The sequence below is a fragment of the Salmonella sp. SAL4457 genome (assembly GCF_046548235.1).
GTDB lineage: Bacteria > Pseudomonadota > Gammaproteobacteria > Enterobacterales > Enterobacteriaceae > Salmonella > Salmonella enterica.
In genome coordinates this window covers 459,407-690,092 of sequence record NZ_JBGDZO010000001.1, presented here as the reverse complement: position 1 = coordinate 690,092, position 230,686 = coordinate 459,407, and the positions used below count along the sequence as shown (strand labels likewise).

Genomic DNA, 230,686 nt, shown 5'->3' with positions numbered 1-230,686 from the left:
TCCTGCGACACGCCTGACCTGCAGGATTACTCGGATGTGCGGGTCAACCACGGCGTCGGCATCACCTGTCTGAACTATCACGGACGCGGTACGTTGGCGGGACTGATTACGCCGCCGCGTTTGCTGCGGATGCTGGAGACCACCGCGCACGAAAATAATATTCCCGTACAGCGTGAAGTCGCGCCAGGCGTCATCACCGAAACCGGCTACATTCAGGTTGAACTGGACGGTATTCCCTGCGCCAGTCTTTCTATTCCCTGCCGCTATACCCACTCGCCAGCCGAAGTCGCCAGCCTGCGCGACCTGGCTGATTGTATCCGTTTACTGACTGCGCTGGCCAACATGTCGCCAGAACAGTTTCCCATTGAGCCTGAAACAGGCGCTACACAAGAGGCACGACCATGATGAAAAAGATCCTTGTGGCATGTGGTACCGGCATGTCGACATCAACCATGATTGCACAAAAACTGCAGGACTTTCTTGCGGAGCAAGGCATTGCGGCAACCACGGCGCAATGCTGTCTGAATGAGATCCCGTTGAACTGTAACGGTATGGATCTCATCGTAACGTCCATGCGTACGCACAGTGACTATGGCATCCCGACGCTCAACGGCGCCGCCCTGCTGACAGGCATCAACGACGACGCATTAAAACAAGAAATCAAGGCGCTGTTAACACAATAAAGGGGGCATTATGTTTGATTACATCCTGTCTCTCGGCGGCACCGTTTTTGTGCCCATCATTATGATTATCATCGGCTTAATCTTTCGTATTCCCTGGCTGCAGGCAGTGAAAGCCGGGGTGACGGTCGGCATCGGTTTTGTCGGCATGGGGTTGGTGATCGTCATGGCGATCGACAGTCTCAGTCCGCCGATTAAAGTGATGATTGAGCGTTTTGGCCTGACGCTGCATGTGTTTGACGTCGGCGCCGGGCCCGCATCCGGCGTCGGCTATGCGACGGCCATCGGCGCGATGATCATTCCCGTTATCTTTCTGCTCAACGTCGGTATGCTGGTGACTCGTCTGACCAAAACCATGAACGTTGATATTTATAACTACTGGCACTACGCCATTACCGGAACGGTCGTCCAGTTGATGACCGGCAGTCTGATTTATGGCGTACTGGGCGCGATTTGCCACGCCGCCTTGTCGTTGAAAATGGCCGACTGGACGGCGAAACGGGTACAGAACATTGTGGGTCTGGAAGGGATTTCTATTCCGCAAGGGTATGGCTCCAGTTCCGTGCCGTTGTTCGTATTGCTGGATGCGATATACGAAAAAATACCGTTTATGAAAGGACGCAATATAGACGCTCAGGAGATCCAAAAACGGTATGGGATGGTCGGCGACCCGGTGATCATTGGCGTTGTTCTCGGGCTGATCTTCGGACTTGCCGCAGGCGAAGGCTTTAAAGGGTGCGCAACCTTAATGATTACCGTAGCGGCGATTATGGTGCTGTTTCCGCGCATGATTCGCCTTATCGTTGAGGGATTAATGCCCATTTCCGACGGCGCACGTAAGTTCTTCCAGAAACACTTTAAAGGGCGCGAAGTCTTTATCGGTCTGGATACCGCAGTGACGTTAGGCCACCCGACCACCATCGCGGTTGGACTGCTGTTAATTCCCATCATGTTAATTCTGGCGAGCATACTGCCGGGCAATAAAGTCCTGCCGCTGGCTGATTTACCGGTTGCGCCGTTTTTTATCTGCATGGCCACGGTTATTCATCGCGGCGATCTGATTCGTACTCTGCTCAGCGGCATCATTGTCATGATTACCGTTCTGCTGATCGCCACCCAGTTCGCACCGTACTTTACCGATATGGCGCTCAAAGGCGGCTTTAGCTTCGCCGCTGAAAACGCGCAAATTACCGCGCTGTCGGTGGGAAATATGTTTGGCTGGTCAATATCTGAATTGATGTCGCTGGGCATGATTGGCGTGGTTATTGTGGTCGGCATTGTCGCCAGCATCATACTTGTCTTACGTAAACGTGAACTACCGGAATAAGGAGCAACCCAGAATGAGTTGGCTAAAAGAGGTAATAGGAACAGAAAAAGCCGTTATCGCCATGTGCCATTTACGGGCGTTGCCGGGCGATCCCGGGTTCGATACCAGGAAAGGCATGAACTGGGTAATTGACCGCGCCCATGACGATTTAATGGCGCTACAAAATGGCGGCGTGGATGCGGTGATGTTCTCCAACGAATTTAGTCTGCCTTATTTAACGAAAGTCAGACCGGAAACGACCGCCGCGATGGCAAGAATCATCGGTCAGTTAATGAGTGAAATCCGCGTACCGTTTGGGGTAAACGTGTTGTGGGACCCTGTGGCCTCGTTTGATTTGGCGATGGCGACCAACGCAAAATTTATCCGCGAAATTTTCACCGGCGCTTACGCCAGCGATTTTGGCGTCTGGGATACGAATGTCGGCGAAACCATTCGCCATCAGCATCGCATCGGCGCAGGCCACGTGAAAACGTTGTTTAACATCGTGCCGGAAGCGGCGGTGTATCTGGGAAACCGCGATGTCTGTTCAATTGCGAAATCGACCGTATTTAACAATAACCCCGATGCCCTGTGCGTCTCGGGGCTGACGGCGGGCGCTCGCACGGATAGCGCCATACTGAAGCGGGTAAAAGAGACCGTCCCCGACACGGTCGTGCTGGCGAATACCGGGGTGTGTCTGGAAAACGTCGAGGAGCAGCTCTGCATTGCCGACGGATGCGTAACGGCAACCACGTTTAAAAAAGACGGCGTCTTCGCCAACTTTGTCGACCAGGCGCGCGTGGCGAAGTTTATGGAGAAAGTACGCCATATCCGACAATAAAATGGGGATAAGCAAAACGCTTATCCCCTGCAGAGAGCGATAACTCTTCTGCCGATCTCCGTCGCCTTCGCCAAAAGACACGCCGGGGATCGGTTCCAGAGTAACCCGAACCGGCAAGGAGTCAACGATCGATGATTAATGATGTTAAGTGGGTTCAGGCGCAACGCCATGCCAGCGACTGGCGACACGCGCTGGATATCGCCGTTCGTCCGCTGATTACGTTCGGCGCGGCGGCCCCCTGCTACCTGGACGGTATTATTGAGAACACCCTTAAATGGGGGCCATATTATCTTATCGCGCCGGGGATTGCGCTGCCCCATGCCAGACCAGAGCAAGGCGCTAACCATAATCAAATCAGCGTCACTACGTTAGCAACGCCGGTCGCTTTCGGCAATGCGGATTGCGATCCCATCTGGCTGTTGCTTTGCGCCAGCGCCACGGATGCCGAAGCACATATTCGCACCATTCAACGCATCAGCCAGTGGCTCGACTCGCCGGAAAGCGTCGCGATGCTGCAAGATGCGCCAAATGACGTCGCGCTTTTCGCGCAATTAACCGCATTGCGCTGAAGGAGGTTCCGATGATCCTGCACCCTTCACTGGCCTCCGCCGATCCGCTGCGCTATGCCGAGGCGTTGACCGCTTTACACGATGCGCCCCTCGGCTCGCTGCATCTGGATATCGAAGATACCAGTTTCATCAACAATATTACCTTCGGTATGAAAACCATTCAGGCAGTCGCACAATACACTCGCCATCCGCTCTCATTTCACCTGATGGTCTCATCGCCGCAACGCTGGTTACCCTGGCTTGCAGCTATCCGCCCCGGCTGGATTTTCATTCATGCCGAAAGCGTGCAAAACCCCCCGGAGATTCTGGCGGATATTCGCGCTATCGGGGCGAAAGCAGGACTGGCGCTTAACCCGGCAACGCCGCTATTGCCTTATCGTTATCTGGCATTGCAACTGGATGCGCTGATGATCATGACCAGCGAACCCGACGGACGCGGACAGCAATTTATCGCCGCGATGTGTGAAAAAGTGAGCCAGGGCAGAGAGCATTTCCCTGCTGCGGAATGCTGGGCGGACGGCGGTATTACACTTCGCGCCGCACGGCTGCTTGCCGCCGCAGGCGCACAGCATCTGGTGATTGGCCGGGCGTTATTCACGACGGCGAACTATGATGTGACGTTGTCACAATTCACCGCGCTATAAAGGAGTCATATGCTGATGAGCCAACAGCGCCCCGACCGTATCAAACAGATGTTGCACTACCTTTGGCAACACAGGCACCTCTCAACACAACAAGCTATTGAGCTTTTTGGCTATGCAGAGGCAACAGTGCGCCGGGATTTTCACTATATTGCCAGCCGTTATCCCGGTATGGTTCGCGGCCATGGTTGTATTGACTTCGACGACAGTACGGAAGATAAAGAATATGTTTTCGACGTTAAGCGGACGTTACAAAGCGAGGCGAAACGCGAAATTGCCGCCCTCGCCCGCACGTTCATCAAGGATGGAGACTGCTTTTTTCTCGACTCCGGCTCCACCTGTCTGGAACTGGCAAAATGTCTGGTCGACGCCAAAGTAAAAGTCATTTGCAATGACATCAAAATCGCTAACGAACTGGGTGGCTTCCCACACGTAGAGAGCTACATTATTGGCGGACTGATTCGCCCCGGTTACTTTTCGGTGGGCGAGAGTCTGGCGCTGGAGATGATTAACGCCTTTGCCGTTGAACGCGCCTTTATCTCCTGCGATGCGCTGTCGATTGAAACGGGCATCACCAACGCTACCATGTTTGAAGTAGGCGTCAAAACGCGCATTATTCAGCGCTCACGCGAGGTCATATTGATGGCCGATCATTCAAAGTTTGATACTGTAGAACCCCATGCGGTGGCGACGCTGTCCTGTATTACTACCATCCTTAGCGACAGCGCGCTCCCGTCTGCTATCGCCCGACGTTATCAGCAGGCGGGATGCCGTCTCATCATGTCAGACCCCTCATCAGGAGCGCGTTAATGGACATCAGGCAAATGAACAAAACCCATCTGGAGCACTGGCGCGGATTGCGAAAACAGCTCTGGCCTGGTCACCCGGATGACGCCCATCTGGCGGACGGCGAAGAAATTCTGCAAGCCGATCATCTGGCATCATTTATTGCGATGGCAGACGGGGTGGCGATTGGCTTTGCGGATGCCTCAATCCGCCACGATTATGTTAATGGCTGTGACAGTTCGCCCGTGGCTTTCCTTGAAGGTATTTTTGTTCTCCCCTCATTCCGTCAACGCGGCGTAGCGAAACAATTGATTGCAGCGGTGCAACGATGGGGAACGAATAAAGGGTGTCGGGAAATGGCCTCCGATACCTCGCCGGAAAATACAATTTCCCAGAAAGTTCACCAGGCGTTAGGATTTGAGGAAACAGAGCGCGTCATTTTCTACCGGAAGCGTTGTTGAGGGAAATCATACAGGAAAAGGTCGGGTATAGTACCCGACCTTTATATTACTGGGGCAGATCTTTTTCAGTTAACAAGCGTGTCGTTTTCACTTGTTCAATATTTCTGGCGCCACCCAACATCATGTTAATTGTCAGCTCTTTGTTTAGCTGTTCAATCACTGATGCCACACCCTGAGCGCCGCCAAGATTAAGACCGTATAATACAGGCCGGCCAACCGCCACAATATCCGCCCCGCTGGCTAACGCTTTGAATACGTGCGAACCACGGCGTACTCCACTGTCAAAAATAACAGGCACTCGCTTGTTGACGACTTTTGCAATCGCAGGAAGCATATCGAATGAGGACGGCCCGCTGTCTAATTGACGGCCACCATGGTTAGAAACCCATATTCCTGCGGCCCCGGTCTGGATAGCAATTTCAGCATCCTCCGGCGACTGAATGCCTTTTACGATAACCGGCAGACCGGAAATACGATGTACATAGGCAATATCCTCCGGCGTAAAGGCTTGTTTAGCCTGCGCGTAAATTTCACTTATCCCTGCCCCTTTGCCGGTTTTTGAACCATCGTCATTTTTTCTGGCGAACATTTCCAGGTTTGCAAAGCCCAACGGGAACTGGAAGTTATTTTTAATATCTTCTTCCCGATAACCACCGACAGGCGAATCTACGGTCAGAATAATCGCTTTAGCGCCATGCTTTACCGCTTGTGCAAGAATAAATTCGTTAAATTGATTATTCTTACTCATATAAAGCTGGAAGAAGAACGGATTTTTCCCGGAAACGTTAGCCACCTCTTCGATGGTCTTGTTGCCATAGGTGCTCAACGAGAAAATCGAACCGACCTGCGCCATGCCTTTCGCCGTCGCCAACTCTCCGGAGGCGTGGGCCAGGCCCTGCGCCGCCATCGGTGCCTGGATTATAGGCGTTTTAAGCGGAATACCCAGTAGCTGCGTTGATAAATCGATCTCTTTTAACTCAATGCCCTGTAATACGCGCGGCATAATATATTTTTTGTCAAAGCTTTCGGTGTTGCTGCGAAGGTTATTCTCATCTTCGGCTCCACCGCGAATATAACCAAATGCCCCTTTCTCCATTTTGGCCTGAACGCGTGCTTCCAGGGAGGCTACGTTCGTCATTTTTATTGCTTTTTCGTCCGTACTGGCTTTGTACTCTTCAGCATAAGCCAGGCCTGATGTTGCCAACATTGCCAGCGAGGCCACTACCCGAATGAGGTGATGAGTTTTCATCATTATTCCCTTTATTGCTTAACCGCTTCTGCCTGGATTTTTATATCGACAACTTTCGTCATCCCCATATCGACCAGATAATCTACACCCCACTGGGTGCGATCTATTTGCGTGACAAAATCACCGCCGCAAACCTGTGCCTTGAATATCGGGCTCATATAACAGCCAAACTTGGTGGTGGTTAAGGTGACGGGCTTAGTTACTCCCTTCATTGTTAACAAACCGTCAATAGAAACTGGTTTATTATCTTCAAAATGCCATTTTGTCGATTTAAATACTATTTCTGGATATTTTTCCGCATCCAGAATATCGCTACTGCGAATATGGTTATCAAACGCATCCACCCCGGTATTTAAGGCGCTCACGGGAATCGTCACGCGCATCTCTGCATCTTGCTTTTCCGGCTGATATTTCAGTTCGCCGCTAATAGCATAAAACCCGCCATGATTGGTTGAGGTCTGGAAATGATCGATATTAAATACCGCATTTGTATGCGTATTATCAAATTTATATACATCTGCATGAGCAGCACTTAATAAACCCAGAGACAGGACAGCACCAAGAAAATTCTTTTTCATTATATTCACTTTATATCTTAAATAAGGTGAAGTTATCTTAATGTTCCCTGTCCGCAGGATCGAGAGGGATAAACAGGAAGGACTGTTGCAAAAATAGAACGATGGAAAGGCCGTGTCACAAAAACAGCGGCTCACGAATGAGTTTATGTCAGGGCTATTTCCGCAACCTGTACCGCCTTTGTGGCGGTACAGAAGGCAAACTGTCTAACGCATGATACGATCGTCAACATAACGGCGCTTATCCGGCGCGGGCGGGAAATACTGATACAGCCAGGTTTCGCTGATAGCCTCCCCCTGGCAGCGCAGGAACATACGCATATCCACCGGTGCCGTAGAATCCGAGGTCGGATACCAGTCAAACTGGATACGATAACCGTCGAAAGGCTCAACGTAGAGGATCTCAATCTGCTTCGCCTCACCGCTGGAGAGCGTAATTACCGGCTCAATGCCTTTTGGCGCGGCCGCTTTCAGATCGCCGCCGACAAAATCAATAGCAAAACGGCGCGCCCATTTATCTGGGTAATGTTCGCCCGGCGCCCAACCTTCGGGAAAGCCGCCCATCCCTGTACGGGTCGCCATGACCCGCGCAAGCGGAGATTGTACCGGCGGCTGCGCGCTCCAGTACAAACGATAATTAAACGCCAGCGTATCCCCGGCTTTGATCGCTTTTTCCGGCTGCCAGAAACAGACCACATTATCCAGAGTTTCGCCAGTGGTTGGGATCTCCATCAGGCTAACCGCGCCTTTCCCCCACTTACTGCGCGGCTCCACCCACAGGCTCGGACGTTTGTTGTACCAGCCCATCACATCCTGATAATGCGAGAAATCGCGATCGAGTTGCAGCAGGCCGAACCCTTTTGGGTTATCGTCCATATATGCATTGAACTGCAATTTCTGCGGATTATTCAGCGGGCGGCAAATCCACTCGCCGTTACCCCGCCACATCGCCAGTCGATCGGAATCGTGAATTTGCGGATGAATGGTGTCGCATACCCGGCGTTCATTATTCCCACAGCTAAACATACTGGTCATCGGCGCAATGCCAAGTTGCTTTATATCTTTACGGGCGTAGAGATGGTTTTCTACATCCATGATCACCTGCGTTTTTTCGCAATGGATCACAAACTTATACGCGCCCGTCACGCTGGCGCTGTCCAGCAGAGCGTAAACGGTAAACGTAGTATCGCCCGGCTTCGCGGTGTCAAACCAGAATGCGGTGAAGTCAGGGAACTCTTCCTGACCGTCAGTATAGGTATCTATCGCCAGCCCGCGAGCCGACAGGCCATACTGATAAGTATCATCTACCGCCCGGAAATAACTGGCGCCCAGGAAGGAGACGACATCGCGCCGCGCCAGTTCCGGCGCTTTAAAGACACGGAAACCGGCGAAACCGAGATCGCTCTGCCCTTCCAGTTGCGTCGTATCGACGCCGGCATCGTTGTATTTAAACAGTTCCGGGCGAAAATGAATCTCGCGAGCAAGATGCGTCGTCGTATCAACGGAAAACATGCGTACGCGACGACGAAAGCCCATCCCTACGTGGAAAAACTGAATATCGAGCTGCCGGTTGGCAACACCGTTCCAGAGTGAATGCGCCGCGTCATACTGAATGCTGTTATAGGCCTGCGGCGTCAGATTGGCGAGCGTATCCGGCAAGGGTCCCGGCGCGCCACCCCAGGGCTTTTTCGCTAACGCCTGGGCCATTGATTGCAGACCAGCAAAATCAAAACGGACAATTTTACCATCCGCAATATCGGATTCCGCGGCAAACGCCGCCTGAGAAAAGAGGGAAGCAATACCGCTGGAACCGCACACGGCGGCCATTGCCATTGAACCTTTAATAAATCGTCTACGATTCATACCTGAAAATGAGTCCTTCTGGTCTTGTGAATGGTCCCGCGCTGGTTTTTTCAGCAGCAAGAATGTGCCCGTTTCTGACCGCTCACTCTAGACAAAATTCATTAATAATCCAATTGTTGGTCGCCTGGAAACTGTGCAAAAGCGTAAATATTTTATGTCGATAAGAACCGACCGAATCGGATGTAAACCTCACGCAGCATTCTTCAGGTTATGAAAAGTTTATTCCAGACTAACGTGATGTTTCATGACTCGTTTAAACAGCGCCAGACGCGCACGCATAAAGCGGTTTTCCACTTTAAAACCGGCAAGTTTGTTCAGCCCAATCCGCAACAGACGATCTCGCCCCCGAATGCTGGCGGGCCAGCGAACCGGGCCGTGCAGCACGTCGCGCGTGCGGCTGGCATGACGAGCGAAATTCACCCAGTAATCCGCCACCTGCGAGGCAAAGGCCAGGTCATTCTCATTCACATAATGGCATGTGGGCTCAGCCCGCGTTAACGTATCGAATACATACGGTATTTCATTGCCATGACAGGCACCATTCGCGTAGGTGTTATGCTCCGCTTCGGCGACATAATCAAACCAGTAACGCCAGCACGGTTCGCCGATCCGCTGCTGCGCTTGCATGACGACATAACCCAACGTGGTAAATACCATATCCCGACAGACCTGCCGCCCTAGTGCTTCGTCGCCTTTCACTCCAGGATAAAGCAGCCGGATTAACCCCAGGCCAACACGCCGCTCACGGCGCATTTTTTGAATTTGACCGGCAATATCGACGCCAAAAACTGCCAATACGCTGGCTTCATCGCTATTCGAGCCGATCATCACCGGTATTGGATGCTGTTTCGCCGCAAAGAAGGTTTCCAGCATCGGATGCGGCAGCACGACGTCGCCGGAAATCGGCGTCGGCGCAATTTTAAAAGGCGCGTCCAGCGGCCAAAACGTCTCTGCCGGTAAAGCGCGTAGCTGTTCGGCAGTGGCATGGGCTAAGCCAAGATGTTCTGCCAGCGCAACGCCTTTTTTTAGCGCCACCTCGCGGGGCGTATCCGGCAGCGTATAACCACTCTGAATAATCGCTTTATGAAAAAGCCCCTTCGCCAACGGCGAAGCCATCAACGACAGCACGCTGCGGGCGCCGGCGGATTCGCCAAATAACGTCACATTCTGCGTATCGCCGCCAAATGCGGCAATATTGTCCTGCACCCAACGCAGCGCAGCGATTTGATCGAGTAAAGCGAAATTATGAATACACTCCGCCTCTTCGCCTTCCAGCGCCGGATGCGCGAAAAAGCCCAGATGGCCAAGCCGATAATTGACCGTCACCACGATTGCGCCGCGCTTCGCCAGCGCTTGACCGTCATAGGGCGGCAAACTCCCCGCGCCAATGGTGTAACCGCCGCCGTGTAGCCAGACCATGACCGGCAACGGTTCATGACGCACGGCGGGAGCCCAGACGTTCAGATAGAGACAGTCTTCGGAAAAATTTCCCGGATCGCCGCCGCCGAGTTCGCGACACCAGGTAATATCCTGCCAACTGGCGCAGGAGAAACAATCCGCCTGGCGCACATCCTGCCAGGGCGTAACAGGCTGCGGCGCACGCCAGCGTAGCTCCCCTGTTGGCGGCGCGGCATAAGGTATACCGCGCCAGATATGGATTTCTTCCTGTACGACGCCCACGATTTTACCGTGACGCGTCGCCACCAGCGGGATGGAGGGATTCAACATAACGCCTTCCTTTTACAGTATCCTCACAGCCTGTGAAGCTTACCGCTTTTAAAGCAGACCGCAACGGCGTTTACTGCGTTCTTCCGCTTCCTGATATAACGAAAATTCATCCCGTACAGCACATCCCAGCGCCTGTTCAAAGGCGTCGCGGCTGGCATTGCCGTGGCTTCTGGCCAGCGTTTCATTTCCCAAATTCGACTGAAAAATGCCGGCTGCGCTGACCGGAAGAAAATCTTCATAGGTAATCGGCTGCGCGATCACCCAACCGCGCTCAATAAGCGGCTGCGGATCGTCGCCAGGACGGATCGCCTGACGATGCGCCTCGCCGGAAGGCGTTAAGCGATAACGGAACCAGGCAAGCCCCTGCTGGCGAAGCAGAAATTCGCTATCCGGAAAGGCGTTAAAGACCTCCCGCAAATGGAGTTGATGCGTGAAGTTGTCCTTACCCGTTCCCGCCTTGTGCAACAGTTCGTCATATAATCGACGACCTTTTGGCGTCAGCGCGACGCCACGTTGCTCAATTTCGCCGAAGCGCGCCGTGTGCGTACCCTGCTTTTCATCAACGAAGAGCACCTGCTCTTCCAGAGCTTTGAAACTGGTTTGCCGCAACAGAATAGGCACTTCGCGGCGAGGCGGACCTTCGATAAGAATTTTAGGCGTAATGCCGCACTCCGGCATCATGGCCTGTACCCGGTCGATATCCAGAGTACGCGGCGTCAGATGGTTAATGTGGCATCCCGGAAAACAGACCACGTCGGCAATTAAACGATGCTCACGATGCAGGCTGCGGTACGTTTCTTCATCAACGGTAGCCTGACGATGCCAGCGAAAAGTCTCCAGCGTTTCACGGACGAACTCTTCGGCCTGAGCAGCACTAAAACCGCCCTGCTCGTCGTACTCATCCAGCAATTGTCGGCAGCGCGATGTAAAAATATCCCGCTGCGATAAGATTTCCGCCGCCCGCTGGCGTAATGCCGCGTTTTCAATGAGCTCCAGGCGTAATAGCGAAGTGAACATGCGAAAGGGATTACGCGAGAGCGAAGCCTCGTCAATGGGACGAAATGCCGTGGAGTGCACAGGCACGCCCGCCTGAGAGAGATCGTAATAACTTACTGGGTACATCCCCATGATGGCGAATATCCGACGCAAGGTAGAAAGTTCTTCTGCGGTGCCAACACGAATGGCGCCATGTCGTTCCACGTTCAATCGCGCCAGTTCATCGGCATTAGCCAACTGCTCATGCAGTTTGGGATTATTTTCCAGCACCGCCAGATTCACGTCAGCCACAAGCTCCAGTAACGTACCGTACTGCGGAACTTCCTGCTGGTACATTGCCGACATTGCCTGCGAAAAGTGTTCCCGAATCTCATCTGCCGTGATGGTGTTCGCCATAATGTCATGCCTCCAGTGAATGTTACCTGGAGTGTAGAAAACCTCATCCATTCCGGGGAGAAGAATTTATAAAGTGTGATCCGACCTGAATTCATTATGCAGAACGGATTGACATGAGTTGGCATATCCCCGACCAGATCGCGGCTTAACACGCTTAACGGCAGTTGAATCATCAGTAAAATAAAACAGTTGTAACTTGAAATGGTAAAATGTTAATAATATTTTGCTATCAGGTTATCAAAAACAAACAACTTTACTTGTCACCCGCACGGCTCTGTTTTTAACATCGCTTATGGAAAAAAATGGTCTGTTTAGTCAGCGCATTCGGTTGCGCCACCTTCATACATTTGTCGCCGTTGCGCAACAGGGAACTCTGGGGCGCGCGGCTGAAACTCTTAACCTGAGCCAGCCAGCGCTTTCTAAAACGCTGAACGAACTGGAACAACTCACCGGAACCCGTCTGTTTGAACGCGGGCGACTGGGCGCGCAATTAACGGTTCCTGGCGAACAATTTTTGACTCATGCGGTAAAAGTATTAGATGCATTGAATACCGCCGGGCAGGCGCTGAATCGCAAAGAGGACGCCAGCGCCGATGTGGTGCGTGTTGGCGCGCTCCCCACCGCTGCGCTGGGTATACTCCCGGCGGCTATTGGGCGGTTCCATCAACAGCAAAAATCGACCTCGTTACAGGTCGCGACCATGAACAATACGATGTTGCTTGCAGGTCTGAAATCAGGCGAGATCGATCTGGGTATTGGCCGCATGTCAGACCCGGAATTAATGGGCGGTTTAAATTACGAACTGCTGTTTTTAGAATCGCTTAAATTAGTGGTACGCCCCGGTCATCCCCTGTTACAGGAGACGATCACGCTCAGTCGGGTTATGGAGTGGCCGGTAGTCGTCTCGCCAAAAGGCACGGTACCGCGCCAGAATGCGGAAGCCCTGTTGCAAAGCCAGGGGTGTAAAATGCCTGCCGGATGTATCGAAACGCTATCCGCATCGTTATCACGACAACTGACCGTAGATTACGATTACGTCTGGTTCGTCCCCTCTGGCGCGGTTAAAGAAGATCTTCGCCAGGCGACGCTGGTCTCATTACCCGTGCCGACCCAGAGCGCAGGCGAACCGATAGGTATTCTTACGCGATTTGATATCCCGCTTTCAACCGGGGCGCAAATGCTGATTGCGGCGATCCGTAAATCGATGCCGCTGTGATAGCGGCTGTCGGACATTAACCGCGCCCGCGGCTAAAATAGCCCGCTGGCGCGACGCTTATTAAAGGAAGGATGATCGCATCGTCGCGCCAGTATCCTGTAAATGAAACGCATCAACGGCTTGCGTCAAGCGGGCGGCCTGTTCTTCAAGCGAAGCGGCCGCCGCGGACGCCTCTTCGACCAGCGACGCGTTTTGTTGCGTAACCCTGTCCATCTCAGAAATCGCCTGACTGACCTGAACAATACCGCGACTTTGCTCATCAGAGGCTGCCGCGATGTCGAGCATAATATCGGTGACGCGTTTGACGGCATCCACAATCTCATTCATGGTGCTCCCCGCAGCGATAACCTCTTCAGATCCTTGTTCAATCAGGCTGACCGATGCGCCGATCAAGCCTTCAATCTCTTTTGCCGCCTGCGCGCTGCGACTGGCGAGGGTACGAACCTCACTGGCGACCACCGCAAAACCGCGTCCTTGTTCCCCGGCGCGTGCCGCCTCGACCGCCGCGTTCAGCGCCAGAATGTTGGTCTGGAAAGCGATACTGTTAATGACGGCGGTAATTTCCGAGATTTTTTTCGAGCTGGTGGAAATATTCCCCATCGTTTGTACGACCCCGGAAACCATCTGGCCTCCGCGGCTGGCTTTACCGGAAGCATCTTCCGCCAGTTTGCTGGCGTGATGCGCATTATCCGCATTCTGCTTAACGGTTGCCGTCAACTGTTCCATACTGGCCGCGGTCTGTTCAATGGCGGCAGCCTGCTGTTCAGTACGAGAAGATAAATCCGTATTACCAGCGGTAATTTCGCTGGTGCCTCGATAAATTTCCTCCGCCCCCTGACGCACCGCCCCTACCGTTTGTTGCAACGCATGCTGCATCTGCTGAAGATGATGGCTCAGGCGACCAATTTCACTGCGTCCTGTGGGCTCGTCAGCCATGGTCAGATCGCCCGCCGCAATGCGTTCGATACGTGACGCAGACTGCTGCAAGGGTTGTATCACCGTGCGACGCAGCACCATGAAGGTCATTAACGTCAATACCAGCGCCAACGTAAATGCGCCAATCATAAACATCATACCGAGCCGGGTACGTTGGTAAGCCTGCTCGCTAAGTAGTCTTGCCCGCTCGGTGCGCAGTTCAATCGCTTTCAACAGGACATGGTTATATGCTGCATCCAGTTGTTTTGCCTGCTCGTTTTCATGATTAATGATCGCTTCGAACATGCCATTTTTGGCAAATTTCAGCATCGGTTGCAGGCCGTTGATATAGGCGGTGTAGCGGGCGTTTAACTCGTTATCTAACGCGTCATCGGCGGGTGTTCTCACCGCTCTGGACATATAAGCGTTAAAGCCGTCCTGAGACTGCTTGATCCGCGTTTCCGCAGCGGCAATATTGGCTTTCATTTCATCCATTTCAGCAATCCGGCTCGCCGCGCCAGCGTGGATCATATTGATACGTGCGGTACGTAAGTGGTTAGCGCTGTTGGATAATCCCATCCGTACCTGAATCTCGTCCGTGACATCACGCTGATCGCGATCGGCCTGTAACAGAAAATAGCCTGCCAGCCCGGCGCTCAAAGCAAAAAGAAGAAGGATGCCACCGAGAATGGAGGAAAACAGCGGAACCAGCCGAATATGATGCAGGAAGCCCAGTTTATGCGAGGCTTGCATCGAGAATGTGTTGCCCATGACCGTCGACTCTCTTGTAGGTTTTATGCGTAAAACACGCCCGTTAGATAGTCATCGGCACTTCGTGACGTTTGCTTACCGCGAAAAGCATCGCCTTCGTCACATTTTCACAACATTCATTCCAGAAAATTCAGAAAAGCGCCAGCGGAAAATCCGCTGGCGGATGAATCAGTTATCGCCAAAGTGGATAACAGTACGGATGGATTTACCCTGATGCATCAGTTCAAAGGCATCGTTAATCTGCTCCAGCGGCAGGCGGTGAGTAATAAAAGGATCTAAACGGATTTTACCGTTCATCGCATCTTCGACCATCCCTGGCAGCTGCGTGCGCCCTTTCACGCCGCCAAAGGCGGAGCCACGCCAGACGCGACCGGTCACTAGCTGGAAGGGACGGGTTTTGATTTCCTGCCCTGCCCCCGCTACGCCAATAATAATGCTTTCGCCCCAGCCTTTATGACAACATTCCAGCGCTGCTCGCATCACGTTAACGTTGCCGATACATTCAAAACTGAAATCTACGCCGCCATCAGTAAGCTCAACAATAACGTCCTGGATCGGTTTGTCGTAATCATTCGGATTAATAAAGTCCGTGGCCCCCATTTCGCCCGCCAGCGTAAATTTTTCCGGATTCGTGTCGACAGCTAAAATACGCCCGGCTTTAGCCTGAACCGCGCCCTGAATAACCGCCAGCCCAATACCGCCTAAACCAAAAACGGCAACGGTGTCGCCCGCTTTCACTTTAGCGGTGTTATGGACGGCGCCAATACCAGTCGTCACGCCACAGCCCAACAGACACACTTTATCCAGCGGCGCCTGCGGGTTCACTTTCGCCAGAGAAATTTCCGCGCAAACGGTATATTCGCTGAACGTGCTGGTTCCCATATAGTGATAAACGGGTTCGCCGTTATAAGAAAAGCGGGTAGTGCCATCCGGCATCAGCCCTTTTCCCTGAGTGGCGCGTACGGCCTGACAAAGGTTAGTTTTACCGGACTTACAGAACTTACACTCGCCGCATTCCGCCGTATACAGTGGAATAACATGATCGCCGGGTTTCAGGCTGGTGACCCCCTCGCCGACCTCGACTACCACGCCGCCGCCTTCGTGACCCAGGACTGCCGGGAATACGCCTTCCGGATCATCGCCGGAAAGGGTAAAAGCATCGGTATGGCAAACGCCGGTATGAGTGATTTTGACCAGAACTTCGCCTTTTTTCGGCGGCGCAACGTCAATCTCGACAATTTTTAACGGCTGACCGGGACCAAAAGCAACTGCTGCACGTGATTTCATATATCTCTTCCTGTTACGGTGAGGGAAATTGTTATTTTAGATAAGCGCGAAGAAGATGGCCGATTTCCGCCATCCGAACCGCGCGCTGATCTGGCGTGGTCTCCCCGCTGACCAGCTCATCTTTCAGATGGATTTCAACCATTTCACTCATCAGGCCATTAGACGCGCCGCGCACGGCGGCAATCTGTTGCAGAATCGCCAGACAAGGTTCGCCAGACTCAAGCGCCCGCTCCAGCGCTGCGACCTGCCCGCGTATGCGACGAACACGGGTAAGGATACGTTTTTTATCTTCAGGTGAATGCGGCATTCGACCTCCATATACTATAGGGGGGTATACTATCAGAATTTTATGTTTATGTAATTGTAAAATTACACACAATATAAAAATCAATAGCTTATAGATTTCCGGCATAGACCATCAAGAATCAGTTCACATTCAGCATATTCAGCTCATGGGAACTTTTTCAGGCCACAGACAATAAACACCAAAGCTTTCTTTCTAAGCTGCAATGTTCTGCCCGACTGGGGCACAGAGGTAATGCCGGTAAATCCAGTCCCATTACCCAGAAGTAAATATTTGCTTAATAGTTTTTATTTACTCACCAGGTGGTAATGAATAAAGGTTATGATATGCAGATGTCAGTCTTGTAAGAACGTAACATCACAACTGCGATACACCGCCGACGGGTAGCGAAAATATCTCAACCCTGTGTCTTTCCAGGCTTAGTCAATGTGGACAAAAAATCAAATGAGCGTTATTTGAAAGATTTTTAATACCCAAAAGCGTCATCATTATTGTTAATTTGAAATCAATCTCAGGTAATAATCCATGCCTATTTCGATTTGTAAACATGGTGCTCCTTTTGTTGTTCAACATGAAAATCGGTACGGTTCCGGTGCAAGTCAGTCATCATCACTTTCAAAATCAATCCGCCATATTAGCAACTCTCATGAGGAAATAAAATTTATAAGTTGCTATAGTGCAAATGGAGCCTGTTTTTCCAATGCACAGATGCTAGCCAATGCCTCAGGGAGGCCTGTTATAGGTTACTATGGGAAAATAAATAAGTTAACAGCCAGTCTGGATAATAGCGGTCGTATATTCCGCCCACAGTATAAGCTTGCGGCCAATATTTGTTATGTAGGTAATCGGCTTCTGAGCGCTCCAGTTCAACTTGGATTTAGCCTGAAACATCTGCTAACCTGTCACTCAAATGGTAATGTCAGATAAAGTGTCATGCCATGTCCTTCCCGGCATTGCTATTCCACAGCCTACAGATATGGGCGCTCAGTTCTTTCCTCAATCGTTGCTATGGGAAGTTCTGCCGTCATTTCACGCTCTTGCCAACCAGCATTTTATTAAAGCCTGACTTTTACCAGAGTAATTTCATAAGAGTGCCCATCTTCTGGTCTAAAAATAATAAATCTATTGTTATTTTTAGTAAAGGATTTCGACAAAATAAAACTATCATGATATCTGGCCAGGACGTAGTACCAGCCTCCATCATACAATATCATTTCGTATTCTTTCTTTAATTGTGGTTTATAGATCCCAACAAAAAAAGAAAATATAAAAAAATATATAATAAAACCAAGCATAACTATAGTGAAACAATGCCTTCGCACCCAACTGAGTTGCGTAAAACAAATCACTGGCATCAATTTACTATAAAAACGCATCCCCACCGATAAGCATAAAGCCACCAGTAAAATGATAAAAAAAAGCTCCCACAAAAACGATTCTGTTAAGAGAGAAAACTCGATAACAATTGGAATAAAGAACAAAACCGCTGCCAAAAAAAGACGTAAAAAGCTAATGTCGTGGATACGTGCTTTTTGCTTTACTAGAAAAAATAATAGAATACCCACTCCCCACGCTATTATGAATATAGCCATCAGGCTAATCGCATGGAATAGACTTCGGGCAATGTTGTCAGGGCCGACGCCTACATACCACCACGGGAAACCATAGTACGCGGAGACGCCCCAGCCATAAAAATAGGCGCTTCCCCATCCCAAACCACCTAAATAGGCCAAAAGCATCGAAGAGTTTTTAATAATTGAATCATCATTCATTATAGTTAACTCACTTAAGAAATATTTAATATGAAAATAGAAATCAAAATGTCACATAAAACACTAGCACTTTAGCAATAATAGTCGGATGATAAGTTTGTCTGTTTTTCCTGAGTATCAAGCCAGCTCATACTCACGCCAGCACACTAAAATCAGGAGTGGCTTCTTTTTTAGATCTTTGCCTTAGCCAGGCGCACACTCAATAATGATAGCAGTCAGATAATATGTACCAGGCATTAACCTCACGTTGTTGATGATATATTTACTTCGTTGAAAAACAATAAACATTGTATGTATTTTATTGGCGACGAAAAACTGTTAAAGAAGCGTAATTCCATATACACCATTTACCTGATTACTTTTCTTGCTAATATTTGCTAATTAATTATTTGCTAAAGCGTGTTTAATAAAGTAAGGAGGACACTATGCCATTGAGTGTTGGACAGGGTTATTTCACATCATCTATCAGTTCTGAAAAATTTAATGCGATAAAAGAAAGCGCACGCCTTCCGGAATTAAGTTTATGGGAGAAAATCAAAGCATATTTCTTTACCACCCACCATGCAGAGGCGCTCGAATGTATCTTTAATCTTTACCACCATCAGGAACTGAATCTAACACCGGTACAGGTTCGCGGAGCCTACATCAAACTTCGAGCCTTAGCGTCTCAGGGATGTAAAGAACAGTTTATTATAGAATCACAGGAACACGCCGATAAGTTGATTATTAAAGATGATAATGGTGAAAATATTTTATCTATTGAGGTTGAATGTCATCCGGAAGCTTTTGGTCTTGCCAAAGAAATCAATAAATCACATCCCAAGCCCAAAAATATTTCTTTGGGTGATATTACCAGACTGGTATTTTTTGGCGACAGCTTGTCTGACTCCTTAGGGCGTATGTTTGAAAAAACACATCATATCTTACCCTCCTATGGTCAATACTTTGGCGGAAGGTTTACTAATGGATTTACCTGGACTGAGTTTTTATCATCTCCACACTTCTTAGGTAAAGAGATGCTTAATTTTGCTGAAGGGGGAAGTACATCGGCAAGCTATTCCTGCTTTAATTGCATCGGTGACTTTGTATCAAATACGGACAGACAAGTCGCATCTTACACCCCTTCTCACCAGGACCTGGCGATATTTTTATTGGGGGCTAATGACTATATGACACTACACAAAGATAATGTAATAATGGTCGTTGAGCAACAAATTGATGATATTGAAAAAATAATTTCCGGTGGAGTTAATAATGTTCTGGTCATGGGGATTCCCGATTTGTCTTTAACACCTTATGGCAAACATTCTGATGAAAAAAGAAAGCTTAAGGATGAAAGCATCGCTCACAATGCCCTGTTAAAAACTAATGTTGAAGAATTAAAAGAAAAATACCCCCAGCATAAAATATGCTATTACGAGACTGCCGATGCATTTAAGGTGATAATGGAGGCGGCCAGTAATATTGGTTATGATACGGAAAACCCTTATACTCACCACGGCTATGTACATGTTCCCGGGGCTAAAGACCCTCAGCTAGATATATGTCCGCAATACGTCTTCAACGACCTTGTCCATCCAACCCAGGAAGTCCATCATTGTTTTGCCATAATGTTAGAAAGTTTTATAGCTCATCATTATTCCACTGAATAAAGTTCCATCGGCTGCGGTACGCCTTGAGCAAAACACAGCTCAATATCATAGTGCCGGTGGCATGAAAATATGATGCTATCTTTGCTGCCGATTGGTCAATAAGTGATACATAGTCTATGTTCAGTAAGACAAAAATGGATAGAGTCGATAAATCGCCACCGTAACTAAAATACTTACTATCACACTGACAATAAAGTATGTTTTGAATGGCTGCTTTTGCGTTTTATGACGGAAGAGTTGTTGACCAACAATCGCCCCAGGCCACCCACCGACAACCCCAAACACCAACAAAGTGGATTCCGGCACTCTGCGCCAGGTTTTACGTGCCGCCGTTTTGTCTATACCGTAGATCGCCAGCGTTAGCACATTGGCGAGCAGGAACCACATCGCGACGGGATGCGATGTAAAAATGCTTCCGACCGCAGCGAAGATCAGGAGTAAATAACAAAAGCGGTTAAGATACATATCATTATGTCATAGCAATAATTAGGGGCATCGGAGCCCATTATACGCGATACATGCGCCTATGTGATGTAGAATTTTTTTCACTCAGCCAACGAGTCATTAAGGATTCATTTTTAATTACCATGGTAATCATAAGGTAATTAACGGCTGTGAACACGATTAAAATGGGTAAAGCCACCGAAAATGTTATCACCTTAATCGTTGCCAGGATAACTTAATGAAGAACCCTCTTTATTGCTGTTTGTTATCCGGTTGGCAGTCTCAGTTTTGGATTTATTAATCGTATTTATATTTATTACATAAGATGTACGATGTTAATTTGAGAATTTTATCTCAACAACCGTATATATTCAGATATTTCTGAATTAAGATTATCATCGATTAAAACAAGTTAACGTTTTGATAAACATAACAACATCGTCAAAAATCCTGATTTGTTGTCGTTTGTTCATGAGACAAATAATTTATATGCTTGCAAATATAGATAGCACGCAAATCAACTTAGCTCAAAAAATGTATTTGACAAGAAAAGATAAGTCTTTATATTGGCCCTGGATAGAGTGGTAAGATGATAATTAGAGACATGAAAGGCACCGTCACTGAAGCATTTATCTGCTTATCATGTAAATATGTATGCGTAAATGGAGCATAAACTATGTCCAGTATACTAATGTCTATGATATCTTTACATTTTCACCTTTCATGGTGTCGCTGCACTCATATCCAGTTGATATCTCATGGTATATTCAATCCATTCCCTTTGATGATTCCTGTCAAACCTCCTGATTAAATTAGTTAACAGCGATGGAATACATAACGTTAAGTACTTTACGCCTGCAAATGTCAGGCTCACGCCCTAATGCTTAATTTATAATACGCATTACCTTACTACAGGAAATAGATAGCATGTTATCCAAAAAATTTGGCTTATCGATGATAGTGTTGGGAATAATGTCGTCTTCAGCGTTTGCTGATAGCATCGTTGAAGGGAGAACACTCAATGTCGCAGTATCACCAGCCTCTCCCCCTATGTTATTTAAAAGTGCTGATGGCAAATTGCAGGGGATAGATCTGGAGCTTTTTTCGTCTTACTGTCAGTCACGGCATTGTAAGCTAAACATCACCGAATATGCCTGGGATGGAATGCTTGGCGCAGTGGCGAGTGGTCAGGCAGATGTAGCATTTTCGGGAATTTCAATCACAGACAAACGTAAGAAAGTTATTGATTTCTCTGAACCTTATTACATCAACTCTTTTTATCTGGTCAGTATGGCCAATCATAAAATAACGCTCAATAACCTCAATGAATTAAATAAATATTCTATTGGATACCCTCGAGGAATGGCTTACTCCGACCTTATCAAAAACGATCTGGAGCCCAAAGGATACTACTCGTTAAGTAAAGTAAAATTGTATCCAACCTATAATGAGACGATGGCTGATCTAAAAAATGGCAATCTTGATCTGGCTTTTATAGAAGAGCCGGTTTATTTTACCTTCAAAAATAAGAAAAAGATGCCGATAGAAAGCCGTTATGTTTTCAAGAATGTTGATCAGCTTGGCATTGCCTTTAAGAAAGGCTCTCCCGTGCGCGATGATTTCAACTTATGGCTTAAAGAGCAAGGGCCACAAAAAATATCTGGCATTGTCGATAGCTGGATGAAATAGTAAGCTATGTCATCAGGTAATATGCTGGCTATCTTTTATTTCCTATTGGAAGGGATTGGTAATACGCTGCTTGTAACATTTACCTGTTTTCTCTCAGCGTTTTTGTTTGGGCTTACAGTCGCCGTATTACGGCGACTATCCCCCCTTCCACTACAGAAGATACTCGACGTACTGGTCTTTATTCTTCGGGGAATTCCAATACTTATTGCTGTTTTTCTTGTTTATTTTGGATTGCCATCGATTGGCATATATGTTTCACCTCTGGTGGCCATGAACCTCAGCGTCGGCTTAATCAGTGGGAGCTATCTTGCCGAGGTGTTCAGAGGGGCGCTTAAATTAGTTGAGCCATACGAAATTACGGTAGCGAAAGTAGCAGGAATGCGTCAATTACAGGTTATAATAAATATTGAACTGCCACAGATGTTGCGATTTTCTGTGCCCGGTATTATCAATGAGTTTTCTTCTGTATTAAAAGCGACGCCCTTTGCTTATACTGTAGGTATCGCTGAAATAACGAAGCAGGCAATGTCACTGACAGCCATCACGCTGAACGGGTTACAGATCTATACTCTTGCCGGGGTATTATATTTCATTATTTATAAAGTTTTTACTCTTCTGGCCGGAGTGTTTGAGAAAAAATATCGCATCAGTTGAACCATAAAAATAGAGGTGATACTCATGGCTTTACTGAAACTAAAAGAGATAAGTAAGGAATATTCAGGAAAAAAGGTTCTTGATACGGTTAGTCTGAAAATTCAATCGGGAGACATGAAAGTAGTCATGGGGCCATCAGGTTGTGGAAAAACGACGCTTTTACGCTGTCTGCTTCGATTAGAAGAACCTGATTATGGCAATATTTATTTTCACGGGAAAAATATTTACGACAAAGAATTTACTATTCTTGAGTTCAGAAAAAAAGTTGGTTGTGTCTTCCAGAATTACGCTTTGTATCGCCATCTTAACGTCATGGATAATATTACCCTTGCCCTATGTAAAGTGTTTGGCATGCCGGGACAACTAGCCCGGGAGAAAGCCTTACATGAGCTACAAAAACTTGATATGGCCTCGCATAGCGCGAAATACCCTTCGCAATTATCGGGCGGCCAGCAACAGCGCGTCGCCCTGGCCCGTACAATGGTCACCGACCCAGAACTCATTATTTTTGATGAGCCGACGTCTGCGCTTGATCCGCTCATGACTCGTGAAGTCGGAATGTTGATCAAGCAACTTCACGACAATGGCGTCACTATATTATGCGTCACTCATGATATTCGCCTCGCCAGATTACTAAGCGATAACGTAACGTTTCTTAATCATGGCAAGATTCGTGCAGAAGGCGCTTTTACCGATCTTGCCTTACGAGAAACGGATCCAGATATCCACTGTTTTTTTAGCGAGGCACAACGATGATCGCAGGCTGGTCTCTCTTCTTTAATGACCTGACTGAACAACTGCCACTTGTTGTGGACGGTATTAAAGAAACCTGTAAACTTGCGCTGATTGTTTCCATCACCGGTTTTTTGTGGGGAATTATTATTTTCTTTCTGAGCCTGAGCCATCGCCCCGTGGTAAAAGCCATAACTCGACTGTACATGGATTTCTTTATCGGTACGCCACTCATTCTTATTCTATTTGTTATCTATTATGGTTTACCTCAATCTGGCATTCACCTGTCCTCTTTTACCGTGGCGGTTACAGGTTTTACCTTGAATGTCGGCGCATATAATGCCGCGTACATGACAACGGCCTATAACGCATTGAATAAGTATGAAACGGAGGCAGCAGTCGTTCAGGGGTTGAACAAACGGCAGGTCTTTTTGTGGATTATACTGCCTCAGGTATTGCTGTCTTCCATTCCAGCCTTAACGAATCAGGTGATTAATAACCTTAAAGACAGCACCATCGTTTTTCTTATCCAATATACTGAGTTTTTCGCGCGAATTCAGGAGGTTGCTGCAACCAGCTTTAAATTCTTCCATGCTTACCTTTTTGCCGCCATAGTGTATCTTATTGGCGTTACCTTTATCGTCGGTTTGACCCGGTTTTTAGAGCATAGACTGCTTCGCCATTACGGTCAGGGTTACTGAGTTGTACTGCACTATTCTGATTAATTCACCACTGACATTATCAAAGTTATTTTTATTTAGCGTTGATTAAGATTTTAACCTTCATTATTGCGTTAGATGTCCATTCTGGTCTAAGTCTTACTCCATTGAGGATATTATGGCGCTACCACAACTATCAATATGGCAGCCCGGCGATGGGTTAAGAAAAATAAAGTATAAATATCATGTTTGTCTCATTGTCATATTCTCCGTCCTTATACGGTTGCTGTTTTTAACTGACCGCTACCTTTGGTGTGACGAAGCGTCCAGCGTGCTGATTAGTCGACATAGCGTAGATAATCTGCTCTTCCATGCCGCTTTTGACGTGCATCCTCCGCTTTATTATCTGTTACTGCATGACTGGATGATATTATGGGGTGATAGCATTGCAGCGGTACGCTCTCTCAGTCTACTCTTTGGGATCCTGACAGTTGTGCTGGTTATCGCGCTTACGCGATGGCTGGCAAATGAACGTACAGCCTTATTGGCGGGATGGTTCGCCGCCCTGATGCCGATGGCAGTTCATTACAGTCAAGAAACGCGCATGTACGCGTTAATGGGAATGCTAACGCTCGCTGCCGCGTTAGCATTGATGATGTGGATAAAAACACCCACCCATAATCGCTATCTTGTCGCGTATGCTTTACTTATGACGTTCAGCTTTTACACCCATTATTTCACCCTATTTACACTTATTGCCCACTGGATCGCAGTAACAATATTATCCTGCCAAAGCCATAAAACGGCCTGCTACCTTAAACTTCCTGGCTGGTGGTTTGCTAACCTGGCGATTGCTGTCGCTTATCTCCCCTGGTTGCCCGTATTGTTTAATTTACTGACTCATCTGGCGCAGTTGAGAGCCGGTAATGATATCGGTTGGATTCCCCCCGTAACATGGCGTGACCTGCCTGCGATGTATTGGCATTTTTTTACCGGAAACAACGGACAGGGTTTTCCGTCGTTCATTCTGTGGCTGGCTGTGGGAGGTTTTATCGGTACTGTGGGGCGAATATCTTTATGCAACGGAGAATATGAAAGATATCAGCTGATATTATTTTGTAATCTGGTCATCCCTGTAATGCTGGTCTTCATCATTTCCTGGTGGATGCCGTTATTTATCGATCGTTATTTCTTCTTCTCATCGCTGAGCATTCCTCCCCTGCTCGCGGTATTACTTACCCGCGCAAAAAAAGCGGTTTGTGGCTTCTGGTTTATCTTATTCACCTTATTATTCGGCTATGGTTCATATCATAATAACCCTGAGCACATAGACGAGTTTAAACCACTGGTAAACTATATTAATACCCGTCACCAGCCTAATGATGCCGTGGTAGTCAGTAAAATGTTCGATTATTTAAGTTATGTGTATTATAATAAGCGAGATTATCGTACGTTTCTTTATACACCGCCTAACGCACACGGAACATCAGGCAGACCGAATGCCTATGGCTTTGGTTCACTGTTTTATGCGCAAGCCGATCAGACATATATTGATACTCTGACAACGCTTTCAAAAAGTTACCATCGTGTCTGGTTGGTAAGCGGCGGTAACTTTAGTCAGGATTACCCCTTGCCGTCAGAATGGCAAAATATCGCAAAATTCAGAAGTGGTAGATTTCAGGTACAATTATTTGTAATACCAACTCAACAGGCGCGTCAAATGCAATGATTACCGTTTTCTATCCAGTGCAGTGATAAACAGTACTGCCACTGCCAGACCGCCTAAAAGTAAGGTCCAGCCAAACGCTTCAAAAACCTCAATCATATCGCCTCCAGGTAGGTGATATTAAATAAAGATGGCTATCTCAGCGTAACATTTAAAATATCAATTAATGTGCAATAATCGCTTTATGTGTTTGAATAAATATTGTTCTTCCTGCATTTAATTGCATTGTTATTATCAAAGGGCTTAATACGCGTACATCAACGATTATTAATTATCAGCTTATAATAATATGACTGTTCAATTCATTTATCAGCTATTATTATCCTCTATATTCTTTAAGATAGCCGCTTAATTCATAATATCTCCTTTATTCATCGCATTAAATTACTCACTCACCTGATTAATGCTTGCCTAACGATTGCTTCGTTGTTTTAATTCCAGCGCGAAATTATTTAGTGAGAGAACAATGAAGCATACACAACAATCAGGCGCAAAAGTCTATAACCCATTCACGCTTAGCTTATATGACTGGTGGGTACTCAATATCTCAAACAAATATGCATGGAAGTGTCCTACTGATACGCGACTACTTCCTTTCTTCCTGCATCACATGGGCGAGACTCACCTGGATATTGGCGTAGGTACAGGTTATTACCTGAAACATGCACCTGCGACTCATGCCATTTCGCTGATGGATTTAAATCCGGATAGCCTGAAAATAGCCGCCAGCCGAGTGGGTAATACGAAAATCCGCGCCACACTACAACACGATGTTTTCGACACGTTCCCGGCGGACTGGCACGGGCGCTTCGATTCCGTTTCGATGTACTATCTTCTGCACTGCTTACCTGGTGAGATGACAACAAAAGCGAAGGCAATTAAAAATGCCGGTATGGCGCTTAAACCCGGCGGCACACTTTTTGGCGCCACGATTCTGGGCAAAGAGGTTCCTCACAATGCTTTTGGTAAGAAATTAATGGCTGTTTATAACAAGAAAGGTATATTCAGTAATACCAATGATTCAGCCGATACGTTACGCAGCGTGTTGGACGAACATTTCGCTAAGGTGACTTTGGAGCAACATGGCGCCGTTGCGCTATTTTCCGCCACTACGCCACGCTCATCGTAAGTACAGGCACTTCCGAGCGGTCGGTAGCGCGATCATGTTGGTTTAACCCGTTGATTAAACATTGGATTACGGAATAGCAATTGCTTATTTTATTTGTCATACAAATAAGTATAATACCCGCTTCCGATGTAGACCCGTCCTCCTTCGCCTGCGTCACGGGTCCTGGTTAGACGCAGGCGTTTTCTGTATGGAATACGCCATCCCCTCTGATAGATGCCTTGTTTGCCTAAAGCAGTTAACCCCACCTGCGACAAACGTCATGCAGGACGGTCAGTCACGCTTACGCGGCATCATCCGTAACAACGTATTGTCTTTCCAGAAATAGTGATGCATCAAAGCAGCGATGGCATGAAGTCCAATAACAAAATAGCCCAGATTCGCCAGCGTGACGTGCCAGGATTTCAGCATATCTACGCGTTCAAAGTTAGCTTCGGCGGCATGCGGCATAGTAATGCCAAATGCGACCCAGGGATTGCCGCGGTTATACATCATGACCAGACCAATAACAGGCAGCGCGATAAATAACAGGTAAATAACCAGATGTCCCAAATGCGCCATTCCGGTCATCATCGGTTTTGGACGAGGAACAATGGGCGGCGTGGGATATTTCAGCCGAATAATCAAGCGCGCCACCATTAAAAGCAAAATAGTGATGCCACATGAAACATGCGTCATATTAAACCAGGGCCGATAACTACGCGGCGCAAAACCGCGTAGCTCCATCGCGGCGTAAGCCACAATAACCAGAAAAAAGACTAACCAGTGAATACCAATTTGCAGGCCGGAATACTTATTGCCCATAGCGCGTCCTGAATGAAAACCGTAAAGCGACAACATAACCAGCTTTTATAAATAATTCATCAAATTTATGAGTTGGTGGTCGCACTTGCCCGTTCACCCTCGCAAACGGGCGATTTTTAGCGTAAAGCTCTCTGTTCTAACGCACTGCGCAACGTAGTATCTGCCTGCAATACCTGCCATGCCTTTTCAATATCGCGTGGGATATCAACGTGAATGATAAAATCTTTACCGCGCGGTCCATACCCTGTTTCATCGTCACGCAAACGTGGCAGCTCGCCGGCAATCAGAGACAGATAACGCTCCACCGTCCAGATGCCCTCTTCAACGTTGGCAAAACGTGTACCGCCGTTAAGGTGGCGCAGTACCGGAACAAAACCAGGAAAACTCAGCCAGCGCGGCGCATCGGTGTCGTCGTTTGTCACGCGCCGGAATGCCGCGATAGTGCGCCGCTGCATGGTGGGGTCTTGCACAACGATAGCCGTGTTAATGTTTTCTTTCGCCTGACGGATCAGTGCGCAGGAGAAACGGGCATTTTCGCCGCAATTAGTTGACCGATCTTCCAGCCAAATTTTCTCAGCCGGAATATGCCAGAACTGGTTCGCGATATCCGCGAGGATCGCGGCTTCAGCGCGTCCGGTTGTGCGAATAGTGTGGTAGCGCGGATGCCGGGCAATCACGGCGTACAAAAACGGCGTCGAATGACCTATACCGCCGCTAATCAGTAAAGGAACGCCTTGCGCTTTGGCGATGCGACAGGCCGCGTCGATAGTGGGGATCACCGCATTGCCCGCCAGGACGACGCAATCCGACGAATAAGATTGTTCGCCGGAAAAATCATTTTGCGCCAGCCACTGTCCGACGGTATTCACCGCCAGCAATGTTTCCGCAGAGAGCGCCGGAAATGGCGTTGTATTCATAATTCCTCCTTTTTGTTCCGAACTTGTACCGGATCGCTTTGAAAGACGTCGTCGCCTGGCTTTTTAGGCCGTAATCTGATCCATGGCCTGTAAAATACGCTTATCAGAAATAGGATAAGGCGTACCGAGCTGTTGGGCGAAATAACTGACACGCAGTTCTTCAATCATCCAACGGATCTCTTTAACATCATCATCTTCGCGACGCGCTGGAGGCAATTTATTTATCCATTGTTGCCACGCCTGCTGGACGCTTTCGACTTTCAGCATTTGCGCCCGATCGCGGTGCGGATCGACAGCCAGTTTCTCCAGCCGCTTTTCAATTGCCTGCAGATAACGCAGCGTATCGCCGAGACGTTTAAAGCCGTTGCCAGTCACAAAACCACGGTATACCAGACCGCTCATCTGCGCCTTGATATCGGAAAGCCCCAACGCCATGCTCATATCCACCCGCCCTTTCAGACGCTTATTGATATTGAATACGGTCGTCAGGATCCGCTCGACCTGCTTCGCGATATCCACCACAGTATCATTCAGCTCGGCGCGTACCTTTTCGTGCAGCGCGGTGAAACCTGCTTCGCTCCACACCGGTCCGCCGTTGGCATCTATCAGCTTATCTACCCCGCAGGCGATACAGTCATCAATCAACTCCAGTACTTTGCCGTACGGGTTAAAGTACAGCCCCAGCTTGGCTTTATTCGGCAATTTCTCATGCAGATACTTAATCGGTGAAGGAATATTGAGCAACAGCAGACGGCGTAAACCGCACCACATCGCCTGTTGTTGTTCCAGCGGATTATCAAACAATTTGATAGCGACGCTGTCACGCTCATCCACTAACGCCGGCCACGCCTTCACTTTATAATTACCGCGTTTCTGTTCGTAGCTTTCCGGCAGCTCGCCGAAACTCCAGATATGCAGCCCGCTCTGCTCGATGCCGTCATCCGCCACCGCCGAGAGCGTCTCCTGCACTTTGCCTTTCAGCGCATTTTTAAGCTCGGCGAGCGAACGCCCTTCCTGCAGTTTCTTGTTTTTGTCATTCACCACGCGAAACGTGATTTTCAGATGCTCGGGCACCTGATCCCAATGCCAGTCTTCCCGATCGACCGTGACGCCGGTCATCCGGCGCAGTTCACGCTCCAGAGCGTCCAGCAGCGGCAGCTCCAGCGGCGTTACGCGACCTAAAAACGCTTCAGCATAGTTTGGCGCCGGAACAAAGTTGCGACGTACCGGTTTTGGCAACGATTTAATCAGCGCAATAACTAATTCACGGCGCAGCCCTGGGATCTGCCATTCAAAACCGCTCTCGTCAACCTGGTTAAGTAGCGGCAACGGAATATGGACGGTCACGCCGTCAGCATCCGCGCCCGGTTCAAACTGATAGCTCAAACGCAGCTTGAGATTGCCCTGGTGCCAGAAATTCGGGTAATCCAGTTTGCTGATTTTTTCCGCGCCTTCTTTAATCAGCATACTTTTTTCAAAGTTGAGCAGATCCGGCGTCTCGCGGCTGATTTTTTTCCACCAACTATCAAAGTGGCGGGCGGAAATAACGTCATGGCTAATACGCTGGTCATAAAACTCAAACAGGGTATCGTCATCCACCAGGATATCGCGGCGGCGAGATTTGTGCTCAAGTTCCTCGACTTCCGCACGCAATTTTAGATTCTCACGGAAGAAGGCGTGACGGGTTTGCCAGTCCCCCTCCACCAGCGCATGGCGGATAAACAACTCGCGACACAACGCCGGGTCAATCTGGCTGTAATTCACCTTGCGCGCGGCGACAATCGGCAGACCGTAGACAGTAACCTTTTCCGTCGCCATCACCGCGCCTTGCGCCCGCTCCCAGTGCGGTTCGCTATATGAACGTTTAATCAGGTGCTGGGCTACCGGTTCCACCCATTCTGGCTCAATGCGGGCAGCGATGCGCCCCCACAGGCGGCTGGTCTCCACCAGTTCTGCGACCATTGTCCATTTCGGCGGTTTTTTGAATAAACCGGAACCGGGGAAAATAGAGAATCGGGCGTTACGCGCGCCGGTGTACTCTTGTTTATCGGCATCTTTCATCCCGATATGCGACAACAGCCCCGTTAACAACGCAACGTGAATTTCCCGGTACTCTGCGGGTTCGCTGTTTACCGGAATCCCCAGTTCTTTTACCACCTGACGCAGTTGGGTATAGATATCCTGCCACTCACGCACGCGTAAATAGTTCAGATAGTCGGTGCGACACAGACGGCGGAATTGATTCGACGACAGGGCCTTTTGTTGCTCGCCGAGGTAATTCCACAGGTTAACAAACACCAGAAAATCGGACTCCTTATCATGGAAACGCCGGTGTTTCTCATCGGAAGCCTGCTGCTTGTCCACAGGGCGCTCGCGCGGATCCTGAATAGAGAGTGCGGAAGTAATGATCATCGTTTCGCGCACACAGCCATGTTTTTGCGCTTCCAGAACCATACGCGCCAGGCGCGGGTCGACCGGCAGCTGAGATAATTGTCGGCCCAGCGGCGTCAGCTTATATGCCGTTTGCTGTTCGTCGGCGGTAATCGCCCCCAGCTCTTCCAACAAACGCACGCCATCCTGAATATTGCGCTTATCCGGCGCTTCGACAAACGGGAAGGCGGCAATGTCACCCAGCCCCAGGGCGGTCATCTGCAAAATAACCGACGCCAGGTTGGTACGTAGAATTTCCGGGTCGGTAAATTCCGGACGTGACAAAAAGTCATCTTCCGAATACAGACGAATGCAGATCCCTTCCGATACGCGTCCGCAACGCCCTTTACGCTGGTTGGCGGAAGCCTGTGAGATCGGTTCAATCGGCAGGCGCTGCACTTTAGTGCGGTAGCTGTAGCGGCTGATGCGCGCAGTGCCAGGATCGATCACATACTTGATACCCGGCACCGTCAGCGAGGTTTCCGCCACGTTAGTCGCCAGCACGATACGGCGTCCGCTGTGCGACTGGAAAACGCGGTTCTGTTCGCTGTTCGACAAGCGTGCATACAGCGGCAACACTTCGGTATGCCGTAAGTTCAGCTTGTTCAGGGCGTCGGCGGTATCGCGGATTTCCCGCTCTCCGCTCATAAAAATCAGGATATCGCCGGGACTTTCACGCCCCAGTTCATCAACAGCGTCGAAAATTGCCTGTAGCTGATCGCGTTCAGTGTCGTCAGCCTCTTCCACGATGGGGCGATAACGAACCTCTACGGGATACGTTCGGCCAGAGACTTCGATAATCGGCGCGTTATTAAAGTGGCGCGAGAAGCGTTCCGGGTCGATGGTCGCAGAGGTAATAATCACTTTCAGATCGGGGCGACGCGGCAGAAGCTCTTTCAGATAGCCGAGCAAGAAGTCAATATTCAGGCTGCGTTCATGCGCTTCATCAATAATGAGGGTGTCATACTGCATCAATAGTCTGTCCTGCTGGATTTCCGCCAGCAGGATACCGTCCGTCATCAGTTTGACCATGGTGTTGCTACTGACATGATCGCTGAAACGAACTTTATAGCCGATGCAGCCGCCTAGCTCCGTTTGCAACTCTTCGGCAATGCGGTTAGCGACGGTGCGCGCCGCCAGGCGACGCGGCTGAGTATGACCAATAAGTCCTTTAATTCCACGTCCCAGTTCCATACAAATTTTCGGCAACTGGGTGGTTTTACCGGAACCGGTTTCCCCTGCCACGATCACTACCTGATGATCGCGGACCGCTTCCAGAATGTCCTGTTTCTTCTGGCTAACAGGCAGATTTTGCGGATAAGTGATTGAGGGGCGCGCCGCTTCGCGGAGGGCGACCTGCGCCGCAGCCTGTTCAATTTCTTTCGCCATCGTCTGGAAAATGGCCTGTTGCGCATCAGGATTTTTTACTTTCTTTACGCCATGCAGGCGGCGCGCAAAGCGCTGTTTGTCGCGCAGCATCAGTGCATCCAGCCGCTGCTGTAACACCTGAAGCGTCAACATAGATTGTTCAGTCATAAAGCTCTTGGGCAGCATTCTGCCTGTTTAAAATCGTTTTAAATGATAGGTATAGAGTACCACATTGGGGCTTTTTTTGTGTTGTTCAATAATTTCGAACAAAGGGTTCGATATATTGCGCTATCCCTGCGACATATTTGTGAATAAAGTGTCAACAAGCAACGGGGCACGCCCCTTCAAACACATAAAAGGAAACACCCATGAGCAAGGTATTAGTTCTTAAATCCAGTATTCTGGCAGGGTACTCTCAGTCTGGTCAGTTGACTGACTATTTTATTGAACAATGGCGCGAAAAACACGTCGCAGATGAAATTACTGTCCGCGATCTGGCGGCCAACCCTGTTCCGGTGCTGGATGGCGAGCTGGTGGGCGCGATGCGTCCGGGCGATGCGCCTTTAACGCCACGTCAGCAGGACGCTCTGGCGCTGTCTGATGAACTCATTGCTGAACTGAAAGCCCACGACGTCATCGTTATTGCGGCACCGATGTACAATTTCAATATTCCGACGCAGCTGAAAAACTACTTTGATCTGATTGCCCGCGCCGGTATCACTTTCCGCTATACCGAAAAAGGCCCGGAAGGTCTGGTAACCGGTAAACGCGCGGTGGTTCTCTCCAGCCGCGGCGGTATCCATAAAGACACCCCGACGGATTTGATTGCGCCTTACCTGAAAGTGTTCCTTGGTTTTATCGGTATCACCGACGTGAATTTTGTCTTTGCCGAAGGCATCGCCTACGGGCCGGAAGTGGCGGCTAAAGCCCAGGCCGACGCAAAAGCCGCGATTGACAGCGTAGTGGCCGCTTAAATATTTTTGCCTCCCGTTTCGACGGGAGGTGACTTCTTAGGTTCGTAGCGCAAATATCCTACCACGCCGCTACTGCCGCCATCGCTGGGATGCGTTACCCCATCATTGACTTCAACGCAGGCGAAATCAAAAGGCGACACATTTTCGATGCACGCCACATTGACCCCATATTGATCGGGATTGGATCGGCGCTGATGAAAAGTATATATCCCGCATACCGAACAGAAAAAATGCACCGCCTTGCCCGTATTGAAGCGATATTCGGTAAGCTTATCCTGCCCTTTTAGCACTTTAATACCCGATAGCGGCGCAGACACTGCCACTGCTCCGCGCATCCGGCAAAAGGAACAGTTGCAGCGCCTGGCGGTATGAAAGCCATCGCTAAGTTGAACGGTAAACACGACGCTGCCACAATGGCAGGCAGCAGATAATTTTTCAGACGTCATACCTGGTTACTCTCGCGAATAGTGATACCAGCCAACAGTATAGAAATAGCCTTCCGGTTCGCCTAATGTAAATACGACCTTCGTATTCAAAAATTACCAATATAAAAATGCATTTTGCGGTAAAAAAATTGTCGGGAAGCGGTTATTTACGCATCCATTTGCCATTAATTCCCTGGACATATTCTCCCGGCCTGGCGCGCTCAACCAGTTTTTGCCCTGCCATCTTCGCCACCTCGTCCACGGGAAGATGATTGCTATCCGCTAACTGCTGATAACTGGCGCGGCGGGCATGATTAATATCAAGCACCAGTTTCTGGGTTTCGGCATCATTCTTTAAGGCCACCAGATAGCCATTCAGCGTTTCCCCGACCCGGCCCTGCGTGCGCGCTTCGTCCAGGGTTAAGGCCCACACAGAAGGTGTGAGCAAGCTCAGCGTCAGCACCCATAGTATTAAATACTTTTTCATTATGGCCTCAGAATAGATCGCTGCGTGATTTCAGGAGTTCTTCAACGTCTTTATCGACTTTGATATGTATTTCATGCTCGATCTTTACATTCATGTTGATGGTAATCGGCTGTTCCGGCGCGGCGACTTCAATACGTGGCGTGCACCCCACCACGATAAATGACGCAAGCGCTGACAGCATGGCAATACTCATTTTCATTATTTATCCTCACAGTCCTTGTCTTTCCGGCAAGGAGGTTGCGGCAACGCTGTATTTTGTTCAAGCCATGCCTGTAAATTGTCGCCAAAACGCAAACTGCGCCACAGCGTAAACACATTTTCTTCATGGGTATAGTTCAAGTTAACGATCGCGGTTTTACCATCTACCCGGCTTTTGCCGGTAATAGCCGCCTGCATCGTTAGTACGCCCAGGTTATCAACGTTAATTTTCGTCCACGAATGCGTAATCTCCATATAACGTAGCCAGTTGATCGCCGAGCCTGCCGTGACATTATCCTTCACCACCGCATCCGCAGTATCTTTATCGATACGCAACGTCATTGGCCCAGGATTCGTAAGCCAGCCATCTTTGATTATCCATTTTTCATTGTTCAGCCACAGCGGCAGCGCGCCGCTAACCGGACCAGACATGGCGAATTGCTTTGGATTTATGGCGCTAATCAATTCGCTGGATGAAATATTTTGCACCCGTAAAAGCGCCGGGTCGTGCTGCGGCATTCGCAACTGTTTCATAATGATTTGACCGCCCAGCACGTCTACGCTGACATCGCTTAGCAGTAATGGATTCGACTCGCTCCAGGGATAACCACCCTGTAAATCGGCGGTGATATTTTTCGCCGTGACCTGGTTGACTATCCCGGCAATACGCAGCGAGACGGGCCCGCGCGTCCCCAATTGCCACGCACCGTTGTGGAAGCGAAATGGCAGAATGAAATCGACGCCGTTGATTTTGTTATCCGGCATCCAGGCGCTACCGCCTTTTAACACGCCGTGTCCACCGGCTTCAAACCCCTGCCCCTGTGCGGCGGAAAAAGCCACCTGCGCATACAGTGAGCCTTCGCGCAGCGTCATTTTCCAGTCCGGTGGAAGCAACGGCTGAAAAACGATAAGCGACTGCTTCGGCCACCAGGCCTGTCCACGAAGGCGTTCGCCATCCCAGCGCCCATTCAGCCGTACCGGCCCTATCGCCCCCGCCCGAAGGTCGCCTTTAAACTGGAACAGGGTTGGCTCTCGCCCTTCAACGCTAAAATTAAGGGTAGAAGGCGGCAGCACGCTCCCACTGGTAAATACGGTTTTCCCCGCCACCAGAGACAGCGCGCCCTGTAGCGACGGCGTTGTGGCGTCGCGAACCCAGACAATAGGTTTATCCAGCGCCAGTCTTGGCGATGTGACGGTCATTGCGCCATAGTGCAACTGATCAAAACCGGTGGACAAACTGGTCAACCTGATGGTGTTATCATGCCATTCGCCCTGTCCGGCAATATCCCAGCGGGCGCGCATTGGCGTAAAGCTTCCTTGCCCCCAATAGCGCCACCGCCAGCGACCAGCATCAGGGAGAAAATCATTGGCCAGGCCATCAAGATGAAGAACGAAATCGCCCATCTCATTTTCGTGCGCCCGTAAAATAGCCTGTAATCGACCATCAACGCCGCGCGGCGTCACCTTAACACCCGCCAGCGGCCAACGAATTTCATCAATATCTAACGCATCAATCACCCGTCCGCGCGAGCGTAGCAATGCGCCAGGTGCAAAGGTGAGCTGCGGATCGACCAGACTGCCGCGGAACATAGCGGGCAAGACGGCATAAAAGATTAAATCCTTCTGTTTAGCCTCGCCGGTAAGCTGTAGAGGCATCTCACTGCTATCCATGCTGAGTTTTCCCGGGCCGATAGTCAGTACCGCGTTCGCTTTACCGGCATCGCCCTGGGTCAGAATATTCAGGCGTCCGCTGACTCGCGCATTATCCGGCCCGGCTTGCCAGTTATCTATATTAAAAGCCAGACGTCCGCTCAAGGGGAATCCCTGATATGGCCAGTTCCAGCGGCCATCGCTGATGGTAAGCCGCTGACGCGTTACCGCCCAAGGGAGATCGAGAATCGGGTCAGGATTACCTCGCGCCATCACGATGAGCTGTCCGGCGTTATCACGCCACTCCAGTTCCGCATCCACCAGCGACGGTTCCTGCGGCAGACGCAAGGTCGCTGCCGCATGACCGCTGACCGGCAGGCCATCCGGTACCAGCGGCAACACAAATTCCCCCGCCAGGCTAACGGGAGGCTGGTTGGCCAGCGCGGCGATCTCCAGTTGGCTCACCGTCAATGCTTGACCGCGTAGCTGCCCTTGAAATTTTACTTTTTCGCCCTGATAACGTATCTGCTGAATGACCGGCGTCATGGAGATAGCCAGCTTGCCCTGCCATTCCGGCCAGGGCGCGAGAATGACATTATCGATGTTAATCCAGGTATTGGGCAGCATTGACTGCCACTGCGCCAGCGTACGCGGCGCGGCGGGGGAAGCTTCCGTAGCGGGCAGTTTCGCCAGGCATGCGGCATCCAGTTTGAGGCTTTTAATATTCAGCAACCAACGGCTGGGATGCGTCAGTTCCGCCTGGGTAATATGCGCTAACGAACAATCATTGACCAGATAGCGAAGATCGGGAATCACTAACCCATGACGTGTCAGGCGTGGACTTTGTTCCAGAGCGATACGGGTACCGACGGGTAGCCAAATTCCCGCCAGAGTGGGAACCCACAGCCCGAGGGTCATCAGTAGCGTCAGAGGGATAAGAATCAGCAGTAACAGTAGCGCAAGGGCGGCTTTATATTTACCCTTCATGGGCCATTAATTTCCTGATTTAACGAAAAATTCAGTCGGCTATCTCTTTATTTTGGCATGATTGCCCGTACATAGCCTAATAGTTCATGTTGCAGGGGCGCCCTCCGGCTATTTGAGGCGTTGTGGAGAATGATAACCTAAAATTATTCATTATATGTATGACTATCAATTATTTTTGATTTTTTGTAAGATAATTTTAAGCATATTTGTGTGATTCAAACATCACTGGAGAAGGTCATATGAAACTCGCCGTCTATAGTACCAAACAGTATGACAAGAAATATCTACAGCAAGTGAACGAAGCGTTCGGTTTTGAACTGGAGTTTTTTGATTTTCTGCTAACCGAGAAAACGGCGAAAACCGCCAATGGATGTGAAGCAGTTTGTATCTTCGTGAATGACGACGGGAGCCGACCGGTACTGGAAGAGCTGAAAAAACACGGCGTGAAATACATCGCGCTGCGTTGCGCCGGATTTAATAATGTCGACCTGGATGCCGCAAAAGAGCTCGGTTTGCAGGTGGTGCGCGTACCGGCTTATTCTCCGGAAGCCGTCGCTGAACATGCGATTGGCATGATGATGACATTGAACCGCCGTATTCACCGCGCTTATCAACGCACCCGCGACGCTAACTTTTCCCTTGAGGGACTGACCGGCTTTACCATGCACGGAAAAACCGCTGGCGTCATTGGTACCGGTAAAATCGGCGTCGCCGCGCTGCGTATCCTGAAAGGCTTTGGAATGCGTTTACTGGCGTTTGATCCCTATCCCAGCACCGCCGCGCTTGATCTCGGCGTCGAGTATGTGGATCTGCAAACGTTGTTTGCCGAATCGGATGTCATTTCCCTGCACTGCCCGCTCACGCCGGAAAACTACCATTTACTGAACCATGCGGCATTCGACCAAATGAAAAATGGCGTTATGGTCATTAATACCAGTCGTGGCGCGCTGATTGATTCCCAGGCGGCTATCGAAGCTCTGAAGAATCAGAAAATCGGCTCGCTGGGGATGGATGTGTATGAAAACGAACGCGACCTGTTCTTTGAAGATAAGTCAAACGATGTTATCCAGGATGATGTTTTCCGCCGTCTGTCGGCCTGCCATAACGTACTGTTTACGGGGCACCAAGCATTCCTGACCGCAGAAGCGCTGATCAGCATCTCTGAAACCACGTTACAAAACTTAAGCCAGCTTGAGAAGGGCGAAGCCTGCCCGAACGCGCTGTTCTAATCCTGTCGCTCCCCTGCGCTCAGGGGAGCATTTTCGGATAACCCCTGAAGATCTATCCGGTCATATCATTACTATAGTCAGTGTTAACTATCAGATTACAGAGAATATCAATGAAGAAAAGCGTCACGCTGGTCGCCCTGAGCATCATAATGACAGGGTGTGTGAGCAGTGGAAAAGTGTCCGTCAAACGCGAGCAACTGGAGCACCACCGCTTTGTTCTGGAAAGCGTAAACGGTAAAACGGTCACCGGCCCGGAGCTCAGCTTTGGCGAGGACATGACGGTATCCGGCAAAATGTGCAATCAATTCACCGGCGAAGGAAAACTGTCGGACGGCGAATTAAAAGTGAAAAATTTAGCGATGACCCGAATGATGTGCGCCGATCCACAGCTTAACGCGCTGGACGGCACCCTCAGCGAGCTCTTCAGCAAGGGCGCACAGGTCGATTTAACCGCGAACCAATTAACGCTGGCGACGGCAGAAACAACGCTAATGTATAAACTGGCGGATTTAGCGCACTAAGCCATTAAGTGAAAAGTTATACGCGTCAGGCGAAACGCCGCGCTTAATAACTCCCGCAGCTTCCGGCGGCAAGCGACTGTTCGCTACAACGTTTGCCGTTGGGTAGCGCGCACATACCAATTACTGAACCATCAAGCTGCCGGGCCGCTGAAAGCGAACCGCCAATCATAGCGCAATTCGCTTCGCCGGCGCTGGACATCGCCGCTTTCATCCCTGGCGAAACATGTGCCGCGGTTGCCTGCTGAACAGGTTCGCTACTGCAAGCCGACAATAATAACGCGGCACATCCCACCCAAAACGCTGCGCGCATTTCTCTCCCCTCTGTTTATTCATCCAAACGACACCGCCCTAAATAATAGGCAGCAGAAACTGACGCGTCGAGAGGCAAAGCGCGCATTTATGCGCTTCATTAACATTTATTGGCAATTTTTTACGTCTTTTCGGCAAGAAATCGCCATTCTCCTCCCGCCAGGGACACAAAAGCGAAAATGGGGCTTGAAGGGCTTTGCTAAAATAAAAGGATAACTACAGGATGCGCTCACGATTATGCGTGTCCCTCTTTTTTGCGCAATGTAAGGGTGTCATATGCAAACAATTGACGGTAATGGCGCAGTAGCGTCGGTGGCGTTCCGTACCAGCGAAGTTATCGCCATTTACCCGATTACGCCCAGTTCGACAATGGCTGAACAAGCGGATGCCTGGGCCGGTAATGGGCTTAAAAATGTCTGGGGCGATACGCCGCGTGTGGTAGAGATGCAGTCGGAAGGCGGCGCGATCGCCGCCGTTCACGGTGCGTTACAAACCGGTTCGCTTTCTACGTCATTTACATCATCGCAGGGGCTGCTGCTGATGATTCCAACGCTGTATAAACTGGCGGGGCAGCTCACGCCGTTTGTACTGCACGTTGCCGCGCGCACTGTCGCCACACACGCGCTTTCTATTTTTGGCGACCATTCCGATGTGATGGCGGTCCGCCAGACAGGCTGCGCGATGTTATGCGCCGCCAGCGTTCAGGAAGCGCAGGATTTTGCGCTGATCGCACACAGGGCTACGCTGAAAAGCCGCGTTCCGTTTATTCATTTTTTTGATGGCTTCCGTACATCGCATGAAATCAACAAAATTATACCGCTAACGGATGAAACCATTCTGAACCTGATGCCGCAGGCGGAGATCGACGCTCACCGCGCCCGCGCGCTGAATCCGGAACATCCGGTGATTCGTGGAACTTCAGCGAATCCGGACACCTACTTCCAGTCTCGCGAAGCGACCAACCCGTGGTACAACGCCGTTTATGATCATGTTGAAGAGGCGATGAAGGCATTTGGCGACGCTACGGGCCGTCAGTACCAGCCATTTGAATATTATGGCCATCCCCAGGCTGAACGCGTCATCATTATGATGGGCTCCGCCCTCGGCACCTGCGAAGAGGTCGTGGACGAGCTACTGATACGCGGAGAAAAGGTCGGCGTTCTGAAAGTCCGTCTGTTCCGCCCCTTCTCCGCCAAACATTTGTTACAGGCATTACCGGAAACCGTTCGCGCTATCGCCGTGCTGGATCGCACCAAAGAGCCTGGCGCGCAGGCCGAGCCGCTTTATCTGGACGTGATGACCGCACTGGCGGAAGCCTTTAATAATGGCGAGCGCGAAACGTTGCCGCGCACCATTGGCGGCCGTTATGGGCTATCATCCAAAGAGTTCGGCCCGGCGTGCGTACTGGCGGTCTTTAATGAACTCAGCCATGCGAAACCCAAACCACGGTTTACGGTGGGCATTTATGATGACGTTACTAACCTCTCGCTGCCATTACCGGAAAATACCCTGCCCGGCAGCGCTAAACTTGAAGCGTTATTTTACGGTCTGGGAAGCGACGGCAGCGTATCCGCCACGAAAAATAATATTAAAATTATCGGTAATTCTACACCGTGGTATGCGCAAGGTTATTTCGTTTATGACTCTAAAAAAGCTGGCGGGCTCACGGTATCGCACCTGCGCGTCAGCGAGAAACCCATTCGTTCCGCTTACTTAATTGCTCAGGCGGATTTTGTCGGCTGCCACCAATTACAGTTTATCGATAAATATCAGATGGCGGAGCGTCTAAAGCCCGGCGGTATCTTTCTGCTTAATACGCCGTACAGCGCCGACGAGGTCTGGTCGCGTCTGCCGCAAGAAGTTCAGGCGGTGTTGAATCAGAAAAAGGCGCGTTTTTACGTGGTTAACGCGGCGAAAATCGCCCGCGAATGTGGACTTGGCGCCCGCATCAATACCGTCATGCAAATGGCTTTCTTCCACCTGACGCATATTCTTCCGGGCGATAGCGCCCTGGTTGAGCTGCAGGGCGCGATTGCCAAAAGCTATAGCAGCAAAGGACAGGATCTGGTTGAGCGTAACTGGCAGGCATTGGCTCTGGCGCAGGAATCGCTGGCGGAAGTGCCGTTGCAGGCGGTTAATCCGCACAGCGCGCATCGCCCGCCGGTCGTCTCCGACGCCGCGCCGGATTTCGTGAAAACCGTTACCGCCGCCATGTTGGCGGGCCTTGGCGACGCACTGCCTGTTTCCGCCCTGCCGCCAGACGGAACATGGCCGATGGGCACCACCCGCTGGGAAAAACGCAATATCGCCGAAGAGATTCCTGTCTGGAAAGAGGAACTGTGTACACAATGTAATCACTGCGTCGCCGCCTGCCCTCACTCGGCGATTCGTGCAAAAGTCGTTTCCCCGCAGGCGATGGAGAACGCGCCAGCCAGTCTGCATTCGCTGGACGTGAAGTCCCGCGATATGCGCGGCCAGAAATATGTGCTGCAGGTCGCGCCGGAAGACTGTACTGGCTGTAATTTATGCGTAGAGGTCTGCCCGGCTAAAGATCGGCAAAATCCACAGATCAAGGCGATTAACATGATGTCGCGCCTTGAGCATGTGGAAGAAGAGAAAGTGAATTATGACTTCTTCCTCGACTTACCGGAAATCGATCGCAGCAAACTGGAACGAATTGATATCCGCACATCGCAGCTTATTACGCCGCTGTTTGAATATTCCGGCGCCTGTTCCGGCTGCGGTGAAACGCCGTATATTAAACTGCTGACTCAGTTATATGGCGACAGAATGTTAATCGCTAACGCCACGGGGTGCTCCTCTATTTACGGCGGTAACTTACCCTCTACGCCTTATACCACTGATGCCAACGGGCGCGGCCCGGCATGGGCGAATTCGTTATTTGAAGATAACGCGGAATTTGGTCTCGGTTTCCGTCTGAGCGTGGATCAGCACCGGGCGCGCGTCATGCGATTACTGGCGCAATTCGCCGATCGCATCCCGGCGGAATTAAACGATGCGCTGCATGCCGAAGCAACGCCTGACGTTCGGCGTGAGCAGGTCGCCGCATTACGCCAACATCTGAAATCGGTTGCGGGCGCAGAGGAACTGTTAAAGGATGCTGATGCGCTGGTAGAAAAATCAATCTGGCTGATTGGCGGCGATGGTTGGGCATACGACATCGGCTTTGGCGGTTTAGACCATGTGTTAAGCCTGACGGAGAATGTCAATATTCTGGTTCTGGATACGCAGTGTTATTCCAATACTGGCGGCCAGGCGTCGAAGGCGACGCCGCTTGGTGCCGTCACTAAGTTTGGCGAACATGGCAAGCGTAAAGCCCGTAAAGATCTTGGCGTCAGCATGATGATGTATGGTCATGTTTATGTCGCGCAAATTTCGCTGGGCGCGCAGTTAAACCAGACGGTGAAAGCCATCCAGGAGGCCGAAGCCTGGCCAGGACCGTCGCTGATCATTGCCTATAGCCCCTGTGAGGAACATGGTTACGATCTGGCGCTAAGCCATGACCAGATGCGCCAGTTAACGGCGACCGGTTTCTGGCCGTTATACCGCTTTGATCCCCGCCGTGCGGATGAAGGCAAGCCGCCGCTGGCTCTGGACTCTCGGCCACCGTCTGATGCCCTGGCGGAAACGTTGCTTAATGAACAGCGTTTCCGTCGCCTGAATGCGCAACAGCCTGAAGTAGCTGAACAATTATGGCGAGATGCCGCATTGGATTTGCAAAAACGCTATGACTTTCTTGCCTTGCTGGCAGGAAAAGCGGAAAAACCCGGCGCAGATTAAAAAATATTCTAAGGATTAACCTGGAAACAAAAAAAGCCCGAACATCCGTTCGGGCTTGTCAATTTATACGCTGGAAAGCAAAGGTTAACGCAATGGCCCAGCGACAAAATGAATATGTGACAATAAAGGCATATAACAGGCGTAGAATATCGTAACCGAATGATATTGTATAATTTTTATTTCGTATAATACCCCCAAAAGCATTCGTATAAATTATATCTATTTCACTGCGAATTATTTCATTAATTATTGAATTAAACGGTAACATCTCTTTTTAGGTCTTTCCTGACAAGGCAGAAATAACGTTTTAACGTCAACTCGCTGATTATTTACGTGGAATACGCGTAATATTACGTCGCCCTCCCCTGTAGGCAGTCCCCGCAGAGTATCGTGGAGCAGCACCTAAAATGTGACGTATGTCATTGTACATAAAGTGCCTTTAGGGAGTAGAATTTCAGTGGATACTTAAACAGGAGGTTTTATGAACAGAACGATTCTTGTACCCATCGATATTTCAGATTCAGAATTAACTCAACGCGTGATTTCGCATGTTGAAGCTGAAGCAAAGATTGACGACTCTAAAGTGCACTTTTTGACTGTAATCCCGTCTTTGCCCTATTACGCTTCACTGGGACTGGCTTATTCAGCAGAGCTTCCCGCAATGGACGATTTGAAAGCCGAAGCCAAATCGCAACTGGAAGCGATTATCAAGAAATTCAACCTTCCCGCGGACCGCGTGCAGGCGCACGTTGCAGAAGGCTCTCCTAAAGATAAGATTCTGGAAATGGCAAAAAAATTACCGGCCGATATGGTGATTATCGCCTCGCATCGCCCGGATATTACTACCTATCTGTTGGGTTCCAACGCCGCAGCCGTTGTGCGTCATGCGGAATGCTCCGTACTGGTGGTACGCTAAATACCCGAGCCCGCATAAGAGAGTGCGGGCTCAAATCAATCATCATCGCCTAGTGACTGACACTTTTTGAAAACAGATTGATTACGATTACGCCGCAGATGATAAGCAACATGCCAATAATAGCCGGCATATCCAGTTTTTGGCCGAGAAATAACCATCCTATCAATCCAATAAGAACAATCCCTACCCCAGACCAAATAGCATAAATGATACCCGCAGGGATGGTTCGCATTGGGATGGTAAGACACCAGAACGCAATACAATATCCGATGATAGTAACGAGGCTCGGTACCAGACGCGTAAAACTATCTGATAATTTTAATGAGATCGTGGCGATAACTTCTACCACGATGGCGATAAATAGAAAGATTACAGCTTCTTTAGTCATACATCTCTTCGTTCCAATATTTTTCGGGTCGTGATGATATCTTAAGTAATACGGATGACAGAATAAAGACGCTTTTGAACCATTGCGTATCTTGCCATAAAAACGTGCTGGCATTCGTCGCCGTAATCCGTACCATACGCGACATACTTTTGCCTGCTGGCTGTTGACGGCAGGAGCGAACCCGGCATTTATCGCCAGCCAAATGGGGCATGAAACTGCGCAGATGGTGTATGAAATTTACGGTATGTGGATTGATGACATGAACGACGAACAAGTAGCGATGTTGAATGCGCGGTTATCGTAATTGCAAAGTTTGCCCCCAATTTGCCCCATTTAGTACCAGAGAACTGAAATAATGCAAGAAATTCAAAAGAATACAAAGAAAGAGCAATACAACCTCAACAAGTTGCAAAAGCGCCTGCGCCGTAACGTTGGCGAAGCGATTGCCGATTTTAATATGATTGAAGAAGGCGATCGCATTATGGTTTGCCTTTCTGGCGGCAAAGATAGCTATACGATGCTGGAAATTTTACGTAATTTGCAGCAAAGCGCCCCGATCAATTTTTCACTGGTCGCCGTCAACCTCGATCAAAAGCAGCCAGGTTTCCCGGAGCATATCCTGCCAGCCTACCTTGAGCAGCTAGGCGTAGAATATAAAATCGTCGAAGAAAACACCTACGGCATTGTGAAAGAGAAGATTCCGGAAGGAAAAACCACCTGCTCGCTGTGCTCGCGTTTGCGTCGGGGTATCCTGTATCGTACGGCGACTGAACTGGGCGCGACCAAAATCGCCCTGGGCCACCACCGCGACGATATTCTGCAAACCCTGTTTCTGAATATGTTCTATGGCGGAAAAATGAAAGGGATGCCGCCGAAGCTGATGAGCGATGACGGCAAACATATTGTGATCCGCCCGCTGGCTTACTGCCGCGAGAAAGATATTGTCCGTTTTGCTGAGGCCAAAGCCTTTCCTATCATTCCTTGTAATCTGTGCGGTTCGCAACCCAACCTGCAACGCCAGGTGATTGCCGACATGCTACGCGACTGGGATAAGCGCTATCCTGGACGGATCGAGACGATGTTTAGCGCCATGCAGAATGTCGTGCCGTCTCACCTTTGTGACACTAACCTGTTCGATTTCAAAGGGATCACTCACGGTTCCGAGGTCGTCGACGGCGGCGATTTAGCGTTCGATCGTGAAGAGATTCCCTTGCAGCCCGCTGGCTGGCAGCCGGAAGAAGATGACACCTCCTTAGAGGCGTTGCGGCTTGATGTTATCGAAGTGAAATAATCTGCAGGCGTCTCAGCACTCCGCTGAGACGCCATGCTATCGATCATTTTAATAGCCGTACCCGGCATGACTTGCCTTTGATCTTCCCGTTTTGCAACTGCTTCCAGGCTTTTTGCGCTACTGCTTGACGTACGGCGACGTAAACGTGCATTGGATGCACGTTAATTTTGCCAATATCCGCCCCGTCTAATCCAATATCGCCGGTCAGCGCGCCCAAAATATCTCCCGGACGCATTTTCGCTTTTTTGCCGCCGTCAATGCATAGGGTAGCCATCTCTGCGGCCAGAGGGAGTAACGGCTGCCGGGCGGGCGCATTCAGCCAGTTCAGCTTGAGTTGCAGCATTTCTGAAAGAATATTTGCCCGCTGCGCCTCTTCCGGCGCGCAGAAACTGATCGCCAGACCGCTACTTCCCGCGCGCGCCGTACGGCCAATACGGTGGACATGCACCTCCGGGTCCCAGGCCAGTTCATAGTTAACCACCAGTTCGAGCGATTTAATGTCTAACCCTCGCGCGGCAACGTCGGTGGCAACCAGAATGCGCGCGCTACCATTTGCAAAACGCACCAACGTCTGGTCGCGGTCGCGTTGTTCCAGATCGCCGTGGAGCGCCAACGCGCTTTGTCCTACCGCATTAAGCGCATCACAAACGGCCTGACAATCTTTTTTGGTATTGCAAAATACCACGCAGGACGCTGGCTGATGCTGGCTAAGCAACGTTTGTAGCAGCGAAATTTTTTCATGCGCAGACGTTTCGAAGAACTGTTGTTCGATAGCCGGTAGCGCATCTACCGTATCGATTTCAATACGTATTGGCTGCTGCTGTACACGACCGCTAATCGCCGCAATGGCCTCAGGCCAGGTTGCTGAAAACAACAACGTCTGGCGCGTCGCAGGCGCAAAGCGGATCACCTCATCAATGGCGTCACTGAATCCCATGTCCAGCATTCGGTCTGCTTCATCCATTACCAGAATGTGCAGCGCATCCAGCGATACGGTTTCTTTTTGTAAATGATCCAGCAGGCGCCCCGGCGTCGCGACAATGATATGCGGAGCGTGCTGAAGCGAGTCGCGCTGTACGCCAAAGGGCTGCCCGCCACACAAGGTCAGAATTTTGGTATTTGGCAGAAAACGGGCCAGGCGACGTAACTCCCCGGCTACCTGATCCGCCAGCTCCCGCGTCGGGCACAGCACTAATGCCTGTGTCTGGAACAGAGTGACATCAATTCGATGCAAGAGCCCAAGACCAAACGCCGCCGTTTTGCCGCTACCGGTCCTGGCCTGCACACGCACATCATTTCCCGCCAGAATGACGGGTAATGCTGCGGCCTGAACAGGCGTCATCTCAAGATAGCCCAGCTCAGTAAGATTATTGAGCTGGGCGGCGGGCAAAACATTCAGGGTTGAAAAAGCGGTCACAATTTACTCTCGCGGTAACGACTCATAGTCAGCAGGCGCGTATCCTCGCAGATCCGGGCGTTTGATGCGACATTTTAATCGGTTCTTCGTCCGGCGGCGGGTCGGGCATCGGCTGAGGACGGGGAAGCGGCTCAGGAATGGGAACAGGGTCAGTGGGAATCGGGTCCGACAAGGACGAGTGTAGATATAATAAGGTCAAAAGACAGCTCATATTACCCTCCAGAATGTCATTCAGACTCTTAAAGGGTAGACGCAGATAGTCTACAGGCAAAAAAAAGCCGACTAATCTAAGTCGGCGTCGTACGAATCAATTGTGCTATGCAGTAATTCAAAAAAGGAAGTAAGACAATATGGAGCGCAACGCCCATCGCTTGACGTTGCATTCACCTGCGAGAGAGATATTGCCCCGAATAGGTAGATGGTTTATTGACTTCGCTCAAATTTCTCGGCGTTTTTTCACCCGAAATGGTCTGAAAAGCGCTTTTGTTACAACCATTTACTGCGATGCAACCATAAAGTAACACCACCGATCAAGACAACTAACAGAATACAAAACAGAGAAAAGCCGAACCGCCATCCGCCGCCGGGAATACCGCCCAGGTTAACGCCAAATAACCCCGTTAAGAAGGTGCTGGGCAGAAAAACCATCGCCATAAGCGACATGGTATAAGTTCTGCGCGCCAGAGACTCCTGCATCACCTGGGCAATTTCATCCGCCATGATGCCAGTACGCGCGATACAAGCGTCAATTTCATCCAACCCCCTTCCCAGCCTGTCGGCGATATCCTGCATTCTGCGCCGGTGATCGTCGCTCATCCACGGCAGCCGTTCACTCGCAAGCCGGGCATAGACGTCGCGCTGCGGCGCCATATAGCGGCGCATAACAATTAGCTGTTTACGTAGCAATGCGAGGAAACCGCGCGGTGGGATTTGCTGGTCGAGAAGATTATCTTCCAGATCGATAATTTTATCGTGTAGCTCTTCAATAAATTCACTGGCGTGATCGGTTAACGCATCGCACACATCCACTAACCAGCCGCCGCAATCTACGGGCCCGGTGCCCTCCTGCAAATCACTGACCACATCGTCCAGCGCCAGAACCTTTCGCTGACGGGTAGACACAATGAATCGCTCGTCCATATATAAACGCATTGCCACTAATTGATCCGGGCGTTCGTCAGTACTGCCATTAATACAGCGCAGCGTAATGAGCGTCCCTTCCCCCATACGACTTACGCGCGGGCGCGAGCTTTCACCAGCCAGCGCATCACGCACGTTATTGGGGAGTAAAGGCGTTGAAGCCAACCAGCGGGCGCTGTCCGGGTGGGTATAATTAAGATGTAGCCAACAGGGATGCTGACTATCGATCACATCATTATCTTCGAGCGGTTTTACTCCACCACGACCATCCAGTAGCCATGCGAAAACGGCATCCGGCACGTTCACATCCGATCCCTTAATGGCTTCCACAGCGCCTCCACGTTACAACTCTGATGCCGTTAGTCTAGCTTTCGGGAAAGGTTAAGCAATCTCTCATTTTCTCATTGCGCAAAAAGAATGACGGGAACGTGCGAAAAAAGCGCCTTAGCAACAGGCGCTTACCAAACATGTATTATCAGGCCTGGCCGCGCCTGGTGATGGTCGAAAGAGGTGATACATGAGAGCGCGACAGCGCATGTTCACTGTAACCCGGCTGGCTTAAACGAAATTTGTCGGTTTTAGTCTGTAACTCGATCACCTGCGCCTTTAAAACATCCGAAGAAGCAGATAGCGCTTCAACCATTAAGACATTGCTATGGGTTGCGCTTTCCAGATCGCTCAACGCCAGTGTTATCTGGTTAATGCCTTTTTCCTGCTCCCGCGTGGTGGTGGAAATTTCACTCATCAGCACGTTTAATTGCCCGGAACCGCCAACAATCTCCTGCATATTTTTTTCAGCCTCCTGCACTATGGCGGCCCCCTGCCGCACATTGTCATGCGTAACGTCGATCAGCGCCTTGATATTTTTTGCCGCCTCAGCGCTACGATGCGCCAGATTACGCACTTCCCCGGCCACCACGGAGAAACCTTTTCCATGATCGCCCGCCCGCGCAGCCTCTACCGCCGCGTTAAGCGCCAGAATATTAGTCTGGAATGCGATACCGTCAATCAATGAAATAATCTCCGTCATCTGCGAGGCACAGTCGGTAATAGAACGCATATTTTCTGTAACCCGCACCATTAATTCACCGCCTTTACGGGCGCATTGGGTTGCACAATCCGCCTGTATGCTCGCCATTCGGGTATTATCCGCATTGTTTTTGGTACTCGCCGCCATTTCATCCATACTGGCGGCAGTTTGAATTAACGAGGCCGACTGCTGTTCCGTCTTTACGGATAGCGACATACTGCGCGCCGCCAGTTGTTCGGAAAGGGTCATTGCCGTTTGCGAAGAGGATCTGATTTCGCGTACCAGCGCGGAAATATTCTCCGACAGGCTATTAATTCCGGGGATGAGTCGCCCGGCGCAATTATTGCCAAATTCGGAGATATGAATAGACAAGTTTCCTGCTGCGACCTCTTCAATACTTTTCTTCACGGTATTAATCGGCACTACCAGATAGCAGGTCATATACCACCAAAGCAGTAATGTCGAGATCAGATAAATGATATTACACGTAATTAAAATAGGGAGATCGTGCAGAAAGGTTATTTGTAAAGTATCCACCAAAAGAAACGTACATACCATGAATAGAATAATGCATATCCTGACGCTGATATTTCTCAACATTTTTGACGGCCTACAACCAGGATAGGAGACAGGTTTTATTTTTATAGCATTTCAGATATCTATTGCCATTCGTTTCTTTGACATTCTCCATATTCAATACCAGACCATCGCCATTTCCCTTAATGCAACAGATAAAATCATCTATATTCGCTATGCCAGGATATTCATCCAGCCATATTGACAAGTGATGTACTTATCACCATTTTCTGCTTAATAGTTAAGTCGAAAGCCAGTATATTTTAATAGACGCTTAAATAAGCGAATGACTGTTTCTCCGTGTTATTACCGTGGACAGCGTTATCGCCCGTTCTCTTGCAGAATCCTGAGCGTTTGGATGAGGCGTTATATCAGGCATAAAATCGGGTTCGCGCGAGCTTGCGCTGGCGGTCCTGTCCGCCAGCGGCAACGATTTACCGACTACGCTTCGCATGGCGCTCCCAGTTATCCTGTTTAGCCTGCACCGTTTTACGTAACGCGACATAACATGCCCCGCCGCCGCCATGGTGCGGCAGCGCCGAACAATAAGCCTGTACATCTTCAAACTCTGTCAACCAGCGGGCCACATAGCTTCGGACGATATTGGCATGCGACTTCGCCTCTCGCCCTTTACCATGAATGATCAGGACATTACGCAACCCCTCTTTCTGCGCCTCCAGGATAAAACGAAACAGCATTTTTCGGCACGTTTCGACCGGCTGGCGTAACAAATTGAGGCTGGCCTGCTGAGGGTATTTCCCACTGCGTAACTTGTCGATGACACCCTGCTGCAATCCTTCCCGACGAAATTCCAGCGGTTCATTCAGCGGCAGAATATCCAGAAAGCCCGTCGTCAGGAAATTATCAAGCTGAAGCGTGTCGATACGCTGGGGCGTTTTAAGATTACGCGTTGGCTGCCAGTGTACATCAGTATGGCGTTTCAGCGGCTGGACATCCTCCATGGCGTCAAGAAACAGCGCTTTATCGTCAAGGTTCATGGTTCATCCTCCAGCGTTTTTGCGACTGCCGTTATCATAACCGTGCCCTGTTATACCGACAACGGTTTACAGTTATTTCCAATAACAGCGACAATGTCAGGCAATTAACCGCCTCGCCAGGCTCTCTTTTTCTCCGCCTACGATATTACTGTCGCTAAATGTGTTATCCCTGACTATCTTTTAAGGAGTATGGTTGCGGGTATTCCTGGCATGATATCTTGTCTCTTACGTTAGATTAAGACGATGTGAGAGAACGGATGCTGAGATTACTTGAAGAGAAGATAGCCACGCCATTAGGACCGTTATGGGTGGTTTGCGATGAGCAGTTTCGACTGCGGGCCATTGAGTGGGAACAGTACCGCGATCGTATGGAGCAACTGCTAAATATCCACTACCGTCACGAAGGCTATGAACGCGTTTCTGCGACTAACCCCGGTGGACTCAGCGATAAGCTTGCAGATTATTTTGCAGGCAATCTCGCCGTAATTGATACCCTGGAAACCGCCACGGGGGGCACACCTTTTCAACGGGAAGTATGGCAGGCGTTGCGCGCTATCCCCTGCGGGCAGGTGATGCACTATGGTCAACTGGCGGCGCAACTGGGACGACCGGGCGCCGCACGCGCAGTCGGTGCTGCGAATGGTGCTAACCCCATCAGTATTGTTGTTCCCTGCCATCGCGTCATCGGGCGTAACGGCACTCTGACCGGATACGCAGGCGGCGTGCAGCGAAAAGAGTGGCTATTACGCCATGAAGGCTATCTTTTATTATGAATATACAGGCAAAAAGTGCCTTATCGGTCACACTTTTATGTAAAGCAACAACAAATAAATTACGTGTTTTCAAATAGATAAAAGTATTCATCAAACTTATACTTGAATTATTCCTTCTCCGGGATAGCTCAGACTTACGCGCTCACCAAAAAGATGTTAAAATTGACAAATATCAATTACGGCTTGAGCAGACCTATGATCCCGGAAAAGCGAATTATACGGCGCATTCAGTCTGGCGGTTGTGCTATCCATTGCCAGGATTGCAGTATCAGCCAGCTTTGCATCCCGTTCACACTTAACGAGCATGAGCTTGATCAGCTTGATAATATCATCGAGCGCAAAAAGCCCATTCAGAAAGGGCAAACTCTGTTTAAAGCAGGTGATGAACTGAAATCGCTCTATGCTATCCGCTCCGGAACGATTAAGAGCTACACCATTACCGAGCAAGGCGATGAGCAGATTACTGGATTCCATTTAGCAGGCGACCTGGTGGGTTTTGACGCCATTGGCAGCGGTCATCATCCGAGCTTTGCACAGGCGCTGGAAACCTCAATGGTATGTGAAATCCCCTTTGAGACGCTGGATGACCTGTCCGGCAAAATGCCTAACCTGCGTCAGCAAATGATGCGTCTGATGAGCGGTGAAATTAAAGGCGATCAGGATATGATCCTGTTATTGTCGAAGAAAAACGCCGAAGAACGTCTGGCTGCGTTTATTTACAACCTGTCCCGCCGCTTTGCGCAGCGTGGTTTCTCACCGCGTGAATTCCGCCTGACAATGACCCGTGGCGATATCGGCAACTATCTGGGCTTAACGGTCGAAACCATTAGCCGTCTGCTGGGGCGTTTCCAGAAAAGCGGCATGCTGGCGGTGAAAGGTAAGTATATTACTATTGAAAACAGCGATGCGCTGGCAGCCCTCGCCGGTCATACCCGCAACGTCGCTTAAACGTCAGCTAAACCATTGATGTTATCTTCTGCCATATCGTTAAATTTTTCTCATTTATTGATCTGGCAGAAGCGCTTCCTCTGTTTCATTCACCATATTTGAGTTACTCTTTAGTTACAAACTGCGATGACAGTTGTAAGGAGACCCTGTATGGCTATGTATCAAAATATGCTGGTGGTCATCGATCCCAATCAGGACGACCAACCCGCATTACGGCGAGCAGTTTATTTGCATCAACGGATTGGCGGCAAAATTAAAGCTTTCCTGCCTATTTACGATTTCTCGTATGAGATGACCACCCTGCTTTCTCCTGACGAACGCACCGCAATGCGTCAGGGCGTAATAAGCCAACGCACAGCCTGGATACGTGAGCAGGCGAAATATTATCTTGAAGCCGGTGTCCCCATTGAAATTAAAGTGGTCTGGCACAATCGTCCCTTTGAGGCCATCATTCAGGAGGTTATCGCCGGCAGTCACGATCTGGTGTTGAAAATGGCGCATCAGCACGATCGACTGGAAGCGGTCATTTTTACCCCTACCGACTGGCATTTGCTGCGTAAATGCCCAAGCCCCGTGTGGATGGTCAAAGATCAGCCGTGGCCAGAGGGCGGCAAAGCCCTGGTCGCCGTGAACCTGGCAAGCGAAGAGCCCTATCACAATGCTCTCAACGAAAAGCTGGTAAAAGAGACCTTACAATTGGCGGAGCAGGTTAATCATACCGAAGTGCACCTGGTCGGCGCCTACCCCGTTACGCCAATCAATATCGCCATTGAGCTGCCGGAATTTGATCCCAGCGTGTATAACGACGCCATCAGAGGCCAGCATTTACTGGCGATGAAAGCGCTGCGCCAGAAATTCAGCATCGATGAAAAAGTTACGCATGTAGAAAAAGGCTTGCCTGAAGAAGTTATCCCGGATCTTGCCGAACATCTCCAGGCGGGGATCGTTGTGCTTGGCACCGTTGGACGTACCGGACTCTCGGCCGCGTTTCTGGGGAACACGGCCGAACAGGTCATTGACCATCTGCGCTGCGACCTGTTAGTCATTAAGCCTGATGAGTATCAAACACCGGTTGAACTGGACGACGAGGACGATTAATCCCTCTTCCGTCCTGCCGGATGGCGCTGCCATCCGGCCAATACCTCATTCCTGTTACTCATCTCCGCCGAGGAAATAGATCCCCAAAGGAATCGCCAGCAGAATAGTGAACACCAGACTGTAAACGAAAATCATTGCCGACTGAATGGCATACATAGAGCTTGTCCACTCGGACAGTGGAATATGATATTGCTCAATCACACCGCCGATAGTCGCGCGCGTTACCACCGATGCCGCAACGATAAACACTGCCAGCAGGCATAACAGAAATTTTTTCCCCTTCGCCGATTTCAGCTTCATCATGATCATAGTATTGTCCTTTACAGATGACTTTGTTACCTGATAGCAACAATACCATGACAATCACGCGATGTCTGCTCCATAAAACGTGACATTGTATTTACATAAAAAGTAAACCGCTGAGATTAAAGCTGATAGCACTATTTCTTCTTTTTACTTATCGATGATCTACGCGTTTATCCTGGGTAAAATACCTGTTAATCAGGTCATTCTGAGCTGTTATCGTAGGAAGGAGCGGAAAACAATAATGTTCACTGAATTTTTTCTCAAAAACGCATTTAATCTGGCGATACTTTTCAGTTGCGGTATGGCGTTGCTGGTCGTGAGATTTTGGCTCAGCCGTAACGTACAGTGGAAGAAAGGATTCACGTTCCATGCGGCACAGTTTTTTATTTACGCGATTATTATTGGAACCATCGGGAGCATCCTGAATAATGCTATTGAAGATTATAATTTGCGTTTTATCTCTTCCGGGGTCATTGATTTTATCTGCACCTCACTCATTGCGCTTATTCTGACGATAAAACTTTTCCTGATTATTAACCAATTTGAAAAAGCACAGGTCAATAAAGGTAGAGATGTCACCAGTACACGTATTCTGGCACGGGTCATAAAAATAACCATTATTGTCGCGATTGTCTTACTGTATGGCGAACATTTTGGCATGAGTCTGTCCGGTCTGCTGACCTTTGGCGGTATCGGCGGTATCGCTGTTGGTATGGCGGGCAAAGATGTCCTGAGCAATTTTTTCTCCGGTATTATGCTCTATTTCGATCGCCCCTTCAGTATCGGAGACTGGATTCGTTCTCCTGACAGAAATATCGAAGGTACGGTCGCCGAAATCGGCTGGCGAATTACACGAATTAACACATTCGACCACCGCCCGTTGTACGTGCCTAATTCCGTCTTTTCATCCATTAGCGTTGAGAATCCGGGACGGATGACCAACCGTCGAATAAAAACGGTTATTGGATTACGTTACGAAGATGCCGACAAAATTGGCCTCATTGTTGACGCTATCAGAAACATGTTGCAGGCGCACAGCGATATCGATCAGAAACAGACGCTGTTGGTCTATTTTAATGAATTCGCCGACTCTTCGCTGAATATTATGGTGTATTGCTTTACCAAAACAACAGTATGGCAGGAATGGCTTGCCGTACAGCAGGATGTTTACCTGAAAATTATTGCGATTGTCCAGGAAAACGGCGCTGACTTCGCCTTCCCAAGCCAGACGCTCTATATCGATGACCCGGAGGCCGCGCCTGCGATAAAATAAAAGATAGCCGGTGCCCGATAACGCTTATCGGGCACCGAGGCTTCCCTGTCCGAATGACGGGTTGTTAGCGCCTTCCTCACGGTGATCAACGGCTCTTTTCATTCACCGTCATGGTAAATTCAAGCACCTCATTAGTGTCGTTAACGTAGGCATGAGGCATGTCGGTTCTGGCTACAGCGGAGCAGCCCTCCCGAATAATAAAGCGTCTACCGTCGACTGTTAATGTCAGTGTTCCCTGATTAACAAACAGTAATTCACAGGTGTCTGCCGGATGCCCTGCCGATTCAAACTGTTCACCAGGATGCATTATCCATTGCCAGAGTTCCAGCATATCTGGCCCGCTGGTTCCCGCCATCAGTTTTGCGCTGCCGCCTTTCTCGCCGCGCCACAACACCGGAATAGCATCCCGGTCGATAAGATGGACCATCGGCTCGCTGGCGACGTTGACAACATCCGCCACGGACACTCCCATTGCCGCCGCGATCTTACATAACAGCGCAATGCTTGGATTGGCTTTACAGCCTTCAATTTCCACCAGCATTCCTTTACTGACGCCGGAACGCCGCGCAAGCTCATCCAGCGACATCTTTTTTTGGCTACGAAATTGTTTGATACGTTGGGAAACAGCTTCATTTATTGTGCTGACGTCGGCGCCCGCCGTGGTCGATAAGTTGACTTTTTTGGTCATTGGTCGATATCATAGAAGAAAATAGTCATTACAGGATTATGCGATGTCTTCTATGTTACCGTCAATCAGCCCGGAACTGGCCCGTATCGCTCCCGGCTTTCGTGCATTAAGTATTAATGTTATTGCCGCTCCGATTCGCGATGCGCAGGTCGGAGAAATCGCGCTAAAAGAGGCCTGTCAGGCCGTAATTAACGGCCAACCGGCGTGGGCACAGGCGCATATAGACGCCTGGAATGCGGTGTTTAAAGCATTCGGCGCAAAACCAAAGCGCACCCCCTGCTCGGCTGAAGCGCTACGAAAACGCGTGTTGAAGGATGGAACAATGGCGGCGCTGGATCCGGTCGTGGATCTTTATAACGCGGTGAGCCTGCGCTATGCCGTACCGGTAGGCGGCGAAAATAGCGCGGCTTATTGTGGATCGCCGCGGCTGGTTTTCGCAGACGGTAGTGAAACATTTGATACTCTGAAAGAAGGACAACCCGCCACCGAGTCGCCAGAACCGGGCGAAGTTATCTGGCGCGATGACAGAGGCGTCACCTGTCGGCGCTGGAACTGGCGTCAGGGAGTACGTACCCGACTAAGCGCTTCAGATAAAACGATGTGGTTTATCCTTGAAAGCTTGCCGGAAATGCCGGTTGATGAATTGTACGCGGCAGGAAACATGCTGACTGACGGCCTTAAAAAAATGATGCCAGGTTTACGTTTTGAATCCACGTTGATAGGTGTTTGATTGATATTGCGTAACAGGAGAAATACCATGTCGCTGTTTCTGACAAGTTTTATTTTCGAAAAAAAAGAGTACGACGAAGAGTTTTATCAACTGGATGGCTGGATTGAGCGCTATACGCAGTCTATTGATGGCTATATTGGGATGGAAAGCTATACCGATGCCGCCAGCGGAAGAATAGTTAATAATTATTACTGGCAGACCCGCGAATCAATGGAGCTATTGATAAATAATTTACAGCACCAGCAGGCCAAATCACAAAGTCATAAGTGGCTTTCCGGTTACCAGACGATTATTGCAGAAATTCAGGGGTGCCATAACGTTAACCTGCCCCATCCGCTGGCATCATTTTCAGTTCCTTATGCGTGATGCAATAGTATATATATTAAATGTGGGGGCACACAAGAGAATGCCTGCGCCCCTGCATTGCCGGTTATTCGGTTCTCTGTGCAGGGGCGGTGCTGATATAAGTGATTAGTAAACAGGAAGATGAGTGATATCTCGTGGTACACTAACACGCGTAACCACATTGTTTTCATCGCACTCTATCAACGCTCTGGCAAAAATACTGAGCTCATTAATTTTCAGCCCGGAATTATCCAAAAACTGGCGGCAAGCGTAGTCAGAAACAAAGGTTATGCCGGGATGAATATCATGTTCCCGAATAAAACGGGCCTGAGCAAATGGCGTATCCATACTCAGCACATATACCGCCCGGTTTGAGTGGCTACCCGCTGATTTAAGGCGGTCACTATAGTCTTTTACCTGCCATTCACAAACCGGCGTATCCAGTGACGGGACGACAATAATCCGCTTTTTTATCCCCGGGATACAGTAACCCGGTAATAAATTATGGCTCACCAGCCCCTTTGTGCAGGGTAATGGTTCGCCTTCAGCCAGTATACCGGGTTTGAGGGTCAGCTGCGTTTTGCCAAAGGTGACAGCGTGTTCCTGACCCAATGAAATATAATCTTGTGTTGTTGCTGGTGTCATAAAAACTTCTCCTTTTAACGTTTGTATTCTTTTAGCCATAATAATTATTTAGCAATCCGCTAAAAAACCAGGTGAACATCCATAATAAGATGATGGTGATAAAAAGAATTATATTAGTCATAATAATTAATATAGTTTTATAGTCTTCCTCTGATGGAAATTTCTTTCGTGAAACTCATTGCATATTTAAAAGATATGTCAATACGTTCATTACTATGCCCACGATAGGTTATAACTTGTGTATATTTACCTGGAACATTTTCTTTCTTAAGAGGGCCATAATCCCATAAGCCTTTTAAATTTTCACGCGCTACAGTCTTATTAATGTGAACTTCATTTACAGGATTCCCGTCGATATCCTTAACAATAGTTGTGATGGTGGCACTTTCACCCGGCGATAATACAGACTTATCTATACTCATAACTGTTAAATCTGGGCTTGGCGTATTAGATATAGTTTCTGTTTCAATATACTGGAACTCAGATACCGATGGCACAGGCGTGTACCCTGACGCTGAAGCCATATCCGTTTCATTATAAATTTCTAATTTAATCTTTGAACCCCGATGTTCCTTTTGGATATTAAATTTATGCTCACATGGCTTTTCACGTTTAAGTATATGCTGAGAGTTATCTTTATTGATCTGATAATACGTACATACTGTAGTAAAAGTTTCCGCAGACTGATAGTTATTATCCGGATCTCTGATGCCTACATTTCTGGCATTCCTCGCAATAGTCATTCCCGGAAAAGGTGTATACTTTTCAATAGAAAAGCCAAGTCCATTAAACTGCAATTCGTAGGTATCACGAGGTGTTCCAGGCCTGTGCCCAACGCTCGGCGCCGTAGGTGGAGAAAACATCCCGACGGTTGCCGCGGACGTTGTCGACGAATCCGCCAAGACGCTTATCGGCACAGCCGCCAGAAGCAGGCTATAGATAATAAGATTATGTTTCGACATACGCACTGTTGATCCTTTTTAAAACATTAATTCGCATCAGATGCTGCGGTAGAACTCTTGGCATTTTCTTTATCAGAAATAATTCTGACGCGGATATATTTATTCTGTAGCGATTCCCCGTTAAGGCTATAAGGGATAAGCCAGGTGGCCTTTGTCGCACCCGGTACGGATTGCCAGGATTTCATTTCATCCGAGATTTCCCACTGATAATTAAACGCATCAGTACAGTCCGTGTTATTTACACAAAGCGTTCTGGCTCGCATTTCTGTTCCGACGACTGGCGCAGTAACGCTTCCGTTGGCTTCTTCAGTACCCGGCGTAAAAAGCACCTCCACAGAAGTGACCTTCTGCGCAATACTGTCTGACTGCGCTTGTAGTAGTACGGTACCCTTCACCGGATGTTTATCGTCTGGTCCGCTTGCTTCAATATGTAATTTGAGCGAGCGGGCATCATCGCCGATATGGGTCACCAGAACCCGTTCAACCCAATGGCCGTCACGCTCTGTACCACCGAGCGCTTTAAATGCCAGACCCGGCGTATCTGATTGATACTTAATATGACGTGGTTTGAGCGACGCCCACTCCTCTTCAGAACGCTCGCGCACGTAGTGCCACTCAATAACCTTCCCCTCTTCTCCGGCAGGAAGCGGCGTACTGATAACAAAGTTGCCGTCCTCAACCTGAACATCGTCATTGATAACATTTATCCAGGAACGGAAACTGGTCTCATCCTGTGTCACCCTTACCGGGATACGCTCGGAGGTCACGCGAGTACCCCGGCTGTCAGTCACCGTTAAATAAAGGCTATACTCCTGACCGTCGGTCACCGTCAGCGGAAGTTGTGGAAGGATAAGGCCGCTGCCCAAACTCCCCTGAAGCTGAAGTCCGGCGAGAAGCTCCGCATCACCCGACCACTCAACTTTCTCAATCGGGTAACGGCTATCTACCGTCGCCATTAATGTCACCAGCGTCCCGGACAGGCCTGACACCGGCATTGCCATAATGCGGATTTTACTGGCCTGCTCCCGATACGCCATGACGATATCGTAATTACGATCGACAAAGGCACGCCGATTAGTCGTATTCGACGGCGCCCCAACGTTGCGGTAATCAAGCTGTTCATGTAACGGCGTACCGAAGGAATAGTTGACTCTCAGACCGCCCTCTGCCTGCGATCCGCCGTTACCGGCGTCCCGATATCCTGCTCTGACCTCAAGCAAGGGGACAGGATTCCAGACCAGAGCCGCACCTGCGGCGCGGGGATTCCGGCTTAATGTACCGTTACCCAATAGATCAACTTTATCCCCGTAATACTGTTCATATGTCAGCTCGCCACTGAACCAGGGAAAATCGGGAAGCGTGCCTTTTGTTCGCAGATCAAAGCCATATGCCGGACGCTCATCATGTAATTCATGCGCTGCTGACGTTTTCCAGCCGGTGAGAGGGAAATAATAGTTGCCGGAAAAGGCCAGACTGTCTTTATAAACTTCCCCGCCAATGCCGCCACGCAAGTGGGAATAACGGATGTCGGCATCCAGAAACGTATTGACGCCGAGCAGCCATCCATTGACCTCCTGGCGATAACCCATACCAACGTTAACATAGGTGCGGCCATCGAAACTGCTGCTGTCGTGGTCGCGAAAGCCAAGCTGGCCAAAGAGTAAAGACGATGTTGTTTCCTGGACGGGAATAAACATATCGAACTCTGATGAGCGATATTTCGCGCCATCTTCAAGATTGACGCCACCACGGAAAATAATCTCCGGAAAAGCGTTCTTTATCCCCTCGTTCACCAGATGATTAGCGGCTTGCCCTGGTAACGCCTTTATTTTTCCTTTGGCATAATCCTCCAGCGTCCCCTCCTGCAGATGCGGAGAAATAGACGATGCCGTCCCCGCAATCCACGACTGAATTTCATTATCGCTATCAGCGATGACCGGGAGTGAAATCTGACTGGTAACAATGGCCCAGGTTATATATTTAGTAATGGGTTTTTTAGAAAAAACCACTTTATTGTCTCCTGCTATATCCCCCTGCCTGGCAGGGGGAGCATTTAAATAAGATGTTTATTTAGCGATAAAGATCAGCGACGGATAGCGCGTTTATTCTCCGGCGTGGCTTTCGTCGTTTTAGGCGTGACGTGAACACGGAACAATTTATTCTGCTCAGTTCCCTTAATAATATATTTATGTTTTTCAGCGTTGGTATTATTCAGATCGGTGAACTTATCTGGTGTCCCGGCATCCGCCATCTGCCAGGTAAAGTTATAATTACTGACATCGCACTCAGCCGCCGCTGTGGCGGCACATTCCAGTACCGCTTCAAGGGTGCCGCCTACCACTGGAGTGTTGGCGTCATTGGTACCGTTGAGTTCATCAGTCGGTTTACCACTTTCATTCACCACATTGATAGTGACAGAACGTAGCTTATTAGAAATTGTACCGTCTGCGGCGGAGTCGCCGCCCACCCCAGAAGATGCAGAAGTTAATAAGACAGTGGCAGGCAAGAATGCACTATCCGGCGTCCCCGTTGCCGTCTTAATTCGGTAAACGATTTTAATTTTTTTACCACCTGCATCAGCAGGAATGGTAAAAGCCGTCCCGGTTGCCGCCGGGGTTCCAGAAGGATCGGCGGCCTCATTATCCACCAGATACCATTTAATATCGTCGGCATTATTCATTTTATCCAGCGATAAGGGATCCCCATCCTCATCCCTAATAAAAACATCCGCTATCTGGAGGGTTGAACCGGTCGTCAGTTCCCCAGACACTTCTATTTTTTTTGCATTAGTAGTTGCCACAGGACGGTGACCAACAGAAGCAGGTGTAGCAGAAGAAGCCATATCATTGGCTCTGGTATTCGCCACCGCCTCTACTGAGACCACGGATGCACAAATTGCTAACGTTAATAAAGATCTTTTGAAGTACAAAACAATTCCCTTTTATTAAATCATTAGAAATAATTACGAGATTTATAATCTCACGGGCTAAAAATTCAGGGTTATTCAATCATTTTAACCGCCTGTGAAATTATGCCCTTCGCCATGCTAATTACTTAGCTTTACTGGCAAAATCCGATCTCCAAGTGTAAAGTTTATTCAGAAACGTCAAGCAATTTAAATCTTTCTTGTTTTGCCAGAAAAGCTAACAACCCCCCACTGGTTTAATAACACAGTATGTAAAACACCTTAAATATTTATATTTTCGGCTTCAACAAAGAGGAATGATGATGAAAAGAGCCATAATAGTCTCAGTATTAGAGCAAATAGAAAAAAATCTTGAAGAGAGGATTGATATTGAAAAGTTGGTTGTTATAACAGGTTATTCGCGAAGGAGTTTGCAGGATTTTTTTAAAGAAAAGTGTGGCGTCTCTATCGGAAAATATATCAGACAGCGCAAGTTGAGCAGAAGCGCCACTCTGCTAAAGCTGACCTCTCAGTCGGTCACAGATATCGCGTTCAGAATGGGGTTTGATTCAGTGCAGTCCTATAGTCGAGAGTTCAAAAAAACATTTGGCGTCAATCCCAATAACTATCGCAAGGCTGATTTCTGGGATCTCAGAAACCTACGGCCTCCCTACTGGCTTGACTGCGATGAGCATTATCAGTTCGAAATTTGTCAGCTTACGTCAAAAGAAATTTTCGGATTTCAAACATCTCATCAGATCGCAACAAATGACCTTCCTAAAAAAGCGTCGCCTATAAAATGGAAAATTATTCATGAGACGCTCAGGACGTGGGGCGAAAATGTTTATTGTCTCTCGTCTTTTAAGCCGGATAATACCAAAGACCAGGTCATCGCCGTAAGCAGTTTTTTTGGTATGGAACATAATTCCGTCGATGGAGGCAAAATACCCATGTCGAGGGTAATAAAATGTGGTAAATATGCAAAATTCCATTTCGTTGGTCATAAGGAACAATATCAACAATTTTCCAATACAATATATATGTGTATATTACCAAAACTGAATCTTATCAGGAGAGAAGGAGAAGATATTGAATACTTCCATTTGGCCTCCGTCCAAAAGCAACAGAATAATGAATCCATTGTCGATCTTTATTATTACATCCCTGTACTGTAATGACTTCGTACCATCCACGCATTTCATCTGAAAAGTCTTCTCTTTTCAGTACGGTAATAAAACTCTCAGTATTGATTCTGGTAAAATAAGTGGCTATTAATATAGTTAACGTTTTGAAAGAATTGAAAAAATAAATTGCGTGCATGCGACACCGGGGACAGATTTCTGACAGTACTGTACGGTGTAGTGATCAGGTAATATTGGCTACAGTTTACGGTAAAAGCAAAGTCCATACTTTAACTATTAACGGGAGTATGCTGGCCGGGCGGCTTGCGGGGCCTTCATGCTCCCACATTTACAATGTTGGTATGATTACATTCTCTCTATACTTTACTGTGCTAACCTTTTATCTCGTTGAGATACCGTTTAATTTAAATGTTCTCTTTTTGATGTACATTATAAGAGGAGACATTATTCATATTTTCGAAATCAGGGCAGACGATATGTATACAACCATCAGAAACACAACGCTAGCAATGGTAGCTTGTTTTTCGTATATCGCACATGCCAGTACCCACCCTCCTCTTATTATCACCAGGGGAGCCGGAGGAGACGCCTCCGGAGCCGCAGTCATTCATGATAATTGGCGGCATGGCACTCCTGACCTGGTCAATCTTACCGATATCCCCATAGATAAAATCAGACCAGAAAAATACCGTTGTGTACTGATTATTGGGCAAGGAGCTATAAAAGAGATGCTTCTTGCGAACAATGCCTCAGCAATACTTTCCGGAAAAACTGTTGGTCTTTATACTCATCTGATCGATCAGAACACGCTCAGATTACTTCGGCAATTGCAGAACAAAGTGAGATTCAATCTCTTTTTTACCCGCTCGCAGATAACTCTACTAAAACTAAGGAACATTTCAGAATATAATTTTTTGAGTTCTAAAGTAAATAATGTCTGGGGACAAGACTCACTAGCAATTGAAACAGTGGCACCTGACAGGGGTAATATACCGGAAAAAGCGCTTCCCCTCAAAACAACAGATTATGTGATCTGGCTGGGTGGAAACTATACTACTTCCTCTGGTACGCAGCGTATCTTCACAAACGATCAGATTGTTGTAGCCCTGAAACCACTACATAATGTTATTTCATCAAATGCATCGATTGCTATTATGCTTTCACCACGTTTTTTTGATAATAGCATGAGTAAAGAAGCAAAAGTTAAACGACTGAAGGCAGTGCTTAACACCTTTTCGCGAAACAGGGTCACATTTTATATGAGTAAGAAGATGCTTGCTAATCTGAAAGAATTTGATTTGCCTGTTCAACTATCCCCTTCTTACGCAGAGCTGATGCGAATGCCCTGGGCCAGCGCTACCCGGCATTTTGCCTCTGTGGATCAATATAACCTGTTTGCTGATCTCATACCTAAAGTCACGCCGTTTCTTCTTGAACCGAATGATGCCGATCAAGCTCTCTATGCGACGGATTATCTTAATACCCGGCGTGTAAGTCTGACCCAAAATATTCTTAACCATGGTTGTGACTAAATAAAACGCGCAGAATCCGGGATAGTTAGCAATCCAAAACAGACCGTTAGCCATGAGTACTGTTTATCTTCACTATACAGGGAACAACCAAATTACTGACGACACAAATCAAGCCGATACCCGGAATTCGGCTATACAGGCGCTCTATTCAATTCAGGCCCAGAAACAATCCGGTCCCCATACAGGACACGGCCTTCCAACTGCTTTAGCGCATTACCAGTCCAGCTTCGATGCGCCTTCTGTCGTCTGCACTATTTCACTGGTTTTAATAACGCGATGATAACCATAAACATCAGCGTATTTCGTCATTCCGGTTGCGGTGTCAACCTCCGGCTTACCCTGCGTTTCAATAATCTCTCCCGTCCGGGTCGTCATGGTATAGGTCGTTGTACATCCGGCTAGCATCAACACTGATAAGCTAAGTACCGTAATAAGTCTACATTTTTGCATTTCTCGTTTCCCTGACACCTCTATTTTTGATGTACTTTACCGAATACCGCAACGGCAAGATGGATGATTAGGGCTATTGCTCCCTGTTTGCCCGTATCTGATTGGCTCAGGTTTTTTGATGCACTGCGTTAATCCGGCAGTAATCGCTCCAGCACATCCCCAGCCAGAAGCACGCTCTCCTGAAGACGCTCCAGGCTATACCCCGCTCGCGCCTTGGCGGAAAGTCCCGCCATTAGCGTCCCCATAAAGTCCGTCGTCCGGTCAGCCTCTTGCGGATACCGCATGGCGACATAAGTGCGAATCAGGTTTTCAGCAGCGATGTAAAACTCGCAGGCGGCCTCTCGTGCCGGTTTATCGTTACAATGAGCGCCCTCCAGAACCAGACATCCAGTGGCATCAGGATCGGCAGCGTAACGTCTTGCCGCTTCCATCAGCACATCGATAAGGCACTTCGCGGTCGGGCGATCGTGACGCAGAAGCGCCCCGAGCGGAATCGCGTCGGTCATCCTGTAACGTTTTAATACGCGAGTATACAGCCCCAGCTTGCTGCCAAACGCCGCATAGAAACTGGGAGGATTGATCCCGAACGCTTTTGTCAGATCCGCTACGCTCACCGCGTCGTATCCGCGCGAATGAAATAAGTGTTGAGCGGTTTCAATGGCTTGCTCCGGATCGAACTGGCGAGGGCGACCCGGCGTTCGGCTATGTTTTGTAGTCATCACTACATAACTCCTTGACGGCATGATTTCATTACGCATATTGTAGTGGCTACTACAATATCATAAAGGACATCCTGATGACGGTATTTCGCAACAAATCTGTACTGGTTTTAGGGGGAAGTCGTGGTATCGGCGCGGCTATTGTACGACGCTTTAGCGCTGACGGCGCATCGGTCGTTTTCAGCTACGCCGGATCGCGCGAAGCCGCCGAAAAACTGGCAGCGGAAACCGGAAGCATCGCCATCCAGACGGATAGCGCCGATCGTGATGCCGTCATCAGCCTCGTGCGTGAGTACGGACCACTGGATATTCTGGTCGTCAATGCGGGCGTGGCTCTCTTCGGCGATGCGCTGGAACAAGATAGCGATGCGATAGATCGTTTGTTCCGTATTAATATCCATGCGCCTTACCATGCGTCAGTCGAAGCAGCCCGCAACATGCCGGAAGGTGGACGCATTATTATTATCGGTTCCGTGAATGGCGATCGGATGCCCGTACCGGGAATGGCCGCGTACGCCGCCAGTAAATCAGCCCTGCAAGGGCTGGCGCGCGGCCTGGCCCGTGATTTTGGCCCCCGCGGGATTACGATAAATGTGGTGCAGCCAGGCCCGATTGATACCGACATCAATCCGGAAGATGGCCCCATGAAAGAGCTGATGCACAGTTTCATGGCGATCAAACGACACGGAAGACCTGAAGAAGTGGCTGGAATGGTGGCATGGCTTGCCGGCCCGGAAGCCTCTTTCGTCACCGGCGCGATGCACACCATCGATGGTGCCTTCGGCGCCTGACGGCCAGGCGAATATCATACGGTTGCCGTCTACGCTCCGGCAACCGTGTTAGAAGCTGTTCATGCGAGAAAACATCCGCAAGCGCCGGGATCAATCGTGGATTTTAACGCCAAGACAACCGCGAACAAATTCAGGATTAAAATGCTTCACCGCTTCGCCAACGTAGCCTAAATCAAGGGCGTTGATTTGAGCCATTTCGTTATCCGTTAGTGAGAAATCCCAGATAGCAAAGTTCTCTTCAATACGTTCCTGTCGAGTGGATTTAGGAATAACCGTGACGCCACGCTGCACGTTCCAACGCAGGACAACCTGCGCGATGGTTTTTTGATGGGCATCGGCAATCCTTTGAAGCATGACATTTTCATACGGTTTATGTCTCCCGCCGCCTAACGGCGCCCACGCTTCAGGCTGAACGTTATAATGCTTCATGGTTTCCAGCGCGGCGGGTTGTGCAAAGTATGGATGCAATTCGACCTGGTTTACCATTGGCGTAATTCTGACGGTTTCACAGAAGTTGGCTAACACATGCGCATAGAAGTTGGACACGCCAATGGCTTTTAGTTTACCGGCTTCATAAGCGTCTTCCAGCGCGCGCCACGCGCTAAAATAATCACCCATTGCCTGATGCAATAAATAGAGATCAAAATAATCTAACCCGGATTTTTTCAGCGACGCTTCAATACCTGCTTTGGCCAGATCGTAGTTAGCCATATCTTGCACCCACAGTTTAGAAGTAATAAATAACTCCTCACGGGTACACAGACCTGTCGCGATGGCTTCACGAACAGCGTCACCAACGGCATCTTCATTGCCGTATACCGCAGCGGTATCGATAAGACGATAACCGCTGCGAATAGCGCTTAACACTGACTGCTGACATTCTTCTTTGTCGGTTACCTTAAAAACGCCAAAACCAACCATAGGCATTTTAAGGTTGTTACTTAATATTGAATATTCCACGCTAAAGCACCCTTTCGTCGTAAAGACGCCATGATAAGAGCAAAATACAGGTACAATGAGTATTGTTAAATCCGATTATATTTATACAAAAAGTTCATTAATAACAGTTGTACAGATTTTTTATTGCATCCAAACGTTCAGTGCTTGCTATATCCTCGCCGTGTAGCACCTGTTTGATAATGCCTTTTACTTATGCGTCAAAAACCAGTACCGTCATTTTGACCGTCTGTGAAAAAGTTTTCTGAACAGGCAATGCGATATCCGGAATAATATTTTTTAGCGAAGAGGCTCCGGCTGGCTCAGCGCCGTTTTGCACCAGTCATAAAAAGCGCGTACCGCAGGCGGCAGAAACCTGTTTTGCGGATAGACCAGCGCAAGCGGCAAATCATAAAAATGGTTGTCCATGCAGGTCACCAGCGCCCCGCTGTGCAGATACGGCGCAACCAGATAGCTGGCGACGCGAATTAACCCCAGTCCCTGTATTCCGGCCTGAATATAAGCGTCCGTATCATCGACAACCAGCGTCTCCTGCACCCGTATCGCGTAATCCTTCCCTTCACGCGTAAAAAACCAGTCGGTGGTACGCCCGGTGCGGTGGTTCAGGTAGCCGACCGCATGGTGCTTTTGCAGATCATCTAAATTTTCAGGGCTACCGTAACGCTCAATGTAAGTGGGCGATGCTGCTATCACCCAGTTAAAGCTGGCAAGTGGACGGGAAACCAGCGTGGTGGAATCATCGATCCTGCCGGCCCGAATCACGCAGTCATACCCTTGAAGGATAATATCCTCCACGCTATCGCTGGAACAAAGTATCAGCTCCAGCTCCGGATACTGGCGCAAAAAGGCCGGGAGCGTGGGAATAATGCAATGTCGGGCGAGAGATTGCGGCATCCCCACTTTAAAACGCCCTTTGGGTTGTGCCGCCCGGCCGGGAAATGACGACTCCATGGCCGCGATATCTGCCAGCACTCTTTTGCACTCTTCGTAGTAACGCCGCCCCTCTGCGGTCACGCTAAGTTTGCGGGTTGTACGTTGCAAAAGTTGAATCTTAAGCCAGGATTCCAGTTCTTTAACCACTCGCGATACCGTTGAGCGCGGCACGCCAAGCACTTCGGCGGATCTGATAAAACTATGGGTATCCACTACGCAAACATAGACCTGCATCGCTTCCAGCTTGTCCATTTTCCCCCCGCCAATTATCCCATTTATCAGAACAGTCTAACCCGTCTTCGGCGTCTTATCGAACGCAGATCCCTGACGTAATCTCTATCTACAGGTGAATCAACACAGAGAGGTGCAAATGAAACAATCCAATAATCAGGTGGGTGAAAAAGTATTGGTGCTGGGCGCGGGACAACTGGGGGCGTCAGTGCTGGCGTCGTTGGTTCCGGCGGTCACACAGCGTAATGGTTCCGTTTGCGTTATTGTGTCAGGGCGATCCAGGGATAAACAGAGCAAACGACGTTCCAGCATTCATCAACAACTGGCGGATGCCGGTGCGCGGTTTATCCCGGTCGACATCGCAGACAGTTCGGTTGCAGCGTTAAAAGATCAATTCCACGGTTTTGATACGATCATCAATTGTATGGGGTTTGTCGCCGGTGCGGGTACCCAGATAAAAATCACCCGCGCGGTACTGGAGGCGGGCGTTAAGCGCTATTTTCCCTGGCAGTTTGGCGTAAATTACGATGTGGTCGGCAAAGGCAGCGGCCAGCCGGTGTGGGACGAACAATATGACGTCAGGACGCTTTTGCGCGAGCAAAACGTCACGGAGTGGGTGATTGTTTCAACCGGTATATTTACCTCTTTTCTCTTCGAACCGGCCTTTGGTGTGGTCAACTTAGCCCAAAAAACCATCAATGCCCTCGGCGGATGGGAAATGCAGGTCACTGTCACGTCGCCTGCGGATATTGGTCACCTGACCACTGAAATTTATCTGCATCAGCCGCGTATCACTAACGAAGTCGTCTTTGTCGCGGGGGAAACGACCTCTTATGCAAAACTGGCGGAAACGGTCGAACGCGTGACGCAGCAAACTTTTACCCGAGGCGTATTGACGCTACCTGACTTACAGGAGCAGCTCCGTTTACATCCGCATGACCCAATGCTGCGCTATCGCGTCGCCTTCGCGCGTGGTGACGGTATGTGGTGGCCGATGAGTGACACCTGGAATGTACAACATCATCTGCCGACACAGGATATTGCCGCCTGGCTGAAAACACAGCAATGAGAACGGCGGCATCAGGCGCTCGCTTAATCCCCATGCCTTCTGCCAGCATCAGGCGGCGGGCGTGGCTACCTTGAGTTAACAAGAAACCAGTACGCATCAGTGCTTCACGATATACATTGTACGGCTATAGGCCACATCTTCCGGGTTAGTAATGGGGTATCCCTTTACCCACGGTTTAATTAACCGGCCATTGGTATACTGATAAATAGGCGCTATAGGCGCTTGTTCCGTTAAAATTTTCTCCGCTGCATTGTAATCCGCGTTACGCGCTTCGGCGGTATTTTCCATCGTCGCTTGCGTCAGGATTTTGTCATAAGTCGGATTAGTAAAGCGTGAAATATTCCCCGTATGCGTGGACGTTAATAAGGATAAGAAAGTCGACGGTTCGTTGTAATCACCCACCCAGGAGGCGCGAATAACATCAAAATTACCGGTATTCCGGCTGTCGATATACGTTTTCCACTCCTGGTTTTGCAATTTCACATCCACCCCCAGATTTTTCTTCCACATTGACGCCACCGCAATCGCGATTTTCTGATGGTTTTCTGAGGTATTGTAAAGCAGAGTTAATTTAAGCGGCTTCTGCGATCCGTAGCCTGCTGCACGCAGCAATGTTTTCGCCTGGGCGTTAAGTTCTTCCTGGCTCATTTGTTCAAACGGTGAAGGATCGGGCTTAAATCCTGCCGTGACATCCGGTGTAAAATGCCAGGCCGGTTTTTCACCGGTACCTAAGACTTTTTCCGCCATCAAACGGCGATCAATGGTCATACTTAGCGCCAGACGAACGCGGGAATCCGCCGTCGGCCCTTTCTGCGTGTTAAACGCATAATAATAAGTCCCTAATTGCGGCGGCGTATAAACTTGCCCTGGAATATCCTTCAATAATTTCTGGTACATATTTTTAGGGAAAGATTCGGTGATATCAATATCACCGGCAAGGTAACGTTTCGTCGCAGCCGATTCCTGGTTAATGGGTAAAAATGTTACTTTTTGCAGTACCGTTTTCGCGTTATCCCAGTAATGCGTATTAGGCACGACCACCAGTTTTTCATTTACCACGCGCTCTTTAAGCACATACGCGCCATTGCCAATCAGTTTTCCCGGCTTCATCCAGTCTTTGCCGCTTTCGACATTCGCTTTTTGGACCGGATAAAAGGCAAAACTGGCGGTCAGACTGGCAAACCAGGGCAACGGCTTGTCAAGCTGAATACGCAAAGTGTGCACGTCCACGGCACTGACGCCAAGCTGATCCGGCGTGACTTTACCGTCGATAATGGCTTGCGCATTAGTGATGCCAGCCAGAGCGGCAAACCAGGCGAAGGGGGAAAGCGTTTTGGGATCAACCAGGCGTTGCCAGCTATAGACAAAATCCTGGGCGGTCACCGGCGTTCCATCGGCCCATTGCGCATCATCCCGCAACGTAAACGTCCAGATACGATTATCATTGCTCTTCCACTGGCTGGCGACGCCAGGGATAATTTCACCCTTTTCGTTCTGGTTAACCAGCCCTTCAAACAGATCGCGGATCACCTGAATTTCAGGCAGCCCAACGGCTTTCGCTGGATCTAACGAAGCGGGCTCATCTTTGATATGACGCACCAGTTCTTGTTTCTCTGCCAGTACCGTTCCGCCGGGAACATCCGCAGCATATGCCAGGGAAAAGCTGCTAACCAACAGCGCACAACAGGTTACTGAAACAGAATGCCTCATAGAAGTTCCTCAAAGATGAGTTAAATGACAACGTAATTATTTGTTTCAGCAGAAAGAAATGCAATTATCTTCCGCCAGAAAGTTGATATCGCGCCATACAAGAGGGTAAATAGAAACCATTTGATAATCGGCGGGTTTTACACAACACTACGATGATTACCCTACTGGTCTCAGCTTCGGGAAACGCGTATGACTGTCACCCGCCCCCGTGCCGAGCGCGGCGCATTTCCGCCAGGCACTGAACATTATGGACGTTCGCTACTAGGCGCGCCGCTAATCTGGTTTCCGGCGCCTGCCGCCAATCGCGAAAGCGGTCTGATACTGGCTGGCACCCACGGGGATGAAACCTCATCCGTGGTGACGCTCTCCTGTGCGTTACGCACCTTAAATCCAACCCTTCGCCGTCATCATGTCGTACTTGCCGTTAATCCTGATGGCTGTCAACTGGGGTTAAGGGCAAATGCGAATGGCATTGATCTAAACCGTAACTTTCCCGCCGCCAACTGGAAAGCGGGTGAGACAGTTTATCGCTGGAATAGCCGCGCGCAAGAGCGTGATGTCGTGCTGCTAACCGGCGACCATCCCGGCTCAGAACCGGAAACCCAGGCGCTTTGCCAGTTAATTCATCGACTCCAACCCGCCTGGGTCGTCTCTTTTCACGATCCGCTAGCCTGCATTGAAGATCCACGTCGCAGCGAGCTAGGCGAGTGGCTAGCCGATGCGTTTGCGTTGCCGCTGGTGACCAGCGTAGGTTACGAAACGCCCGGTTCGTTTGGCAGCTGGTGCGCAGACCTCAACCTGCACTGCATTACCGCCGAGTTTCCCCCTGTTTCCGCCGATGAAGCCAGCGAAAAATACTTGCTGGCGATGTCGAATCTGCTCCGCTGGCATCCTAAAGATGGAGTTGACCCGTCGTAAAGCGTAGCGCGGGCTCAACATCAACCGCCAGCCATGTTGGGCCATCAAGATCGGCGAAGCTCACCTGCGGCATAAGCGGCAGCGCGGCGCTAATCGCTCTTGATGTACAGAGCATACAGCCCAGCATCAGGCCGAATCCTTGCTCCCGCGCCTCCGTTGCCAGCGCCAGCGCCTCAGTCAGACCGCCGGTTTTATCCAGCTTAATGTTGATCATATCGTAGCGCCCCGTCAGGGCTTTCAGACTACTGCGAGTATGGCAGCTCTCATCTGCACAGATGGGCAACGGATGAATAAAATTTTCCAGGGCGGCGTCATCCTGCGCGGGCAGCGGTTGCTCCAGCATCGCGACATTCAGATCCGCCAGTAACTGGCAACGCGCCGCCAGCCCCTCCGGACGCCACGATTCATTGGCGTCCACAATGAGCGTCGCCTCCGGCACCGCCGAGCGGATCGCCACCATACGTTCGCTAATCAGACGAGCATCGAGTTTAATTTTCAGCAACGTCGCCCCTTTTTCCCATAGTGCCGCCGCACTGGCAGCCATCTGTTCCGGCGTGCCTATCACTACCGTTTGCGCGGTAGTAAAAACCGGGGACAGCGTCACGCCGAGCAGCCCGGCAAGGCTTTGCTGCCGCTGGCGGGCCTGCAAATCCCATAAGGCGCTATCCACCGCGTTGCGCGCCGCGCCTGCCGGCAACAGTTTCTGCAATGCTTCGCGAGTCAGCCCGTTTTCCAACTGAGGCACAATACTCATGATTTGCGCCATGACCGAGGCATCACTTTCACCATAACGTGGATATGGCGTACATTCCCCGATGCCTTTTACGTCCTCTTCTTCCAGTTCGACAACGACAACATGCGCTTCGCTTCGGCTACCACGCGCAATAACGAAAGGCGTATGTAACGGCCAGGTTTCCTCATATACCTTAACAGATCTCATCTCTTCCCCTCTGATAGCGCCGGACGCGGCTTGCTACAAATAGTATTTGCCGTGTTAATGAATAATGACTTAAACTGGATTTCGACGTTAACTATAAGTAAATAGGAACATAATTATGTCACAGACTGTACATTTCCAGGGTAACCCGGTCACCGTTGCCAACGTTATTCCGCAGGCTGGTAGCAAAGCACAGGCTTTTACTCTTGTCGCAAAAGATTTGTCTGACGTTTCCCTCAGCCAATATGCAGGCAAACGCAAAGTGCTGAATATTTTCCCAAGCATTGATACTGGCGTATGCGCCGCATCAGTTCGTAAGTTTAATCAACTGGCCACAGAAGTGGAAAATACCGTCGTATTGTGCGTTTCTGCTGACCTGCCTTTTGCACAGTCGCGTTTTTGCGGCGCGGAAGGCCTGAGCAACGTTATTACGCTTTCCACTCTGCGTAATAACGAGTTTCTGAAAAACTACGGCGTCGAAATCGTTGACGGCCCGCTGAAAGGTTTGGCGGCGCGCGCAGTCATCGTGCTTGACGAAAACGACAACGTTATTTTCAGCCAGTTGGTGGATGAAATCACCCACGAGCCGGATTACGACGCCGCGCTTAATGTCCTGAAGGCATAAGCCAGCGCCTGCTGGCGCTACGTTTGTCAGTACTACAGGCGGTGCTCTTTTGTCACAAGAAGGCCTCTATCCGGAGGCCTTCTTTTTTTCTACTCTTCACCCTTCTTCTGGCTCAGACCATATTCACGCAGCTTATTGGCAATCGCTGTATGCGATACCCCCAACCGTTTCGCCAGTTTACGCGTACTCGGATAGCTACGATAAAGCTGGGTCAGGACAGAACGTTCAAAACGACTGGTAATGTCATCCAGCGAGCCTTCCATCGCATCCTCGCCGACTGCCACCGTCGCGGCATCGTAGTCAGGCAGCAGGATGTCCTGCGGACGCAGCTCATACCCTTCCAGTTGCGTCAGCGCCCGGTAAATCGCATTTTTAAGCTGGCGAACGTTACCCGGCCAGCCGTAACGAGTGAGGACCGTACTCAGATCGGCAGACAGTTTCGGTCGCGGAACGCCCTGTTCGTCGGCAAAACGCGCCACGAACAGTTCGGTCAACGGCATAATATCCTGCGGACAATCGCGCAACGGCGGCAAATTAAGCGTCAGAACGTTAAGTCGATAATAGAGATCTTCGCGGAACAGTCCTTTTTGCACCAGCTCCACCAGATTTTTCTGCGTGGCGCAGATAACGCGGACATCAACATGAATTTCGTGATCTTCGCCGACGCGACGGAACGTACCATCGTTGAGAAAACGCAGCAGCTTCGCCTGCATACGCGGCGACATTTCGCCAATTTCATCCAGCAGCACCGAACCGCCATTCGCCTGTTCAAAAAAGCCTTTTTTACCTTCCGGCGCATGGCCAAATAGTTCGCTTTCTACCGCATCTTCCGGGATTGAAGCGCAGTTGAGCGCCAGATACGGCTTCGCTGAACGAGGGCTTGCCTGGTGACAGGCATAGGCGAAAAGATCTTTGCCGGTTCCCGTATCGCCGGTAATCAGCAGCGGCGCGCTGAGCATCGCCAGTTTGCGCGCCTGCTCAACGACGTGCTTCATCTTTGCGCTCACGGCAATAATCTGACTAAACGCGCTCAGATCCTGCGTGGACAAATTCTGTAGCTGCTGCCCCATACGAATCGTGGAACGCAACATCACGACCGCCCCGGTCAACACGTATTCGTCATTTTCGTTTTGTAAATGTACCGGCGTAATCTCCATCAGGAAGTTTTGCCCGTTGATCACGACATGTTCGTTATGGGAGCTTTGCGGGTTACCGTCCAGCCAGCGCTGAAAATTGAAGCCGTTGATTAATTGTGCGGCGGTATGGTGCCGCATTCGCTCCTGGCTCTGGGCAAAAAGCTGACAACTCGCCGGGTTCGCCATCTCCACTTTACTCTTCATATCCAATGAGAGCACCGGCTCCGGCAACGCCTCAAGCAGCGCGCTCAGGGCCAGATGTTCACGTTCGGACGGCATCCAGGGAACGGTACGGACATCCGTTACGCCGGAAATACGGCGGATTTCGGCCATCAGGCTGCTGAAGTCGGTGAATTCCAGCTCAGCAAAATTAAGATAAATTCGCCCAATGGGATCAATCTCGATTCCGCGTAAATCAATGCTACGTAACACCAGTAAATCAAGTAATTCGCGGGTCAGACCAAGTCGGTCTTCACAAAAGACTTCCAGACGCATGGGAACCTTCACCTGAATAATGAACCATTAAATAGATGATAAGCCACTATTCGGCTGGCAGGAAGGATTCTGTCAACAAATATTGACAGCATGGCGGAAAAACGGGCGCTGCGGCGTAAAGCCAGGCAATCAGCGCCCTGTGGAAGGTCATTTCTCAGGCGACGACTTACTCTTTTGCAGCGTCTCTTTTAGCTGACCGATAAGCTGACGACGAAAATCACCGAGACGTGGTTTATCGTTGTCGATCCACGGCAATGGTCGACATAGCTCCATCGCTTTTATTCCCAGTCGAGCGGTAAGGAGGCCTGCGCCAATCCCCTGCGCCGCGCGCGTGGACAAGCGTGCGGCCAGATCCTGAGACATCCAGTCCATACCGACTTCACGCACCAGCTCACTGGCCCCCGCGAACGCGATATTCAGCAACGCCAGACGGAACAGACGAAGGCGGCTGTAATAACCAAGTTCAATGCCATACAGCGTTGCGATACGGTTAATCAGGCGTAAATTACGCCAGGCAATAAACGCCATATCCACCAACGCTAACGGACTGACGGCGATCATCAGAGTCGATTCCGCGGCGAAACGGCTAATCTCACGTCGCGCCTGCGCGTCAAGTACCGGCTGTACCAGATGCGCATACAAGCCGACGATTTCCCTGTCGTTTTGCGTTTCGTGAATAGCGGCATACCAACGTTGTAATGCCGGATGTGATTGATCAATCCCCGCCTGCTGCGCCAGTTTTTCGCAAAATGCGCGACCTTTCCCGACGCTATGGCTATGTAACAGTTCACGCGCCTCATCGCGCTCATGCGCCCGCAGGCGCAAGCGCCATAATCGCCGCCACTCCGTGACCACCGATCCCACGCCAGCGCCAACGATCAGCGCGCCTGCGGCACAGCCGCCTAAAGCGACCCAGTCCTGAGTTTGCCAGGCATTCATTGTCCACTGTACGCCTTGCCCGACCACGCTCACGCCAAACAGCGCCAGCCCTCCCATCACCATTTTACGCCACAGGCTGCGTTTGGGGCGCAGCGCGGCATCGACCGCCGCTTCTGCCGCGCCTTCGTCTTCCGGGGGCTCATCGATAGCCGCAGGCGCAAATGTACGCGACTCCGCTTCGCTGAAAGTTTGCTGCGCTTTGAAGGCCGACGTAGACTCCTCCTTTAGCGGTTCTGCAAAATCAATACGCGGTTTTAACGGTTCGCTCATCGCAGCTTATCTCCTATTAAAAACTCCAGCGCAGCGTCCAGACGAATATGCGGTAACGGTTTATCAACATCCATCACCTGCGGACGAAAGGCTTCGAACTGAAAGCCCTGCTTATCCCAAAACGCTTGTCCCGGCAAACGCGAAGGCACTTCGCCGGGGTACACGGTTAACGGCGCGCCGTCACTCAAACGGTTTCCACGTAAAGCCGGGATTTTTTCACCGTTGACCTCAATCACGCCGCTGGTGGTCGCCTGTACCGACGCCAGCCCCAGGCAATCCATACTAATGCCTTCAAACGCGGCATTTTGCCAGGCATCCTGAATAAGCTGCTGAAGCAAGGCCACCATATTGGCATGTTGGTCGAGGGTGACATGGTCGGCTTTCGTCGCGGCGAACAGCAATTTATCAATCACCGGCGAAAACAAGCGGCGAAACAGAGTTCGCTGGCCATAGTGAAAACTTTGCATCAGCTGCGTTAAAGCGAGACGCATATCATTAAACGCCTGCGGCCCGCTATTAAGCGGTTGCAGACAGTCGACCAGCACAATCTGGCGATCAAAGCGTAGAAAATGATTTTTGTAGAACCCTTTGACCACTTTTTCGCAATAGTAGTTAAAGCGTTCGCGCAGCATTCCAGCGTTGGTCTGCTTATCCGCCTGCGCCAGTTTTGACTCGCCGAAGGCGTCCACATCCGGCCACGGGAAAAACTGCAACGCTGGCGCACCCGCCATATCGCCCGGCAAAACAAACCGTCCAGGTTGAATAAAATGCAATCCCTGCGATTTACACTGATGCAAATAATCCGTCCAGGCGGCGGCAATCTCCGCCAGCCGGTTTTCATCGGCGGGTGCCAGCGGATCGAGCCCGTCGCAAAGTTGCCGCCATTTTGCGGCCCACTCAGCGCGTTGTCCTTGTAACAAGCCGTTCATCTGACGGGACCAGCTTAAATAATCCTGAGCCAGCATGGGCAGATCGAGTAACCATTCCCCTGGATAGTCCACAATCTCCAGATACAATGTCGAGGTATCTTTAAAATGGCGCAGCAGCGAGTCGTTGGAGCGATAGCGCAACGCCAGCCGAATCTCACTGACGCCGCGCGTCGGTGTGGGCCATGCGGGAGGATTGCCATAAAGCTGAAGTATCCCCTCATCGTAGGTAAAACGGGGAATACCAAAATCACGTTGAGGCACGCGCTTTACGCCAAGCAGGCGTTCTTCGCGTACCGCGCTGAGCAACGGTAAGCGCGCGCCCGCGTGGACATTAAGCAACTGGTTAACCATCGCCGTGATAAACGCTGTTTTACCGCTGCGGCTCAACCCGGTTACGGCAAGACGCAAATGCCTGTCTACCCCACGATTGACCAGCGCGTTGAGTTCAGTTTTAAGTCGCTTCATTGACATCCTGTTGAGCCTGAAGAGAAGAAAAAATAATAACGAGCCTGCGTTATAGATATGTGCAAAAACGTTATTATCAACTACCCGGGGAGATCAACAACGGCGCATTAAGCGCCGCGGTTAGTATGAGTATTGAGCAATAGATTATCTATTTTTTTACTTTCGGCATATCAAGACGACTGATGCCGCCCATATTCATCGCGTGCGTATACCCCATATCAAGCAACATTTGTTTTGCCATGCCCGACTGTCGTCCGGAGTTGCAATATAACTTTACCGTATCGTTCCTGTCTGGAACTACCGTTTCGATATGAGATTTAATCTCCTTCAATGGGATATTAATCGCGCCCTGAATATGCTCACGCTGATATTGTTCCGGAATGCGGACATCTATCCAGTATTCTGCGGCATAAAGCGGCATGGCTACGAATAACGCTAACGCAAATATTCCTTTTTTCAACATACTTCCGTCCTGACACGTAATGTATTTCGCACACACTATACGCCAGAGCTTAACGAAATATTATGACCAGACTCGCTATTTGTAACGCTGCGAAATTTTATTCGCCGCCTTACGAAGTACTGGCTCCAGCGCAAACGCCAGCAACATTTTTAGCGGACGACGGGCGACGGATTTTACCGCCCATCCCGCCACGCCGGCAGGCCCGTAGCGTAACGCGGTCAACAGAACCAGCTTACCTGCTATTTTGAAGCCGGGCTTCACCTTCTGCCCGGCGCGTTGCCAGCGAGTATTCATCTTCACCTTCCCGATATAACACTTAAAGTTGACGGAAACGACTACGCAGTGTGAACGTATCTGACGTGACGTAGCGTTCCATTTCTCGCAAACGCTTTTCGCCTGCGGCAAGCTCTCTGTCTACGGTATCCAGCAGTTCGCCGCTGGTCGGCTGCGGTTTGCCTGCGGCCACATTATCCGGCATAGGGTCCAGTACAAAAGACAGAACGATATAGGCCACTACGGTAAAAAACGCCAGCCCAAAGAAAATCGACAGCACGACCAGAATACGCACCAGTTTTACCGGTACATCAAGGTAGTCGGCGATCCCGGCGCAAACGCCACGCACCATGCCCTTTTGCGGCATACGCCATAGTTTTTTATTCAGATTGATTCCACCCATTAGCGCTCTCTCCAGTTCGGATGCTCTGCATCAAGAATGTCTTCCAGCGCCTGAATGCGCTCGCGCATACGTTGCGCATCGTCTGTGAGTTGCAGTAAGCGTTGCTGCTCGCTTTGCGACAGTTCTCCCCGACCGGCGCGGTTGCTGTAATGCAGCCACAGCCAAATCGGTAACACAAACAACACAAAAATGGTTAACGGGATGGCCAGAAATAGCGCGCTCATGCGTTCTCCTTACACCTAAAGCTGATGAGCGACGGCGCGTACCGGCGCCGCCATTGTCATTATTGATTATCTTGCTTCATTTTGGCTTTCAACTGCGCAAGCTGCTCGCTGATTTCATCATCGGCTTTCAGGTTGGCAAACTGTTGGTCCAGCGATTGCTGCTTACCAAAACGATGGCTTTCCGCTTCCGCTTCCATTTGATCGATACGACGTTCAAAGGATTCAAACCGCGCCATGGCTTCATCCAGTTTGCCGCTGTCAAGCTGACGACGGACATCGCGGGAAGAACTCGCCGCCTGATGACGCAGCATCAGCGCCTGCTGGCGAGCGCGTGTTTCGCTGAGTTTGTTTTCCAGCTCGCCAATCTCTTTCTTCATGCGCGCCAGCGTGTCATCCACCAGCGTGACTTCCTGTTCAAGCGTAGCAATTAAATCGGTCAGCTTTTGTTTTTCAATCAATGCGGCGCGCGCCAGATCGTCTTTATCTTTGCGCAGAGCCAGTTCCGCTTTTTCCTGCCACTCGGTCTGCTGAGTCGTGGCCTGTTCAATACGACGGGATAACTGTTTCTTTTCCGCTAAAGCACGCGCGGAGTTCGAGCGAACCTCCACCAGCGTATCTTCCATCTCCTGAATCATCAGGCGCACCAGCTTCTGCGGATCTTCCGCTTTTTCCAACAACGCATTGATATTGGCGTTCACGATGTCGGCAAAACGAGAAAAAATACCCATAATTCAATCCTCACATAATGTTCTGATAACGGGCGATGCCCTGCTACATGATTAATACAATTTGCGTGCCAACTTTTCATGTCACTGATAATAAAGAAATTGTTTCGTTTTACCTCGCCAGCAAAAAAGGATAAAGTGGTGAAAAACACTAACAAGTGGCGATTTTCATCATGGCTGAATTTAAAGATAACCTGCTCGGCGAGGCAAACCGTTTTCTTGAAGTACTGGAACAAGTCTCCCGGCTCGCGCCGCTGGATAAGCCAGTGCTGATTATTGGCGAACGCGGGACGGGTAAAGAACTTATCGCCAATCGCCTGCACTATCTCTCTTCACGCTGGCAGGGGCCGCTTATCTCGCTTAACTGCGCGGCGCTTAACGAAAACCTGCTGGACTCCGAACTGTTTGGTCATGAAGCGGGTGCTTTTACCGGGGCGCAAAAACGCCATCCCGGTCGCTTTGAACGCGCCGATGGCGGCACGCTGTTTTTGGATGAACTGGCGACAGCGCCGATGCTGGTACAGGAAAAGCTGCTGCGGGTGATTGAATATGGCGAGCTAGAGCGCGTCGGCGGCAGCCAGCCGTTACAGGTTAATGTGCGATTAGTATGCGCCACTAATGCCGATTTACCCGCCATGGTGAAGGAAGGGACATTTCGTGCCGATCTGCTCGACAGGCTGGCTTTTGATGTTGTACAACTGCCGCCGCTGCGCGAACGCCAGAGCGATATTATGCTGATGGCCGAGCATTTTGCTATTCAGATGTGTCGTGAGCTACGTCTGCCCTTATTTCCCGGTTTTACCGATCGGGCAAAAGAAACGTTGTTGCATTACGCCTGGCCGGGTAATGTCCGCGAGCTGAAAAACGTAGTCGAACGTTCAGTGTATCGCCACGGCAGCAGTGAACATCCTTTGGATGAAATTGTTATCGATCCTTTTCAACGCCATCCCGCCGAACCGCCCACGCCCGCCCTGCCAGCGGCATCCGCCACGCCTGACCTGCCGCTCAAATTACGTGAGTTTCAACTGCAACAGGAAAAAGCGCTGCTGCAACGTAGCTTACAGCAGGCGAAATTTAACCAGAAACGAGCCGCCGATTTGCTGGCGCTCACCTACCACCAGTTTCGCGCCTTGCTTAAAAAGCATCAGCTTTAGCTATTTCTCCGGCTAATTGACGACATTTACGCCAGTTATCCACCGACATTTTTACGTGGCGGGCCGAAGTGCGATACACTTTGCAAATTGAACTTCAAAAACTTAACTATTATGCGCCTGGTTTTATCGTCTCTGATCGTGATAGCGGGTCTACTAAGTAGTCAGGCTACGGCTGTGGCTGCGCCCGAACAAACTGCGAGTGCAGATATTCGCGATAGCGGCTTTGTGTATTGTGTCAGCGGGCAGGTCAACACCTTTAATCCGCAAAAAGCGAGCAGCGGCCTCATCGTCGATACCCTGGCCGCCCAGTTATATGATCGCCTGTTGGATGTCGATCCCTATACTTATCGTTTAGTCCCAGAGCTGGCAGAAAGCTGGGAAGTGCTGGATAACGGGGCAACGTACCGTTTTCACCTGCGCCGCGACGTTTCCTTTCAAAAAACAGCCTGGTTTACGCCGACCCGAAAACTCAATGCTGATGATGTCGTCTTTACCTTTCAGCGGATTTTCGATCGTCGACATCCGTGGCATAACATCAACGGCAGTAGCTTCCCCTACTTTGATAGCCTACAGTTCGCCGACAATGTAAAAAGCGTGCGTAAGCTGGACAATAACACCGTTGAGTTTCGCCTGACGCAGCCAGACGCCTCCTTTTTATGGCATCTGGCTACACACTACGCTTCCGTCATGTCCGCTGAGTACGCCGCGCAGCTTAGCCGAAAAGATCGTCAGGAACTGCTAGACCGCCAACCGGTCGGCACCGGGCCTTTCCAGCTTTCGGAGTACCGTGCCGGGCAGTTTATTCGTCTCCAGCGCCACGATGGGTTTTGGCGCGGCAAACCGCTGATGCCGCAAGTGGTGGTGGATTTAGGCTCCGGCGGTACCGGGCGTTTATCGAAATTACTGACCGGTGAATGCGATGTTCTGGCCTGGCCCGCCGCCAGCCAGCTAACTATTTTACGCGACGATCCGCGTTTACGTCTGACGTTGCGCCCGGGGATGAATATCGCCTATCTGGCCTTTAACACCGATAAGCCGCCGTTGAATAATCCCGCAGTGCGCCATGCGCTGGCCTTATCGATCAACAACCAGCGTCTGATGCAGTCGATTTATTACGGCACGGCGGAAACCGCAGCCTCCATTTTACCGAGAGCCTCATGGGCTTACGATAACGATGCCAAAATTACGGAGTACAATCCGGAAAAATCGCGCGAACAGCTAAAAGCGCTGGGCATTGAGAATCTTACGCTGCATCTCTGGGTGCCGACCAGTTCTCAGGCCTGGAACCCAAGTCCGCTAAAAACGGCGGAGCTTATTCAGGCGGATATGGCGCAGGTTGGCGTAAAAGTGGTCATTGTGCCGGTTGAAGGTCGTTTTCAGGAGGCGCGCCTGATGGATATGAATCACGATCTGACCTTATCCGGCTGGGCCACGGACAGCAACGATCCGGATAGCTTTTTCAGACCACTGTTAAGCTGTGCGGCCATCAATTCGCAAACCAATTTCGCCCACTGGTGTAACCCTGAATTTGACAGCGTGCTGCGTAAAGCACTGTCGTCGCAGCAGTTGGCTTCGCGCATAGAAGCATATGAGGAAGCGCAGAATATCCTGGAGAAAGAGCTGCCGATACTGCCGCTGGCATCATCACTACGCCTGCAGGCTTACCGCTACGATATTAAAGGGCTGGTGTTAAGCCCGTTCGGCAATGCGTCTTTTGCCGGCGTCTCCCGCGAAAAACACGAAGAGGTGAAAAAACCATGATTATCTTCACCCTGCGTCGGTTATTGCTGTTGCTGGTGACGCTATTCTTCCTGACCTTTATCGGCTTTAGCCTGAGCTATTTTACGCCGCACGCGCCGCTACAAGGCGCATCATTATGGAATGCCTGGGTTTTCTGGTTCAACGGTCTGCTGCACTGGGACTTTGGCGTGTCCAGCATTAACGGCCAGCTGATCTCCGAACAGCTTAAAGAGGTGTTTCCCGCCACGATGGAGCTGTGCATTCTCGCCTTTGGTTTTGCGCTGATGGTCGGCATCCCGGTCGGGATGCTGGCTGGCGTGACGCGTAGCAAATGGCCGGATCGTTTTATCAGCGCGCTGGCGCTATTAGGTTTCTCAATTCCGGTTTTCTGGCTGGCGCTTCTGCTCACACTGTTCTTTTCGCTCACGCTAGGGTGGCTGCCGGTATCCGGGCGATTTGACCTGCTTTATGAAGTTAAACCGGTTACCGGTTTCGCCATCATTGACGCCTGGATTTCAGATTCGCCGTGGCGTGATGAAATGGTGATGAGCGCCATACGGCATATGGTTTTACCGGTGCTCACGCTTTCCGTCGCGCCGACCACAGAAGTGATCCGCCTGATGCGAATCAGCACTATTGAGGTCTACGATCAGAACTACGTTAAAGCGGCGGCCACGCGCGGCTTGTCGCGCTTTACGATTTTACGCCGTCACGTGTTGCATAATGCGCTGCCGCCGGTCATTCCCCGTCTTGGTCTGCAGTTTTCAACCATGTTAACGCTGGCGATGATTACCGAAATGGTTTTCAGCTGGCCAGGGCTGGGACGATGGTTAATTCACGCCATTCGTCAGCAGGACTATGCCGCTATTTCCGCTGGCGTGATGGTCATTGGGTCGCTGGTTATTGTGGTCAATGTGATTTCCGATATTTTGGGTGCTATGGCTAACCCTCTGAAACATAAGGAATGGTATGCCTTACGATAGCGTATACAGCGAAAAGCGCCCGCCAGGCACCCTGCGCACTGCCTGGCGTAAATTTTATAGCGACGCGCCTGCGATGGTGGGTCTGTATGGATGCGCCGGTCTGGCGTTGCTGTGTATTTTTGGCGGCTGGATCGCGCCCTATGGTATCGATCAGCAATTTCTGGGCTATCAGCTACTGCCACCCTCCTGGTCACGCTATGGCGAAGTCTCCTTTTTTCTGGGGACTGACGATCTGGGGCGCGATGTGCTGAGCCGCCTGTTAAGCGGCGCGGCGCCCACGGTCGGCGGCGCGTTTATCGTAACGCTGGCGGCTACGCTATGTGGATTAGTCCTCGGCGTAGTGGCAGGCGCGACGCACGGTTTACGCTCTGCCGTGCTGAACCATATTCTGGACACGCTGCTTTCCATCCCTTCGCTCTTGCTGGCGATTATCGTCGTGGCATTTGCCGGCCCACATCTGTCACACGCGATGTTTGCCGTCTGGCTGGCCCTGTTGCCGCGAATGGTACGTTCCGTCTACAGCATGGTGCATGATGAACTGGAAAAAGAGTACGTCATTGCCGCCCGTCTGGATGGCGCGACAACGCTGAATATTCTGTGGTTCGCCATTTTACCGAATATTACCGCCGGTCTGGTCACCGAAATTACCCGGGCGCTGTCGATGGCGATTCTGGACATCGCCGCGCTGGGATTTTTAGATCTCGGCGCGCAGCTTCCCTCTCCTGAATGGGGCGCCATGTTGGGGGATGCGCTGGAGCTAATCTATGTCGCGCCGTGGACCGTTATGCTACCCGGCGCGGCGATAACGCTCAGTGTTTTACTGGTAAACCTGCTCGGAGATGGGATTCGTCGTGCGATTATTGCGGGGGTGGAATAATGCCGTTACTGGATATCCGCAATCTCACCATTGAATTTAAAACCAGCGAAGGTTGGGTAAAAGCGGTCGATCGCGTCAGTATGACATTAAGCGAAGGTGAAATTCGCGGCCTGGTAGGTGAATCGGGTTCCGGAAAGAGCTTGATTGCTAAAGCTATTTGCGGCGTCGCGAAAGACAACTGGCGAGTCACTGCCGACCGTATGCGTTTTGATGATATCGATCTGCTGCGCCTCTCCTCACGTGAACGGCGTAAGCTGGTCGGACATAATGTGTCGATGATCTTCCAGGAGCCGCAGTCGTGCCTTGATCCTTCCGAACGCGTCGGCCGCCAGTTAATGCAAAATATTCCCGCCTGGACCTATAAAGGCCGCTGGTGGCAGCGTTTAGGCTGGCGTAAACGGCGTGCAATTGAATTACTGCACCGGGTGGGAATTAAAGATCATAAAGACGCGATGCGCAGTTTTCCCTATGAACTGACCGATGGTGAGTGTCAGAAAGTTATGATCGCTATCGCGCTGGCGAATCAACCGCGACTCCTGATCGCTGATGAACCCACCAACTCAATGGAACCAACGACGCAGGCGCAAATTTTTCGCCTGCTGACCCGACTGAATCAAAACAGTAATACCACCATTCTGTTGATTAGCCACGACCTGCAAATGCTGAGTCAGTGGGCTGATAAAATCAACGTTTTATACTGCGGCCAGACGGTAGAAACCGCGCCAAGTAAAGATCTGGTGACGACGCCACATCATCCTTATACGCAGGCGCTTATCCGCGCGATTCCGGATTTTGGCAGCGCGATGCCGCATAAAAGCCGTCTCAATACGCTGCCGGGCGCGATCCCGCTACTGGAGCAGTTACCGATAGGTTGTCGTCTGGGGCCGCGCTGCCCTTACGCGCAACGAGAATGCATTATCACGCCACGCTTAACCGGCGCGAAAAATCATCTCTATGCCTGTCATTTTCCGCTGAATATGGAGAGAGAGTGATATGGTGGAAACTCTGCTTGAAGTGCGCAACCTGAGTAAAACCTTTCGCTACCGGACAGGATGGTTTCGCCGCCAAACCGTAGACGCCGTGAAACCATTAAGCTTTACGCTTCGTGAGCGTCAGACTCTGGCCATTATCGGCGAAAACGGTTCCGGCAAATCCACGCTGGCAAAGATGCTGGCCGGCATGATTGAACCCACCAGCGGCGAGCTTCTTATTGACGATCATCCCCTGCATTACGGCGACTATTCGTTTCGAAGCCAACGTATTCGAATGATTTTTCAGGACCCCTCAACGTCACTGAATCCACGTCAACGTATTTCACAGATCCTTGACTTCCCCCTGCGCCTTAATACCGATCTGGAGCCGGAACAGCGGCGTAAACAGATTGTCGAGACGATGCGTATGGTGGGGCTATTGCCCGATCACGTGAGCTACTACCCGCATATGCTGGCGCCGGGGCAGAAACAGCGTCTGGGCCTGGCCCGCGCGCTGATTTTACGCCCTAAAGTCATTATCGCGGACGAAGCGCTGGCTTCGCTTGATATGTCCATGCGCTCGCAGCTCATCAATCTGATGCTTGAATTGCAGGAAAAGCAAGGCATCTCCTATATCTATGTCACGCAGCATATCGGCATGATGAAACATATTAGCGATCAGGTATTAGTGATGCATCAGGGGGAAGTGGTTGAACGCGGCAGCACCGCCGATGTGCTCGCCTCTCCGCTACATGAGCTTACCCGCCGTTTAATCGCAGGCCATTTTGGCGAGGCGCTGACCGCTGACGCATGGCGAAAGGATCGCTAAGCGAAACAAATACCCTCAGTTCGATTCTCTGAGGGTGTTCATGCGACTGCCCAACAGCAGTGTTTCAACCTCTTCTAACGCAACGGAAGGAAATAACGTGCCCTGGGTTGCCCAAATGCCTGCCGTTTTTAACACCGGCAAATAGCGTGTGTTTTCCTGGCCCCCCACCACGATCTTGTCACAATAACGCCGGATATGTTTGACAAGCAGCGGAAACGTCATTTTTTCAATTTGTGAGACAAAAAAGCTGCGATCAAGTTTTACGCCGCTAAAACACCCGCAAACTAATGGCGCAGCAGTTGCATTCCCTACGCCCAGGTCGCCCAGCCATAATGGATTAGGTTGCTTATGAAGCGCGTGTATTAAAGGATCGATTAAGGCGTTATCTTGACATGAAAAATGTTCAGCGACCTGCAGCTCCACAAATAGCATGGCGTGTAGTAATGCGCGAATATCTTTATCCTGAAGGACAAGCTGCGCCATACCCCGATCAATATTTACGATACAGAATAGGCCGTGGCGTAGAAACCAGCCATGTTTGGCCGCGATTGTCCGCAACAGATCAAGCAGAAAACGGCGCTTCTGCGAATTGTCCCATGACGAGATAACAAACTCAGGGTGTAGCGGACGAGCGGGCGACGATGCAAAATGGGTAATAATTTCGACGCCCAGTAAATCCCCCTCCATTGCCCTTATCGGCTCTGCCATAAAAAAATAGCGCATGTGACCACTCCACTTGATCTTAACTCCCTGATAATGCGCTTTTAACGCAAATCAATCAATAAAAACGATCAATATATAAAAAATGATCGAAAAAAACAATATATGTTAACTTCATGATAACTTGCTAATTTTATGTTTTGAGAATGTTCTTCTATTGCTATAAGGAAATTTACATACTACGCCGAACAACGCTAATACGACGGCATGAGACCATCCGTAAAGCCAGGTTTTTCTTGTCAGGCAGAGGGGAAAAATCAAGGCGAGTTAATGTTGTTACACCATTGCGAGGCATTTCACCCACTATGGCAGCGCGGCATCGCCAACCCTAATGGCGAGTTGCATCTCCGCTGCAGGCTGTCCAGATCCCCCGAACGACCTTTAAACGAATAGCAACTCTCAATAATTGATCGGTAAATCTGTAGCGAATGAGCCCCGGCGATTCGCAGAAAAGAACGGAACTAAATGCTATTTTTTTAATTCATTCTTTAATACTTTAGCCACAAGAGTCCCCTCCTCAGGTGCGGCTAGTTTAAAACGTCTTCCTGGCGCAGGTGTCTGTTCTTCCTCTCCGATTAACGCATCAAGATCCGTAATAAGTGACTTATAATATTCAACATCTTCAGTATTTCCTTCGGTCTCGGCCCGCTTTAATTTTATCATGTGATGGGCCTTAATTTGCTCTTCCAGTTGCCTTGTTGCAAGAGAAACGCTTCGCTGTTGCCGTGATTCTTGTGATAACACGATTTGATCGCCATCCACAAAGAAAAGAACCCCCTCTTTAACCAGAATATTACCTAAGATATTTATATCATGCATATAAACCCCCCGGGATTTAAGAAGCGCCTCCGCCATTCGATAGTTATCTTCATCTTCAACATCGAACTCCTGACCTTGAATATATTTTGAAACTAAAACCGTAACGTCTTTACCATTAATATTCATGATGGCCGAACGAGAAAAATTCTTGTCGCCATTGGCCATATTCAAATACTTACTGACACGCTCAGGATGACAATTACGATGTTCCTGAGAGTTAACATCCACTTTTATTCCCCGCTCATTAATTGGAATCTTAACAACAAAGTCATCATGTAACCGATAGACTGTCCCATAACTTCCGCTACCTATTTTATTTTTTTCAATATCACGCATGCGAATATTTTTCTGAAACTCCGGCGAGTTAATAAACGCCTCTATTGCCGCTGGTTGTGATGCATCCGTCTGATCAATAGCGCCGCTCTCATCACCAGACGCCGTGGCGGGCGTGGTCAGGAAGTCTATCAAACGTTGCTCAAAAGCCTCATAGATTCCATTACTACCTGCCTCGCTCGGCGGTAGATTATCATTACCCAAAGCGGCAAGCGTAATTTCCCCGTTATTATAATTAAACATCGTTTCTTTTAAAAAATCGACGCAACGTTCAGAACACTCCGTCTCGGTCACTAATACTCCGTCGTAAAACATCTGTAGTAGTAACATATTTTCTTGATGTGCTAATACCTCTACAGTGTATTTATCTATTGTTTCAGGCCTGGAGACATCAATAAGTTTAATATATCCAAGAAGGGGGCGCCATCGTGTACAGTCTTCATCTCGCTTCGAAAATGGTCCTGGAGAGAAAGGCCCTTTAATATCGGGATGCTCTTTTTTTTGGCACAGTAGATTATAGATTTCTCTATAATCAGAAATTAAACTTCGCCTGGTAAATATATTCCTGAAAAAATCTATAAATTTCTCACACGTTGAAAAAACATGTTCTCTTTTATTATCGATGATATCTCTTAAATACCTTTCTGATATCTGGCAACTATGATTTCCGATATGAAATGTAAACGGCATATGTCTCATCCTCTGAAAATTTATTATAATACACATGCAAACATATAAAAACCTGATTTGTAACTACTGTAATCACCTGATTTCCAAAATTTTTCATATTCAGTATTACTCTGCATCAATAAATAGAGAAAACCTTCAGCACCTAAAAAAGAAATTATTTTTGTTAAGCATTTGCTGGTTAAAATTACATGTCCATAACATCGCTAATAGGTGAGGTAAACCATTTGGATGAATATTCAGGCTTCCTACAGAACCTTTATTTGTCTGGTGGAAAGCGCATCGCTATCGTACTTGCTGTCCGTCCCGGTGTCTCTGGTTGGATGAGGCGAACCTTACACCAGCTGGTATACTGCACCGTAGGGCCTGTCCCATTAGACTCTTTGATTTGCCAGTTTGGCCCCGGGGAGTGCTCAAAATCCTCAGGGACTTCGTTACCGTGTGGTTTTAGAACGTCACCTGCCGGTGATAGCGGCGGAAAAATAGCGTGACACACGGGGCCAGGAGTGGGATATAATTTCAGACTAATTTCGAATAATGTTGAAAAGTTGCTGTTAACCATTGTTCGTAAAAGCAAAAAATAAGCAATGACTATAAGGATTAAAGCTATGGGTTTTCTTTCCGGTAAGCGCATTCTGGTCACTGGCGTGGCCAGTAAACTGTCCATCGCCTACGGTATCGCACAGGCGATGCACCGCGAAGGAGCTGAACTGGCGTTCACCTACCAGAACGACAAACTGAAAGGCCGTGTAGAAGAATTTGCTGCCCAGCTGGGTTCCAGCATCGTTTTACCGTGTGATGTCGCTGAAGATGCCAGCATTGACGCTATGTTTGCAGAGCTGGGTAACGTTTGGCCGAAATTTGACGGTTTTGTACACTCGATCGGTTTCGCGCCTGGCGATCAGCTGGACGGCGATTATGTTAATGCGGTTACCCGCGAAGGCTTTAAAATCGCTCACGATATTAGCTCTTACAGCTTTGTTGCCATGGCGAAAGCCTGCCGCACCATGCTGAATCCGGGTTCTGCGCTGTTGACCTTGTCTTATCTGGGAGCGGAGCGCGCCATCCCGAACTACAATGTCATGGGTCTGGCGAAAGCCTCTCTGGAAGCCAACGTGCGTTATATGGCAAACGCTATGGGACCGGAAGGGGTTCGCGTCAACGCCATCTCTGCGGGTCCAATCCGCACGCTGGCGGCGTCCGGTATTAAAGACTTCCGTAAAATGCTGGCGCATTGTGAAGCCGTTACGCCAATTCGTCGCACCGTGACCATTGAAGATGTGGGTAACTCAGCGGCGTTTCTGTGTTCCGATCTCTCGGCAGGCATTTCTGGCGAAGTCGTCCATGTTGACGGCGGGTTCAGCATTGCGGCAATGAATGAACTGGAACTGAAGTAAGCGCATTAAGTTTATTAGCGGGCGGCACGGCTGTGCTGCCCCATTCCCCTCACTCACCGCTCATCTCGTTATATAGCGTTCTGATATTTGTTATCACCTAACAATCTTTCATCCCTTTCCCGCATACGCCAGGATAATCCAGCATAAACGATCCGACGCCGAATCATTATCGATCGCCATTTCATCCTCGGGAAACCCTATGGAACAATGCCGAAAAGCGGGTAAAAGCCACTGGTATCATGAAACACAATCCACTATGTCGTCACAACCCCCGCTTTCGCTGATGCCGGAAGCCGCGTATGTTAACGATCGTTTTTACTGGATTTAACGGTATCAGAAACCGCGTTGACGCCTTTTGAGTCATGGTTAAAGCCCGCTCGCCAGTTGGCGGATGTCTTATTTCCCCGCACGGTTCTCAACGACCGGCTTCATACGTTTAGCACCTATGAACGTATGAGCACCGCGCTGACCGCCGCTCAGGTATTTGGGGTTCAGCGTTTGTGCCGCCATTATGCCGCGCGTCTGGCGCCGCTACCTGGCCCTGACGCCTCAAGAGAGAGCAATCAACGGCTGGCGCAAATTACGCAATACGCTCGTCAGCTTGCCGGCTCCCCCTCCGTTATCAATACGCGAGCCCGCGAACAGCTTGCAGAGGTGGGATTAACCGCCCGGGATACCGTACTCATCAATCAGATCATTGGGTTTATCGGTTTTCAGGCGCGGGTAGCGGCGATATTTCAGGCGTTTTGCCGTCTGCCCGTGCGCGAACTGCCCGGCCAGGAGATGCAGCGCTTTGCCAGGGCCGCGCGGTTTCAAAACCCCCAGACGATATGGCGGCCCGCCGCCAGTCTGGTAGAATATTCTCCCGCCCATACCAAAGTTCGGCGGCAATATTCGTCTTCACAATGCCAAATAATGGCGCCGGTACTCATGCGCGATCCGTCTTCATTCGCGTTACTCGAACGCATACTGACCAGCACATTACACACTGCGTCGCTCCCTTCTTTACTTCCACTTATCACGCTCCTCACATCACGTATCAACGGCAGCGCCGCCTGCTTTAACGAACAGGCAACCCAACCTGGCGCGTGGCGTCGCGCTGTCATCACGTTACGCCAGGAAGACGACGACATCGCTCGTTGGGAACTTGAGCCTGCGCTGACACAGGCGATACAATGGCTCACCAGAGCGCCCGATCGCTTTAGCGCCGCGCATTTTTTCCCGCTACTCACCAGGGGAGTTTCATCGGAGCAGGCCATTAATATGTTAGGCTGGTGCGGCGTGTGCGGATGGTTAAATCGTTTAAAAATCGCGTTGGGCGAAACCTATTAACTCATCCATTACTGAAAGAGCGCTTGCTGCGCCAGGCAGAATCGCGTAAAACTGTCAGCCGCTCTTTTGGCTACGAAAATAGACGAATATGTTTCAGGACAACCCGCTGCTAGCGCAGCTTAAACAGCAACTGCATTCCCAGACGCCGCGCGCTGAAGGGGTCGTAAAAGCCACGGAAAAAGGCTTTGGCTTCCTTGAGGTTGACGCGCAAAAAAGCTATTTCATTCCTCCGCCGCAGATGAAAAAAGTGATGCATGGCGATCGTATCGTCGCGGTCATCCACACGGAAAAAGAACGTGAGTCTGCCGAGCCGGAAGAACTGATCGAACCGTTCCTGACGCGTTTTGTGGGAAAAGTTCAGGGTAAAAATGACCGCCTGTCCATCGTGCCGGATCATCCGTTGCTGAAAGACGCGATTCCCTGCCGCGCCGCGCGCGGCGTTCAGCATGAGTTCAAAGAAGGTGACTGGGCGGTTGCCGAAATGCGCCGCCATCCGCTTAAAGGCGACCGTTCGTTTTACGCCGATTTAACGCAGTACATCACCTTTGCCGACGATCACTTTGTTCCCTGGTGGGTTACGCTTGCCCGCCACAACCTGGAAAAAGAAGCGCCGAACGGCGTAGCGACGGAGATGCTTGACGAAGGGCTGGAGCGTCAGGATCTGACCGCGCTGAATTTCGTCACTATCGATAGCGCCAGCACTGAAGATATGGATGACGCGCTTTATGCTGAGGAATTAGCGGACGGCAGACTCCAGCTTACGGTGGCTATCGCCGATCCTACCGCCTGGATTGCCGAAGGCAGTAAGCTGGATAACGCCGCGAAAATTCGCGCCTTCACCAACTACCTGCCGGGCTTCAATATTCCTATGCTGCCACGTGAGCTGTCTGACGATCTGTGCTCACTGCGCGCCAACGAAGTGCGTCCGGCGCTCGCCTGTCGCATGATAATCGCCGCGGACGGCACCATTGACGATGATATCGCCTTTTTTGCGGCCACGATCGAATCGAAGGCCAAGCTGGCGTACGACAATGTCTCCGACTGGCTGGAAAATAACGGCACCTGGCAGCCGGATAACGAAGGCATTGCCCAGCAGATTCGTCTGTTGCACCGTATTTGTCTAAGCCGCAGTGAGTGGCGTCATCATCATGCGTTAGTTTTTAAAGACCGCCCGGATTACCGCTTTGTGCTTGGCGAAAAAGGCGAAGTACTGGATATTGTGGCGGAACCGCGCCGTATCGCTAACCGTATCGTAGAAGAGTCGATGATCGCCGCTAACCTTTGCGCCGCGCGCGTACTGCGCGATAAGCTCGGTTTCGGTATTTACAACGTACATACGGGCTTCGATCCCGCGAATGCCGACGCGCTGGCCGCGCTGCTGAAAACGCATGGTCTGCATGTCGATGCCGAAGAGGTGCTGACGCTGGAAGGCTTCTGTAAACTGCGTCGCGAACTGGATGCGCAGCCCTCCGGTTTCCTTGACAGCCGCATTCGTCGCTTCCAGTCTTTTGCGGAAATCAGCACCGAGCCGGGGCCGCATTTCGGTCTTGGTCTTGAGGCTTATGCCACCTGGACCTCTCCCATCCGTAAGTATGGCGATATGATTAACCATCGCCTGCTGAAAGCGGTCATCAAGGGGGAGGCTATTGCGCGTCCGCAGGAAGATATCACCCAGCAAATGGCGGAACGCCGTCGCCTGAACCGCATGGCGGAGCGCGATGTCGGCGACTGGTTATATGCACGCTTCCTTAACGATAAGGCGGGGACAAATACCCGTTTCGCGGCAGAAATTATTGACGTCAGCCGCGGTGGTATGCGTGTGCGACTGGTCGATAACGGCGCTATCGCCTTTATCCCTGCCCCGTTCCTGCACGCCGTTCGCGATGAACTGGTATGCAGCCAGGAAAACGGTACGGTACAGATTAAAGGTGAGACGGTTTATAAAGTGACGGATGTCATTGATGTCACTATTGCGGAAGTTCGCATGGAAACCCGCAGCATTATTGCCCGACCGGCAGCGTAACCACGCTTAGCTCGCTCAACGGCCTTTGCTGAGAAGGCAAAGGCCGTTTCTTTTCTTCTTCTCCCTTCCGTCATGCTCTAAGTTTAATCTTATTCAAGCGCCTCATTTCTTGTTATTTTTAGCTGGCGACTATGCTTTTTCCAGAATCTGGATTACATATGAATACATAGATAAAACAATACGTTCAGCCATAATTACCCTTATTTATAACATGGCTAACCTTTCTTTTCGGGCACCTGGCGCTTAAATGGGATGGTACGCATGATGAAACAGATTCAGGAACAAACGGCGCTAAATCCCCTTCACTCTCACTGGCGTCTGGCTGATGACCGCAACGTGCTGTATCTCTCCCCGACAGGTGAAACGGATACAGAAAAAACGGTCGAGCTATCGCCGGAACAAGCCGGGCGTATCCGGGAAATAACGGCGATTACGTCCAGTCTGCTGATAACGTTGTTGATAGAAAAACAGGTTACCGCTGTGCACCTGGTAGGCCGTAAGATTAATAACCGTGAATGGGCTGGCAGCCTGGCAACCTGGCCTGATACGCCTGCCGTCGCGCCAACGCAGGCGCAGGAGCTCTCTTTTGCCGAGCAAATCGTATCAGAAGCCAACTCAGTCATTGCGATACTGGATAGTCGGGGAAAAATCTGTCGATTTAATCGGTTATGCGAAGAGTACACGGGCTTAAAAGAGCGAGATGTAATTGGTCAAAGCGTCTTTAAATTATTTATGAGTCGCCGGGAGGCGGTTGCCTCCCGGCACTACATTGAGAATTTTTTTCGCAATGGCAATGCCTATGAAATCGAACGCTGGATAAAGACTCGTAAAGGTCAACGCCTGTTCTTATTTCGTAATAAATTTGTCCATAACGGTAGCGGAAAAAACGAAATTTTCCTGATCTGCGCAGGCACGGATATCACCGAAGAAAGGCGGGCTCAGGAGCGTTTACGCATACTGGCGAATACAGACACCGTCACCGGCCTGCCCAATCGCAATGCTATTCATGAATTTATTAATCATGCTATTGCCTCGGCTGGCGAGTCGCAGGTGGGTATCGTTTATCTCGATCTGGATAACTTCAAGAAAATTAATGACGCCTATGGGCATATGTTTGGCGATCAGCTCTTACAGGCCGTTTCGCTGGCGCTGTTGAGTTGTCTGGAGGAAGATCAATTGCTGGCCAGACTGGGGGGAGATGAATTCATTGTCCTCGCTGCCCATACGTCTCAGGCCGCGCTGGAAGCAGTAGCCTCACGAATCCTTACCCGTCTGCGACAACCTTTTCGTATTGGACTCATTGAAGTTTACACGGGATGCGCCATTGGCATTTCGTTGGCCCCCCGGCACGGACAGGACAGCGAAAGTCTCATTCGCACTGCCGACACCGCAATGTATAACGCCAAAGAAGGCGGCCGCGGTCAGTTCTGCGTTTTTTCGCCGGAAATGAATCAGCGCGTATTTGACTATCACTGGCTGGATACAAACCTGCGAAAAGCGCTGGAAAACGACCAGTTACTTATTCACTATCAGCCCAAAATTACCTGGCGCGGCGAAGTACGTAGCCTGGAAGCGCTGGTACGCTGGCAATCGCCGGAACGCGGATTAATTCCGCCGCTGGAGTTCATCTCATACGCCGAAGAGTCAGGACTCATCGTCCCGCTGGGCCGCTGGGTGATTCTGGATGTGGTTCGCCAGATTGCGAAATGGCGCGATAAGGGGATTAACTTGCGCGTAGCCGTTAACTTTTCGGCGCGACAACTGGCCGACCAGACGCTTTTTACTGCGCTCAAACAGGCTTTGTACGATCTGAATTTTGAGTATTGCCCGATCGATGTCGAGCTAACGGAAAGCTGCCTGATTGAAAACGACACGCTGGCGCTATCGGTTATCCAGCAATTTAGTCAGCTCGGCGCTCAGATTCATCTGGATGATTTTGGCACCGGGTATTCTTCGCTTTCTCAACTCGCCCGGTTCCCTATTGATGCCGTTAAACTGGATCAGGCTTTCGTCAGAGATATCCATAAGCAACCGCTGTCGCAATCTCTGGTTCGGGCGATTGTCGCGGTGGCTCAGGCGCTAAATTTACAAGTGATTGCCGAAGGCGTAGAAAATGCTAAAGAAGATGCCTTCCTGACAAAAAACGGCGTCAATGAACGACAGGGCTTTTTATTCGCCAAACCTATGCCCGCCGTTTCTTTTGAACGCTGGTACAAACGTTATCAGACGAAAAAAATGCGTTAATGGCGGCGATAATAGGGAGAACAGCCTGTGCAGACAGGCATAGCCCTATTTTTCCCTTCTCTTTTCAGATTAATTTCTGCATCATGAATTGAAACCTTTTCTGACATTAAGGATGACAAACATGTCTGATATCGAAGCACAACGAATTGCCGCACGCATTGATACCGTGCTGGATATCCTTGTTGCTGGCGATTACCACTCGGCCATCAATAACCTTGAAATATTGAGAGCAGAGCTGTTAGATCAGGTTAAAGACGGTATCTCGCCATCCCAGGCTCCCGGGTCGCCCTGGGAAATCTGATAGCGATTATTTGTCCGGGATGGCCGTTAGCCCTTCCCGGCTCTCTGACTGTCTGTGACTCCTCTTAACGAATAAAATTAATACTATGAACTCCCGACAACAATCAATTTTGCAAATGGTGGTTGATAAAGGCCAGATGAGCGTTGCTGAACTGGCGAAAATTACCGGCGTATCTGAAGTCACGATTCGTCAGGATCTGAATACCCTGGAAAAGCAGAGCTATTTACGCCGTGCGCACGGTTTCGCCGTTTCGCTTGAGAGCGATGACGTAGAGACTCGCATGATGACGAACTACACGCTAAAACGCCGACTGGCGGAGTTCGCCGCCTCGCTGGTCAGTCCAGGGGAATCCGTTTTTATTGAAAATGGCAGCAGCAATGCGCTATTGGCCCGGACGCTGGCGGAACAAAAAGATGTCACGATCATCACCGTGAGCAGTTATATCGCGCATCTGCTGAAAGAAACCCCTTGCGAAGTCATTCTCCTCGGTGGAATCTATCAGAAAAAAAGTGAAAGCATGGTAGGGCCGTTGACGCGACAGTTTATCCATCAAGTGCATTTCAGCAAAGCATTTATCGGTATTGATGGCTGGCAGGCTGATACCGGCTTTACCGGACGCGATATGATGCGATCGGATGTGGTTAACGCTGTTCTGGAAAAAGGCTCAGAAGCGATTGTCCTCACCGACAGCTCCAAATTTGGCTGTGTGCATCCCTATCCCCTGGGCCCGCTCTCTCGCTTCCATCGTGTCATTACGGATTCCAAAATTTCCGCCAGCGATCAAATGCAGTTAGAACATGCGGGGCTGCTAGTCAATGTTATTGGCTCATCCGTTTAAAATATTTCCCGATGGTTTGCCCTATGGCAAATCATCCTCTCTCTAAGACTTTTCTGACACCCCAATTAAGACTATTTACCTGTTGTAACGAGCGTAACGTCGTAAAATTAATATTAGCGAAATAACAGGAAGTGACTATCACCTGCGTGATATACCCCTGCGCAATCAGGTTTTACGGAAAATCTCTTAACAGGTTTTATTTTAACTATAGTTATAGTGAGCTTAATTCCGTGAATCGTTAATTCAGGAGAGAGTATTATGTTTATGACGAGCAAAAAAATGGCCGCTGCTGTGCTGGCAATCACCGTAGCAATGTCTCTGAGCGCCTGCTCAAACTGGTCCAAGCGCGATCGCAACACGGCTATTGGCGCAGGTGCGGGGGCGTTAGGCGGCGCAGTGTTAACGGACGGCAGTACATTAGGCACCCTGGGCGGTGCGGCGGTCGGCGGCGTGATTGGTCACCAGGTTGGAAAATAATCCAGACGTTTAAATATTGAACGGCTCAAAATAATACGTTTATTCTTTTCAGGTCTGGATTACAAAAATAGACAAAGTTGACTTTTACGCCACGGTAATTTACAACCGTGGCGTTTTCATTAGCCGCCAGCTAATTTTACTTTCATTCCTTTAGCTTCCAGCAATGATTTTATCAAGTCGCGTTTATCACCCTGAATTTCAATAATCCCTTCTTTTACTGCCCCGCCACAGCCGCATTTTTTCTTCAGTTCAGCCGCCAGTTTGGTTAATTCCGCATCATTCATCTCGATACCGGTAATCAAACATACGCCTTTACCCTTACGGCCACTGGTTTGACGCTGAATGCGAACGATACCATCCCCTTTGGGACGAACCGGCGCCGTTTTAGGTTCTTCAATGCGCCCCGTCTGTGTTGAATAAACCAGACGACTATTGGAATCGCTCATTATGCCTCCCGTTTCAGTGACGCGTTAATATCCTTCAGCGTTTGCGCCGGATCTACCGATTGCGTAACCGGGCGGCCAATCACCATATAGTCGACGCCAGCGGATAATGCCTGTTCGGGCGTCATAATGCGTCGCTGGTCGCCTGCCTCGCTGCCTGCGGGCCGAATGCCCGGCGTCACCAGCTTAAATGCAGCGCCAAAGACCTGTTTAAATCTGACCGCTTCCTGAGCGGAACAGACCACGCCATCCAGCCCGCATTGCTGCGTCAGGCGCGCCAACCGCTCCGCATGTTCCGCCGGTGACAACGTCACGCCCAGATCGCGCAGATCGCTGGTTTCCATACTGGTCAACACGGTCACGGCAATGAGCAACGGCGCATCTTTACCGAATGGCGCCAGCGCGTCGCGCGCTGCGGCCATCATTCTCGCCCCGCCAGACGCATGAACGTTTACCATCCAGACGCCCAGGTCTGCCGCTGCAGCGACCGCCCGGGCCGTGGTGTTGGGAATATCATGAAATTTTAGATCAAGAAAGACATCAAACCCACGCTGCTGGAGATCCCGAACGAGTTGTGGACCAAACAGCGTGAACATCTCTTTGCCCACTTTTAAGCGACAATCGCGAGGATCGATTTTATCGACAAACGCCAGGGCTTTATCGCGTTCATGGTAATCCAACGCCACAACGACAGGCGATTCAGTAATAGCGCAGGAAGAAGATGAAGCAGTAAACGTCATGACCAGACCTTCTTGATGATGGGCACCGGAAGTGGCGCAAATTGGATAAACGGCGTGCATTCTACCTGCGGCGCAGGGAAATTAACAGGTTCGATTGACAACCTGATAAGCCCTGGTCGCCGATGCCAGCGTCGTTTCTTGTTTTATGTCATTAAGTATGTTGTAACTAAAGCGAGGCTTTTTTTATATACTACTGCCCATCAAGTCCGCGAATAGGTTTAATGGTCGACCATGCCCGGCAGGACGGACAGTGCCAGTACAAGGTATAGGCGGTAAAACCGCATTTCTGACAACGATACCGCGGTTTACTGCGCACCTGCTCGCCAACCATATCACGCAGTACCATCAGGCTTTCTTTCGCTCGCCCTTCTTCCGCCTCGTTGAGATGGTAATCCATCAGCTTATGGAACACCCGCATGGTAGGATGTCGCTGTAGCTGACGCGTGATATAGACTTGAGCAGCGTCACTACCTTCACGCGCTTCCAGAATATCGGCAAGCATTAACTCAGCGCCAGCACCGGTATTCTCCTCAACGGCGCGGCGTAAAAACTCCGCCCACTCGGCATTTTTACCGAGCTGTTGATAACAGGTTTGCAGCATCTCCAGCGTTTCGCTGACCAGCTCTTTATCCTGAACGATCACACGTTGCAAGCTTTCGACCGCTTTGGCGTAATCCCCTCTCGCCATATAAACGCGACCCATCATGATAGACACCCGGGCGCTATTTTTATCTGCGGCGGCACCTTTTTTCAGCAACGCCATCGCGCGATCCATGTCGTCGTTGCCCATCTGCTGTAACGCTAACTCACAGTAAAAGTGGGCGATTTCGATACGCTGTTTATCTTTACCCAGTTTCACCAGCCGTTCTGCTACTTCGATCGCCTTTTGCCAGTCGCTGGTTAGCTGATAGATTTGCAAGAGCTGCTGTAACGCGCCTACGCGAAATTCCGTTTCGTCGGTAAGTTGGTTAAACATATCTTCCGCGCGGTCATATAAACCGGCGGCCATATAGTCGCGCCCCAGTTGCTGAACAGCCAATAAACGCTGTTCATAGGTCAATGAAGCGCTTTCCATGAGCGTTTGATGAATACGAATGGCGCGATCGACTTCGCCGCGTGAGCGAAACAGATTACCGAGAGTGAGATGAGCCTCAACGGTGCCGGTATCCTCTTTAAGCATATCGAGGAACAGATCCACCGCTTTATCTTGTTGGTTACTCAGCAGGAAGTTAACCCCTGCGACATAATCGCGCGACAGGCGGTTAGCTTCATCCTGTTTTGTTTGTTGCGCACTTCTGCGACCCATATACCACCCATAGGCAGCGGCTACAGGCAACAGCAGAAATAACAACTCCAACATAAATGATTATTCCTTAACAACCGACGAATCGGCAGGGACCGCAACGTCGGTTGCTGGCGAGAGCTTGTTTTCCAGTCGTTTAATTTTACGTTCAGCACGGGCGAGGGAAACGCGGACCCGCAGCCAGAACAGGCCGCAAATCAGCCAGCCAATCGCAAAACCGACGGCGAACAACACAGCAAGCAACGTGGAGATACGATACTCCCCTTGCGCCAGCAGGTAGTTAAACGTCACCTGTTGATCATTCTGCGCGCCCAGCGTCACCGAAATAACAAAAATCGCCAATACCAGTAAGAAAATGAGTAAATATTTCACATTACTTCCCGTTATGTGGTTTGCGCGAATAAATCGTGTCCAACTTACCGCATCCAGCCTTCTAAATTACCATTTTCCCGCCTCGCGCGAAATGGAAATGCGCCCGCCATCAGATGATTTAAGGGCAATAGTCAGAAAATCAACCATTGTCAGCTTTCCTGCTCGCGTTCAGCAATTTCTTGCGCTTCTTCACGAGGCGGCATAAGCGGCCCGCAAATTCGCTGCGCCAGCCAGGTCGCCAGGGTAACTAATAGCCAGGAGATGAGCGTGGCGACCACTAAATCCCGCGGCCAGTGCATTCCCAGAAGCAAACGGCTGCCCATTACGCCGGTCGCCCAGACTAACAAAAACGCGATGGTGAAAGTCCGTCTGCGCGGCCATAACAGACCCACGGCCAAAAGCGCCCAGCTCGCTGCAAACATGGTGTGTCCGGAGGGAAACGCAAAGCCCGTCTCTTTTTGCCAGTGCTGACGCAGGAAAACGGGGATGTTCTGTTGCCCGGCCAACTGTTCTTTCACTAAATGTCCGCGTTCTGTACGCTTTAAAGTGTAGAACTCATCGACGGGAATATGGTGCGTTTTTTCAAGCCAGACCACAAATGGCCGCGGCTCCTGTACGCGCTCCTTTACCCATGACTTCACGCCCTGCCCGACGATAATCGCCCCGCCGAGGATCGCAAACAGCATAATGGCGGCGCGCAGGCGAAATCGCAGGCACCATAAGAACCATCCACAAAGAATCACATGCGTGATAACGCCCCAGGGTTTGGTCACGGTTTCCGTTATCCAGAATAGCGTTTTTAGCCACCAGACCTGATGTCCTGGCTGCCACTGCCAGCCTGATACCCATACGGCAAGCGGCATGATAAGCAACAGGGCGGCGCCTGCCGCGGTGCGCCTCGCAATTGAAAGCATGGATGCTCCTTTTATAAGTAAGTATCACAATCATAACTGAAAATTCTCGCCGGACTGGAAAATTGACAAATTTGTGCCATTCCTGAGCAATTACGTGGTAGTGATTAGGTGATGTCCGCCGCCTTATGGCAAAATAGCGGGATACAAGCCAACAGGCGACGACACCGCAGGCGTCAGCATAATCTGGAGAAATACATGCAGCTTAAACGTGTGGCAGAAGCCAAACTGCCAACCCCATTGGGTGACTTTCTGATGGTGGGATTTGAAGAACTGGCAACCGGACACGACCATGCCGCGCTGGTTTTTGGCGATATTTCAGGTAAAACGCCGGTACTGGCTCGCGTTCATTCCGAATGTCTTACCGGGGACGCGCTTTTTAGTCTGCGCTGTGACTGTGGTTTTCAACTGGAAGCCGCGCTGACGCATATTGCGGAAGAAGGACGCGGTATTCTGATTTACCACCGTCAGGAAGGCCGCAATATCGGCCTGCTTAATAAAATTCGCGCTTATGCGTTACAGGATCAAGGCTATGACACGGTGGAGGCCAATCATCAGCTCGGCTTTGCCGCCGATGAGCGTGATTTCACCCTGTGCGCGGATATGTTCAAATTACTCGGCGTGGATGAAGTTCGCCTGCTGACCAATAATCCGAAGAAAGTCGAAATACTGACCGAGGCGGGAATTAATATCGTGGAACGCGTTCCGCTCATTGTGGGTCGTAATCCAAATAATGAGCATTATCTCGATACTAAAGCGGCCAAAATGGGCCACCTGCTAAGCAAGTAAGCCACCGGTATTAAAGCGCGGGCCTGCCTGTTTACGGCAGGCCCGATAAACGGCTTTAGTTCAGCATATTTCTAATGACATAGTGCAATATGCCGTCATTCTGGTAGTAAGTCAGCTCGGTGGCGGTATCAATGCGACAGCGACAAGGTACCGTTTCTTTGCTGCCGTCCGCTCTCGTTAACATAACCGGAATGGTCGCGCCAGGGCGCAGGTTTTGCAGATCCGCGACATCAATCACCTCTTCCCCGGTCAGTCCCAGCGTTTTACGCGTTACGCCCTGTGGAAACTCCAGCGGCAGGATCCCCATCCCAATCACGTTTGAGCGGTGGATACGTTCGAACGACTCGGCGATCACCACGCGAATACCTAACAGCCGCGGACCTTTTGCCGCCCAGTCACGGCTCGATCCCGACCCATACTCTTTCCCGGCAATTACCGCCAGCGGCGTTTTTTCCTGCTGGTAGAGCATCGCGGCATCATAAATCGACATCGCTTCCGTACCCGGCAAATGCCGCGTCATGCCACCTTCGACGCCGGGCAGCATTTCGTTGCGAATACGAATATTGGCGAACGTACCGCGCATCATCACTTCATGGTTGCCGCGCCGTGATCCATAGGAGTTAAAATCCTTCCGCTCAACGCCGTGGTTTTGCAGATAACGTCCGGCGGGACTGTCCGGCTTGATACTGCCGGCCGGAGAAATATGGTCGGTCGTTACCGAATCCCCCAGCATCGCCAGGATACGCGCGCCGTGGATATCTTTGACTGGCGCAGGCTGGGCCTGCATTTCATCAAAGAAAGGCGACAGGCGAATATAGGTTGAATCCGACTGCCAGCCGTAGGTATCGGACGATTCAACCTGAATCGATTTCCATTCTTCCGTGCCCTCAAACACTTCCGCATACTCTTTACGGAACATATCCGATGATACCAGTTCAACGGCGCGGGCAATTTCCTGCGCCGAAGGCCAGATATCCTTCAGGTATACCGGATCGCCTTTACGATCGTACCCCAGCGGGTCTATCGCGAGGTTAATATTCATGTTTCCGGCCAGCGCATACGCGACCACCAGCGGCGGCGACGCCAGCCAGTTCGTTTTCACCAGCGGATGGATACGCCCTTCAAAATTTCGGTTACCGGAAAGCACGGCCCCTACCGTCAGATCGCCTTTTTTAATCGCGGTCTCAATAGGCTCTGGCAACGGACCGGAGTTCCCGATACAGGTCGTACAGCCATAGCCGACCAGGTTAAAACCGAGCTCATCCAGATAAGGCGTAAGTTTGGCCTGCGCCAGATAGTCAGATACCACTTTTGACCCCGGCGCCAGAGAAGCCTTGACCCACGGTTGACGCTTCAACCCCAGCGTTACTGCCTTTTTCGCCAGTAATCCCGCCGCCATCAGCACGCTGGGATTCGAGGTATTCGTACAGGAGGTGATGGCGGCAATGACGACAGCGCCATCCGGAAGCTGATATGGCTGTCCGTTCATCGTATAGTCAACCGGCTGGCGATCTCTTTGCGCGGTATTCAGCTCCAGCTCGGCGCTGGCGGCAAAGGCTTTCGGCACATCGCCTAACGCCACGCGATCCTGCGGGCGTTTCGGCCCGGCCAGGCTGGCCTCGACATCGCCCATATCCAGTTCCAGCGTACTGGTAAATACCGGTTCGTCACCGGGATTACGCCACATTCCCTGCGCCTTCGCGTAGGTTTCAACCAGCTCGACCAGATCGTCGCTACGTCCGCTTAATCGCATATATTCCAGGGTGATGGCGTCAATGGGGAAGAAACCACAGGTGGCGCCATATTCCGGCGACATATTAGCGATAGTCGCGCGATCCGCCAACGGCAGCGAATCCAGACCGTCACCATAAAATTCAACAAATTTACCCACGACGCCATGCTTACGCAGCATTTGCGTGACGGTTAGCACCAGGTCAGTGGCAGTGATCCCCTCCCGAAGTTTACCGGTTAACTTAAAGCCGACGACATCCGGGATAAGCATCGACACGGGCTGACCAAGCATCGCCGCTTCCGCTTCAATACCACCCACGCCCCACCCCAATACGCCCAGACCATTAATCATGGTCGTATGGGAGTCAGTCCCCACCAGCGAGTCCGGGTAAGCAATCCACTCCCCGTCCTGTAATTCGCTCCAGACGGCTTTACCCAGGTATTCCAGGTTAACCTGATGGCAAATGCCGGTGCCGGGCGGCACCACGCTGAAACGGCTGAATGCCTGCTTTCCCCATTTCAGGAACATATAACGCTCATGGTTACGTTCCATTTCCAGCCGCACGTTTTCTTCAAACGCATCGTCATCGCCGAAATGATCGACCGTCACAGAGTGGTCAATAACCAGATCAACCGGCGATAACGGGTTCACTTTCGACGTATCGCCGCCGAGGCGTTTAACGGCTTCACGCATCGCCGCCAGGTCGACAACGGCAGGCACGCCGGTAAAGTCCTGCATCAGGACACGGGCGGGCCGCCAGGCAATTTCACGATCGGCATGGGCATTTTTAAGCCAACCGGCCAGCGCCTGAATATCTTCATCAGTCACAGACTCGCCGTCCTGCCAGCGCAACAGGTTTTCCAGTAACACTTTAAGTGATTTGGGCAAACGGGCGATATCGCCCAGGGATTTGGCAGCCAGCGGCAGACTGTAGTAATGATACGTTTTATCTTTGGCCTGCAATGTATCCTTACTGGCTTCTCGTAGGGTTGACGACATAGCTCCTCCTTAAATGACAGGGTTGCGTTACCCTGATTCTCCACAGGGTTGTATTAAAGATAACACAAACAAAATGTAACGTTTTGATAACAACCCAAATTGCTAAAAGAGGAGAAACCTAACAGGCGAGGAGCGAAGATGAAAAAGCCCGATAAATAACGCATTATCGGGCTTTGACGAGATTAGACGGCAATCCAGATTAACTCGGCCCAGAACAGTAGCGATAATATAAACGCGCCAGTCCATGACCAATACTTTATATTTGACGTTAACATAGGCGACACCAACTGTGTTTAATCAATACTGAGAGGCGCTCAGCACACGGTTGCTGCGGTGTAATAAGACAGCGTTAATAAAACAATAACGCCAATAAAAAGACGGATATTATTTTTGTGACACCTCATCAGCAAAAGCATCAATAAATGCCCGCTGCTGCGGTGTGAGCGTCCAGTGCTGCGGAACAGACCGGAAAACGGTCGTATCCTGGGTGTTATCATCGTCACAAGGTTGAATCGGGGGCGCGACCACGCGCTCGCGTTCCGACGTAATGCTCACTTAGCCCCACCAATGCCAGATAACAAGCGCTACCACTACCCAGAACAACGCTGAACCCACAAAAACCGCCAGCCATGCTTTACGTTTGAGCTCAGGGTCGCGGCGCGGTTCCTGGTTTTCAGAAGGCATTACTAACCTCATGCTATCGGTATCACTTATCATTTCAGCACCAAACAATCGGTACAATTAATCATCAGATGAGACAAATCCTAAATAAACTTTAGTCAAAAATCCAGTCAATTTACGAATCGTTGCCAGTGAATAAATCAATCTTTTGACTCAAGATAACTATTTGGAAAAAGAAACTGGCGGGACGGGTAATTCAACACTATTTTGCTGATCATTACCCGTAATACTTCGAGGGATATTGCAAAAGGCGGCTTTGTCTGCCATGCCACTACGACACAAACCGACGGTGCTATTACTTTTCAGGCAGCTTTATATCCTGAAACATCGCTTCAATTTCTTCATTAGAACGCAACGCCACCGCCGTATCCACCACGTCACGCGTCAGATGTGGCGCAAAACGCTGGATAAAATCGTACATATAGCTGCGTAAAAAAGTACTACGGCGAAAACCAATTTTTGTGGTGCTGTGGCTAAAAATATCGTGCGCGTCAATCCGCACTAAATCAGGATCGGTAAGCGGATCGACCGCCATGCTGGCAATGACGCCAACGCCCAGGCCCAACCTGACATACGTTTTAATCACATCCGCATCGGTTGCAGTAAAGACGATCCGCGGCGTTAACCCTGCGCGATTAAAAGCGGTATCCAGTTCGGAACGCCCGGTAAAGCCGAAGGTATACGTCACCAGCGGATACTGCGCCAGCGCTTCAATCGTTACGGAAGACGTTGCCGCCAATGGATGATCCGGCGTCACCACTATCGAACGGTTCCAGTGATAGCATGGCAACATCACCAGATCGTCATATAAATGCAGCGCTTCCGTGGCAATCGCGAAATCGGCGTTCCCTTTCGATACCGCTTCCGCAATCTGCGTTGGCGACCCCTGGTGCATATGCAGCGAAACGCGCGGGTAACGCTCGATGAAGCCTTTAATCACGCCTGGCAATGCGTAACGCGCCTGAGTATGGGTAGTGGCAATATAGAGCGAGCCTTTATCCGGCCAGGTATGCTCGCCGGCGACCGACTTAATGGCATCGACTTTGGAAAGCACCTCACGCGCAATACGAATAATCTCCTGGCCTGCGGGCGTCACCTGAGTCAGATGCTTACCGCTGCGGGCGAAAATCTGGATGCCAAGCTCATCTTCCAGCATCCGAACCTGCTTGCTGATCCCCGGCTGGGAAGTATACAACCCCTCAGCGGTAGAGGAGACGTTAAGGTTATGATTAACCACTTCAACAATGTAACGAAGCTGCTGCAATTTCATAATACATCATCCAGATTAGCGCCATCAGGCCATCGTTTATCTGCAGACATCATTGGGCTGCTAATACGATTTAATAATAAAAAAGATGTTAACTATAACCACTATATCATTTATATCTGAACTGTATAGCCAGCGCGATAAAATAATAAGCCCGCTATACCCAAAATAATTCGAGTGATTAAAGGCAACAAGCGAGTGAGTTCCCTGGAGCATAGATAACCAGGGGACTGGGGTGAGCGACAAATCAGCCGGGAGCAGATTTGAACGTCGCGTGCGACGGCCCGTCAGGGCGAGGCCCATGGATGGGCCGGGTAATCCGTAGCCAACACATAAGCAACTTGAGGTATGAAGGGGATATAAAAAAGGGCCGCTTACGCGGCCCGCTTGACTACGGTGGCGACAGACAGGGGTTATTTCTTGCCTTCAACCCACTTGCCGTCGACGAAGAACGCTGACCATCCCGTCGCCTTCCCGTCTTTTTCCGCCGCAACGTACTGCTGTTTTGTTTTGCGGCTAAAGCGAACAACGGTTTTATTACCTTCCGGGTCCTGCTGCGGCGCATCCGCCAGATAACGCAGTTTTTCCGGCAGGCGATCGCGGAACCGGTAAAGCTCCTCGACTAATGGCGCGCGCGTTTCGCGTGATTTCGGGAACGTATTGGCCGCCAGGAATATCCCTGCGGCGCCATCGCGCAGCACAAAGTACGCGTCCGATTTTTCACACGGCAGTTCCGGTAATGGAACAGGATCTTCCTTCGGCGGCGCAACTTCGCCGTTACGCAAGATCTTACGGGTATTTTTACATTCGTCGTTCGTACAGGCCATGTACTTACCAAAACGCCCCATTTTCAGGTGCATTTCGGAACCACATTTCTCACACTCAACGATCGGGCCGTCATACCCTTTGATGCGGAACTCGCCTTCTTCAATCTCGTAGCCGTCACAGGTCGGGTTATTACCACACACATGCAATTTACGCTTCGGATCGATCAGATAGCTGTCCATCGCCGTACCGCACTTCTGACAGCGACGCTTGGCGCGCAGGGCGTTGGTTTCGGCGTCGTCGCCCTCCAGCACGTTCAGAACTTCATTTTCCGGCACCAAGTTAATGGTCGTTTTACAACGCTCTTTCGGCGAAAGCGCATAACCTGAACACCCAAGGAAAACTCCCGTACTGGCAGTACGAATTCCCATTTTACGGCCACAGGTTGGACAGTCGATGCTGGTCAGCACCATCTGGTTAGGACGCATCCCCCCTTCTTCCGGATCTTTCTCGGCTTTATCGAGCTGCTGAGTAAAATCGCTGAAGAAGTTATCCAGTACCGCTTTCCACTCGGCCTGGTGATTCGCAACCTGATCCAGACTATCTTCCATCTGCGCGGTAAAATCGTAGTTCATCAATTCGCGGAAGTTTTCTTCCAGCCGGTCGGTGACGATTTCACCCATTTTTTCCGCATAGAAGCGACGGTTTTCAACGCGAACATAGCCGCGATCCTGAATGGTCGAGATAATCGACGCATAGGTAGACGGACGACCAATACCGCGCTTCTCAAGTTCTTTAACCAGAGAAGCCTCGCTGAAACGGGCTGGCGGTTTAGTAAAGTGCTGAGCAGGCGTCAATTCAAGTAGCGTCAGCGCATCGCCCTTATTCACGGCAGGCAATGTGCGATCTTCATCGCCTTTACGCAGCGCCGGCATCACTTTTGTCCAGCCGTCAAAGCGCAAAATACGCCCACGCGCTTTCAGACGGAATTCGCCTGCGCCAACGGTAAGCGTAGTGGAGTCATATTGTGCTGGCGTCATCTGACAGGCGACAAACTGACGCCAAATTAGCTGATACAACTTCTGCGCGTCAGCCTCCATGTCTTTCAGCGATTCCGCCATGACTGCAACGTCGGAAGGACGGATCGCTTCGTGCGCTTCCTGAGAGTTTTCTTTACTGGCGTACTGGTTCGGGTTATCCGGCAGGTATTTCTTGCCGAAATTATCGCCAATATAACCGCGCACCATGTTGACCGCATCCTGACTCAGGTTGGTGGAGTCTGTACGCATATAGGTGATGTAGCCCGCCTCATACAGACGCTGCGCCATCATCATGGTTTTCTTCACGCCAAAGCCCAGCCGGGTGCTGGCCGCCTGTTGTAGCGTGGAGGTGATAAACGGCGCGCCAGGTTTGCTGCTGGTCGGTTTATCTTCACGCTCCAGTACGCTATAGCGCGCTTTTTCCAACAAGCTGACGGCGGCAAGCGTCTGCTCGCGATTTACCGGACGGAATGGCTTGTCGTTCTGATGCGTGACCTGTAGCGGTAGCGCCTCGCCAGACGGCGTCGTCGTATTAGCGTCAATTTCCCAGAACTCTTCCGGAACAAACGCTTTAATCTCGCGCTCGCGTTCAACGACCAGACGGACCGCGACAGACTGAACGCGACCTGCCGACAAACCACGGGCGATCTTTTTCCACAGCAGCGGCGAGACCATATAGCCTACCACGCGATCCATAAAGCGGCGCGCTTGCTGGGCGTTGACCCTGTTAATGTTCAGCTCGCCCGGCTGTTCAAACGCCTGGCGAATGGCATTTTTGGTTATTTCGTTAAAGACTACGCGACTGTAGCGCGCGTCATCGCCGCCGATCACTTCCCGCAGGTGCCATGCAATGGCTTCCCCTTCGCGGTCAAGGTCGGTTGCGAGATAGATGTGGTCGGCTTTTTCCGCCAACTGTTTCAGTTCAGAGACGACCTTCTCTTTACCGGGCAGCACTTCATAGTGCGCATCCCAGTTGTGCCACGGGTCAACCCCCATACGGTTGACGAGAGCGCCACGTTCATCCTTTTTGGGCTTTTTAGCCGTTTTGGTGGAGGTAGAGTCGGCGCTCTTTTTAGCTGCTGAGCCACTGGTCGGCAAATCACGGATATGACCCACGCTGGATTTCACCACGTAGTCATTACCCAGATACTTGTTGATCGTTTTGGCTTTTGCCGGGGACTCAACGATGACAAGAGCTTTACCCATATTCACCTTTACCTAAGTTGATTCTTCCAGGAATGCGTCGCACGTTGATTCACCTTCCACTGGCGACGAGACAACGATATATGGTCTCTGCGTCTGCGGATATCAACCCCTTGTACTGGCTTTGTGTACGAAATGTAACCCTCAGGTGACTGAGTTAACAGGCTTTTTTGCACACACGCGCTATAGCACGACGGAATTTTGGTCGAATGTCAAGCAATTCTGTTGCCAGATTGACGAAAGCGTCACACTGTACCTGATAAAATTCGATACGCAACTTTATTAGCATGCAAAAACAAATCTTGCCAGTGAACGCAACATGACAAATCCATCAATTTCCTGTGAGAATATTTGCCCATCAGAAGTGCTCAGCGTAGACTAATCTCCTTGTTTAAGGAGTAAAAAATGCATAAAGAGACGCAACCTATCGATCGCGAAACACTGTTGCTTGAAGCCAACAAAATTATTCGGGAACATGAAGACACGATGGCAGGTATTGTCGCCACCGGCGTAACGCAGAGAAATGGCGTGCTGGTTTTCAGCGGCGATTACTTTTTAGACGAGCAAGGGTTACCGACCCCTAAAAGCACCGCGGTGTTTAACATGTTTAAACACCTGGCGCATGTGCTGTCTGAGAAGTATCACCTGGTTGATTAATCCATGCCGGATGGCGCTGAATGCCATCCGGCAATAGCGGTTTACATCAACGGCTTTTGTCCACGCTGCCACCAGCGCAGCAGCAGCCGATCCGCGCTTTCCGCCGCGCTGCCGGTAACACGATCGATCAGTTTTTTACGCTGCATATAGCGCACATTCAGCACCTCGCGCCCTTCCATCAGGCCGAGGATAACCTCATCGCTGGTGTTAATCTCATCAACCAGTCCCTTCTCCAGCGCCTGCTGACCGTACCAGTGTTCGCCCGTGGCGACCTGTTCAATGTCCAGAGCCGGACGCATCCGCTGCACAAACTCTTTGAACAGATGATGCGTTTCGTTGAGATCTTCACGAAACTTCTGCCGCCCTTCTTCCGTATTCTCGCCTAACAAGGTCAGGGTACGTTTGTACTGCCCTGCGGTATGCAGTTCAATATCAATGTCTTTACTTTTGAGAAAGCGGTTAAAGTTCGGAATTTGCGCGACAACACCAATTGACCCCACAATAGCGAACGGCGCCGCGATAATTTTTTCCGCCACGCAGGCCATCATGTAGCCTCCGCTTGCCGCGACTTTATCCACCGTCACGGTCAGCGGAATATTTTTATCGCGCAGGCGCTGCAATTGCGATGCCGCCAGGCCATAGCCGTGCACAACGCCACCGGGGCTTTCCAGACGCACAACCGCCCGATCGCCGGGTTTCGCCACTGCCAGCACCGCCGTGACCTCTTCGCGTAACGCATTAACTTCGTGAGCGTCCATACTGCCTTTGAAATCTATCACCCATACGCGCGGTTTGTCCGATGTCGCAATGTCCCCCAGCTTCGCTTTTGCTTTGGCGGCTTTCGCCTCCTGCTTATGCTTTTTTTTCTGCGCTTTATGCCACAGTTTTTGCTGATGGCCATCCATCAACGCCGCAGCAAGGTCATCCTTCATCTCCTGATACTGCTCGCTCAAATTGGTCACGCGCAGCTCGCCGCGCTGACGTTTGCGTTGCGTAGCATTCACGATCAGCAGCACAATGACGGCAATGGCCACCACAACGGTGACGATTTTTGCCAAAAATAAGCCATATTCAGACAACAATTCCACGACTCCCACCTTGATTAAATAACGCGACTTGCGCTCAGTGTACAACAGGCATCGAAGTCAGTCTCTCTTCATCCGTATGCCTGTTGAGGAAGAAAAAGTATGACAAGACGTTCATTTTACGGCGTTATCGCCCCTGTCTGATTGAAAAAAAAGGCGCTTTCAGGCATAAACCCGAAAAGTTAACGCGAAGATAAGACAACCTGGCAGGACGGTGCACCACACCGTTGAGGAGTAGCCATGCATTACCAACCGAAACAAGATCTATTGCAAAACCGCATTATTCTGGTCACTGGTGCCAGCGATGGCATTGGGCGGGAAGCCGCGCTCACGTATGCGCGTTACGGCGCAACGGTGATTCTGCTGGGACGCAACGAAGAGAAACTGCGTCGGGTCGCGCAGCACATTGCTGACGAGCAACATGTTCAACCACAGTGGTTTACGCTCGATCTGCTGACCTGCACCGCTGAAGAGTGCCGGCAAGTGGCCGACCGCATCGCCGCGCACTATCCCCGCCTGGATGGCGTCCTGCACAATGCCGGGTTACTGGGGGAAATCGGCCCAATGAGCGAACAAGATCCGCAGATCTGGCAGGATGTCATGCAGGTAAACGTTAACGCCACCTTTATGCTCACCCAGGCGCTGTTACCGTTATTATTGAAGTCCGATGCCGGCTCGCTGGTCTTTACGTCATCAAGCGTTGGCCGTCAGGGACGCGCCAACTGGGGCGCCTATGCCACCTCGAAGTTTGCTACTGAAGGAATGATGCAGGTGCTGGCGGACGAATATCAAAACCGTTCTCTGCGTGTTAACTGCATTAACCCGGGCGGCACGCGCACCAGTATGCGCGCCAGCGCCTTTCCAACGGAAGATCCACAGAAATTAAAAACGCCTGCCGATATTATGCCGCTTTACCTGTGGCTTATGGGCGACGACAGTCGCCGTAAAACCGGTATGACCTTTGACGCCCAACCGGGCCGTAAACCAGGAATCGCCCAATGAGTGATGAACGTTATCAGCAGCGCCAGCAGAAGGTAAAAGATCGGGTTGACGCCCGTGTCGCCCAGGCACAGGAAGAGCGCGGTATTATTATCGTGTTTACTGGCAATGGTAAGGGCAAAACCACGGCGGCTTTCGGGACTGCCGCCCGCGCCGTAGGACACGGTAAAAACGTAGGCGTGGTGCAATTTATTAAGGGCACCTGGCCCAACGGCGAGCGTAATCTGCTGGAACCGCATGGCGTCGAATTTCAGGTGATGGCAACGGGATTTACCTGGGAGACGCAAAATCGCGAGGCAGACACCGCAGCATGTATGGCCGTTTGGCAGCATGGGAAACGGATGCTGGCCGATCCGCTGCTTGATATGGTGGTCCTGGATGAGCTGACCTATATGGTGGCGTATGACTATTTGCCGCTGGAAGAGGTCATAAGCGCGCTAAACGCGCGCCCTGGTCACCAGACGGTGATTATTACAGGTCGCGGCTGTCACCGGGATATTCTTGATCTTGCGGATACCGTCAGCGAACTGCGTCCGGTTAAACATGCTTTCGACGCGGGCGTAAAAGCCCAGATGGGAATTGATTATTAACCGTAGGCCGGATTAAGGCGTTTGCGCCGCCATCCGGCACAAACCCTCTTGTCTGATGATTCTCGGCCTATAGACCGTGGTAGAGATTACCCGTTGTTATTACGCCCACCGGAGCGGCGTCCGCCAGCTATCTGGCTGTGGCGTTTTACCGCCCGACGGATCTGGTTCGCTTTCATACGACGACGGTCTTTTTCGACGGCAACCTTCGACGAGGTTTCCGGCGGGAGCTCTACCAGACCACGCAGATAGTTCGTTTGCGCGAGGTCGAGCTCAGTCCAGCCGCCGCGCGGCAGGCCTTTCGGCAGCGGGATATCGCCGTAACGAACGCGGATCAGACGGCTGACCTGAACGCCTACCGCTTCCCACAGTCGGCGAACTTCGCGGTTGCGCCCTTCCGTCAGCGTCACGTTGTACCACTGGTTAATGCCTTCGCCGCCGCTGAATTTAATGGTCTTAAATGCCGCCGGACCATCTTCCAACTGTACGCCACGGCTTAAATCACGCAGTTTCGATTCATCCACCTGACCGAACACGCGCACGGCATATTCACGTTCAACTTCACGACTAGGGTGCATCAGGCGGTTCGCCAGTTCACCGTCGGTGGTAAACAACAATAGCCCGCAGGTGTTGACATCCAGACGTCCTACCGCAATCCACCGCGCGCCGCGCAATTTCGGTAAGCGATCAAAAACGGTTGGCCGCCCTTCAGGGTCATTGCGGGTACACAGTTCACCTTCTGGTTTGTAATAGGCCAGAACGCGGCAAATTTGTTCCGCCGACTCTTTCACCGAAATCAGGTGACCGTCGATACGGATTTTCAAACCGGGAGTGACTTCAACACGATCGCCAAGCGTGGCGATTTTACCGTCAACGCTGACACGTCCCGCTTCAATAATGGATTCGATTTCACGGCGAGAGCCGTGGCCAGCGCGCGCCAGCACTTTTTGTAACTTTTCGCTCATAGAGCTTCCTTCAGGTGTCGCCTTCACAGGCGTCGAACAGGAGAATGAACGGCGCGTTGCCGCGCCATTTTAAGGCCGCGTAGTATACAGGCTTACGCCCTTATAAGAAAGGTGTAACGTCGCCGACGCCTTCGCGCAGCACCACCGGGGAGTCATTGGTCAAATCGATTACCGTGGTAGGCTGTTGACCGAGGTAACCGCCGTGGATGATCAGATCCACCTGCTTCTCCAGCCGATCTTTAATCTCCTCCGGGTCCGACTCGGTAAAATCGCTGCCAGGCAGCATCAACGACGTCGAGAGCATTGGTTCGCCCAGCGTATCCAACAACGCCAGCGCAATCGGGTTTGACGGTACGCGCAGGCCGATAGTTTTACGCTTTTCCTGCAACAGACGGCGCGGCACCTCTTTTGTCCCCTTCAGGATAAAGGTGTAATTACCCGGCGTATTGTTTTTCATCAGACGAAATGCCACGTTGTCGACGTAGGAGTAGGTCGACAACTCGGACAAATCGCGGCACATCAGCGTGAAGTTGTGGCCGTCCGGCAGATGACGGATGCGGCAAATGCGCTCCATTGCGCCTTTGTCTTCAATTTTACAACCAAGGGCATAGCCGGAATCGGTTGGATAAACAATAACACCGCCTTTACGCACAATGTCGACGGCCTGATTAATCAGCCGTTGCTGTGGGTTATCCGGATGGATATAAAAAAACTGGCTCATACTTCCCTCACTGTGATATTTGCGGCTGTTCCCATGTCTGCCATACGCCTTCAACGCCAGCGGGCAGCCAGAGTTTACGCCCCAACTCAATCCACGGGCAGGGCTGATGGAAATCAGATCCAAGCGATGCCCATAAATGATGCTGACGCGCAAGCGTCGCTAGTTGGGTGCGTTCATTGGGCGATTGTTGGCACTGCGCCACTTCCATCGCGTCGCCGTGATGGTCGGCAAAATGCGCCACTAATCTTTTCAGCCACTTAGCGCTAAGATCGTAGCGTCCCGGGTGGGCCAACACCGCCTTACCGCCAGAATGATGAATGACATCAATAGCTTGTTCTATTGTACACCACTGCGGCGGAACGTAACCGGTTTTCCCACGCGCGAGATATTTTTTAAAAACCTCCGCCATGGTCGCGGCTTTGCCGCACTCCACCAGAAAGCGGGCGAAGTGGCCGCGCGTCACCGCGCCGCCATTGGCCAGTCTCAATGCCCCTTCCCACGCGCCGGGAATATGGGCTTTTTCCAGACGCTCCGCAATGAGCCGACCACGCGCCTGACGCCGCTGTGTCTGCTGCGCCAGAAAATCGCGCATTGCCGGATGCGCAATATCAATATTCAGACCCACAATGTGAATCTCATGATTCTCCCAGACCGTTGAAATCTCCACGCCGGGAATAAGATTCAGGGCCAGCCCGGAACGTGAAATTTCTTCTCTTGCCGCAGGAATCGCGGCTGTGGTGTCATGATCGGTAATCGCCAGCGTGCCGACTCGCATCTCTACCGCACGGTGTACTAATGTTTCTGGCGTCAACAGTCCATCGGACGCCGTGGTATGACTGTGCAGATCGTAAATCACTGCGTAATTCGTGTCGCTCAAGGCGGCTCCCATAGAGATAAAGGTATGTCATGTACATCATAACGGTTCCGGCAAATATACTGAAATAGGTGTTGACATTATTCCATCGAACTAGTTAACTAGTACGAAAGTTCACATGAAGAGGGTATCTAAAATGGCAGCGACATTTGCATTACACGGTTGGTGGCGCACTTCCTGATAGCGGGCGGTGTATGAACAGCTGTAATCAGCCAAACGATACCCGGCCCGCCTGTTAAGCGGGCTTTTTTTTGAACAAAATAATGAGAATAACCATGCAAACACCAAAACCCACGCTCGAACTATTGACCTGCGATGCCGCCTACCGGGAAAACCCAACGGCGCTTTTTCATCAGGTCTGCGGCGATCGCCCGGCAACGCTGCTGCTGGAATCCGCGGATATCGACAGTAAAGACGATTTAAAAAGCCTGCTGCTGGTAGATAGCGCGCTGCGCATTACCGCTTTAGGTGACACTGTCACCATTCAGGCGTTATCTGATAATGGCGCCTCGTTATTGCCGCTACTGGATACCGCCCTGCCCGCTGGCGTGGAGAACGAAGTCCTGCCTGCCGGTCGCGTTCTACGCTTCCCGCCCGTCAGCCCATTATTAGATGAAGACGCCCGTTTATGCTCTCTGTCGGTATTTGATGCGTTCCGTCTGTTACAGGGAGTGGTGAACATACCGACGCAAGAGCGGGAGGCTATGTTTTTCGGCGGTCTGTTTGCCTACGACCTGGTCGCTGGCTTTGAAGCGCTGCCACACCTTGAGGTTGGCAATAACTGCCCGGACTACTGCTTTTATTTAGCGGAAACGCTGATGGTGATAGATCATCAGAAAAAAAGCACCCGTATTCAGGCCAGTCTGTTCACCGCAAGCGACCGGGAAAAACAGCGTCTGAACTCCCGACTGGCTTACCTTAGCCAACAGTTAACCCAGCCTGCGCCGCCGTTGCCGGTGACGCCGGTGCCGGACATGCGCTGCGAATGCAATCAGAGCGATGACGCGTTCAGCGCGGTGGTACGCCAGTTGCAAAAAGCCATCCGCGCGGGCGAGATATTTCAGGTGGTGCCGTCGCGTCGCTTTTCACTGCCCTGCCCGTCGCCGTTGGCTGCCTACTACGTGCTGAAAAAGAGCAACCCCAGCCCGTATATGTTCTTTATGCAGGATAATGATTTCACGCTTTTCGGCGCGTCGCCGGAAAGCTCGCTGAAATATGACGCAGCCAGCCGTCAGATTGAGATTTATCCCATCGCGGGTACCCGTCCACGCGGTCGCCGTGCCGATGGTACGCTGGACAGAGATCTCGACAGCCGTATTGAGCTGGATATGCGTACCGACCATAAAGAGCTTTCCGAACATCTGATGCTGGTCGATCTGGCGCGCAATGACCTGGCGCGCATCTGTACGCCGGGCAGTCGCTACGTTGCCGATCTGACAAAAGTTGACCGCTATTCGTACGTGATGCATCTGGTTTCCCGGGTAGTGGGCGAACTGCGTCACGATCTCGACGCGCTGCACGCCTATCGCGCCTGCATGAATATGGGCACCCTGAGCGGCGCGCCGAAAGTACGCGCCATGCAGTTGATTGCCGATGCGGAAGGACAGCGCCGCGGCAGCTATGGCGGCGCGGTCGGTTACTTCACCGCCCACGGCGATCTGGACACCTGTATTGTTATCCGCTCCGCGCTGGTGGAGAACGGTATCGCCACCGTACAGGCGGGAGCCGGAATTGTGCTGGACTCGGTTCCGCAGTCTGAAGCCGATGAAACCCGTAATAAAGCGCGCGCCGTATTGCGTGCTATCGCCACCGCGCATCATGCACAGGAGACCTTCTGATGGCTGATATTCTGCTGCTCGATAACATCGACTCGTTTACCTGGAACCTGGCAGATCAGCTACGGACCAACGGTCATAACGTGGTGATTTACCGTAACCATATTCCGGCGCAGACGCTTATCGATCGCCTGGCGACAATGAAAAATCCGGTGCTAATGCTCTCCCCCGGTCCGGGCGTTCCCAGCGAGGCAGGCTGTATGCCGGAGCTGCTGACCCGACTACGCGGCAAGTTACCGATCATCGGCATTTGTTTGGGGCATCAGGCGATTGTCGAAGCTTACGGCGGTTATGTCGGTCAGGCGGGAGAAATCCTGCATGGCAAAGCCTCCAGCATTGAGCATGACGGTCAGGCGATGTTCGCCGGGCTGGCGAATCCGCTACCGGTCGCGCGTTATCATTCGCTGGTCGGCAGTAATGTTCCTGCCGGGCTAACCATTAACGCCCATTTCAACGGCATGGTGATGGCGGTACGTCATGATGCGGATCGCGTTTGCGGTTTTCAATTTCATCCTGAGTCCATCCTGACGACACAGGGTGCGCGTCTACTGGAGCAAACATTAGCCTGGGCGCAGCAAAAGCTGGAACCGACCAACACCCTACAGCCAATTCTGGAGAAACTCTATCAGGCGCAAACTCTGACGCAACAAGAGAGCCATCAGTTGTTTTCGGCGGTCGTCCGCGGCGAACTTAAACCTGAACAGCTCGCCGCCGCGCTGGTGAGCATGAAAATTCGCGGCGAGCATCCCAATGAAATTGCCGGCGCCGCCACTGCGTTGCTGGAAAATGCCGCCCCGTTCCCGCGCCCGGACTACCTGTTTGCGGATATCGTTGGTACCGGCGGCGATGGCAGTAACAGTATCAATATCTCTACCGCCAGCGCCTTTGTCGCAGCGGCCTGTGGACTGAAAGTGGCGAAACACGGCAACCGTAGCGTGTCCAGCAAATCGGGGTCATCCGATCTGCTGGCGGCGTTCGGTATTAATCTGGATATGAACGCCGATAAATCACGTCAGGCGTTAGATGAACTGGGCGTCTGTTTCCTGTTCGCGCCGAAATATCACGCCGGATTCCGTCACGCGATGCCGGTTCGCCAACAGTTAAAAACGCGAACCCTGTTCAACGTACTCGGCCCGCTGATCAACCCGGCGCATCCGCCGCTGGCGTTGATTGGCGTCTATAGCCCGGAACTGGTGCTGCCGATTGCGGAAACCTTACGGGTATTAGGCTATCAGCGCGCGGCGGTGGTACATAGCGGCGGCATGGATGAGGTTTCGCTCCATGCGCCGACGATTGTCGCGGAGCTGCATGACGGCGAAATTAAAAGCTATCAACTTACGGCGGAGGATTTTGGCCTGACGCCTTACCATCAGGATCAGTTGGCTGGCGGCACGCCGGAAGAAAACCGTGACATTCTGACGCGGTTATTACAAGGTAAAGGCGATGCCGCGCATGAGGCCGCCGTCGCCGCCAACGTGGCGATGCTGATGCGTCTGCATGGTCAGGAAGATCTCAAAGCCAACGCGCAAACCGTGCTTGATGTTCTGCGCAACGGCACCGCATATGACAGAGTCACCGCACTGGCGGCAAGAGGGTAAATAATGCAAACCGTTTTAGCGAAAATCGTCGCAGACAAGGCGATTTGGGTAGAAGCCCGCAAACAGCAACAGCCGCTGGCCAGTTTTCAAAATGAGATCCAGCCAAGTACACGCCATTTTTATGATGCGCTCCAGGGCGCGCGTACCGCCTTTATTCTGGAGTGTAAGAAAGCATCGCCATCAAAAGGCGTGATTCGCGATGATTTCGATCCGGCGCGTATTGCCAGTATTTATCAACATTACGCCTCGGCAATCTCGGTGCTCACCGACGAAAAATATTTTCAGGGGAGCTTCGATTTTCTGCCGGTCGTTAGCCAAAGCGCGCCGCAGCCGATTCTGTGTAAGGATTTTATTATCGATCCCTATCAGATCTACCTTGCCCGTTACTATCAGGCCGATGCCTGTTTACTGATGCTCTCGGTTCTGGATGACGAACAGTATCGCCAACTCTCCGCCGTCGCGCACAGTCTGAAAATGGGCGTGCTCACGGAGATCAGTAATGACGAAGAACGGGAGCGCGCGATAGCGTTAGGCGCAAAAGTGGTAGGTATCAACAATCGCGATCTGCGCGATCTGTCGATTGATTTGAATCGCACCCGCCAGCTGGCGCCAAAACTGGGCCACGGCGTGACTGTCATCAGCGAGTCCGGGATTAACACCTATGGTCAGGTACGCGAACTGAGCCACTTCGCCAACGGTTTTTTAATTGGCTCGGCGTTAATGGCGCATGACGATCTTAACGCCGCCGTCCGTCGCGTGCTGCTTGGCGAAAATAAAGTCTGCGGCCTGACCCGCGCCCAGGACGCTAAAGCGGCCTGTGACGCTGGCGCAATATATGGCGGGTTGATTTTTGTGCCCTCATCTCCACGCGCGGTGAGCGTTGAGCAGGCGCGAGAAGTGATAAGCGGCGCGCCATTGCAGTATGTCGGCGTTTTCCAGAACGCTGATATCACCGATGTTTGCCAGAAAGCCGCCGTCCTGTCGCTTTCTGCCGTACAGCTACATGGCAGCGAAGACCAGGCGTATGTCAACGCGCTGCGCGAGGCGTTGCCGCGCAATGTGCAAATCTGGAAGGCGCTGAGCGTTAGCAATGCCCTTCCCGCACGCGATTATCACCATGTCGATAAATACATTTTCGACAATGGGCAAGGCGGCAGCGGGCAGCGCTTCGACTGGTCACTGCTACAGGGGCAACCGCTGGATGATGTGTTACTGGCGGGCGGGCTGGCGGCCGATAACTGCGTCCAGGCGGCGCAAGTCGGCTGTGCCGGTCTCGATTTTAATTCAGGTGTGGAGTCACAGCCGGGCATCAAAGATGCTCGTCTTCTGGCCTCGGTTTTTCAGACACTGCGCGCATATTAAGGAAAAAACATGACAACACTTCTCAACCCCTACTTTGGTGAATTCGGCGGCATGTATGTGCCGCAGATCCTGATGCCTGCGCTGAACCAGCTTGAAGAGGCCTTCGTCAGCGCGCAAAAAGATCCTGAATTTCAGGCGCAATTCGCCGATCTGCTAAAAAACTACGCGGGACGCCCCACCGCGCTGACGAAATGCCAGAACATTACCGCCGGTACGCGTACCACGTTGTATTTAAAGCGCGAAGATTTACTGCACGGCGGCGCACACAAAACCAATCAGGTACTGGGTCAGGCGCTGCTGGCCAAACGGATGGGTAAAAGCGAGATTATCGCTGAAACCGGCGCCGGTCAGCACGGCGTCGCCTCTGCGCTCGCCAGCGCCCTGCTGGGTCTGAAATGCCGTATCTATATGGGTGCCAAAGACGTTGAGCGCCAGTCGCCGAACGTCTTCCGTATGCGTCTGATGGGCGCTGAGGTTATCCCGGTTCATAGCGGCTCCGCTACGCTAAAAGATGCCTGTAACGAGGCGCTGCGCGACTGGTCCGGTAGTTACGAAACCGCGCACTATATGCTCGGCACGGCGGCAGGACCGCATCCCTATCCCACCATCGTTCGCGAGTTCCAGCGCATGATTGGCGAAGAGACGAAAGCGCAAATCCTCGACAAAGAGGGCCGTCTGCCAGATGCCGTTATCGCTTGCGTCGGTGGCGGCTCAAACGCTATCGGGATGTTTGCCGATTTTATTAATGATACCAGCGTCGGGCTAATAGGCGTTGAACCTGGTGGTCATGGTATTGAAACCGGCGAGCATGGCGCGCCGCTTAAACATGGTCGCGTTGGCATCTATTTCGGGATGAAAGCGCCGATGATGCAAACAGCAGACGGGCAAATTGAAGAGTCCTATTCCATTTCCGCCGGGCTCGATTTCCCGTCCGTTGGGCCGCAACATGCGTACCTGAACAGCATCGGACGCGCGGATTATGTCTCCATTACCGATGATGAGGCGCTGGAAGCCTTCAAAACGTTGTGCCGCCATGAGGGAATTATCCCGGCGCTGGAGTCCTCCCACGCGTTGGCGCACGCTCTGAAAATGATGCGCGAGCAGCCGGAAAAAGAGCAACTGCTGGTGGTCAATCTCTCTGGCCGCGGTGATAAAGACATCTTTACCGTACACGATATCCTGAAAGCGCGAGGGGAAATCTGATGGAACGCTACGAAAATTTATTTGCACAGCTCAACGATCGCCGGGAAGGCGCTTTTGTCCCCTTCGTAACTCTGGGCGACCCTGGCATTGAACAGTCACTGAAAATTATCGACACACTGATTGACGCTGGCGCCGACGCTCTGGAACTGGGGGTTCCCTTCTCCGATCCGCTGGCCGATGGCCCTACCATCCAGAATGCGAACTTACGCGCCTTCGCCGCTGGCGTCACGCCGGCTCAGTGTTTTGAAATGCTGGCGCTGATTCGTGAAAAACACCCGACCATTCCGATTGGCCTGCTAATGTACGCGAATCTGGTGTTCAATAACGGCATAGATGCGTTCTATGCCCGTTGTGAACAGGTTGGCGTAGATTCCGTGCTGGTCGCAGATGTCCCGGTTGAAGAATCGGCCCCCTTCCGCCAGGCAGCGTTACGGCATAATATCGCGCCGATCTTCATCTGCCCGCCAAATGCGGATGACGATCTTCTGCGCCAGGTCGCATCTTACGGCCGCGGTTATACCTACCTGCTTTCGCGTTCGGGCGTCACCGGCGCGGAAAACCGTGGCGCATTGCCGTTGCATCATCTCATTGAGAAGCTTAAAGAGTACCACGCCGCGCCTGCGTTACAGGGCTTCGGTATCTCCTCGCCGGAACAGGTGTCTGCGGCCGTGCGTGCCGGGGCGGCTGGCGCTATCTCCGGCTCAGCCATTGTCAAGATTATCGAGAAAAACCTCGCGTCTCCCGAACAGATGTTGGCGGAGCTCAGGTCCTTTGTCTCAGCGATGAAAGCCGCCAGCCGCGCATAACGGGTTAAGCCGTCAGCATAACGCTGGCGGCTTAATGAGAGGTTGGCGCCAAACCAGAATCACGATTCAGGCGTACATCATCAATCTTTTTGGTGTTATTCCCCGTCCAGCTTTCAAAAAGTCTGAAGTCAATTTTTGCTAAGAAAACTCCTAATCACGCCGAAAAATTTAGCGTTTTCACGTCAATTTCCCCCGCCTTTATGTAAAGAAATGTCAACAAACAATGCATTAACGTTTCCAGGGCCGCAGATAGTGACGCTTGTTATTAATAACAATGCAAAGCATTTTCTGTTAAATCGCTTATTCTAAAAGAAAATATAGAATATATTATCTCTAAACCATTTTTTGTGCGTTATTTACGCGGTAAATCACAACTATTTCCGTCAATTTGACTAATCGGTTTAACCAACTAATTTTAATAGGGTGTCGACACGATTAAAACCGATTTTTTCAGCAAGCAACGAGACAGGAGAAATAATATGGCCGAACATCGTGGTGGTTCAGGAAATTTCGCCGAGAATCGTGAAAAAGCATCTGAAGCGGGCCGCAAAGGCGGTCAGCATAGCGGCGGGAATTTCAAAAACGATCCGCAACGAGCTTCTGAAGCCGGTAAAAAAGGTGGTCAGAATAGTCACGGCGGACGTAAATCCGATAATTCCTGATTTACTGTAATGTAAATATAACACATGCTTTTATCAAGCAATCTGCGAGTCTTCTGGCTCGCAGTATTTTGCCCAGGAGAATTAGATTTATGAATATCAAAACCGTTGAAGACCTTTTTATCCATCTACTTTCAGATACCTATAGTGCAGAAAAACAATTAACCAAGGCTCTTCCTAAACTTGCCAGAGCCACGTCCAATGAAAAATTAAGCCAGGCCTTTCAATCTCATCTTGAAGAAACCCAGGGTCAGATTGAACGTATTGATCAGATCGTCGAATCTGAATCTGGCATTAAACTGAAAAGAATGAAATGCGTCGCTATGGAAGGGCTGATTGAAGAAGCCAATGAAGTCATCGAAAGTACGGAGAAAAACGAAGTACGCGATGCAGCGCTTATCGCCGCGGCGCAAAAAGTCGAGCATTACGAAATCGCCAGCTACGGCACGCTAGCCACCCTGGCCGAGCAGCTCGGCTATAGCAAAGCATTAAAACTGCTCAAAGAAACCCTCGACGAGGAAAAACAAACTGATTTAAAACTTACCGATTTAGCAGTCAGCAATGTTAATAAAAGTGCTGAACGCAAATCGAAATAATATTTTTAATTATCAGCTTGCATGATTCCGATTTTATTATCGGAGCAGATTATCACGCATTGAGGAATGTAAAATGAATTATACTGAACATTATCATGACTGGCTTCGTGACGCCCATGCCATGGAAAAACAGGCAGAATCGATGCTTGAATCTATGGCCAGCCGTATTGAAAATTATCCTGATATAAAAGCCAGAATTGAACAACATATTAGTGAAACCAAACATCAAATTACCATGCTCGAAGAAGTGTTGGACCGTAATGGCATTTCCCGTTCGGTGTTGAAAGACTCCATGAGTAAAATGGCAGCAATAGGGCAATCTATCGGTGGCATGTTCCCTTCCGATGAAATTGTCAAAGGTTCAATTAGCGGTTATGTTTTCGAGCAGTTCGAAATTGCTTGTTATACCTCCCTGCTGGCGGCGGCAAAAAAAGCTGGCGACACTGCCTCAATTCCGACGATTGAAGCCATTCTGAAAGAAGAAATGCAAATGGCTGACTGGCTGATCAAACATATTCCGCAGACAACGGAACAATTTTTACTGCGATCTGAAGCAGATGGCGTTGAAGCCAAAAAATAAATAATAAGCAGGAGGCAATATGTTTCGACACGTAAAACAACTTCAATATACTGTGCGAGTGAGCGAACCTAATCCTGGATTAGCGAACCTGCTGCTGGAACAGTTTGGCGGCCCGCAGGGCGAACTGGCGGCCGCCTGCCGCTACTTCACGCAAGGTTTAAGCGATGATGATGCCGGTCGTAGAGAAATGTTAATGGACATCGCCACCGAGGAGCTGAGTCATCTGGAAATTATCGGCTCACTGGTAGGAATGCTTAATAAAGGCGCTAAAGGCGAGCTGGCGGAAGGCACCGAAAGCGAAGCGGAACTTTATCGCTCGCTGACGCAGAATGGTAATGACAGCCATATCACCTCTCTGCTGTATGGCGGCGGCCCGGCGTTGACGAACTCCGGCGGCGTACCGTGGACCGCGGCTTATATTGATACTATCGGCGAAGTCACAGCCGATCTACGCTCAAACATCGCGGCAGAGGCGCGAGCGAAGATCATTTATGAACGCCTGATTAATCTGACCGACGATCCCGGCGTAAAAGACACGCTCAGTTTCTTAATGACCCGTGAAGTCGCGCACCAGCTCTCTTTTGAAAAGGCGCTGTATTCGATTCGTAACAACTTCCCGCCGGGTAAATTACCGCCGGTAGAACAGTATACCGACGTGTACTACAACATGTCGCAAGGCGACGATCCGCGAGGTAGCTGGAATAGCGATGAGAACTTCAACTATGTCGCAGAACCGATGCCTGCTGTTGATGGCGGCGATGGCCTGGCGACAGTGAAATTGCCGCGCGAGCAGATGGCGCTGCTCAAAGCGATGGCAGAAAGAACGAAATCGGACCCCACCGTTGATCCTCTCACTGGCGCAGAACTAGGCTGCGGCGAACCGAAAGAAGACAAGTGAGTTCCGACAAGTAAAATCCGTGTGTCATGTCCTTTTTTGACCCCGCCTGGCGGGGTCTTTTTTCGTCACAACATCACGCGATTAGAAACGATAGCCTGCCGAGAACATAAATACCCATGGGTCCAGACGCACGCTGTCATGATGCTGAACGCCGCCCATTTTATAATTGGCGGTAGTATCAATATCCATGTACCAGACAGAGGCGCCAATTAACCAGTCGCGGTTAATCAGGTAATCTACCCCAACTTGCCCTGCCGCGCCCCAGGAATCCTTAAAGCTCAGATCGGACAGCCCGGCATTTTTACCATTATCGTTAAAGTCGTTATCGAAGAAGGTGGTGTAGTTCACCCCCACGCCGACATAAGGACGCACTTTGCTGCTGGAATCGCCGAAATACCACTGCGCCATTAACGTTGGCGGTAACAGGTGGACCGTGGCGATATCGCCCGTCGCGCCCGTACCCACCTTATGGCGGAACGGCGTGGCCGCCAGCAATTCAACCCCGATATTGTCCGTCGCCATGTAAGTGAATGTCAGGCCGAGTTGCGTGTTATTACTCACATCAAACCCGTTTAAATGCCCCAGCGTACCACCCGCCCCTTCTGTAGGTCTGACGGTTGCCGGACCTGCACGCATAAAGAATTCTCCGGCTTCGTGCGCGAAAGCGCTGCCTGAGAGAAGAGTTGTTAACGCCAGTGCCGCCACTGTAAATTTTTTCATACCCGCTCCATCGTTATGGTTATAAAAGCGTGATGAATATACCCACAATGAAGTAATAAGTGATCTAACACAGATCACATTTGTTCTTATAATTTAACATTTATTGATCCAGATTAATTTAGAACTTGTATTGAAAATCCTGGTTATAGGAATTCAGATCAATTTTGACATATTCACGCTATGCAAATATTTGTCTGCTCCTGTTGCCCTGGCGATAAAGGCTGGCTAAGGTAATCAATGTCCCGCAATGGCGCGTGGCGTTAAGATTCGCGAACACTGCGGGACAGATTAATTTCCGTTGTAATCTATTGATACGTGAGTTTTTTGCAGGTGAATCATGAGCGTTCTTAACCCATGCATGACATGCGGTGCCTGTTGTGCCTATTTTCGTGTCTCCTTTTATTGGGCGGAAGGCGACGACGCCAGCGGACGCGTTCCGGCGTCATTAACCGAGCCTGTTACCCCTTTTTTACGTTGTATGGCCGGCACCAACCAAAAACAGCCGCACTGTAAAGCGCTAATTGGCACGCCGGGTGAAAACGTCAGTTGCGCTATTTATGAAAACCGCCCTTCAACCTGTCGCGAATTTTCGATATCGGGCGAAGGAGGCGAAGTGAATGAGGCGTGTAATCGCGCCCGCGCGCGATACGGATTACCGCCGCTTTACAAAGATATGCTTTTCCATACAACTGCTGATGCTGCCACTGTAGAGTTATCCAGGGTACAATTGCCCGCAAATTAACACCTGCAAAACTCAAGGAGAGTGCATGTCTATCACGGCGAAGTCCGTTTACCGTGACGCCGGAAATTTTTTCCGAAATCAATTTATTACTATCTTGCTGGTTTCGTTGCTGTGCGCATTTATCACGGTGGTCTTAGGTCATGCCTTTTCACCCAGCGATGCGCAAATCGCGCAACTCAGTGAAGGAGAACATCTGGCAGGCAGCGCTGGCCTGTTTGAGCTGGTACAAAATATGACGCCGGAGCAGCAGCAGATCCTGTTGCGCGCCTCTGCCGCCTCGACGTTTTCCGGGCTTATCGGCAACGCTATTCTGGCCGGCGGTATCATCCTGATGATTCAGTTAGTTTCAGCGGGACATCGGGTTAGCGCGCTGCGCGCTATCGGCGCCAGCGCCCCTGCATTGCCTAAACTGTTTATTCTCATTTTTCTGACTACCCTGTTAGTGCAAATCGGTATAATGCTGATTGTCGTTCCGGGGATTATTATGGCCATTGTGCTGGCGCTTGCGCCAGTGATGTTGGTTGAAGAGAAAATGGGCGTGTTTGCCGCAATGCGCAGCAGTATGCGTTTAGCCTGGGCTAACATGAGACTGGTCGCGCCCGCGGTGATAGGCTGGTTACTGGCTAAAACATTGCTATTGCTGTTCGCGCCCAGCTTCGCTGTACTGACCCCAAATGTAGGCGCTGTACTGGCGAATACGTTGAGCAATCTGATTTCCGCAGTATTGCTTATCTACTTATTCCGCCTGTATATGTTGATTCGCCAATAATCCGCAATGCGCCGTTACGCGGCGCATTCGACGCTCGTTGATGATGGAATCGAAGAATGAAGCAGTTTCTGGATTTTTTACCGCTGGTTGTCTTTTTTGCGTTTTATAAACTTTATGACATCTATGCGGCGACCTCCGCACTGATTGTCGCGACGGCAATCGTGCTGATTTATAGCTGGGTGCGCTATCGGAAAATAGAGAAGATGGCGCTGATTACCTTTGTTCTGGTTGCCGTCTTCGGCGGTCTGACGCTCTTCTTCCATAACGATGAATTTATTAAATGGAAGGTGACGGTTATTTATGCGCTGTTCGCCGGCGCGCTGTTAATAAGCCAGTGGGTGATGAAAAAACCGTTAATCCAACGTATGTTAGGTAAAGAACTGGCGTTGCCGCAGCAGGTCTGGTCAAAGCTGAACCTGGCGTGGGCGCTGTTTTTTATTGCGTGCGGTCTGGCTAACATTTATATCGCCTTCTGGTTGCCGCAAAATATCTGGGTCAACTTTAAGGTCTTTGGACTCACGGCGCTGACGCTCATTTTTACCCTGCTGAGCGGCGTCTATATCTACCGGCATCTGCCACAGGAAGATAAATCATAACCCTCCCGTGACTTATCATCGCCAGACTGCGAACGCCTGGCGATATTTTCTTCGCCTTTACGCCCTGCGCTTTCCCGTCAGTACCTTTATTCCCACTATTCTCCACACAAAATTCATAGTAGCATCGCGGCTGTAATTTTTTCTGATAGTCGGTTTTACAATGACAACAATGGATAATACTCCTCAGGGCGAGCTGGTTTTACGTACATTGGCCATGCCTGCCGATACCAATGCGAACGGCGATATTTTTGGCGGCTGGCTGATGTCGCAAATGGATATTGGCGGCGCGATACTGGCCAAAGAGATCGCGCACGGTCGGGTTGTAACCGTACGCGTGGAAGGAATGACATTTCTGCGCCCCGTCGCGGTTGGCGATGTCGTATGCTGCTACGCGCGCTGCGTTAAACGCGGTACGACGTCTATTAGCATAAATATTGAAGTCTGGGTGAAAAAAGTCGCGTCAGAACCGATTGGGCAGCGCTACAAGGCCACCGAGGCGCTGTTTATTTATGTTGCCGTCGATCCGGACGGTAAACCTCGCCCGCTCCCGGTTCAGGGTTAAGTATACCCGCTTACGCCGCCAGCAGGTGATGGTATATTCCTACTGGCGGCGCCAGAGATTACTCAATCTGCGCCGTACCGTTCAGACGGAAGATAATATTGACCACCAGCCCGGAACCCGGCTTGCCTGCTTCATAGCGCCATTTGCGCATCGCATTCTTAACTTCACGCTCAAACATATTGGCTGGCTGCGCGGATAGAATCTGTACATTTTCCACTCGCCCAGCAGAGGTCACGTCAAACTTCACCTTTACGCGGCCTTCAATACGTAACGCCTGTGCTCGCGCCGGATACTGCGGCTGGTTACGGCTCAGAGCGCGAGGTCCAGTGGGTACGCTCACCGCCGGCTTGCTGGTCGCCGAGGCGGTGCTGCTTGTTGGCCGCGCCGGGGCGCTATTTTCAAACGGTGAGGCAGGACGCGGCGCGGCTGGTTTGACTTCGCGCTTCGGCTGCTCTTCAACCTTTTTCACCGGTTCCGATTTCGGTTTTGGCTTGGGTTTTGGCTTAGGTTTGGGTTTCTCAATCACCACGGGCGCTTCTTTAGGCGGTTCAGGGATCGGCTCTGGCTCCGGTTCGGGTTCAACCACCGGCTCCGGCGGCGGCTGAACCGCCTGGGGCGGCTCCAGGTCGGCGGGTGAAACCATTGTCACCGTGATAGGCTGCGCTGGCGCAGGCAATTCAATAACCTGATGTACCGAGGTATAGAGCAAACCTGCCACTACAGCACCATGAATGCCTACGGAAAGGAGTGTCGGCCAGGGAAAGCGACGAGGTAAATCAAGGGTCATTGAAGTCATAATCGTTTCAGTTGAAAAACCAGAGCTGAATTTTAAATGCAAATAGCAATCATATTCAATAAGGCATTGCCGATAGCGGCATTTAAAAGATGATATCGCGCAAAAACACCACACAAAATGTGCATGTTTAACAAAGTCGGTATCTTTACATTGCAGTTAAATGCCCTTTCCAATAACGTAATCAGCAACTTTTACCGATTAAGGAGCTCTACCCGTGCTGTATGTTATTTACGCTCAGGATAATGCCAACTCGCTTGAAAAACGCCTCTCGGTACGGCCCGCGCATCTGGCGCGCCTGCAACTTCTGCATGATGAAGGGCGATTATTAACTGCCGGGCCGATGCCCGCAGTGGACAGTAACGATCCTGGGGTAGCCGGATTTACCGGGTCAACGGTGATTGCTGAATTTGAATCTTTAGAAGCGGCGCAATCCTGGGCTGATGCGGACCCCTACGTCGCCGCGGGCGTCTATGCGCAGGTTTCGGTCAAACCGTATAAGAAGATCTTTTGAAAAGGATGGCCTGTTGGGCACCGCATACGGTGCCCTTTCTGGCTCACACACCGTGAATCGCAAAGAGTAATGAATTACGCTGACGATTAAAGATGCATTTCCTGATGGTATGGATACGCATATTACGGCGTGATTGCCCTTCAAGCCAACGCGCTTTACGGCGGCTCGCCTGACGTAGCATTCGCCAGCGCCCCACTTCCGTTCTACTACGCTTCATGTTTACGACTCTCACTGTAACAGAAGCGCCATTATACCCCCTCGCCGGATGCAGACCAGCGCTTTTCCCGTGTTTTTATTTGCCATGTGAATCCTGACGCGTAAACTCTTAACAACACGCTTTCTAAAGGATTTTTAAAGTTATGACAACCTTCTACACCGTGGTGAGTTGGCTGGTCATTTTGGGATACTGGGTTCTCATTGCCGGCGTCACATTACGTATTCTAATGAAACGGCGCGCAGTTCCCTCCGCAATGGCCTGGTTGTTAATCATCTATATCCTTCCGCTGGTCGGGATCATCGCCTATTTGTCCGTGGGCGAATTGCATTTAGGCAAACGTCGCGCCGAGCGTGCCCGCGCCATGTGGCCGTCTACCGCCAAATGGTTGAATGACCTCAAAGCCTGCAAACACATTTTCGCGCAAGAAAACAGTAGCGTCGCATCGTCCTTGTTTAAGCTGTGCGAACGACGTCAGGGGATTGCGGGCGTCAAAGGCAACCAGTTGCAATTGCTTACCGACTCCGATGATGTCATGCAGGCGCTCATTCGCGATATCCAACTGGCGCGGCATAATATCGAAATGGTGTTTTACATCTGGCAGCCAGGCGGCATGGCGGATCAGGTCGCTGAATCGTTAATGGCCGCCGCCCGCCGCGGCATCCACTGCCGGCTTATGCTGGACTCCGCGGGTAGCGTCGCTTTCTTCCGCAGCCCCTGGGCGGCCATGATGCGTAACGCTGGCATTGAAGTCGTAGAGGCGCTGAAGGTAAATCTGATGCGCGTCTTTTTACGCCGTATGGATCTTCGCCAGCACCGTAAAATGGTGATGATTGACAATTACATCGCCTATACCGGCAGTATGAATATGGTGGACCCGCGTTTTTTCAAACAGGATGCCGGCGTTGGGCAATGGGTCGATTTGATGGCGAGGATGGAGGGCCCCGTGGCGACAGCAATGGGGATTGTTTACTCCTGCGATTGGGAAATTGAGACGGGTAAACGCATTCTGCCTCCCCCGCCGGATGTGAATATTATGCCGTTTGAGCAGGCCAGCGGGCATACCATTCATACCATTGCTTCCGGTCCTGGTTTTCCGGAAGATCTCATTCACCAGGCACTATTAACCGCCACCTATGCTGCGCGCGAATATTTAATTATGACCACGCCATATTTCGTCCCCAGCGACGATCTGCTGCACGCTATTTGTACCGCTGCGCAGCGCGGCGTGGATGTCAGTATTATCCTGCCTCGCAAAAACGATTCACTGCTCGTCGGCTGGGCCAGTCGCGCCTTTTTTAGCGAGTTACTGGCGGCGGGCGTGAAAATCTATCAGTTCGAAGGCGGGCTGTTACATACCAAAAGCGTGCTGGTCGATGGCGAACTGAGCCTGGTCGGTACCGTGAATCTCGACATGCGTAGCCTGTGGCTTAATTTCGAGATTACGCTGGTCATTGATGATACGGGTTTCGGCGCCGATCTGGCTGCGGTACAGGACGATTATATTTCGCGCTCCCGCCTGTTAGATGCGCGTTTGTGGGTAAAACGTCCGTTATGGCAGCGTATTACCGAGCGATTGTTTTACTTCTTTAGTCCATTGCTGTAAAACGTGACCAACATGAGTAAACAGGTAGTCACTATGGAAATGGATCTGAACAATCGCCTGACTGAAGACGAAACGCTTGAGCAGGCTTACGATATTTTTCTTGAGCTGGCGGCGGATAATCTTGATCCGGCTGATATCATTCTGTTCAATTTGCAATTCGAGGAGCGCGGCGGCGCGGAGTTGTTTGATCCCGCTGAAGACTGGCAAGAGCACGTCGATTTTGACCTGAATCCAGACTTTTTTGCCGAGGTGGTAATTGGCCTGGCGGATACCGAAGACGGCGAAATTAACGACATTTTCGCCCGCGTTCTGCTGTGCCGGGAAAAGGACCACAAGCTGTGCCATATTCTCTGGCGCGAATAAGCGGTTCAGGCCGGATGGCGTCTGATTGCGCCCTCCGGCAAGCCTGTTTAATCCGGTAGCTTACTGCCGCATCGGTTACAATATTGCGCGCTATGTTCATGCTGGCTTTGCTGGCACTGCGGACATTTTCGCTGCCAGTGACGTTTTTGAAACGCGCTGCTCATGTGCGTGGTAATCAGTCCTGTAGGAATCGCAATCACCGAATAACCAATCAAAATAAGCACCGACGCGACAATACGTCCCAGCGGCGTATGCGGCGTAATATCACCGTACCCCACGGTTGTGACTGTCACTATCGCCCAATACACCGAGGCATTAAGCGTCGTGAAGCCATATTTCGGTCCTTCAATAAGATACATCAGGGCACCGAAAATAATCATCACGATCGCAATAAATGAATAGAACAGAATAAGCTGATGACGCGCGCTAATAATGGCGCTCCAGAATACGCGCAGGGATGGCATAAAGCGTAGCAGTTTAAGAATACGCAGCACGCGAATCGCTCGCATAGCACGCCAGGCAAACATATAGTTCAGACTAATTTCCGGCCACAGCCACATGACGTACAGCGGCAAAATCGTCACCAGATCAATAAATCCCCAGAAACTAAAAACGTATTTTGCCGGTTCGGGCCAGCTAAACAGTCTGAGCAAGTATTCACCGGTAAATATCAGGGTAACGCAGAGCTCCAGCCAGACAAAAATATGCCATTCATCAAATGTCAGGTGATATTCCGTTCCTACGCCTGATTCAACAAAAATGACCAGTACGCTAAGCAGCGCAAACAGCGCGCATAACCCTTCAAAACGGCGACCTGAGCGCGTAGTCAAATCGAACAGATTATGATAAAGACGACGGCGAACCGACGACAAAGAAAGTGACACGGTAACCTCACCTAAAAGAAGGGCTGACGAATTGTCAGCCCTTGCGATTATAACGGGTCTACTTTAAGGCAGGAAACGGCATGGCGAAAACTTCCTTCCAGCACCGGTCGCGTTTGCGCGCATTCTGGCCCGGCTAGCGGACAGCGTGTACGGAACACGCAGCCGGAAGGCGGGTTAATGGGCGAAGGTAATTCGCCCTCCAGCAATTGTATCTTCTTATTTCGCTCCAGATCGGGATCGGGAATCGGTACCGCCGACATCAGCGCTTTGGTATAAGGATGCAGTGGATTATGGTACACCTCATCATAGGTGCCCAATTCTACTGCATGACCGAGATACATCACCAGGACACGATCGGATATGTGCTTTACGACCGCCAGATCGTGCGCAATAAAAATCAACGACAGCCCCATCTCTCGCTGTAACTGCTGGAGCAAATTCACCACCTGCGCCTGAATAGAAACGTCCAGCGCCGACACCGGCTCATCGCAAATAATGAGCTTAGGTTCCAGGATCAATGCCCGGGCGATACCGATGCGCTGGCACTGCCCCCCGGAAAATTCATGGGGATAACGGTTGATGAGGTTCGGCAACAGCCCCACTTTCAGCATCATGGCTTTCACGCGGTCACGCACGTCCTGGCGCGAAAGTTTAGGATGATAAGTGCGCAGCGGTTCAGCGATAATTTCGCCAATCGTCATTCGCGGGTTGAGTGACGCCAGCGGGTCCTGGAAAATCATCTGGATATCGCTGCGCACCTCGCGCCACTCATCCGCTTTCATGCCCAGCAGATCTTTTCCCAGCCAGGCGACTTTACCATCTGTCGCCTTCACCAGACCAATAATGGCGCGCGCAAACGTCGACTTGCCGCAGCCGGATTCGCCCACCACGCCCAGCGTTTCGCCTTCATACAGGCGTAGCGTAACGCCGTCCACCGCTTTCAGAGTTTTCGGCGGTTGCCAGAACCACTGCTTCCCTTCTTTGATATCAAAATGTACTTTCAGATCGGCGATTTCGAGGAGAACTTTACGTTGTTCAATCACAGCATTCATAGCAGTTCCTCCACCGGTTTAAAACAGGCGCGCAAGCGACCAGGACTAAACGCTTCAAGTGGCGGCGCATTATTGCAGATCTCCATCGCATGAGGACAACGCGGCTGGAACGGACAACCTTTAGGCAAACGCAATAAATTGGGAGGATTGCCCGGAATCGTCAACATTTCCGCCCCCTCGCTATCCAGACGCGGCACCGCATTAAGCAAGCCTATCGAATACGGATGAACGGGCTGATAAAAGACATCGCGCGCCTTACCGTATTCCATGGTACGCCCGGCATACATTACCAGGACCTTATCGCAAATACCCGCGACCACGCCCAGATCGTGGGTAATCATGATAATGGCGGTATTAAATTCGCGCTTTAGCTCATTAAGCAAGGTCATAATCTGCGCCTGCACGGTAACATCAAGCGCGGTGGTAGGCTCATCGGCAATAAGCAGTTTCGGCCTGCACAACAGCGCCATCGCAATCATCACACGTTGACGCATTCCGCCGGAAAATTCGTGCGGGTACATTTTCATCCGTTTGCGCGCTTCCGGCATTTTTACGGCATCCAGCATTCTGACGGACTCTTCAAAAGCTTCCGCTTTGCTCATCCCTTTATGCAGCATCAGGACTTCCATTAACTGCTCCCCAACGCGCATATAAGGATTTAGCGAGGTCATCGGGTCCTGAAAAATCATCGAAATCTGTTCTGCGCGCAGCGTATTCAGTTCGCGCTCAGGTAGATTAAGAATTTCACGTCCGTTGAAGGTCGCGGAACCGCCGATTCGACCATTCGTCGCCAGCAGTCCCATTAATGCGAACGCCGTTTGCGATTTCCCCGATCCAGACTCGCCAACAATACCTAACGTTTCTCCAGCGCGAAGCGTAAAGTTCAGATCGTTGACCGCCGTCACATCGCCATCAGGCGTAGCGAACGTAACACGAAGATCGTTTACCTCCAGCAGTACATTTGCCGGTTGCGGCGCCTGAGTTGCGGTTTCTGATAAGCTCATGGCTGTACTCCTTAACGATCTTTCGGGTCGAGGGCATCACGCAGGCCATCGCCAATAAAGTTAAAACAGAATAACGTCACCACGAGAAAGCCAGCCGGAAACAGCAGCAGCCACGGTGAGACTTCCATTGAATTTGCGCCATCGCTCAATAACGCTCCCCAACTGCTTAACGGTTCCTGCGTCCCAAGCCCCAGGAAACTGAGGAAAGACTCAAACAGAATCATGCTGGGCACCAGCAACGATGCATACACTACCACTACGCCCAGGACGTTAGGCACAATATGGCGGATCACAATGCTGGCAGTCGACACACCACCCACCTGCGCGGCTTCGATGAACTCTTTACGTTTAAGACTTAGGGTTTGGCCACGCACGATACGCGCCATATCAAGCCAGGAGACCATGCCGATGGCGACGAAAATCAACAGAATGTTCTGCCCAAAAAACGTCACCAGCAAAATCACAAAGAACATAAACGGGAATGAGTTGAGGATCTCCAACAACCGCATCATCACAGAATCAATTTTGCCGCCCAGATAGCCGGACAGCGAGCCATACAGCGTTCCGACAATGACCGCCACCAGCGCGGCGGCAATCCCGACCATTAATGAGATACGCCCGCCGATGGCAACGCGCACCAACAGATCGCGCCCGGAAGAGTCAGTGCCGAAATAGTGACCGGACGCCATATCCGGCGCGCTGGACATCATGCCCCAGTCGGTATCGAAATAGGTAAATTGCGACAGCATAGGCGCCACTGTCACGAACAGGGCTATCAGAAACAGGACAATAAGACTGGCCACCGCCGCACGGTTATGCATAAAGCGCCGACGGGCATCTTGCCAAAGGCTGCGACCTTCCACCTCCAGCTTTTCACTGAAATTTTCCAGCGTCTCGCTGTTTTTCTTACTTAACATCATCGCGAGCTCCAGTATCAATAGCGAATTTTCGGGTCGATAACGGCATAGAGCACATCGACAATGGCGTTAAATAATATGGTCAGCGCCCCGACTAAAATGGTCAAACTTAACACCAGCGAGTAATCGCGGTTGAGCGCGCCATTAACGAAAAGCTGCCCAATGCCCGGTAAGCCATAAATAGTTTCAATCACCATTGAGCCGGTAATAATGCCGACAAAGGCTGGCCCCATATAGGATAAAACCGGCAGCAGCGCAGGTTTTAACGCATGGCGGAAGATAATTCTGCGCATCGGTAATCCTTTTGCCCGCGCGGTACGAATAAAGTTCGAATGCAGAACTTCAATCATTGAGCCGCGCGTAATACGAGCGATGCTGGCAATATAGGCCAGTGAAAGCGCAACCATCGGCAGGATCATAAATTTTAACGCCCCGCCGTTCCAGCCGCCGCCAGGCAGCCATTGCAAGGTTATCGCAAAGACCATCACCAGTAGCGGCGCCACCACAAAACTGGGGATAACGACGCCGGTCATGGCAAATCCCATCACCGTATAATCCCATCGCGTATTTTGCTTTAGCGCGGCAATCACGCCAGCGCTGACACCAATAATGACCGCCAGCAAAAAAGCGGCGGCGCCAAGTTTCGCCGAAACGGGGAAGCTGGCGGCAACCAGATCGTTGACCGTGTAATCTTTATATTTAAACGATGGTCCAAAATCGCCATGCGCCAGCTGCTTCAGGTAGCTGAAGTACTGCGTCATGATGGGATCGTTCAGATGATATTTTGCTTCAATATTGGCCAGCACTTCCGGCGGCAATGCGCGCTCGCCGGTAAAAGGGCTACCCGGCGCGAGGCGCATCATAAAGAAAGAGATGGTAATAAGAATAAACAGCGTCGGAATCGCTTCCAGACAGCGGCGTAGAATAAATTTCAACATTGCCCGTACCTTCTGGCCTGTGCCTTTACTTCCCGGACGTGACAAACAGATCCGCCAGGGAAAGTTATAGTGCGATGAAAAAAGACACCATGGGACAACCGCAGTTGTCCCATGTCTTGCCATTAATGTTTGATAATATATAAGTTTTTCACATAAATATTATCCAGCGGGTCTTTACCGGTATACCCGCCCACCCAGGGTTTCACCAGGCGCGCGTTAACGTAGTAATACACCGGCACAATAGCCGAGTCTTTATCTAACTGCTGCTCCGCTTTAGCGTAGAGTTCGCTGCGCTGCGTATCGTCCGCCACTTTCAGCGTGTCGGCAATCAGCTTATCAAACGCCGGGCTCTTATAATGCGCGGTGTTATTTGAACTGTCGGACAACATAGTATTCAGGAATGAGGTCGGTTCATTATAATCTGCGCACCACCCGGCTCTGGCGACATCAAAGGTGCCCTGATGACGGGTATCCAGGAAGGTCTTCCATTCCTGATTCTCCAGATTCACATTGACGCCCAGATTTTTCTTCCAGATAGACGCCACGGCAATGGCCAGTTTTTTATGTAGATCGGAGGTGTTATACAGCAGGTCGAATGTTAAGGGCTTATCCGCCGTAAAGCCGGCTTCAGCCAACAATTTCTTCGCTTCTTCATTACGCTTTTGCTGGGACCATTTGAACCACTCGGGCTCTACCAGTTTTGCGCCATCGGTATACGGCGGCGTGTAGCTATAAGCGGGTAAATCGCCCTGATTTTTAACCTTATTAACAATAATGTCGCGATCTAACGCCAGTTTCAGCGCGGTACGCACGCGGACATCGTTAAACGGCGCTTTTTGATTATTAATTTCGTAATAATAGGTACACAAATAAGGGTCTACGCGGACTTCATTCGGGATCTCTTTCTTCAGTTTCTGGAATAATTCGATCGGCATATTGTTATAAGTCATATCGATCTCGCCGCTGCGGTAGCGGTTCACATCCGTCACCTCCGAAGAGATAGGCAAATAAGTTACCTGATTGATGACGGTTTTGGCGTTATCCCAGTATTGCGGGTTACGCTCCAGCACGATACGTTCGTTCACCACCCAGTTTTTTAACTTATAAGCGCCGTTAGTGACAATATTGGCTGGTTGCGTCCATTTATCGCCAAATTTTTCGACCGCTGATTTCGGTACAGGAGACACTGAAGGGTGGACCAACAATTTGTAGAAATAAGGCACCGGCTCACTTAAGGTCACTTCAAAGGTGTGATCATCAAGCGCTTTTACCCCCAGATCGGTGGCGGGTTTTTTACCGGCGATAATGTCATCGATATTAGCGATATGACCGTATTGCAGATAGCTGGCGTACGGCGATGCCGTATTAGGATCGGCCAGGCGTTGCCAGCTATAAACGAAATCATGGGCGGTGACGGGCGTACCATCTGACCATTTCGCATTTTCACGTAGATGGAATGTCCAGACTTTAAAATCTTTATTTTCCCATTTTTCCGCGACGCCCGGTGAAGGATGCCCCTCGACATCACTAATTAATAAGCCTTCGAAGAGGTCACGGCTGACGTTCGATTCCGGCACGCCTTCAATTTTATGCGGGTCGAGAGACTGCACTTCTGATCCATTATTACGTACCAACGTTTGCTTGTCGGCTAACTGAACGCCGGCGGGCACGTCTGCCGCAGTCGCGGCGCTAGCGGCGATGAGCGCAGTGAGTATTCCCGCTGCAATCAAACTTTTTTTCGTGATGTTAGACATTGTGTTTGTACTCCACTCATTATAATTACTGGTTTTTACCAGCCTGTTTAATCCCGTCAGGGTTCCTGTACAGCACTGGTGGTGTACTGCCAGGTCTGTCACTGCTTTTGCTATCACCGACTTTATTTATTCTGACGATTCGTTCGATCGCCTTTCGTCGATTCGGTATACGACGTACCTGCCCACGTCGCACGTTATTTCTGACAACCATGTAAATGAAAATAGTTATCAACAATGTGAAATCTTCTGCAAAATGTTTGGCCGAAAAGTATCAAATGCGTTTCTGAACCGCCAATTCATTTTACAATTTTGTTAACCAATTCTCTTTTATGGAAAAATCCCTGCCCAAAAAAACAGTTAAACAATGTTAAAAATCTTTGATTTATTCTTTATAATCAATAAGTTGAAAGAAAAATATCTCTCTGTCGCATCGTAGGTTATGCCTGCGCCAGAAAACACACACAAATTTAACAAATGCTCATTATTTAGCACATTCATCTACGATGGAGCTGAAACAACTAATAACATTTCAATAATCCTTCATCAAGCCCCAGAGTATGGTGTGAATAAAATAACAGACCTACCGCTTCTCACGGTCTCAGTAATGTTGATAATAGTTTGATTAATAAAAATAAATAGCGTTAGATTATATTAGTATTTTTTATCATTTAAACGCTGAATGCTTATCAAAGTAAGAAGTGTTACGTGGGAATGTCACAAGGCGGCCCCTTAGGGCGCCGCCTGTAAATCAGCAGGTGGGAGTTTAGTTGAGCAAGCCGGGGAAAATGCCTTTTATTCCTGTGACAATAAATTCGATGCCGAGCGCCATTAACAACAACCCCATGATTCGGGTAATAACGTTGATACCAGTTTGCCCCAGCAAACGAACCAGCCACGGCGCCATACGGAACACGCCCCAGCAGCAAAGCGCAAAAAGCGCAATGGCAACTGAAAAGCCAAGCAAATGCGCGATGCTGTGATAACGCGTCCCCCAGACGATAGTGGAGCTGATCGCCCCTGGCCCCGCCATTAACGGCAGCGCTAACGGCACAACGCCAATGCTCTCGCGTATGGCCGTCTCTGACTTTTCTTGCTTGTTTTGTTTATCTTCCCCCAGCTTCCCGCTGATCATCGACATTGCAATGGTGACAACCAGGATACCGCCCGCAATTCTGAACGAATCAATAGAAATACCAAAGAGTTGCAGGATGCCATCGCCGAGGAATAAGGAACTCCACAAGATAATCGCAACCGACAGATTCGCGGTGAGGTTAGTTTTATTACGCGCCGTGGCCGTCTGGTAGCTGGTCATGCTGATGAAAACGGGGATAATCCCCACCGGGTTAACCAGCGCAAAGAGCCCGATAAAGAACTTAAAGTAAACAGGAAAATCAAAAAGCGGTTGAATCACGGTTAGCTCCGAAGCGTTAGCCGGATGAAGTCAATGTTCGTTAATGATCAAAACGCGCAGAAGATACGCCTTTTATTCGCATAGTTCACCTCTTATCTACACCTAATTTCATCCATTCATCGCTGTTATTTATATGTACTCGTTATGCTAATCCACTTACTCTTCATGACAACGATCTCTTAACAATTTACATAAAAGGCTAAAATGGCCTGCTGAAAGGTGTCAGCTTTGCGTAATCTTGATTTAGATCACACAATCGCTACTCAGAAGTGAGTAATCTTGCTTACGCCACCTGGACGTAACGCGTTAGAGTTAAATGATACTAACGCAGAAGCTCTTTTAGTAAATCAGAGCGAAACGGACGTTAAGTAACCACCTGAATTTCAGGCATTTATACAAAGTATCGTCGATCTGTCTATACTCACGTATCGCGCAGATGATTTACTAAAAAAGTTTAACATTATCAGGAGAGCATTATGGCTGTTACTAATGTCGCTGAACTTAACGCACTCGTAGAGCGTGTAAAAAAAGCCCAGCGTGAATATGCCAGTTTCACTCAAGAACAGGTCGACAAAATCTTCCGCGCCGCCGCTCTGGCAGCCGCTGATGCCCGCATTCCGCTGGCCAAAATGGCCGTCGCCGAATCCGGTATGGGTATCGTGGAAGACAAAGTGATTAAAAACCACTTCGCTTCTGAATATATTTACAATGCTTATAAAGATGAAAAAACCTGCGGCGTGCTGTCTGAAGACGACACCTTCGGGACCATCACCATTGCTGAACCTATCGGCATTATTTGCGGTATCGTTCCAACCACTAACCCAACCTCTACCGCGATCTTCAAATCGCTGATTAGCCTGAAGACCCGTAACGCCATCATCTTTTCTCCGCATCCGCGCGCTAAAGAAGCAACCAACAAAGCGGCAGACATCGTTCTGCAAGCGGCTATCGCTGCCGGCGCGCCGAAAGATCTGATTGGCTGGATCGATCAACCTTCCGTAGAACTGTCTAATGCGCTGATGCACCACCCGGATATCAACCTGATCCTCGCCACTGGCGGTCCAGGCATGGTTAAAGCAGCATACAGCTCCGGTAAACCTGCTATCGGCGTAGGCGCAGGCAACACCCCGGTTGTCATTGATGAAACCGCGGATATCAAACGCGCTGTGGCGTCTGTTCTGATGTCTAAAACCTTCGATAACGGCGTAATCTGTGCTTCTGAACAGTCTGTTGTCGTTGTTGATTCCGTCTATGATGCCGTTCGCGAACGTTTCGCCAGCCATGGCGGCTACATGCTGCAGGGCCAGGAGCTGAAAGCGGTTCAAAACGTTATCCTGAAAAATGGCGCTCTGAACGCCGCTATCGTCGGCCAGCCAGCCTACAAAATCGCTGAACTGGCAGGCTTCTCCGTACCAGAAACCACCAAGATTCTGATCGGTGAAGTTACGGTCGTTGACGAAAGCGAACCGTTCGCACACGAAAAACTGTCTCCGACTCTGGCGATGTATCGTGCGAAAGATTTCGAAGAAGCGGTAGAAAAAGCAGAAAAACTGGTCGCTATGGGCGGTATCGGTCACACCTCCTGCCTGTACACTGACCAGGATAACCAGCCAGAACGCGTTGCTTACTTCGGTCAGATGATGAAAACCGCGCGTATCCTGATCAACACCCCGGCCTCTCAGGGTGGTATCGGTGACCTGTACAACTTCAAACTCGCACCTTCCCTGACGTTGGGTTGTGGTTCCTGGGGTGGTAACTCCATCTCTGAAAACGTTGGTCCGAAACACCTGATCAACAAGAAAACCGTTGCTAAGCGAGCTGAAAACATGTTGTGGCACAAACTTCCGAAATCTATCTACTTCCGCCGTGGCTCTCTGCCCATCGCGCTGGATGAAGTGATTACTGATGGCCACAAACGTGCGCTCATCGTGACTGACCGCTTCCTGTTCAACAACGGCTACGCAGACCAGATCACCTCTGTGCTGAAAGCGGCTGGCGTTGAAACCGAAGTCTTCTTCGAAGTTGAAGCCGACCCGACGCTTTCCGTTGTTCGCAAAGGCGCTGAGCTGGCTAACTCCTTCAAACCAGACGTGATCATCGCGCTGGGCGGTGGTTCCCCGATGGACGCCGCGAAAATCATGTGGGTCATGTACGAACATCCGGAAACTCACTTCGAAGAGCTGGCGCTGCGCTTTATGGACATCCGTAAACGTATCTACAAGTTCCCGAAAATGGGCGTGAAAGCGAAAATGATCGCCGTCACCACCACTTCCGGTACCGGTTCTGAAGTCACACCGTTTGCGGTTGTGACCGACGATGCAACCGGTCAGAAATATCCGCTGGCTGACTACGCCCTGACCCCGGATATGGCGATTGTCGATGCCAACCTGGTGATGGATATGCCGAAGTCCCTGTGTGCGTTCGGTGGTCTGGATGCGGTAACTCACGCCCTGGAAGCTTACGTTTCCGTACTGGCTTCTGAGTTCTCTGACGGTCAGGCTCTGCAGGCTCTGAAACTGCTGAAAGAAAACCTGCCGGCGTCTTACCACGAAGGGTCTAAAAACCCGGTTGCGCGTGAACGTGTTCACAGTGCAGCGACTATCGCCGGTATCGCGTTTGCCAACGCCTTCCTCGGTGTATGTCACTCCATGGCGCACAAACTGGGCTCTCAGTTCCACATTCCGCACGGTCTGGCGAACGCCCTGCTGATTTGTAACGTTATCCGCTACAACGCGAATGACAACCCGACCAAGCAGACCGCTTTCAGCCAGTACGATCGTCCGCAGGCACGCCGTCGTTACGCTGAAATTGCTGACCACCTGGGCCTGAGCGCGCCGGGCGACCGTACCGCCGCTAAGATTGAAAAACTGCTGGCATGGCTGGAAAGCATTAAAGCTGAGCTGGGTATTCCTAAGTCTATCCGTGAAGCAGGCGTACAGGAAGCTGACTTCCTGGCACACGTTGACAAACTGTCTGAAGATGCCTTCGATGACCAGTGCACCGGCGCTAACCCGCGTTATCCACTGATCTCCGAACTGAAACAGATTCTGCTGGATACCTACTACGGTCGTGATTTCACCGAAGGTGAAGTTGCAGCGAAGAAAGACGTCGTTGCCGCACCGAAAGCAGAGAAAAAAGCGAAAAAATCCGCTTAATTCGTTATCTGTTTTAGCATGACAATAACGGCCTCAATTGAGGCCGTTTTTTTGTTTTACCTGTTTATCTGATGCCTGAAGGCGCTATGCTGATCATCTGGCCTACGTGCTCACGGCACGCCCTTCGTCAGGAGGCCTGAATAATGACCTCCAAAGCGCTACAGGGCGTTTTATAAGCCGATCTTTACCTCAGGTATCATATGTGCCGATGACGCTCCTGAATCGCCGTCAGTGAGCCCTCCTCCAGCGCGTCCTTATAATGCTTACGGCAAACTGAAACGTAGCGTTCATTCCCGCCAATAACCACCTGTTCGCCTTCGTTATAAGGCCTGCCGTCCTGATCAAGGCGCAGAACCATACTGGCTTTACGACCGCAGAAACAGATAGTTTTTAATTCCACCAGCTTATCTGACCATGCCAGCAAGTATTGGCTGCCGACAAAGAGCTCCCCACGAAAGTCTGTTCGTAGCCCATAGCAAAGTACTGGAATATCTAATTTGTCGACAACCTCGGATAATTGATAAACCTGCTGGCGAGTCAAAAACTGGCTTTCGTCGACTAACACGCAATGTATTGTCTGCCGCGCGCTCTCGGCACGAATCTCTTCAAACAAGGATGTATTTTGGTTAAACAATTTTGCCGGCGACGACAAACCGATACGAGAGCTGACTTTGCCTGCGCCGAAACGATCGTCGATTTCCGCCGTATATACGACGGTACGCATCCCGCGTTCCTGATAATTGTATGAAGATTGCAGCAGTGCAGTCGACTTACCCGCATTCATTGCCGAATAGTAGAAATATAGCTGTGCCATTGGTCGCAGGACCTCACCTGAGTGAAATAAAGATTGGCGGGATTGTACCATAATTTACCGACGCGACGGCGCGGCTCGCGCTCCGGTGAGTATTAAGAATTGTACAAACATCGCTCACTATACCCAAAATAATTCGCGTTGCTTAAAGGCGGCAAGGGAGTGAGTCCCCAGGAGCATAGATAACTATGTGACTGGAGTGAGCGAGCGTAGCCAACGCATAAGCAACTTGAAGTATGAAGGGTATATACACATTCCTTCACAAATTATGCCGTTAAAATTCATCAACAATGCTTATCATCACCCGCCAATATGAAAACCTTGTACTTATTGTTACCGTTACTCATACCCGGTGCAAAGTAATAGGGTTTTCTTGTAAGGAAATCTAATACAAGAGATTGATATCTCAGCAATGAGATCGTATTTCATCATGATAAAATGTGACCTGACTCCTAAATTTTTAGCGACAGACGGTGAGTATCCCCCCTGCCAATAAGCTCTTTTTTGTGCGGCGCCTCAAGGAAAATTTAAGTTGAGATAATTAAAACGTGTGCTTAATAAAGCGTAATTTTGAATTCCTTACATTCCTGGCTATTGCACAACTGAATTTATCGCTCTATTATTAGCTCAACAAACCACCCCAATATAAGTTTGAGATTACTACAATGAGCGAAGCACTTAAAATTCTGAACAACATCCGTACTCTTCGTGCGCAGGCAAGAGAATGTACTCTGGAAACGCTTGAAGAAATGCTGGAAAAATTAGAAGTTGTCGTTAATGAGCGTCGTGAAGAAGAAAGCGCTGCTGCTGCTGAAGTGGAAGAACGCACTCGTAAACTGCAACAGTATCGTGAAATGTTAATTGCCGACGGCATTGACCCGAATGAACTGCTGAATAGCATGGCTGCCGCTAAATCCGGCACCAAAGCTAAACGCGCAGCTCGTCCGGCTAAATATAGCTACGTTGACGAAAACGGTGAAACTAAAACCTGGACTGGCCAGGGTCGTACACCGGCTGTAATCAAAAAAGCAATGGAAGAACAAGGTAAGCAACTGGAAGATTTCCTGATCAAGGAATAATTTACTTCCTGGATGCTTAAAATCCCGCCGCTGGCGGGATTTTTTTTGCCTGAGTTCTCCGCTGACGACCCCAGGCATAAAAAAGCGCCGGATTTACCAGCGCTTCTGTTAAAAAATTTATAACGTATCGTTACTTCTTAATACCCATTTCTTCTTCAAGCCAGGCTTTAAATTCAGCACCCAGCGAATTATGACGGATGCCATATTCAACGAATGCCTGCATATATCCTAACTTATTACCACAGTCATGGCTTTTACCCTTCATGTGGTAGGCTTCAACCGTTTCTTTTTCGATCAGCATATCGATAGCATCGGTCAACTGAATTTCATCCCCGGCGCCCGGAGGGGTTTTCGCCAGCAACGCCCAGATATCCGCGCTCAACACATAACGCCCGACAATCGCAAGGTTAGACGGCGCGACATCCGCTTTTGGTTTTTCAACCACGCCAACCATCGGCACACTTTCGCCCGGCGCCAGCTCAACGCCTTTACAATCGACCACGCCGTATGCGGTCACATCTTCTACTGGCTCAACCATAATCTGGCTATTGCCGGTTTCGTCGAAACGGCGGATCATTTCAGCCAGGTTATCCTGAGACAGGTCGGACTCATATTCGTCAAGAATAACGTCTGGCAGAATAACAGCGACAGGTTCGTTTCCGACAACGGGATGCGCGCACAATACGGCATGGCCCAGGCCTTTTGCCAGCCCTTGACGTACCTGCATAATAGTGACATGCGGAGGGCAAATAGACTGAACCTCCTCCAGAAGCTGACGCTTAACGCGTTTTTCCAGCATCGCTTCCAGCTCAAAACTGGTATCAAAGTGGTTTTCAATAGAGTTTTTAGACGAGTGCGTAACAAGCACGATTTCAGTAATGCCAGCAGCGATACATTCGTTCACGACGTACTGAATTAATGGCTTATCAACCAGCGGCAGCATCTCTTTCGGGATAGCTTTGGTCGCTGGCAGCATCCTGGTTCCCAATCCCGCGACCGGGATAACGGCTTTTTTGACTTTCGAATTAAGGGCAGCCATTTAAAATTCTCCTGGACTGTTCATGTATTGAACGTGTTCATTAATCTGTATCGTGTTCCAGTATATCAGTACCAGAACAAGCCTCAGGTCCAAAAAGGACTTATATTGGTATAATTAAGACAAATACTTATAAATCTGCCGCAGATAGTAACACTCGTCGGGAAAGGCCGGTAAAGCAATTTCCGCTCACTCTTCCGTTTGGTCATTCCGCAGACAACATCAATCGCAGACGCCCTCCTGCGCCCCATATTTGACACTGCCACGAGTCGCAACGCTGGCTTAATTGGTTAAGGTAGGCGTTACCCAATGTTCCTAGCGGCACGCCGCTGCTAATTTGAACCTGATGAGCGCCCGTATTTAAGGTGGCGTTCAATCCGGCGGAGACGAGAATCAAATTTTTGAGCTCACTGTGATAGTAGCCGACAAATAGCGGGAATTGCCCAGGTAAATTGGCTTGTCTGAGCAGATGATTTACCTGTTTTAATAGCGCGCCTAACTCCGGTAAACGGTGCTTTTGTTGGCCGAGCTGATCCTGCAATAAGCCGTTAAATAGCGCCCGCAGCAACAATGCGGCTAACACGCCGTTATCGCCCGCCCGGGTGACATCCAGGCAATAAAATGCCAGTTCGTTATCAGATAGCGGCGCAATATCCAGCACCAGTCCAGGCTGATCGGCGGAGACGAGCTGCCGGTAATTAATGCGGCAATGAGAAATCACCTGCTGTACCGGGGGCTGCAATTCCTGCAACAATTGCGCTGCGGCGGTCGGATTACTCACCATTGCATCCCAGTCACGAAACAGGCGTTCTTCTTCTTCAACCCGCGAGTTAAACATATTAGGGTATAAGCAAGCGAATACGGTTTCCCGCAAGCGGTTGAGATCTTTTACCGGCTTCAGCAAGACATCTTCAACCCCAAGGCGTAACGCTTTGGCGATATCCGCCATATTTTCTGTTGCGGAAATAACCAGAATAGGCGTCTGGTCTCCGCGATTACGTAAGTTTTCTACCAGTTTGAGACCGTTCATTCTCGGCATCGCGATATCACATATCATGAGATCAGGGGTAAAACGCCCCATCAACTCCAGGGCATCCACCCCGTCGCCTGCCAATGCCGTTGTCGCTCCCAAAGAGGAAAACCACGAATCCAGAAGCGAGCGAAATACAGGCTCGTCTTCAACAATAAGAATCTGTTTTCCGACCAATGGCTGCGTCATGTTCTCTCCCCTGACTGGCTTTAATCAATAGTGGCATGGTATTGCCGCTTGCGCCTGTCAGAATTTGCTTAAGTGATCGTAAAAGGTACATTAAACGTCGGTACGCACCAAGGGTATAAGTTCGTCCATCTTTTTCTCTACGGCTAACTGACCCGCCGCAATAGCGGCATGGGCGCGATGAAAATCCAGCGTTGAGATTTGCGGACAGAATGGTTGAATGAGAATATCAGGCGGATCGCCAGCCATACGGTTACGTTTAAGACGATTTTCCAACACCTGGATGGAGGTTGTCATGATTTCCATTGCCCCAGGCGAACTCACGCCACGGCGTGAAGTCAGGCTACTGAAACGTTCTTTTAAACGCTTATGCCAGGGCAGCGCATCATCGCTCTCTTCATTGATATTCCCGACATTTACAGAGAGCAAATCTTGCTGCATGAGGTGGGCATCATGTTGCAGGTCTACCGCAATAACGATATCAGCCCCCAGCGCCCTGGTTAACGAAACAGGTACCGGATTAACGACTGCGCCATCTACCAGCCAGTAACCGTTATGTTCAACCGGAGACATCAGCCCTGGCATACTGCACGACGCGCGTACAGCAAGGTGTAGATCGCCTTCAGTAAACCATAGCTCTCGTCCCGTGCTAAGATTCGTCGCGACCGCGCCAAAACGTCTTGAACAGTGGTCAAAATCCGTGACGGGCATAATATCCCGATAGTGATTAAATACGCGTTCGCCGCGAAGCAACCCTCCTCTGCCCCAGGATACATCCATCAGGCGTAAAACATCCCAGTAGCGGAATGAACATACCCACTGTTCAAGCGCCGATAATTTATTACAGGCATACGCGGCGCCGACCAGTGAACCTATTGAGCATCCTGCAACGATATCAATATCAATGCCTGTTTGCTTGAGGGCTTTGATGACCCCAATATGAGACCATCCTCTCGCTGCGCCAGATCCCAGCGCCAGCCCTATTTTCATTTTTCTCATCGTACTTAACGACTTCCCCTGGCTTCAAGACGTAGCAACATCGCCACTGCTCAGTTAACATAATGCCACCCTGGCGTTCAACGCCGTTTTTTATATTCAGGGAGATTATTGTGTCTCAGCCTTGTCCCTGTGGTAGCGCTGACGAGTATAGCCTATGTTGTGGTCGTATTGTGTCCGGAGAACGAGTAGCACCCGATCCGTCACATCTCATGCGCTCTCGTTACTGCGCTTTTGTGATGAAAGACGCAGATTACTTAATTAAGAGCTGGCATCCAACCTGCAATGCGGCCGCGTTTCGTGATGATATCATCGCCGGATTTGCCAATACCAGGTGGCTCGGCCTGACTATTTTTGAACATACCTGGTCAGAAGCAGAAAATACAGGGTATGTTAGTTTTATCGCGCGTTTTTCCGAACAAGGGAAAACCGGGGCGATTATCGAACGTTCTCGTTTTATCAAAGAAAACGGTCAGTGGTATTATATTGACGGTACCCGCCCGCAGTTGGGTCGAAACGATCCCTGCCCGTGCGGTTCAGGCAAAAAATTTAAAAAGTGCTGCGGCCAGTGACGCCTGACAGTATCGATACAGCAAACACTCTCAACAGGATTTTTCCGGCAATGCAATCACTACAACGTAAAGTTCTGCGTACTATTTGTCCCGATCAAAAAGGCCTTATCGCGCGGATTACCAACATTTGCTATAAGCACGAGCTTAATATTGTGCAAAACAATGAATTTGTGGACCATCGCACCGGACGCTTTTTTATGCGGACCGAGCTGGAAGGCATCTTCAATGATTCCACTCTCCTGGCCGATCTGGACAGCGCCTTACCGGAAGGCTCTGTTCGTGAACTCAATCCCGCCGGACGCCGTCGGGTAGTGATTCTGGTTACCAAAGAGGCGCATTGTCTGGGCGACCTGCTGATGAAAGCCAACTATGGCGGGCTGGATGTTGAAATCGCCGCGGTCATTGGCAACCATGAAACGTTACGCTCGCTGGTTGAACGTTTTGAGATCCCTTTCGAACTGGTCAGCCATGAGGGATTAACGCGTGAAGAGCATGACACGAAGATGGCGGACGCCATTGATGCCCATCAACCGGACTATGTGGTGCTGGCCAAGTATATGCGTGTTTTGACGCCAGGTTTTGTGGCGCGCTTCCCGAACAAAATTATCAATATCCACCACTCATTCCTGCCGGCGTTTATCGGCGCGCGTCCTTATCATCAGGCCTATGAGCGCGGCGTGAAAATCATCGGCGCTACCGCGCACTATGTGAATGATAATCTGGATGAAGGCCCAATCATTATGCAGGACGTGATTCATGTCGATCACACTTACACCGCAGAAGATATGATGCGTGCCGGGCGCGACGTTGAGAAAAACGTATTAAGCCGCGCGCTGTATCAGGTTCTGGCACAGCGAGTCTTTGTTTACGGCAATCGGACGATTATTCTTTAATCGTCAGTAATATGAATTGATTAGCTTTAATCCGTTACGGATGAAAAGTACGCAAACAGTTCATTTCAGGCAAAGGAATACTTTACAGCGGCGTGTCATTTGATATGATGCGCCCCGCTTCCCGAAAGGAAGCGGGCCAGTATTAAGCATTACCCCGTGGTGGGGTTCCCGAGCGGCCAAAGGGAGCAGACTGTAAATCTGCCGTCATCGACTTCGAAGGTTCGAATCCTTCCCCCACCACCATTATTCACTACATCGATGTAGTTAACTCGATGAGCAATGCAGAAGTTTGCACTTGTCGGGGAAGGGTGAGAACCTTCGATTAAGGTTCGACTCGAGCGAAAGCGAGAGAACGTTGCCAACGGCAACGGCCCGTAGGGTGAGGAGCGAAGCGACGAATAATCCTTCCCCCACCACCATCTTCAAGCTTTACCTACAATTTGAATTACCCCTGGTGGGGTTCCCGAGCGGCCAAAGGGAGCAGACTGTAAATCTGCCGTCATCGACTTCGAAGGTTCGAATCCTTCCCCCACCACCATCACTCCCGTCGCGTATCTTATCCCCGCTAAGCACAGTGCCTTATATCTCTCTGTACGGGAAGGATGAGAAGCTTCGACTAAGGTTCGATTCGAGCGTCAGCGAGAAAGCGTTGCCGCAGGCAACGACCCGAAGGGCGAAGCGCGCAGCGCTGAGTCATCCTTCCCCCACCACCATCACTTCCGTCGCGTATATTATCCCCGTTAAGCATAGTGTCTCATATCTCTCTGTACGGTAAGGATGAGAAGCTTTGATTAAGGTTCGATTCGAGCGCAGCGAGAAAGCGTTGCCGCAGGCAACGATCCGAAGGGCGAAGCGAGCAGCGCTGAGTCATCCTTCCCCCACCACCATGACTTCATAAGGCACCAATTTCAAATCAATCAGCACTGCCCCGTATCCTTACCCCACAGGCAGACTTCACACCATGGCGCCATAGCTTATTGGCTATCTTATCAATACTTCTTCCTGGCAATCTTTTTCGCCTCCTTTGACTGGTTGATTTTTCGCCTGATGAGATCAAAGGCGGCATATGTCTCGCTAAGTTGATCTGGGGTGAGCGTTCCCTTGAGTCGGTCTCTTTCGGCAATGAGCGCTGAACAATCATCCTTAGATTTTTCCGTATATATACTTGCCATGTAATACCAAATATAGGCCTGCTTATTATCTTTAGGCACCCCCTGGCGCCCATGAGCATAAATTTCCCCAAGCGCTAATTGTGCCGGAGTAAACCCCTGCTCTGCCGCTTTAAGGTACCACTTCAGCGCATTCCGGCTATTTTCAGGCACGCCTCTTCCCGTGTTATATGCTACGCCAAGCTGATATTGCGCTTTCGCAAAATCCTGTTTTGCTGCTTTTCGATACCATGCGATAGCCTGTCTGTCGCTTTGCGCGACGCCGCGACCAAAAGCAGACATGATGCCCAGATGCGTTTGCGCAGCAGGCAGTCCCTGGCGTGCGGCTTTGCGATACCACGCCAGCGCCTGTTGGTAGTCCTGAGAAACGGCCTCGCCCTGCATAAACATCACGCCGATCGCATCCTGCGCCTCGGCCAATCCCTGCGCTGCGGCTCTGCGATACCACTCCAGCGCCAGATTGTGATCTTTCAATAAGTGATAACCGTTGTAATACCATACGCCAAAATTGTACTGTACCTTTGCCATCACGCGTTGCGCTGTTTTTCGATACCACGTCTGAGAGTGAACCTGGTCAGCGGGATGCGCTTTATCATAGAGCGCATTCAGCGGAATGTGGCCTGGCGTATAGCTGCCTGGTATACCTTCATTAAGCCAGTAAACTGCCTGACGATAATCCTGAGGCACGCCTTCACCATAAAAATAGGCAACACCGAGATAAAGTTGCGCGGGGTCGTACATATTTTCCGCCGCTTTACGCATCAAGATCGCCGTTTGCTGATAATCCTGAGGAACGCCCTGACCGTGGGCGTACATTACTCCAAGCTTAAATTGTGCTGACGAAGCTGAACCCTGTCCGCGGACAACGCCCGCATCATTGGTTGGAGAGGCGGCTTTTCGATACCACTCCAGCGCTTTTTGTCGACTAAGTGGAAAATTTTCACCATAGTTGTAATGATAGCCAAGGATAAAATAGGAAAAATCCGAACCTTGTTTACCCGCTTTCTCCAGCCATTTTATGGCTAGTTTATAATCAGGCTTAACATATTGCCCCTCCGCATACCAGCTTCCAAGCGAGAACTGCGCGCTTTCATCTCCTTGTTCCGCTTTTTGCTCTAATTCCTGAACGTACTGGCATTCTTCCGAGTCAGGGGGATAGCGATCCTCGCAGACAGCAGCGTGAGCCATTTTTGAAATAAATATATTTAATATTATTATTTTGAAAATTGATGAAAAACGCATACAACTATCCTTATTGTCGTTTATGGCGTGATTATATGCTGCATCATCCTTTTTCTGCTTACAAAAAACTCGCACAGATGCTGAATAAACCCAGAAACAAAGAGTCCGGATTCAGATGCCAGACATGGCAGATCCGCTGTAAACGAAACAAAGCGGCGGTCGATAAGGCATTTATGCCGCACTCCGGCAAACAGCCATAAAAAAACTCCGCCGAAGCGGAGTTTAGGGCATCGAGAGAAAATCAGTGACGCGCACGTACAATCTGGTATTTGCGGGTCAGATACTCGACCGGCACGCTCCAGATATGCACCAGGCGCGAGAATGGGAACAACAGGAACAGCGTCATCCCCAGTACCAGGTGCATACGGAAGATAAAGGCTACACCATCCAGATGTGCGGATGCGCCACCGTGGAAGGTCACAACTGACTGCGCCCACCCGACCAGCTTCATCATTTCACTCCCGTCCATATGCTGGGCGGAGAACGGAATGGTCAGCAGGCCCAGCGCGCACTGAATCACCAGCAGCGAGAGAATCAAAATATCTGCGCCGGTAGTGGTGGCGCGGACACGTGGGCTAAACAGACGACGCTTGAGCAGTAAAATACCGCCAACCAGCGTCAGCACGCCGCAGGCGCCGCCGGCAATCATCGCCATCTTCTGCTTCACGTCGACCGGCAGAAAAGCTTCATACATCCAGTGCGGCGTTAACATGCCCAGGAAGTGACCGGCGAAAATACCCAGAATCCCAATGTGGAACAGGTTTGACGCCAGGTTCATTCCTTTGCGATCCAGCATCTGACTGGAAGCCGCCCGCCAGGTGTACTGACCGTAGTCGTAACGTAACCAGCTACCGATCAGAAATACCGATCCGGCAATGTACGGGTAGATATCAAAGAAGAACATATTCAGGAAGTGCATTAGTGCTGTCCTCCGGTGGTGATATTCAGATATTGCGGCGCCACGGCCCCGGCAAAACGACGCTGGTGAGCGGAGATTTCCGACTCGCCACACCCTTGATCGGCGAAGAATTTCACCTGCTCTTCTTCCCAGACCGCATCCAACGCCTGTGGGGTATCATCACGTGCTTCATTCGCAATTTTTTCAGCCACTTTGTCGCTGTCGATAACGGTATTCGCCAGTTTTAACAGCAGATCGAACAGCACCGCATAACGGCTGTCACGCTGTTGCAAACGTGCGCTGAGCAGCGCCAGAATCGGCGCGATATCCTGTAACCCCCCTAACGCTTCGCTTTTCGGCAATTGCGCAAGGTATTCCAGATACAGCGGCAGATGATCGGGAAGTTCGCGGCTGTCGAGCTGCAAACCGTGCTGCTCATACTGTGCCATCAGGTCAACCATCGCCTGACCGCGATCGCGGGACTCCCCGTGAACATGTTCAAACAGCAGCAGTGATGTGGCGCGACCACGGTCAAACAGTTCGCTATAAGCGGCCTGTACATCCAGCATGTCCTGCGCGGTTAAATCGCGCAGGAAAACGCCCAGAGTCTGGGCATCCTCTTTATCCAGGTTCTCAGATGACGCGAGCGCATCGAACAACTCCTGCTGATGCTGCCACAGGGCAGCATCCGGGTACTCGAGCAGACGCGAAACAATGACGAGTTCAATCATGCGTGCGGCTCCGTTTTGCTGGTCACATCAACAGCGTCGATGCGGCGGCTGTTGAACAGATTGAATTTGGTATCAGACCCGTGGCAACCATCGCCGAAGGTAAAGCCACAACCGCTTTTCTCCGGGAATGCGTCACGCGCCAGTTCACGATGGCTGCTCGGCACCACAAAGCGATCTTCATAATTAGCAATTGCCAGGTAACGATACATTTCCTGCGCCTGGGCTTCGCTTAAACCCACCTCTTCCAGCGCGCGGGTATCCACTTTACCGTCTACGGTTTCCGCACGTTTGTAGTGACGCATCGCCAGCATCCGTTTCAGCGCCAACAGTACCGGCTGGGTGTCGCCAGCGGTCAACAGGTTCGCCAGGTACTGCACCGGGATACGCAGACTGTCTACATCCGGCAGAATACCGTTGCTGCCAAGTTCGCCCGCATCGGCTGCAGACTGAATCGGTGACAAAGGCGGCACGTACCAGACCATCGGCAGCGTGCGGTATTCCGGATGCAGCGGCAGCGCCAGCTTCCAGTCCATCGCCATTTTGTACACTGGCGATTGCTGCGCCGCATCGATCACGCTCTGCGGCACGCCGTCCTTCAGCGCCTGCTCAATGACAGCCGGATCGTTTGGATCGAGGAACACGTCCAGTTGACGCTGGTACAGATCTTTTTCGTTTTCCGTACTGGCGGCGCTTTCAATGGCATCGGCGTCATACAGCAGTACGCCAAGATAACGGATACGACCCACGCAGGTTTCCGAGCAAACAGTCGGCTGACCAGCTTCGATACGCGGGTAGCAGAAGATGCACTTCTCGGACTTGCCGCTCTTCCAGTTGAAGTAAATCTTCTTGTACGGGCAGCCGGTGATGCACATCCGCCAGCCGCGGCACTTGTCCTGGTCGATCAGCACGATGCCATCTTCTTCACGCTTGTAGATAGCACCGCTCGGGCAGGTCGCCACGCACGCCGGGTTGAGACAGTGCTCGCACAGGCGCGGCAGGTACATCATGAAGGTGTTTTCGAACTGGCCGTACATCGCCTTCTGCATGTTTTCAAAGTTCTGGTCTTTAGCGCGTTTTTCGAACTCGCCGCCCAGAATCTCTTCCCAGTTTGGCCCGCTGGTAATTTTGTCCATCCGCTGGCCGGTAATCAGCGAGCGCGGACGCGCGATCGGCTGATGTTTGCTTTCCGGCGCGGTATGCAGGTTCTGGTAGTCGTAATCAAACGGCTCGTAGTAGTCGTCGATGCCCGGCAGATGCGGGTTAGCGAAGATTTTACCCAGCAGCAGCGCCCGGTTGCCCATGCGCGGCTGTAGTTTGCCGTTGATTTTGCGGATCCAGCCGCCTTTCCATTTTTCCTGATTTTCCCAGTCATTCGGAAAACCAACGCCAGGCTTACTTTCTACGTTGTTAAACCAGGCGTATTCCATACCTTCGCGACTGGTCCAGACGTTTTTACAGGTGACTGAACAGGTATGACAGCCGATGCACTTATCGAGATTCAGCACCATGCCGACTTGTGAACGAATTTTCATTTTACGCTCTCCTGTACCTGGTCATTGCCTTCGCCATCCAACCAGTTAATGTTCTTCATCTTACGTACCACCACAAACTCATCGCGGTTGGAGCCGACGGTGCCGTAGTAGTTAAAGCCGTAGGCTAACTGCGCATAGCCGCCGATCATATGGGTCGGTTTCGGCGTAATACGGGTCACCGAGTTATGAATACCGCCGCGCTGCTGGGTAATTTCCGACCCCGGCAGGTTTACGATACGTTCCTGCGCGTGGTACATCATGGTCATGCCCGCCGGTACACGCTGGCTGACCACTGCGCGTGCGGTCAATGCGCCGTTGCTGTTGAAGACTTCGATCCAGTCGTTATCTTCAATGCCCAGATCTTTGGCGTCGGTTTCGCTCATCCACACAATCGGGCCGCCACGCGACAAAGTCAGCATCAACAGGTTATCGCTGTAGGTCGAGTGGATACCCCATTTCTGGTGCGGCGTCAGGAAGTTGAGCGCCTTCTCCGGATTACCGTTGGATTTACGCCCCATCACCGCTTTCACCGAGCGGGTGTCGATCGGTGGGCGATACACCAGCAGACTTTCGCCGAAGTCGCGCATCCACTGGTGATCCTGATACAACTGTTGGCGACCAGACAGTGTACGCCACGGGATCAGCTCGTGAACGTTGGTATAACCGGCGTTATAAGAAACGTGCTCATCTTCCAGACCAGACCAAGTCGGGCTGGAGATAATTTTGCGCGGCTGGGCCTGAATATCGCGGAAGCGGATTTTCTCTTCTTCTTTATTGGTCGCCAGATGCGTATGGTCGCGACCGGTAAACTCGCTCAGCGCCGCCCAGGCTTTCACCGCCACCTGACCGTTGGTTTCCGGCGCTAACGTCAGGATCATCTCTGCCGCGTCAATCGCCGTGTTGAGCATCGGCTGGCCTTTCGCCGGACCGTCCGCTTTGGTGTAATTGAGCTTACGCAGCAAGTCCATTTCGCTCTGCGTGTTCCAGGCAATCCCTTTCCCGCCGTTGCCGATTTTCTCCATCAGCGGGCCGATAGAGGTAAAGCGTTCGTAAGTCGCCGGGTAATCGCGCTCAACGGTCATGATGTGCGGCGCGGTTTTCCCTGGAATCAGATCGCATTCGCCTTTTTTCCAGTCTTTCACGTCCAGCGGCTGCGCCAGTTCAGCGGCAGAATCGTGCTGGATCGGCAGCGTCACGACGTCAGTCTCTTTACCCAGGTGGCCTACACAGACTTCGGAGAATTTCTTCGCAATGCCTTTGTAGATTTCCCAGTCGCTTTTCGATTCCCAGGCCGGATCTACGGCGGCAGACAGCGGATGAATAAACGGATGCATATCCGAGGTATTCATATCGTCTTTTTCATACCAGGTCGCCGTCGGCAGTACGATATCGGAGTACAGGCAGGTGCTCGACAGGCGGAAATCCAGCGTCACCACCAGATCCAGTTTGCCGTCCAGGCCATTGTCACGCCACTCCACTTCTTCCGGCTTCACTCCGCCCTGTTTACCCAGATCCAGCCCCTGAATACCATGCTCAGTACCCAGCAGATATTTCAGCATATACTCATGGCCCTTACCGGAAGACCCAAGCAGGTTAGAACGCCAGATGAACAGGTTACGCGGGTGGTTTTTACCGTTTTCCGGCTGCTCGGCGGCAAAGCGAATCGACCCCTCTTTCAGGGATTTGACGGTATAATCTACCGGCGTCATACCGGCTTTTTCCGCTTCACGCGCAATATACAGCGGGTTAGTGCCTAACTGCGGCGCCGACGGCAACCAGCCCATACGCTCGGCGCGCACATTGAAGTCAATCAGATGACCGCTATAGCGGGATTTGTCCGCCATCGGCGACAGTAACTCCTCGGCGGTCACCGTCTCGTAGCGCCACTGGCTGGAGTGGTTATAGAAGTAAGAGGTGCTATTCATGTGACGCGCCGGACGCTGCCAGTCAAGGGCAAACGCCAGCGGCTGCCAGCCGGTCTGCGGACGCAGTTTTTCCTGGCCGACGTAGTGCGCCCAACCGCCGCCGCTCTGACCAACGCAACCACAGAACACCAACATATTGATCAGCCCGCGATAGTTCATATCGAGGTGATACCAGTGGTTCAGACCGGCGCCAACGATAATCATTGAACGCCCGTGCGTTTTGTCCGCGTTATCGGCGAACTCCCGTGCGATACGGATGATCTGCGCCCGCGGCACGCCGGTGATCTGCTCGGCCCATGCTGGCGTATACGCTTTGGTATCATCATAACTGGCGGCACAATTTTCATCGTTCAGGCCGCGTTCCAGACCATAGTTCGCCATGGTCAGGTCATACACGGTGGTGACTAACGCTGAAGAACCATCGGCCAGTTGCAGACGTTTTGCCGGCAGTTTATGCAGCAGGACGTTATCCAGCGCCACATGATTAAAGTACTCTGAACCCTCGCCGCCGAAATACGGGAAGCCCACGTCAGCAATCTCATCCTGGCTGCCCAGCAAGCTGAGCTGCAATTCAGTTTCTGCACCGGTAGTCCCGTCGCGCTGTTCGAGGTTCCATTTGCCTTTTTCGCCCCAGCGGAAACCAATTGAACCGTTTGGCGCCACCATTTCACCGTTGCTGTTGATAGCGACGGTTTTCCATTCCGGGTTATTTTCCTGCCCCAGCGAATCAACGAGATCGGCAGCGCGCAGCATACGACCTGCGGCATAATAACCATCACGCTCTTCAAGCATCACCAGCATTGGCATGTCGGTATAGCGACGGACATAATCGGTGAAGTACTGGCGCGGGTTGTCGAGGTGGAACTCGCGCAGCATGACGTGGCCCATCGCCAGCGCCATCGCCGCATCGGTCCCCTGCTTCGGTGCCAGCCACAGATCGCACAGTTTGGCGATTTCAGCATAGTCCGGCGTCACCGCGACGGTTTTGGTGCCTTTGTAACGTACTTCGGTAAAGAAGTGGGCATCCGGCGTACGGGTTTGCGGCACGTTAGAGCCCCAGGCGATAATATAGCTGGAGTTGTACCAGTCAGCGGATTCCGGCACGTCGGTCTGCTCGCCCCAGGTTTGCGGGGAGGCTGGCGGCAGGTCGCAGTACCAGTCGTAGAAGCTCAGGCAGGTACCGCCAATCAGCGAAAGATAACGTGCCCCGGAAGCGTAGGAAACCATCGACATCGCCGGGATGGGTGAGAAGCCCGCGACGCGGTCAGGGCCATAGGTTTTCACGGTGTACACGTTGGAAGCGGCGATCAGTTCGTTCACTTCCTGCCATGAGGAGCGAACAAAGCCGCCACGACCACGCGCCTGTTTGAAGCTTTTGGCTTTATCGGCATCTTCAATGATGGAGGCCCATGCCTCTACTGGATCGCGATGCAGTTTTTTCGCCTCGCGCCACATCTTCATCAGACGTTTGCGCATCAGCGGATATTTCAGTCGGTTAGCGCTGTAGAGATACCAGGAGTAGCTTGCGCCGCGCGGGCAGCCGCGAGGTTCATGGTTTGGCATATCAGGACGGGTGCGCGGGTAATCGGTTTGCTGTGTTTCCCAGGTCACCAGACCATTTTTGACATAAATTTTCCAGCTACAAGAACCGGTGCAGTTCACCCCATGGGTTGAGCGCACAATTTTGTCATGCTGCCAACGTTGGCGGTATCCGTCCTCCCAGTCCCGGTTTGTTTCGAGAAGCTGGCCGTGCCCATCGGCAAAGGTTTCGCCCTTCTGCTTGAAGTAGCGAAACCGGTCCAGGAATTTACTCATCGGGTTTCTCCTGTGTGGAACCTTACGGCTCTCTGATAAATCGACATTGCTTAACTAAAGGCGAAGGTAACGCGCTGAATGGGCGTGAGAATTGATAACGATCAAGGCGGACAGGGATGCAAATGGCGCGCAAACCTCCTGCATACTCCTTTTGGAGGAGGAGTTTTATTTATATATATTACTGATTTAATTACATAAAATTAAATTTACGCACAAATTGAATGTTAAATTTTCAACAAGTGGGTATTAAGGGGTATCCCCCTGGATGACCGATAAAAATGTGCGTGGTCAGCCCTGTCGCGCCTCTCTTCTTGACTATAAGTATGTTGTAACTAAATACAGGTAAAAAAAAGCGCGGTCTAACGCCGCGCAAAGGATAATCAAAAATTACTTTTTATTTTTAGAATGACGTCCATATACCGCCCAGGTAATAACGACGCAGGCGATATAGAAAATAAGAAAGACTTTCATCGCGCCGACTGGAGAACCAGTTAATGCTAAAGATGAACCAAACGCTTTCGGAATAAAAAAGCCGCCAATCGCGCCAATCGCGGAAATAAAGCCCAGCGCCGCCGCCGTATCGGTCGCCGCTTCACGCATGGCTCTTTCGTCCGACCCGCCTTCCGCTTTAACCCGGTCCATCGTCAGTTTACGGAAGATAACGGAGATCATCTGGAAGGTAGAACCACTCCCCAACCCCGCCGTCAGAAATAGCGCCAGAAATACCCCGTAGAACGCGATAAAGCTACCTCCAACGCCGCCAGTAGGTAATGTCAGGAACAGCAGACCGCTGAAAATCGCCATCAGGACAAAGTTGATAAGCGTGACGCGAGTCCCCCCCAGACGGTCAGAAATTGCGCCGCCTGCCGAACGCGCCAGCGCGCCGATAAACGGACCGAAAAACGCATAATGCAGGATCTGCACATCCGGGAATTGTGTTTTAGACAGCATAGCGAACCCCGCGGAGAAACCGATAAACGATCCGAAGGTCGCCAGATACAGCAGACTCATGATCCACAGATGACCACGTTTGAGCACCGGCAGTTGCTCTTTTAGCGAGGCCTTAGACGTCGCCAGTTCGTTCATGCCGAACCACGCCGCCAGCGTAAAAATGGCCAGGAAAGGCACCCAAATCCAGGCTGCGTTCGCCAGATAGAGCTGAGAACCATCCGGCTGCTCTACACCGTGGCTACCAAAGGCGGCAAAGATAGAGAGCGAAACCACCAGCGGCGCAACCAGCTGCATCACGCTCACGCCCATATTGCCCAGACCGCCGTTCAAACCCAGCGCGCCGCCCTGCTTTTGTTTAGGAAAGAAAAAGCTGATGTTCGCCATACTGGAGGCAAAGTTCGCGCCGGCAAAACCACACAGCAAGGAAATAATAATGAAAGTGCTAAATGGCGTACTGGTATCCTGAACGGCAAAGCCTAACCATACGCAAGGCACGATGAGGATACCGGTACTGAACGCTGTCCAGCGACGTCCGCCAAATAGCGGCACCATAAAGGAGTAAGGCACCCGTAGCAGCGCGCCGGAAACAGATGGCAGCGCAGTCAACATAAAGAGCTGATCGGTCGTAAAATTAAATCCCACTTTCGGCAGGTTTACCGCCACTGCGCTAAATAGCATCCAGACGCAAAACGCCAGCAGTAAACACGGGACAGAAATCCACAAATTACGGCTGGCGACACGATGGCCGCGCTGCTGCCAGAATGCCGGATCTTCCGGACACCATTCCGTGATAACAGCGCCAGTTGCCCTTTCCGGGGCGGATGAGTGACTCATAGACACCTCTGATTCTTGATTTGATGTCTGCCACATTAGGGTTTACTGCCGAAGGTAAGTTGATATAAATCAAAGGAAAAGTCGTCATCACCGGCGACTAAAAAGCGTTATTACCCTTAATGAGTAGGCTATTTTGGTAAAAAAGCTGTGGTTTTTCACCATGCTGTGTCTGTCTACTCCTTCCCGTCGCAGATACCTCTTTACGGCGGCAATTAAGGAGTAACTCGTTATAGGTATGGGTATACTCCGCTGTATCGTTGAGAATAGCGGCACAGCCGATTGACGCCCCTCTTTTTTGCTACGTTTTTTCGGCGACATTACCCCGAAGAAAGAAGGTAACATGTTTAAACGGTGTTTCTCTCCTCTTACGCTGGTTAACCAACTGGCGCTGATTGTCATGCTCTCTACCGCTATCGGCGTGGCGGGGATGGCGGTTTCCGGCTGGCTGGTTCAGGGCGTACAGGGTAGCGCTCATGCGATTAATAAAGCGGGCTCATTGCGTATGCAAAGCTATCGACTACTGGCAGCTGTCCCGCTGGATGCTAAAGATCAAAAGCTGCTGGATGAGATGGAGCAAACGGCATTCAGCCCTGAACTGACCCGCGCCGCTGAGCGAGACGGGCAGCAGAAGCAGCTTAAAGCGTTGCAGGATTACTGGCATAACGAACTCTCGCCAGGGCTACAGCACGCGCAAAACGCGCACGCGGTCGCAGAAGATGTCACGCGCTTTGTGGCGGGCCTGGATCGCCTGGTGACGTCGTTCGACCATACGACTGAATTGCGTATCGAACGCGTGGTATTAGTTCACCGGGTAATGGCGATCTTTATGGCGCTATTGCTGGTATTTACGATTATCTGGCTACGTGTTCGCCTTTTGCAGCCCTGGAAACAGTTGTTATCAATGGCGCGCGCCGTCAGTCAGCGCGACTTTACCCAACGTGCCAATATCAGTGGACGCAATGAGATGGCCGCGTTGGGTTCTGCGCTCAATAATATGTCTGAAGAACTGGCCGAAAGTTATGCGGTACTGGAACAGCGCGTACAGGAAAAAACAGCCGGTCTGGAACATAAAAACCAGATTCTCTCGTTTTTGTGGCAAGCCAACCGCCGACTGCATTCACAGGCTCCGCTATGTGAACGTCTTTCGCCGGTACTGAATGGCCTGCAAAATTTAACCCAGTTGCATGATATTGAGCTGCGAGTCTATGACCTGGAAGATGAAGATAATCATCAGGAATTTACCTGTCAGTCGGACATCAGTTGCGATGATAAAGGCTGCCATCTTTGCCCACGTAGCGCCCTGCCGATGATTAACGGCGGCACCACCTTAAAATGGCGGCTCACCGACTCTCACACCCAATACGGTATTTTGCTGGCGACGCTGCCCTATGGACGCCATCTCAGCCACGATCAACAACAGTTGGTGGACACGCTGGTTGAACAGCTTACCGCGACTCTGGCGCTCGACAGGCATCAGGAGCGCCAGCAGCAGTTGATTGTCATGGAAGAGCGTGCCACCATTGCCCGCGAACTGCATGATTCTATTGCCCAGTCGCTCTCTTGTATGAAGATGCAGGTGAGCTGCCTGCAAATGCAGGGCGACGTGTTACCGGAAAGCAGCCGTGAGTTACTCAGCCAAATTCGCAATGAGCTGAACTGCTCCTGGGCGCAACTGCGCGAACTGTTAACCACTTTCCGGTTACAGTTGACGGAACCCGGGCTACGTCCGGCGCTGGAGGCAAGCTGCCAGGAGTTCAGCGCCCGGTTTGGCTTTACGGTAAAACTGGATTATCAGCTTCCCCCCCGCCTGGTGCCTTCACACCAGGCGATACACCTGTTGCAAATTGCCAGGGAAGCCCTCAGCAACGCCCTTAAACACTCTCATGCCGACGATGTGGTGGTGACAGTGACGCAATGTGGCAAACAGGTCAAACTAAAAGTGCAGGATAATGGCTGCGGCGTCCCGGAAAACGCCGAACGCAGTAATCACTACGGCATGATCATCATGCGCGATCGGGCGCAAAGTTTGCGCGGCGATTGCCAGGTACGCCGACGCGAGACTGGCGGAACAGAGGTCACTGTTACTTTTATTCCAGAAACAAACTTCACAGAAACCCAGGGAGATACCCATGAATAATCAGGAACCGGCAACCATCCTGTTAATCGATGACCATCCGATGCTACGCACGGGTGTAAAGCAGCTTGTGAGTATGGCGCCCGATATCAGCGTGGTCGGAGAAGCCAGCAACGGTGAGCAGGGTATTGACCTGGCGGAATCGCTCGATCCCGATCTGATCCTCCTTGATTTGAATATGCCGGGAATGAATGGTCTCGAAACGCTGGATAAATTACGCGAAAAAGCGCTGTCAGGACGTATTGTCGTTTTCAGCGTATCCAACCATGAAGAAGATGTCGTCACGGCGCTAAAGCGCGGCGCGGATGGTTATCTGTTGAAAGACATGGAGCCGGAGGACTTGCTCAAAGCGTTACAACAGGCCGCCGCCGGCGAAATGGTATTAAGTGAAGCGTTAACGCCGGTACTGGCGGCCAGCCTGCGGGCCAACCGCGCCACCACCGATCGCGATGTAACGCAACTCACCCCGCGTGAGCGCGATATTCTGAAGCTCATTGCGCAGGGATTGCCAAATAAGATGATTGCCCGACGTCTGGATATCACCGAAAGTACGGTCAAAGTGCACGTGAAACATATGCTCAAGAAAATGAAGCTGAAATCGCGCGTGGAGGCCGCCGTCTGGGTACATCAGGAACGTATCTTTTAATTATTGCTCCTGGAACGGTTGCCAATGCGGATTATCGTCCGGCATCGTGATAAACGGTTCAGTCAGCGCGAGCGTGATCTCATTGGAAGAGACACGCTGACCTTTTTCATCCTCAACCACCACCGATAAACGCCAGCGATTTGCCGCGCCTTCGCGGTGATCCCAGGCCGGCATAATGATTGTCCAGCCCTCGGTACTGCGGGTGTCCGTTCCTGCCGTCAAACTTAATGCCTGTGTATCGCCCTGCCAGCTCAAATGACGAATACCGTGCACGCTGCGCACCTGCAATTTTAACGCAACCGTCTCACCAGGCGTAAGATCCCAGGGCGGCGTCGCCAGAAAAACCGTTAACGTTTTACGCTGCCGATACTCCATTGTCGGCAGCGAGTTACGTTGCGGCGTATCATAGCGGCTACCGCGTAATGACTGGCTTTGCGCCACTTCACTGGCGGCAAGCTGCTTTTTGAGCGGCACGCCGAAGCGGTAGTTAAGCGTCAGCCCCAGGTTATTTTGACTGACCCCGCTCTCGCCCTGTTTGTGCTGGGCGGTCATGGTAAGCAAAGGTACTGGCGTATAGTTGAGACCCAGTTTTAACGCGACAGGATTGTGATACCCCGTTCCGGAGTCAAACAGATCCACGCTATCGCCAAAGTACTGCTCCAGACTAACGCTGGTATTGATATGCTGGTAAAACGGCAGGCGCATTTGCGCGTTGATATCATACCCGCGCGCCATTCGCTGTTCTAAGGTCGCCGTATGCGTCTGCCAGTCGGCAAAAGGCTGATAATAGTTGGCGGATAAACGCAAATATTCTCCCCACGCCTCCGCGCCAAAGCCGGCACGCTGTAGATTTTCATCCAGCAGATTATCGTAAAAGGTATTATAGCCAAGAAGCCAGCCATCCTGCGCCCAGCGCTGTCCTACGCCAATGTTGCTTACCAGTCCGTCAGTCTGTTGCGTAAGACCAAGCTGGCTCCAGGTCAGATAGCGCTGTTTATCCTGTAAAGGGATAAACCAGCTTCCGCGACTGCCGTTAAAATGACCTTCGTTATCGACGTTAATATCCACGCTGGCGCTGCCCCAGGCTGATAGCCAGCTTTCAAGCTGCTGGTTAACCTGCTCGCTGACCACATCGCGTACCTGTCCGAAAGCGAATTGCCGCGCCTGTTCACCAGTATCCAGATCGTTATTTTTCATGCTGGCTTCGCCAAACGCTTTGGCCATCTCGGCAAAATGCTTTTCCCCTTCGTGGGATTCCGGCATCATGCCTAAATCCGGCAGATGGTTTTGATCGAAAGGGTCTTGCGCCTGCGCACGGATCGTACCGCTGGCAGTCAGCAAGAGAAGCGAGAGTGAGAATGAACGAAAAACAATACGGCTCAACGTGTCGGCAACTTCTACAACAAAAGATAAGAGGAATGGCATCAGAGTAAACCATAACGTGTCCGGACAGGTTTTGCAGCCTTTTCTCGTGCTTCCAGGAATATCCTTATTTTTTCCGCAGAGCGTCCCAGGATTTTCTCCACGCATTTGGCGGTACCCGGTTCCCGAGGTAACATAACGCCATTGCCGACAAAATTTCTCGAGGAGAAGGGTTATTCATGCAAAATATCGTCATTATCGCTAACGGCGCCGCCTACGGCAGCGAATCATTATTTAATAGCCTGCGTCTGGCCATTGCGCTGCGCGAGCAGGAAAGCCATCTCAATTTACGCCTGTTTTTGATGTCAGATGCCGTAACCGCAGGGTTACGCGGTCAAAAACCAGCCGAAGGCTACAATATTCAGCAAATGCTGGAAATTCTGACCGCGCAAAACGTACCGGTAAAATTATGCAAAACCTGTGCGGACGGACGTGGTATCACTCCCCTGCCGCTGATTGACGGTGTGGAAATCGGAACGCTGGTCGAGCTGGCGCAATGGACGCTGGCGGCGGACAAAGTGCTGACATTTTGAATCTGTACGCGGGAAAAGCTCCCGCGTCAGGATAGACTTCCGGCAAGAAAATCAGGCTAACACGTGAGTAATACCGCGTTTATTTTTTCTTATGCCATTTATCATCCTCGCCTTTTTCATAATCGTTTTTAACCGCCGCCCAGGCGACTTTGTGTGCGGTTTCCTCGCGACTGGCGTCATCACGACGATCGGCTTTATCTTTATATTGCTCCCAGGCGCTATTAAACGCTTCTTTGTAAATGTCCTGAGCATGGGCTGGAAGAACATTCCGCACATTATCGGGTAAATCACTTTTGGCTTTATACGGCATCAGCGCCTCCGTCTTCAGGGAAAACATTAAGTGTGGTAAACAATGCGTTATTACGCCAGTCGAGGAGGATTTTTGCTTTTTACGGAAATTAACTTTTTGTTATTTAAACACTGTTAAAACAAGATGCTTGTTTTACTGACCTTGAAAGAAAAAAATCGTTTACGCCGTAAAACTACGTAAAAAACCACTAAAAAAATACAAATTTCTGCTATTTTTACCTTCTTTACTCTTTCCAAAATATTAACACCTGCACAAGGGAGACCCTCATGACACATGCCTGTGAGGCGGTGAAAACCCGCCATAAGGAGACTTCGCTTATTTTCCCGGTTCTTGCGCTGGTAGTGCTGTTCCTTTGGGGAAGCAGCCAGTCACTACCAGTGGTTATTGGCATCAATATCCTTGCACTTATTGGTATTTTAAGCAGCGCATTTAGCGTGGTCCGTCATGCCGATGTATTAGCGCATCGACTCGGCGAACCCTATGGATCGCTTATTTTAAGCCTGTCCGTCGTTATTCTTGAGGTGAGTTTAATTTCCGCGCTGATGGCTACCGGCGATGCTGCGCCAACGCTTATGCGCGATACGCTCTACTCTATTATTATGATTGTCACCGGGGGACTGGTCGGTTTCTCGTTGTTGTTGGGCGGGCGTAAATTCGCAACGCAATATATGAATTTATTTGGGATTAAGCAGTATCTTATCGCGCTGTTTCCGCTGGCGATTATTGTGCTGGTTTTTCCAATGGCATTGCCGCAAGCCAATTTCTCTACCGGTCAGGCATTATTGGTCGCGTTAATTTCCGCCGCGATGTACGGCGTATTTTTGTTGATTCAAACCAAAACGCACCAGAGCTTATTTATCTATGAACATGAAGATGAAGGCGATGATGACAATCCACACCACGGTAAACCCTCCGCGCACAGTAGCGGTTGGCATACGGTCTGGTTACTCATTCATTTAATTGCGGTCATTGCCGTTACCAAAATGAATGCCAGCCCGCTGGAGGCGTTGCTGACCAGCATGAACGCCCCGGTCGCCTTTACCGGTTTCCTGGTCGCGCTGTTAATTCTCTCGCCGGAAGGACTGGGTGCGCTGAAGGCGGTACTGAATAATCAGGTTCAGCGGGCAATGAATCTGTTCTTCGGATCGGTGTTGGCGACGATTTCATTAACCGTGCCGGTCGTCACGCTCATCGCCTGGGCGACAGGTAATGATCTGGTATTTGGTTTAGGCGCGCCGGAAATGGTAGTGATGGTGGCCTCGTTAGTGCTGTGCCATATTTCGTTCTCTACCGGACGCACCAACGTGCTAAACGGCGCGGCGCATCTGGCTTTATTTGCCGCCTATCTGATGACGATTTTTGCCTGATATAAAAAAGCCGGATAGTATCTTATCCGGCCTACACAAGCTAAAAACCGCAATCAGTTCTCGGTATCCAGCTCGTCGAAGCTTTTCACCAAATCATCAATCGCTTTTATCTGGGTCAGGAACTGCTCCAGTTTCGCCAGCGGCAGCGCGGAAGGACCGTCGCACTTCGCGTTAGCCGGGTCCGGATGCGACTCCAGGAACAGGCCCGCCAGACCGACAGCCATACCGGCGCGCGCCAGCTCGGTCACCTGACCTCGACGACCACCAGAGGCGGCGCCAAATGGGTCGCGGCATTGCAGCGCGTGGGTGACGTCGAAAATCACTGGCGAGTTGCCGGAGACCTTTTTCATCACGCTAAAGCCCAGCATATCCACCACCAGGTTGTCATAGCCGAAGTTCGCGCCGCGGTCGCACAGAATCACCTTATCGTTACCGCCCTCATGGAACTTATCCACAATATTGCCCATCTGACCCGGGCTTACGAACTGCGGCTTTTTCACGTTAATCACAGCGCCGGTTTTCGCCATCGCTTCCACCAGGTCGGTCTGGCGCGCCAGAAACGCCGGGAGCTGAATCACGTCAACCACATCAGCAACAGGCTGCGCCTGGCTGGCTTCATGGACGTCAGTGATCACTTTTACGCCAAATGTCTGCTTGAGTTCCTGGAAGATTTTCATCCCTTCTTCCAGACCCGGCCCACGGTAAGAGTGAATAGAGGAACGGTTGGCTTTATCAAAAGAGGCCTTGAACACGTAAGGAATACCCAGCTTCTGGGTAACGGTTACGTAGTGCTCACAAATGCGCATTGCCAGATCGCGTGACTCCAGCACGTTCATACCGCCAAACAGCACAAACGGCAGGTCATTTGCCACCTTAATGTCGCCAATGTTAACCACTTTTTGTTTCATAGGATCGCCTTACACTTATAGGTAAAATGTCGGTTAATTAATGTAGAACAATTTGCTTGTGCGCAATGGTGTTGATCTGCGCACGAATCATTTCGCTGATCGGGTCTTCCGGACACTGTTCAACGAAGTAGCTTAAATCAGTCAGCGCAACGTGTTCACACTCAAGCTGCGCGTAGATCAACCCGCGGTCACGGATTTCGTAAGGATCTTCCGGGTTAAATTGCAACAATGCTTCGCTAACGCGCAGCGCCAGCTCCATTTGCCGTTCCTCCATCAGCGAGGATTTCAGCGTATCCAGTAGCTTACGAATCACTTCGGCGTTATCCGCTTCGTCCAAATCTTCATTAAACAACTCGGCGACCGGACTAATATTGCCTTTTAACCAGACTTCCAGAGTATGTTCATCAAGCGTTTCACCGTTGAATGGGTTAATCAGCCACATTTCCCCTTCCAGCGATTCAATACGCAAAATCAACTGCGTTGGGAAGATAACGGGCACCAACGGCAAATCAAGACGGTTTGCTATCCATAATAAAATAGCGCCCAACGATACCGCGCTCCCCTGGCGTTTTTTCAGGACTTTATCGAGCCATAAAGCATCAGAAAGACGGTAGACGCCGCGGGAGTCCGTGAACCCCCACTCGCCGTAAAAAAGTGCCAGCAATTTTTCCAGTTGCTCATCCTGAGACAGGAGCTGGCTAATTTCTTCCTGCGCCAGACTGACCAGACGTTCCAGTTCGTCGTAGACAAACTGCGTGGGAAAATCCAAGCGAATCATCTCTGATGCCAGGATCATGCCATCACACAGCGGCGCATTGTTAAATTCGAAATCAGCTAACGACCTCATGACTTACCCCAGTAACGGTATTTTTGTGGTGGCGAGTTTAATGATGATGTACAGCACCACCAGCGCCAGCGGGAAAGCGATAAAACGCGCCTGCTGGCTGCGCGCCTGACGATAATCAAGCGCAATAAAACCCAAAACGATGTAGATGATAACGCCAAACAGTTTTTCAGTCAGCCATGAGCCCGACTCCGTGAATGGCAGGATGTGCGTTTTAACGATTAACCCAATACCGCTAAGCAGTAACAGGGTATCTATGACGGGAGGCACGATTCGTGTCCAGCGCGCGGCGGCCAACGCATGGCCGCAATAGCGCCACCAGTAACGAGCGACAAACAAACTGACGGAGAGCGCAACACAGATAAGATGAAGCGTGAGCAACATTGCAATTGTCATGGCGTAAAACGTCCGCAGGTCACGCGTTCATTACCGCCATAATCACGACACGTTTCTACATCCGTGTAACCAGACCGCCTGAAAACCGCTCTTACCGCTTCGCCCTGCTGCCAACCGTGTTCCAGCAGCAGGAAGCCGCCGGGCGTTAACATCTGGCGGGCGTTATCGATAATATGCGTAAGATCCGCCATACCGTTTTCGTCCGCCACCAACGCCGAGCGCGGTTCAAAGCGTACATCGCCTTCGCTAAGATGCGGGTCCTGCGCGTCAATGTAGGGCGGATTGCTGACAATCATGTCGAACTGCTGCCCCGATAGCGCGCTGAACCAACAACTTTGCAGTATACGCACATTCCGGATAGCCAAATGTTCCGCGTTGCGTATCGCCAGCGCAACCGCATCAGGCATACGATCGACCGCAGTCACCTCGCAATCCGGTCGCTCGCAGGCCAGCGCCAGCGCAATCGCGCCGGTTCCGGTGCCTAAATCCAGAATACGACAGGTTTTTACCGGCAATCGCGCCAACGCCTGTTCCACCAGACATTCGGTATCCGGGCGCGGGATTAGCGTGGCGGGAGAAACGAAGAGCGGCAGCGACCAAAATTCGCGTAAGCCCGTCAGGTACGCAATAGGTTCGCCCTGTTTACGCCGCTGCAGCAGGTCCGCGAGCTGTTGTTGCTGGACGTCGGTAAGCGGCGTTTCGCCAAAGGCCATGATATACGTCCGCCCCTTGCCCGTAACATACTCAAGCAGGATCTCGGCGTCGCGCCGGGGGCTGTCGCTGTCCCGGAGCTGATTTACCGCCTCATGCAGCCAGTGCTGAAAATCCATTATTCCTGCTCGGATAAGGCGGCTAACAGGTCAGCCTGGTGTTCCTGAACAATCGGCTCAATCAGCATATCCAGCTTACCTTCCATCGTTTCATCAAGGCGATATAACGTCAGATTAATACGATGATCGGTCACGCGCCCCTGCGGGAAATTATAGGTCCGGTTACGATCGCTGCGATCGCCGCTGCCAAGCAGGTTGCGGCGCGTTGACGCCTCGGCCTGCTGGCGTTTTGCCGTTTCGGCGGCGTGAATGCGCGCCCCGAGCACCGAGAGCGCTTTCGCTTTGTTTTTATGCTGCGAACGCTCGTCCTGGCATTCCACCACGATGCCGGTCGGCAAGTGGGTAATTCGGATAGCGGAGTCGGTGGTGTTAACGTGCTGACCGCCCGCGCCGGAAGAACGAAACGTATCAATGCGCAGATCCGCCGGGTTAATATCCGGCAGCTCGGCTTCCGGCAGCTCCGGCATCACGGCGACGGTACAGGCGGAGGTATGGATACGCCCCTGCGACTCGGTCGCCGGAACACGCTGTACGCGGTGTCCGCCGGACTCAAATTTCAGCCGGCCATACACGCCGTCGCCGCTGATTTTGGCAATGATCTCTTTATAACCGCCATGCTCGCCTTCGCTCATGCTCATGATCTCCACGCGCCAGCGGCGCGCTTCGGCATAACGGCTGTACATGCGGAACAGATCGCCGGCAAACAGCGCGGCTTCGTCGCCGCCGGTGCCGGCGCGAACCTCAAGGAACGCGTTTCGTTCATCGTCCGGATCTTTCGGCAGCAGCAGTACCTGTAACTGTTGCTCCAGTTGTTCGCTTTTTTCTTTCGCTTCGCGCAGTTCTTCCTGCGCCATTTCTCGCATTTCAGGATCGTCGAGCATCATCTGAGCCGTCTCGATATCGTCCTGAACCTGTTGCCAGTCCGTAAAACAGCGAGAAACGTCGCTTAATTGCGCATATTCGCGCGACAATGCGCGAAAGCGGTCCTGGTCGGCGATAATTCCCGCATCGCCCAGCAACGCCTGAACTTCCTCATGGCGTTCGTGCAGGGCTTCCAGTTTGGCAACGATAGAAGGCTTCATAGGCGTAAATTCACCCTGTAAAAAAGTGTGGTGTGTGCTGCTACTCCAGCCCGAGGCTGTCGCGCAGAATATTCAGGCGTTCGTCATCCCCGTCACGGGCAGCCTGTTGAAGTGATTTCGTTGGCGCATGAATCAGGCGGTTGGTCAGTTTCCATGCCAGATCCTGCAAGATGGCTTGCGCATCACCGCCCTGTTGAAGGGCCGACAGCGCTTTGGTAGTCAGTTCGTCACGAATCTGCTCCGACTGACTACGGTATTCCCGAATGGTCTCGCTGGCCCCCTGGGCGCGTAGCCAGGCCATAAACTCGCTGGCTTCCTGCTCAACAATCGTTTCCGCTTCTACCGCCGCAGCCTGACGCTGCGCCAGATTATGCGAAATGATGCTCTGTAAATCATCGACGCTATAAAGATAAGCGTTCGCCAGTTTGCCGACTTCCGGTTCAACGTCGCGCGGTACGGCAATATCCACCAGCAGCATCGGCTGGTTGCGACGGCTTTTTAATGCGCGCTCCACCATGCCTTTACCGATAATCGGCAGCGGGCTGGCGGTCGAACTGATAATAATATCGGCATCCTGCAAACGGGCATCGATATCGCTGAGCGAGATAACCTCAGCGCCTACCTCATCCGCCAGGGCTTGCGCGCGCTCGCGGGTTCGGTTGGCGATAATCATCTTTTGTACTTTATGCTCGCGCAGGTGACGCGCCACCAGTTCAATGGTTTCGCCCGCGCCAACTAACAGTACGGTGACCGTCGAGAGCGATTCAAAGATTTGGCGGGCGAGCGTACAGGCGGCAAACGCGACGGAGACGGCGCTGGCGCCGATATCGGTTTCAGTCCGCACTCGCTTAGCGACGGAAAAAGACTTCTGAAACATTCGCTCCAGCGCGCTGGCGTTAAGGTGGCCTTTTTGCGAATCCGCAAACGCTTTTTTCACCTGACCGAGGATTTGCGGTTCGCCCAGCACCAGTGAATCCAGACCGCTGGCGACGCGCATCAGGTGGCTGACGGCGTCATTATCCTGATGCCAGTACAGACTGTTGCGCAGATCGTCCTCGTTCAGGTTATGGTAATCGCATAACCAGCGGATCAGCGCTTCTTGCAGGTTATCCTGCTCTTCCACGCTCAGATACAGCTCTGTACGGTTACAGGTTGACAGCACGACCCCGCCCTGCACCATTGGCTGCGCAAGCAGGCTGTCCAGCGCCTGATCAAGCGTGTCCGGCGAAAACGTTACGCGTTCTCGCAGCGATACAGGTGCCGTTTTATGGTTAATACCGAGCGCTAAAAGGGTCATGTCTGCGGGAGTAGTACCAGCGTTGATATGGTTAGTCTGCTTGCATCATACAGGATGCGCGTGGTCAATAAAAGAGAGAGCCCCCTTTTGGAGTAATTGGCAGCGCTCGCTAATTTGATGATTTAAGACAACTTGAAAGTAGACGATGTCACCAGGCGGCGCTAGCATTAAAGGCTATAACTGTAACCGATAGCAAAAATTTGCCGAATCGCGGCGCGAACGTTTTTACAGCCTGCAGGTTCAGTTTTCAGGCCTGATAAGCGTAACGCCATCAGGCAATTATTGCACCGTATCACAAGGATTCGTCATCACTATGACCCTGCCCGATTTTCGCCTGATTCGTCTACTGCCGTTAGCAAGCCTGGTTCTCACCGCCTGTACGCTTCCTGGGCATAAAGGCCCGGGCAAGAGCCCGGATTCCCCTCAGTGGCGCCAGCATCAGCAAGAGGTGCGTCATCTGAATCAATACCAGACGCGCGGCGCCTTTGCTTACATCTCAGATGATCAGAAAGTCTATGCGCGCTTCTTCTGGCAACAGACCGGACAGGATCGCTACCGCCTGCTGCTTACCAACCCGCTGGGCAGCACCGAGCTGGAGCTTAACGCCCAGCCGGGCAACGTCCAGTTGGTGGATAACAAAGGCCAGCGTTATACCGCCGATGACGCCGAAGAGATGATCGGCAAACTCACCGGGATGCCGATTCCGTTAAACAGCCTGCGGCAGTGGATCCTCGGTCTGCCTGGCGATGCCACCGACTACAAACTGGACGACCAGTACCGCCTGAGCGAAGTGAACTATCGCCAGGATGGTAAAAACTGGAAAGTGGTTTACGGTGGCTATGACAGCAAAACGCAGCCTGCCATGCCTGCCAATATGGAGCTTTCAGACGGCAGTCAGCGCATTAAGCTGAAAATGGATAACTGGATTGTGAAATGATGACCCATTGGCCTTCTCCGGCAAAATTAAATCTGTTTTTATATATCACCGGACAGCGAGCAGACGGCTACCACACGCTGCAGACGCTGTTTCAGTTTCTGGATTATGGCGACACACTCCACATCGAACCGCGTCACGATGGCGAAATCCATTTATTAACGCCGGTTAACGGCGTTGAAAATGAAGACAATCTGATCGTCCGCGCCGCGCGGCTGTTGATGAAAGTCGCCTCGGAGAGTGGACGCCTGCCCACCGGAAGCGGCGCGGATATCAGCATTGAGAAGCGCCTTCCCATGGGCGGCGGTCTGGGCGGCGGCTCGTCTAACGCCGCGACCGTTCTGGTGGCGCTCAATCATCTTTGGCAATGCGGGCTTTCGGTTGATGAACTGGCGGCAATCGGCTTGACGTTGGGGGCGGATGTTCCCGTGTTCGTGCGCGGCCACGCGGCTTTTGCCGAAGGCGTAGGCGAAATATTAACGCCGGTGAATCCGCCGGAAAAATGGTATCTGGTCGCGCACCCTGGCGTAAGCATTCCGACGCCGGTTATCTTTAAAGATCCTCAATTGCCGCGTAATACGCCAAAAAGGTCAATAGATACGTTACTAAAATGTGAATTCAGCAATGATTGCGAGGTTATCGCAAGAAAACGTTTTCGCGAGGTTGATGCGGCGCTTTCCTGGCTGTTAGAATACGCGCCGTCGCGCCTGACTGGGACAGGGGCCTGTGTCTTTGCTGAATTCGATACAGAGTCTTGTGCTCGCCAGGTGCTTGAGCAAGCCCCGGAATGGCTCAATGCTTTTGTGGCGAAGGGTGTCAACCTCTCCCCATTGCATCGAGAGTTACTCTAACGCATTCGGGTTTCAGGAAGATGGCGAAATGACGAATCGCCGGTCATATATGCCGTATTTGACCGGTGTGAGGCATCGATACCAGCGCACATGAAACGTGAATGAAGACGAGTAAGCCGGGCAAGCTGAGCTTCGGTGACAACGTCACCTTGTTCCAGACGTTGCATCGCGCTCTTTAATACACCGCCTGGATAGGATTTTGCCTGGCCCGCACAGTTTTCGGCAGATTCTTTCCACCAATGGACGCATGCCTGAGGTTCTTCTCGTGCCTGATATGAAGCTTTTTGCTGGTAACGCCACCCCGGAACTAGCACAACGTATTGCCAACCGCCTGTACACTTCTCTCGGCGACGCCGCCGTAGGTCGCTTTAGCGACGGCGAAGTCAGCGTACAAATCAACGAAAATGTACGCGGTGGTGATATTTTCATCATCCAGTCCACTTGTGCCCCAACCAACGACAACCTGATGGAATTGGTCGTTATGGTTGATGCCCTGCGTCGTGCTTCCGCAGGTCGTATCACCGCCGTTATCCCCTACTTTGGCTATGCACGTCAGGACCGTCGCGTACGTTCCGCCCGTGTGCCGATTACCGCAAAAGTTGTCGCTGACTTCCTGTCCAGCGTCGGCGTTGACCGCGTTCTCACCGTAGATCTGCATGCTGAACAGATCCAGGGCTTCTTTGACGTTCCGGTTGATAACGTGTTCGGTAGCCCAATCCTGCTCGAAGATATGCTGCAACTGAATCTGGATAACCCGATCGTGGTTTCTCCGGATATTGGCGGCGTGGTTCGTGCCCGCGCTATCGCTAAGCTGCTGAACGATACCGATATGGCTATCATTGATAAACGTCGTCCGCGCGCGAACGTTTCTCAGGTGATGCACATCATCGGTGACGTCGCTGGCCGTGACTGCGTGCTGGTTGATGATATGATCGATACCGGCGGTACTCTGTGCAAAGCAGCAGAAGCATTGAAAGAACGTGGCGCTAAACGCGTGTTTGCCTACGCGACGCACCCGATCTTCTCAGGCAATGCGGCAAACAACCTGCGCAACTCCGTCATTGATGAAGTCGTTGTCTGCGACACCATTCCGCTGACCGACGAAATCAAAGCGCTGCCGAACGTGCGTACTTTGACCCTGTCAGGTATGCTGGCCGAAGCGATTCGCCGTATCAGCAACGAAGAATCGATTTCCGCCATGTTCGAGCATTGATCGAACCCGGATCTGAAACCCGCTGCGGCGGGTTTTTTTGTCTGTAACACCCTTTTGTATGACTTATGCCTCCTTCACCTGCCATTTAGTTGACAGATGATGCGCTCATGGATGAAACATTATTGTGAACAAATTATTTTCCTCACATGTGATGCCTTTCCGCGCTCTCATCGATGCTTGCTGGAAAGAAAAATATACCGCCTCCCGGTTCACCCGTGATGTGATAGCCGGGATCACCGTCGGGATTATTGCTATCCCGCTGGCGATGGCGCTGGCAATTGGCAGTGGCGTTGCGCCGCAGTATGGCCTCTATACCTCCGCTGTCGCCGGGATCGTGATCGCGCTAACCGGCGGCTCGCGCTTTAGCGTTTCCGGCCCTACCGCCGCGTTTGTGGTGATTTTGTATCCGGTATCGCAACAGTTTGGTCTGGCGGGCCTACTGGTCGCCACGCTGATGTCGGGCTTCTTCCTGATCCTTTTCGGCCTGGCGAGACTGGGGCGATTGATTGAATATATCCCGGTGTCGGTCACGTTGGGTTTTACCTCAGGGATTGGTATTACCATCGGTACCATGCAGATTAAAGATTTTCTTGGTCTGCAAATGGCACATGTGCCAGAGCACTATTTGCAGAAAGTCGGCGCGCTGTTTATGGCGTTGCCCACCGTCAATATTGGCGATGCCGCCATTGGCGTGGTAACGCTGGGAACGTTGATTTTCTGGCCGCGTCTCGGTATTCGTCTGCCAGGACATCTTCCCGCGCTGCTGGCTGGTTGCGCCGTGATGGGGATCGTTAATCTGCTGGGCGGCAATGTGGCGACTATCGGCTCACAGTTCCATTATGTTCTGGCTGACGGCACTCAGGGCAACGGCATCCCGCAGCTCCTGCCGCAACTGATGCTGCCGTGGAGTCTTCCTGGCTCCGATTTCACGCTAAGCTGGGATTCACTGCGCGCGCTGCTGCCAGCGGCTTTCTCAATGGCAATGCTGGGGGCAATCGAATCATTGCTCTGCGCCGTCGTGCTGGACGGCATGACCGGCACCAAACATAAAGCTAACAGCGAACTTATCGGCCAGGGGCTGGGGAATATGGTCGCGCCGTTCTTTGGCGGCATCACCGCCACCGCCGCGATTGCCCGCTCTGCCGCCAACGTCCGCGCTGGCGCGACCTCTCCCATCTCGGCGGTAATTCACGCTATCCTGGTTATTCTGGCGCTACTGGTCTTAGCCCCGCTACTCTCCTGGCTGCCGCTTTCCGCGATGGCGGCGCTACTGCTGATGGTGGCATGGAATATGAGTGAAGCCCATAAAGTGGTGGATCTGTTACGCCATGCGCCGAAAGACGACATTATCGTTATGCTGCTGTGCATGTCATTAACGGTTCTGTTTGATATGGTCATCGCCATCAGCGTGGGGATTGTCCTTGCTTCCCTGCTGTTTATGCGCCGTATTGCGCGAATGACTCGACTTGCGCCGGTCAATGTCGATGTGCCTGATGATGTGCTGGTGCTGCGTGTTATCGGTCCACTCTTTTTCGCCGCGGCGGAAGGGCTGTTTACTGACCTTGAGTCACGTATTAAGGGCAAACGTATCGTCGTTCTGAAATGGGACGCAGTACCAGTGCTGGATGCAGGCGGGCTTGATGCTTTTCAGCGTTTTGTGAAGCGTCTGCCGGAGGGTTGCGAATTGCGTATCAGTAATCTGGAGTTCCAACCGCTGCGCACAATGGCGCGTGCCGGTATCAAACCTATTCCTGGGCGTCTGACCTTCTTCCCGAACAGGACGGAGGCGTTAGCGGATTTACTCAGTTAATGGACAATGCCCGGTGGCGATAACGCTTACCGGGCCTGAACCGGTTAGCTATGACGACGATTGTCGTTACGGCGGCAACGTTTGTCATAGTGACGTACCCACCAATATTTGTCGCTCACCTGCTCATGCCCCCCTACACGAGCCCCCGCCAGCCAAAGAACTGCACCGACAAAAATGCTCAGTATTGCGCCATGCGCAAAAAATTGCGGCAAATTAAACTGCGGCAGTTGGTTTAAAATAGAGTAACCCACGCCGACAACCATCACGACCAGCCCCAACCCCATCAGCACGTTACCGAATAACGAAGCGTTTTTGCGTTTCATATGTCACCTCCGGAACTTTTGGGTTGTTTTTAGGAAATCCCCCTAAACTTTATGTGTAAAGTATAGACAACACTTTCGTTTGTAAGTGCGGGTGCGATCACAAATGTAAAGTTTCATTTAACAAAACTTTACAAATAACACACTGAACAGTTTACATTTTTAATAATCAATGCTGGCAATTATTTAATTTACTTCAGAGTGTCGCTGTGTTTTGTCAAGCGGGCAGACAGACAGTAAACTACGCGCCAGTTATGGATCTACTCAGGACAAAAAACGTGGCAATTAAATTGATTGTTGGTCTGGCGAATCCCGGTGCGGAATATGCCGCGACGCGACACAATGCAGGCGCATGGTACGTCGATTTACTGGCGGAGCGCCTGCGCGCGCCGTTGCGTGAAGAGCCTAAATTCTTTGGCTATACCTCACGCATCACGCTGGAAGGGGAAGATGTTCGCCTGCTGGTACCCACCACGTTCATGAACCTCAGTGGTAAAGCAGTTGGCGCAATGGCCAGTTTTTACCGTATTCAGCCGGACGAAATTTTGGTCGCTCACGACGAGCTGGATCTCCCTCCGGGCGTCGCGAAATTTAAACTTGGCGGCGGCCACGGCGGCCACAATGGTCTGAAAGACATCATCAGCAAGCTGGGCAATAATCCCAACTTTCACCGATTACGCGTTGGAATTGGTCATCCAGGCGATAAAAATAAAGTTGTTGGTTTCGTGCTGGGTAAACCCCCTGTTTCTGAACAAAAATTAATTGATGAGGCCATTGACGAAGCGGCACGCTGTACGGAATTGTGGTTCAAAGAGGGTCTGGCCAAAGCAACAAGCCGTTTGCATACCTTTAAGGCGCAATAACCAGTGATGTGCGGCATTTTTGCCGCACGCCGTGTATAATAGGCGAAGTTATTTCCATTTCTGCAATCTGTTTTCTATAACAGGTTGATTATTAAGATATTAAGGTGAGTTAAATCATGGGATTCAAATGCGGTATCGTCGGTCTGCCCAACGTCGGGAAATCCACCCTGTTCAACGCGCTGACAAAAGCCGGTATTGAAGCGGCAAACTTTCCGTTCTGCACTATCGAACCGAATACCGGTGTCGTGCCGATGCCCGATCCGCGTCTGGACCAGTTGGCTGAGATTGTTAAACCGCAACGCATTCTACCAACCACGATGGAGTTCGTGGATATCGCCGGTCTGGTAAAAGGCGCGTCCAAAGGCGAAGGGTTGGGTAACCAGTTCCTGACCAATATCCGTGAAACTGAAGCTATCGGTCACGTGGTTCGCTGCTTTGAGAACGACAATATCATCCATGTGGCGGGTAAAGTAAACCCGGCAGAAGATATTGATGTTATCAATACCGAACTGGCGCTGGCTGACCTCGATACCTGCGAGCGCGCTATCCATCGCGTACAGAAGAAAGCCAAAGGCGGCGATAAAGACGCCAAAGCGGAACTGGCCGCGCTGGAAAAATGCCTGCCGCACCTGGCCGAAGCGGGGATGCTGCGTTCGCTGGACCTGACGGACGAAGATAAAGCGGCTATCCGTTATTTAAGCTTCCTGACGCTGAAGCCGACAATGTATATCGCTAACGTCAATGAAGACGGTTTTGAAAATAACCCGTATCTGGACCAGGTTCGCGAAATCGCCGCCAAAGAAGGTTCGGTCGTGGTTCCGGTGTGTGCCGCCGTCGAAGCTGATATTGCTGAGCTGGATGATGACGAGCGCGACGAATTTATGGCTGAACTGGGTCTGGAAGAGCCGGGGCTGAACCGCGTTATTCGCGCTGGTTATCGCCTGCTGAACCTCCAGACCTACTTCACCGCCGGGGTGAAAGAGGTTCGCGCATGGACTATTCCGGTTGGCGCAACCGCGCCGCAGGCAGCAGGTAAAATCCATACCGACTTCGAAAAAGGCTTTATCCGCGCCCAAACTATCGCTTTTGACGACTTTATTACCTATAAAGGTGAACAAGGCGCGAAAGAAGCCGGTAAGATGCGAGCGGAAGGCAAAGATTATATCGTTAAAGATGGCGATATAATGAACTTCCTGTTCAACGTCTAAATAAAATTTGTTGTCTCGTGAGGTTTTGCTGAATCTCATAAGAGGCAAAGAAAGTCATAAAATCCACGCAGCCGCGTGGATTTTTTATTTCATAATATCTCAACTCATACTGACAGGCTCAATTAACGCAGAGCTAACAGGGTAAGTTCTTTTCCTAATTACCAGTCGATATTCACTGTATGATTATAAAAAGGATGCTGGTCCTTTAGCGGCGTCTCATAACTTGGGATCGCATCATAATCATCTTTTCCCCGAACGGAATACCTTCCCGCTTCGATATCAAAACGATGTTTGAGCCATCCCGCGACATGACTTGCGAAAGCCTCTTTTCTTCTTAATGGCCAATCAACAGAAGCCAAATTAACATCTAATAAGTACCGCCCTTCTTTATTAACCTTGATCATTCCAGCCTGCAGTAACGCCCGTACCATCTGGGATTGGTTATCATGAATCCAGACCCAGGCATTTCCAAATTCCATTGCATAACTATCATTTAAAAAATCTTTTTTTGAATATAATTCACTTACATAATCATTGATAGAGTCAGCATAATTTTTTACTTTAGATGCAGATAAATCAAAAAAAGATTCAAATTCGAAAGTATTGTCATTAATACATGACAGTAACGCGCCCGGTTCCGAGAGCTGGGTCCATGATTGTAAACTCTCTACAGCTATAATGAATTTGAAAGTATTTCTCCCAATGATACCCCGGTCAATTAAAGTTAAAATATCGTGAGCTACGGTAGGGATATCTTCTGCAAACGGGACGATTATTCCCGCACCACTTATTTCGCTTGATCTAAAATCAAATCCTGGGGTACTTTCAATGTTTTCCGGAATACCATACTCTTTAATATGATTAAGGAAATTATTAATATCGCCACGATATGGCCATCGCCATTCGCGTTCATGTGTCCAGTCAATCTTACCTGGAACATAAGTAACATATCTATATTGTTCAATCAGAGGAAGAGCCGTTTCATCAAGAATACGTTCCCCATATCTGCCTTGCGAGCATCGAGCATTATTATGCTCATCCAACCCATATATGACTGGCCTTGCCCCATAATTAAACATTTGCTCTTTAGGTAAAACGATTGCATATAAACCGATTTTTTCATTTCGTTCTAATCGGCGAACACCAGTCTCTAAATAAGCTGCAATCGGCATATCTGTAAAGCATACCACCGGGGAGTCACCATATACGGTTCGTTGCCCATTTCGGTATGACCAGGACGAGAAAATTTTATGACTGCGTAAAGATAATCGAAGTAAATATTTAGCATCAATGAAACATGCGTGGTGCTGATTATTAAAACCACAGTGCTCAGGCAAATAAATATGGCTACCGGTCTCTAAATTAACGTCCCGAAAAAAATGAATCAAATAATCGGATAAGTCAAATCTGATGTTATTTTTCATGGGACGCCCTCTTTCAAACAGTCTCTTTTTTGCATTCCTTTAAAACCAGCATCACTATTTTATATAAAAATCATCACGAAGTATGCTTCTTTTAACGATGACCTCAAATCCTCCCCCCTTTTGCATCAACTTACGCATCCCTGAAATGGCGAGAACAGGCTAAATCTACCCGAGGTCACTCGCTAAAAACCTCATCCTGGAACAAGCTCAACCGCCCTTCCCCGCCACGGCCCTTTCGCCGAAAAACCGATAATGGGTATAAATATACCGCTATAAGCTATACCCACACACTTCACATTGTTTCTTATCGTTAATCCGATACGCTTTTTTCACATTATTTCTGGCGGTATACGCCGGTGCAAAGTGAATCGGGCTCGTTTCCGCGCTCGCGCGTAACACAATGATTTACCTTGCTGGCAGAACGTCAACGGACCCGCAAAAGCGCCTTATGCCCCTGGCGGAGCGTGGTGCAAAAAGGAGAAAAAATACGCGTTATGAATAACGAGGAGACCTTTTATCAAGCCATGCGTCGTAAGGGAGTGACCCGACGCAGCTTTCTCAAATTCTGTAGCCTTGCCGCCACATCGCTGGGACTGGGCGCCGGAATGACGCCAAAGATCGCCTGGGCGCTGGAGAATAAACCGCGAATTCCGGTGGTCTGGATTCATGGACTGGAATGCACCTGCTGTACCGAATCCTTTATCCGTTCCTCGCACCCGCTAGCCAAAGATGTGATCCTCTCGCTGATTTCCCTTGATTATGACGACACCCTGATGGCCGCCGCCGGCGCACAGGCCGAAGAAGTCTTTGACGATATTACCACTCGCTACGCCGGGAAATACATTCTGGCGGTGGAAGGCAATCCGCCGTTAGGAGAGCAAGGAATGTTCTGTATCAGCGGCGGCCGCCCGTTTATTGAAAAACTGAAGAAAGCCGCCGCGGGCGCCAGCGCTATTATCGCCTGGGGAAACTGCGCCTCCTGGGGTTGCGTCCAGGCCGCCCGACCCAATCCGACCCAGGCAACGCCTATCGATAAAGTGATCACCGACAAGCCGATCGTGAAAGTCCCTGGATGTCCGCCAATCCCGGATGTCATGAGCGCCATTATCACCTATATGGTGACGTTTGATCGTCTGCCGGAACTCGATCGCATGGGCCGTCCACTGATGTTCTACGGTCAGCGTATCCACGATAAATGCTACCGCCGCGCCCATTTTGACGCCGGTGAATTTGTCGAGAGCTGGGATGATGATGCCGCCCGCAAGGGATACTGTCTGTACAAGATGGGCTGTAAAGGGCCAACCACCTATAACGCCTGCTCCTCCACTCGCTGGAATGACGGCGTCTCCTTTCCTATCCAGTCCGGTCACGGATGTCTGGGATGTTCAGAAAATGGTTTCTGGGATCGCGGCTCGTTTTATAGCCGCGTGGTGGATATTCCCCAGATGGGTACCCATTCAACCGCCGATACGGTGGGGCTGACCGCGCTGGGCGTGGTCGCGGCGGGCGTTGGCGGTCACGCTATCGCCAGCGCGCTCAACCAACGTAAACGCCACAAACAACAGTTAGCGCAAGCCGAACCACAGCCGGACAATGAGGATAAACAGGCATGAGTAACCAGTATCAAACCCAGGGTTATACCGTTAACGACGCCGGCCGTCGTCTGATCGTGGACCCGATTACCCGCATCGAAGGGCATATGCGCTGCGAAGTGAACATTGATGAGCAAAACGTCATTACCAATGCCGTTTCCTGCGGCACAATGTTCCGCGGGCTGGAGATCATTCTGCAAGGCCGTGACCCGCGTGACGCCTGGGCGTTTGTTGAACGTATTTGTGGTGTATGTACCGGGGTACATGCTCTGGCATCGGTGTACGCTATCGAAGATGCGATTGGTATCCAGGTGCCGGATAACGCCAATATTATACGTAACATCATGCTGGCTACGTTGTGGTGTCACGATCATCTGGTCCATTTTTATCAGTTAGCCGGTATGGACTGGATTGATGTTCTGAATGCGCTGAAAGCCGATCCGCGCGCCACCTCGCAGTTGGCGCAAAGCCTTTCCGCCTGGCCGATGTCATCGCCGGGCTACTTCTTTGACGTACAAAATCGATTGAAGAAATTTGTCGATGGCGGCCAGCTTGGGATATTCCGTAACGGCTATTGGGGACATCCACAGTACAAACTGTCGCCAGAGGCTAATCTGATGGGGTTTGCCCACTATCTTGAAGCCCTCGACTTCCAGCGCGAGATCGTCAAAATCCATACCATATTTGGCGGTAAGAACCCCCATCCTAACTGGATCGTCGGCGGAATGCCGTGCGCGATCAATCTCGATCAAAGCGGCGCGGTTGGGGCTATCAATATGGAGCGCCTCAACCTGGTGCAGTCGATCATCACCCGCACCGCCGACTTCATTAACAACGTGATGGTTCCGGACGCGCTGGCTATCGGCCAGTTCAATAAAGCATGGAGTCAAATTGGCACCGGTCTGTCGGATAAATGCGTGCTGAGCTACGGCGCATTTCCGGACATTGCCAACGACTTCAGCCAGCAAAGCCTGTTAATGCCGGGCGGCGCGGTGATCAATGGCGATTTTAAAAACGTTATGCCGGTAGATTTGGCCGATCCGCAGCAGATACAGGAGTTTGTGGATCACGCCTGGTATCGCTATCCGGACGATCGGCTGGGCCGTCATCCTTTTGACGGCATTACCGATCCCTGGTACAACCCGGGTGATGTCAAAGGCAGCGATACGCATATCCAGCAGCTCAACGAGCAGGAACGTTACTCCTGGATTAAAGCGCCGCGCTGGCGGGGTCATGCCATGGAAGTCGGCCCGCTTGCCCGAACGCTTATCGCGTATCACAAAGGGGATGCCGCCACCATAGAGTCGGTAGATCGCATGATGTCCGCCCTAAAACTGCCGCTCTCCGGTATCCAGTCTACGCTTGGCCGTATTTTATGCCGCGCGCACGAAGCGCAATGGGCCGTCGGTAAGCTGCAGTATTTTTTCGACAGGCTTATGACCAACCTGAAAAACGGCGACCTGGCCACCGCCAATACCGAGAAATGGGAACCGGCCAGTTGGCCGCAGCACTGCCGCGGCATCGGTTTTACCGAAGCGCCTCGTGGAGCGTTGGGACACTGGGCGTCAATCCGCGATCAGAAGATTGAACTCTATCAGTGCGTGGTCCCCACCACCTGGAACGCCAGCCCACGCGATCCTAAAAAACAGATCGGCGCCTATGAAGCGGCATTGATGGGAACGCAAATGGCGATTCCCGACCAACCGTTAGAAATCCTGAGGACGCTGCACAGCTTCGACCCCTGCCTCGCCTGTTCAACCCACGTGCTCGGCAACGACGGCAGCGAACTGATTGCCGTCCAGGTACGCTAAGCGTTAAGGAAAAGAACGATGACTGGAAAGCTATCTCCACGCGTCGGGGAGGCGCGTGATACTGCCGTCAGCCACTATGTGTTTGAAGCGCCGGTACGCCTGTGGCACTGGCTAACGGTGGCCTGCATGTTGGTACTGATGGTAACAGGCTACTTCATTGGCCGGCCCTTGCCGTCGGTTAGTGGCGAGGCGACCTATCTGTTTTATATGGGCTATATCCGGCTGATCCACTTTGCCGCCGCGATGATCTTTACCGTGTTACTGCTGGGGCGAATTTATTGGGCCTGTGTCGGCAACCGCTATTCACGAGAGCTGTTTATCGTCCCGGTCTGGCGTCGTAGTTGGTGGCAAGGCGCTTTCACCGTGGTCCGCTGGTATCTGTTTCTGGAGAAAAAACCGGGGAGCGACATCGGACATAACCCTGTCGCACAGGCCGCGATGTTCGGCTATTTCCTGTTATCGGTATTTATGATCCTCACCGGTTTCGCTCTGTTTGGCGAGCATAGCCAGTACGCGATCTTTGCGCCGTTCCGCTATGTGGTTGAATTTTTCTACTGGACCGGCGGCAACTCCATCGATATTCACAGCTGGCACCGACTGGGTATGTGGCTGATCGCCGCCTTCATCGTCGGGCACGTTTACCTCGCTATCCGGGAAGACATTATGTCCGACGATACGGTGATCTCCACCATGATCAATGGCTATCGCAGCCACAAATTCCCCAAACCGCACGACAAGGAGCCCTCATGAATGCGCAACGCGTAGTGGTGATGGGGTTAGGAAACCTGCTGTGGGCCGATGAAGGATTCGGTATCCGGGTCGCGGAGCGTTTGTATGCCCGATATCACTGGCCTGAAGAGGTAGAAATTGTGGACGGCGGTACGCAAGGGCTAAACCTGTTAGGTTATGTTGAGCAAGCCAGCCATCTCCTGCTCCTTGACGCGATCGATTACGGCCTGGCGCCGGGCAGCCTGCGAACCTATGCCGGCGAGAAAATCCCCGCGTATCTCAGCGCCAAAAAAATGAGCCTGCATCAAAACAGTTTTTCCGAAGTTCTGGCGCTGGCCGACATCCGCGGGCATCTGCCCTGTCACATAGCGCTGGTCGGCCTGCAACCGGCGCTACTGGACGACTACGGCGGTAGCCTGAGCGAAATAGCTCGCGGCCAGCTACCGGCGGCGGAACTGGCCGCCCTGGCGCAACTGGCCGCCTGGGGGATCGTACCGCAGGCAAACGAGGTCGCACGCTGCCTGAACTATAAATGCCTGTCGATGGAAAATTATGAGGGAGTGCGCATACGTCAGTATCAGACACGTCTGGAGGGCAAAAGAAGTGGCGAATGACACCCCGTTCTCTGCGCTATGGCAACGCCTGTTAACCCGTGGATGGCAACCGGTAGAGGCTTCCACGGTAGACGACTGGATCAAACGGGTTGGAGATGGCGTCATCCTGTTAAGTAGCGATCCGCGGCGTACGCCGGAAGTCAGCGATAACCCGGTGATGATTGCCGAACTCCTGCGTGAGTTCCCGCAGTTTGACTGGCAGGTGGCGGTGGCCGACCTTGAACAAAGCGAAGCTATCGGCGATCGCTTTAATATACGTCGGTTTCCGGCGACGTTGGTTTTTACAGACGGCGAGCTACGCGGCGCGCTCAGCGGCATTCATCCCTGGGCTGAACTGCTCACGCTGATGCGTTCGATGGTTGACACTCCCGCAGCGCAGGAGACAGTACAATGAGCAACGCCTTTTTTCATCTGCTGGGGCCAGGTACGCAGCCTGATGACGCCAGTTTCTCGATGAATCCCCTACCGCTCACCTGTCAGGTCAATGGCGACCCAAGTATGGCGGCGCTGGAGCGCTGCGCTCACAGCCCGGCGGTGATGGCATTGTTGACCGATCTGCGAGGTCAGCTTGCCCGGCGCATTCCGGAAGTCGGCGACGTGCTGGGATGGGAGTTATCTCCCCTGAATGCCGATGATCTCTCATTCCTCAATACGCTATTGGGCGAAGGCGAAGTCTCAGTACGCATTCAGCATCCGGACGGGAGTGAAAGCGAGATCCAGGAGACCATCTTCTGCGGCCTGTGGCGAGTACGCCATCTGCATAACCGACGTCTGCTGACGGATCGTCTGGAAGCAGGTAGCGCGCCCCTGACATTATGGCAAGCGGCTACCGCCGATACGCTGCCTGACGACTCTCTGCTGCCTCCGCCTGTCGCTGGCCTGATGAATGGACTGCCGCTGGCCCATGAGTTATTGGCGCACGTACGCGATCCGGCGTTGCAACCTCACAGCATCAATTTGACCCAACTGCCGCTCAGCGAGGCCGATCGCCTTTTTCTGGCGCGTTTATGCGGACACGGGAACATCCAGATTCGCATCTCCGGGTATGGCGAAAGCCAAATCAACGCCACAGCATTGCGCCATCTCTGGCATGTGCGCTGTCTGGACGCCCTTAAAGGGCCGTTGCTCGATAGCTATGAGATTTGTCCTTTGCCGGAGCTGGTACTGGCGGCCCCGGAAGATCTGGCCGATTCGCGCCAGCGCCTGGATGAAGTCTGCCGATGGCTGGAGACGCGCTAGCGCTCTCAACAGGAACGTCACCGGTGTCCGGTACTGATTAGCTTTTTACTCTCTTTCTGCCTACAGGAGTTAGCATGTGGGATGTCATTGACTTATCGCGCTGGCAGTTTGCGCTGACCGCGCTGTATCACTTTTTATTTGTTCCTCTTACGCTTGGGCTGATTTTTTTGCTGGCCGTCATGGAGACGATCTATGTGGTGACGGGAAAAACCGTCTACCGCGATATGACGCGTTTCTGGGGCAAGCTCTTCGGGATCAATTTTGCTCTCGGTGTGGCTACCGGCCTGACTATGGAGTTTCAGTTCGGGACTAACTGGTCGCTCTATTCCAACTATGTGGGCGATATTTTCGGCGCGCCGCTGGCGATGGAAGCGTTACTGGCCTTTTTTCTCGAATCCACTTTTGTCGGTCTGTTCTTTTTCGGCTGGCAGCGGCTGAATAAATACCAACACCTGCTGGTCACCTGGCTGGTGGCCTTCGGCTCCAATATTTCAGCATTATGGATTCTGAATGCCAATGGCTGGATGCAGTATCCTACCGGCGCTCATTTCAACATCGATACGTTACGGATGGAAATGAGCAGCTTCAGCGATCTGGTCTTTAACCCGGTGAGCCAGGTGAAATTCGTCCATACCGTCATGTCCGGTTATGTCACCGGCGCCATGTTTATTATGTCTATCAGCGCCTGGTATCTGCTACGTGGCCGCGAGCGTGAGGTGGCCTTGCGCTCGTTTGCTATCGGCTCAGTATTCGGCACCCTGGCCATTCTGGGAACCCTGCAACTGGGGGACAGTTCGGCCTACGAGGTCGCCCAAATTCAGCCGGTGAAACTGGCGGCGATGGAAGGCGAATGGCAAACCGAACCCGCGCCCGCGCCGTTTCATCTGATTGCCTGGCCGCAGCAGGAACAGGAGCGTAATGCGTTTGCCGTGAAGATCCCTGCTCTGCTGGGTATTCTTGCCACCCATTCGCTGGATACGCCGGTTCCGGGGTTAAAAAACCTGATGGACGACACTCTGCCGCGCCTGAAGCGTGGCCGGGAGGCCTGGCTACTCATGCAGGAGATAGCGCAAGGCAATCGCTCGCCGCAGGTACTGAATGCGTTTCACGCCGTTGAGGGCGATCTGGGGTACGGCATTCTGCTGGCGAAATATGCCCCGGATATGAACCATGTGACGCCGGAGCAGTATCGTGCGGCCCAGCGTGGCGCTATTCCTCAGGTGGCGCCGGTGTTCTGGAGTTTCCGTATTATGGTCGGCTGCGGTTCGCTGCTGTTAGTGGTGATGTTGATTGCGTTGATACAGACGCTGCGAATGCGTATCGACCAGCATCGCTGGGTATTGCGTATGACGCTGTGGAGCCTGCCGTTACCGTGGATTGCCATTGAAGCCGGTTGGTTTATGACGGAGTTTGGCCGTCAGCCCTGGGCGATTCAGGACATTCTGCCGACCTGGTACGCTCACTCCGCGCTGACGCCGGGCCAGTTGGCCTTCTCAATGGGGCTTATCCTCGGACTTTACACCCTGTTTTTAATCGCGGAAGTCTATCTGATGCAGAAGTACGCGCGTCTTGGGCCAAGCGCCATGCAACATCAACAACAAGCGCAACAACAGGGATAAAGGAGACAATCATGTTGGATTATGAAACGTTGCGGTTCATTTGGTGGCTGCTGATCGGCGTCATCCTGGTGGCATTTATGGTAACTGACGGGTTTGATATGGGGGTCGGTTGCCTGCTCCCGCTGATAGCGCGTAACGATGACGAACGCCGGGTGTTGATCAATAGCGTCGGCGCCCACTGGGAAGGAAACCAGGTATGGTTGATCCTCGCGGGCGGGGCATTATTCGCCGCCTGGCCACGGGTCTATGCCGCCGCGTTTTCCGGTTTTTATGTGGCGATGATCCTGGTGCTGTGTGCCCTCTTCTTTCGCCCGCTGGCCTTTGATTATCGGGGAAAAATCGCCAATGCCCGCTGGCGCGCGCTGTGGGATACCGGTCTGGTTATCGGCAGCCTGGTTCCCCCAGTCGTATTCGGCATCGCGTTCGGCAACCTGTTTTTAGGCGTGCCGTTTGCCTTCACGCCGCAGCTTCATGTTAACTATTTTGGCACCTTCTGGCAGTTACTCTCGCCCTTTGCCCTACTGTGTGGATTATTGAGTCTGTCGTTGGTGATTATGCAAGGAGGCGTCTGGTTACAGTTGAAAACGGAGGGCGTTATTCGTCAACGGGCTCTGTCGGCCACCCGCCACAGCGCGCTGCTGATCGTGATCTGCTTCCTGCTGGCCGGTTACTGGCTGTGGGCCGGCGTTGATGGCTTTGTCTTACTCACGCAGGATGCCAACGGTCCTTCCAATCCGCTCTTAAAAGGCGTGGCGATACTCCCTGGCGCATGGATGAACCACTTTATACGCTCGCCGCTACTGCTCATCATCCCGTTGCTCGGTATGATCCTGCCGATTCTGGCTTTCTATGCCTGCCTTCGCGGTCAGACTATTCGTGGATTTCTGTTCGCTTCCCTGACCCAGGCCTGCGTCATCTTTACCGCCGGCATAACGCTATTTCCTTTTGTGATGCCGTCGAGTGTTAGTCCTCTCTCCAGCCTGACGGTGTGGGACAGCACCTCCAGCCAGATGACGCTCGAAATCATGCTGGTGATTGTGCTGATTTTTCTGCCGATCGTACTGCTCTATACGCTATGGAGCTATTACAAAATGTTGGGGCGTATCAACCTGGAGACCCTCCGCCGCAACGATCATGAACTTTATTAGGGAGCGGGAGCGATGTGGTATTTACTGTGGTTTGTCGGCATTCTGCTGATGTGCTCACTGTCGACACTGGCGCTGGTATGGCTTGAGTCGCGTCAACAATAAAGAGGTAAACCGGGGCCAGCGCCGTCTGACTCCGGTTATTTTTATCTTTTTACGCGCCTGGCGAAGACGTTTCCCCGCCGACAGGACGACATAACATTGATACATGTCGTTATCATAACGTTTACTTTTAGAGGTGCGTCATAATTATGACAAATAGCCGCCTTGCACATATTGCGCATATTTAAGCAAATAATTGCATAATTAGTGATATATCACCTCTTATAACGGATAGTTAACCACTTCTCATCCAAAAACATAACGAAAATCCAACTGCCTGCCATTTTTGATCTGAGTTAATTGTTTAAAAAAGTGTTAAATTTATCGCTACATGGTGTGATCTACTATGTACCACGGTCAATTAAAGAACATATTACTTTTATCACTAAGGTTTATCATGGATAAGTTATCTTACGCTTCAGATAGCAGCACATCTGCCTGGAATACCTACCTGCAACAAATCGAGCGTGTGGCCCCTTATCTGGGCGAGTTATCCCCCTGGGTGGATACTCTGCGCCACCCAAAACGCGCTCTGATCGTCGATATTCCGGTACAAATGGATGATGGCACTATTCGTCATTTCGAAGGATATCGCGTGCAGCACAACCTCTCCCGAGGTCCGGGTAAAGGCGGTGTTCGCTACCATCCTGACGTTGATCTCAATGAAGTGATGGCCCTGTCAGCATGGATGACCATCAAATGTGCCGCGCTGAATCTGCCGTACGGCGGCGCCAAAGGCGGCATCCGCGTCGATCCGTTCTCGCTGTCGGAAGGTGAACTGGAGCGTTTGACCCGCCGCTATACCAGCGAGATCGGCATTATCATCGGGCCGCAGAAAGATATTCCTGCGCCGGATGTCGGCACCAACGGTAAAGTGATGGCCTGGATGATGGATACGTATTCCATGAATCATGGCACGACGGTCACTGGCGTCGTCACCGGTAAGCCTATCCATCTTGGCGGTTCGCTGGGCCGTGAAAAAGCGACGGGGCGCGGCGTTTTCGTCAGCGGGCTGGAAGCCGCGCGTCGGGCGAATATCGCCGTTGAAGGCGCTCGCGTTGCGGTTCAGGGTTTTGGTAACGTCGGCAGCGAAGCCGCGCGTCTGTTTGCAGGCGCTGGCGCCCGTGTCGTGGCGATTCAGGATCATACCGCAACGCTGTTTAACGCCACCGGTATTGACATGAAGGCGCTCACGGCATGGCAGACAGAACACAAACAGATAGCCGGTTTCCCGGGCGCGGAAACTATCGCCAGCGATGCGTTCTGGCGTCTGGAGATGGATATTCTGATCCCGGCGGCGCTTGAAGGCCAGATAACTCGTCAGCGCGCGGAAGCCCTGACGTGTAAGCTGGTGCTGGAAGGGGCTAACGGCCCGACCTATCCGGATGCTGATGATGTTCTGGCCAGCCGTGGTATCCTTGTGGTGCCTGACGTGGTCTGTAACGCAGGCGGCGTAACCGTCAGCTACTTCGAATGGGTACAAGATATGGCCAGCTTCTTCTGGAGCGAAGAAGAGATCAACGCGCGCATGGACAAAATCATGACCGACGCTATCGTCCATGTCTGGGAGAAAGCGACTGAGAAATCCTGTTCTCTGCGCACCGCAGCCTATATTGTCGCCTGTGAGCGCATTCTGTTGGCCCGTAAAGATCGCGGTATCTATCCAGGTTAAGGCGACAAATCATTGCGCTAAAATCCACGTCCCGGCGTGGATTTTTTGTCTGTATACCCCGTTTTCCACGCGCGCGCCGATAAATTCTGTCTCAATAAAATGTCTGTTTGTTCGCAAAATAGCGGTTCAATCACGCGTATCTGGTCATCGTAGACTAAGGTTTTGTCATGGTAAATGCCGTTGGCTTTGGCTCACCGCTAAGGAGATAACTTGATGATACCCCCAGAGATTCGCCGTTCTGTTCTACTGCAGAAAGCCATAAAACTGGCGCTGGCAGGGACGCTGCTGACGTTTGCATCGTTTTCGGCGACTGCCGCAGACCCGTCTTCCGACACTGAAACTCCGCAGCCGCCGGATATTTTGCTTGGCCCGCTCTTTAATGATGTCCAGAATGCAAAACTCTTCCCCGATCAGAAAACCTTTGCTGACGCCATACCTAATAGCGATCCGCTCATGATTCTTGCGGATTATCGTATGCAGCGGAACCAGTCCGGCTTCGATTTACGTCATTTTGTTGATGTTAACTTCACCCTGCCGAAAGCGGGTGAAAAATATGTCCCGCCTGCCGGGCAGTCATTGCGTGAACATATTGATGGCCTGTGGCCGGTGCTGACACGTTCAACTAAAAACGTCGAAAAGTGGGACTCGCTCTTGCCGTTGCCTGAATCCTATGTCGTACCGGGTGGGCGATTCAGAGAGATTTACTACTGGGACAGCTACTTTACGATGCTGGGGCTGGCGGAAAGCGGGCACTGGGATAAGGTGGCGGATATGGTGGCGAACTTTGGTTACGAAATTGATGCCTGGGGGCATATTCCTAACGGCAACCGTACCTACTACCTGAGTCGTTCGCAGCCGCCTTTCTTTGCGTTTATGGTTGAGTTACTGGCGCAACATGAAGGTGACGATGCGCTGAAAGAATACCTGCCGCAACTGCAAAAAGAGTACGCCTACTGGATGGAGGGCGTTGAGACATTGCAGCCAGGGCAACAAAACCAACGCGTCGTCAAACTGGAGGACGGCAGCGTTCTCAACCGCTACTGGGACGATCGGGATACGCCCCGCCCTGAATCCTGGGTTGAAGATATCGCTACCGCCAAAAGCAACCCCAACCGCCCGGCAACGGAGATCTATCGAGACCTCCGCTCTGCCGCCGCCTCCGGCTGGGATTTCAGCTCCCGCTGGATGGATAATCCGCAGCAGCTCAGTACCATCCGTACCACCACGATTGTCCCTGTCGATCTTAACGCTCTGCTGTATCAGCTGGAGAAAACCCTCGCGCGCGCCAGCGCTGCGGCGGGCGATCGGGCCAAAGCCTCGCACTATGACGCGCTGGCCAACGCGCGGCAAAAAGCCATTGAAATGCATCTGTGGAATAACAAAGAGGGTTGGTATGCCGACTACGATCTGAAGAACAATAAAATCCGTGACCAACTCACCGCTGCCGCGCTGTTCCCGCTCTATGTAAACGCCGCCGCGAAAGATCGCGCCGCGAAAGTGGCGGCGGCGGCCCAGGCGCATCTGCTACAGCCTGGCGGGCTGGCTACCACCTCGGTTAAAAGCGGACAGCAATGGGATGCGCCAAACGGCTGGGCGCCGTTACAATGGGTCGCTGCCGAAGGATTGCAAAATTATGGGCAGGATGACGTGGCAATGGAAGTCACCTGGCGCTTTTTAACCAATGTGCAGCACACCTACGATCGCGAGAAAAAACTGGTCGAAAAATATGATGTCAGCAGCACCGGAACCGGCGGTGGCGGCGGCGAATATCCACTTCAGGACGGCTTTGGCTGGACCAACGGCGTGACGCTGAAAATGCTCGATCTGATTTGTCCGCAGGAAAAACCGTGCGATAGCGTACCGTCTATTCGTCCGGCATCGTTAAGCGCAACGCCGACAAAAACGCCGTCTGCAGCGACGCAGTAACGCGTGTTTATAGTAGGTTGACCCGGTGCTGACCGGGTCAACGCTTACACGTTCTGCAGCGGTTAGCCGCGTCGCAGAAGGCGGAAAATCACCAGCACCACGATCGCGCCCACCACGGCGACCAGGAAACTGTGCAGATTAAAGCCGCTGATACTGCCGCCAATACCAAACATCGTCGCCAGCCATCCGCCAACGACCGCCCCGACGATACCGAGAATACAGGTCAGGATAAATCCCCCGCCATCGCGCCCCGGCATAAGCAATTTGGCGATAACGCCGGCAATCAAACCAAAAACAATCCAGGCGATAATTCCCATTTGCGAACCCTCTTTCCAGTAAAAACGTTTTAAGTATAGGCAAAGTCGAGCGTCGCATTTCTGAACACTGATTTATCTCGCGGACATAAAAATTTATTTATCGCTATTAAGTTCTTTCTACCGATGCCGATAACCCAACGATAGTCTGCGTATCAGGGGTTATTTCGTGTGAGTGGTTACAATGAGCAGTTCCTGAAAAAAAATCCATTAGCGATATTAGGCGTGCTACGGGATTTAAATAAAAATCAGGTTCCACTGCGTATTTCATGGGCGCATGGTCAATTCATCAGTAAAATTTTGGCGGTAGACCCGGAAAAACTCATCGTGGATTACGGCAGCCAGGAATATGAAAATAGCGCCGTATTACGTGCCGGGCAGGTAGCCATTATCGCAGAAACACAGGGCGCAAAAGTCGAGTTCACGTTGCCGCAACTCGTTACAGGCGAATATCAGCGGCTGCCGGCCTTTATCACGCCCCTGCCGTCGTCACTGTGGTTTGTCCAGCGCCGGGAGTATTTTCGTATTGGCGCGCCGCTGTATCCGCCTTATTACGGCGTCACCACGCTACCGGACACCCGTACGTTACGTTTTCGCCTGTTTGATCTTTCGCTGGGCGGCATGGGCGCGCTACTGGAATCCGCCATCCCCGACGGACTAATCGAAGGCGCGCGCTTTTCGCAGGTTGAACTGAACATGGGGCCATGGGGTATTTTTCACGTTGACGCCCAGCTTATCGCCATCAGCGAGCGTAAGGTGATTGATGGGAAAAATGAAACGATCACCACTCCCCGCCTGAGCTTTCGTTTCCTTAACGTCAGCCCGGCGGTAGAGCGGGAGTTGCAGCGGATTATTTTTTCGCTTGAGCGCGAGGCCCGAGAAAGAGCGAATAAAGTGCGAGAATAATCTTCACGCTAAACTACATGGCGTCCAGCGCCTGCTGAAGCTTCCAGATATAGCGCGGCGCCTGCGGCGCGGGATGATTATCAACAACATGTTCAAAAAACTCGTCCGCATCCAGATCGTTAATTTTTTCTATCGCCTTCTTCCTGTCGGATGAAAAAGTACGCAATAACGCGCCTGCGCCGTTAGCATAAGAGACGACCAGCGCATATTGCATCACCTGCGGATCTTTGATGCCGGCCAGCGGCCCATTTTCCAGAATGCTCAGATACGCCGCGCCCATTGAGATGTTACGCTCAGGGTTTTTCAGCTCGCTGGTGGTCGGTTCGCCACGCCAGCCCATACGACGGTAAACGTCGCGCCCGGAGGTCGACGCCTTTAACTGCATCAGGCCAATCGCATTGGACTTACTGACCGCGTTAGGGTTGCCGCCGGATTCAATGGCGATAATCGCGGTGATTAAATGCGGATCAACCCCCCATGCCGCCCCGGCTTTTTCACTGATGGGCATCCACTGCATCGCACGCTTTACAGGCACTTCGGCATTCCACGGCGGATTCCTGTAATCCTGTTTTGAGCTACAGCCAGCGAGTATTACTACCAAAAAAGCAAACCATCTTAATTTCACGTCATCTATCCTTATAGCCGTAACTTATCTGCCGAAGAGGTCATACCGCCCCGGCCAGGCACTTAGGTTGCCTCCCTGGTGCGCATCCAGAAACGTCGCACAACGAGGGACATCGCCTAATATATGCGGCATGATATACATTTGCATTCTATTGTCAGCAAGGAATTACCATGTCTCTGTTTCATTTAATCGCCCCGTCGGGCTACTGTATTAACCAACAGGCCGCGTTACGCGGCGTTCAGCGCCTGACTGACGCGGGTCATCAGGTGGAGAATGACGAGGTGATTCGTCGCCGCTTTCAGCGTTTTGCCGGTACGGACGCGGAACGGCTGGCCGATGTTAATTCGCTGGCCTCGCTAACGTCGCCGGATACAATCGTCATGCCGGTTCGCGGCGGCTATGGCGCCAGCCGCTTGTTGGATCGTATCGACTGGCAGGCGCTCGCCTCCCGGCAACAGCGCGATCCCTTACTGATTTGCGGTCATAGCGATTTTACGGCGATTCAGGCTGGACTCCTGGCGCAGGCCAATGTCATCACCTTTAGCGGTCCTATGCTGGCGGCAAATTTTGGCGCCGAAACGCTGAATACGTTCACCGAGCAACATTTCTGGCTGGCGCTACGCAAGGCGCAATTTACCGTAGAGTGGCAAGGCGACGGCCCTCAGTGCGACGCACAGGGCACCTTATGGGGCGGAAATCTGGCGATGTTGATTTCCCTTATCGGTACGCCCTGGATGCCGACTATCGATAAAGGAATTTTAGTGCTGGAAGATGTCAATGAGCATCCTTTCCGGGTGGAGCGTATGCTTTTGCAACTGGAGTACGCCGGAATTTTAAACCGCCAGAGCGCCATCGTTCTCGGCAGCTTTAGCGGCGCGGCGCCCAACGAGTATGACGCCGGTTATTCTCTGGAGAGCGTCTACGCGTTTTTACGTTCCCGTCTGTCCGTTCCGCTGATTACCGGTCTCGACTTCGGGCATGAACAACGTACGGTAACGCTCCCTATCGGGGCAAACGCGATGCTTAAAAATACGCGCCAGGGGACTCAACTCACTTTATCTGGCCATCCTACGCTGCAATTGTAAAAAAAGTCCCCGACAGGCTAAGTAAAACGCTGCCCTGGCCGTTATTATGTTAATGTTAAATAATACGAAGTCGTGTGAGTCAGGAGATATAAAACGTTGGATGCTGCAACAATTATTAGTCTATTTATTTTAGGTTCCATCCTTGTAACCAGCAGTATCCTGTTAAGTTCATTCTCATCGCGACTGGGTATCCCGATTCTGGTCATTTTCCTCGCCATCGGGATGTTAGCGGGTGTGGATGGCATTGGCGGTATTCCTTTCGATAATTATCCTTTCGCTTATATGGTCAGTAACCTGGCGCTGGCGATTATTTTACTCGATGGCGGAATGCGCACCCAGGCCAGCTCTTTCCGGGTAGCGCTGGGCCCCGCGCTGTCGCTGGCGACGCTCGGCGTACTGATCACGTCGGGGTTAACAGGTATGATGGCCGCCTGGCTGTTTCATCTAGATCTTATCGAAGGTCTGCTTATCGGCGCGATAGTCGGTTCCACTGACGCCGCAGCGGTCTTTTCTCTGCTTGGCGGCAAAGGGCTAAACGAACGTGTAGGCTCCACGCTGGAGATCGAATCGGGAAGTAACGACCCGATGGCCGTTTTTCTGACCATTACATTAATTGAGATGATCCAGAAGCATGAAACCGGCCTGGACTGGATGTTTGCCGTCCATATTATCCAACAGTTCGGTCTCGGTATTGTTTTTGGCCTGGGCGGCGGTTACCTGCTACAGCAGATGATCAACCGTATTTCTCTGCCCAGCGGCCTGTATCCGATGCTGGCGCTCAGCGGCGGTATTCTGATTTTTGCTTTGACGACCGCGCTTGAAGGCAGCGGCATTCTCGCGGTCTATCTGTGCGGATTCCTGTTAGGAAACCGCCCGATTCGCAACCGTTACGGCATCCTGCAAAACTTTGACGGACTAGCCTGGCTGGCGCAGATCGCGATGTTCCTGGTTCTGGGGCTGCTGGTGACGCCTTCCGATCTGTGGCCGATTGCCGTCCCTGCGCTTATTCTCTCCATCTGGATGATTTTCTTCGCCCGCCCACTGTCGGTGTTTACCGGCCTGCTGCCATTTCGCGGCTTCAATCTTCGGGAGCGCATTTTCATCAGTTGGGTCGGACTGCGCGGCGCGGTGCCGATTATTCTCGCCGTTTTCCCGATGATGGCCGGGCTTGAAAACGCTCGCCTGTTCTTTAATGTCGCTTTCTTTGTGGTACTGGTGTCGCTGCTTCTGCAGGGAACATCGCTGTCATGGGCGGCGAAAAGAGCCAAAGTGGTCGTGCCTCCGGTTGGCTGGCCAGTATCGCGCGTGGGGCTTGACATCCATCCTGATAATCCGTGGGAGCAATTCATCTATCAGTTGAGCGCCGACAAATGGTGCGTCGGCGCGGCGTTGCGCGACCTGCATATGCCGAACGAAACTCGCATTGCCGCGCTATTTCGCAATAATGAACTGTTTCACCCCACGGGTAGCACTCGCCTGCAGGAAGGCGACGTACTCTGCGTGATTGGCCGGGAGCGCGATCTGCCAGCGCTGGGCAAATTGTTTAGCCAGTCGCCGCCGGTTTCGTTAGATCAGCGTTTCTTTGGCGATTTTATCCTCGAAGCGAATGCGAAATTCGCCGACGTGGCGCTTATCTACGGGCTGGAAGAAGGAACGGAATACCGGGATAAACAACAAACCCTGGGTGAAATCATACAGCAACTGCTGGGCGCTGCGCCGGTCGTCGGCGATCAGGTGGAGTTTGGCGGCATGATTTGGACGGTAGCTGAAAAAGAAGATAACGTGGTACGCAAGATTGGGGTACGCGTCGCCGAAGATGAAGCAGAATAAGGTCGCCGGACAACGTCGACCCGCCCCCAGGTGGACCGGTCGACGCCTTAGCCTGAGTCAGGTTACGTTGTCACAAACGGCACGCGCGGCGCTACGGCGCACAGTAGCTCATAGCCCAGCGTACCTGCCGCAGAGGCGACATCATCGACCTTAATTTCTTTGCCCCATAATTCAACCGGCGTGCCGATTCCCGCCTGCGGACACGGCGTCAAATCCACCGCCAGCATATCCATTGAAACGGTGCCTACTGTTCTGGTACGGATACCGTCCACCAGCACAGGCGTCCCGGTCGGCGCATGGCGTGGATAGCCATCGGCATAACCCGCCGCGACGATGCCAATGCGTTGTTCCTGAGTCACAGAATACCTTCCGCCATAGCCTACCCTTTCACCCACGCTCAACGTCTGCACGCCAATAATTTCGCTACTCAGCGTCATCACGGGTTTTAGTCCGGTATCGGCAATATCCCGCCACTGTCCTGACGGCGACGCGCCGTACAAAATAATGCCCGGCCTGACCCAGTCATAATGCGCCTGGGGATGCCACAGCGTCGCTGCCGAATTTGATAACGAGTATGAACACTGCAGGCCTTCTGTCGCCAGCGCAATACGCCTCATCGCCTCCCCGATACCTTCCGGATGATCGGCCTGAGCAAAATGTGACATCAGGGTCATTTCACCGACATTGCGCATTGCCCGCAATTGCTGCCAGACGGTCTGCGCCCGCTCATGCTGAAAACCGAGTCGGTTCATGCCGCTGTTGACTTTGACATAGATATCCAGCGGCGCGTTAAGCCGCGCATTTTGCAGCGCTTTCAACTGCCAGTTACTGTGGATGCAGGTGGTCAGCCGATAAGTGTCATACGCCTCCAGGTCTTGCGCATGGAAAAACCCCTCCAGCATCAATATCGGCCCTTTCCACCCGCGCTCACGCAGGGTAATCGCCTCTTCAAGGTTGAGCATAGCGAAACCATCTGTGGCGCCCAGCGCGCTCCAGACGCGTTCAATACCGTGGCCGTAGGCGTTGGCTTTCACTACCGACCAGACGCGCGCCTCTGGGGCCGCCCGGCGCACAATAGCCAAATTTTGTTTCATTACCTGTAAATCAAGGCTGGCCTGTATAGGGCGGGTCATTTCACTTCCTTTATCAGTTATGCGCGCTATGCAAACGTTGCGGGGGGGTGGGCGTAAAATCGGAACGGTATCGCGCCACGCTCAGATCGTCGTAGGGTATCGCTGGCGTGCGACCCGACAAGATATCGCTTAACAACTGGCCTGAACCGCAGGCCATCGTCCAGCCTAAGGTGCCGTGTCCAGTATTAAGCCACAGATTTTTATAACGGGTGCGTCCTACTACCGGCGTGCCGTCCGGCGTCATGGGGCGCAGGCCGGTCCAGAATGTGGCCTGCTCAATATGACCGCCGCGCGGAAAGAGATCGCGCACAACCATCTCCAGCGTCTCGCGGCGCGGTTGCAGTAAGTCGGTATTAAAGCCCACGATTTCCGCCATTCCCCCCACGCGAATACGCTTATCAAAACGCGTAATAGCGATTTTGTAGGTTTCATCAAGAATCGTCGATACCGGCGCGCCGTCTGGCTCGACGATTGGGATGGTTAATGAATAGCCTTTCAGCGGATACACCGGGATATCAACAATGCCTTTAAGCATCGCCGTCGAATACGATCCAAACGCCATAACATACGCATCTGCTTTAATGATCTCATCGGCGCATTTCACGCCGTAAATCTGATCATTTTCGTACAGTAATTTTTCCACGGGAGTATTAAAGCGAAAGGTTACGCCCGCCTGCTCCGCCATGCGCGCCAGACGCTGGGTAAAGAGCTGACAGTCCCCGGTTTCATCATTCGGTAAGCGCAGTCCGCCGGTTAATTTATGCGCAACCTCAGCCAGAGCGGGTTCAACTTCCGCCAGTCGGCTGGATTCCAGGAGCTGATACGGCACCCCGGCATCTTCCAGCACGGCGATATCACGGGTGGCGTTCTCATACTGTTGCGCGGTGCGGAAGAGTTGTAGCGTTCCCCCCTGGCGGCCTTCATATTCGATACCGGTCGCGGCGCGTAGCGTTTTCAGACAGTCGCGACTATATTCCGCCAGGCGCACCATGCGGCCTTTATTTTCCATATAATGCCGGGTATCGCAGTTACGCAGCATTTGCCACATCCACTTCAGTTGAAATGGGGTGCCATCCAGACGCACCGCCAGCGGCGCATGGCGCTGGAACATCCATTTTATCGCCTTCAGCGGTACGCCAGGGGCCGCCCAGGGCGCCGCATATCCCGGTGAAATTTGTCCGGCATTCGCCGCGCTGGTTTCTTGCGCCGGGCCGGATTCGCGATCGATGACGGTGACATCATGCCCCGCCTGACTCAAGTACCAGGCGCTGGTCACGCCAACTACGCCACTCCCCAGGATGACAACTCGCATAGCCACTCCGTTAATAGTAAAAGAACAATCTTCTGATTACATCTTGATAACCCAGATGAAAATATTATTCAACATATGACTTTTTTATGGTGACGTGCTTCACATATACCCTAAAGACAAGCGATCCCACTGGTTTGGGATCTCCTGCTACGCGGCATGGCTATACAGCATAAAATGATGCCAATACCCGATTTTTTGCCGTTCAATGTGGAGGAAATCGCAAAGAAAAGTTTTCACGATCAAGTCGTTTTTTAACATGGTGTTCTATGCTTGAAAGGAGGCGCTCCATACAGAGAGCGTCGCCAACAATGAGGGTGCGCGAATGGCAATGATTGATTCCATGAACAAGGACACCACACGTTTGAGCGATGGACCCGACTGGACATTTGATCTGCTGGATGTCTATCTGGCAGAGATAGACCGCGTGGCGAAGCTCTACCAACTGGATACTTACCCGCACCAAATTGAAGTCATCACTTCCGAACAGATGATGGACGCCTACTCCAGCGTCGGGATGCCGATCAACTATCCGCACTGGTCGTTTGGCAAAAAGTTCATTGAGACGGAACGTCTGTATAAGCATGGTCAACAAGGACTGGCTTATGAAATTGTGATCAACTCTAATCCCTGCATTGCCTACCTGATGGAAGAGAACACCATCACCATGCAAGCGCTGGTCATGGCGCACGCCTGTTACGGCCACAACTCCTTTTTTAAAAATAATTATCTCTTCCGGAGCTGGACGGATGCCAGCTCTATCGTCGATTACCTGATTTTCGCCCGGAATTACATTACCCGCTGTGAAGAACGCTACGGAGTGGATGAAGTAGAAAAACTGCTCGACTCCTGCCACGCGCTGATGAATTACGGCGTCGATCGCTATAAGCGCCCGCAGAAAATCTCGTTGCAGGAAGAGAAAGCGCGACAAAAAAGCCGGGAAGAGTATCTACAAAGCCAGGTGAATATGCTGTGGCGCACGCTGCCAAAACGCGAGGAAGAAAAAACTGTCGCCGAAGCACGCCGCTTTCCCGCTGAACCGCAGGAAAACCTGCTCTATTTTATGGAGAAAAACGCCCCGTTGCTCGAGCCGTGGCAGCGCGAAATTCTGCGCATCGTGCGTAAAGTCAGCCAGTATTTTTATCCGCAGAAACAGACGCAGGTCATGAACGAGGGCTGGGCGACCTTCTGGCACTACACCATCCTGAACCATCTGTATGATGAAGGCAAAGTGACGGAACGCTTTATGCTGGAGTTTTTACACAGCCATACCAATGTCGTATTTCAGCCGCCCTATAATAGCCCCTGGTATAGCGGAATTAACCCCTATGCGCTCGGCTTTGCCATGTTCCAGGATATCAAACGTATTTGTCAGTCGCCCACGGATGAAGATAAATACTGGTTTCCGGATATTGCCGGTTCCGACTGGCTGGAAACGCTGCACTTCGCCATGCGCGATTTTAAAGATGAAAGCTTTATCAGTCAGTTCCTGTCGCCAAAAGTGATGCGTGATTTCCGTTTCTTCACGGTACTTGATGATGACAGGCATAATTATCTGGAGATCTCCGCCATTCATAACGAAGAAGGTTATCGGGAGATTCGATCAAAACTGTCGTCACAGTATAACCTGAGCAACCTGGAGCCGAATATTCAGGTCTGGAATGTGGATTTACGCGGCGACAGATCGCTGACGTTGCGTTATATCCCGCATAACCGCGCACCGCTGGATAAAGGCCGCAAAGAGGTGCTGAAACATGTGCATCGGTTATGGGGCTTTGATGTGATGCTGGAGCAACAAAATGAGGATGGCAGCGTAGAACTGCTGGAGCGTTGTCCGCCGCGCATGAACATGCTGTAATCGAGATGCTGCCCGGTAGTGTTTGCGCTTACCGGGCATCGCGGGATTATCGTCCCTGAATCGCTAAATCGCCGGGCAGATTTTTCTGCATCCGATGCCAAATCTCGCCGCTGTCATGCCCGTAACGTCGCACCGTTTCATACACCTGGTCGTGCGCGCCCTGCTCGCATAACGACGATAATTTATGATAGAAACCCAGTGCCAGACTGCGCGCTTCCGGATTGGCGAAATAGTGGCGACCAATGCGGGTGTATAACCCTTTCATGCCGTTCAGGATCAAGCCGTAAATAGGATTGCCGGAGGCGAATGCCAGACCACGAAAGATGTTATAGTCCAGATCGGCGAATGCATCGGCATGGTCGGCCACTTCGTGGGCAGTGGCCAGTACTTCCTGCGCCTTATCCGGGTGTTGACGCAACGCGGTACGAATAAAGATAGTAGAAATATTGGTACGCACCGACAACAAATTGTCGATCAGTTGCGGAACGCTTTCATGATCAAGGCGGGCCAGCGTTTCAAGGATATTCAGCCCTGACGTTTCCCAAAAATTATTAACCTTTGTCGGTTTGCCATGCTGAATGGTCAGCCAGCCATCTCGCGCCAGCCGCTGTAACACCTCGCGTAATGTCGTGCGCGTCACGCCGATCAGTTCGGAGAGTTCTCGTTCTGCCGGTAAGATCGTGCCAGGAGGAAAGCGGTTATTCCAGATACTTTCAATAATATACTCTTCCGCGAAACCCGCCGGGCTCTGCGCCTTAATGACCATAGTGAGATTTCCATTACACAGCAAAACATAGTTGTACTCATCATACCAGACGGGCGTAACACCTGATAGCGGACGCAATGAAGAAAAAGGGGATCAAGGCACCATTTCTGATATCGCCTGCCAATATCGTTAAGGACTTGCTTGCATTCGTCGCGCTCGCTACTCTCTGTGTTTAAACATAAAAACGCTATTTCATTTTTCTAGGTAAGGAAAAATTTCATGGAGATCTCATGGGGTCGCGCCATGTGGCGCAACTTTTTAGGCCAGTCGCCCGACTGGTACAAACTGGCACTACTTGTCTTTTTAATTATTAACCCATTCATTTTCTTAGCTAATCCCTTTATTGCCGGTTGGCTGCTGGTGGCAGAGTTTATCTTCACCCTGGCGATGGCGTTAAAGTGTTACCCCCTGCTGCCCGGCGGGTTACTGGCCATTGAAGCCGTCATCATCGGCATGACCAGCGCCGCCCATGTACGTGAAGAGGTTGCCGCCAACCTGGAAGTCTTGCTGCTGCTGATGTTTATGGTGGCAGGCATCTACTTTATGAAGCAGTTATTGCTGTTTATTTTTACCCGTCTGTTACTCAGTATCCGCTCGAAGATGGTTCTGTCGCTGGCCTTTTGCGTCGCCGCCGCGTTCTTGTCGGCTTTCCTTGACGCGCTTACCGTCGTTGCGGTGGTGATCAGCGTCGCCGTCGGTTTTTACGGGATTTACCATCGTGTGGCCTCATCGCGCGGCGAAGAGAACGATATGCTGGACGACAGCCATATCGATCCGCATTACAAAACGGTGCTGGAGCAATTCCGCGGATTCTTACGTAGCCTGATGATGCATGCAGGCGTGGGGACGGCGCTGGGCGGCGTCATGACCATGGTCGGGGAGCCGCAAAACCTGATCATCGCTAAAGCGGCTGGCTGGCATTTCGGCGACTTCTTTTTGCGGATGTCGCCTGTCACCGTCCCGGTACTGGTATGTGGACTGTTAACCTGTATGCTGGTCGAGAAAATGCGCTGGTTTGGCTATGGCGAAACGTTGCCCGAAAAAGTCCGCGACGTTTTACAGCAATTCGACGATCAAAGCCGTAAGAAGCGCACCCGCCAGGATAAAATTAAACTAATAGTCCAGGCGATTATTGGCGTCTGGCTGGTTACCGCCCTCGCCCTCCATCTCGCGGAGGTGGGACTGATTGGTCTGTCGGTCATTATTCTGGCCACCGCGTTAACGGGTGTCACCGATGAACACGCCATCGGCAAAGCGTTTACCGAGTCGCTGCCGTTTACTGCGCTGTTAACCGTTTTCTTCTCCATTGTGGCGGTTATTATCGATCAACATCTTTTCGCGCCGATTATTCAGTTCGTCTTGCAAGCCTCTGAACACGCGCAGCTAACGCTGTTCTATCTCTTTAACGGCCTGTTGTCTTCCATCTCAGATAACGTCTTTGTCGGCACCATTTATATCAACGAAGCGAAGGCGGCAATGGAAAACGGCGCTATCAGCTTAAAACAGTTTGAGCTTTTAGCCGTGGCCATCAATACCGGTACTAACCTGCCATCGGTAGCGACGCCAAATGGTCAGGCGGCATTCTTATTCCTGCTGACCTCCGCGCTGGCGCCGTTAATCCGTCTCTCCTATGGCCGTATGGTCTGGATGGCGTTACCGTACACTATCGTACTGACCCTGATAGGGCTACTGTGCGTCGAATTCACTCTTGCGCCGGCCACCGAATGGATGACTCAGGCAGGATGGTTAGCAACGCTTTCGTAACGTTTGACCGGGCAATACACCGCCCGGCTCCGATTTTTGCCTGATAATTATCCAATTACACATTATTTCATTTCCCGCTAGTGGCGCACGAATTGAATTGGTTTACACTGCGGTCTCTACGCATGTTGCAGGGAAATTATTATGTTGCGATTTTTAAACCAGTGCTCACGGGGTCGGGGCGCATGGTTACTGATGGCGTTTACCGCCCTGGCGCTGGAAATGGTGGCGCTGTGGTTCCAGCACGTCATGTTACTTAAACCTTGCGTGCTATGTATTTACGAACGTTGCGCCCTGTTTGGCGTGATGGGCGCGGGTCTGGTCGGCGCAATAGCGCCGAAAACGCCGCTGCGATACGTGGCAATGGTTATCTGGATTTACAGCGCCTGGCGGGGTCTACAACTGGCGTATGAACATACGATGATTCAGTTGCATCCCTCGCCGTTCATGACCTGTGACTTTATGGCGCGCTTTCCAGACTGGTTGCCGTTGGGTAAATGGCTGCCACAGGTGTTTGTGGCATCCGGTGATTGCGCCGAACGCCAGTGGTCGTTTTTAACGCTGGAGATGCCGCAATGGCTGTTGGGGATCTTTGCCGCTTACCTTGTGGTGGCGATAGCCGTCGTCATAGCCCAGGCATTTAAGCCTAAAAAACGCGACCTGTTCGGTCGTTGATACACACGCTCCTTCGGGAGCGTTTTTTTTTGCCCGAAGCGTTGTTTGCCAGTGATTAAAAGGTGTATATTAAATACATCTTTTAATCACCACATCAGGGAGATGTCTTATGTCCCACTTACGCATCCCGGCAAACTGGAAAGTTAAACGCTCTACCCCCTTTTTCACCAAAGAGAATGTTCCGGCGGCACTGCTCTCTCATCACAACACAGCGGCAGGCGTTTTCGGACAACTCTGCGTGATGGAAGGCACCGTGACCTACTATGGCTTTGCGAATGAAACCGCGACAGAACCCGAAGTGAAAGTGGTGATTAATGCCGGGCAATTCGCCACCAGTCCGCCGCAATACTGGCATCGGGTAGAGCTGAGCGAGGATGCGCGGTTCAACATTCATTTTTGGGTAGAGGAAGACCATCAGGGCGAGGAAATGTATCAACAGAAAAAAGCCTGACATCGGTAAACCAGTCACCACTGGGCGGCGTCCCGCCCAGTAGCCAGGTGATTAATGGCGCTAATTAAACGCTAGAGTAGTTTAATTTTAACGTGGTATCCCTCAAGCCCTTTCATCGTTTCTCGCGGCGCGAACTCTATTTCGGAAACCTCTTGCCCGGTTTTCTTCCGTAGTTCGGCGACCTTTTTGCTAATGAGTGCCGCGATTTCCTCTTCTGCTTTATGTGTCAACTCTTCGCTGTTCATTGATTTCCTCCTTTGAACTCGCAAACGGCTAAGCGCAATAAGACAGTGTCGTCATGGACGCGCTACTATTTTAACGTACAAAAAATTATAGGCTATCTTTCTGAGGATTATCAGGATGTTTCACTTTAGAAGATGTAAAAAACCGCCTGGCACAGACGGTGCATCAGGCGGTTGGTTAATAGCACAAGACGCTATCTACGAGGATCTTCAACCTCATTCTGGGTATCCGGGTCGAGAGGATCGTCTCCCACTGGCGTATCCGGAATATTTTCACCAGGAAGCGGCTCATCCTCTGGTAATGGATCGACTAAATCAGGACGTTCAGACATAAAGCCTCCAACGAACCATAGTTATTAAAGATACCCTACAGCACTACTTTTGGTTTTTCTTTGGATTTTTTCCTTCGTCTTCGGGTGTCTTATCAGGCTTCCTGGGCTGATCCTTTGAAACGCGCAACGGTTGGTTATTCATGGGGTAACTCCTCAGGATAGGCAGCGATATACTGCTTTGAAAGTATAGAGTCGCCGCCATACGTGCGCGAGCGCAGCGACAAGGCGCGTCAGGGAAGAATAGAAGGCAGTGATAACGCCAGGTGACGGAATTTGCACGCAATTCCTGGCTTCAGGGGCCGCCCGGCGTAAATTAAAGAATTGTAAACAATCAGCCGTTTTGCCGAAGACTTATTCTGCCCACGACGGTTTATTTAAAATATGATCCTGCCAGTCCCGTACTTCGGATTCTTTAACCGCGATATGACGGACAGAAATTCGCTCGCCATGCATAGCGGCTTTCGATCCAGTCAGCAGCGGATGCCACGTCGGCAAGGGCTTACCTTCCGCCAACAAACGGTAGGCGCAGGTCATCGGCAACCATTCAAAGTCTGGCAAGTTTTCGCGAGTGAGTTTGATACAGTCGGGTTCAAATTCAAAACGGCGTTCATAATGACGGCACTGGCACGTTTTGATATTTAATTGCCTGCACGCCACGTTGGTGAAGTAGATTTCATCTGTATCTTCATCCATCAGCTTATGCAGGCAGCATTGACCGCAGCCATCGCACAGCGACTCCCACTCGGCATCGGTCATTTCATCCAGGGTTTTACGTTGCCAGAAAGGTGTATCGCTCATTAAAGTATCCGCCATTGCACTAAAGCTGCACCTTATAACCAGTCTGGCCTGCAGATGCAAGTTTTACCGCCGCTGAAGGCGGCAAGCAGATTTTACAGAACGCGGGTAGACAACGTTTCGCCATTAAAACGAATGTCCAGCTCATCGCCGCTTAATAATGGCCCCACGCCTGCCGGCGTGCCGGTTAGCACCACGTCCCCGGCTTTGAGCGTAAAATAGCGGCTCATATAGGCGATAAGGGGCACAATAGGATGAATCATATCCGCGGTCGACCCTTGCTGGCGAACCTCGCCATTAACGTTAAGTCCGATAACCGTATTTTGCGGATCGCCGCAGAAGGCCGCGACAGGGATGAAGCCTGAAATCGGACATGCGTTATCAAAACCTTTGGCTTTTTCCCAGGGCTGTCCGGCCTTTTTCATTTTCCCTTGAATATCGCGCAGGGTTAAATCAAGCGCCACGCCATAACCGGCTATCGCTTTACGTACATGATCTTCGGTCGCCTGGCGGAGCGTTGCGCCAATCAGCACAGCAAGCTCAACTTCATGATGAACAGCCCCCATATCCGCCGGAATCGCCAGCGGCTGGCGAATATCACACAATGCGGTTTCCGGCTTGATAAAAAGCACGGGTTCTTCCGGCGTCGCGCTGCCCATCTCCTTGATGTGATTTGCGTAATTACTGCCCACGCAGACCACTTTACTTACCGGGTAATCAAGCAAGGCGCCTTGCCAGTTACGATGTTGATACATATTTTCCCCTAAGATCATGATGGAATTCAGGCGCGGCGCCGAATACCGTTTAACGGTCAGCGGGCGACGTATTTTGTCCTACCGAAGAAAGATGTTGTTTCAGCAAATCTTCCGGCGGCGGCGGCAATTGTAAATAATAGCCCTGCTCGCTTAACGCCTGTTTTACTTTTTCGAGCTCGGCATTGACTAATTTTTTACGTCCATCAAGCGGCAGCATCATCGCTAACTGCGGCTGACCGAATCCTTTCATCAACGCTTCAGGCACCCGCGAAAAATCGTCTTTTTTTTCGACATACAAATAGGTTTGATCGCGCTTGCTACTTCTATAGATCACACAAAACATACTTTTACTCTGAATTAACGGGATGGTGACTTGCCTCAATATAATACTGACTATAACATGCCTTCTGGACTTCGGAATATCACTCCGTATCGGAGATGATAAATAGCAAATTGAGTAAGGCCAGGATGTCAAACACGCCAATCGAGCTTAAAGGCAGTAGCTTCACCTTATCAGTGGTTCATTTGCATGAAGCGGAACCAGAGGTTATTCGTCAGGCGTTAGAAGACAAAATAGCGCAGGCTCCTGCGTTTTTAAAACACGCCCCTGTCGTTATTAACGTTAGCGGTCTTGAAAGCCCGGTAAACTGGCCGGAACTGCATAAGATCGTGACCTCAACCGGCTTACGCATTATCGGCGTGAGCGGCTGTAAAGACGCCAGCCTGAAAGTAGAAATCGATCGGATGGGTCTTCCTTTACTGACTGAAGGTAAAGAGAAAGCGGTTCGGCCTGCGCCCGTTGAGCCGGCAACGCCCAGCGAACCGCCGCAAAACGCTAATCCCATCACAAAAACGCGATTAATTGATGTTCCGGTTCGTTCCGGTCAGCGCATTTATGCTCCACAATGTGATCTGATTGTTACAAGTCACGTCAGCGCTGGCGCAGAGCTTATCGCTGACGGCAATATCCATGTCTATGGCATGATGAGAGGTCGCGCGCTGGCAGGAGCGAGCGGCGATCGGGAAGCGCAAATTTTTTGTACCCATCTGACGGCAGAACTGGTCTCTATCGCAGGTGTTTACTGGCTGAGTGATAAAATCCCGGCAGAATTTTATGGCAAAGCGGCGCGCCTGCGTTTAGCAGACAACGCTTTGACAGTTCAACCGTTGAATTGATCCCTTTTTAACAAGGAATTTTTATGGCACGCATTATTGTTGTTACTTCGGGTAAAGGGGGCGTTGGCAAGACCACCTCCAGCGCGGCCATCGCTACAGGTTTGGCCCAGAAGGGAAAGAAAACTGTCGTCATTGATTTTGATATCGGACTGCGTAACCTCGATCTGATTATGGGGTGCGAACGTCGTGTCGTTTACGATTTTGTAAACGTCATTCAGGGCGATGCGACACTGAATCAGGCGCTGATCAAAGATAAGCGTACTGAAAATCTCTTCATTCTTCCGGCGTCGCAGACCCGGGATAAAGACGCGCTGACGCGTGAAGGCGTCGCTAAGGTACTGGACTCACTGAAAGCGATGGACTTTGAGTTCATTGTTTGCGACTCGCCGGCGGGTATCGAAACCGGGGCGCTGATGGCGCTCTATTTTGCCGATGAAGCGATCATCACGACTAACCCGGAAGTCTCTTCTGTCCGTGACTCGGACCGTATTCTGGGTATTCTGGCATCGAAATCTCGTCGCGCAGAAAATGGCGAAGAACCGATTAAAGAACATCTCCTGTTGACGCGCTACAATCCAGGCCGCGTCAATAAAGGCGACATGCTCAGCATGGAAGATGTACTGGAGATTCTGCGTATTAAACTCGTCGGTGTGATCCCGGAAGATCAATCCGTACTGCGCGCATCGAACCAGGGCGAACCGGTGATTCTTGACGCCACTGCGGATGCGGGTAAAGCCTATGCAGATACCGTAGATCGTCTGTTGGGAGAAGAACGTCCTTTCCGCTTCATTGAAGAAGAGAAGAAAGGTTTCCTCAAACGCCTGTTCGGAGGATAAATTATGGCATTACTGGATTTTTTTCTCTCGCGGAAAAAGAGTACCGCTAATATTGCAAAAGAGCGGTTGCAAATCATTGTCGCGGAACGTCGCCGTAGCGATGCCGAACCGCATTATTTACCGCAGTTACGTAAAGATATTCTTGAGGTCATTTGTAAATACGTACAAATCGATCCGGAAATGGTTACCGTCCAGCTTGAGCAAAAAGATGGTGATATCTCCATCCTTGAACTTAACGTAACGCTGCCGGAAGCCGAAGAGTCAAAATAAGCTCTTTTATGGGAAAATTCCTGGATTAAAAAAGGCAGAAGAATCTGCCTTTTTTATTTTTTTACATTATTCCGAATACGGACATTTATTTCACTGGCCGTTTTCCCGGCAATTACCGTCGTTAACGCGGATACTCCTGCAACAGAAGAGTTAACTTCTCCGCCATCAGTTCGGCGCGCCAGCCGGAAATCAATTCCGGTTGCCCATTTTGCGGTTTTAATTTCCAGTGCCAGTTAAGCAACTGATTAATCTGCCGACGCGATGCCAGTAGCTCGCCGCTGACGTGATGCGACGCGCTCACCTCCGCCACCAGCGCTTTGATGGCCTTAAACGCTTTGCGATAGCCCGGCATGTCCATCAGATTCAACAGGGGTTCCGGCAATGCCTCTTCCGGTAGCGCCTGTGCTTTCGCCACCAGCGATATCAACGTCTTGCCGTGAAAACGAATCTCGCTGCCGGAAAGCCCCAGGCTATCCAGCTCACCGAGACTGCCCGGCATATAACGCGCGACCGCCCACAGGTTTTCTTCACGCACAACAAAGTTCACCGCCATATCGCGCTCACGCGCCTTACGTAGCCGCCAGTCAGCTAAAAGTTGCAGACAGGCTAACTGGCGAGTACGCAGTTGCCAGGCATTGGTGATATCCCGCCATGCTTCTTCCGGCGCCTGAATCTCCTGACGACGCTGCTGCATCAACCGACATTCATCAAGCGCGGCAGGCAGCCATCCTGCGGCTTCAGTTTCAATCATCAGCTTTTTGGCGATCGGTAACAGATACCAGACATCCGCCGCCGCGTATTCACACTGACGCTCGCTTAAAGGCCGGGCTAACCAGTCGGTACGAGACTCGCTTTTGTCCAGCGCCACGCCCGTATACTCTTCTACCATCGACGCAAAACCCCACGACAGCGGACGCCCGCAAAACGCCGCCAGAATTTGCGTATCAATCAGGGGTTCCGGCAGTTCGCCAAACGCATTCAGAAATACTTCCAGATCTTCGCTACCCGCGTGCAGAAATTTGGTGATTCCCGTATCGCGCAGCACCGCTTTGAACGGCGACCAGTCGCTGATGCCGAGCGGATCGATCAGGGCGACATTTGCCCCGTCAAATAACTGGATCAATCCTAACTGCGGGTAATAGGTGCGGGTACGGACAAATTCCGTATCTAAAGCAATAGCCGGACATGCTCGGACAGCTTCACACAGGCTCGCCAGCGCATCGTCCGTTTCAATCATTTGGTAATTCAAATCGTGTTCTCTTTGGTTCGCGCCAAAAAAAACGCCGGCTTAACCGGCGTCTCTCGTTAGCTGACTTAACGCTCAGGCTTTATTGTCTACTTTGCCACGGGCTTCGTCACGCAGTTCTCGTCGTAAAATTTTCCCAACGTTAGATTTTGGTAATTCCTCGCGAAACTCGACCTGTTTGGGCACTTTATATCCGGTCAGATGGCGACGGCAGAAGGTGATCAACGCATCGTCAGTCAATGCTGGATCTTTCTTAACCACAAAAAGCTTCACCGCTTCGCCGCTACTACCGGAAGGCACGCCAACCGCCGCGACTTCCTGCACGCCAGAATGCTGCATCACCACATCTTCAATTTCGTTTGGATAAACGTTGAAACCAGAAACCAGAATCATATCTTTCTTACGATCGACAATCCGCAGAAAGCCGTCTTCATCCATAACCGCAATATCGCCCGTATGCAGCCAGCCATCTTTAATGATTTCATCCGTCGCGTCAGGACGCTGCCAGTATCCCAGCATAACCTGCGGGCCTTTCACGCAAAGCTCTCCGGCCTCACCCGGCGCGACTTCGTTGTCATCGTCATCCACCAGTTTGGCTTCTGTTGACGGTACTGGCAGGCCGATACTGCCGCTGTGATAATCAATATCATGCGGGTTGACGCTCACCAGCGGGGCGCACTCGGTCAGCCCGTAGCCTTCCAGCAGGTATTGCCCGGTCAGCTTTACCCAACGTTCCGCAACGACGTTTTGCACCGGCATCCCGCCGCCGGCTGACAGATGCAGCGAAGAAAAATCCAGCTGTTGAAACTCTTTATTATTGAGCAGGGCGTTGAATAGCGTATTAACGCCAGTCATCGCCGTAAATGGATATTTCGCCAGCTCCTTGACCAGACCGGGGATATCACGCGGATTGGTAATCAGCAGGTTTTGCCCACCCAGCTCGATAAAAAGCAGACAGTTCATGGTTAAGGCAAAAATGTGATACAGCGGCAGCGCGGTCACTACCAGCTCTTTCCCCGGGTGCAGCAGCGGCCCATAGGTTGCTTTCACCTGCTCCAGATTCGCCAGCATATTGCGGTGGGTCAACATCGCGCCTTTCGCCACGCCCGTCGTACCGCCGGTATATTGCAGGAAAGCCAGATCTTCAGCGATAACCTCGGGTTTGACATACTGCATACGGTAGCCATGCTGTAGCGCGCTGCGAAACGAGATCGCATCTGGCAAGTGGTATTTTGGCACCAGACGCTTGATGTATTTCACGACAAAGTTAACAACCGTACCTTTGGCGGTTGAAAGCTGGTCGCCCATCCGCGTCAGAATAACGTGCTGTACCGACGTTTTCTCGACCACTTTTTCCAGCGTATGGGCAAAGTTAGAAACAATAATGATTGCCGCCGCGCCGCTATCGTTAAGCTGATGCTCAAGTTCGCGCGGCGTGTACAGCGGGTTAACGTTCACCACAATCATGCCGGCGCGTAAAATACCAAATAGCGCGACGGGATACTGCAACAGGTTTGGCATCATCAGCGCCACACGGTCGCCTTTTTTGAGTCCCAGCCCTTGTTGTAAATAAGCCGCAAATGCCCGACTACGTTCTTCTAATTTACGGAAGGTCATTACCTCCCCCATATTGACGAACGCAGGCTGATCGGCATAGCGCGTCGCCGCATGTTCAAACAGTTCAACCAGGGATTGATAACGGTCAGGGTTGATCTCCGCCGGAACATCAGCAGGATAACGGTTAAGCCAAACCTTCTTCAATGCATCACCTCTAAAATGAGTGTTCGTCGTCATCACAACCCCAGTTAATAAACAAGTCGTTAACATTATATTAACTCAGCGTACCAGTTTATTAATTACGCAACTGAAAGGTTGCGAAGCGCGTCACTATTTATTTTTATTATGTCTCTATGAATGCAGAAACAGCGGACCAGCCGCTGTTTCTTTTATTGATAAAACAAAGATTTACTCTGTTACTATCGTCTGAACCTCTGCGGGTCCAGGGTTATACCACCCCCAACCGCCATAGCCATAAGGCCAGGCGCGTCCGCCGTAAAACCACGGATCGATCGGCTGTGGAGGCATGACGACCTGCTGAACAAGATGCCAGCGTTTATAACCGGTAGCCTGCATCAGCATAAATTTATACGGCGTATTGCCGATTTTACCGTCAACCGTGCCGGTTATCGGGCCAACAACGGTAACTAACTGGCCACGGAAGTCCACCGGGTCCAGAAAACCGTTCACATCGGCAAAAATTCTGCCGCGCGAGGCTTCGCCCAGAACAGGACGCGCGCCGCTATCAAGCGGTACGGTCGCGATTTCAAGCCGGGTTTTTCCCTGCTGATTTTGCACCGCCACAACTTTGCCGCCGAAACGCGCCTCTTGCCCGATATAGAGCTGTGGCGCATTCATCACCCGCACCAAATCCTGCTGTGGCGTCGGACTCGAACCTTTAATGGCATCCGGGATAGTCACGCAACCGCTCAGCATAAGCGCAAAAGCGCACGCCAGCGCCCCTTTTATTAACCGTTTTTGAACCGCCATGATGCGACTCCTTTTTCTCGACCTCTATTCCACCCCACAGCATAAAGTATGGGGGGTAATAGTAGTGAGAGTCATTCTTTGCCGGGAAGTTTCTTCCACGCCACTTCGTTACGCAAATAAACCGGCTCGGCATGTTCCACGGCAACGGTCTCTCCTGCCGCCAGCTTTTGACTGGCGATGGGCAGCATATCTTCCGCTGCCGGGAGCGACACCTCCCCATCATGAAGCGTCAGGCCGCACTCCTTCGCCAGATCGGGCCACGCGGACCAACCCGTTCCTACCGTCGCCCACTCGCCGGAAAGCTGTTTCAACCGCTCGCCGACTCGTTCCGGTTTCAACACCGCTTCCGTCTCTTCGCCCTGCCAGACGCCCTGCGCATCACGCTGGTATTCCGCCCAGTACACTTCGCCCATCCGCGCATCAATCGCGGCGAGTACGCGGGTCGCGCCGGTTTTACGCCATGCACCCTGCGCCATCGTGGCAAGCGTTGAAACACCGATCATCGGCAGATTTGCCCCTAACGCCAGCCCTTGCGCAATACCAATGCCGATACGCACGCCGGTAAAGCTGCCCGGACCGCGCCCAAACGCCAGCGCATCTATCTCATTGAGCGAGGCGCCGCTGGCGGCCAGAATCTCCTGCACCATGGGCAGGATACGTTGAGTGTGTTCTCGTGGACAAAGCTCAAAGTGAGCATTGATAGTACCGTTGTTCCACAGGGCGACAGAACAGGCCTCTGTGGCGGTATCGATAGCCAGAATTCGCATGAGGTTTCGTGCTTAGATCAATAAAATAGCGCGCATCTTACCATACTCCGTAACAAATTACTCGGCGGATGGAATCGCAAGAAAGCGAACGGCACGGGCGATATCACGCGTGCGCGGCGCAGGAGGCAGGCTGGCGAGAAACGTGGCGCCATAGGGCCGCATCACCAGCCGGTTATCACAAATCACTAACACCCCGCGATCGTCCGCATCGCGAATCAGCCGCCCTACTCCCTGCTTCAGCGTAATCACCGCGTCGGGCAGTTGAACCTCATCAAACGGATCGCCGCCGCGCAAACGACAGTCTTCCATTCGCGCTTTTAACAGCGGGTCGTCCGGGGAGGTAAACGGCAATTTGTCGATAATCACCAACGATAACGTATCGCCGCGCACGTCCACCCCTTCCCAGAAGCTGCTGGTGGCGACGAGCAGTGCGTTGCCGGCGTTAACAAATTGCTGTAACAGTTGGCCTTTACTGGTTTCCCCTTGCAACAATACCGGCAGCGTCATGGTGGCGCGAAACTGCTCCGCCAAATCGCGCATCATGGCGTGTGAGGTGCACAGCATAAAACATCGCCCGTTATTGGCTTCAATAATCGGCCTGAGCATAGCCGCCAACTGTCGCGCCGCGCCGGGCTGGTTGGTTTGCGGTAGGTTACGCGGTACGCAGAGTAACGCCTGGCGCGTATAGTCGAATGGGCTGGGCAGCAGCATGGATTCTGCCTGTTCAATTCCCAGACGGGCGGTAAAGTGGTGAAGATCATCATTTACCGATAACGTGGCCGAGGTAAAAATCCAGCTACCGGGTTTCTGTTCCATCACCTCTTTGAATTTGTCCGCCACGGTGAGCGGCGTCAGCGCCAGGGTGAAATGGCGCGAGGTGCACTCATACCAGTAGCTGTATCCCGGCTGATTGATCTCTTTTAAGCGTTTCAGCCGTGAACGGTATAGCGTGGCGCGTTCAAAAGCCGCATCCAGCAGCGCCGAACGGCCCAGCGACAGCTTTGCCACGTCGTAACAAAGCTCCAGCGTATCATCCAGCAGTAAAAATGCCCGTTGGATACGCGAGTCGGCTAACAGTTCACGCAAATTTCCCCGGTAGCCGGGCTCCCCCAGTTGCAGACGAAAATCCTGGGCGCTCTGGGCAAGGCGATCGGCGCATTTTTGCAACTGTTGAGTGTCTTTCAGTTCCGTCCGGTAGGCGATGGTGATGTCTTTTGCTAAATCCAGCAACTGACGGCTGGAGAGCGATTGTCCGAAATACTGGCTGGCAATGTCAGGCAGTTGGTGGGCTTCATCGAAGATCATTACTTCAGCCTGAGGGATAAGTTCGCCAAACCCGCTCTCTTTAACCACCATATCCGCAAGAAATAGGTGGTGGTTTACAATCACCACATCCGCGTCCATCGCCTTTTTACGCGCTTTCACCACAAAGCACTCTTTGTAGAGCGGGCAATCGCTGCCAAGGCAGTTGTCGTTGGTACTGGTGACCAGCGGCCAGGCCTGGGAATCTTCCGCCACGCTGACGCAGGTGCTGATATCGCCATCCCGCGTTTGATTTGACCAGGAGCGCAGCAATATCACGTCGCTTAACGTTTGTACCGGTAAATCGCCGCCCGCCAGCGCTTGTTGTTCCAGACGCTCCAGGCAGAGGTAGTTTGAACGTCCTTTCAACAGGGCCGTCTTACCGGTAAACGCCAACGCTTTTGCTACCGTCGGCAGATCACGGCTGTAGAGTTGATCCTGCAACGCTTTCGACCCGGTCGAAATAATGACTTTTTTCCCGGCGCGCAACGCCGGAGCGAGGTAAGCATAGGTCTTCCCGGTTCCGGTGCCGGCTTCAACAACCAGAGGCTGCGCATTTTCAATTGCTTGTGTTACGGCAACCGCCATTTGTCGCTGTGGTTCGCGCGGTTTAAAGCCGGTTATCGCTTTGGCCAGTTGGCCATCTGCTGCAAAATCGTCCGTCACACTGCCCCCTGTTAATTTGCACAGGGGATTATGTCAGGGTAGAAAGGCTTACGCCAGTTACAGAGGTGACGGCGGCGCCACATTGTGGCAGTCTTGAGCCATTCAAATGGAAAGCAAATGAGGAATAAGTGATGTCTATCGTGCGTATTGATGCCGAAGATCGTTGGTCAGACGTGGTGATCTACAATAATACGCTGTGGTATACCGGCGTGCCGGAAAACCTGGACGCCGATGCTTTTGAGCAAACGGCGAATACTCTGGCGCAAATTGATGCGGTGCTGGAAAAACAGGGCTCCAGTAAGTCACGTATTCTGGATGCCACTATTTTCCTGAGCGATAAAGCGGATTTTGCCGCCATGAATAAGGCGTGGGATGCGTGGGTCGTCGCAGGCCATGCGCCGGTACGCTGTACCGTACAGGCCGGGTTAATGAATCCGAAATATAAAGTTGAGATTAAGATTGTCGCGGCGGTATAAGCCGGTTATTCGTCTTCATCCTCAAAACGCGCCACTATCCGTTCGCCGGTATGGTTGGCGCGAAGTTCGCCCGCCACCTGGGCAATCGCTTCTCCGCTACTCATACCTTGCGACATCAATTCCTGGATACGTTCTACGGCTTTTTGCTGTTGTTCATGACTGAGTGAAGGTAAACCTGCAAACATGATTAACTCCTGCTAAATTGTTAGCGCTAATTATTTCACGCTACCCGGCGGTAAGCCAGTAGTGTTGTAACGAGTCAGGAATGATGAAGACGTTATCTCCCACTGTTATCACCTTACCCTGGCGTCCGGACGCCGCTGAACACTATTTTGCGCCCGTAAACCATTTGCCCTGGGCGATGCTGCTGCATTCAGGTGATGCTATTCATCCCTATAACCGCTTTGATATTCTGGTCGCCGATCCTGTCACCACGCTGACCACGCGCGCGCAGGAAACCACGGTATGTACTGCGCGCACGACTACCGTCACTCTCGACGATCCGTTACACGTTTTGCAGACTCAACTGGAGGCGCTGCCTTTTCATCCTCAGCCTGACCCTGACTTACCCTTTCAGGGCGGCGCGCTGGGTCTGTTTGGTTATGATTTAGGGCGGCGTTTCGAAATTCTGCCCGATACTGCCGCGCGCGATATCGTTTTACCCGATATGGCGATTGGCCTTTACGACTGGGCGCTGATTGTCGATCACCATAAACAGGTAGTATCGCTGATAAGCTATCACGATGCAGACGCCCGATATCGCTGGCTCACCAGCCAGCGCGCGCCGACCCGCACGCCCTTCAGGCTTACCTCGGCCTGGCAATCCAATATGACGCGTTGCGAGTATGGCGAGAAGTTTCGTCAGGTGCAGGCCTGGCTGCACAGCGGGGACTGCTATCAGGTCAATCTTTCCCAGCGTTTTCAGGCGAGCTACGAGGGTGATGAGTGGCAGGCTTTCGAACACCTTAACCGCGCAAATCGCGCCCCGTTCAGCGCCTTTCTTCGTTTACATGACGGCGCCATATTGAGCCTTTCTCCCGAGCGTTTTATCCAACTGGAGAATGGTCATATTCAGACGCGCCCGATCAAAGGTACGCTTCCACGGCTTAACGATCCGCAGGCGGATCGTCAGCAGGCGCAGAAACTGGCCAACTCAATGAAAGATCGCGCTGAAAATTTGATGATCGTCGATTTGATGCGTAACGATATTGGCCGGGTCGCCGTACCGGGTTCGGTGAAAGTGCCGGAACTGTTCGTCGTCGAACCATTTCCTGCCGTTCACCATCTGGTTAGCACCATTACCGCCCGTTTACCGGACTCGCTTCATGCCACCGATCTGCTGCGCGCGGCTTTCCCCGGCGGCTCCATTACCGGCGCGCCTAAAGTGCGGGCGATGGAAATTATCGACGAACTGGAGCCGCAGCGACGCAACGCCTGGTGCGGTAGCATCGGTTATCTGAGTTTCTGCGGCAAGATGGATACCAGTATTACTATCCGCACCGTCACGGCAACGCAGGGCCAACTCTATTGCTCAGCCGGCGGCGGTATCGTGGCCGATAGCGACGAAGAAGCGGAATATCAGGAAACTTTTGATAAAGTTAATCGTATCCTGCACCCACTGGAGAACTAATACGTGGATACCAGCCGTCTGACGCTCGATCATTTCTTATCGCGCTTTCAGCTTTTGCGCCCGCAGATGCCCCATGAAACGTTGAATCAACGTCAGGCCGCCGTACTGATCCCTGTGGTTCGCCGCCCCCAGCCGGGGCTGCTATTGACCCAGCGGGCTATTCATTTGCGCAAACACGCCGGACAGGTCGCCTTTCCCGGCGGGGCCGTGGACAGTACCGATGCTTCGCTTATCGCCGCAGCGCTTCGCGAAGCGCAGGAGGAAGTCGCCATCCCGCCGCAAGCCGTGGAAGTGATTGGCGTTTTACCGCCGGTAGACAGCGTGACCGGTTTTCAGGTCACCCCGGTGGTCGGCATTATTCCGCCAAATCTCCCCTGGCGCGCCAGTGAAGATGAAGTGTCTGCGGTGTTTGAAATGCCGCTGGCGCAAGCGTTGCAACTGGGGCGATATCATCCGCTTGATGTTTACCGTCGCGGCAATTCGCACCGCGTATGGCTCTCCTGGTATGAGCATTATTTCGTCTGGGGCATGACCGCAAACATTCTTCGTGAGCTGGCGCTGCAAATTGGCGTAAAGCCCTGACTGTACACAACGCCATTCACGTTGCCTCAAGGCGGTAACAATCGCCTCCCCCAAAGAGGCAGCCTGAAGGGCAACGTGTATATACTTAACTTTACGCGCGTAAGACACGACTTGAGATTACTGTCGCAATATTAGTAAAAACGCGGTTATTCATTAGTTTAATTCATGTGAATAGTTAAGCTGATGCCAGCGTTCCCTCTTACACTATGCGCAGTTATAACATCGTAACCGGAAGCCCCGGTTGCCCTGTCAGGAGTATTATCGTGATTAGCCTATTCGACATGTTTAAGGTAGGGATTGGTCCCTCCTCTTCCCACACTGTTGGCCCGATGAAGGCCGGTAAACAGTTCGTCGATGACCTGGTCGAAAAAGGATTACTGGATAACGTTACCCGCGTCGCTGTCGATGTCTACGGCTCGCTGTCGCTGACGGGGAAAGGTCACCATACCGATATCGCCATTATTATGGGTCTGGCGGGTAATGAACCCGCTACCGTGGATATTGATAGTATCCCCGGTTTTATTCGCGACGTCGAAACGCGCGAGCGTCTGTTACTGGCCCAGGGACGTCACGAAGTCGACTTCCCGAAAGATGACGGAATGCGTTTTCACAACGGCAATTTGCCGCTGCATGAAAACGGGATGCAGATCCACGCCTGGCATGACGACACGGTCATTTATAGCAAGACGTACTATTCCATCGGCGGCGGCTTTATCGTTGATGAAGCACATTTCGGCCAGGAAGCGACGAATGAGGTTACTGTACCTTATCCGTTTAAATCGGCGAAAGAAATGCTGGAGTATTGCAACAGCACCGGCCTTTCACTCTCCGGCATGGTGATGCAAAACGAACTGGCGCTGCATAGCAAGAAAGAGATTGAAGAGTATTTCGGTCACGTCTGGCAAACCATGCAGGCTTGTATTGATCGCGGTATGAATACCGAAGGCGTTCTGCCGGGGCCGCTGCGCGTACCGCGTCGCGCCTCCGCGCTGCGTCGTATGCTGGTTTCCAGCGATAAGCTTTCCAGCGATCCGATGAACGTCATTGACTGGGTGAACATGTTTGCTCTGGCGGTGAACGAAGAGAACGCCGCAGGTGGTCGCGTCGTGACGGCGCCAACCAACGGCGCGTGCGGCATCGTGCCTGCGGTACTGGCTTACTACGACCATTTTATTGAGTCTGTCAGCCCGGATATTTACACCCGCTACTTCCTGGCGGCAGGCGCTATTGGCGCGCTGTATAAGATGAACGCGTCTATTTCCGGCGCGGAAGTCGGCTGTCAGGGCGAAGTCGGGGTCGCCTGTTCGATGGCGGCGGCAGGCCTTGCTGAACTGTTGGGCGCCAGCCCGGAACAGGTTTGCGTTGCCGCTGAAATCGGCATGGAGCATAACCTGGGGCTGACCTGCGACCCGGTTGCCGGTCAGGTGCAGGTGCCGTGTATTGAGCGTAACGCCATTGCTTCGGTTAAAGCGATCAACGCTGCGCGTATGGCCATGCGTCGAACCAGCGCGCCGCGCGTCTCGTTGGATAAAGTCATCGAAACGATGTACGAGACCGGAAAAGACATGAACGCCAAATACCGTGAAACGTCGCGCGGCGGGCTGGCTATTAAAGTCCAGTGTGATTAAACGCCGTTTCCCCTCCCTTCGCCCATCTGCTACGGATGGGCGAAATTTTTATCTCTTCCTCGTCGACTCCACGTTTCCCCACTACACTTGCTGTGTCGCGGTTGGCTTTTGTCGCCAACGCTTATTGGGCGGCCCGCATGCAAACAGCACAACGGATCATCAATCATTATCGCCGTAATCGTTTCATTGTTTGCACGATTTGTGCACTGGTCACGCTCATTCTTACGCTGAGCATCCGATTTATTTCGGAGCGGAACTTAAATCACCATCGCACGGTTGCATTCGCGAATCATGCCGTTGATGCGCTGGATAATGTGCTGCATCCTCTCCTGGTCGGACGAAACATACTGCTACCCTTACTTGAGCTTCCGTGCGCGACCGCGCATTTGCCGTTGCGTAAGCAAGCCGCCCGCCTGCAAACCATTCGTTCTATCGGGCTGGTAAAAGAGGGAATTCTCTACTGCTCAAGCATTTTTGGCGCCCGTAACACTCCCATACGCCAGCTTCAGCCCGATCTTCCCGCAGCTGGCGATCTGCTGCTACTTTCCACGGACCAATCGTTACTCAAGGGAAGCCCGATCCTCATTCAGTGGTATCCCGCCTCTGCCGATGGCCAGGATGGCGTGATGGAAATTGTGAATATTGACTTGCTGGCGACTATGCTACTTGAGCCGCAGCAGCCGCAAATTACCAGCGCCAGCCTGACGGTCGGCAAACGGCACCTGTTATATGGTCGGGGCGTGGTCGATACTCTTCCGGAATTAAAAAAAGATGAAGAGCGTTACCAGCTTTCATCGCGGCATTTCCCTTTTACTATCAGCGTCAGCGGGCCGTCGGCAGGCGTACTGGCGTTCAAACATCTCCCGACACAGTTACCGCTGGCCGTATTGCTTAGCCTGTTGATCGGTTATATCGCCTGGCTGGCAACGGCCAGCAGAATGAGCTTTTCCTGGGAGATTAATCTGGCCCTTGCCGAACGGGAGTTTGAGCTATTTTGTCAGCCGTTGCTTAATGCCCGCACGCAGCAGTGTACCGGCGTTGAGATCCTGTTACGCTGGAATAACCCGCGCCAGGGCTGGATCTCACCGGATGTTTTTATTCCTATCGCCGAGGAGCATAACCTGATAGCGCCGCTGACCCGCTATGTGATTGCGGAAACCATTCGGCAGCGGCACTACTTCCCCATCAACCATCAGTTTCATATCGGCATCAATGTGGCGGCAAGCCATTTCCGACACGGCGTGCTTCTCAAGGATCTTAATCAGTACTGGTTTAGTGCGGAACCTGTTCAGCAACTGGTGCTGGAGCTCACGGAACGCGACGCGTTGCTTGACGTTGATTACCGCCTGATGCGCGAGCTGCATCGTAAAGGCGTGAAGTTAGCCATCGATGATTTTGGCACAGGAAACAGCTCGCTCTCCTGGCTGGAAAAACTGCGGCCGGATATTTTGAAAATCGATAAATCCTTCACCGCCGCCATCGGTACCGATGCGGTCAATTCAACGGTGACCGATATTATTATCGCGCTGGGGCAAAGACTGAATATTGAACTGGTTGCGGAAGGGGTCGAAAACCAGACGCAGGCACAGCATTTGCGCCAGCATGGCGTGCAAATGTTACAGGGCTATCTCTATGCGAAGCCGATGCCCATTAGCGAATTTCCACAGTGGCTGGCGGGCAGCGCGCCGCCGCCCGCCCGGCATAACGGACAGATTATGTCCGCGATGCCGCATCTATAGACTTGATTCCTGCGTGTGACGTCATTCCTCTTCGTCGTGGGCAGGCTGTTCTTTAACAATTCGAACCAGATCGACACGATAGTCGTTGGCCTCGACAATGGTGATCCGCAGGGGCGGAACATCAATGACATCGCCAACACGAGGAATATGGCCATTAGCGGCGATCACTAACCCCGCGACCGTCGCAATATCGCCCTCTTCGTTCACCAGATGGTCAACTTCCAGCGCCTGCTGTAGCGCATGGAGATCGGTGCCGCCCTTCACTATCCAGCCCTCGGCATCGGCAACGATTTCCGGCGTTTCATCGGCATCCGGGAACTCACCGGCAATCGCTTCCAGCACATCCAGCGGCGTAACCAGCCCCTGCACCACGCCGAACTCGTTAGTGACGATAACGAAACTGCCGCGCGCGCGACGCAAAACGCCTAACAGATTGATAGGATCAAGCGTTTCCGGCACCACTATCGCCGGGGAAGACGCGGCGATAGCCGCAACGTCCGCGCCCTCTTCCAGCGCCACCAGCAACTCTTTCGCGCGAACGATACCGATAATTTCATCCAGCTCGCCCCGACATACCGGGAACAGGCTATGCGGAGAAGAGAGTAACTGCTGACGGATTTCAGCTACGCTGAGATTCGCATCCACCCAACTAATTTCGCCTCGCGGCGTCATAATGCCGCGCAGGGAGCGCGACGCCAGAGTCAGTACGCCGTTAATCATGTAGCGTTCTTCTTCGGCGAAGGCGCCTTCCGACACCGATATCGCGGCCGGGCTATCCGTCTCATGTTGCGTACTCGCCTGACGTTTACCGCCCATCAGACGCAGGATAGCGTCCGCAGTACGCGCGCGCAGCGGCAACGTGGACTGATGACGAATAAAGTTGCGGCGCGCAATCTGGTTAAACACCTCGATAACGATCGAGAAACCAATTGCCGCGTACAGGTAGCCTTTCGGAATATGGAAACCGAACCCTTCCGCCACCAGGCTCAAGCCGATCATCAGCAGGAAACTCAGACAGAGCACCACCACCGTCGGATGCTGGTTGACAAAACGGGTCAGCGGTTTTGACGCCAGTAGCATCACCGCCATCGCAATCACCACCGCCGCCATCATAACCGGCAGATGGTTTACCATACCTACCGCCGTAATCACGGCGTCCAGCGAGAAGACCGCATCCAGGATGACAATCTGCGTGACTACCACCCAGAAGCTCGCATAGCCTTTACCGTGTCCGGTGTCATGCTCGCGGTTTTCCAGACGTTCATGCAGCTCGGTGGTCGCTTTAAACAGCAGGAATATACCGCCCAGCAGCATAATTAAATCGCGGCCGGAGAAGGTAAAATCCCAGACGGTAAAGAGCGGCTTTGTTAAGGTCACCAGCCACGAAATAATGGACAGCAGCGCCAGACGCATAATCAGCGCCAGCGAGAGCCCGATAAGACGCGCTTTGTCACGCTGCTTTGGCGGCAATTTATCGGCGAGGATCGCGATAAAGACCAGGTTATCGATACCCAGAACAATTTCCAGGACGACGAGCGTGAGTAAACCCACCCAAATTGAGGGATCCATTAATAATTCCATGACAAGCTCCTGCTTAAGGAATGACTAAACGGCGCCCACAACATCTCAAAGGATGCAGGCGGTAACGCAATAAACAAAGTAAGGCTATGGCAAGATATGCCAGATTGACAGGCGCAAAACGGCCAAAGAGTGAAATGACGTCGGTGACGATCCATACAACGGGCTGCTGCCCTATACCCCATTCTAATTAAACGGAAGCTAAACATAACAGAGACAACTGGTTTTTGGCAAAGATTTACCTTCCTTTGCAAAGAGATGTAACCAGGATATTTTACACTTCGAAATTTCTCATTATCGAAAACAAAATTACGGATCTCCATCACACAAAATATTTTTTTCGATATCTAAAATAATTCACGAAAATCATGCGTTTTTCGTTGTAACCCTCATCTGAATCGATTCGCTTGCGGACGGCGATTCAAAAAATACATCTGTCAAGTTGATGTGTTGACAATAATAAAGGAGGTAGCAAGTGACCATTGCTATTGTTATAGGCACACATGGTTGGGCTGCAGAGCAGTTACTTAAAACAGCCGAAATGCTGTTAGGCGAGCAGGAAAACGTCGGCTGGATCGATTTCGTTCCAGGCGAAAATGCCGAAACGCTGATCGAAAAGTACAACGCTCAGTTGGCTAAACTCGATACCAGTAAAGGCGTGCTATTTCTCGTTGATACATGGGGAGGCAGTCCGTTTAATGCTGCCAGCCGCATTGTCGTCGATAAAGAGCGCTATGAAGTTATTGCCGGCGTCAACATCCCGATGCTGGTCGAAACGTTTATGGCTCGTGACGACGATCCGAGCTTTGACGAGCTGGTCGCACTGGCGGTAGAAACCGGTCGTGAAGGCGTAAAAGCGCTGAAAGCGAAACCGGTAGAAAAAGCCGCGCCAGCGCCAGTCGCCGCCGCGCCAAAAGCGGCCGCACCGGCAAAACCGATGGGCCCGAATGATTATATGGTTATCGGGCTTGCCCGTATTGATGACCGCCTCATTCACGGTCAGGTCGCTACCCGCTGGACCAAAGAGACCAATGTCAGCCGTATTATTGTTGTGAGCGATGAAGTGGCGGCGGATACCGTTCGTAAAACGCTGCTGACGCAAGTTGCGCCGCCGGGCGTTACGGCGCATGTGGTTGACGTCGCGAAGATGATTCGCGTCTACAATAACCCGAAATACGCCGGCGAACGCGTGATGCTTCTGTTTACCAATCCTACCGACGTCGAGCGCATCGTTGAGGGCGGCGTGAAAGTCACTTCCGTGAACATTGGCGGTATGGCCTATCGTCAAGGTAAAACGCAGGTGAACAACGCCGTTTCCGTCGATGAAAAGGATATCGAAGCCTTTAAAAAGCTCAACGAGCGCGGCATCGAGCTTGAGGTGCGTAAAGTTTCCACCGATCCGAAACTGAAAATGATGGATTTAATTGCCAAAGTGGCGAAATAACCGCCGGCATTTAATTAGCTTTCACACTTAAGATAGCAATAGGAGAAGTACAATGGAGATTACCACTCTTCAGATTGTGCTGGTGTTCATCGTCGCATGTATCGCGGGTATGGAGTCGGTACTTGATGAATTTCAGTTCCACCGTCCGCTGATCGCCTGTACCTTAATCGGCGCCGTTCTGGGGGACATGAAAACCGGTATTATCATCGGCGGTACTCTGGAAATGATCGCTCTGGGCTGGATGAACATCGGTGCTGCCGTTGCGCCTGATGCCGCACTGGCGTCCATCATCTCTACCGTTCTGGTCATCGCCGGGCATCAAAGCATTGGCGCCGGTATCGCGCTGGCGATTCCGCTGGCGGCGGCAGGCCAGGTACTGACCATTATCGTTCGTACCATCACCGTGGCATTCCAGCACGCGGCGGACAAGGCGGCTGAAAACGGCAACCTGACGGCGCTCTCCTGGCTGCACGTTTCTTCTCTGTTCCTGCAGGCAATGCGTATCGCTATCCCGGCGGTTATCGTTGCCATCTCCGTAGGCACCAGCGAAGTACAGGGAATGCTGAATGCGATTCCTGAAGTCGTCACAGGCGGTCTGAACATCGCCGGCGGCATGATCGTCGTGGTTGGTTATGCGATGGTTATCAATATGATGCGCGCAGGCTACCTGATGCCGTTCTTCTACCTCGGTTTCGTCACCGCGGCTTTCACAAACTTCAACCTGGTCGCACTGGGTGTCATCGGCGCAGTGATGGCTATTCTTTACATCCAGCTGAGCCCGAAATACAACCGTGTAGCGGGCGCGCCTGCAGCGGCTGCTGGCAATAACGATCTCGATAACGAACTGGACTAACAGGTGAGCGAAATGGTTGATATGACTAAAACTACCACCGAGAAAAAACTCACTCCGAGCGATATTCGCGGCGTATTTCTTCGTTCTAACCTGTTCCAGGGGTCATGGAACTTCGAACGTATGCAAGCGCTGGGCTTCTGCTTCTCTATGGTGCCGGCGATTCGTCGCCTGTATCCGGAGAATAATGACGCGCGTAAACAGGCGATTAAACGTCACCTGGAGTTCTTTAACACTCATCCTTACGTTGCGGCGCCGGTACTGGGCGTGACCCTTGCAATGGAAGAAAAGCGTGCGAACGGTGCAGAGATTGACGATGGCGCTATCAACGGTATCAAAGTCGGTCTGATGGGACCGCTGGCAGGCGTCGGCGACCCTATCTTCTGGGGTACCGTCCGTCCAGTATTCGCGGCGCTGGGCGCAGGTATTGCAATGAGCGGCAGCCTGCTTGGTCCGCTGCTGTTTTTCATCCTGTTTAACCTGGTGCGTCTGGCGACCCGTTATTATGGCGTGGCTTATGGCTACCGCAAAGGCGTCGATATCGTTAAAGATATGGGCGGCGGCTTCCTGCAAAAACTGACTGAGGGGGCGTCAATCCTCGGCCTGTTTGTCATGGGGGCATTGGTTAACAAGTGGACGCATGTGAATATCCCGCTGGTGGTTTCCACCATCACCGGTCAGGATGGTCAGACACGCGTTACCACCGTGCAAACCATTCTCGACCAGCTGATGCCGGGTCTGGTTCCGCTACTGTTGACCTTTGCCTGTATGTGGCTGCTGCGTAAGAAAGTTAACCCGCTGTGGATTATCGTGGGCTTCTTCGTCATTGGTATCGCCGGCTACTCCGTAGGACTGCTGGGCCAGTAAGGCTGTTGTACACTACCGGGGCCAAACGGCCCCGTTTTTTATTTCTCTGGAGGATAAATGACTATCACGGACCTGGTGCTGATTCTCTTTATTGCCGCATTATTGGCTTACGCTCTCTACGATCAGTTCATCATGCCCCGTCGCAATGGCCCCACTCTGCTTTCTATAGCCCTGCTCCGCCGCGGTCGCGTAGACAGCGTTATCTTCGTTGGGCTGGTCGCCATCCTTATTTATAACAACGTAACCAGCCACGGAGCGCAGATGACCACATGGTTATTAAGCGCGCTGGCGTTAATGGGGTTTTATATATTCTGGATCCGCACGCCACGGATCATCTTTAAACAACGTGGCTTTTTCTTCGCCAATGTCTGGATAGAATATAACCGTATTAAAGAGATGAATTTATCGGAAGACGGCGTACTGGTGATGCAATTAGAACAACGACGCTTGCTTATCCGTGTACGCAATATCGACGATCTGGAAAAAATATATAAACTTCTTATTGAAAATCAATAGCTTAAGATATAGCCTCAACTATGTTTTTCGAATTTTATTTCGAATCATAATATAGCTAAGGCTATATTTTCTATTGACCAATTGTTATTTAATTTAACGTTTTATTGATGAATAAATCTAAATGAAAATCGTTTTCAATTGAAAGACAAATAATATTTTATCGCTGTTGTTTTATATTCTAAAAATATGTTAATGTTGCGCCGTCAATTGGGGAGTAGCCGATTTCCAGACTCCGGAAATGTACGTGTCAACATACTCGTTGCAAAACGTGGCGCGTACGGACCAGCCGCCGCTGGTCAGGCGAGACCATAGGCGCATCAACTGCTGTGTATTTCGTCACAGAATGGCGACATGCATGTTTGCTGGGGGCAGTGATGTGTTTAATGGATACCCCGGTCAGGACGCTGTCATGCACTTTACTGCTACTGTTCTTCTCGCTTTCGGCATGTCGATGGATGCTTTCGCGGCATCAATTGGCAAAGGCGCCACCCTACATAAACCCAAATTCTCAGAAGCGTTGCGTACCGGTCTTATCTTTGGCGCGGTTGAAACGCTGACCCCGTTGATCGGCTGGGGGCTGGGGATATTGGCGAGTAAATTCGTTCTGGAATGGAACCACTGGATAGCCTTTGTTCTGCTGATCTTTCTGGGCGGACGCATGATCATCGAAGGTATCCGCGGCGGTAGTGATGAAGATGAAACACCGTTACGTCGCCACAGCTTTTGGCTATTAGTCACGACGGCTATCGCGACCAGCCTCGATGCGATGGCGGTTGGCGTCGGTCTGGCGTTTTTGCAGGTAAACATCATCGCAACCGCATTGGCTATCGGTTGCGCCACGCTTATCATGTCCACCCTCGGAATGATGATCGGTCGCTTTATCGGCCCAATGCTGGGTAAGCGTGCTGAAATTCTCGGCGGGGTCGTACTGATAGGAATTGGCGTCCAGATCCTCTGGACGCATTTTCACGGTTAACGGTTACGCTGCCAGAGATGAAGGTTGAAATCCGTCTGGCAGCTAAGTCCGGCGCTGGCAGCCAGTTGTTCCCACACTTCTGGTCTGGCGCGCCAGGCAAATGGCGTCATTTGCAACAGTGCTACAGCCGCTTCGGCGGTGAGCTGCATGTGATAAGCAAGGCGGGTACTCTGCTGCAATGTGAATCCGACGAGCTGCTCGGTATACGGCGCATGTAAACGCACCTCATCATAAATGAGCCCTTTTAGTTCCATCAGATGATGCGGCCCCGGCGTGGCGGTAACGACCCAACCACCAGGTTTCACCACACGCGCCAATTCCTGCGCCTTACACGGGGCGTAGATTCTGATCACCGCATCCATTGACGCATCGGCAAAGGGCAGTCGATGGCTTGACGCCACACAAAACTTCACCTGCGAATAGCGTTTCGCCGCCGCTTTGATCGCCGTTTTAGCAACGTCCAGTCCAAACGTGGTGACTCCCGGCAACGCCTCGGCAAAAGCATGAGTGTAATACCCCTCGCCGCAGCCGATATCCAGAATCGCCGTGGCCGACTGATCCAGCCGCTCACGCAACAGGTTAATCACGGCATCGCGCAGCGGCTGATAATGGCCCGCATCAAGAAACGCTCTCCTCGCCTGCATCATTTCGGCGCTGTCGCCCGGATCGCGCGAACGTTTATGCTGTACCGGCAGCAGATTGATGTAGCCCTCTTTCGCCACATCAAACTGATGGCGCTGTGGACATATAACGCTGTTATTAATCTGCGTAAGCGGCTGATGGCAAAGCGGACAGGTAAACGACATGACAACTCCGGACTGGGGCGCTAAAGGGCGCAAGTGTAACGCGAATTGCGCCCCGGGAAAATCCTTTACGAGCCCGGAACCGCAACGTGGCTGCCATGCATCACCAGAAGGTGA

227 protein-coding genes, 2 tRNA genes, 3 other RNA genes, 2 pseudogenes and 1 other annotated feature (2 of these 235 cut by a window edge) are annotated in these 230,686 nt (G+C 51.4%); of the genes and pseudogenes, 123 read left to right on the top strand and 111 right to left on the bottom strand.

Annotated elements, in window-relative coordinates; translation table 11 throughout:
* From ACLJNW_RS03615 to aac(6'), 8 genes are all read left to right on the top strand, one after another.
* Window positions 1-405 carry the final stretch of a M42 family metallopeptidase gene (locus ACLJNW_RS03615; RefSeq protein ID WP_000144625.1) on the top strand. The gene continues 714 nt to the left of window position 1, outside the view, so only the last 405 of its 1,119 coding nucleotides appear in the window; its start codon lies beyond the left edge, outside the window; its stop codon occupies window positions 403-405.
* Window positions 402-683, top strand: a complete 282-nt coding sequence (gene sgcB, locus ACLJNW_RS03610; protein ID WP_000976132.1) for a PTS sugar transporter subunit IIB SgcB — start codon at window positions 402-404, stop codon at window positions 681-683. The genes ACLJNW_RS03615 and sgcB overlap by 4 nt, the downstream gene beginning before the upstream one ends.
* 10 nt (window positions 684-693) lie before the next feature.
* Entirely contained in the window at window positions 694-2,007 is a 1,314-nt protein-coding gene (gene sgcC / locus ACLJNW_RS03605; RefSeq protein ID WP_000460835.1) for a PTS sugar transporter subunit IIC SgcC, read from the top strand.
* 13 nt (window positions 2,008-2,020) lie between these two features.
* The gene (gene sgcQ, locus ACLJNW_RS03600) at window positions 2,021-2,827 is read left to right on the top strand and encodes a BtpA family protein SgcQ (protein ID WP_023203896.1); all 807 of its coding nucleotides are present in this window, start codon (window positions 2,021-2,023) and stop codon (window positions 2,825-2,827) included.
* A 131-nt stretch (window positions 2,828-2,958) separates the two neighbouring features.
* Window positions 2,959-3,396, top strand: coding sequence for an SgcA family PTS sugar transporter subunit IIA (gene sgcA / locus ACLJNW_RS03595; RefSeq protein WP_000606455.1), 438 nt, complete (start codon window positions 2,959-2,961; stop codon window positions 3,394-3,396).
* An 11-nt stretch (window positions 3,397-3,407) separates the two neighbouring features.
* Window positions 3,408-4,040: a ribulose-phosphate 3 epimerase family protein gene (locus ACLJNW_RS03590; protein ID WP_000600616.1), complete on the top strand. Its 633-nt coding sequence runs from the start codon at window positions 3,408-3,410 to the stop codon at window positions 4,038-4,040.
* A 15-nt stretch (window positions 4,041-4,055) separates the two neighbouring features.
* The gene (locus ACLJNW_RS03585; RefSeq protein WP_001670738.1) at window positions 4,056-4,847 is read left to right on the top strand and encodes a DeoR/GlpR family DNA-binding transcription regulator; all 792 of its coding nucleotides are present in this window, start codon (window positions 4,056-4,058) and stop codon (window positions 4,845-4,847) included.
* The gene (aac(6'), locus tag ACLJNW_RS03580) at window positions 4,847-5,284 is read left to right on the top strand and encodes a cryptic aminoglycoside N-acetyltransferase AAC(6')-Iy/Iaa (RefSeq protein ID WP_000354850.1); all 438 of its coding nucleotides are present in this window, start codon (window positions 4,847-4,849) and stop codon (window positions 5,282-5,284) included. The genes ACLJNW_RS03585 and aac(6') overlap by 1 nt, the downstream gene beginning before the upstream one ends.
* Before the next feature lie 46 nt (window positions 5,285-5,330).
* Here the strand turns inward: aac(6') and ACLJNW_RS03575 are convergent, their stop codons facing one another.
* The 5 genes from ACLJNW_RS03575 to ACLJNW_RS03555 form a co-directional block, all read right to left on the bottom strand.
* Window positions 5,331-6,533, bottom strand: coding sequence for a lactate oxidase (locus tag ACLJNW_RS03575; protein WP_024154608.1), 1,203 nt, complete (start codon window positions 6,531-6,533; stop codon window positions 5,331-5,333).
* An 11-nt stretch (window positions 6,534-6,544) separates the two neighbouring features.
* Window positions 6,545-7,120 carry a YceI family protein gene (locus ACLJNW_RS03570; RefSeq protein WP_001024303.1) on the bottom strand — a complete coding sequence of 192 codons (576 nt, stop codon included), beginning with the start codon at window positions 7,118-7,120 and terminating at the stop codon, window positions 6,545-6,547.
* A gap of 195 nt (window positions 7,121-7,315) precedes the next feature.
* Window positions 7,316-8,971, bottom strand: a complete 1,656-nt coding sequence (locus ACLJNW_RS03565; RefSeq protein WP_001081954.1) for a glucan biosynthesis protein D — start codon at window positions 8,969-8,971, stop codon at window positions 7,316-7,318.
* Window positions 8,972-9,190: 219 nt separating this feature from the next.
* Window positions 9,191-10,699 (bottom strand): carboxylesterase/lipase family protein, encoded by a 1,509-nt coding sequence (locus tag ACLJNW_RS03560; protein ID WP_000933978.1) that lies wholly within the window; start codon window positions 10,697-10,699, stop codon window positions 9,191-9,193.
* A gap of 48 nt (window positions 10,700-10,747) precedes the next feature.
* Entirely contained in the window at window positions 10,748-12,091 is a 1,344-nt protein-coding gene (locus ACLJNW_RS03555) for a VOC family protein (RefSeq protein ID WP_000024094.1), read from the bottom strand.
* A gap of 292 nt (window positions 12,092-12,383) precedes the next feature.
* Here ACLJNW_RS03555 and ACLJNW_RS03550 point away from each other — a divergent pair, with 292 nt between their 5' ends.
* The gene (locus tag ACLJNW_RS03550; protein ID WP_023204237.1) at window positions 12,384-13,307 is read left to right on the top strand and encodes a LysR substrate-binding domain-containing protein; all 924 of its coding nucleotides are present in this window, start codon (window positions 12,384-12,386) and stop codon (window positions 13,305-13,307) included.
* A gap of 60 nt (window positions 13,308-13,367) precedes the next feature.
* On the opposite strand, the gene ACLJNW_RS03545 is transcribed toward ACLJNW_RS03550, so the two are convergent.
* The 3 genes from ACLJNW_RS03545 to ACLJNW_RS03535 all read right to left on the bottom strand — a co-directional run bounded on the left by ACLJNW_RS03545 (window position 13,368) and on the right by ACLJNW_RS03535 (window position 16,587).
* Window positions 13,368-14,993 carry a methyl-accepting chemotaxis protein gene (locus tag ACLJNW_RS03545; protein WP_058663542.1) on the bottom strand — a complete coding sequence of 542 codons (1,626 nt, stop codon included), beginning with the start codon at window positions 14,991-14,993 and terminating at the stop codon, window positions 13,368-13,370.
* A gap of 168 nt (window positions 14,994-15,161) precedes the next feature.
* Complete coding sequence (locus ACLJNW_RS03540; RefSeq protein WP_000842141.1) at window positions 15,162-16,280, bottom strand: S-(hydroxymethyl)glutathione dehydrogenase/class III alcohol dehydrogenase; 1,119 nt, start codon at window positions 16,278-16,280, stop codon at window positions 15,162-15,164.
* 31 nt (window positions 16,281-16,311) lie between these two features.
* Window positions 16,312-16,587 carry a metal/formaldehyde-sensitive transcriptional repressor gene (locus tag ACLJNW_RS03535; protein ID WP_024154610.1) on the bottom strand — a complete coding sequence of 92 codons (276 nt, stop codon included), beginning with the start codon at window positions 16,585-16,587 and terminating at the stop codon, window positions 16,312-16,314.
* A 522-nt stretch (window positions 16,588-17,109) separates the two neighbouring features.
* Between ACLJNW_RS03535 and steB the strand changes: the two genes are divergently transcribed.
* Entirely contained in the window at window positions 17,110-17,511 is a 402-nt protein-coding gene (steB, locus tag ACLJNW_RS03530; protein ID WP_077910360.1) for a type III secretion system effector SteB, read from the top strand.
* A gap of 128 nt (window positions 17,512-17,639) precedes the next feature.
* Here the strand turns inward: steB and ACLJNW_RS03525 are convergent, their stop codons facing one another.
* Window positions 17,640-18,356 (bottom strand): membrane protein, encoded by a 717-nt coding sequence (locus ACLJNW_RS03525; RefSeq protein WP_000997195.1) that lies wholly within the window; start codon window positions 18,354-18,356, stop codon window positions 17,640-17,642.
* Between the two features lie 425 nt (window positions 18,357-18,781).
* Between ACLJNW_RS03525 and sseJ the strand changes: the two genes are divergently transcribed.
* Window positions 18,782-20,008: an SPI-2 type III secretion system effector SseJ gene (sseJ, locus tag ACLJNW_RS03520; RefSeq protein ID WP_001131430.1), complete on the top strand. Its 1,227-nt coding sequence runs from the start codon at window positions 18,782-18,784 to the stop codon at window positions 20,006-20,008.
* A gap of 120 nt (window positions 20,009-20,128) precedes the next feature.
* Here sseJ and ACLJNW_RS03515 read toward each other — a convergent pair whose 3' ends face one another.
* Window positions 20,129-20,473, bottom strand: a complete 345-nt coding sequence (locus ACLJNW_RS03515) for a DUF1294 domain-containing protein (RefSeq protein ID WP_000281185.1) — start codon at window positions 20,471-20,473, stop codon at window positions 20,129-20,131.
* 906 nt (window positions 20,474-21,379) lie between these two features.
* On the opposite strand from ACLJNW_RS03515, the gene ACLJNW_RS03510 reads away from it, so the two are divergent.
* The 6 genes from ACLJNW_RS03510 (at window position 21,380) to ACLJNW_RS03485 (ending at window position 27,041) form a co-directional block, all read left to right on the top strand.
* On the top strand, window positions 21,380-22,141 hold the full coding sequence (locus ACLJNW_RS03510) for a transporter substrate-binding domain-containing protein (RefSeq protein WP_000949370.1): 762 nt from the start codon (window positions 21,380-21,382) through the stop codon (window positions 22,139-22,141).
* 6 nt (window positions 22,142-22,147) lie between these two features.
* The gene (locus ACLJNW_RS03505; protein WP_000094446.1) at window positions 22,148-22,795 is read left to right on the top strand and encodes an amino acid ABC transporter permease; all 648 of its coding nucleotides are present in this window, start codon (window positions 22,148-22,150) and stop codon (window positions 22,793-22,795) included.
* Between the two features lie 24 nt (window positions 22,796-22,819).
* Window positions 22,820-23,551, top strand: coding sequence for an amino acid ABC transporter ATP-binding protein (locus ACLJNW_RS03500; protein ID WP_001196340.1), 732 nt, complete (start codon window positions 22,820-22,822; stop codon window positions 23,549-23,551).
* Window positions 23,548-24,228, top strand: coding sequence for an amino acid ABC transporter permease (locus ACLJNW_RS03495; protein WP_000560166.1), 681 nt, complete (start codon window positions 23,548-23,550; stop codon window positions 24,226-24,228). The genes ACLJNW_RS03500 and ACLJNW_RS03495 overlap by 4 nt, the downstream gene beginning before the upstream one ends.
* Before the next feature lie 136 nt (window positions 24,229-24,364).
* Window positions 24,365-25,915: a glycosyltransferase family 39 protein gene (locus ACLJNW_RS03490; protein ID WP_001520091.1), complete on the top strand. Its 1,551-nt coding sequence runs from the start codon at window positions 24,365-24,367 to the stop codon at window positions 25,913-25,915.
* A 463-nt stretch (window positions 25,916-26,378) separates the two neighbouring features.
* Window positions 26,379-27,041 carry a class I SAM-dependent methyltransferase gene (locus tag ACLJNW_RS03485; protein WP_001520112.1) on the top strand — a complete coding sequence of 221 codons (663 nt, stop codon included), beginning with the start codon at window positions 26,379-26,381 and terminating at the stop codon, window positions 27,039-27,041.
* Window positions 27,042-27,311: 270 nt separating this feature from the next.
* Here the strand turns inward: ACLJNW_RS03485 and cybB are convergent, their stop codons facing one another.
* The 3 genes from cybB to hrpA all read right to left on the bottom strand — a co-directional run bounded on the left by cybB (window position 27,312) and on the right by hrpA (window position 32,725).
* Complete coding sequence (gene cybB / locus ACLJNW_RS03480; protein ID WP_000527277.1) at window positions 27,312-27,842, bottom strand: cytochrome b561; 531 nt, start codon at window positions 27,840-27,842, stop codon at window positions 27,312-27,314.
* 116 nt (window positions 27,843-27,958) lie between these two features.
* Window positions 27,959-28,759: a YdcF family protein gene (locus tag ACLJNW_RS03475; RefSeq protein WP_023204236.1), complete on the bottom strand. Its 801-nt coding sequence runs from the start codon at window positions 28,757-28,759 to the stop codon at window positions 27,959-27,961.
* A gap of 63 nt (window positions 28,760-28,822) precedes the next feature.
* Window positions 28,823-32,725, bottom strand: a complete 3,903-nt coding sequence (gene hrpA, locus ACLJNW_RS03470; protein ID WP_024154611.1) for an ATP-dependent RNA helicase HrpA — start codon at window positions 32,723-32,725, stop codon at window positions 28,823-28,825.
* Between the two features lie 200 nt (window positions 32,726-32,925).
* Here hrpA and azoR point away from each other — a divergent pair, with 200 nt between their 5' ends.
* Entirely contained in the window at window positions 32,926-33,531 is a 606-nt protein-coding gene (gene azoR / locus ACLJNW_RS03465) for an FMN-dependent NADH-azoreductase (RefSeq protein ID WP_000048924.1), read from the top strand.
* Here the strand turns inward: azoR and ACLJNW_RS03460 are convergent.
* The 4 genes from ACLJNW_RS03460 to ACLJNW_RS03445 all read right to left on the bottom strand — a co-directional run bounded on the left by ACLJNW_RS03460 (window position 33,528) and on the right by ACLJNW_RS03445 (window position 37,278).
* A complete protein-coding gene (locus tag ACLJNW_RS03460) occupies window positions 33,528-33,977 on the bottom strand; it encodes a GFA family protein (RefSeq protein ID WP_001518898.1) in 450 nt (149 codons plus the stop codon). The two genes, azoR and ACLJNW_RS03460, sit on opposite strands and share 4 nt — an antisense overlap.
* Window positions 33,978-34,119: 142 nt before the next feature.
* A complete protein-coding gene (locus tag ACLJNW_RS03455; RefSeq protein WP_000760345.1) occupies window positions 34,120-34,443 on the bottom strand; it encodes a YdbL family protein in 324 nt (107 codons plus the stop codon).
* Between the two features lie 7 nt (window positions 34,444-34,450).
* Complete coding sequence (locus tag ACLJNW_RS03450; RefSeq protein ID WP_000784063.1) at window positions 34,451-34,642, bottom strand: YnbE family lipoprotein; 192 nt, start codon at window positions 34,640-34,642, stop codon at window positions 34,451-34,453.
* On the bottom strand, window positions 34,642-37,278 hold the full coding sequence (locus ACLJNW_RS03445; protein WP_000677019.1) for a YdbH family protein: 2,637 nt from the start codon (window positions 37,276-37,278) through the stop codon (window positions 34,642-34,644). Before ACLJNW_RS03445 ends, ACLJNW_RS03450 begins: the two co-directional genes overlap by 1 nt.
* A 239-nt stretch (window positions 37,279-37,517) precedes the next feature.
* Between ACLJNW_RS03445 and ldhA the strand changes: the two genes are divergently transcribed.
* Both ldhA and hslJ read left to right on the top strand, forming a co-directional pair.
* Window positions 37,518-38,507: a D-lactate dehydrogenase gene (gene ldhA, locus ACLJNW_RS03440; protein WP_000762206.1), complete on the top strand. Its 990-nt coding sequence runs from the start codon at window positions 37,518-37,520 to the stop codon at window positions 38,505-38,507.
* A 110-nt stretch (window positions 38,508-38,617) separates the two neighbouring features.
* The gene (hslJ, locus tag ACLJNW_RS03435) at window positions 38,618-39,028 is read left to right on the top strand and encodes a heat shock protein HslJ (RefSeq protein ID WP_000750316.1); all 411 of its coding nucleotides are present in this window, start codon (window positions 38,618-38,620) and stop codon (window positions 39,026-39,028) included.
* A gap of 43 nt (window positions 39,029-39,071) precedes the next feature.
* Here hslJ and ACLJNW_RS03430 read toward each other — a convergent pair whose 3' ends face one another.
* Window positions 39,072-39,338 carry a DUF333 domain-containing protein gene (locus ACLJNW_RS03430; RefSeq protein ID WP_001200680.1) on the bottom strand — a complete coding sequence of 89 codons (267 nt, stop codon included), beginning with the start codon at window positions 39,336-39,338 and terminating at the stop codon, window positions 39,072-39,074.
* Here ACLJNW_RS03430 and ACLJNW_RS03425 point away from each other — a divergent pair.
* The 3 genes from ACLJNW_RS03425 to uspF all read left to right on the top strand — a co-directional run bounded on the left by ACLJNW_RS03425 (window position 39,254) and on the right by uspF (window position 44,054).
* On the top strand, window positions 39,254-39,553 hold the full coding sequence (locus ACLJNW_RS03425; RefSeq protein ID WP_001137722.1) for a hypothetical protein: 300 nt from the start codon (window positions 39,254-39,256) through the stop codon (window positions 39,551-39,553). The two genes, ACLJNW_RS03430 and ACLJNW_RS03425, sit on opposite strands and share 85 nt — an antisense overlap.
* Window positions 39,554-39,613: 60 nt before the next feature.
* Complete coding sequence (gene nifJ / locus ACLJNW_RS03420; protein ID WP_001193240.1) at window positions 39,614-43,138, top strand: pyruvate:ferredoxin (flavodoxin) oxidoreductase; 3,525 nt, start codon at window positions 39,614-39,616, stop codon at window positions 43,136-43,138.
* A 481-nt stretch (window positions 43,139-43,619) separates the two neighbouring features.
* Window positions 43,620-44,054 (top strand): universal stress protein UspF, encoded by a 435-nt coding sequence (gene uspF / locus ACLJNW_RS03415; protein WP_001082301.1) that lies wholly within the window; start codon window positions 43,620-43,622, stop codon window positions 44,052-44,054.
* 49 nt (window positions 44,055-44,103) lie between these two features.
* Here uspF and ACLJNW_RS03410 read toward each other — a convergent pair whose 3' ends face one another.
* Both ACLJNW_RS03410 and ACLJNW_RS03405 read right to left on the bottom strand, forming a co-directional pair.
* Entirely contained in the window at window positions 44,104-44,442 is a 339-nt protein-coding gene (locus tag ACLJNW_RS03410) for an SMR family transporter (protein WP_000159240.1), read from the bottom strand.
* Window positions 44,435-44,587, bottom strand: coding sequence for a hypothetical protein (locus tag ACLJNW_RS03405; protein ID WP_000089155.1), 153 nt, complete (start codon window positions 44,585-44,587; stop codon window positions 44,435-44,437). The genes ACLJNW_RS03410 and ACLJNW_RS03405 overlap by 8 nt, the downstream gene beginning before the upstream one ends.
* Here ACLJNW_RS03405 and ACLJNW_RS03400 point away from each other — a divergent pair.
* Together ACLJNW_RS03400 and ttcA are read left to right on the top strand one after the other, a co-directional pair.
* Window positions 44,543-44,746 (top strand): annotated as a pseudogene (locus ACLJNW_RS03400) (tyrosine-type recombinase/integrase); the annotation flags it as partial. The gene ACLJNW_RS03405 and the pseudogene ACLJNW_RS03400 sit on opposite strands and share 45 nt — an antisense overlap.
* A gap of 51 nt (window positions 44,747-44,797) precedes the next feature.
* Complete coding sequence (gene ttcA, locus ACLJNW_RS03395; RefSeq protein ID WP_001156218.1) at window positions 44,798-45,733, top strand: tRNA 2-thiocytidine(32) synthetase TtcA; 936 nt, start codon at window positions 44,798-44,800, stop codon at window positions 45,731-45,733.
* Between the two features lie 43 nt (window positions 45,734-45,776).
* Here the strand turns inward: ttcA and dbpA are convergent, their stop codons facing one another.
* From dbpA to smrA, 4 genes are all read right to left on the bottom strand, one after another.
* The gene (gene dbpA / locus ACLJNW_RS03390) at window positions 45,777-47,150 is read right to left on the bottom strand and encodes an ATP-dependent RNA helicase DbpA (protein ID WP_000123700.1); all 1,374 of its coding nucleotides are present in this window, start codon (window positions 47,148-47,150) and stop codon (window positions 45,777-45,779) included.
* Window positions 47,151-47,636: 486 nt separating this feature from the next.
* Window positions 47,637-48,620, bottom strand: coding sequence for a zinc transporter ZntB (gene zntB / locus ACLJNW_RS03385; protein WP_000387373.1), 984 nt, complete (start codon window positions 48,618-48,620; stop codon window positions 47,637-47,639).
* 145 nt (window positions 48,621-48,765) lie between these two features.
* Window positions 48,766-49,920, bottom strand: a complete 1,155-nt coding sequence (locus tag ACLJNW_RS03380; protein ID WP_000945605.1) for a methyl-accepting chemotaxis protein — start codon at window positions 49,918-49,920, stop codon at window positions 48,766-48,768.
* A gap of 410 nt (window positions 49,921-50,330) precedes the next feature.
* On the bottom strand, window positions 50,331-50,894 hold the full coding sequence (smrA, locus tag ACLJNW_RS03375; protein WP_001046799.1) for a DNA endonuclease SmrA: 564 nt from the start codon (window positions 50,892-50,894) through the stop codon (window positions 50,331-50,333).
* Window positions 50,895-51,151: 257 nt separating this feature from the next.
* On the opposite strand from smrA, the gene ogt reads away from it, so the two are divergent.
* From ogt to uspE, 3 genes are all read left to right on the top strand, one after another.
* Entirely contained in the window at window positions 51,152-51,667 is a 516-nt protein-coding gene (ogt, locus tag ACLJNW_RS03370; RefSeq protein WP_000945036.1) for a methylated-DNA--[protein]-cysteine S-methyltransferase, read from the top strand.
* Between the two features lie 195 nt (window positions 51,668-51,862).
* Window positions 51,863-52,615, top strand: coding sequence for a fumarate/nitrate reduction transcriptional regulator Fnr (fnr, locus tag ACLJNW_RS03365; RefSeq protein WP_000611914.1), 753 nt, complete (start codon window positions 51,863-51,865; stop codon window positions 52,613-52,615).
* Between the two features lie 150 nt (window positions 52,616-52,765).
* Window positions 52,766-53,713, top strand: coding sequence for a universal stress protein UspE (gene uspE / locus ACLJNW_RS03360; protein ID WP_001262138.1), 948 nt, complete (start codon window positions 52,766-52,768; stop codon window positions 53,711-53,713).
* A gap of 54 nt (window positions 53,714-53,767) precedes the next feature.
* Here uspE and ACLJNW_RS03355 read toward each other — a convergent pair whose 3' ends face one another.
* On the bottom strand, window positions 53,768-54,022 hold the full coding sequence (locus ACLJNW_RS03355) for a DUF2534 family protein (protein ID WP_000605645.1): 255 nt from the start codon (window positions 54,020-54,022) through the stop codon (window positions 53,768-53,770).
* Window positions 54,023-54,260: 238 nt separating this feature from the next.
* Here ACLJNW_RS03355 and ACLJNW_RS03350 point away from each other — a divergent pair, with 238 nt between their 5' ends.
* Window positions 54,261-55,292, top strand: a complete 1,032-nt coding sequence (locus ACLJNW_RS03350; protein ID WP_000493670.1) for a mechanosensitive ion channel family protein — start codon at window positions 54,261-54,263, stop codon at window positions 55,290-55,292.
* Between the two features lie 85 nt (window positions 55,293-55,377).
* Here the strand turns inward: ACLJNW_RS03350 and ACLJNW_RS03345 are convergent, their stop codons facing one another.
* Window positions 55,378-55,980, bottom strand: coding sequence for a helix-turn-helix domain-containing protein (locus ACLJNW_RS03345; RefSeq protein WP_000163371.1), 603 nt, complete (start codon window positions 55,978-55,980; stop codon window positions 55,378-55,380).
* Window positions 55,981-56,023: 43 nt separating this feature from the next.
* On the opposite strand from ACLJNW_RS03345, the gene ACLJNW_RS03340 reads away from it, so the two are divergent.
* Both ACLJNW_RS03340 and ACLJNW_RS03335 read left to right on the top strand, forming a co-directional pair.
* The gene (locus tag ACLJNW_RS03340; RefSeq protein ID WP_000097246.1) at window positions 56,024-56,710 is read left to right on the top strand and encodes a B3/4 domain-containing protein; all 687 of its coding nucleotides are present in this window, start codon (window positions 56,024-56,026) and stop codon (window positions 56,708-56,710) included.
* A gap of 27 nt (window positions 56,711-56,737) precedes the next feature.
* Window positions 56,738-57,076: an antibiotic biosynthesis monooxygenase family protein gene (locus ACLJNW_RS03335; RefSeq protein WP_000051809.1), complete on the top strand. Its 339-nt coding sequence runs from the start codon at window positions 56,738-56,740 to the stop codon at window positions 57,074-57,076.
* 105 nt (window positions 57,077-57,181) lie between these two features.
* Here the strand turns inward: ACLJNW_RS03335 and ACLJNW_RS03330 are convergent, their stop codons facing one another.
* The 4 genes from ACLJNW_RS03330 to zirU form a co-directional block, all read right to left on the bottom strand.
* Window positions 57,182-57,739: a redoxin family protein gene (locus tag ACLJNW_RS03330; protein WP_001119107.1), complete on the bottom strand. Its 558-nt coding sequence runs from the start codon at window positions 57,737-57,739 to the stop codon at window positions 57,182-57,184.
* A 98-nt stretch (window positions 57,740-57,837) separates the two neighbouring features.
* A complete protein-coding gene (gene zirS / locus ACLJNW_RS03325) occupies window positions 57,838-58,668 on the bottom strand; it encodes a two-partner-like secretion system exoprotein ZirS (protein ID WP_001242934.1) in 831 nt (276 codons plus the stop codon).
* A 20-nt stretch (window positions 58,669-58,688) separates the two neighbouring features.
* Complete coding sequence (gene zirT / locus ACLJNW_RS03320; RefSeq protein WP_024154612.1) at window positions 58,689-60,671, bottom strand: two-partner secretion translocator ZirT; 1,983 nt, start codon at window positions 60,669-60,671, stop codon at window positions 58,689-58,691.
* A 74-nt stretch (window positions 60,672-60,745) separates the two neighbouring features.
* Window positions 60,746-61,591: a two-partner-like secretion system exoprotein ZirU gene (zirU, locus tag ACLJNW_RS03315; RefSeq protein WP_000273694.1), complete on the bottom strand. Its 846-nt coding sequence runs from the start codon at window positions 61,589-61,591 to the stop codon at window positions 60,746-60,748.
* A 293-nt stretch (window positions 61,592-61,884) separates the two neighbouring features.
* Between zirU and ACLJNW_RS03310 the strand changes: the two genes are divergently transcribed.
* A complete protein-coding gene (locus ACLJNW_RS03310; RefSeq protein WP_077248414.1) occupies window positions 61,885-62,742 on the top strand; it encodes a GyrI-like domain-containing protein in 858 nt (285 codons plus the stop codon).
* 389 nt (window positions 62,743-63,131) lie between these two features.
* On the top strand, window positions 63,132-64,241 hold the full coding sequence (locus ACLJNW_RS03305; protein ID WP_023209418.1) for a hypothetical protein: 1,110 nt from the start codon (window positions 63,132-63,134) through the stop codon (window positions 64,239-64,241).
* A gap of 213 nt (window positions 64,242-64,454) precedes the next feature.
* On the opposite strand, the gene ACLJNW_RS03300 is transcribed toward ACLJNW_RS03305, so the two are convergent.
* Window positions 64,455-64,691 carry a YgdI/YgdR family lipoprotein gene (locus ACLJNW_RS03300; RefSeq protein WP_017465586.1) on the bottom strand — a complete coding sequence of 79 codons (237 nt, stop codon included), beginning with the start codon at window positions 64,689-64,691 and terminating at the stop codon, window positions 64,455-64,457.
* 128 nt (window positions 64,692-64,819) lie between these two features.
* Entirely contained in the window at window positions 64,820-65,410 is a 591-nt protein-coding gene (locus ACLJNW_RS03295) for a TetR/AcrR family transcriptional regulator (protein ID WP_000208474.1), read from the bottom strand.
* Window positions 65,411-65,487: 77 nt separating this feature from the next.
* Here ACLJNW_RS03295 and bdcA point away from each other — a divergent pair, with 77 nt between their 5' ends.
* Window positions 65,488-66,201 carry an SDR family oxidoreductase gene (bdcA, locus tag ACLJNW_RS03290; protein ID WP_023203946.1) on the top strand — a complete coding sequence of 238 codons (714 nt, stop codon included), beginning with the start codon at window positions 65,488-65,490 and terminating at the stop codon, window positions 66,199-66,201.
* Between the two features lie 90 nt (window positions 66,202-66,291).
* Here the strand turns inward: bdcA and ACLJNW_RS03285 are convergent, their stop codons facing one another.
* A complete protein-coding gene (locus tag ACLJNW_RS03285) occupies window positions 66,292-67,161 on the bottom strand; it encodes an aldo/keto reductase (RefSeq protein WP_000456775.1) in 870 nt (289 codons plus the stop codon).
* A gap of 276 nt (window positions 67,162-67,437) precedes the next feature.
* The gene (locus ACLJNW_RS03280; RefSeq protein WP_024154613.1) at window positions 67,438-68,343 is read right to left on the bottom strand and encodes a LysR family transcriptional regulator; all 906 of its coding nucleotides are present in this window, start codon (window positions 68,341-68,343) and stop codon (window positions 67,438-67,440) included.
* A gap of 118 nt (window positions 68,344-68,461) precedes the next feature.
* Here ACLJNW_RS03280 and ACLJNW_RS03275 point away from each other — a divergent pair, with 118 nt between their 5' ends.
* Complete coding sequence (locus tag ACLJNW_RS03275; protein WP_023203945.1) at window positions 68,462-69,391, top strand: aromatic alcohol reductase; 930 nt, start codon at window positions 68,462-68,464, stop codon at window positions 69,389-69,391.
* Between the two features lie 96 nt (window positions 69,392-69,487).
* On the opposite strand, the gene ACLJNW_RS03270 is transcribed toward ACLJNW_RS03275, so the two are convergent.
* Window positions 69,488-71,101, bottom strand: coding sequence for an ABC transporter substrate-binding protein (locus ACLJNW_RS03270; RefSeq protein ID WP_023203944.1), 1,614 nt, complete (start codon window positions 71,099-71,101; stop codon window positions 69,488-69,490).
* A gap of 189 nt (window positions 71,102-71,290) precedes the next feature.
* Here ACLJNW_RS03270 and mpaA point away from each other — a divergent pair, with 189 nt between their 5' ends.
* Window positions 71,291-72,019, top strand: coding sequence for a murein tripeptide amidase MpaA (gene mpaA, locus ACLJNW_RS03265; RefSeq protein WP_000219108.1), 729 nt, complete (start codon window positions 71,291-71,293; stop codon window positions 72,017-72,019).
* Here mpaA and ycjG read toward each other — a convergent pair.
* Complete coding sequence (gene ycjG / locus ACLJNW_RS03260; protein ID WP_001258064.1) at window positions 71,994-72,959, bottom strand: L-Ala-D/L-Glu epimerase; 966 nt, start codon at window positions 72,957-72,959, stop codon at window positions 71,994-71,996. The two genes, mpaA and ycjG, sit on opposite strands and share 26 nt — an antisense overlap.
* A gap of 115 nt (window positions 72,960-73,074) precedes the next feature.
* On the opposite strand from ycjG, the gene tpx reads away from it, so the two are divergent.
* Window positions 73,075-73,581, top strand: coding sequence for a thiol peroxidase (gene tpx / locus ACLJNW_RS03255; RefSeq protein WP_000084401.1), 507 nt, complete (start codon window positions 73,075-73,077; stop codon window positions 73,579-73,581).
* An 89-nt stretch (window positions 73,582-73,670) separates the two neighbouring features.
* Here tpx and tyrR read toward each other — a convergent pair whose 3' ends face one another.
* The 8 genes from tyrR to pspA all read right to left on the bottom strand — a co-directional run bounded on the left by tyrR (window position 73,671) and on the right by pspA (window position 79,906).
* Window positions 73,671-75,212, bottom strand: a complete 1,542-nt coding sequence (gene tyrR, locus ACLJNW_RS03250) for a transcriptional regulator TyrR (RefSeq protein ID WP_001235493.1) — start codon at window positions 75,210-75,212, stop codon at window positions 73,671-73,673.
* Window positions 75,213-75,359: 147 nt separating this feature from the next.
* Window positions 75,360-76,421, bottom strand: a complete 1,062-nt coding sequence (locus ACLJNW_RS03245) for a YcjF family protein (protein WP_024154614.1) — start codon at window positions 76,419-76,421, stop codon at window positions 75,360-75,362.
* Window positions 76,418-77,815: a YcjX family protein gene (locus tag ACLJNW_RS03240; protein ID WP_000825858.1), complete on the bottom strand. Its 1,398-nt coding sequence runs from the start codon at window positions 77,813-77,815 to the stop codon at window positions 76,418-76,420. The genes ACLJNW_RS03245 and ACLJNW_RS03240 overlap by 4 nt, the downstream gene beginning before the upstream one ends.
* Before the next feature lie 148 nt (window positions 77,816-77,963).
* A complete protein-coding gene (pspE, locus tag ACLJNW_RS03235) occupies window positions 77,964-78,278 on the bottom strand; it encodes a thiosulfate sulfurtransferase PspE (RefSeq protein WP_000913432.1) in 315 nt (104 codons plus the stop codon).
* Between the two features lie 75 nt (window positions 78,279-78,353).
* Window positions 78,354-78,572 (bottom strand): phage shock protein PspD, encoded by a 219-nt coding sequence (gene pspD / locus ACLJNW_RS03230; RefSeq protein WP_001097607.1) that lies wholly within the window; start codon window positions 78,570-78,572, stop codon window positions 78,354-78,356.
* Window positions 78,573-78,594: 22 nt separating this feature from the next.
* A complete protein-coding gene (gene pspC, locus ACLJNW_RS03225) occupies window positions 78,595-78,954 on the bottom strand; it encodes an envelope stress response membrane protein PspC (protein ID WP_023203942.1) in 360 nt (119 codons plus the stop codon).
* A complete protein-coding gene (gene pspB, locus ACLJNW_RS03220) occupies window positions 78,954-79,178 on the bottom strand; it encodes an envelope stress response membrane protein PspB (protein WP_001274953.1) in 225 nt (74 codons plus the stop codon). Before pspB ends, pspC begins: the two co-directional genes overlap by 1 nt.
* 59 nt (window positions 79,179-79,237) lie before the next feature.
* Window positions 79,238-79,906, bottom strand: coding sequence for a phage shock protein PspA (gene pspA, locus ACLJNW_RS03215; RefSeq protein WP_000511006.1), 669 nt, complete (start codon window positions 79,904-79,906; stop codon window positions 79,238-79,240).
* A 170-nt stretch (window positions 79,907-80,076) separates the two neighbouring features.
* Here pspA and pspF point away from each other — a divergent pair, with 170 nt between their 5' ends.
* The 6 genes from pspF to sapF all read left to right on the top strand — a co-directional run bounded on the left by pspF (window position 80,077) and on the right by sapF (window position 86,457).
* On the top strand, window positions 80,077-81,057 hold the full coding sequence (gene pspF / locus ACLJNW_RS03210) for a phage shock protein operon transcriptional activator (protein ID WP_001669191.1): 981 nt from the start codon (window positions 80,077-80,079) through the stop codon (window positions 81,055-81,057).
* A gap of 111 nt (window positions 81,058-81,168) precedes the next feature.
* Window positions 81,169-82,818: a peptide ABC transporter substrate-binding protein SapA gene (gene sapA, locus ACLJNW_RS03205; protein WP_024146310.1), complete on the top strand. Its 1,650-nt coding sequence runs from the start codon at window positions 81,169-81,171 to the stop codon at window positions 82,816-82,818.
* Complete coding sequence (gene sapB / locus ACLJNW_RS03200) at window positions 82,815-83,780, top strand: peptide ABC transporter permease SapB (protein ID WP_000583298.1); 966 nt, start codon at window positions 82,815-82,817, stop codon at window positions 83,778-83,780. The genes sapA and sapB overlap by 4 nt, the downstream gene beginning before the upstream one ends.
* The gene (sapC, locus tag ACLJNW_RS03195; protein ID WP_001146150.1) at window positions 83,767-84,657 is read left to right on the top strand and encodes a peptide ABC transporter permease SapC; all 891 of its coding nucleotides are present in this window, start codon (window positions 83,767-83,769) and stop codon (window positions 84,655-84,657) included. The genes sapB and sapC overlap by 14 nt, the downstream gene beginning before the upstream one ends.
* Entirely contained in the window at window positions 84,657-85,649 is a 993-nt protein-coding gene (gene sapD / locus ACLJNW_RS03190) for a peptide ABC transporter ATP-binding protein SapD (RefSeq protein ID WP_001128869.1), read from the top strand. Before sapC ends, sapD begins: the two co-directional genes overlap by 1 nt.
* A gap of 1 nt (window position 85,650) precedes the next feature.
* A complete protein-coding gene (sapF, locus tag ACLJNW_RS03185; protein WP_000230462.1) occupies window positions 85,651-86,457 on the top strand; it encodes a peptide ABC transporter ATP-binding protein SapF in 807 nt (268 codons plus the stop codon).
* Between the two features lie 15 nt (window positions 86,458-86,472).
* Here the strand turns inward: sapF and ACLJNW_RS03180 are convergent, their stop codons facing one another.
* Window positions 86,473-87,180, bottom strand: a complete 708-nt coding sequence (locus ACLJNW_RS03180; RefSeq protein ID WP_001268395.1) for an EAL domain-containing protein — start codon at window positions 87,178-87,180, stop codon at window positions 86,473-86,475.
* A gap of 465 nt (window positions 87,181-87,645) precedes the next feature.
* Window positions 87,646-89,019, bottom strand: coding sequence for an SPI-2 type III secretion system effector kinase SteC (gene steC, locus ACLJNW_RS03175; protein ID WP_024154615.1), 1,374 nt, complete (start codon window positions 89,017-89,019; stop codon window positions 87,646-87,648).
* Window positions 89,020-89,053: 34 nt separating this feature from the next.
* Here steC and ACLJNW_RS03170 point away from each other — a divergent pair, with 34 nt between their 5' ends.
* The 9 genes and pseudogenes from ACLJNW_RS03170 to osmB all read left to right on the top strand — a co-directional run bounded on the left by ACLJNW_RS03170 (window position 89,054) and on the right by osmB (window position 97,628).
* Window positions 89,054-89,233, top strand: coding sequence for a hypothetical protein (locus tag ACLJNW_RS03170; RefSeq protein ID WP_010989024.1), 180 nt, complete (start codon window positions 89,054-89,056; stop codon window positions 89,231-89,233).
* A complete protein-coding gene (locus ACLJNW_RS03165; protein ID WP_031604207.1) occupies window positions 89,208-89,507 on the top strand; it encodes a hypothetical protein in 300 nt (99 codons plus the stop codon). The genes ACLJNW_RS03170 and ACLJNW_RS03165 overlap by 26 nt, the downstream gene beginning before the upstream one ends.
* Before the next feature lie 117 nt (window positions 89,508-89,624).
* Window positions 89,625-90,413 (top strand): enoyl-ACP reductase FabI, encoded by a 789-nt coding sequence (gene fabI, locus ACLJNW_RS03160; RefSeq protein ID WP_000506501.1) that lies wholly within the window; start codon window positions 89,625-89,627, stop codon window positions 90,411-90,413.
* A 199-nt stretch (window positions 90,414-90,612) separates the two neighbouring features.
* Window positions 90,613-91,589: pseudogene (locus tag ACLJNW_RS03155) on the top strand (CMD domain-containing protein); the annotation flags it as partial.
* Window positions 91,590-91,833: 244 nt separating this feature from the next.
* A complete protein-coding gene (locus ACLJNW_RS03150) occupies window positions 91,834-93,768 on the top strand; it encodes an exoribonuclease II (RefSeq protein ID WP_000485041.1) in 1,935 nt (644 codons plus the stop codon).
* 261 nt (window positions 93,769-94,029) lie between these two features.
* Window positions 94,030-96,012 (top strand): cyclic di-GMP phosphodiesterase, encoded by a 1,983-nt coding sequence (gene pdeR / locus ACLJNW_RS03145; protein WP_023204788.1) that lies wholly within the window; start codon window positions 94,030-94,032, stop codon window positions 96,010-96,012.
* 121 nt (window positions 96,013-96,133) lie between these two features.
* A complete protein-coding gene (locus ACLJNW_RS03140; protein ID WP_001279854.1) occupies window positions 96,134-96,313 on the top strand; it encodes a hypothetical protein in 180 nt (59 codons plus the stop codon).
* 85 nt (window positions 96,314-96,398) lie between these two features.
* Entirely contained in the window at window positions 96,399-97,151 is a 753-nt protein-coding gene (locus ACLJNW_RS03135) for a DNA-binding transcriptional regulator YciT (protein ID WP_001088593.1), read from the top strand.
* Between the two features lie 258 nt (window positions 97,152-97,409).
* Window positions 97,410-97,628 carry an osmotically-inducible lipoprotein OsmB gene (osmB, locus tag ACLJNW_RS03130; protein WP_000481166.1) on the top strand — a complete coding sequence of 73 codons (219 nt, stop codon included), beginning with the start codon at window positions 97,410-97,412 and terminating at the stop codon, window positions 97,626-97,628.
* Between the two features lie 119 nt (window positions 97,629-97,747).
* On the opposite strand, the gene yciH is transcribed toward osmB, so the two are convergent.
* From yciH to pgpB, 5 genes are all read right to left on the bottom strand, one after another.
* A complete protein-coding gene (yciH, locus tag ACLJNW_RS03125; protein ID WP_001285199.1) occupies window positions 97,748-98,074 on the bottom strand; it encodes a stress response translation initiation inhibitor YciH in 327 nt (108 codons plus the stop codon).
* Window positions 98,074-98,811 carry an orotidine-5'-phosphate decarboxylase gene (gene pyrF / locus ACLJNW_RS03120; RefSeq protein WP_001529407.1) on the bottom strand — a complete coding sequence of 246 codons (738 nt, stop codon included), beginning with the start codon at window positions 98,809-98,811 and terminating at the stop codon, window positions 98,074-98,076. The genes yciH and pyrF overlap by 1 nt, the downstream gene beginning before the upstream one ends.
* 190 nt (window positions 98,812-99,001) lie before the next feature.
* Window positions 99,002-100,171: a lipopolysaccharide assembly protein LapB gene (gene lapB / locus ACLJNW_RS03115; protein WP_000891378.1), complete on the bottom strand. Its 1,170-nt coding sequence runs from the start codon at window positions 100,169-100,171 to the stop codon at window positions 99,002-99,004.
* Window positions 100,172-100,177: 6 nt separating this feature from the next.
* A complete protein-coding gene (locus tag ACLJNW_RS03110) occupies window positions 100,178-100,486 on the bottom strand; it encodes a LapA family protein (protein ID WP_000876301.1) in 309 nt (102 codons plus the stop codon).
* 149 nt (window positions 100,487-100,635) lie between these two features.
* Window positions 100,636-101,400: a phosphatidylglycerophosphatase B gene (pgpB, locus tag ACLJNW_RS03105; protein ID WP_000948651.1), complete on the bottom strand. Its 765-nt coding sequence runs from the start codon at window positions 101,398-101,400 to the stop codon at window positions 100,636-100,638.
* Window positions 101,401-101,595: 195 nt separating this feature from the next.
* Between pgpB and ribA the strand changes: the two genes are divergently transcribed.
* Window positions 101,596-102,186, top strand: a complete 591-nt coding sequence (gene ribA, locus ACLJNW_RS03100; protein WP_001176284.1) for a GTP cyclohydrolase II — start codon at window positions 101,596-101,598, stop codon at window positions 102,184-102,186.
* 55 nt (window positions 102,187-102,241) lie between these two features.
* On the opposite strand, the gene acnA is transcribed toward ribA, so the two are convergent.
* The 6 genes from acnA to topA form a co-directional block, all read right to left on the bottom strand.
* Complete coding sequence (acnA, locus tag ACLJNW_RS03095) at window positions 102,242-104,917, bottom strand: aconitate hydratase AcnA (protein WP_058663540.1); 2,676 nt, start codon at window positions 104,915-104,917, stop codon at window positions 102,242-102,244.
* A gap of 182 nt (window positions 104,918-105,099) precedes the next feature.
* A complete protein-coding gene (gene ymiC, locus ACLJNW_RS03090) occupies window positions 105,100-105,192 on the bottom strand; it encodes a small membrane protein YmiC (RefSeq protein ID WP_223148964.1) in 93 nt (30 codons plus the stop codon).
* A gap of 109 nt (window positions 105,193-105,301) precedes the next feature.
* Window positions 105,302-105,472 carry a hypothetical protein gene (locus ACLJNW_RS03085; RefSeq protein WP_000029023.1) on the bottom strand — a complete coding sequence of 57 codons (171 nt, stop codon included), beginning with the start codon at window positions 105,470-105,472 and terminating at the stop codon, window positions 105,302-105,304.
* Entirely contained in the window at window positions 105,473-105,613 is a 141-nt protein-coding gene (locus ACLJNW_RS03080) for a YmiA family putative membrane protein (RefSeq protein ID WP_213083417.1), read from the bottom strand.
* Between the two features lie 280 nt (window positions 105,614-105,893).
* Window positions 105,894-106,868: an HTH-type transcriptional regulator CysB gene (cysB, locus tag ACLJNW_RS03075; RefSeq protein WP_000776234.1), complete on the bottom strand. Its 975-nt coding sequence runs from the start codon at window positions 106,866-106,868 to the stop codon at window positions 105,894-105,896.
* 410 nt (window positions 106,869-107,278) lie between these two features.
* Complete coding sequence (gene topA / locus ACLJNW_RS03070) at window positions 107,279-109,876, bottom strand: type I DNA topoisomerase (protein ID WP_000513593.1); 2,598 nt, start codon at window positions 109,874-109,876, stop codon at window positions 107,279-107,281.
* Window positions 109,877-110,278: 402 nt separating this feature from the next.
* Here topA and ACLJNW_RS03065 point away from each other — a divergent pair, with 402 nt between their 5' ends.
* The gene (locus tag ACLJNW_RS03065; RefSeq protein ID WP_000548616.1) at window positions 110,279-110,530 is read left to right on the top strand and encodes a YciN family protein; all 252 of its coding nucleotides are present in this window, start codon (window positions 110,279-110,281) and stop codon (window positions 110,528-110,530) included.
* 41 nt (window positions 110,531-110,571) lie between these two features.
* Here ACLJNW_RS03065 and sohB read toward each other — a convergent pair whose 3' ends face one another.
* The gene (gene sohB / locus ACLJNW_RS03060) at window positions 110,572-111,618 is read right to left on the bottom strand and encodes a protease SohB (protein ID WP_000422082.1); all 1,047 of its coding nucleotides are present in this window, start codon (window positions 111,616-111,618) and stop codon (window positions 110,572-110,574) included.
* Window positions 111,619-111,855: 237 nt separating this feature from the next.
* On the opposite strand from sohB, the gene ACLJNW_RS03055 reads away from it, so the two are divergent.
* Both ACLJNW_RS03055 and cobO read left to right on the top strand, forming a co-directional pair.
* Window positions 111,856-112,617: a YciK family oxidoreductase gene (locus tag ACLJNW_RS03055; protein WP_000559310.1), complete on the top strand. Its 762-nt coding sequence runs from the start codon at window positions 111,856-111,858 to the stop codon at window positions 112,615-112,617.
* Complete coding sequence (cobO, locus tag ACLJNW_RS03050) at window positions 112,614-113,204, top strand: cob(I)yrinic acid a,c-diamide adenosyltransferase (RefSeq protein ID WP_001278856.1); 591 nt, start codon at window positions 112,614-112,616, stop codon at window positions 113,202-113,204. Before ACLJNW_RS03055 ends, cobO begins: the two co-directional genes overlap by 4 nt.
* Window positions 113,205-113,290: 86 nt before the next feature.
* Here the strand turns inward: cobO and rluB are convergent, their stop codons facing one another.
* The 3 genes from rluB to rnm form a co-directional block, all read right to left on the bottom strand.
* Window positions 113,291-114,166: a 23S rRNA pseudouridine(2605) synthase RluB gene (gene rluB / locus ACLJNW_RS03045; protein ID WP_001291233.1), complete on the bottom strand. Its 876-nt coding sequence runs from the start codon at window positions 114,164-114,166 to the stop codon at window positions 113,291-113,293.
* 100 nt (window positions 114,167-114,266) lie between these two features.
* A complete protein-coding gene (locus ACLJNW_RS03040) occupies window positions 114,267-114,887 on the bottom strand; it encodes an L-threonylcarbamoyladenylate synthase (protein ID WP_000077250.1) in 621 nt (206 codons plus the stop codon).
* A gap of 7 nt (window positions 114,888-114,894) precedes the next feature.
* Entirely contained in the window at window positions 114,895-115,776 is an 882-nt protein-coding gene (rnm, locus tag ACLJNW_RS03035; RefSeq protein ID WP_000500452.1) for an RNase RNM, read from the bottom strand.
* Between the two features lie 121 nt (window positions 115,777-115,897).
* On the opposite strand from rnm, the gene trpL reads away from it, so the two are divergent.
* From trpL to ACLJNW_RS02985, 10 genes are all read left to right on the top strand, one after another.
* A complete protein-coding gene (gene trpL / locus ACLJNW_RS03030; protein ID WP_010989026.1) occupies window positions 115,898-115,942 on the top strand; it encodes a trp operon leader peptide in 45 nt (14 codons plus the stop codon).
* Window positions 115,919-116,014: a sequence feature (Trp leader region), on the top strand. It overlaps the preceding gene by 24 nt.
* 22 nt (window positions 116,015-116,036) lie before the next feature.
* A complete protein-coding gene (locus tag ACLJNW_RS03025) occupies window positions 116,037-117,599 on the top strand; it encodes an anthranilate synthase component 1 (RefSeq protein ID WP_024154618.1) in 1,563 nt (520 codons plus the stop codon).
* The gene (gene trpD / locus ACLJNW_RS03020; RefSeq protein WP_000763488.1) at window positions 117,599-119,194 is read left to right on the top strand and encodes a bifunctional anthranilate synthase glutamate amidotransferase component TrpG/anthranilate phosphoribosyltransferase TrpD; all 1,596 of its coding nucleotides are present in this window, start codon (window positions 117,599-117,601) and stop codon (window positions 119,192-119,194) included. Before ACLJNW_RS03025 ends, trpD begins: the two co-directional genes overlap by 1 nt.
* 3 nt (window positions 119,195-119,197) lie before the next feature.
* Window positions 119,198-120,556, top strand: a complete 1,359-nt coding sequence (gene trpCF / locus ACLJNW_RS03015) for a bifunctional indole-3-glycerol-phosphate synthase TrpC/phosphoribosylanthranilate isomerase TrpF (RefSeq protein WP_024154619.1) — start codon at window positions 119,198-119,200, stop codon at window positions 120,554-120,556.
* A 9-nt stretch (window positions 120,557-120,565) separates the two neighbouring features.
* Window positions 120,566-121,759: a tryptophan synthase subunit beta gene (trpB, locus tag ACLJNW_RS03010; protein WP_000209485.1), complete on the top strand. Its 1,194-nt coding sequence runs from the start codon at window positions 120,566-120,568 to the stop codon at window positions 121,757-121,759.
* Window positions 121,759-122,565 carry a tryptophan synthase subunit alpha gene (trpA, locus tag ACLJNW_RS03005; protein ID WP_000443029.1) on the top strand — a complete coding sequence of 269 codons (807 nt, stop codon included), beginning with the start codon at window positions 121,759-121,761 and terminating at the stop codon, window positions 122,563-122,565. Before trpB ends, trpA begins: the two co-directional genes overlap by 1 nt.
* A gap of 479 nt (window positions 122,566-123,044) precedes the next feature.
* Complete coding sequence (locus ACLJNW_RS03000; RefSeq protein WP_000807657.1) at window positions 123,045-123,227, top strand: general stress protein; 183 nt, start codon at window positions 123,045-123,047, stop codon at window positions 123,225-123,227.
* Between the two features lie 89 nt (window positions 123,228-123,316).
* Window positions 123,317-123,820: a ferritin-like domain-containing protein gene (locus ACLJNW_RS02995; protein ID WP_001022822.1), complete on the top strand. Its 504-nt coding sequence runs from the start codon at window positions 123,317-123,319 to the stop codon at window positions 123,818-123,820.
* A gap of 73 nt (window positions 123,821-123,893) precedes the next feature.
* Window positions 123,894-124,400, top strand: coding sequence for a ferritin-like domain-containing protein (locus tag ACLJNW_RS02990; protein ID WP_001109976.1), 507 nt, complete (start codon window positions 123,894-123,896; stop codon window positions 124,398-124,400).
* Window positions 124,401-124,419: 19 nt separating this feature from the next.
* Window positions 124,420-125,298: a manganese catalase family protein gene (locus ACLJNW_RS02985; protein ID WP_000488354.1), complete on the top strand. Its 879-nt coding sequence runs from the start codon at window positions 124,420-124,422 to the stop codon at window positions 125,296-125,298.
* An 81-nt stretch (window positions 125,299-125,379) separates the two neighbouring features.
* Here ACLJNW_RS02985 and ompW read toward each other — a convergent pair whose 3' ends face one another.
* The gene (gene ompW / locus ACLJNW_RS02980) at window positions 125,380-126,018 is read right to left on the bottom strand and encodes an outer membrane protein OmpW (protein WP_000714799.1); all 639 of its coding nucleotides are present in this window, start codon (window positions 126,016-126,018) and stop codon (window positions 125,380-125,382) included.
* 337 nt (window positions 126,019-126,355) lie between these two features.
* Here ompW and ACLJNW_RS02975 point away from each other — a divergent pair, with 337 nt between their 5' ends.
* The 4 genes from ACLJNW_RS02975 to yciA all read left to right on the top strand — a co-directional run bounded on the left by ACLJNW_RS02975 (window position 126,356) and on the right by yciA (window position 128,687).
* Window positions 126,356-126,760 (top strand): YkgJ family cysteine cluster protein, encoded by a 405-nt coding sequence (locus ACLJNW_RS02975; protein ID WP_000114955.1) that lies wholly within the window; start codon window positions 126,356-126,358, stop codon window positions 126,758-126,760.
* A gap of 25 nt (window positions 126,761-126,785) precedes the next feature.
* Complete coding sequence (locus tag ACLJNW_RS02970; protein WP_000028507.1) at window positions 126,786-127,529, top strand: YciC family protein; 744 nt, start codon at window positions 126,786-126,788, stop codon at window positions 127,527-127,529.
* A 56-nt stretch (window positions 127,530-127,585) separates the two neighbouring features.
* Complete coding sequence (locus tag ACLJNW_RS02965; protein WP_000808682.1) at window positions 127,586-128,125, top strand: septation protein A; 540 nt, start codon at window positions 127,586-127,588, stop codon at window positions 128,123-128,125.
* A gap of 160 nt (window positions 128,126-128,285) precedes the next feature.
* Complete coding sequence (gene yciA / locus ACLJNW_RS02960; RefSeq protein ID WP_000210317.1) at window positions 128,286-128,687, top strand: acyl-CoA thioester hydrolase YciA; 402 nt, start codon at window positions 128,286-128,288, stop codon at window positions 128,685-128,687.
* Window positions 128,688-128,745: 58 nt separating this feature from the next.
* On the opposite strand, the gene tonB is transcribed toward yciA, so the two are convergent.
* On the bottom strand, window positions 128,746-129,474 hold the full coding sequence (gene tonB, locus ACLJNW_RS02955; RefSeq protein WP_023204526.1) for a TonB system transport protein TonB: 729 nt from the start codon (window positions 129,472-129,474) through the stop codon (window positions 128,746-128,748).
* A 223-nt stretch (window positions 129,475-129,697) separates the two neighbouring features.
* Here tonB and ACLJNW_RS02950 point away from each other — a divergent pair, with 223 nt between their 5' ends.
* Complete coding sequence (locus ACLJNW_RS02950) at window positions 129,698-129,994, top strand: YciI family protein (protein ID WP_000967605.1); 297 nt, start codon at window positions 129,698-129,700, stop codon at window positions 129,992-129,994.
* Window positions 129,995-130,037: 43 nt separating this feature from the next.
* Here ACLJNW_RS02950 and ACLJNW_RS02945 read toward each other — a convergent pair whose 3' ends face one another.
* Window positions 130,038-130,211, bottom strand: coding sequence for a YciY family protein (locus ACLJNW_RS02945; protein ID WP_001531561.1), 174 nt, complete (start codon window positions 130,209-130,211; stop codon window positions 130,038-130,040).
* A gap of 142 nt (window positions 130,212-130,353) precedes the next feature.
* On the opposite strand from ACLJNW_RS02945, the gene cls reads away from it, so the two are divergent.
* A complete protein-coding gene (cls, locus tag ACLJNW_RS02940) occupies window positions 130,354-131,814 on the top strand; it encodes a cardiolipin synthase (protein ID WP_000206886.1) in 1,461 nt (486 codons plus the stop codon).
* Window positions 131,815-131,847: 33 nt separating this feature from the next.
* Window positions 131,848-132,177, top strand: coding sequence for an HI1450 family dsDNA-mimic protein (locus ACLJNW_RS02935; protein ID WP_000425070.1), 330 nt, complete (start codon window positions 131,848-131,850; stop codon window positions 132,175-132,177).
* A gap of 47 nt (window positions 132,178-132,224) precedes the next feature.
* Here the strand turns inward: ACLJNW_RS02935 and ACLJNW_RS02930 are convergent, their stop codons facing one another.
* From ACLJNW_RS02930 to ACLJNW_RS02900, 7 genes are all read right to left on the bottom strand, one after another.
* Window positions 132,225-133,061, bottom strand: a complete 837-nt coding sequence (locus ACLJNW_RS02930) for an ion transporter (RefSeq protein WP_000059074.1) — start codon at window positions 133,059-133,061, stop codon at window positions 132,225-132,227.
* Window positions 133,062-133,108: 47 nt separating this feature from the next.
* On the bottom strand, window positions 133,109-134,113 hold the full coding sequence (oppF, locus tag ACLJNW_RS02925; RefSeq protein WP_000994698.1) for a murein tripeptide/oligopeptide ABC transporter ATP-binding protein OppF: 1,005 nt from the start codon (window positions 134,111-134,113) through the stop codon (window positions 133,109-133,111).
* Entirely contained in the window at window positions 134,110-135,117 is a 1,008-nt protein-coding gene (locus tag ACLJNW_RS02920) for an ABC transporter ATP-binding protein (RefSeq protein WP_000058857.1), read from the bottom strand. The genes oppF and ACLJNW_RS02920 overlap by 4 nt, the downstream gene beginning before the upstream one ends.
* A gap of 11 nt (window positions 135,118-135,128) precedes the next feature.
* On the bottom strand, window positions 135,129-136,037 hold the full coding sequence (gene oppC / locus ACLJNW_RS02915; RefSeq protein WP_000979653.1) for an oligopeptide ABC transporter permease OppC: 909 nt from the start codon (window positions 136,035-136,037) through the stop codon (window positions 135,129-135,131).
* A 14-nt stretch (window positions 136,038-136,051) separates the two neighbouring features.
* The gene (gene oppB / locus ACLJNW_RS02910; protein ID WP_000911097.1) at window positions 136,052-136,972 is read right to left on the bottom strand and encodes an oligopeptide ABC transporter permease OppB; all 921 of its coding nucleotides are present in this window, start codon (window positions 136,970-136,972) and stop codon (window positions 136,052-136,054) included.
* A gap of 122 nt (window positions 136,973-137,094) precedes the next feature.
* Window positions 137,095-138,726, bottom strand: coding sequence for an oligopeptide ABC transporter substrate-binding protein OppA (oppA, locus tag ACLJNW_RS02905; protein ID WP_001521098.1), 1,632 nt, complete (start codon window positions 138,724-138,726; stop codon window positions 137,095-137,097).
* Window positions 138,727-139,489: 763 nt separating this feature from the next.
* Window positions 139,490-140,137, bottom strand: a complete 648-nt coding sequence (locus tag ACLJNW_RS02900) for a YchE family NAAT transporter (protein ID WP_000615840.1) — start codon at window positions 140,135-140,137, stop codon at window positions 139,490-139,492.
* A gap of 476 nt (window positions 140,138-140,613) precedes the next feature.
* Here ACLJNW_RS02900 and adhE point away from each other — a divergent pair, with 476 nt between their 5' ends.
* A complete protein-coding gene (gene adhE, locus ACLJNW_RS02895) occupies window positions 140,614-143,292 on the top strand; it encodes a bifunctional acetaldehyde-CoA/alcohol dehydrogenase (protein ID WP_000301678.1) in 2,679 nt (892 codons plus the stop codon).
* Window positions 143,293-143,488: 196 nt separating this feature from the next.
* Here adhE and tdk read toward each other — a convergent pair whose 3' ends face one another.
* Complete coding sequence (gene tdk, locus ACLJNW_RS02890) at window positions 143,489-144,106, bottom strand: thymidine kinase (RefSeq protein ID WP_000068097.1); 618 nt, start codon at window positions 144,104-144,106, stop codon at window positions 143,489-143,491.
* Between the two features lie 662 nt (window positions 144,107-144,768).
* Here tdk and hns point away from each other — a divergent pair.
* Window positions 144,769-145,182 (top strand): histone-like nucleoid-structuring protein H-NS, encoded by a 414-nt coding sequence (gene hns, locus ACLJNW_RS02885; RefSeq protein ID WP_001287383.1) that lies wholly within the window; start codon window positions 144,769-144,771, stop codon window positions 145,180-145,182.
* 130 nt (window positions 145,183-145,312) lie between these two features.
* On the opposite strand, the gene galU is transcribed toward hns, so the two are convergent.
* From galU to rssA, 3 genes are all read right to left on the bottom strand, one after another.
* Window positions 145,313-146,221: a UTP--glucose-1-phosphate uridylyltransferase GalU gene (galU, locus tag ACLJNW_RS02880; protein WP_000729450.1), complete on the bottom strand. Its 909-nt coding sequence runs from the start codon at window positions 146,219-146,221 to the stop codon at window positions 145,313-145,315.
* A gap of 202 nt (window positions 146,222-146,423) precedes the next feature.
* Entirely contained in the window at window positions 146,424-147,437 is a 1,014-nt protein-coding gene (gene rssB, locus ACLJNW_RS02875; protein ID WP_000193432.1) for a two-component system response regulator RssB, read from the bottom strand.
* Window positions 147,438-147,527: 90 nt separating this feature from the next.
* Window positions 147,528-148,433, bottom strand: coding sequence for a patatin-like phospholipase RssA (rssA, locus tag ACLJNW_RS02870; RefSeq protein WP_001230575.1), 906 nt, complete (start codon window positions 148,431-148,433; stop codon window positions 147,528-147,530).
* 110 nt (window positions 148,434-148,543) lie between these two features.
* On the opposite strand from rssA, the gene ACLJNW_RS02865 reads away from it, so the two are divergent.
* The 7 genes from ACLJNW_RS02865 to ACLJNW_RS02835 all read left to right on the top strand — a co-directional run bounded on the left by ACLJNW_RS02865 (window position 148,544) and on the right by ACLJNW_RS02835 (window position 150,782).
* Window positions 148,544-149,002 (top strand): YchJ family protein, encoded by a 459-nt coding sequence (locus ACLJNW_RS02865; RefSeq protein WP_001540172.1) that lies wholly within the window; start codon window positions 148,544-148,546, stop codon window positions 149,000-149,002.
* 50 nt (window positions 149,003-149,052) lie between these two features.
* On the top strand, window positions 149,053-149,895 hold the full coding sequence (gene purU / locus ACLJNW_RS02860) for a formyltetrahydrofolate deformylase (RefSeq protein ID WP_001191156.1): 843 nt from the start codon (window positions 149,053-149,055) through the stop codon (window positions 149,893-149,895).
* Window positions 149,896-150,053: 158 nt separating this feature from the next.
* Window positions 150,054-150,138, top strand: a tRNA-Tyr gene (locus tag ACLJNW_RS02855).
* Window positions 150,139-150,182: 44 nt separating this feature from the next.
* Window positions 150,183-150,314, top strand: a non-coding RNA gene (locus ACLJNW_RS02850) — RtT sRNA.
* Between the two features lie 34 nt (window positions 150,315-150,348).
* A tRNA-Tyr gene (locus ACLJNW_RS02845) sits at window positions 150,349-150,433 on the top strand.
* Window positions 150,434-150,476: 43 nt separating this feature from the next.
* Window positions 150,477-150,608: non-coding RNA, RtT sRNA (locus ACLJNW_RS02840), on the top strand.
* A 43-nt stretch (window positions 150,609-150,651) separates the two neighbouring features.
* A non-coding RNA gene (locus ACLJNW_RS02835) (RtT sRNA) lies at window positions 150,652-150,782 on the top strand.
* Between the two features lie 102 nt (window positions 150,783-150,884).
* Here ACLJNW_RS02835 and ACLJNW_RS02830 read toward each other — a convergent pair.
* The 6 genes from ACLJNW_RS02830 to narK all read right to left on the bottom strand — a co-directional run bounded on the left by ACLJNW_RS02830 (window position 150,885) and on the right by narK (window position 160,992).
* Complete coding sequence (locus ACLJNW_RS02830) at window positions 150,885-152,306, bottom strand: tetratricopeptide repeat protein (RefSeq protein ID WP_024154653.1); 1,422 nt, start codon at window positions 152,304-152,306, stop codon at window positions 150,885-150,887.
* 241 nt (window positions 152,307-152,547) lie between these two features.
* Window positions 152,548-153,225: a respiratory nitrate reductase subunit gamma gene (gene narI / locus ACLJNW_RS02825; protein WP_000545594.1), complete on the bottom strand. Its 678-nt coding sequence runs from the start codon at window positions 153,223-153,225 to the stop codon at window positions 152,548-152,550.
* Window positions 153,225-153,935, bottom strand: a complete 711-nt coding sequence (narJ, locus tag ACLJNW_RS02820; RefSeq protein WP_000571668.1) for a nitrate reductase molybdenum cofactor assembly chaperone — start codon at window positions 153,933-153,935, stop codon at window positions 153,225-153,227. Before narJ ends, narI begins: the two co-directional genes overlap by 1 nt.
* Window positions 153,932-155,467 carry a nitrate reductase subunit beta gene (gene narH, locus ACLJNW_RS02815; protein ID WP_000702629.1) on the bottom strand — a complete coding sequence of 512 codons (1,536 nt, stop codon included), beginning with the start codon at window positions 155,465-155,467 and terminating at the stop codon, window positions 153,932-153,934. Before narH ends, narJ begins: the two co-directional genes overlap by 4 nt.
* Entirely contained in the window at window positions 155,464-159,207 is a 3,744-nt protein-coding gene (locus ACLJNW_RS02810) for a nitrate reductase subunit alpha (protein WP_000032881.1), read from the bottom strand. The genes narH and ACLJNW_RS02810 overlap by 4 nt, the downstream gene beginning before the upstream one ends.
* 387 nt (window positions 159,208-159,594) lie before the next feature.
* Window positions 159,595-160,992: a nitrate transporter NarK gene (gene narK / locus ACLJNW_RS02805; protein WP_023204438.1), complete on the bottom strand. Its 1,398-nt coding sequence runs from the start codon at window positions 160,990-160,992 to the stop codon at window positions 159,595-159,597.
* 340 nt (window positions 160,993-161,332) lie between these two features.
* On the opposite strand from narK, the gene narX reads away from it, so the two are divergent.
* On the top strand, window positions 161,333-163,129 hold the full coding sequence (narX, locus tag ACLJNW_RS02800; RefSeq protein ID WP_000476244.1) for a nitrate/nitrite two-component system sensor histidine kinase NarX: 1,797 nt from the start codon (window positions 161,333-161,335) through the stop codon (window positions 163,127-163,129).
* Window positions 163,122-163,772: a two-component system response regulator NarL gene (narL, locus tag ACLJNW_RS02795; protein WP_001064598.1), complete on the top strand. Its 651-nt coding sequence runs from the start codon at window positions 163,122-163,124 to the stop codon at window positions 163,770-163,772. The genes narX and narL overlap by 8 nt, the downstream gene beginning before the upstream one ends.
* Here the strand turns inward: narL and ACLJNW_RS02790 are convergent, their stop codons facing one another.
* On the bottom strand, window positions 163,773-165,197 hold the full coding sequence (locus tag ACLJNW_RS02790; RefSeq protein ID WP_024131625.1) for a YchO/YchP family invasin: 1,425 nt from the start codon (window positions 165,195-165,197) through the stop codon (window positions 163,773-163,775). It lies immediately after the preceding gene.
* Between the two features lie 176 nt (window positions 165,198-165,373).
* On the opposite strand from ACLJNW_RS02790, the gene ACLJNW_RS02785 reads away from it, so the two are divergent.
* Window positions 165,374-165,727 carry a DsrE/DsrF/TusD sulfur relay family protein gene (locus tag ACLJNW_RS02785; RefSeq protein ID WP_001179795.1) on the top strand — a complete coding sequence of 118 codons (354 nt, stop codon included), beginning with the start codon at window positions 165,374-165,376 and terminating at the stop codon, window positions 165,725-165,727.
* Window positions 165,728-165,806: 79 nt separating this feature from the next.
* On the opposite strand, the gene chaB is transcribed toward ACLJNW_RS02785, so the two are convergent.
* Window positions 165,807-166,037: a putative cation transport regulator ChaB gene (chaB, locus tag ACLJNW_RS02780; RefSeq protein ID WP_001146392.1), complete on the bottom strand. Its 231-nt coding sequence runs from the start codon at window positions 166,035-166,037 to the stop codon at window positions 165,807-165,809.
* Between the two features lie 266 nt (window positions 166,038-166,303).
* Between chaB and chaA the strand changes: the two genes are divergently transcribed.
* Window positions 166,304-167,404 carry a sodium-potassium/proton antiporter ChaA gene (gene chaA, locus ACLJNW_RS02775; protein WP_000148418.1) on the top strand — a complete coding sequence of 367 codons (1,101 nt, stop codon included), beginning with the start codon at window positions 166,304-166,306 and terminating at the stop codon, window positions 167,402-167,404.
* A 53-nt stretch (window positions 167,405-167,457) separates the two neighbouring features.
* On the opposite strand, the gene kdsA is transcribed toward chaA, so the two are convergent.
* The 6 genes from kdsA to hemA are packed head-to-tail and all read right to left on the bottom strand — an operon-like array spanning window position 167,458 to window position 172,761.
* The gene (gene kdsA, locus ACLJNW_RS02770) at window positions 167,458-168,312 is read right to left on the bottom strand and encodes a 3-deoxy-8-phosphooctulonate synthase (RefSeq protein ID WP_000811046.1); all 855 of its coding nucleotides are present in this window, start codon (window positions 168,310-168,312) and stop codon (window positions 167,458-167,460) included.
* A gap of 37 nt (window positions 168,313-168,349) precedes the next feature.
* Complete coding sequence (gene sirB1, locus ACLJNW_RS02765; RefSeq protein WP_001257065.1) at window positions 168,350-169,159, bottom strand: invasion regulator SirB1; 810 nt, start codon at window positions 169,157-169,159, stop codon at window positions 168,350-168,352.
* Between the two features lie 3 nt (window positions 169,160-169,162).
* Complete coding sequence (gene sirB2, locus ACLJNW_RS02760; protein ID WP_000150667.1) at window positions 169,163-169,552, bottom strand: invasion regulator SirB2; 390 nt, start codon at window positions 169,550-169,552, stop codon at window positions 169,163-169,165.
* The gene (gene prmC, locus ACLJNW_RS02755; protein WP_000347312.1) at window positions 169,549-170,382 is read right to left on the bottom strand and encodes a peptide chain release factor N(5)-glutamine methyltransferase; all 834 of its coding nucleotides are present in this window, start codon (window positions 170,380-170,382) and stop codon (window positions 169,549-169,551) included. Before prmC ends, sirB2 begins: the two co-directional genes overlap by 4 nt.
* A complete protein-coding gene (prfA, locus tag ACLJNW_RS02750; RefSeq protein WP_000804703.1) occupies window positions 170,382-171,464 on the bottom strand; it encodes a peptide chain release factor 1 in 1,083 nt (360 codons plus the stop codon). Before prfA ends, prmC begins: the two co-directional genes overlap by 1 nt.
* A gap of 40 nt (window positions 171,465-171,504) precedes the next feature.
* Window positions 171,505-172,761 (bottom strand): glutamyl-tRNA reductase, encoded by a 1,257-nt coding sequence (gene hemA, locus ACLJNW_RS02745; RefSeq protein WP_000173208.1) that lies wholly within the window; start codon window positions 172,759-172,761, stop codon window positions 171,505-171,507.
* A gap of 313 nt (window positions 172,762-173,074) precedes the next feature.
* Between hemA and lolB the strand changes: the two genes are divergently transcribed.
* The 4 genes from lolB to dauA all read left to right on the top strand — a co-directional run bounded on the left by lolB (window position 173,075) and on the right by dauA (window position 177,569).
* Window positions 173,075-173,698, top strand: coding sequence for a lipoprotein insertase outer membrane protein LolB (lolB, locus tag ACLJNW_RS02740; protein ID WP_000174484.1), 624 nt, complete (start codon window positions 173,075-173,077; stop codon window positions 173,696-173,698).
* Complete coding sequence (ispE, locus tag ACLJNW_RS02735; protein WP_000988247.1) at window positions 173,695-174,546, top strand: 4-(cytidine 5'-diphospho)-2-C-methyl-D-erythritol kinase; 852 nt, start codon at window positions 173,695-173,697, stop codon at window positions 174,544-174,546. Before lolB ends, ispE begins: the two co-directional genes overlap by 4 nt.
* Before the next feature lie 265 nt (window positions 174,547-174,811).
* Complete coding sequence (prs, locus tag ACLJNW_RS02730; protein WP_001518537.1) at window positions 174,812-175,759, top strand: ribose-phosphate diphosphokinase; 948 nt, start codon at window positions 174,812-174,814, stop codon at window positions 175,757-175,759.
* Between the two features lie 124 nt (window positions 175,760-175,883).
* Window positions 175,884-177,569, top strand: coding sequence for a C4-dicarboxylic acid transporter DauA (dauA, locus tag ACLJNW_RS02725; protein ID WP_001037181.1), 1,686 nt, complete (start codon window positions 175,884-175,886; stop codon window positions 177,567-177,569).
* Between the two features lie 44 nt (window positions 177,570-177,613).
* Here the strand turns inward: dauA and ychH are convergent, their stop codons facing one another.
* A complete protein-coding gene (gene ychH / locus ACLJNW_RS02720) occupies window positions 177,614-177,892 on the bottom strand; it encodes a stress-induced protein YchH (RefSeq protein WP_000823878.1) in 279 nt (92 codons plus the stop codon).
* 275 nt (window positions 177,893-178,167) lie between these two features.
* Here ychH and pth point away from each other — a divergent pair, with 275 nt between their 5' ends.
* Together pth and ychF are read left to right on the top strand one after the other, a co-directional pair.
* Entirely contained in the window at window positions 178,168-178,752 is a 585-nt protein-coding gene (gene pth, locus ACLJNW_RS02715; RefSeq protein WP_000985595.1) for an aminoacyl-tRNA hydrolase, read from the top strand.
* Window positions 178,753-178,868: 116 nt separating this feature from the next.
* Entirely contained in the window at window positions 178,869-179,960 is a 1,092-nt protein-coding gene (ychF, locus tag ACLJNW_RS02710; RefSeq protein WP_000505850.1) for a redox-regulated ATPase YchF, read from the top strand.
* Window positions 179,961-180,118: 158 nt separating this feature from the next.
* On the opposite strand, the gene ACLJNW_RS02705 is transcribed toward ychF, so the two are convergent.
* Window positions 180,119-181,384, bottom strand: a complete 1,266-nt coding sequence (locus tag ACLJNW_RS02705; protein WP_024154651.1) for a DUF4427 domain-containing protein — start codon at window positions 181,382-181,384, stop codon at window positions 180,119-180,121.
* Between the two features lie 494 nt (window positions 181,385-181,878).
* Here ACLJNW_RS02705 and hyaA point away from each other — a divergent pair, with 494 nt between their 5' ends.
* The 11 genes from hyaA (at window position 181,879) to ACLJNW_RS02650 (ending at window position 193,833) form a co-directional block, all read left to right on the top strand.
* Complete coding sequence (hyaA, locus tag ACLJNW_RS02700; protein WP_001058310.1) at window positions 181,879-182,997, top strand: hydrogenase 1 small subunit; 1,119 nt, start codon at window positions 181,879-181,881, stop codon at window positions 182,995-182,997.
* Window positions 182,994-184,787, top strand: a complete 1,794-nt coding sequence (gene hyaB / locus ACLJNW_RS02695; protein ID WP_000070979.1) for a Ni/Fe-hydrogenase large subunit — start codon at window positions 182,994-182,996, stop codon at window positions 184,785-184,787. The genes hyaA and hyaB overlap by 4 nt, the downstream gene beginning before the upstream one ends.
* A gap of 18 nt (window positions 184,788-184,805) precedes the next feature.
* Complete coding sequence (hyaC, locus tag ACLJNW_RS02690) at window positions 184,806-185,537, top strand: Ni/Fe-hydrogenase b-type cytochrome subunit (protein WP_000147036.1); 732 nt, start codon at window positions 184,806-184,808, stop codon at window positions 185,535-185,537.
* On the top strand, window positions 185,534-186,130 hold the full coding sequence (hyaD, locus tag ACLJNW_RS02685; protein ID WP_000993800.1) for a hydrogenase 1 maturation protease: 597 nt from the start codon (window positions 185,534-185,536) through the stop codon (window positions 186,128-186,130). The genes hyaC and hyaD overlap by 4 nt, the downstream gene beginning before the upstream one ends.
* Window positions 186,120-186,524, top strand: a complete 405-nt coding sequence (hyaE, locus tag ACLJNW_RS02680; RefSeq protein WP_024154650.1) for a hydrogenase-1 operon protein HyaE — start codon at window positions 186,120-186,122, stop codon at window positions 186,522-186,524. Before hyaD ends, hyaE begins: the two co-directional genes overlap by 11 nt.
* Window positions 186,521-187,369, top strand: a complete 849-nt coding sequence (locus ACLJNW_RS02675) for a hydrogenase expression/formation protein (protein WP_000063377.1) — start codon at window positions 186,521-186,523, stop codon at window positions 187,367-187,369. The genes hyaE and ACLJNW_RS02675 overlap by 4 nt, the downstream gene beginning before the upstream one ends.
* Before the next feature lie 74 nt (window positions 187,370-187,443).
* Window positions 187,444-188,988, top strand: a complete 1,545-nt coding sequence (appC, locus tag ACLJNW_RS02670) for a cytochrome bd-II oxidase subunit 1 (protein ID WP_000263615.1) — start codon at window positions 187,444-187,446, stop codon at window positions 188,986-188,988.
* An 11-nt stretch (window positions 188,989-188,999) separates the two neighbouring features.
* Complete coding sequence (gene appB, locus ACLJNW_RS02665) at window positions 189,000-190,136, top strand: cytochrome d ubiquinol oxidase subunit II (RefSeq protein WP_000888118.1); 1,137 nt, start codon at window positions 189,000-189,002, stop codon at window positions 190,134-190,136.
* A gap of 12 nt (window positions 190,137-190,148) precedes the next feature.
* Window positions 190,149-190,238 (top strand): cytochrome bd-II oxidase subunit CbdX, encoded by a 90-nt coding sequence (cbdX, locus tag ACLJNW_RS02660; RefSeq protein ID WP_000270301.1) that lies wholly within the window; start codon window positions 190,149-190,151, stop codon window positions 190,236-190,238.
* A 394-nt stretch (window positions 190,239-190,632) separates the two neighbouring features.
* Window positions 190,633-191,907, top strand: coding sequence for a Glu/Leu/Phe/Val family dehydrogenase (locus ACLJNW_RS02655; RefSeq protein WP_001519734.1), 1,275 nt, complete (start codon window positions 190,633-190,635; stop codon window positions 191,905-191,907).
* Between the two features lie 213 nt (window positions 191,908-192,120).
* On the top strand, window positions 192,121-193,833 hold the full coding sequence (locus tag ACLJNW_RS02650) for an alpha,alpha-trehalase (protein ID WP_020438149.1): 1,713 nt from the start codon (window positions 192,121-192,123) through the stop codon (window positions 193,831-193,833).
* A gap of 62 nt (window positions 193,834-193,895) precedes the next feature.
* Here the strand turns inward: ACLJNW_RS02650 and ACLJNW_RS02645 are convergent, their stop codons facing one another.
* Window positions 193,896-194,150 carry a GlsB/YeaQ/YmgE family stress response membrane protein gene (locus ACLJNW_RS02645; protein ID WP_000511323.1) on the bottom strand — a complete coding sequence of 85 codons (255 nt, stop codon included), beginning with the start codon at window positions 194,148-194,150 and terminating at the stop codon, window positions 193,896-193,898.
* A gap of 168 nt (window positions 194,151-194,318) precedes the next feature.
* Between ACLJNW_RS02645 and ycgR the strand changes: the two genes are divergently transcribed.
* Window positions 194,319-195,053 (top strand): flagellar brake protein YcgR, encoded by a 735-nt coding sequence (gene ycgR, locus ACLJNW_RS02640; RefSeq protein ID WP_000017414.1) that lies wholly within the window; start codon window positions 194,319-194,321, stop codon window positions 195,051-195,053.
* A gap of 13 nt (window positions 195,054-195,066) precedes the next feature.
* Here the strand turns inward: ycgR and emtA are convergent, their stop codons facing one another.
* On the bottom strand, window positions 195,067-195,678 hold the full coding sequence (gene emtA, locus ACLJNW_RS02635; protein ID WP_000776974.1) for a membrane-bound lytic murein transglycosylase EmtA: 612 nt from the start codon (window positions 195,676-195,678) through the stop codon (window positions 195,067-195,069).
* A gap of 170 nt (window positions 195,679-195,848) precedes the next feature.
* Here emtA and ldcA point away from each other — a divergent pair, with 170 nt between their 5' ends.
* Together ldcA and ACLJNW_RS02625 are read left to right on the top strand one after the other, a co-directional pair.
* Window positions 195,849-196,763 (top strand): muramoyltetrapeptide carboxypeptidase, encoded by a 915-nt coding sequence (ldcA, locus tag ACLJNW_RS02630; RefSeq protein WP_000051601.1) that lies wholly within the window; start codon window positions 195,849-195,851, stop codon window positions 196,761-196,763.
* 96 nt (window positions 196,764-196,859) lie between these two features.
* Window positions 196,860-198,593: a potassium/proton antiporter gene (locus ACLJNW_RS02625; RefSeq protein WP_000338376.1), complete on the top strand. Its 1,734-nt coding sequence runs from the start codon at window positions 196,860-196,862 to the stop codon at window positions 198,591-198,593.
* Window positions 198,594-198,655: 62 nt separating this feature from the next.
* Here ACLJNW_RS02625 and dadX read toward each other — a convergent pair whose 3' ends face one another.
* Window positions 198,656-199,726, bottom strand: a complete 1,071-nt coding sequence (gene dadX, locus ACLJNW_RS02620; protein WP_017465649.1) for a catabolic alanine racemase DadX — start codon at window positions 199,724-199,726, stop codon at window positions 198,656-198,658.
* Window positions 199,727-199,739: 13 nt separating this feature from the next.
* On the bottom strand, window positions 199,740-201,038 hold the full coding sequence (locus tag ACLJNW_RS02615) for a D-amino acid dehydrogenase (protein WP_001266937.1): 1,299 nt from the start codon (window positions 201,036-201,038) through the stop codon (window positions 199,740-199,742).
* A 322-nt stretch (window positions 201,039-201,360) separates the two neighbouring features.
* Between ACLJNW_RS02615 and ACLJNW_RS02610 the strand changes: the two genes are divergently transcribed.
* Entirely contained in the window at window positions 201,361-202,893 is a 1,533-nt protein-coding gene (locus ACLJNW_RS02610) for a SpoVR family protein (protein WP_001240762.1), read from the top strand.
* 46 nt (window positions 202,894-202,939) lie between these two features.
* Here ACLJNW_RS02610 and fadR read toward each other — a convergent pair whose 3' ends face one another.
* Window positions 202,940-203,659: a fatty acid metabolism transcriptional regulator FadR gene (gene fadR, locus ACLJNW_RS02605; protein ID WP_000234826.1), complete on the bottom strand. Its 720-nt coding sequence runs from the start codon at window positions 203,657-203,659 to the stop codon at window positions 202,940-202,942.
* 219 nt (window positions 203,660-203,878) lie between these two features.
* Here fadR and nhaB point away from each other — a divergent pair, with 219 nt between their 5' ends.
* The 3 genes from nhaB to ACLJNW_RS02590 all read left to right on the top strand — a co-directional run bounded on the left by nhaB (window position 203,879) and on the right by ACLJNW_RS02590 (window position 206,546).
* Window positions 203,879-205,423, top strand: a complete 1,545-nt coding sequence (gene nhaB / locus ACLJNW_RS02600) for a Na(+)/H(+) antiporter NhaB (RefSeq protein WP_000406428.1) — start codon at window positions 203,879-203,881, stop codon at window positions 205,421-205,423.
* Between the two features lie 141 nt (window positions 205,424-205,564).
* Entirely contained in the window at window positions 205,565-206,095 is a 531-nt protein-coding gene (gene dsbB, locus ACLJNW_RS02595; protein ID WP_000943475.1) for a disulfide bond formation protein DsbB, read from the top strand.
* Window positions 206,096-206,204: 109 nt separating this feature from the next.
* Window positions 206,205-206,546 (top strand): DUF1971 domain-containing protein, encoded by a 342-nt coding sequence (locus ACLJNW_RS02590; protein WP_000018968.1) that lies wholly within the window; start codon window positions 206,205-206,207, stop codon window positions 206,544-206,546.
* A gap of 71 nt (window positions 206,547-206,617) precedes the next feature.
* On the opposite strand, the gene ACLJNW_RS02585 is transcribed toward ACLJNW_RS02590, so the two are convergent.
* From ACLJNW_RS02585 to ACLJNW_RS02565, 5 genes are all read right to left on the bottom strand, one after another.
* Window positions 206,618-206,791 carry a GnsA/GnsB family addiction module toxin gene (locus ACLJNW_RS02585; RefSeq protein ID WP_001083582.1) on the bottom strand — a complete coding sequence of 58 codons (174 nt, stop codon included), beginning with the start codon at window positions 206,789-206,791 and terminating at the stop codon, window positions 206,618-206,620.
* A 191-nt stretch (window positions 206,792-206,982) separates the two neighbouring features.
* On the bottom strand, window positions 206,983-207,120 hold the full coding sequence (locus ACLJNW_RS02580; RefSeq protein ID WP_001670760.1) for a hypothetical protein: 138 nt from the start codon (window positions 207,118-207,120) through the stop codon (window positions 206,983-206,985).
* A gap of 351 nt (window positions 207,121-207,471) precedes the next feature.
* Window positions 207,472-207,918 (bottom strand): YcgN family cysteine cluster protein, encoded by a 447-nt coding sequence (locus tag ACLJNW_RS02575; protein WP_001285703.1) that lies wholly within the window; start codon window positions 207,916-207,918, stop codon window positions 207,472-207,474.
* A gap of 92 nt (window positions 207,919-208,010) precedes the next feature.
* On the bottom strand, window positions 208,011-208,670 hold the full coding sequence (locus tag ACLJNW_RS02570; protein ID WP_001519895.1) for a fumarylacetoacetate hydrolase family protein: 660 nt from the start codon (window positions 208,668-208,670) through the stop codon (window positions 208,011-208,013).
* A 49-nt stretch (window positions 208,671-208,719) separates the two neighbouring features.
* Window positions 208,720-209,013, bottom strand: coding sequence for a YcgL domain-containing protein (locus ACLJNW_RS02565; RefSeq protein ID WP_001525604.1), 294 nt, complete (start codon window positions 209,011-209,013; stop codon window positions 208,720-208,722).
* Between the two features lie 125 nt (window positions 209,014-209,138).
* Here ACLJNW_RS02565 and minC point away from each other — a divergent pair, with 125 nt between their 5' ends.
* Genes minC through minE form a run of 3 tightly spaced genes read left to right on the top strand, consistent with a single transcriptional unit; the run spans window position 209,139 to window position 210,952 of the window.
* Window positions 209,139-209,846, top strand: a complete 708-nt coding sequence (minC, locus tag ACLJNW_RS02560; protein ID WP_000072527.1) for a septum site-determining protein MinC — start codon at window positions 209,139-209,141, stop codon at window positions 209,844-209,846.
* A gap of 23 nt (window positions 209,847-209,869) precedes the next feature.
* The gene (gene minD / locus ACLJNW_RS02555) at window positions 209,870-210,682 is read left to right on the top strand and encodes a septum site-determining protein MinD (RefSeq protein WP_000101047.1); all 813 of its coding nucleotides are present in this window, start codon (window positions 209,870-209,872) and stop codon (window positions 210,680-210,682) included.
* 3 nt (window positions 210,683-210,685) lie between these two features.
* Complete coding sequence (minE, locus tag ACLJNW_RS02550) at window positions 210,686-210,952, top strand: cell division topological specificity factor MinE (protein WP_001185666.1); 267 nt, start codon at window positions 210,686-210,688, stop codon at window positions 210,950-210,952.
* A 121-nt stretch (window positions 210,953-211,073) separates the two neighbouring features.
* On the opposite strand, the gene rnd is transcribed toward minE, so the two are convergent.
* The 5 genes from rnd to ACLJNW_RS02525 form a co-directional block, all read right to left on the bottom strand.
* Window positions 211,074-212,201, bottom strand: coding sequence for a ribonuclease D (rnd, locus tag ACLJNW_RS02545; RefSeq protein WP_023204230.1), 1,128 nt, complete (start codon window positions 212,199-212,201; stop codon window positions 211,074-211,076).
* Between the two features lie 72 nt (window positions 212,202-212,273).
* On the bottom strand, window positions 212,274-213,959 hold the full coding sequence (fadD, locus tag ACLJNW_RS02540) for a long-chain-fatty-acid--CoA ligase FadD (protein WP_012664561.1): 1,686 nt from the start codon (window positions 213,957-213,959) through the stop codon (window positions 212,274-212,276).
* Between the two features lie 204 nt (window positions 213,960-214,163).
* Window positions 214,164-214,745, bottom strand: coding sequence for a Slp family lipoprotein (locus tag ACLJNW_RS02535; protein WP_000290594.1), 582 nt, complete (start codon window positions 214,743-214,745; stop codon window positions 214,164-214,166).
* Window positions 214,746-214,816: 71 nt separating this feature from the next.
* On the bottom strand, window positions 214,817-215,512 hold the full coding sequence (tsaB, locus tag ACLJNW_RS02530; protein ID WP_001221014.1) for a tRNA (adenosine(37)-N6)-threonylcarbamoyltransferase complex dimerization subunit type 1 TsaB: 696 nt from the start codon (window positions 215,510-215,512) through the stop codon (window positions 214,817-214,819).
* A gap of 57 nt (window positions 215,513-215,569) precedes the next feature.
* Complete coding sequence (locus ACLJNW_RS02525; RefSeq protein WP_024154649.1) at window positions 215,570-217,480, bottom strand: ATP-dependent DNA helicase; 1,911 nt, start codon at window positions 217,478-217,480, stop codon at window positions 215,570-215,572.
* Between the two features lie 131 nt (window positions 217,481-217,611).
* Between ACLJNW_RS02525 and ACLJNW_RS02520 the strand changes: the two genes are divergently transcribed.
* Window positions 217,612-217,956, top strand: coding sequence for a RidA family protein (locus ACLJNW_RS02520; protein ID WP_000029550.1), 345 nt, complete (start codon window positions 217,612-217,614; stop codon window positions 217,954-217,956).
* A 5-nt stretch (window positions 217,957-217,961) separates the two neighbouring features.
* Here the strand turns inward: ACLJNW_RS02520 and ACLJNW_RS02515 are convergent, their stop codons facing one another.
* Window positions 217,962-218,141, bottom strand: coding sequence for a YoaH family protein (locus ACLJNW_RS02515; protein ID WP_000457328.1), 180 nt, complete (start codon window positions 218,139-218,141; stop codon window positions 217,962-217,964).
* An 80-nt stretch (window positions 218,142-218,221) separates the two neighbouring features.
* On the opposite strand from ACLJNW_RS02515, the gene pabB reads away from it, so the two are divergent.
* The 4 genes from pabB (at window position 218,222) to ACLJNW_RS02495 (ending at window position 223,535) form a co-directional block, all read left to right on the top strand.
* Window positions 218,222-219,586, top strand: a complete 1,365-nt coding sequence (gene pabB / locus ACLJNW_RS02510; protein WP_072209491.1) for an aminodeoxychorismate synthase component 1 — start codon at window positions 218,222-218,224, stop codon at window positions 219,584-219,586.
* Window positions 219,587-219,589: 3 nt separating this feature from the next.
* The gene (locus ACLJNW_RS02505) at window positions 219,590-220,168 is read left to right on the top strand and encodes a CoA pyrophosphatase (RefSeq protein WP_000381534.1); all 579 of its coding nucleotides are present in this window, start codon (window positions 219,590-219,592) and stop codon (window positions 220,166-220,168) included.
* 263 nt (window positions 220,169-220,431) lie between these two features.
* On the top strand, window positions 220,432-221,796 hold the full coding sequence (gene sdaA / locus ACLJNW_RS02500) for an L-serine ammonia-lyase (RefSeq protein ID WP_000624274.1): 1,365 nt from the start codon (window positions 220,432-220,434) through the stop codon (window positions 221,794-221,796).
* 137 nt (window positions 221,797-221,933) lie between these two features.
* Window positions 221,934-223,535, top strand: coding sequence for an EAL domain-containing protein (locus tag ACLJNW_RS02495; protein WP_001192519.1), 1,602 nt, complete (start codon window positions 221,934-221,936; stop codon window positions 223,533-223,535).
* 21 nt (window positions 223,536-223,556) lie between these two features.
* On the opposite strand, the gene yoaE is transcribed toward ACLJNW_RS02495, so the two are convergent.
* Both yoaE and ACLJNW_RS02485 read right to left on the bottom strand, forming a co-directional pair.
* Complete coding sequence (gene yoaE, locus ACLJNW_RS02490; RefSeq protein WP_000421815.1) at window positions 223,557-225,116, bottom strand: CNNM family cation transport protein YoaE; 1,560 nt, start codon at window positions 225,114-225,116, stop codon at window positions 223,557-223,559.
* A complete protein-coding gene (locus tag ACLJNW_RS02485; protein WP_370739650.1) occupies window positions 225,104-225,271 on the bottom strand; it encodes a protein YoaL in 168 nt (55 codons plus the stop codon). The genes yoaE and ACLJNW_RS02485 overlap by 13 nt, the downstream gene beginning before the upstream one ends.
* 317 nt (window positions 225,272-225,588) lie before the next feature.
* Here ACLJNW_RS02485 and manX point away from each other — a divergent pair, with 317 nt between their 5' ends.
* From manX to mntP, 5 genes are all read left to right on the top strand, one after another.
* A complete protein-coding gene (manX, locus tag ACLJNW_RS02480) occupies window positions 225,589-226,557 on the top strand; it encodes a PTS mannose transporter subunit IIAB (protein ID WP_000150521.1) in 969 nt (322 codons plus the stop codon).
* A 52-nt stretch (window positions 226,558-226,609) separates the two neighbouring features.
* Window positions 226,610-227,410, top strand: a complete 801-nt coding sequence (gene manY, locus ACLJNW_RS02475; RefSeq protein WP_000406918.1) for a PTS mannose transporter subunit IIC — start codon at window positions 226,610-226,612, stop codon at window positions 227,408-227,410.
* 12 nt (window positions 227,411-227,422) lie between these two features.
* Window positions 227,423-228,274 carry a PTS mannose transporter subunit IID gene (locus tag ACLJNW_RS02470; protein ID WP_001518647.1) on the top strand — a complete coding sequence of 284 codons (852 nt, stop codon included), beginning with the start codon at window positions 227,423-227,425 and terminating at the stop codon, window positions 228,272-228,274.
* A 57-nt stretch (window positions 228,275-228,331) separates the two neighbouring features.
* Window positions 228,332-228,790: a DUF986 family protein gene (locus ACLJNW_RS02465; protein WP_000156280.1), complete on the top strand. Its 459-nt coding sequence runs from the start codon at window positions 228,332-228,334 to the stop codon at window positions 228,788-228,790.
* A 409-nt stretch (window positions 228,791-229,199) separates the two neighbouring features.
* Entirely contained in the window at window positions 229,200-229,766 is a 567-nt protein-coding gene (gene mntP, locus ACLJNW_RS02460) for a manganese efflux pump MntP (RefSeq protein ID WP_001518359.1), read from the top strand.
* Here mntP and rlmA read toward each other — a convergent pair.
* Entirely contained in the window at window positions 229,763-230,572 is an 810-nt protein-coding gene (rlmA, locus tag ACLJNW_RS02455) for a 23S rRNA (guanine(745)-N(1))-methyltransferase (RefSeq protein ID WP_023193489.1), read from the bottom strand. The two genes, mntP and rlmA, sit on opposite strands and share 4 nt — an antisense overlap.
* A gap of 65 nt (window positions 230,573-230,637) precedes the next feature.
* Window positions 230,638-230,686: the end of a peptidoglycan glycosyltransferase FtsI gene (ftsI, locus tag ACLJNW_RS02450; RefSeq protein WP_000730322.1), read on the bottom strand. Its footprint extends 1,697 nt past the window's final position; the window shows 49 of its 1,746 coding nt (coding positions 1,698-1,746); the start codon falls outside the window, past its right edge; its stop codon occupies window positions 230,638-230,640.

Coding starts and splice junctions, on each gene's coding strand:
- manY (WP_000406918.1), top strand. CDS start 226,610: ATGGAGATTACCACTCTTCAGATTGTGCTGGTGTTCATCGTCGCATGT.
- sirB1 (WP_001257065.1), bottom strand. CDS start 169,159: ATGAGGTCGTTAGCTGATTTCGAATTTAACAATGCGCCGCTGTGTGAT.
- uspE (WP_001262138.1), top strand. CDS start 52,766: ATGGCTATGTATCAAAATATGCTGGTGGTCATCGATCCCAATCAGGAC.
- hemA (WP_000173208.1), bottom strand. CDS start 172,761: ATGACCCTTTTAGCGCTCGGTATTAACCATAAAACGGCACCTGTATCG.
- trpCF (WP_024154619.1), top strand. CDS start 119,198: ATGCAAACCGTTTTAGCGAAAATCGTCGCAGACAAGGCGATTTGGGTA.
- ACLJNW_RS03000 (WP_000807657.1), top strand. CDS start 123,045: ATGGCCGAACATCGTGGTGGTTCAGGAAATTTCGCCGAGAATCGTGAA.
- ACLJNW_RS02465 (WP_000156280.1), top strand. CDS start 228,332: ATGACTATCACGGACCTGGTGCTGATTCTCTTTATTGCCGCATTATTG.
- ACLJNW_RS03025 (WP_024154618.1), top strand. CDS start 116,037: ATGCAAACACCAAAACCCACGCTCGAACTATTGACCTGCGATGCCGCC.
- pgpB (WP_000948651.1), bottom strand. CDS start 101,400: ATGCTTTCAATTGCGAGGCGCACCGCGGCAGGCGCCGCCCTGTTGCTT.
- ACLJNW_RS03345 (WP_000163371.1), bottom strand. CDS start 55,980: ATGACCAAAAAAGTCAACTTATCGACCACGGCGGGCGCCGACGTCAGC.
- dsbB (WP_000943475.1), top strand. CDS start 205,565: ATGTTGCGATTTTTAAACCAGTGCTCACGGGGTCGGGGCGCATGGTTA.
- ymiC (WP_223148964.1), bottom strand. CDS start 105,192: ATGTTAACGTCAAATATAAAGTATTGGTCATGGACTGGCGCGTTTATA.
- fadR (WP_000234826.1), bottom strand. CDS start 203,659: ATGGTCATTAAGGCGCAGAGCCCGGCGGGTTTCGCGGAAGAGTATATT.
- chaA (WP_000148418.1), top strand. CDS start 166,304: ATGACACATGCCTGTGAGGCGGTGAAAACCCGCCATAAGGAGACTTCG.
- hns (WP_001287383.1), top strand. CDS start 144,769: ATGAGCGAAGCACTTAAAATTCTGAACAACATCCGTACTCTTCGTGCG.
- cysB (WP_000776234.1), bottom strand. CDS start 106,868: ATGAAATTGCAGCAGCTTCGTTACATTGTTGAAGTGGTTAATCATAAC.
- sgcA (WP_000606455.1), top strand. CDS start 2,959: ATGATTAATGATGTTAAGTGGGTTCAGGCGCAACGCCATGCCAGCGAC.
- ACLJNW_RS03240 (WP_000825858.1), bottom strand. CDS start 77,815: ATGAAGCGACTTAAAACTGAACTCAACGCGCTGGTCAATCGTGGGGTA.
- pspA (WP_000511006.1), bottom strand. CDS start 79,906: ATGGGTATTTTTTCTCGTTTTGCCGACATCGTGAACGCCAATATCAAT.
- ACLJNW_RS03180 (WP_001268395.1), bottom strand. CDS start 87,180: ATGCGCTATTTTTTTATGGCAGAGCCGATAAGGGCAATGGAGGGGGAT.
- ACLJNW_RS02975 (WP_000114955.1), top strand. CDS start 126,356: ATGAGCGTTCTTAACCCATGCATGACATGCGGTGCCTGTTGTGCCTAT.
- hrpA (WP_024154611.1), bottom strand. CDS start 32,725: ATGACTGAACAATCTATGTTGACGCTTCAGGTGTTACAGCAGCGGCTG.
- ispE (WP_000988247.1), top strand. CDS start 173,695: ATGATGACCCATTGGCCTTCTCCGGCAAAATTAAATCTGTTTTTATAT.
- fabI (WP_000506501.1), top strand. CDS start 89,625: ATGGGTTTTCTTTCCGGTAAGCGCATTCTGGTCACTGGCGTGGCCAGT.
- ACLJNW_RS03515 (WP_000281185.1), bottom strand. CDS start 20,473: ATGTATCTTAACCGCTTTTGTTATTTACTCCTGATCTTCGCTGCGGTC.
- ACLJNW_RS02585 (WP_001083582.1), bottom strand. CDS start 206,791: ATGAACAGCGAAGAGTTGACACATAAAGCAGAAGAGGAAATCGCGGCA.
- galU (WP_000729450.1), bottom strand. CDS start 146,221: ATGGCTGCCCTTAATTCGAAAGTCAAAAAAGCCGTTATCCCGGTCGCG.
- fnr (WP_000611914.1), top strand. CDS start 51,863: ATGATCCCGGAAAAGCGAATTATACGGCGCATTCAGTCTGGCGGTTGT.
- ACLJNW_RS03475 (WP_023204236.1), bottom strand. CDS start 28,759: ATGAATACAACGCCATTTCCGGCGCTCTCTGCGGAAACATTGCTGGCG.
- hyaA (WP_001058310.1), top strand. CDS start 181,879: ATGAATAACGAGGAGACCTTTTATCAAGCCATGCGTCGTAAGGGAGTG.
- appB (WP_000888118.1), top strand. CDS start 189,000: ATGTTGGATTATGAAACGTTGCGGTTCATTTGGTGGCTGCTGATCGGC.
- ACLJNW_RS03170 (WP_010989024.1), top strand. CDS start 89,054: ATGCAAACATATAAAAACCTGATTTGTAACTACTGTAATCACCTGATT.
- ACLJNW_RS03550 (WP_023204237.1), top strand. CDS start 12,384: ATGGAAAAAAATGGTCTGTTTAGTCAGCGCATTCGGTTGCGCCACCTT.
- rssA (WP_001230575.1), bottom strand. CDS start 148,433: ATGAGAAAAATGAAAATAGGGCTGGCGCTGGGATCTGGCGCAGCGAGA.
- ACLJNW_RS02985 (WP_000488354.1), top strand. CDS start 124,420: ATGTTTCGACACGTAAAACAACTTCAATATACTGTGCGAGTGAGCGAA.
- ACLJNW_RS02970 (WP_000028507.1), top strand. CDS start 126,786: ATGTCTATCACGGCGAAGTCCGTTTACCGTGACGCCGGAAATTTTTTC.
- ACLJNW_RS03490 (WP_001520091.1), top strand. CDS start 24,365: ATGGCGCTACCACAACTATCAATATGGCAGCCCGGCGATGGGTTAAGA.
- rssB (WP_000193432.1), bottom strand. CDS start 147,437: ATGACGCAGCCATTGGTCGGAAAACAGATTCTTATTGTTGAAGACGAG.
- ACLJNW_RS03380 (WP_000945605.1), bottom strand. CDS start 49,920: ATGTTGAGAAATATCAGCGTCAGGATATGCATTATTCTATTCATGGTA.
- sirB2 (WP_000150667.1), bottom strand. CDS start 169,552: ATGACAATTGCAATGTTGCTCACGCTTCATCTTATCTGTGTTGCGCTC.
- kdsA (WP_000811046.1), bottom strand. CDS start 168,312: ATGAAACAAAAAGTGGTTAACATTGGCGACATTAAGGTGGCAAATGAC.
- ACLJNW_RS03270 (WP_023203944.1), bottom strand. CDS start 71,101: ATGAGGCATTCTGTTTCAGTAACCTGTTGTGCGCTGTTGGTTAGCAGC.
- bdcA (WP_023203946.1), top strand. CDS start 65,488: ATGACGGTATTTCGCAACAAATCTGTACTGGTTTTAGGGGGAAGTCGT.
- ACLJNW_RS03505 (WP_000094446.1), top strand. CDS start 22,148: ATGTCATCAGGTAATATGCTGGCTATCTTTTATTTCCTATTGGAAGGG.
- ldhA (WP_000762206.1), top strand. CDS start 37,518: ATGAAACTCGCCGTCTATAGTACCAAACAGTATGACAAGAAATATCTA.
- azoR (WP_000048924.1), top strand. CDS start 32,926: ATGAGCAAGGTATTAGTTCTTAAATCCAGTATTCTGGCAGGGTACTCT.
- ACLJNW_RS03500 (WP_001196340.1), top strand. CDS start 22,820: ATGGCTTTACTGAAACTAAAAGAGATAAGTAAGGAATATTCAGGAAAA.
- rluB (WP_001291233.1), bottom strand. CDS start 114,166: ATGAGCGAAAAGTTACAAAAAGTGCTGGCGCGCGCTGGCCACGGCTCT.
- ACLJNW_RS02965 (WP_000808682.1), top strand. CDS start 127,586: ATGAAGCAGTTTCTGGATTTTTTACCGCTGGTTGTCTTTTTTGCGTTT.
- smrA (WP_001046799.1), bottom strand. CDS start 50,894: ATGAACCTTGACGATAAAGCGCTGTTTCTTGACGCCATGGAGGATGTC.
- ACLJNW_RS03140 (WP_001279854.1), top strand. CDS start 96,134: ATGTCTGATATCGAAGCACAACGAATTGCCGCACGCATTGATACCGTG.
- ACLJNW_RS02830 (WP_024154653.1), bottom strand. CDS start 152,306: ATGCGTTTTTCATCAATTTTCAAAATAATAATATTAAATATATTTATT.
- minC (WP_000072527.1), top strand. CDS start 209,139: ATGTCAAACACGCCAATCGAGCTTAAAGGCAGTAGCTTCACCTTATCA.
- ACLJNW_RS03275 (WP_023203945.1), top strand. CDS start 68,462: ATGAAACAATCCAATAATCAGGTGGGTGAAAAAGTATTGGTGCTGGGC.
- steB (WP_077910360.1), top strand. CDS start 17,110: ATGCCTATTTCGATTTGTAAACATGGTGCTCCTTTTGTTGTTCAACAT.
- minE (WP_001185666.1), top strand. CDS start 210,686: ATGGCATTACTGGATTTTTTTCTCTCGCGGAAAAAGAGTACCGCTAAT.
- ACLJNW_RS02520 (WP_000029550.1), top strand. CDS start 217,612: ATGTCTATCGTGCGTATTGATGCCGAAGATCGTTGGTCAGACGTGGTG.
- pspF (WP_001669191.1), top strand. CDS start 80,077: ATGGCTGAATTTAAAGATAACCTGCTCGGCGAGGCAAACCGTTTTCTT.
- tonB (WP_023204526.1), bottom strand. CDS start 129,474: ATGACCCTTGATTTACCTCGTCGCTTTCCCTGGCCGACACTCCTTTCC.
- ychH (WP_000823878.1), bottom strand. CDS start 177,892: ATGAAACGCAAAAACGCTTCGTTATTCGGTAACGTGCTGATGGGGTTG.
- pspE (WP_000913432.1), bottom strand. CDS start 78,278: ATGTTGAAAAAAGGAATATTTGCGTTAGCGTTATTCGTAGCCATGCCG.
- ACLJNW_RS02790 (WP_024131625.1), bottom strand. CDS start 165,197: ATGCCATTCCTCTTATCTTTTGTTGTAGAAGTTGCCGACACGTTGAGC.
- ACLJNW_RS02935 (WP_000425070.1), top strand. CDS start 131,848: ATGGAAATGGATCTGAACAATCGCCTGACTGAAGACGAAACGCTTGAG.
- ACLJNW_RS03280 (WP_024154613.1), bottom strand. CDS start 68,343: ATGGACAAGCTGGAAGCGATGCAGGTCTATGTTTGCGTAGTGGATACC.
- narH (WP_000702629.1), bottom strand. CDS start 155,467: ATGAAAATTCGTTCACAAGTCGGCATGGTGCTGAATCTCGATAAGTGC.
- ACLJNW_RS03330 (WP_001119107.1), bottom strand. CDS start 57,739: ATGGCTAAAAGAATACAAACGTTAAAAGGAGAAGTTTTTATGACACCA.
- ACLJNW_RS03485 (WP_001520112.1), top strand. CDS start 26,379: ATGAAGCATACACAACAATCAGGCGCAAAAGTCTATAACCCATTCACG.
- cybB (WP_000527277.1), bottom strand. CDS start 27,842: ATGGGCAATAAGTATTCCGGCCTGCAAATTGGTATTCACTGGTTAGTC.
- appC (WP_000263615.1), top strand. CDS start 187,444: ATGTGGGATGTCATTGACTTATCGCGCTGGCAGTTTGCGCTGACCGCG.
- yciH (WP_001285199.1), bottom strand. CDS start 98,074: ATGAGCGATTCCAATAGTCGTCTGGTTTATTCAACACAGACGGGGCGC.
- ACLJNW_RS03590 (WP_000600616.1), top strand. CDS start 3,408: ATGATCCTGCACCCTTCACTGGCCTCCGCCGATCCGCTGCGCTATGCC.
- sseJ (WP_001131430.1), top strand. CDS start 18,782: ATGCCATTGAGTGTTGGACAGGGTTATTTCACATCATCTATCAGTTCT.
- ACLJNW_RS03350 (WP_000493670.1), top strand. CDS start 54,261: ATGTTCACTGAATTTTTTCTCAAAAACGCATTTAATCTGGCGATACTT.
- mpaA (WP_000219108.1), top strand. CDS start 71,291: ATGACTGTCACCCGCCCCCGTGCCGAGCGCGGCGCATTTCCGCCAGGC.
- sapC (WP_001146150.1), top strand. CDS start 83,767: ATGCCTTACGATAGCGTATACAGCGAAAAGCGCCCGCCAGGCACCCTG.
- oppA (WP_001521098.1), bottom strand. CDS start 138,726: ATGTCTAACATCACGAAAAAAAGTTTGATTGCAGCGGGAATACTCACT.
- ACLJNW_RS03510 (WP_000949370.1), top strand. CDS start 21,380: ATGTTATCCAAAAAATTTGGCTTATCGATGATAGTGTTGGGAATAATG.
- acnA (WP_058663540.1), bottom strand. CDS start 104,917: ATGTCGTCAACCCTACGAGAAGCCAGTAAGGATACATTGCAGGCCAAA.
- lapB (WP_000891378.1), bottom strand. CDS start 100,171: ATGTTGGAGTTGTTATTTCTGCTGTTGCCTGTAGCCGCTGCCTATGGG.
- ACLJNW_RS03560 (WP_000933978.1), bottom strand. CDS start 10,699: ATGTTGAATCCCTCCATCCCGCTGGTGGCGACGCGTCACGGTAAAATC.
- mntP (WP_001518359.1), top strand. CDS start 229,200: ATGCACTTTACTGCTACTGTTCTTCTCGCTTTCGGCATGTCGATGGAT.
- ttcA (WP_001156218.1), top strand. CDS start 44,798: ATGCAAGAAATTCAAAAGAATACAAAGAAAGAGCAATACAACCTCAAC.
- ACLJNW_RS03585 (WP_001670738.1), top strand. CDS start 4,056: ATGAGCCAACAGCGCCCCGACCGTATCAAACAGATGTTGCACTACCTT.
- oppF (WP_000994698.1), bottom strand. CDS start 134,113: ATGAATGCTGTGATTGAACAACGTAAAGTTCTCCTCGAAATCGCCGAT.
- ACLJNW_RS02495 (WP_001192519.1), top strand. CDS start 221,934: ATGCAAACAGCACAACGGATCATCAATCATTATCGCCGTAATCGTTTC.
- ogt (WP_000945036.1), top strand. CDS start 51,152: ATGCTGAGATTACTTGAAGAGAAGATAGCCACGCCATTAGGACCGTTA.
- ACLJNW_RS03135 (WP_001088593.1), top strand. CDS start 96,399: ATGAACTCCCGACAACAATCAATTTTGCAAATGGTGGTTGATAAAGGC.
- ACLJNW_RS02575 (WP_001285703.1), bottom strand. CDS start 207,918: ATGAGCGATACACCTTTCTGGCAACGTAAAACCCTGGATGAAATGACC.
- steC (WP_024154615.1), bottom strand. CDS start 89,019: ATGCCGTTTACATTTCATATCGGAAATCATAGTTGCCAGATATCAGAA.
- ACLJNW_RS02655 (WP_001519734.1), top strand. CDS start 190,633: ATGGATAAGTTATCTTACGCTTCAGATAGCAGCACATCTGCCTGGAAT.
- ACLJNW_RS03300 (WP_017465586.1), bottom strand. CDS start 64,691: ATGCAAAAATGTAGACTTATTACGGTACTTAGCTTATCAGTGTTGATG.
- adhE (WP_000301678.1), top strand. CDS start 140,614: ATGGCTGTTACTAATGTCGCTGAACTTAACGCACTCGTAGAGCGTGTA.
- ACLJNW_RS02990 (WP_001109976.1), top strand. CDS start 123,894: ATGAATTATACTGAACATTATCATGACTGGCTTCGTGACGCCCATGCC.
- ACLJNW_RS03040 (WP_000077250.1), bottom strand. CDS start 114,887: ATGAGCCAGTTTTTTTATATCCATCCGGATAACCCACAGCAACGGCTG.
- ACLJNW_RS02920 (WP_000058857.1), bottom strand. CDS start 135,117: ATGAGCTTATCAGAAACCGCAACTCAGGCGCCGCAACCGGCAAATGTA.
- sapB (WP_000583298.1), top strand. CDS start 82,815: ATGATTATCTTCACCCTGCGTCGGTTATTGCTGTTGCTGGTGACGCTA.
- prfA (WP_000804703.1), bottom strand. CDS start 171,464: ATGAAGCCTTCTATCGTTGCCAAACTGGAAGCCCTGCACGAACGCCAT.
- hyaC (WP_000147036.1), top strand. CDS start 184,806: ATGACTGGAAAGCTATCTCCACGCGTCGGGGAGGCGCGTGATACTGCC.
- tsaB (WP_001221014.1), bottom strand. CDS start 215,512: ATGCGAATTCTGGCTATCGATACCGCCACAGAGGCCTGTTCTGTCGCC.
- ACLJNW_RS03455 (WP_000760345.1), bottom strand. CDS start 34,443: ATGAAAAAGTATTTAATACTATGGGTGCTGACGCTGAGCTTGCTCACA.
- ACLJNW_RS02565 (WP_001525604.1), bottom strand. CDS start 209,013: ATGTTTTGTGTGATCTATAGAAGTAGCAAGCGCGATCAAACCTATTTG.
- tyrR (WP_001235493.1), bottom strand. CDS start 75,212: ATGCGTCTGGAAGTCTTTTGTGAAGACCGACTTGGTCTGACCCGCGAA.
- sapF (WP_000230462.1), top strand. CDS start 85,651: ATGGTGGAAACTCTGCTTGAAGTGCGCAACCTGAGTAAAACCTTTCGC.
- ACLJNW_RS03335 (WP_000051809.1), top strand. CDS start 56,738: ATGTCGCTGTTTCTGACAAGTTTTATTTTCGAAAAAAAAGAGTACGAC.
- chaB (WP_001146392.1), bottom strand. CDS start 166,037: ATGCCGTATAAAGCCAAAAGTGATTTACCCGATAATGTGCGGAATGTT.
- ACLJNW_RS03295 (WP_000208474.1), bottom strand. CDS start 65,410: ATGACTACAAAACATAGCCGAACGCCGGGTCGCCCTCGCCAGTTCGAT.
- ACLJNW_RS03410 (WP_000159240.1), bottom strand. CDS start 44,442: ATGACTAAAGAAGCTGTAATCTTTCTATTTATCGCCATCGTGGTAGAA.
- ACLJNW_RS03165 (WP_031604207.1), top strand. CDS start 89,208: ATGTCCATAACATCGCTAATAGGTGAGGTAAACCATTTGGATGAATAT.
- rlmA (WP_023193489.1), bottom strand. CDS start 230,572: ATGTCGTTTACCTGTCCGCTTTGCCATCAGCCGCTTACGCAGATTAAT.
- ACLJNW_RS02485 (WP_370739650.1), bottom strand. CDS start 225,271: ATGGATCGTCACCGACGTCATTTCACTCTTTGGCCGTTTTGCGCCTGT.
- trpA (WP_000443029.1), top strand. CDS start 121,759: ATGGAACGCTACGAAAATTTATTTGCACAGCTCAACGATCGCCGGGAA.
- rnm (WP_000500452.1), bottom strand. CDS start 115,776: ATGGGAGCCGCCTTGAGCGACACGAATTACGCAGTGATTTACGATCTG.
- minD (WP_000101047.1), top strand. CDS start 209,870: ATGGCACGCATTATTGTTGTTACTTCGGGTAAAGGGGGCGTTGGCAAG.
- pspD (WP_001097607.1), bottom strand. CDS start 78,572: ATGAATACTCGCTGGCAACGCGCCGGGCAGAAGGTGAAGCCCGGCTTC.
- sgcC (WP_000460835.1), top strand. CDS start 694: ATGTTTGATTACATCCTGTCTCTCGGCGGCACCGTTTTTGTGCCCATC.
- ACLJNW_RS02590 (WP_000018968.1), top strand. CDS start 206,205: ATGTCCCACTTACGCATCCCGGCAAACTGGAAAGTTAAACGCTCTACC.
- sgcQ (WP_023203896.1), top strand. CDS start 2,021: ATGAGTTGGCTAAAAGAGGTAATAGGAACAGAAAAAGCCGTTATCGCC.
- sapA (WP_024146310.1), top strand. CDS start 81,169: ATGCGCCTGGTTTTATCGTCTCTGATCGTGATAGCGGGTCTACTAAGT.
- yciA (WP_000210317.1), top strand. CDS start 128,286: ATGACAACAATGGATAATACTCCTCAGGGCGAGCTGGTTTTACGTACA.
- ACLJNW_RS03525 (WP_000997195.1), bottom strand. CDS start 18,356: ATGAATGATGATTCAATTATTAAAAACTCTTCGATGCTTTTGGCCTAT.
- cobO (WP_001278856.1), top strand. CDS start 112,614: ATGAGTGATGAACGTTATCAGCAGCGCCAGCAGAAGGTAAAAGATCGG.
- tpx (WP_000084401.1), top strand. CDS start 73,075: ATGTCACAGACTGTACATTTCCAGGGTAACCCGGTCACCGTTGCCAAC.
- ACLJNW_RS03545 (WP_058663542.1), bottom strand. CDS start 14,993: ATGGGCAACACATTCTCGATGCAAGCCTCGCATAAACTGGGCTTCCTG.
- hslJ (WP_000750316.1), top strand. CDS start 38,618: ATGAAGAAAAGCGTCACGCTGGTCGCCCTGAGCATCATAATGACAGGG.
- narL (WP_001064598.1), top strand. CDS start 163,122: ATGAATAATCAGGAACCGGCAACCATCCTGTTAATCGATGACCATCCG.
- lolB (WP_000174484.1), top strand. CDS start 173,075: ATGACCCTGCCCGATTTTCGCCTGATTCGTCTACTGCCGTTAGCAAGC.
- pyrF (WP_001529407.1), bottom strand. CDS start 98,811: ATGACGTTTACTGCTTCATCTTCTTCCTGCGCTATTACTGAATCGCCT.
- ACLJNW_RS02570 (WP_001519895.1), bottom strand. CDS start 208,670: ATGTATCAACATCGTAACTGGCAAGGCGCCTTGCTTGATTACCCGGTA.
- purU (WP_001191156.1), top strand. CDS start 149,053: ATGCAATCACTACAACGTAAAGTTCTGCGTACTATTTGTCCCGATCAA.
- ribA (WP_001176284.1), top strand. CDS start 101,596: ATGCAGCTTAAACGTGTGGCAGAAGCCAAACTGCCAACCCCATTGGGT.
- ACLJNW_RS03055 (WP_000559310.1), top strand. CDS start 111,856: ATGCATTACCAACCGAAACAAGATCTATTGCAAAACCGCATTATTCTG.
- sgcB (WP_000976132.1), top strand. CDS start 402: ATGATGAAAAAGATCCTTGTGGCATGTGGTACCGGCATGTCGACATCA.
- ychF (WP_000505850.1), top strand. CDS start 178,869: ATGGGATTCAAATGCGGTATCGTCGGTCTGCCCAACGTCGGGAAATCC.
- narI (WP_000545594.1), bottom strand. CDS start 153,225: ATGCACTTCCTGAATATGTTCTTCTTTGATATCTACCCGTACATTGCC.
- ACLJNW_RS03065 (WP_000548616.1), top strand. CDS start 110,279: ATGCATAAAGAGACGCAACCTATCGATCGCGAAACACTGTTGCTTGAA.
- ACLJNW_RS02705 (WP_024154651.1), bottom strand. CDS start 181,384: ATGAAAAATAACATCAGATTTGACTTATCCGATTATTTGATTCATTTT.
- ycjG (WP_001258064.1), bottom strand. CDS start 72,959: ATGAGATCTGTTAAGGTATATGAGGAAACCTGGCCGTTACATACGCCT.
- ACLJNW_RS02785 (WP_001179795.1), top strand. CDS start 165,374: ATGCAAAATATCGTCATTATCGCTAACGGCGCCGCCTACGGCAGCGAA.
- hyaD (WP_000993800.1), top strand. CDS start 185,534: ATGAATGCGCAACGCGTAGTGGTGATGGGGTTAGGAAACCTGCTGTGG.
- pdeR (WP_023204788.1), top strand. CDS start 94,030: ATGATGAAACAGATTCAGGAACAAACGGCGCTAAATCCCCTTCACTCT.
- ACLJNW_RS03460 (WP_001518898.1), bottom strand. CDS start 33,977: ATGACGTCTGAAAAATTATCTGCTGCCTGCCATTGTGGCAGCGTCGTG.
- ACLJNW_RS02580 (WP_001670760.1), bottom strand. CDS start 207,120: ATGTCTGAACGTCCTGATTTAGTCGATCCATTACCAGAGGATGAGCCG.
- ACLJNW_RS02470 (WP_001518647.1), top strand. CDS start 227,423: ATGGTTGATATGACTAAAACTACCACCGAGAAAAAACTCACTCCGAGC.
- ACLJNW_RS03445 (WP_000677019.1), bottom strand. CDS start 37,278: ATGAAGGGTAAATATAAAGCCGCCCTTGCGCTACTGTTACTGCTGATT.
- cls (WP_000206886.1), top strand. CDS start 130,354: ATGACAACCTTCTACACCGTGGTGAGTTGGCTGGTCATTTTGGGATAC.
- hyaB (WP_000070979.1), top strand. CDS start 182,994: ATGAGTAACCAGTATCAAACCCAGGGTTATACCGTTAACGACGCCGGC.
- ACLJNW_RS03310 (WP_077248414.1), top strand. CDS start 61,885: ATGATGATGAAAAGAGCCATAATAGTCTCAGTATTAGAGCAAATAGAA.
- ACLJNW_RS03555 (WP_000024094.1), bottom strand. CDS start 12,091: ATGGCGAACACCATCACGGCAGATGAGATTCGGGAACACTTTTCGCAG.
- ACLJNW_RS03305 (WP_023209418.1), top strand. CDS start 63,132: ATGTACATTATAAGAGGAGACATTATTCATATTTTCGAAATCAGGGCA.
- ACLJNW_RS02615 (WP_001266937.1), bottom strand. CDS start 201,038: ATGCGAGTTGTCATCCTGGGGAGTGGCGTAGTTGGCGTGACCAGCGCC.
- yoaE (WP_000421815.1), bottom strand. CDS start 225,116: ATGGAATTATTAATGGATCCCTCAATTTGGGTGGGTTTACTCACGCTC.
- ACLJNW_RS03355 (WP_000605645.1), bottom strand. CDS start 54,022: ATGATCATGATGAAGCTGAAATCGGCGAAGGGGAAAAAATTTCTGTTA.
- nhaB (WP_000406428.1), top strand. CDS start 203,879: ATGGAGATCTCATGGGGTCGCGCCATGTGGCGCAACTTTTTAGGCCAG.
- pabB (WP_072209491.1), top strand. CDS start 218,222: ATGATGAAGACGTTATCTCCCACTGTTATCACCTTACCCTGGCGTCCG.
- ACLJNW_RS03565 (WP_001081954.1), bottom strand. CDS start 8,971: ATGAATCGTAGACGATTTATTAAAGGTTCAATGGCAATGGCCGCCGTG.
- ACLJNW_RS02535 (WP_000290594.1), bottom strand. CDS start 214,745: ATGGCGGTTCAAAAACGGTTAATAAAAGGGGCGCTGGCGTGCGCTTTT.
- ACLJNW_RS03450 (WP_000784063.1), bottom strand. CDS start 34,642: ATGAAAATGAGTATTGCCATGCTGTCAGCGCTTGCGTCATTTATCGTG.
- oppB (WP_000911097.1), bottom strand. CDS start 136,972: ATGTTGAAATTTATTCTACGCCGCTGTCTGGAAGCGATTCCGACGCTG.
- ACLJNW_RS02650 (WP_020438149.1), top strand. CDS start 192,121: ATGATACCCCCAGAGATTCGCCGTTCTGTTCTACTGCAGAAAGCCATA.
- ACLJNW_RS03535 (WP_024154610.1), bottom strand. CDS start 16,587: ATGCCGCATTCACCTGAAGATAAAAAACGTATCCTTACCCGTGTTCGT.
- dadX (WP_017465649.1), bottom strand. CDS start 199,726: ATGACCCGCCCTATACAGGCCAGCCTTGATTTACAGGTAATGAAACAA.
- ACLJNW_RS03340 (WP_000097246.1), top strand. CDS start 56,024: ATGTCTTCTATGTTACCGTCAATCAGCCCGGAACTGGCCCGTATCGCT.
- trpD (WP_000763488.1), top strand. CDS start 117,599: ATGGCTGATATTCTGCTGCTCGATAACATCGACTCGTTTACCTGGAAC.
- uspF (WP_001082301.1), top strand. CDS start 43,620: ATGAACAGAACGATTCTTGTACCCATCGATATTTCAGATTCAGAATTA.
- pspC (WP_023203942.1), bottom strand. CDS start 78,954: ATGGGTGGAATCAATCTGAATAAAAAACTATGGCGTATGCCGCAAAAG.
- ACLJNW_RS03540 (WP_000842141.1), bottom strand. CDS start 16,280: ATGAAATCACGTGCAGCAGTTGCTTTTGGTCCCGGTCAGCCGTTAAAA.
- ACLJNW_RS03430 (WP_001200680.1), bottom strand. CDS start 39,338: ATGCGCGCAGCGTTTTGGGTGGGATGTGCCGCGTTATTATTGTCGGCT.
- ACLJNW_RS02515 (WP_000457328.1), bottom strand. CDS start 218,141: ATGTTTGCAGGTTTACCTTCACTCAGTCATGAACAACAGCAAAAAGCC.
- narX (WP_000476244.1), top strand. CDS start 161,333: ATGTTTAAACGGTGTTTCTCTCCTCTTACGCTGGTTAACCAACTGGCG.
- ACLJNW_RS03245 (WP_024154614.1), bottom strand. CDS start 76,421: ATGAGCGAACCGTTAAAACCGCGTATTGATTTTGCAGAACCGCTAAAG.
- pspB (WP_001274953.1), bottom strand. CDS start 79,178: ATGAGCGCGCTATTTCTGGCCATCCCGTTAACCATTTTTGTGTTGTTT.
- ACLJNW_RS02810 (WP_000032881.1), bottom strand. CDS start 159,207: ATGAGTAAATTCCTGGACCGGTTTCGCTACTTCAAGCAGAAGGGCGAA.
- oppC (WP_000979653.1), bottom strand. CDS start 136,037: ATGATGTTAAGTAAGAAAAACAGCGAGACGCTGGAAAATTTCAGTGAA.
- trpB (WP_000209485.1), top strand. CDS start 120,566: ATGACAACACTTCTCAACCCCTACTTTGGTGAATTCGGCGGCATGTAT.
- ACLJNW_RS02945 (WP_001531561.1), bottom strand. CDS start 130,211: ATGAAGCGTAGTAGAACGGAAGTGGGGCGCTGGCGAATGCTACGTCAG.
- sapD (WP_001128869.1), top strand. CDS start 84,657: ATGCCGTTACTGGATATCCGCAATCTCACCATTGAATTTAAAACCAGC.
- nifJ (WP_001193240.1), top strand. CDS start 39,614: ATGCAAACAATTGACGGTAATGGCGCAGTAGCGTCGGTGGCGTTCCGT.
- prmC (WP_000347312.1), bottom strand. CDS start 170,382: ATGGATTTTCAGCACTGGCTGCATGAGGCGGTAAATCAGCTCCGGGAC.
- ACLJNW_RS03080 (WP_213083417.1), bottom strand. CDS start 105,613: ATGAGGTTAGTAATGCCTTCTGAAAACCAGGAACCGCGCCGCGACCCT.
- cbdX (WP_000270301.1), top strand. CDS start 190,149: ATGTGGTATTTACTGTGGTTTGTCGGCATTCTGCTGATGTGCTCACTG.
- osmB (WP_000481166.1), top strand. CDS start 97,410: ATGTTTATGACGAGCAAAAAAATGGCCGCTGCTGTGCTGGCAATCACC.
- ACLJNW_RS02995 (WP_001022822.1), top strand. CDS start 123,317: ATGAATATCAAAACCGTTGAAGACCTTTTTATCCATCTACTTTCAGAT.
- topA (WP_000513593.1), bottom strand. CDS start 109,876: ATGGGTAAAGCTCTTGTCATCGTTGAGTCCCCGGCAAAAGCCAAAACG.
- tdk (WP_000068097.1), bottom strand. CDS start 144,106: ATGGCACAGCTATATTTCTACTATTCGGCAATGAATGCGGGTAAGTCG.
- narJ (WP_000571668.1), bottom strand. CDS start 153,935: ATGATTGAACTCGTCATTGTTTCGCGTCTGCTCGAGTACCCGGATGCT.
- ompW (WP_000714799.1), bottom strand. CDS start 126,018: ATGAAAAAATTTACAGTGGCGGCACTGGCGTTAACAACTCTTCTCTCA.
- ACLJNW_RS02645 (WP_000511323.1), bottom strand. CDS start 194,150: ATGGGAATTATCGCCTGGATTGTTTTTGGTTTGATTGCCGGCGTTATC.
- ACLJNW_RS03575 (WP_024154608.1), bottom strand. CDS start 6,533: ATGAAAACTCATCACCTCATTCGGGTAGTGGCCTCGCTGGCAATGTTG.
- narK (WP_023204438.1), bottom strand. CDS start 160,992: ATGAGTCACTCATCCGCCCCGGAAAGGGCAACTGGCGCTGTTATCACG.
- ACLJNW_RS03405 (WP_000089155.1), bottom strand. CDS start 44,587: ATGTCGCGTATGGTACGGATTACGGCGACGAATGCCAGCACGTTTTTA.
- ACLJNW_RS03495 (WP_000560166.1), top strand. CDS start 23,548: ATGATCGCAGGCTGGTCTCTCTTCTTTAATGACCTGACTGAACAACTG.
- ldcA (WP_000051601.1), top strand. CDS start 195,849: ATGTCTCTGTTTCATTTAATCGCCCCGTCGGGCTACTGTATTAACCAA.
- ACLJNW_RS02610 (WP_001240762.1), top strand. CDS start 201,361: ATGGCAATGATTGATTCCATGAACAAGGACACCACACGTTTGAGCGAT.
- ACLJNW_RS02675 (WP_000063377.1), top strand. CDS start 186,521: ATGAGCAACGCCTTTTTTCATCTGCTGGGGCCAGGTACGCAGCCTGAT.
- ACLJNW_RS03150 (WP_000485041.1), top strand. CDS start 91,834: ATGTTTCAGGACAACCCGCTGCTAGCGCAGCTTAAACAGCAACTGCAT.